This is a genomic window from Winogradskyella ludwigii (genome assembly GCF_013403985.1).
In the GTDB taxonomy this organism is placed as follows: domain Bacteria; phylum Bacteroidota; class Bacteroidia; order Flavobacteriales; family Flavobacteriaceae; genus Winogradskyella; species Winogradskyella ludwigii.
This window is the reverse complement of record NZ_JABFDF010000004.1, coordinates 230,686-455,111: the sequence shown is the minus strand read 5'-3', so window position 1 is coordinate 455,111 and position 224,426 is coordinate 230,686. Positions and strand designations below refer to the sequence as shown.

The window sequence follows — 224,426 nt, the reverse complement described above, 5'->3', positions numbered from 1 at the left end:
CTTAACTGTGGAAGAGTAGGTCGCCGCCTTTTTTAAGAACCCTTACTAGATAACTAGTAAGGGTTTTTTTTGTTTATTCCCTTTTTTTATAAACATAATATTGCAGTCTAATAAATTCTTCTAACCAGACAGTTCTCTGTTGTTTCATTATAATAAAAGGGCCAATCAGTTTACTTGTTATTATATAACATCCAAAATAATTTAATTTATTATAAATTATGGTAAATATTCCTTCTATGCATTTTTTAGAAATGGATCTATTTTTATAAGTATTTTGTATTACTAACCAATCAGTAATACATGGGACTTTTTTATTTTACAATGTGTATTGGCACATAATTGATTCAATCATAAGTTTTTATTGTTCATTATTTATAACCTAATATAGGTATTAAAGAAAATATAAGCTTATCTAAGCTTAATTGAATATTTAAAAATAAAAATCCCATCTGTAGAGATGGGATTTTTACTATTATAGTATATAGAAAATAGTTGTCATTTTTTCTTCTTAAAGATACTGTCTAAAACAGTATTAATACCTAAAAACAAAAAGGCTACAGCTCCAATACAAAGTATAAAAGCTATAATTAGTAATGGAATGTAAAGCGGCTTTTCACTATTATCTAAAGCTAAATGTAAAAGTGTTGGACCAGCAAACATTAATCCTAAGCATATAGCTAAACGTTTTATACCTTTTGCTAAAATATCTCTATCTGTATTATTTTCTTCTTCCATGAGTTATGCTTTCTCTAACGTTTTTGTGTTTACTTAATAATAGGGATGCTTCTGATTCAGAAATGCACAGCTCATTTACAATCATTTGTATAGCTCTATTGACTAATTTGTCATTACTTAGCTGCATGTCTACCATTTTATTTCCTTTTACTTTTCCTAATTGAATCATTACTGTTGTAGTAATCATATTAAGAACAAGTTTTTGGGCTGTACCTGCTTTCATTCTTGAACTTCCTGTGAGGAATTCTGGTCCTACAATAACCTCAATTGGAAATTGTGCAGTTAATGACAAAGGGCTAATATGATTACATGTGATACAACCAGTAATTATATTATTAGAATTGCATTTTTCTAAAGCACTAATTACATATGGTGTTGTGCCAGAAGCGGCAATACCAATTACAACATCGTTTTCTGAAACGTTATGAGCTTCTAAATCATTCCAACCTTGAGTCGTTGAATCTTCGGCATTTTCTACAGCTTTTCTTATCGCTTTATCTCCTCCTGCTATAATACCGATAACTAAACTATGTGGAACACCAAAAGTTGGTGGACACTCTGAAGCATCTAGTATGCCTAATCTGCCACTTGTACCAGCTCCTATATAAAAGAGTCGGCCTCCAATATTTAGTTTATTAACTATCTGAGAAATTAGATTTTCTATTTGTGGTAAAGCTTTTTCTACAGCAAGAGGAACACTTTGATCTTCTTTATTTATAGAATGTATAATCTCGTTAATGGTCATATTTTCGAGATTATTATAATTAGAGTCTTGCTCTGTTGTTTTTATAAATGTCATGCTATAAAGGTAAGAAATAATTTTGGCGGATAGGCTGCATTAGCGGTAGTAACGGCATACTTTTTACATAATTTAGAAATGTTATTTTAATTATTAGATTAAAAATGGAGTGCTTATATTATTTAATAAATATGGTAGTAAAAAGATATAGTGGATGACGCGACCCACCGTTAGTGGGGAATGCCAAAAATAATTATTTACTCTACGGTATAGACCAGTTCGTCTACTTCAGATAATCTAAAATAACCGTATGGAAAGTTATCTGGATTTGTTGTATTTATACAGTTTCCTCTTATAGTTGCTGGTTGAGTTTCAAAAGGACCTCCGCTTGAATCACTTCCTTGCTGTAGAAGGATAAACATAAAATCATAAAATTGACTTGAACTACCATAGTTTCTTATAGTAACGACATCACCAGATTCTAAATCTTCTTCTGTGTAAAATCCAAATATTTCATTTCCATCAGTAAAAGTATCGTCATAAACATTTAAAGTAGGTACTACAGGTATATCGCTTATAAATTCAAAGAAATAGTAATTTTCTATACCTATTGGATCTGTATAATAAGCCTTTAGTTCTATATCCTCACCTGAAAAACCTCCTTCGTTATTTTGCTCTACATAGTCTATAGGTACTACAGATGTTAATGTTTCGGTGGCTGTATATAGTTCACTGTTATAAGTTATTTCTAATTGATAAGTTTCACCTATTACAGGAATGAATGTATCTGTTAGGTATATACCTGTATTATCAGTTTCAATAAAATTGAAAATATTCCCAAAGGGATCTGAAATTTGAACAGTAGCACCAGTCGCTGGTGGAATAGCATCGTCAAAAAATGGAGCAGACAATGTGAGTTTTACAGTTTGGTTGTTACCTAATGTATTTTTAAAATAGTTAATTGAAGCTTCAATCACTAATTTGGGTTCTGTTGTGTTTAAATCTACATCTATAACATCTTCACAAGTTGTGAAAAGTCCTAAAAAACAAACTATATATATTATTTTTTTCATGATTTAGAATTTAAAATTATAAGAAAATGATGGTACTATACCAAAAATAGCTAAGCGTGTAGCTTCATTATTTCCGGTATTTCTGTTTTCGCTAAACGAAATACTTGCTGCATTCTTTCGGTTGTAAATGTTATATATTCCGAACACCCATTCTCCTTTAAAATTTTTAGTACTCTCAGGATTTGGATTATAATTTACAGCTACATCTAAGCGATGATACGATGGAAGTCTACTAGAATTTCTAGCTTCGTAATTAGGAATAATAATATCGTTGTATTGATACTGTCCATTAGGAAAGGTGGTTGGTTGACCTGTCTGAAAAATAAGATTAGAACTAAATGACCATTTTTTATTTAATTCATAACTTCCTGTTAGGGAAATATCGTGTGTTTTATCATAAGGTGTATTGTACCATTCTCCATTATTAATTCCAGTTTCAATTGCTGTTCTTCCTTGTGTTCTTTGCTCCGATTTAGAGAGTGTATATGCTAACCAGCCTGTAAATTTACCTTTGTTTTTTTTGAGAAGAACTTCCAAGCCATAAGCTCTACCTTCACCATTTAGGATAACTTGTTCAATAGCATCGTTTGCAATTAAATCTGCACCATCAATATAATCAATACGATTTTTAATGGTTTTATAAAAACTTTCGACCTCTAATGAATACGCATTGTTATTGAATGTTTTGAAATATCCAATAGCAACTTGATCTAATAATTGTGGTTTTATATATTTTCCGCTCGGCGACCAAACATCTAAAGGTGTTGGTGAGCTTGTATTAGACAATAAATGTAAATATTGGCTCATACGATTGTAACTTGCTTTTACAGAAGATTTATCATTTAATTGATAAGCAATAGCTAAACGAGGCTCTAGGTTTGCAAAAGATTCTATGACATCACTTTTACTAAAAGTTTCTGTGCCTATAGGATCGGCTTTTTCGTAGATACCAAAGGTTTCATTAAATATTAATGGATTATCGTTTTCATATACATTTAATTCATCTTGTCCTAATCTGTGAAACATGCTTAATCTAGCACCATAGCTAACAGATAATTTATCACTAATTTTATGTTCTGCGTCTATGTAAACAGCATTTTCGAATGCGTATTTATCAATAAGTTTATAGGGATTAATACCCGAATTGTCATTAATAGGTTTAATATCCCCTGGATTAAATTTGTAATACATACTGTTTAAACCATATTCTAGTTTAAAATTATTATTGATGTAATGTTTAAAATCGTATTTAAGATTAAAGTTTTTTATACCTGAATCCCAATCGAAACCAACAAAACTTAATTGCAATCCATAATAATAGTCTGAATAAATAAGCGATAAATTAGAAAATAGTTTGTCAGAAAAAAGATGATTCCATCTAAAGTTGACTACAGAATTTCCGAAGGTATTTTCGAAAGTATCTGAAAATTTAAAAACATCACGTCCAAAATAACCAGAAAGATAAATGTTGTTATTATCGTTTATATTGTAACTTAATTTTGTGTTGACGTCATAAAAATAAGCAACATTATCTAAATCAAAAAGCGGTAAGAAAAGGTGAGCATAACTACTACGACCACCAATTAAAAAGGATCCTTTGTCTTTTTTTATTGGACCTTCAGCTAATAATCTACTAGATATAAGTCCGATTCCTCCATTCATATGAAAAGACTTACTATTTCCTTCTTTTTGATAGATATCTAAAACCGAAGATATACGACCTCCGTATTTAGATGGTATTCCACCTTTGTATAATTTAATATCTTTTATAGCATCTGGATTAAATACTGAAAAGAAACCAAAAAGGTGCGATGAATTAAAAATTGTAGCCTCATCTAAAAGAATAAGATTTTGGTCTGCAGCACCACCTCTTACATTAAAACCTGAAGAACCTTCACCTGCATTAGTAACGCCAGGCAAAAGTGTAATAGATTTTATAACATCTACTTCACCTAAAACAACAGGCATATTCTTTATTGTTTTTATAGATAAAGAATTGACGCTCATCTGTGGTTTTTTTATATCTAGTCTTTCAATATCATCTATAATTACAACTTCATCCAAGCTTTCAGCAGCTTCTTCAAGTTTATAATTTTTGGTAATAGCTTCTTTAAGTATTAATGTTTCTGAAATAGTTTTATAGCCTAAGTAACTAATTTGTATTTCATATGTGCCTTCTGGTAATGTAATAGAGTAGAAGCCATACTCGTTAGTAATGGTTCCGGTTTGCAATTCCGGAATTATTATATTCACACCAATAAGTGTTTCATTACTGAGTTGGTCTGAAACAGTTCCACTTAATGTGAATTTTTCTTGAGATTGAAGGAAGAAAGGACTTAATAAAAATATGAGCAAAATTCTTTTAAGAAGTAATACCATAATTTATAATTGATGTAAGTTGGTTGTTATATGTATACTCGACGCTTTAAATAGCACTTTATTACATTGCATTAAAAATAAATGAAAAGAATAAAAAAAGCTTCCCGAAGGAAGCTTTTAACATAATAAAATATTAATAGTTATGCATTTATAATTGCATTAAATGCCTTACTTGGACGCATAGCATTAGTAATTAAATCTTCGTTAGGAAGGTAATATCCTCCTGTGTCTACAGGTTCTCCTTGACAATCGATAAGTTCTTTTACAATCGCTTCCTCATTAGAAGATAGTGCATTGAAGACATTAGTAAACTCAGCTTTTAAATCGGCATCATTATCTTGGTTAGCTAATGCTTCAGCCCAATATAGAGCTAAATAAAAATGACTTCCTCTGTTATCTAATTCATTTACTTTTCTTGAAGGACCTTTTCTATTTTCTAATAATTTATCAGAAGCATCATCTAAGGTTTTACCTAAAATACTTGCTTTTTTATTATCATTTACTTGAGAAAAATGTTCTAAAGAAACAGCTAAAGCTAAAAATTCACCTAAAGAATCCCAACGTAAATGGTCTTCAGCAAGAAATTGTTGAACATGCTTAGGTGCAGATCCACCAGCTCCAGTTTCAAATAATCCACCACCATTCATTAATGGAACAATAGATAACATTTTTGCACTTGTACCAACTTCTAAAATAGGAAATAAATCTGTTAAGTAATCTCTAAGTACGTTTCCTGTAACAGAAATAGTATCTTTTCCTTCTTTAATTCTTTTTAAAGTAAAGTTTGTAGCATCAACTAAAGAAAGAATTCTAATATCTAAACCTTCAGTATCATGATCTTTAAGATATAAGTTTACTTTTTTGATTAATTCAGCATCATGTGCTCTTTTCTTATCTAACCAGAAAACAGCAGGTGTTTGTGAAGCTCTTGCTCTAGTAACGGCGAGTTTTACCCAGTCTTGAATTGGTGCATCTTTAGCTTGGCACATTCTCCAGAGATCACCTTCTTCTACTTTATGAGTTAAAAGCACTTTTCCATCTGCATCAATAACTTCTACTTTTCCTTTAGAAGCAATCTCGAAAGTTTTATCGTGAGAACCATATTCTTCAGCCTTTTGAGCCATAAGTCCTACGTTTGGTACAGTTCCCATTGTTGTTGGATCAAAAGCACCATTCTTTTTACAAAAATCAATAGTTGCGCTATAAACTCCAGCATAACTACTATCTGGTATTACCGCTTTTGTATCTTGTAATTTTCCTTCTGCATTCCACATTTGACCAGAAGTTCTAATCATTGCTGGCATAGACGCATCAATAATTACATCACTTGGTACATGAAGATTAGTAATTCCTCTATCAGAATTTACCATGGCTAAATCAGCTCCGTGATTTAATGCAAATCGAATATCTTCTCTTATAATATCTCTTTTTTCTTCTGGAAGTTCACTTAGTTTTTCAAGTAAGTTACCAAATCCATTATTTACATCGACACCAATTTTCTCAAAAGTTTTTCCATGTTTTTTGAATAAATCATCAAAAAATACACGTACCGCATGACCAAAAATGATAGGGTCTGATACCTTCATCATGGTTGCTTTCATGTGTAGAGAAAATAATACGCTTTTATCTAAAGCATCTTCTACTTGTTCTTCTAAAAATTCAATTAAGGCTTTTTTACTCATTACCGTTGCATCGATAATTTCACCTTTTAGTAAACCTAAATCACTTTTTAAGTTGGTTTTGTTTCCTTTAGCATCCGTATGTACAATGTTAATTGAAGTGGCCTCGTCTAAGGTTACAGATTTTTCATTATTTGCAAAATCTCCTTTAGACATTGTTGAAACATGTGTTTTAGAATCTGATGTCCAAGCACCCATACTGTGAGGGTTTTTCTTAGCGTAATTTTTAACGGCTTTTGGTGCACGTCTGTCAGAATTACCTTCTCTTAGTACTGGGTTAACAGCACTTCCTTTTATTTTATCGAATCGTGATTTAATATCCTTTTCAGCATCATCTTTAGGCTCATCTGGATAACTCGGAATCTTGAATCCTTTACCTTGTAATTCTTCAATAGCGGCAATAAGTTGCGGTACGGAAGCACTAATGTTAGGTAATTTTATAATATTAGCTTCAGGTTTTTTAGCTAATTCGCCTAATTCTAATAAGGCATCTGTTACTTGTTGATCGTCTGTAAGAAAATCTGGAAAAGCAGCTAAAATTCTAGCAGCTAATGATATGTCTTTCGTTTCAATTGTTATCCCAGAAGACTTTGTAAATGATTGAACAATAGGTAAAAAAGAACGTGTTGCTAAAGCTGGTGCTTCATCCGTTTTTGTATAAACAATCTTTGCTGTTTTTGTCATAAGTCTTAAAAATAATTTAAATAATAATCTGCTTAAAATTAAGCTGAACAAATATACGAAAACGATTGATTTTTACACGAATAAGATATGCACTAAACAAGCCTAAAGTTCAATAAAATGGTAAATTATTGTATAATGTTTGAAAATTAGTCACTGATGCGAATATTATATGCTTCCAATAAGCCAGAAATATTTTGTTTTGAAAACTTAGCTTGCTTTATTTTATTTTCTGAAGGGTTTATGGAAAGATTATAAGCTGAATAAAAATCGGCAGATTGTAGGTTAGATTGTTGAAAAATGGATTGTTTTAAATCACAATCTTTAAAAATTACATGATTGGCATCCGTCTCTGTAAAATCTACTTGATGCATTATACAATTAGAAAATGTGGTATGTTGAATTTTTAATTGATAGAAACTACTTAAATTTAAAGTACAATCTGTAAACTTAAATGAGAGTAAAAAAGTATTACAGTTTTGAAATAGGACACCTACGATTTTACAACTTTTAAATATAATAGTATTAAACGTTGTGTGCATTACATTAACATTGCTAAAATTACAATCGATGAACGTACATTCTAAAAAACTATTATTTGAAAGGTCTGAATTCTCAAAATTACAGTTGGTAAAAATACAGTCTGAATATTCTGCTTTTTGTAGCGGAACTAATGTGAAATCTTGATTATTAAAATCTTCTTGATCTGTTAATGGTAGAATCATATTACAAGAATACAAAAGAAATTGTATAGTGAATAGTTAAAGGTTTCTATTTCTTTATCTTCATAGTAGTTTGAAGTATTTCGCTCTAAACAACGAAATAAGTAATTATGATATAAACTAATCAAGCTATAAACGTTATTATTATTATTATTATTATAGTTGAATACAAATAAAAAGCCATATCACTACAGTAAAACTGAGCTGATATGGCTTTCTTAGAAACGTTACTAGTATTACCCATTTAGCTTTACTAAATCTACTGTATCACATATGTTCACAGATTTTTCGGTTATAAAGTATCCGTTTCAAATCGAAACAATTCATATCTTTCAAAATGTATTGACCTGATATTACTATGTTTCTTAGGTTTGTTTTTTCGATATTTTATGTTTTTGGTTCTTATTTACATAAGTACTACAACATAAAACATTGCTCATCTCTTGTGTTCACTTTCGAATCTACTTCAAGTTTAAAAGCTTTTCATCTTAGTTATATGATCTAACTAAAATTTCATGATTGTTTTTCCAAACACTTGTTATTGCAAGTTGGTATACAATCTCAAAAACAACCTCAATACGTAAAGAACGTGTCTTTAAGTAACAACTAACATAAATCTGAAATAGATTTTAAAAACAAAATTAGACTTATTATTAATTGTTTTACTAATTTAAATAATTAATTTGGATTTAAGGTTTAATCAACCTTTTAGATATCAACAGCTTATGAACCATGCTTATTAACTTTTGTTAATAAGCATAAAAAAAAGCCTTCTAAAAAGAAGACTTTTAATTGTAATATATAAGTTAAAATTATTTTCTTCTAACTTCTTTGATTCTAGCTTTCTTACCTGTAAGACCTCTAAAGTAGAAAATTCTAGCTCTACGTACTTTACCACGTTTGTTAACTTCAACTTTTTGTAAAGCAGGTAAGTTAACAGGGAAGATACGCTCTACACCAACTGTTCCAGACATTTTACGGATTGTAAACGTTTCAGAAGATCCACTTCCTTTACGTTGTAATACAACACCTCTAAAAAACTGCGTACGTACTTTTTCTCCTTCTCTAATTTCGTAGAATACTGTGATTGTATCACCAGCACTAAATTCTGGAAAGTCTTTACGTGTTACAAATTCGTCTTGTACAAATTTTACTAAATTCATTTTGTTTTATTTATAATAGTTAATTCAAAGTAACATTCACGATTCTCGCCAGAGGTTAGTCCAAATTGGTTTGCAAAAATAATACTTTTTTGTTTATTGGCAATACTTTGGGTGTGAAATTTTAGTGTGTTGGTTTTTAGGCTAATTCGAGACTATAATTATAAACAGAATAGGCTTTTAAATCTGTTTTTTTGAAAATTCAGATAAGACTAATAGTATTAAACCAATAGCAAATATTAAATAGAACATGCTTTGAACAATTGTAGAAATACCTTGAGCTATTAAAAATGTATCCATACTTTCTTTACCTGCAAAAAAACTAAGAAATATACTACCTATATATGTAATACAGCCCATGCTGTTACCAATTAAAATTAACCATGTAGCCAAAGTTTTCTTTTTAACAAAAAGAATAATTGAGGCAATCAATAGAATCAATGTAGAAAAGCTACTAATAATTTGACCTACTGTAAAAAGTATTTCTGTTGAGCTATCCATTATTTAAAATATTTTTTTATTAATCTTCCAATAAATCTGGTCGCCTTTCTTGTGTTCTTTTATAAGCTTGTTCTTCTCTCCATTTTTCAATTTTTGGGAAGTTACCGCTGAATAATATTTCTGGCACTTTCATACCATCGTATTCTCTAGGTTTAGTATAAATTGGTGGTGCTAATAAATTATCCTGAAATGAATCTGTTAAGGCAGATGTTTCATTACCCAATACTCCAGGAATTAAACGGATTATCGCATCACACAAAACGGCTGCTCCTAATTCGCCACCAGAGAGTACATAATCTCCAATCGATATTTCCCGAGTTATAAATCTATCTCGTACACGTTGGTCTACTCCTTTATAATGACCACAAAGAATAATAATATTTTCTTTTAAAGAGGTTTGGTTAGCAATACTTTGGTTAAGCTGCTCTCCATCAGGTGTCATATAAATAATTTCGTCGTAATTACGTTCGTTTTTTAGCTTTGAAATACATTTATCTATAGGCTCTATGGTCATTACCATTCCAGCTCCTCCTCCAAATTGTGTATCGTCTACAGATTTGTATCCACCTGTTGCAAAATCTCTTAAATTGTGAAAATGTACTTCTACCAAACCAGCTTCAATAGCTCGTTTTAAAATAGAGGCTTCAAACGGACTTTTTAAAAGTTCTGGTAATACAGTTATAATATCTATGCGCATAATTTCTTAAAATAGGTTGCGAAGATAGGGCTAATTGAAGAAATTTATAAATATTCAGAACTATCAAATATGTTCTTTAATTTTTAGATACGTTTAGGTACTTTATTGATAGCTGTTTTAATTTAGATTTTAAATAATACGATACCTTAGGTTCATAGAATCCGCTTAATATATATGATAAAACAACCATTAAAAACGTTGTGGAAATTACGAGTACATATTTATTAACGACGTCTCCTAAATTATCAAAAATAATATATCCAATCTTTTGATGAAGTAAATATAATGGATATGTTAGCATCCCAATTTTAATAAATTTTGAAGAATTAAGACGTGTTAATTTGTTGCAAGCAACGAGTAACATTAGTAAATAAAACAGGGTAATTATACTACAAGCTACAATCGGAGAAAATTCAGTATTAAAATGATTAGCCTTTTTTACAGTTTCTAAAATAGTGTGTTGTAATGAAATTAATAAAGTAACGGATAATAATAAGAAGTATTTTAAATTCAATTTATTGTTGTAAACCTGATAGAAAATAATTCCTGCTATAAAATACGAACTCCAATCTAAAATAAAGAAGGCTTTAGCAATTCTAAAAATTAAAAGTTCATTAAAAAATACATACAATATAGAAAGCGTTAACCAAGTATAAATTAAGTAATCTAATTTTAGTTTTTTAAATTTATTTAGGAGTAAATAAAAACCAATTACAAAAATATAGAATTTCATTTCTATAAAAAGTGTCCAGTACACTCCATCAATACTTTCTATTCTTAGATAGTTATGAAACATAGAAAGGTTTAAAATAAACTGACTAACCTCTGCATTAAATCTTGGAGCACCAAATAGTATAATCACTATAAAGGTCAGAAATACACAAATCCAATAAACAGGATATAGTCTTGAAACTCTTGAAATCACAAATTTTATTAAAGAGCCTTCCTTAATAGAGAGTGAAATGACAAAACCACTGATAATAAAGAAAATATTAATACCAAAAAAACCATATTTAGAATAAGCACTGATTTCACTAAAGTTTAAATCAGACAAATTATCGGCAGAATAACCTCTAAATAAATAATGATAAAGAACAACGACTAAAGCTGCAATAAATCTAAACAAGTCTAACAGGTAAACTCTATTGTCTGATTTTAATGACACGTTTTAAATTATCTTTAGTTTTTTAATCAAAAGTATTGGCTTTTATTTTCAATTAATTTACGGTTGCCTTGTTTTAATTAAAGTTGGTCATCTAATGTTTGAGTTTTAAGACTTATGCTTATTTAATTCGTCTTGTAACTGACGTCTTACTTTTTGCTCACGCTCTAAGGCATTACGTCTGTGGTCTTCAAATTCTGTTTCTACTTCATCAAGTCTTAGTTTGGCTTCACGTGTTGAAGAATTGCTACCTTTAAATTTATAGATAAATAACAATAAAAAAGCAAATAAACCAGCAATGATAGACCACATAATAACATTATAATTGGTTTTACTAGTTTGCATACCAAGTAAAGCCATATTGTTTTTTTCTGAGTCTGTTTGTTCTAAGTTACTTTGCGTATTTGCAAGTTTGCTTTTTAGCTCTTCAATTTCTTTAGTTTGATTTCCAACTACTTTTTCGGAATTTTCTAATTTAGTGTACGTTGTTTTTAAAGAATCAAGAACATGCGATTTTAGCGTTAAAAGCCACGAGAATTTAACGGCTTCATACTTCTGTCCGTTGGTACCTTTAAAATTACCAGATTTTTTAAAGATATATTCAAATTGGCTATCAATTGTACCGCTATTTAATGACAGCTTGTCTTCAGCATCGTCATCGTTTGATTGTCCGTTTGTTATTTGTAAACTGAATGTCACTAGTAGAATTACAGAAACTTTAGTCAAGAATTTCATCTTAGAGGTAATTTTGGTTGTTTTAAATTAATTGGTTGACAAGGTAATAATTTTATAAGGATATCATAAAGAAATTATCAAACATATAGCGTCAAAAAATTATAACGCAAATTATATACGTCATAAATTATATTTCAGATGTTGATTTTTTAAACAATACAGTCTCTTAAATACTTTAGGTTTTTAAGTCGCTGTAATTCAGTTTTATAATCATAAAAAAAATCTTGCCCTGAGGCAAGATTTAATTATTTTTCTCTTTCCATAATATCTAATAATAAGCATAGCGTCTTACTTTAGAAATGTATTTTGCTAACCTAATAACTTGCTGGCTATAACCATATTCATTATCATACCATATATATAGTATAGCGTTTTTTCCGTCTTTTCTAACAATGGTTGCTTTACTGTCATAAATAGCAGGAGCAGAGCTGCCAATAATATCACTAGATACTAATTCGTCACGCATTTCGTATTTAATTTGTTCTACTAAATCACCTTCTAATGCATACTTTTTCATAATGGTATTTATGCTTTCTACAGATGTTTCCTGTTCTAATTCTAAATTAAGAATAGCTAAAGATCCGTTTGGAACAGGAACTCTAATGGCATTAGATGTTAGCTTACCTTCTAGAGATGGTAATGCTTTACTTGCCGCTTGGCCAGCTCCAGTTTCTGTAATCACCATGTTTAATGCAGCAGCACGACCACGTCTGTATTTACTATGGAAATTATCTACTAAGTTTTGGTCGTTTGTATAAGAATGAATAGTTTCTAAATGGCCCGTTTTAATTCCGAAAGAATCTTCAATAGCTTTTAAAATAGGAGTAATAGCATTTGTTGTACAAGATGCTGCAGATACTATTTTTACTTTATCCGGATTGTGTTCTGTATGATTTACACCATGTACAATATTGGGAATACCTTTCCCTGGAGCAGTTAATAAAACTTTGTCTACACCTTTGGCTTTGAGATGTCTGCTTAACGCTTCTTTATCTCTAAATACTCCAGTATTATCAATTACCAACGCATTATTGATTCCATATGTTGTGTAATCAATATCTTCAGGTGCATTAGCAGAAATAATCTTTACAGTTGTTCCATTAATAATTAAAGCTGAGTTTTTTATATCAGTACTAACCATACCTGAAAAATCACCATGTACAGAATCATTCCTTAATAAGGACGCTCTTTTTTCTAACACAGTTTCAGTAATCTCGCCTCTAGTTACAATTGCTCTCAATCGTAATTGTGTTCCTTTTCCTGTACGTGTCATTAATTCGCGTGCCACCAATCTACCAATTCTTCCAAAACCATAGAGAACAACATCTTTAGGTTTTATACTTTTATTGTCTTTAGCTTCTCCTAATTTAGATGAAACAAAAGCTGTAGCATTGCCATATTTTTCATCTTCTAAATGGAATTCGTAAGTTAGTTTTCCAATATCTAATTTGGAAGGTGGTAAGTTTAAAGTACTAATGGCTTGTGCAATTTCAACAGAATCAAAAATAGAAATTGGTTTCTGGACAAAGGCTCCAGCATACTCATGCAAGTTTAAAATTTCGCTTACATTTCTATCTATTAACTGATTTCTAAATATGACAAGTTCAATAGACTTATCGTACCATAAATCGCTAATAATTTTAATAAACTCAACAGTTGCTCTGCGACGATCAGCTTGAAAAGCTAATTCTTTTTCGTAAGATTCGTTAAATCCCATTTTTTGGTGTGGTTTTAGTTTTTATTTAGTTTCAAATACTATTTTTAGATTGAAATTAATACAATAATCACTGTCTTTATTTTTTGCCTCTAATGGAAAATAAACCTAATTGATACTATGGTTTAAGTGAAATATAAAGCCAAAATAAATTGCTTTTTTTGTACTTATTCTAACTAAAATTAGCTCTTATTTTTTGCAAAAGTACTATATTTCAAACGTTTTCGTAGTATCTTTAAATAAAAATAAAGCCTCTTCAAAGAATCATACTTTGAAGAGGCTTTATTACGAAATAATAACAACTTTTTTATCTAAAATTAAACACTACTTTTTCACCTTGATTATTGATCACTTCAATTTGAAGGTGTTCGTTATATTGTCTTGTTTTGATGGCATTTTGAGCATCATCTATAGAATATAATTTTTTACTATTAATTTTTGTGATAATACTACCTTCTTCAACACCATTTTTATTCCAAGATAATTTATTAGCTTCATCTAACTTTGAGATTTTAACGCCATATTCAGCTTTAAAGTTTTTAAGATCTTTTTCTGATGCATTTTTAATAAGTCCAATAGTTGGTAAATTATAGCTTGAGATCTTTAATAAGGTTACAGGTAGTTCCTTTTCGTCTCCATCTCTTAATAAAGTTACGTTTACAACATCATCTGGACTTTTTGTTTTTAAATAACCGGTTAAGTCTGAAAATTTATTAATTTCTACATTATCAATTTTCTTAATAATATCACCAGATTGAATACCTGCCTTTTCTGCACCTGTGTCTTCTTGCACATCGCTAACATAAAAGCCTTCAGTGGTATCTGTTCCTAATTCTTCAGACGCTTTACTATTAAGAGCACCTCCAACAACACCGAGAATTCCGTTTTGAACATTACCATATTCCATGATATCATTCACAATTTTTCTAGCAATATTACTTGGAACGGCAAAAGAATATCCAATATAAGAACCTGTTTGCGACGAAATAGCGGTGTTAATACCAATTAAATCTCCATTTGTATTTACCAAAGCACCTCCTGAGTTACCTGGATTTACAGCGGCATCAGTTTGTATAAAAGACTGCATGTTTTTACCCGATAAGTCTCTAGATTTTGCACTAATAATTCCTGCAGTAACTGTAGAGTTTAAGTTAAAAGGATTACCAACGGCTAACACCCATTCTCCAATTTTTGCGCTATCAGAATCTCCAAATGCCATAAATGGTAAATCTTCATCTGGCTCAATTTTTAATAAAGCAATATCAGTAGCTTCATCTGTACCAATTAACTCGGCCATATAAGATTTATTGTTATTTAACGTAATGCTAATTTCGTTAGCATTTCTAATCACGTGGTTATTAGTTACAATATAACCGGTTGGAGAAATAATAACGCCACTTCCTGTTCCTACTTGAGCGCGCTGTGAACTTCGTCCGTAAAACAAATCTTGCATACTCGTTGGTGCATTTACAATCGCTGTGTTTTTTACGTGTACCACAGAATGTATAGATTTATCTGCTGCTTCAATAAAATTGGGCGTCAAAGTTGTGTTGTTATTTATTGCGTTTACAGTATTGCTTGTAGGCACAACCATAGGGAACTCAGCGGACTGTTCTACAGCTAATTGATTATTATTGTTTTCAATAAAAAGTTTATAACCGCCAAGGGTTAATAGGCCACCTAATGCCGAAACGCATACTAATGTTAGAATCTTCTTCATGTTTTTTTCAGTTTTAAGTTTAACTATTCTATTACTATTTGTGTTTAACTAACGATTAAAATTAGAAATTTATTAGTTTCGTTTTTCATTTTAACGACTATTTAACGTCAAATTTAACGACGCTTTAACAAGGCATAATACAGTGTAATATTCTTATATTTGCCTCTTATATATGATTATGACATTTTATAAATATCAAGGCACAGGAAACGATTTTGTTATCGTAGATAATCGTTTACAAAACATAGATAAAACGGATACTAAACGTATAGCAGAAATTTGCGACAGACGTTTTGGTATTGGTGCAGATGGATTTATTCTTTTAGAAAACGATAAAGATGTAGACTTTAAAATGGTCTATTTTAATGCAGATGGTAATGAAAGCAGCATGTGTGGTAATGGAGGAAGATGTATTGTAGCTTTTGCTAAATTCTTAGGTGTCATTGAAAACTACACAGAGTTTATAGCAATAGATGGCTTGCATAAAGCTAAAATTGAAAACGGAACAGTTCATCTTCAAATGCAAGATATTTCTGAAATTGAAGCTTATGATAACCATCAGTTTTTAGACACAGGTTCTCCTCATCATGTAGAGATGGTTTCAGGATTATCTAATTTTGAAGTCAAAGCTAATGGTGCAAAAATTAGATATGGCCAACCTTACAACGAAAAAGGTAGTAATGTCAATTTTGTAGAGCAACTATCTGCCGAAAGTTTTGCGGTAAGAACTTATGAGCGTGGAGTAGAAGATGAAACATTTTCTTGCGGAACAGGTGTTACTGCAGTCGCTTTAGCTATGCATAAAAGTGGTAAAACCAAAAGTAATGCAGTGAGTTTAAAAACACCAGGAGGTATACTCAAGGTAACCTTTAATAGTGAGGAAAATGGTTACAACAACATTTGGTTAGTAGGACCTGCAAAACAAGTTTTTAAAGGCGAATTAGAATGGTAAGTTTAAAAGGAAAACAAATTTATTTAAGAGCCTTAGAACCTGAAGATTTAGAGTTTGTTTACAGTATTGAAAACGATACTGAACTTTGGGAATTGAGTGATACACAAACACCATACTCGAGATTTTTAATAAAACAATATCTCGAAAATGCGCAGCAAGATATTTTTGAAGCGAAACAATTACGGTTAGCAATTTGTGATAACAACGATTACACCATTGGTTTAATTGATGTGTTTGATTTTGATATAAAAAATAAGCGTGCAGGTATTGGAATCCTTATTCAAGATAAAGCCAATAGAAATCTTGGTTATGGTAAAGAAGCTCTAGAATTGTTAGTGAATTATTGTTTTCAAACTTTACATTTGCGTCAAGTTTATGCTAATATTTCTGAAACTAATTCAGCAAGTTTAAGCTTATTTAAAACGAATGGTTTTGAAAAAATTGGATTAAAAAAAGATTGGAGTTTCGACGGTAAAAATTATACTAACGAATATCTATTACAACGAATTAACGATTAACTATGTACATTAAAAAAATACTTTGGGCTATTGCTCTTATTGGTTTATTGATTTGCGCTTATGTAGCCTATTTTATATATGGAGCTATGTTTTCTCCAAATACAAGTTTCGAAAATGAAACGGCATACATCTATGTACCAACCAATGCTACGTACCCTGAAGTACGCTCGCAATTAGAACCACTTTTAGACGATATTGAAGCATTTGATGCACTTGCCAACCAGAAAAGGTACACTACCAACCTTAAAGCGGGACGTTTTGCTATTACTAAAGGCATGAATAATAATGATATTATTAATTCTATAAGAAGTAAAAATCTACCTCTTAAAATTGCGTTTAACAATCAACATAGTATTGCAGACTTAGCAGAAAGAATAAGTACACAAATTGAAGCTGATAGTCTGTCTTTATTAAACGCAATGACAGACGAAGCATTTTTGACTAAAAATGGCTTTAATAAAGCAACAGCTTTAGGTATGTATTTGCCAAATAGTTATGAGTTTTTCTGGAATACATCTGCAGAGACATTTAGAGATAGAATGTTAACAGAGTATAATCGTTTTTGGACAGAAACAAGAAAAGCACAAGCTAAAAAATTGAATTTAAGCCCAAATGAAATCATAACCTTGGCGTCTATTGTTCACGAAGAATCCAAACAAGCCGATGAGCAACCCAGAGTTGCAGGTGTTTATCTTAATAGATTACGTATTGGTATGCCGTTACAAGCAGATCCAACTTTAAAATTTGCAGCTTATCAATTACCTAAATATAAGAACACCATTATAAGACGTGTCTTAAATATTCATAAGGAAATAGACTCTCCTTATAACACTTATAAGAATACTGGTTTACCTCCAGGACTTATTGCGATGCCAGATTTATCGGCTATTAATGCTGTTTTAAAACCCGAAACACACAGTTATTTGTATTTTGCTGCAGATGCGAAGCGTATAGGTTATCATAAGTTTGCCAAAACTTTAGGCCAGCATAATAACAATGCGAGAGCTTATCACAGTTATTTATCTTCTCAAGGTATTAATAAATAAGGTGAGATCTATATTTGGTTATATTATGTTTTTCTTATTGGTAAGTAGTTCGCTATTTTCTCAATCAACGTTCAATTCGTTTTTAAAACCAAGTGATTCTTTAAATATATCACGCCGAAATACTGTAGTCATTACAGAAGCCACTTTAGCTACTGCAACATTAGTTGGTCTTAATCAATTATGGTATGCAGATTATGAACGTTCAAGTTTTAAAACGTTAAATGATAGTGGAGAATGGTTACAGATGGATAAAATGGGACATGTATTTTCATCTTATCAATTAGGAAGGCTAGGATCTAATACTTTAAATTGGGCAGGAGTTAGTGAAAAAGACCAATTAATTTATGGTTCTACTTTAGGATTTGGTTTTTTGACAGCAGTAGAAGTATTGGATGGTTTTTCCGAAGAATGGGGTTTTTCCTGGACAGATATGGCAGCCAATGCTACAGGAACTGGCTTGTATGTTGGGCAACAATTACTGTGGCAAGAACAGCGTATAGTCTTAAAGTATTCATTCCATAGAACACGATTCGCAAAACAACGTCCCAATAAATTAGGTAATGGTTTGTCTGAAGAGTTTTTAAAAGATTATAATGGACAAACGTATTGGTTAAGTGCTAATATTAATTCGTTTTTAAAAACAGAAACCATTCCTAATTGGTTAAACGTCGCTTTTGGTTATGGAGCAGAAGGTATGTTAACAGGAGAAGCTAATGATCCTTTATTCTTAAATCAAAATAGAAGACGTCAATTCTATTTGAGTTTAGATGTCGATTTAACTAGAATTAAAACCAATTCTCAGTTCTTAAAAACCATTTTTGACGTTTTTAACGTTATAAAAGTACCTTTTCCAACTTTAGAATTGAATGACAATGGACGTGTAAACTGGCACTCTGTCTACTTTTAAAGGTGATTGAAGACACTTAATCGCTTGATTTTCAATTATTACAAAAAGGTTGTATATTTGCACGCGAATTTGACGAGACGGTTTGGGGAAACTATTTTGTCATTAAAATTTAGCTGTTATGATTAAAAGTAGCATTACAAATTTCATAGTACCTTTTGCAATTTGTTTATTAATGGCATTAGCATTGTATCCAGATTCAACTCTTAATCCTGAAGTTTATTCTACAGAAGGTTTAGAGCTTAATTACAACATATCTGAAGATTTAGCTATGGTTACTCAAGACCATCCTTTAGATTATAATATGTTTACACCACATTTGGGAAAATCTTTTGAAGGATTTAAAGAAGCATTAGCTTTTAAAGAATCTAGAGGAGATTATTTTACGGTGAATACTTTAGGGTATTTAGGCAAGTATCAATTTGGTGCAGAAACCTTAAAAGTAATCGGTATTTATACACCAAATCAATTTTTATACAATCCTGAGTTACAAGAAAAAGCATTTATTGCAAATGCAGAACGTAATAAGTGGGTGCTTAGAAAAGACATTAAACGTTTTAACGGAAAGCGTATTGGTGGTGTAGAAATTACTGAATCAGGTATTTTGGCTGCTGCTCACTTAGCTGGACCAGGAAGCGTAAAGAAGTTTTTACGTAGTTATGGTGTTCAAAATTTATCAGATGCTTACGGTTCATCTGTTAAGTATTATATGAAAAAGTTTTCGGGCTACGATACGTCTATGATTACACCAGATAAGAAAGCAAGAGTAACACTTTAATACATTACTTACTACGTATGTAAAAAAGTGTATTATCCTCTATAACTTCAACTTATTTATTCTTTTAGTCCTTCTGTATTATAAATATAGCAGGTCTTTTATGAAGATCTTCTTTATTGTGTTTCCAATCCTTTGCGGTTTTGGTTCTAATGAATTCGGTTGGAAGAGTTAAATCACAAGCCACACAAAGTCTCGTATTTGGATGCAATGTGTTTGCTAAATCTTCAATCATTTTCATGTTCCTATAAGGAGTTTCAATAAAAATTTGAGACTGATTATGTTCAGAAGATAAGCGTTCTAAAGTTTTTAGTTTTGCTTTTCGTTCGCTTTTATCAATAGGTAAGTAGCCATTAAATGTGAAACTTTGACCATTCATACCAGAAGCCATTAAGGCTAGTAAAATAGAAGAAGGTCCAACCAATGGTACAACTTTAATATCCATTTGATGTGCCAAGCCTACAATATCTGCACCAGGATCTGCAATTGCAGGACAGCCTGCTTCAGAAAGTAAACCAATAGAAATTCCTTCCAAACAACTATCTAAATAAGTATTGCGTTCAGCTTCAGTAGTGTATTTATTAAGTACTTGGAGTTTTAATGAAGGTTGTGATTTGCCTGGTGAAACACGTTTAATAAATCGGCGTGCTGTTTTTTCATTTTCTACGATATAATAATCAATATCCTCAATTACTTTTTTTATTGAAATTGGTAAAACTTCTAATGGCGGATTATCGCCTAATCGTGTAGGTATGAGATATAATTTCCCTTTTGTTGTGTTCATTAATTTATAACTAGTTTATGTGAGGTCTGGGCTCCGGTTTTAGATCCAATCTTTAGGATATAGATACCAGTAGAAAGGTCCGAAGTATTTATTTGTTGTATAATGTGGTTATTACGTTGAATAGATTTTACAAGATGACCTTGAATATCGTAAATTGATATAGTAACATCTATATTTTTGTTACTGGTTGTTCCGAAATTAATATTTACAATAGTTTCACTTGGATTTGGATAAATCGAAATATTTGAACTTAAATCTTCACCTATACTTAAAGTTGTATCTGTAATTTTGTAAATATTTCCACTTGATAGATCCGAAATATAAAGTTCTCCATTATAAGCTTCTCCAAAAGCAGACCAATTACCAGTAAAAAGATTCAATGTTTTTGTCCAGGTATCTGTAGTATCGTCATAAACTAAATAGCCAATTTCTTGACTGCAATAATCGGCAAAAAAGTACCAACCTTCAAATCCTGAATATTCTAAGCCTCTATATCTATAGCCTCCAGTGATAGAACATTTAAATAAACCATCATCAGTGTGACTATAGCCATCAATTGGAAAGGTGTAAGTACTTACATCACCGCAGCCATTTGTATTGTAAGGTGCATTGGCTTCGTAACAACGCCATCCGTAATTTATTCCTGCGGCAGCTTCTGCAGCAGAGACACGATTTATTTCTTCAAAATTATTCTGACCAACATCTGCAATCCATAAATCTCCATTTAAGCGATCGAAAGAAAATTTCCATGGATTTCTTAAACCATAAGCCCAAATTTCTGCTCTGAAGTTAGTGTTTCCTACAAATGGATTAGTAGACGGAATCGTGTAATTTTCAGTAGACGTAGTAATATTAATATCTAATCTTAAAATTTTACCCAATAAACTTAAGGTGTTCTGTCCATAATTATCTGGATCTCCACCGCTGCCTCCATCACCTGATGAAATATATAAATAGCCATCTGCACCAAAAGCTAAATCTCCACCATTATGATTTGTATAAGGTTGATCGTAGCTTAAAATGATAAGTTCAGAATCAGGATCTGCCAGCAAAGGATTAATCGTATTTCTAGAGAATCTTGAAATTACAGTATTGCCAGAATTATTAATATAGTTTACAAAAAAGTAGCCATTTGATGCATAATCGGGATGGAAAGCTAAACCGAGAAGACCTCTCTCGCTCCCTGTATTTATCACTTTGCTATCAATGTCTAAGAATAATGTACTTTCAATGGTGCCATCGGCATTAATGATTTTTATAAAACCATCTCGTTCTACAACATAAAGTTTGTCGTTTCCAGCATGTTTGATATTAACAGGACTTTCTAAATTTGAAGCAAATAGTTCTAATTCTAAGTCTTGAGCATAAGAAGAAGCAATAAATCCTAAAAAGAACAATAATAATGGTGCTTTCATCTTAAATTGATTAAGTGTTGGGTACTAAATTACAAAAAAGACTTTTATAGTAAGGGAAGTGTTAGTATTCTTTATTTTAGTGACTTAGAGATTTTGCCAATATATCACAAGTTTCATTTACTAAATTGTAAACGTGCTCGAAACCGTTTTGACCACCATAGTATGGATCTGGCATATCTTTATTTTTAACAGAAGGATTTGCTTCGAGGAATAATTCTACTTTTTCAATATCATCACTATGTCTTGCCAAGCTAATGATATTATTATAATTTGATTGATCCATAGCATAGATATAATCAAACGTATCAAAATCTGAAACTTTAAATTGCCTAGCACTTTGTGCACTAATATCTAAGCCGTTTTGTTTAGCAACTAAAATAGAGCGTTTATCAGGAGAATTACCAACATGATAAGCTGCTGTGCCGGCAGAATCGATATAGAAATTTTCTTTAGATAATTTAGATTGCATAACACCGTGAGCTAATGGCGAACGGCAAATATTACCCAAGCACACCATTAAAATACTAGTCATACTAAAATGTAATTAAAGGGCTAATTTTTTAGATAAATCTTCAACATATTTTCTAAATTGCTTGTCTGTAGACGATAGATTATCAACGGTTTTACAAGCGTGTAATACCGTTGCATGATCACGTTGTCCAATTTGAGAACCAATACTAGCTAAAGATGCTTTGGTGTATTTCTTAGCAAAAAACATCGCTAATTGACGCGCTTGTACAATGTGTCGTTTACGTGTTTTAGACTGAAGTGTATTCACATCCATTTGAAAATAATCTGAAACTACCTTTTGAATGTAATCTATTGAAACTTCACGTTTAGTATTCTTAACAAATTTCTCAACAATATCTTTAGCTAAGTTTATTGTGATTTCTTTTTTGTTAAAAGAAGATTGTGCAATTAAAGAAATAATAGCGCCTTCTAATTCTCTAACATTTGTTTTGATATGTTTTGCAACATATTCAATAATATCTTCAGGCATTTCTACACCATCTCTGTAAAGCTTATTCTTTAAAATAGAAACTCTAGTTTCAAAGTCTGGTGTTTGTAACTCTGCAGATAGTCCCCATTTAAAACGAGATAATAAGCGCTGTTCAATGTCTTGCATATCTACAGGAGCCTTATCACTTGTTAAGATAACCTGTTTTCCATTTTGGTGTAAATGGTTAAAAATATGAAAGAAAACATCTTGTGTACCTGTTTTACCAGATAAGAATTGAACATCGTCAATAATAAGTACATCTATTATTTGATAGAAATGAATAAAATCGTTTCTATTATTCTTTTTTACAGAATCAATATATTGTTGTGTGAATTTTTCAGCTGAAATATATAATACCGTCTTTTCAGGATATTTATCTTTAATGTCTACACCAATAGCATGTGCTAAATGTGTTTTTCCTAATCCAACACCTCCAAAAATTAGAAGCGGATTAAAAGAAGTACCTCCTGGTTTATTTGCTACTGCAATTCCTGCATTTCTAGCTAAACGATTAGAATCTCCTTCTAAGAAATTCTCAAAACTATAACTTGGGTTAAGTTGCGATTCTATTTTAACGTTTCTAATTCCAGGAATAATAAAAGGATTTCTAAGTTCTGGACTCTTGTTATTAAAAGGCACATTTACGTCTTGAGACTTTAAAGCAGATCTGTTTGCGCTAGGAATTTTTTCCGTAAAAGGTTGTTTGTTGCCATAGGTGTTTTCCATTTTAATAACGTACACCAATTTAGCATCTTCACCAAGTTCTTTAGTTAATGAAACTTTTAATATTTTTACATAATGTTCTTCTAACCATTCGTAGAAAAATTTACTTGGTACTTGGATACTTAATGCTTTCCCTGAAAGTTTAACAGCATCTATAGGTTCAAACCATGTTTTGTAGGCTTGTGGTTGTATATTGTCTTTTATAAAAGCCAGACAATTACTCCATACAGATTGTGCTGTTATATCCATATTATTATTTAGATTTTTCGTTGTTAGTTAGATTAGCAAAAAAAAAGAGAATAAGAATTCTCTTGTTGTTTTTAGACAGGGCAAATATGTGAACAAATTTCTTAAAAAAAAAATCTAATTTGATTGAATATTCAGAAATTTATCCTCATGTTTAAAACGATTTAAAATTACAACATTAATCCTAATTAAAAGTATTTATATGAATTATAATGAAGCAAAAATAAGAGTTCGCTATGGTGAAACTGACCAAATGGGAGTTGTATACCATGCTAACTATGCTGTGTATTTTGAAGTCGGTAGAACGGAGTGGTTACGAGAATTTGGTCTGAGTTACAGCGGAATGGAGGCAAGTGGTATTATGTTGCCAGTAATTTCACTTTCTGTAAAATACAAAAATTCAGCACGTTATGATGATGAGCTTAAAGTTAAAACTACACTAAAAAAAATGCCAACGGCTTCTATAGAATTTGAATACGAGTTACGAAACCAATCAGATGTTTTATTAGCGACAGGAAATACTATTTTGGCATTTATTAACAAAGAAACAAATAGACCTACGCGTTGTCCTAAATATCTTTTAGACCAACTGCAAGATTACTCGTTATAATTCTTTGATTTCGACACCAAAAAATTGACTGAATGATTCAAATACTTTAGAACTGTTGCTTTTTCTGACAGAGATTTCTAACAAGCAATTATGTTCTAACTTCTGGTTGATGATTTCAACGTTGTTTTCTTTTAAAAACCGCATCACTTTGCTCATGTTTTTATATTCAAATTTGAGTTGAAAAGCTATGTTTATTGTTTTCTCAATAATTTTTGAGGTTTCTAAGACTAATTGTGCTCCTGTTCGGTAAGCATTTATTAAACCACCAACACCAAGTTTTACACCACCATAATATCTAACCACAACGATTAATATGTTGGTGACTCCAAAAGATTGAATTTGTCCATATATAGGCATGCCAGCAGAGTTATTAGGTTCTCCGTCATCATTAGCTCTATACTTAATGGTTTCTGTGCCTATTTGGTAGGCATAACACCAATGTCTAGCGGCATAGTGTTCTTTTTTTAAATCTTCGATATGACGTTTTACCTGATTTTCATTAATTACAGGGAATGCAAAACCATAAAACTTGCTGTTCTTATCCTTAAAGAGTTCTCCTTGTTCTGGTTTTGTAATTGTTTTAAATAAATCGTCCTCTGTCATTTCTGTAAGATAATTAATGCAGTCTCGACAAAAATACCAATACCGTTAGTACATAAGTACTTTTCCTGAAATTAATTATAAAATGATCACTTATTAAGATCTTAGGGAAATCAAGTTTTTTAGTCAAATGATGATTTTAGCCGTTAAACTAATGTCGTTATTTCACTCATGTTTTTGTTCAATATTTCAAAAAAAATAATTATGAAAATAAATTTACTTTTCTTTTTTTTAGCTTTCAACGTTATTGTTGCTCAAGAAACTATTGGGTTGGTTTATAATGATGTTAACAAAATGAATTCGGAGGGTTATACGCTATTTAAGCCAACAACGGATAATAGAGTGTTTTTAATAAATAACTGTGGAGAAGTTGTAAATCAATGGGATTCTACTGACCAAAGCACAAGTAATATTTATTTTTTAGAGAATGGTACTTTGTTGTTAAGTAGTGGGACTTATGCGGAGATAAGAGATTGGAATAATAATATTCTATGGAGTCTTTCTTATGTTGAACTTGGTTTTGCAACACATCATGATATTGCTCCACTGCCAAATGGCAACTTTCTAGTTACAGTAAGAGATGTTTATTCTAAAAATGAAATGTTAGCTGAGGGTTTAGATATTTCCTTTCCTGATGATAATTTAGAGTTAGAGAGAATTGTAGAGATTGAACCAGTAGGTGTTGACTCTGCAAACGTTGTATGGGAATGGAAAATTTTTGATCATTTAGTTCAAGATTTTGATAATTCTAAGCCTAATTATGGTGTAGTAGCAAACAATCCACAATTATTAGATTTTAATTATGGTACTTCTTCTAATCTTATACATGCAAATGCAATTAATTATAATGAAGATTTAGATCAAATTGTATTCTCAGCAAGAAATTTGAATGAAATCTATATTATTGATCATAGTACTACAACTTTAGAAGCGTCAACTCACGTTGGCGGAATTTATGGAAAAGGAGGAGATATTCTTTGGAGATGGGGAAACCCAGAGGTTTATGATAAAGGTACTGCTTTAGATCGAAAATTAAGAGGTCAACATGATGTAAAATGGATTTCAGAAGGTCCTTATCAAGGTAAAATTTCGGTATTTAATAATGTTGGTTATGGAAATGATTTAATGGCATCTTCGGTACACGTAATTGATCAAAATGACACCGATGGATTTTACAATTTAAATTCTGGTCGATTTTTGCCTAATAATTATTTTTGGTCATGGGATGGTTCCATAAATAACACTGTGATGCATGGTGGTAAAAAATGTGGTTTACAGATGATGTCTAAAGGCAATGCTTTAATTAATGAATCTGCTAAAGGAAGAATTACTGAGGTGGATAATATGGGTAATGTTATATGGGTTTATATTATTCCTGTTGCTAATAATTCTGATTTTAGTCAATTTTCTCAGCCAGTTACAAATGAAGCGTTTAGAGCCACAAGGTATTCTGTAGATTTTAGTGGTTTTGATGGAGTGACTTTTAACAATACAGGAATCATAGAAGATGTAAATTCTATTTCAACGGATTGTATTAATCGATTGTCTGTTGATGATTCTTATATCGTGAATTTAAATGTATATCCAAATCCTACAAAAGATATATTGAATTTTACCCAGCGCATCGATGAGATTAAAGTTTACGATATATCAGGGAAAATTGTGTTGAATAAATCAAATTCTGAATTTATAAATCTAGAAAAATTATCAAATGGTTTATATCTTGTTAGAGTTTCAGAAGAAGAGAAATCTAAAACCTTTAGAATATCAAAGAAGTAAAGAGAGGTTTTAATCGTCTTTAGCTGCTATTATTTTAGTGTGACTAATATGATTGAAATTATAGCGATAACTATTCCAATCCAGTTTTTGTTTGAAATTCGTTCTTTAAATAACCATAAACCTATTAGAGTTGATGTGGCTACAATAATTACATTATTAATGGTAAATATAGATGAACTTTCAAAGCCATCTACACGTAAGGCTTTTAAAAGGAAATAGATAGAACAATAATTAACAATTCCTAGAGCAATCCCAAAAGGAACGCTTTTTAATTCAAAACGACTTTTTTGTTTTATCGACTTATAGCTTAAAATTATAAATCCAATAGTTGCTGAAATGGCAAAAATGGTTGCTGAGAATAATGGTATATTATCATCTGGAGCATAATGATTTACAGATGTATCTATAATTCCTGAGCCAAAGAATAGCAAAACAGGCAGAAAAATAGAGTGTGTTAATACGGTATTATCTTTTGGTTTTGTAGAGGTTAGGTAGACAGCAAATAATGCTAATATTATACCAATGATTTTTTGAGTGTTTATACTTTCGTTATAGACATAAATGCCAAAAGCAATAGGTATTATAACACTCATTTTGCTAGCAACAGAAGCGACAGAGAGTCCATTTTTTTGCGCAGTTAATGCCATGACATTAAACATGGCTATAAATAAAAAACCTAAGCCAATTGCGGCATTAAACCAATTGGAATGGGTGATTTCTGAAATGTTAACCTCTCCATTATAAAAAAATAATCCAGCCACGCATGCTGTTACGTAGTTTATAACAATGGCTTGAAGCGTATTAACTTTATACTTGGTGTATAGTTTAAATAAGACAAATATTCCAGTAGATGATAATATGCTAAGGAGTAAATATATCAAAAGAGCTCTTTTTTAATTTCAAAAAGTGATACCACATCTTCTTTAGTTTCATCAATATTCCAAATGTAGAATCCCATTTTTTCAGCAGTATCAGTATTGTCTTTGGTGTCATCTATAAACAAACATTCATTAGCCTTAAGATTGTTTTCTTTTAATACGAAATCAAAAATATCTGAATTTGGTTTTCTATAATGAATCTCTTGAGATAAATAGAATACATCAAAACAGGCTTTAAACTCTTCAAAGAATGGAACGGTTTCCTTTACAAAATCGATATGCATATCGTTGGTGTTACTCAACAATATAAGCTTGTATTCTTTTTGATTTGCTAAATTTTTAATGAACTCTAATCTGTGTTCTGGAAAATTCTTAATGATACAATTCCATGCATTAATAAGTTCGGTTTCGCTAACATTGGGAAATTTTGATTTATAAAACGTAATAAATTCAGAAGTCGAAACTTTTCCTACTTCGTAAAGCATATTGGTTTCAATCATATCTGCATCAAACGTCTTTAAATTAAATAAATCTAAAGCATGTTGCATAGCACCTTGCTTGTCTAAATTGATAAATACATCACCAAAATCGAAAATTAGTGTTTTAATCTTTTGCATATATTTTTAATAAATCATTTTTAATTTGAGACTCAGAAATCAAATTCCCATTTAATTTGGGTGCTTTAATTCCTGTTTTAAAGTTTACGTTTCCTATAAAAATTCGAGCTTCATCCCAAAGATTTTCATCTATAAAGGTTTGGAGCGTTTGTGAACCACCTTCTATAATAATTGAGTTGATGTTTTGTTTGAATAATAAATTTGCAATTTGAATTGCTATAGGTTTTTCAAAATCTATGTCTTCATTTGTTACTCGTATGGTTTTGGCTTCATCATTAAAAACAGAGTAATTAGAATTTAATTTAGATGTTCTATCCCAAACCACTCTAATAGGATTTTCTCCAGACCAATCTCTAACCGTTAAGCTAGGGTTGTCTTCAATAACTGTATTTGTTCCAACCAAAATAGCTTGTTCTTCAGCACGCCATTTGTGGACTAATTGACGAGAATATTTATTGGTTATCCAAACTGGTTTTTTCTCATCCTTTTTAATTGGTGCAATAAAACCATCTGCAGTTTCTGCCCATTTGAGTATAATATAAGGACGCTTTTTATTATGATAAGTAAAAAATCGTTTGTGATGCGCTTTACATTCCGCTTCCAAAACACCAACAGTAACATTACAGCCAGATGCTCTTAATTTGGCAATGCCTTTACCTGCAACTTCCGGATTATCGTCAACACAACCAATAACTACATTCGGAATTTTGTGTCTTACAATTAAATCGCTGCAAGGTGGTGTTTTTCCGAAATGACTACAAGGTTCTAGTGTCACGTATATCGTGCTTTTTGATAAAAGTGATTGGTCTTTTACCGCGTTTATAGCATTTACTTCAGCATGATTGCCTCCGTAGGCACTTGTAAAACCTTCAGCAATTATTAAATCGTTATGCACAATCACAGCACCAACCATAGGGTTAGGTCTTGTGGTTCCCAATCCGTTTTTGGCAATTTGCAAACAGCGTTTTATGTAAGTCTCGTGTATAGTCAACTAGAGTTTTATTTTTACATCTTGAATTTCATCAACAGAATACGTTGAAGAATAGCCCATAATTTTATATTTGATTTCGCCTTTAATATGCACTTTTAAACTTTGCGAAATCAAACTACCTAGAAGACTTCCAAGGTTCTTGTTATTAATAATACTTTCAGTTGCTACCTTAATGGTTAACGGAATAGTAAAATTTTCTCTTTTAGGCACATCAAATTCATCTGAAACTACAGAAGCAAGTTCCAGATCATTAATATACACTTTAAGGTCGTCTGTTTTTAAGGTGCCACCAACATCATTTTTATTTAGAAATAAAGCTTCGGCTCTTATGGTAATATTTTTAGAGTTAGAATCTATAACCTCAAAGTCTTCTAGTCTAACAAATTCAGGTTTTTGTGTAAAAGAACAGTTAAAAAGTAGTGTAAAAATCAAGGAAAACATTAGGAGTCTTTTAAACATAAAATTGTTTTTATACGTATTTTTGAATTTGACTAAAAAGTAATTATTAAGTGCGTAAAGATACTATTGTTATTCGAGAAATTGAAGCCAAGGATAATCCTAAAATAGCTAAGGCGATTAGGAATGTTTTAGTAGAAATGGGTGTTCCTAAAGTGGGAACTGCTTATGAAGATGAGGCTTTGGATTGCATGACGGAAACTTACAACCAGCCAAAGAAAACTTATTTTGTTGTAGCAAGTGGTGATACTATTATTGGAGGAGCCGGAATTTCGCCTTTAGATAATTACGAAGGCAATATCTGTGAGTTACAAAAAATGTATTTTATGTCAGAAGCCAGAGGAAAAGGTTTAGGAACCGAAATGATGAATAAATGTCTCGACTTTGCTAAACAAGCAGGTTTTGCGCAATGCTATTTGGAAACCTTACCTTATATGGATGATGCTAGAAAATTATACAAAAAGGTAGGTTTTAAATCTATAGATAAACCTTTGGGAAACACAGGTCATTACTCGTGTACAGTTTGGATGCTTAAAGATTTGTAATTAATGGTACTAAAAGAACTTCAAAATATATTTCACATAGAATTAGATGCTATTTATGGTAAACATGAAGTAGATAGCTTTTTCTATTTGTGTACAGAGCATTATTTAAGCATACCAAGAATACAATTAACTTTAAAACCAGGCTTAGCGATTACTAAATCTGAAACGGATACTTTTTTTAAAGTTATAGAACATTTAAAGCAGCAAAAACCCATTCAGTATTTATTAGGAGAAACAGAATTTTTTGGATTACGTTTTAAAGTGAATGACAGTGTATTGATTCCACGACAAGAAACAGAAGAGTTGGTGGATTTGATAATTCGTTCTGTCACTTTGAGCACAGTCAAGAAGTCTCTAAATATCCTAGATATTGGCACAGGCTCGGGCTGCATAGCTATTTCACTAGCCAAAAACCTGCCTAATGCTAAAATTTATGCTTTAGATATAAGTAAAGAAGCTCTAAAAGTTGCTAAACAAAATGCAGACCTTAATAACGTAGAAATCAATTTTATTGAAGCTAGTATTTTAGACGAGACTTGTCATTCCGCACTTGATGCGGAATCCACTTTTGATGTCATTGTGTCTAATCCACCATACGTTAGAAATCTAGAAAAACAAGAAATACAACCTAATGTTTTAGATAACGAACCACATTTGGCTTTGTTTGTTGAGGATGATAATCCGTTGCTGTTTTATAAAGCTATTACCAAGTTCGCTCTTAATAAACTAAATGATAAAGGAAATTTATATTTTGAAATCAACCAATATCTTGGAGAAGATACAAAGCAGTTATTAGTTGATGCTAATTTTGAAAATGTTGAGTTGCTAAAAGATTTGAATGGGAATGATAGGATGCTGAAAGGCATTAAAATTTAAAAGAAAGAATTGTTTACATACATTTATTTATGAACACAAAACAAAAAATAGAATCACTCAGAGAAGAACTGCGTCAACACAACTACAATTACTACATTTTAGATGATGCTACTATAAGTGATTACGAATTCGATATAAAATTAAAAGAACTTCAAGCTTTAGAAGCAGCGCACCCTGAGTTTTTCGATGCCAATTCACCAACGCAACGTGTAGGTGGAGCTATTACCAAGAATTTTAAAACTACTGTTCATGATTCTAGAATGTATTCTTTAGATAATTCCTATTCTAAAGAAGATTTGTTGGATTGGGAAACACGCATCAAAAAAATGGTGGATGGTGATGTTAATTATACTTGCGAGTTAAAGTATGATGGTGCATCGATTAGTTTAACCTACGAAAATGGTAAATTATTAAGAGCTGTAACTCGTGGTGATGGCGTACAAGGTGATGAGGTAACGGCAAACATAAAAACCATTAACACCGTTCCGCTTCAATTAAAAGGTGATTTCCCAGAACGTTTTGATATTAGAGGAGAAATTGTATTACCAATTGAAGGCTTCTTAAAAATGAACGAAGAACGGATTGAAAATGAAGAAGAACCTTATAAAAACCCTAGAAATACAGCCTCAGGAAGTTTAAAACTGCAAGATAGTTCTGAAGTGGCAAAACGTCCTTTAGAATGTTTGTTATATAGTATAGTAGGAAACAATCTTAATATCTCATCGCAATTTGAAGGTTTAGAGAAAGCTAGAGCTTGGGGTTTTAAAGTACCACAAGAGGCTAAACTGGTAAATTCTATTGATGAGGTTTTAAAGTATGTTGAATATTGGGATGAGAACAGGCATAATTTACCTTATGAGATAGATGGTGTTGTGGTTAAAGTAAACAACCTATATCAACAAGACGAATTAGGTTTTACAGCAAAAGCACCACGTTGGGCAATGGCTTATAAGTTTAAAGCCGAGCAAGTTTCTACGCGTTTAAATGAAATAACATATCAGGTTGGTAGAACAGGAGCCATTACACCAGTTGCCAATTTAGAACCTGTGCAATTGGCTGGAACCACTGTAAAACGTGCATCGCTTCATAATGCAGACCAGATTGAGAAATTAGATATTAGAGTAGGAGATGAGGTGTTTGTAGAAAAAGGAGGTGAAATTATACCAAAGATAATAGCTGTTGATTTAACTAAGCGTCCAGAGAATTCTGAGCCAACAACTTATATTACAAATTGTCCAGAATGTAACACTGCCTTAGTAAGGTTAGAAGGTGAGGCTAAGCATTACTGTCCTAATTATTCGGCGTGTCCACCACAAGTAGTTGGGAGAATTCAACATTACATCTCTAGAAAAGCTATGGATATTGATGGGCTAGGAGGAGAGACGGTTGCTTTGTTGGTTAAGGAAGGTTTAATTCATAATTATTCAGATTTATATGAATTGACTGTTGAGCAAGTGATTCCGTTAGAGCGTATGGCAGAAAAAAGTGCTGTAAATTTGATTAATGGTATTGAAGCTTCAAAACAAATTCCTTTTGAACGTGTACTATTTGCTTTAGGAATTCGTTATGTAGGTGAAACAGTTGCTAAGAAATTAGCGAAGCATTACAAATCTATTGATGCATTAATGTTTGCTTCGCTATTAGATTTAGTAACAGTAGATGAAATAGGAGAACGTATTGCTGAGAGTGTTGTTGCCTTTTTCTCTTTGGAGGAAAACAAACAAATTATAGAGCGATTGAGGTCTTTTGGAGTGCAATTAGAGGTTTCTGCAGAGAAACTAGCGAACCAAACGGATAAGCTTAAAGGACAGACCTTTGTTGTTTCTGGAGTGTTTGAAAATATATCACGTAACGAGCTAAAAAAACGAATAGAAGATAATGGAGGTAAAGTATCGTCATCTATCTCGTCTAAAACATCTTATGTCGTTGCAGGTGATAAAATGGGGCCAAGTAAGCGCACAAAAGCAGAAAATTTAAAGATTCCAATCTTAACTGAAAATGAGTTTTTAGTCATTTTGAAGTGATTTCCTACAGAAAACAAGTGATTAATTCGTTAAAAAGACATATTTTATCGTTTATATGTAAAATTATTGTTTATATTTGTGATGTTAATAAGGGATAATTAATGTTAGTTAAAAAAATTTTAAAAGTTGTATTGCTACTTCTTAGCGGTCTCTTTGTAGTACTTCAAGGTCTATCTTTGGGTATTGAAAGAGCGATATTGGGTATAGCAATATTAGGACTGCTTATTTGGCTTTATGTTGGATATACAAAAAGAATATCGAGACTATTCTTGTTGTTTTTAGCGATTTACGCCTTCGGAGAGCTTATAAGTATTGCAGTATGGTATAAACCAGAAGTCGAAGAGAATGAAATAGATTATCTCTATTTTATTACAAATGGACTTTTTATTTTAGCCTACATTGTTCTTATTATAAAGACAATAAGGCAATTAAACTTAAAAAAGGTAGTTTCAGAATTAAAGATATCTATTGTTATACTTTTAGTACTCGATGTCTTTTGTGTGACATTAATTTCAGATACAACTGCAGACTTACTGACTCTACCTGAATATATTATTGAGTTTGTCTACAATGCTGTTATTATGATTCTTTTATCTTTTGCGTTAATAGATTATATGTACCGTAACAATAATAAGTCAATGCTTTTCTTAATTGGAACTATTTTTATGGTGTTCTCGGAGATTATTCAATTGGCGTATTACTATATTTTAAATGATGATAGTTTAGGCTATGTCTATTCTATATTTTTAATTATAGCTTTTGCCTTTTATTACATACAATCTCAATTTATAGTTACTGATCCTACAGTTGCTTATGTAGATGAGGAATCTATAGATAAAGTAGAAGTATAAGGCGGCTTTATTTTTAAAACCATCTGGATTATATTGTTTCCTTTGCTTTATGATCAGTGTTATACTATGATTGAAACTCCATCTGCTGTTACGTCTTTACCGTGTTCAAAATAGAAATCTACTTTACCAAGATATAACCCAAAGCAGCCTACTTGATTCACTAAGACATTCTTATCTATACTGTTTTTTTCAATTGTTGGTTTTGGTAAAAACGTATGTGTATGTCCACCAATAATAAGGTCGATATCTTTTGTTGCTCTTGCTAAAGTAATATCACTCACTTTATTTGGATTGTTTTTGTACTCATAACCTAAATGAGATAAACAAATCACTAAATCACAAGATTCTTCTTCTTTCAAAATACGAGACATATCTTGTGCTTTTCCTATAGGATCGTTATACACTGTTTCTTTGTACATATCTTTACCTACTAAGCCTTCTAGTTTAATTCCTAAACCAAATATGCCAATTTTAATTCCATCTTTAGTGATGATTTTATAAGGTTTAACATGGGTATCCATTACGGTATTAGAAAAATCGTAATTAGCAGAAACAAATTCAAAATCTGCATGTGGAATTTGAGCAAATAAACCATCGATGCCATTGTCAAAATCATGATTTCCAATAGTGGCAACGTCATATTTTAACATGCTCATTAGTTTAAACTCCAATTCACCTCCATAATAATTAAAATATGGTGTGCCTTGAAAGATATCACCAGCGTCTAGTAAAAGCGTATTGGGATTATCTCTTCTTATGGTTTCAACTAAAGTAGCACGTCTTGCAACACCACCTTTATTAGCATTTCTACCATCTTCAGGTCCAAAAGGATCAATATGGCTATGAACATCATTAGTATGTAGAATAGTAATTTTCTTCGTTTTAGATGGACTAAAAGATTGTAAGCTTAGACCACCAACACCTGCTAAAACTGTTGCTGCAGTTGACTTTTGTATAAAATCTCTTCTTTTCATAATTACTCTTCTAATTTTATAAAACGTTGGTCTATTTTAGGATTTAGCGTGTCTGTCTTTTTAAAGTTATCGATAAGAATATTTCTTATTTTATAATCTAGTACGTATAACCCTTCGTTTGGATGAAAAAACGTCATGCCATCACCACCATCATAAAGGTAATCGTTAGTCGCTACGTAGTATGTTTTATTTACATCTATTGGTTCGCCATTAATTGTAGCAGAGCTAACAGCAGCATTTTTATCCAAAATTAATTGCACCTGATGAGATAGTGGGTGTGCACGCTTTGCTTTTGAAAGATACTCCATCATTAAATTAATTTGTGCACCTTTTAATGCAGCAACAACAACAGAATTTTCAAAAGGCATCACTTGAAAGGCTGTTCTAGTTGTAACATTTCCTTTAGAAATTATAGATCGAATACCTCCATGATTTAATAATACAAAATCAATATTTTTCTGAGTACGTTTATTAAAAACAATATTCCCTTCGCTATAAACAGCATCTGCCATTAAATTTCCGATAGCTGTATTTAATTTCCCATCAGACTTAGAGTAGGTTTCAGGAGCGTAAGAGATTACGCTATCCATATCCTTATTGAGGTGCAATCGGTATGGCTTAATAAAATCATCAATAGCTTGATCTGTTTTTATAGACTCGTCAATATCCAGACGTTTCCCTTCAATTTTTGATATTTTTGATGATGCACAAGAAAAAATGAGCAACAATAAACAGAGTTTTAAAATATGTTTAATAGACATTGAATAACTTATAAAAGTTTATAATAAAATTATGAGTGCTTTTATTAAATTTGCACAAAGGCTAAAGGTAAATGATTTTAAAAGCATTTAAAGAAAAATCTAATCGAAAATATGTTAACAATTTGTTGGCTATACGTCAATCTAAGGTTAATAATGATAAAATAAAGACCGTAGCCGTTCTACTAAATACAAGCGAATTTTATGAATTTGAAGTGTTTAGAGCTTATTTTAAAGAGCTAGGTTTGTTATCTCCAAAGCATGAGATTGCAGCATTTACCTTAGATGATAAGCTAGAGCATAATAAATGGAATGTGCATTTTAGTCCAAAAGACTTTGGATGGAAAGGCAAAATAAAAAACCTAGATTTGGCTGCTTTTATTGATGAGCCTTATGATATGCTCATTTGCTTTTATAAGAATCCCGTTTTGCAATTAGATCTTATAACAGCGGCATCTAAAGCTAATTTTAAAGTTGGAATATCTACAGAGGATGAGCGTTTATACGATTTAATAATAGATGTTAGTCTAAAGGATATTAACATTTTTAAACAAGAATTAAAGAAATACTTAAATATTTTAAAAAAATTATAATGACTAAATTTATAGGAACAGGAGTTGCGTTAATTACGCCTTTTAACGCAGATTTAAGTATCGATTTTGATGCATTAGAGCGTTTAGTTGAGTATAATATTGCTAATGGTACAGACTATTTAGTAATAAGTGGTACCACAGGAGAAAGCGTTACTGTGACACCAGAAGAGAAAAAGGAACTTATTGCATTTATAATTAAAGTAAATAAAGATAGACTTCCATTAGTATTAGGTATTGGTGGTAACAATACAGCTAAGGTTATAGAAGAAATAAAAGCGACGGACTTTTCTGGAATCGATGGTATTTTATCTGTATCGCCATATTATAGCAAACCTACACAAGAAGGAATTTATCAGCATTTTAAAGCTATTGCAGAAGTATCGCCAAAGCCAATTATCTTATATAACGTTCCTGGCCGTACGTCTTCTAATATGTCGCCAGAAACAACATTGAGGTTAGCAAAAGACTTTAAAAATATAGTTGCTGTCAAAGAAGCAGGGAATAATGTGCATCAATATTTAGAGTTGTTAAGAACTAAGCCTAAAGATTTCCTAATACTTTCTGGTGACGACGATTTAGCTTTAGGAGTCGCATTAGCCGGAGGATCTGGTGTAATTTCGGTAATTGGACAAGCCTTACCTAAAGAGTTTTCTGAAATGATACGTTTAGGAATTGCTCGGAAAGCTAAAGAAGCCTATGACATACATTTTAAATTAATGCCAATTACAGGACTCATTTTTTCTGAAAACAATCCTGCAGGAATTAAAGCGGTTTTAGCGGCTTTAGATATTTCAAAATCGTATGTGCGTTTACCACTTGTAGAAGCGACTAATGAGTTGAAAATGGCGATAAAAGATGAATTAAAAACACTCGGAAAAAGTTAAACTTTATACAAATTGGTTTTCAGCCTTAAAACAACACTTATTTTAGCTGAATAATTTGTTTTTAAAATCCGTTAATAATGCTTACTTTTGCATTCTGTTTAAAATTTATGAAGAGAGGACTTTACATACTACTTATCAGTATTCTATTTATTTCGTGTAGTGACTTTCAGAAAACATTAAAATCTGAAGATACTGCAGCAAAATTTGAAATGGCTACTGAACTTTACGATGCTGGAAAGTGGAATAAATCTTATAGACTGTTAGACCAGATTCTACAAAAATATAGAGGAAAACCACAGGCCGAAAAAATAACGTTCATGCACGCTATGTGTTCTTTTCAATTGAAAGACTATTATATTGCAAGCTATCACTTTGATAAATTTACAGACGTTTATCCTCAAAGTGAAAAAATTGAAGAAGCTTCGTTTTTAGCAGCAAAGGGATATTATTTTAATTCTCCTGTGTATTCTAAGGAACAGAAAGAAACCATTGAAGCTATAGAGAAATTACAACTTTTTGTTAATCAGTATCCAAATTCGGAATACCTTACAGAAGCAAATGAGTTAGTAAAAGAATTAGATTTTAAATTAGAGAAAAAAGCATTTGAAATAGCAAAACAATACAATTTAATTAGTGAATATAAAGCTTCAATTAAATCGTTTAATAATTTCTTGCTTGAGTTTCCAGGTGCTACTTTAAGAAGTGAAGCTTTTTATTATAGATTTGATTCTGCTTACAACCTATCAATTAGAAGTGTTAACTACTTGAAAGAAGAGCGTGTTAAAGAAGCTATATCTTATTTTAAGGCGTTACAAAAAGCATATCCAAATTCAGAATATATGGGAGATGCTACTATTATGAATGAAGAATTACAACAACAATTAAATACGTTTACTACTAAAAGTTAAACATTACAACGATGGATTTAAAAAATACAGACGCACCAGTAAGTACAATTACTTACGATAGAAATGAAATTGATGCAGCAACAGATAATATCTATGAAGCTATTTCTGTAATTTCTAGACGTGCAGAGCAAATTAACACAGATATCAGACGTGAGTTAGTAGATAAACTAGAAGAGTTTGCTACATACAACGACAGTCTTGAGGAAATTTTTGAAAACAAAGAACAAATTGAAGTGTCTAAGTTTTACGAAAAATTACCAAAGCCACATGCTTTAGCTGTTCAAGAATGGTTAGATAACAAAATCTATCACAGAAATACTGACGATCCTCAGCCATAATTAAACACACTAATACCAATTTAATGTCTATTCTAAAAAATAAGAATATTTTATTAGGCATCACTGCTGGTATTGCCGCATATAAATCTGCTAGTTTAGTCAGATTATTCATAAAAGCAGGTGCCAACATTAAAGTCGTTATGACACCTGCTTCTAAGGATTTTATAACTCCACTTACACTTTCTACTTTATCAAAAAACCCAGTTTATTCTTCTTTTATAGATGAAGAAAACGATAACGCGGTATGGAACAATCATGTTGATTTAGGGCTTTGGGCAGACTACTTTATTATTGCTCCAGCCACAGCCAATACGATGGCAAAAATGGCCAATGGTGTTTGTGATAACATTCTTTTGGCTACTTACCTTTCTGCTAAATGTCCTGTATATTTTGCTCCTGCTATGGATTTAGATATGTACAAGCATGAGTCTACCAAAACATCTTTCAAAAAACTAGAATCTTACGGAAACAAAATGATTCCTGCAGGTACAGGCGAACTCGCTAGTGGTCTAGTAGGAGAAGGTCGTATGGCAGAACCAGAAGCTATCCTTAGTTATATTGAAAATGATGTTTTAGATCAATTACCACTTAAAGGTAAGCGCGTTCTAATTACAGCAGGTCCTACTTACGAAGCTATAGATCCAGTGCGTTTTATTGGTAATCACTCTAGTGGGAAAATGGGATTTGAAATAGCAAAAGCAGCGTCTAACTTAGGTGCTGAGGTTATTTTAGTTACAGGTCCAACACATCAAAAAATAGTGCATAATTTCGTGTCGGTTAAACCTGTGGTTAGTGCAGAAGAGATGTATACAGAAGTTCATAAACATTTTAACACTACAGATATTGCTATTCTTTCTGCAGCAGTTGCAGATTATAAACCTAAGAATGTTGCAGATCAGAAAATAAAAAAGAAGGATACAACGTTAACTATTGAGTTAGAAAAGACAAAAGATATTTTAAAGTCTCTTGGTGCTATTAAAACAAATCAATTTTTAGTGGGTTTTGCTCTTGAAACCAATAACGAATTAGAACATGCCAAAGGGAAATTAGAATCTAAGAATTTAGATCTTATTGTTTTAAATTCTTTACGAGATAAAGGAGCAGGTTTTGGTGTATCAACAAATAAAGTTACTTTTATAACATCGTCTAACGACATTATTGAAAACGAATTAAAATCTAAAGCAGATGTTGCTCATGATTTAATGCAACTTATACTAAAACAAACGCATGCGTAACTTATTTCTCTTATTGGCTTTTTTAGTATCTACGGCTACTTTTTCGCAAGAATTAAACTGTACTGTAAATGTAATAGCACAACAAACAGGAAACGAAAATGATGTTATTTTTAAAACCTTAGGAAATCAACTTACCGAGTTCATTAATAACACCAAATGGACAAATAAAAGTTTTAGACAGACCGAGCGTATTAATTGCAGTATGGTTATTAATGTAACACAGCAAAATAATAATTTCTTTTCAGCGACACTTCAGGTGTCATCTTCAAGACCTATTTATAACTCTACTTACAGCTCACCAGTTTATAATTATAATGACAAGAGTTTTAATTTTGAATATGTAGAATTTCAAAATTTAGTATTTAATAAAGGACAATTCGAATCTAATTTAATCTCAGTATTGTCATTTCATGTATACATGATTTTAGGTATGGATGCAGATTCATTTGAACTAAACGGAGGTAACGATTATTTTAGCCAAGCACAAACTATAGCTAACTATTCGCAACAAGTTAGTGGTCAAGGTTGGAAATTAGAAGACGGCTTACAATCGCGTTTTGCTCTAATTAATAATTTAATGTCACCATCATATAAAGGTATAAGATCTACGATGTATAAATATCATATTCAAGGTATGGATATTATGAGTGAAAGTGCAAAAGAAGGGAAGTCTCAAATTATCTCTGCATTAGATGATTTAAAAAAAGTACATAGTGTAAGACCTAATTCTTATTTAATGCGTGTGTTTTTTGATGCTAAAGCAGACGAAATTACTGATGTTCTTTCTGGCGGACCAACGGTTAACATTATAGAAATTCAAGAGGTTTTAAACCGAATTGCTCCTATGTATTCTCAAAAATGGAGAAATATTAAATATTAACTTTTTTAAATATTTAGTTTCAATAGATTCTTAATCTTTTATTGTAATAGGTTATTCCTTCCACAATGCCATTTAAGTCAATAGATTTTTGTTTTAAACATGCCTATGTTTTTTAGGTTTATAGTTCTCAAATATTTTCTATGTATTTTCATATTACTAATCCGTAAAAACTTAATTTTGTTTAATAAATTATAGACAATTGCTAACATCACTTCACATAAAAAATTACGCACTCATAGATGAGTTAAACGTAACATTTAATAATGGATTAACTATTATTACCGGTGAAACAGGTGCTGGTAAGTCCATCTTGTTAGGTGGTCTGTCTTTAGTTTTAGGAAAACGTGCCGACTTAAGTCAGGTGAAAAGTGCAGGAGAGAAATGTATTATCGAAGCTGTTTTCGATATTGCGAGTTACGATCTAGAATCACTATTTAAAACCTTAGATTTAGACTACGATGTACAAACCATCATTAGAAGGGAGATATTACCTTCCGGAAAATCTAGAGCCTTCATCAATGATACTCCAGTAACCTTAGAGAGTTTAGTCGCATTAAGTAGTTTTCTTATAGATATACATTCGCAGCATCAAACACAACAGTTAACTCAAGACGATTATCAGTTTAAGGTCATAGATGCCTTGGCAGAAAACAAGTCTAATTTAGAGGTGTTTTCTAAGCAATTAGTAGTTTTTAAAACCCTTCAAAAATCCTTAGAAGGATTAAAATTATCTAAAGCTGAATTGATAAAAGAGTACGATTACAATCTATTTCTGTCTAAGGAATTAAATGAAATCAAATTAGAAAAAATTAACCTTGAAGACTTAGAGTCCCAATATGAGGAACTTAATAATGTAGAAATTATTGGAGAAAAGTTAAGCAGCACCAAAGAACTATTAAGTAGCGAAGGAGTAGGAACTATAGATCAATTAAATTCTGCAAAACAAGAATTATCTAAAATTTCAAGTTTCGGAAAACCATATGAAACTTTAAAAGAACGTATCATTAGTGTTGGTATAGAATTAGACGATATTTTAATTGAAATTGATAACCTTGAGGAGAATCTATCTACAGATCCACAGGAGTTAGATAGAATTAATAGCCAACTTCAAATTGTAAATAATTTATTTCAAAAGCATTCTGTTTCAGAAATTGAAGATTTAATAGGAATTAAAAACGATTTACAATCTAAAATTAATAATACTGAAAGTTTAGATCAATCAATACTTGATAAAGAACAAGACATATTAAAGGCTAGCGAAAAATTAAATCAAATAGCTTTAAAGATTCATAAGAATAGAAAAAAAGTAATTCCAGTTTTTGTGTCTAAGTTAGAGGCTGTACTTTTAGATTTAGGGATGCCTAATGCTAAATTTAAGGTTCAGTTAGAACCAACAGATCATTTTGTTAAAAATGGTAAAGACAGTTTACAGTTTTTATTTATGGCTAATAAGGGCTCAAGTTTTAATGAACTTAAGAAATCAGCTTCAGGTGGAGAACTCTCACGTATCATGTTAGCGATTAAATCTATTTTGGCGGAATACATACAGTTACCATCCATCATGTTCGATGAAATTGATACTGGAGTTTCAGGAGAAATCTCAAATAAAATGGGTGAAATTATGAAGCAAATGAGTGGTAAGATGCAAGTCTTTACAATTACGCATTTACCTCAGATTGCAGCTAAAGGCAATTCACATTTTAAAGTGTTTAAAACTGATGTTGATAATATCACACATACACAGTTAAAGAAGCTAAACGAAGAAGAACGTGTTATAGAAATCGCACAAATGTTAGGTGGTTTAACTATTACAGATTCTGCAAGAGAACACGCCAAACAATTATTGAATTAAAAAGTTCAAGGTTTTACAGCCTTTAACCAACAACAATAAACAACCATGTCATACAATTTATTAAAAGGAAAACGAGGAATTATATTTGGTGCTTTAGACGAGAATTCTATAGCATGGAAAACAGCAGAACGCGTTCACGAAGAAGGAGGAACCTTTGTACTTACTAATGCTCCAGTTTCTATACGAATGGGGCAGATTGACGAACTGGCTAAGAAAACAGGCTCACAGATTATTCCTGCAGATGCAACTTCAGAAGAAGATTTACAGAATTTAGTAGCACAGTCTATGGAGATATTAGGAGGCAAAATAGATTTTGTATTACATTCTATTGGGATGTCTATTAATGTAAGGAAAGGAAAACATTATACGGATCAAAATTACGCTTGGACTCAAAAAGGAACTGATGTTTCTGCGATGTCTTTCCATAAAGTAATGCAGACGCTTTACAAAGCAGATGCTATGAATGAATGGGGAAGTATTGTAGCCTTAACTTATATGGCAGCGCAACGTGTGTTTCCAGATTATAATGATATGGCAGATAACAAAGCGTATTTAGAAAGTGTAGCGCGTAGTTTTGGTTATTTCTTTGGTAGAGATAAAAAAGTACGTGTTAATACCATTTCACAATCGCCAACACCAACAACAGCTGGTACAGGTGTTAAAGGCTTTGATGGCTTTATTGCTTATGCAGAAAAAATGTCTCCTTTAGGTAACGCTACAGCCATGGATTGTGCTAATTACACGGTTACCTTATTTAGTGACTTAACAAAACGTGTAACACTTCAAAATCTATATAATGATGGAGGATTTAGTAATATGGGTGTTAGTGATGTGGTTCTAGAAACTTTTGTAGAGAAGCAATAACACGTAATCACTTTACTTTTAATTATCTAAGCTTTTACATTATCTTAATGTAAGAGCTTTTTTTTGCCTTAAATTTAATTTAGGCATCATATTCTATTGTTCGAAAATACTTACAAGAATAAATCAGTGGTTTTTGTCGTTTATATTTGTATTTAAACGATTCTGTTGTTAAAGCTAATTATATTCTAAAGATTTAACATATTTTTAAAGAATAACTAACTTAAAATTTATTTTATGAAAAAAATTACTTTATTATTTTTAACTAGCATTTTGCTAAGTTTTACAATGAATGCGCAATGTGATCACTCTATCACACTTTATGATTCATATGGTGATGGTTGGAACGGTAATACCTTAGATGTTCTTATAGATGGTGTTGTTGTTTTAGACGATATTACTTTGGATGATGGTTCGGCGGCTACTTTTAGCCTACCAGGAGTTACAGATGGTCAGTTAATTACTACAGTATACAATGATACAGGATTATTTTCTTATGAGACTTCATATTCTATATTTAATAACGTTTCTAATGTAGTTGCAAGCGCTGATGATGAAGATCTTGCTGAAGCTTACACTGTAATTTGTGTTACTTGTAACGCAGCTATTGTAGATAGCACCACCATTATTGATAATTGTGCTGTAGATGGAACATTTTCAATAGAAATCGAAGTTTCGGATGCTGGAGACGCAGGGACTGTTTTTAATGATGGAGTAACAACTTACCCTGTTGTAGTTGGAACAGTTGTAGTAGGTCCTTATCTTTCTGGGGAATCTGTAACTATTGATTCAGAAGCATTAGAAACTCCGTGTAGTTTTACTGTTGGAGTATTTGAATATACCTGTCCACCAGCAAATGATGATTTTGCCAATGCAACAGCCGTAGCTTGTGGTGGAAATTACACAGGTGCTACAAATGAAGCAACTTTAGATGAAGATGATGCAGAAGATGGAGGTGGAGCAGATTTAGATGCACCAAACGTATGGTTCTCTTATACGGGATCTGGTACTGCCGAAGATATTACAATAGATTTATGTGGATCTAGTTATGACTCTTCTGTATTAGTATATACAGGTACTTCTGGTAACCTTACATTGGTTGCTGCAAATGATGATGGTGGTACAGCGAATTGTACATTAGGCACAAGATCATATTTAACATTCCCATCTGATGGAAGTACTACATATTATATCACTGTTGAAGGTTATAACTTTACAAGTGTTGGTGACTATGATATGACAATAACTTGTGTTACTCAAGCAGTAGCACCCGCAAATGATTTGTGTGCAAATGCAGAAGCATTAACAATATCTACACCAACAGCAGGTACAACCGTTGGTGCAACGGTAAATGTTTCAGATGACAACCCAAGTTGTGAAAATACTTTTGCTACTATTGTAGATGTATGGTATACATTTGAAGCAATAGCTGATGCAATGACAGTAACTACATCTTTAGGTGCTGCAGATCAAGCTAATGTTGCAGTATATGAAAATGATTGTTCTTTATATGACGAGGTAGAAGAGCAATCTTTACAGATAGGATGTTCTGATGCAAATGCTGGTGAGACTTTACTTCTTACAGGTTTAACCTCAGGTACTACTTATTTAGTGCGTGTTTGGAATGATGGAGTTGCTGCTGTAAGTACAGACAGAACAGAAGGTGATTTTACTATTTCTGTAGATGCAACACTTTCTGCTGATACTTTAGAAAACGAAGCAGCTTTCACATACTACCCTAACCCAGTAAAAAATACATTAACATTAAACGCTCAAAAAACAATTGAGCAGGTGGCAATGTATAATATGCTAGGTCAAGAAGTATTAAGAGCTACGCCTAATGCTTTAGCTAGTGATTTAGATATGTCTAACTTACAAACAGGAACTTACTTTGTTAAAGTTACTATAGCTAACGTTACAGAAACAATTAGAGTGATTAAGCAATAAGCTTACTCAATACATAATTTTAAAAGCCGCTATTTTAGCGGCTTTTTTTTGTTTCAAATTCTGTTAAATCATGAAGTTATATTAGAGGTTGGATAAATAAAAAAGAGTGTAATTAACAAGAAAATTGAAGGACTGCATTAGTCGTGCTTTTTTACCCTTAAACGATTTTGGGAGGGAGTTCGTATATAATTATGAATTATTAACATATTTTTAATGAATAACTAACTAACATACTAATATTATGAAAAAAATTACATTACTATTTCTAGTGTTGATTGCTTTTACTATGCAATCCAATGCACAAGTTCAGGTAGGTGATGGTACGTACACTAGTGCTTTCAACACATATCCTATTAATCCTTATTATGGATATTCTTATGCGCAATCTATTTATTTAGCTTCAGAGATAAATTCAGTTGGTGACATAACATCTATTTCTTTTGAAATGGCAGATACAGAAGCTATTGATAATTCTGATGATATGATCGATTTATGGATAGGCCATACAACTAAGACCGTTTTTGATTCTACAGAAGATTGGGTGGATGTATCTACACTAACTCAAGTTATGACTAATGGAAGTTTGACAAAATCAGGTACTACAATTACTTTCACTTTTAATGCTCCATTTAGCTACAACGGAACTGATAATTTAATAGTTGCCTTAGATGCTAACGAAGCTGGTTATGAAGATTCTTCTGATGTATTGATTGGTACAGACGTTGGTTCTAATAGAACGCTAAGACAAATGAGTGATGGCGCTAATTCTGACCCTTTAGCACCATTAGTGGGTGTGTTAACTCCGTATATTGGTAATATTACTATGAACGGAATAACTGCAATATGTGTTTCAGCAGCAGGTACAGCAACACTAGTTGAAGATTGTGATAATTCTCAATTTTCTATTTTGGTAGACGTAACAGATTTAGGAGATTCTACAAATCTTGAAATTACTAATGATGCAGGTGTAGCCTCTACAACGGTAACTGCAACAGGAGAGGTAACAGTAGGTCCTTTTCCTATAAGTACTCCGGTAACCTTAACACTTGAAAATGAAAATGATGCTTTATGTGATGTGGTTTTAGATTCCGTTTTAGATTCATGTCCTGTAGATTCAAATACTCTAGATTATTATAACTTACAATGGCCTGCGACATTAACGTTTCCTTTAAGCGAAATGACAGATCAAATGGTTTATGCGCAATTTTATGAAGAAGGTTTAACAGATACAACGGTTGGAGAGGCAGCTGCAGGAGTAGAGGTTTGGATTGGTTATAGTGCAACAGATACAGATCCTTCTACAGAAGATTGGACTTGGGAAGTGGCTACATTTTTTGGGGAAAACGGTAATAATGATGAATATAATCTAGCTATGCAGAATCTTGGTTTAGATGAAGGGACTTATTATTATGCAACACGTTATAAATTTAATGAAGGACCTTTTACTTATGGCGGTATTTTAGCAGATGGTAGTAATGGTGATGCTTGGGATGGAACAACCTATGTTTCTGGAGTATTATCAATTACAGCGCCTTTACCTGTAGCAAACGATGAATGTGTAGATGCAGAAACAATAGTATGTGGTGGACAGTATGTTGGAAACACAACATTTGCATTACCAGAGACTAATGATCCAGGAACTTGTACTACAACTGCAGGAACAGGTGGTGCTGTTTGGTATAAATTTACAGGTACTAATTCTGATGATGCAGGTGCTGCTTCAGGTAGTATTGGAGATAGCGTAACATTAGATTTAAGTAATTCAACATTTGATACTAAAATTAGAGTATTTGAAGGAGCTTGTGAAGCTTTGGTATGTGTTGATGGAAATGATGATGGAGTAACAGGAACAACTTCCTTACTTACTGTTACAACAATTGTTGGAACAGAGTATTACGTATTAGTTCATGGTTACCTTGCTAATGCAGGAGAATATACTTTAGATGTATCTTGTGAAGGACCACCTACATGTACTAATGCAACAGCAACATATAGTGTAGTTAGTGATTGTGAAACAAGTGGAGGTTTTAACATAGAAGTAGATATTACAGATATGGGAACTGCGACAGATATTACAATAACAGACGATCAAGGTAGTGTTGCACAAACAGCAACTTCAATGACTACGTTAACATTTGGCCCTTATACAAATGCTACAGATGTAGTTATTACTATCGCAGATGATAATGATGTAACTTGTTTACAAAACAGTGAAACTTTGACCCAAGCAGTTTGTCCTCCAGCAAATGATGATTGTGCAGGAGCAGTAGCACTTACAATAGGCACAACAGTTTCAGGTACAACCTTAGGCGCTACAGGTGCATCTGGTACGTCATGTAATGGTACTATTGGAAATGATGTATGGTATACTATTGTTGGAGATGGAGGAGATTTAACTGTTACTGTAGATTCAATTGATGAGGATTCTCAAATAGGAGTTTTTGAAAGTGAAGACTGTTCAGGTATAACTTTAGGATCATGTGATTATAGTATTGATCCATTTGCTAACCCAGTTGCATTAACTTTTTCATCTGTAGCTGGTACTAACTACTATATACAAGTTGGAGCTTGGTACAGTGCAGGTGGTCCATCTACTCTTGATATTACTGTAGAAACTACGTTATCTACTAGCGATTTTGAAAATAAAGCAGCGTTCACATATTTCCCTAACCCAGTTGAAAATACATTAACATTAAACGCTCAAAAAACAATTGAGCAGGTGGCAATGTATAATATGCTAGGTCAAGAAGTATTAAGAGCTACGCCTAATACCTTAGCTAGTGATTTAGATATGTCTAACTTACAAACAGGAACTTACTTTGTAAAAGTTACTATAGCTAATGTTACAGAAACAATTAGAGTGATTAAGCAATAAGCTTACTCAATACATAATTTTAAAAGCCGCTACTTTAGCGGCTTTTTTTTGTTTTAAACGCAACTAAAATTAGAATCTTATTTTTTATAATTTTTGCACGTATTTAAGTCTAACAGACCGTTTATAATTGCAATTGGTTTATTTACCTTTGTCACTTATGGAAACCAGTGCTTTTTCTTTTATTATTCCTGTGTATAACCGGCCAGATGAGATTAATGAACTCTTAGAGAGTTTTTTAAATTTTGAAGGGGAACATAATTATGAAATTGTAATTGTGGAAGATGGCTCTACAGAAACGTCAGAAAGCATAGTAAACCAGTTTAAAGATCAACTTGATATTTCGTATTATTTTAAACGAAATACAGGTCCTGGAGATTCTAGAAACTACGGCATGCAAAAAGCAAAAGGCAACTATTTTATTATTTTAGATTCTGATGTATTGTTACCTTCTAATTATTTAAAAGAAGTAAAACAGTTCCTTTCAACGTCGTATTACGATTGTTTTGGTGGTCCAGATGCGGCACACAGTTCGTTTACAGACCTTCAAAAAGCGATTAATTTTGCAATGACTTCGTTTATTACTACAGGAGGTATTCGTGGAGGAAAGCAAAAGGTTGACGATTTTCAGCCCAGAAGTTTTAATATGGGTTTGTCTAAAAAAGCATTTTTAGCGTCAGGCGGATTTGGTAAAATTCATCCAGGCGAAGATCCTGATTTATCTTTGCGTTTACATCAATTAGGTTTTAAAACCACATTAATTAATGATGCTTATGTGTATCATAAACGTCGTGTATCTTGGTCTAAGTTTTATAAGCAAGTGACCAAGTTTGGTATGGTGAGACCTATTCTTAATCAATGGCATCCGAGTTCTAGAAGTATTGTGTATTGGTTTCCTACAGTATTTAGTTTAGGCTTAATCGTTTCTATATTAATGGCTGTTTTTCAAATTAATTTCATGTTATATCTTTATGGATTATATTTTATAATAGCTTTTGTTTTAGCTTTAATTTCAAACCGAAGTTTTAGTGTAGCCTTACAAGCCTTATTAGCGATTGTTATTCAATTTTTTGGTTATGGTTATGGCTTTTTAAAATCGACGTTTAATTTAGTTTTATTAAAACGAAACCCAGAGAAAACATTTCCTCAACTTTTTTTTAAATTATAAATGACAGTTAAGAAGCCTTTGAACATACTAGATCATTTAAAAAAGAAAAACTTTAAACGCTTTAGTTTATTTTTTATCGTAGCATTTGTATTTTTAATTTTCACCAAACTCTCTAACGACTATAAGCAAACTATAAAATTAACTATTAATTTAATTAATGTAGATGATGAAATTTTATTGAAAAATGATTCTACAAACTACATTAAGGCTTATGTAGAAGCCAAAGGATTTTCGTTGATACCATTTATTTTTAATACCTCAAAAGAACTTATTATAGATGCCGATAGTGATGTCTCATTAAAATCGAGTCATTTTGTATTTGATGTAAAAAAGCATAAATACCTTATAGAACAGCAATTAGGTAATTCATATAAGTTGGTCTCTATACTACCAGATACTGTTTTGATTGCGTATTCTAAGCGCGCGTCAAAGTCCGTTCCAATAGTGTTTAAGAAAGCGATTAATTATGCTGTAGGTTACGATTTAAAAGGAGACTTTAATTTTAATATAGATAGTGTAAAAATTGTTGGCTCTTCAGCTGAAGTCAATAAAATTGATTCTATTACAACAGAACAATTAGTGCTTACGGATATAAAAAATGATATTAACAAATCTGTAAAGCTGGACATTTCTAATTATAATAATATAGAGGTATTTCCTAAGGCTGTTTCGGTTTCTGGTAATGTAGAACGTTTTACAGAAGGCATAATAGAAGTGCCTATTGAGATTGTCAATCAACCAGAAAATATTATTATCAATTATTTTCCTAAAGCCGTAACCTTATCTTATTACGTAGATTTAGAAAATTATAACGCCATAAAACCAATAGATTTTAAGGTAGAATGTGATTATGCAAATTTACAAGATCATCAAACATATCTAATTCCAAAAGTGGTTAAAAAACCAAATTCTATTAAACGGATTAGCATCAAACAAAAACGTATAGATTTTATTCAGCTTTAATATATTAAGCAGTAGCAATAAAGTTCACGTAAATTATGCCTATTATATTTAGATTTTATACCTTGTATAGGTACACTCTAGTTTAAATTCTTTATAATTCATTTTAAAATAAATCAGGTATAATATGGTTGTAGGATTAACAGGCGGAATAGGTAGTGGTAAGTCAACCATCTTAGAGTGTTTTAAATCTTTTGGAGTTGCTGTATATATTGCAGATGATGAAGCAAAAGCTTTAATGAACCGCTCAAAAGTTATTAAACGAAAACTTATACAATTGTTTGGCGATGATGCTTATGAAGATGGTGAATTAAATAGACCTTATTTAGCTTCAAAAATTTTTAATAATAAGAGTTTGCTTTCTAAGATGAATGCTATTGTGCATCCAAAAGTGGCAGCTCATTTTAAACATTGGCTTAAAAAGCAAAAATCTGCATATGTTATAAAAGAAGTCGCCATTATATTTGAAAATAATCTTCAAGATCAATACGATTACATAATTACCGTTGTTGCAGATGAAGATTTAAGAATAGAACGCGTTATGCATCGCGATCATACTTCCATAGAAAAAGTTAAGGCTATTATAAAAAATCAATGGTCTGATGCAGAGAAAATAAAACAATCGGACTTTGTTATTACTAACAACGATTTGCAAGAGGCTAAAAAACAGGCCTATAAAATCCATAATGTACTTCTTAAAAAATTAAAACAATAATTAGTAGCTTTCTTTTGTTAACGTTAGGTTAAACCTAATTTATACTAAATGTTAAAATGTTAAATTTGACTGATGAGTAAAAAGCTGTTTGTGTTATTGGTGGTCCTAATGAGTTTGTCGCTCATTGGTATTATTTTCGTACAATCATTTTTTATAAACAATAGTTTAGAGAATGAGAATAACAATTTTACCTTAAGTGTAAAACGCTCGTTAAGCTACGTGTCTAAGGCTATTGAGGATTATGAGTATCGTGAATATTTCATGAAACTTCAACCTTATTTAAATAAAGACAACAAAGCAGATTCTGCTATAATTAAGCAATTATTTGTCACGAGTGAAGACGATATCAGTAATAAAACCATCGTACATCGTAATACGGTTTTAGAAGAGCGATTTAAAGTACCTTCATTGTTTAATGAAATTGATGCCGATAGTTTTAATATTAGTAAGTTATATAGTGAACGTGTTACGGAAACTTACAGCAATACTAGTATTGATGGGATTAGAAGAATAGATCCTGAAACAAGATTAAGAGAATACTCATCGCTAAGTGCTTTAGATTTACAAGTATACGAAGACACGTTTAAAACACTTTTAAAAGATAAGCCCGTTTATAAGCGAGTTACTCTTAAACAAGTTGAAGCCTTATTAAAAAAAGAGGTAAAAACAGAAGGTATAGATCTTGATTTTGAATTTGCTATCTACGATGATGATTTAGCTACTAAAATACAGTCTCAAAATTTTGAAATGTCACCAAATGCTCATGGAGTTAAGGTGTTTTTAGATAATAATAACGAAAGTAGTTATAATCTATGGATAGATTTTCCTGAAAGAAAAAAGTACTTAATATCATCGATTTTTTGGATGATAATACTTTCAATAGTATTTACAAGTATTATAATTCTTGCTTATGCGAGTGCTATTTATCAGCTTATTAGACAGCGTCAAATATCACAAATTAAGACGGATTTTATAAATAACATGACGCATGAGTTTAAAACGCCAATTGCAACAATTAATCTGGCGTTAGATTCTATTAAAAACCCTAAGATTATTGGTGACAAAGAAAAGGTGTTACGTTACTTAGGAATGATAAAAGAGGAAAACAAACGTATGCATGCTCAAGTAGAAAATGTGTTACGTATATCTAAATTAGATAAAAATGAACTCAATATTAGTAAGGAACGGTTAGATGCTCACGACTTAGTAGAAGATGCAATTACACATGTAGAATTAATTGTAGAGGATAGACAAGGTTACGTGAAATCACATTTAAACGCTGAACAAACATCTATTCTTGCTAATGATACACATTTTACAAACGTAATAGTTAACATATTAGACAATGCGATTAAATATTCTGATGAGGCACCAAAAATAGATGTATACACAGAAAACGCAGGAAATAATATTATTATAAAAGTTGTAGATCAAGGTAACGGAATGTCCAAGGCGGTTTCCAAACGTGTGTTTGAAAAGTTTTATAGAGAACATACAGGTAATGTGCACAATGTAAAAGGGCATGGGCTTGGTTTAGCTTATGTAAAGAAAATAGTAGATGATCATCAAGGTCATATATCAGTAGAAAGTGAAAAAGGAAAAGGCAGTACTTTTATAATAAAGATGCCGTTAATATCATAAAAACGAATTATGGAAGAGCAAAACAAAAAAATTCTTTTGGTAGAAGACGATCCAAATTTTGGAACTGTTTTAAAAGATTATTTAATGATGAACGATTACGACGTTGTACATGCTAAAAATGGTATGGAAGGTTTCGAGAAGTTCAAAAAAGACGATTATGATCTATGTATCTTAGACGTTATGATGCCTTATAAAGATGGTTTTACTTTAGCCAAAGAGATTAGAGAAAAAAATGAAGATGTGCCTATAGTATTCTTAACAGCGAAAGCTATGAAAGAAGATGTACTTAAAGGTTATAAAGTAGGTGCAGACGATTATCTTAACAAGCCTTTTGATAGTGAGGTATTGTTAATGAAAATAAAAGCTATAATGCAGCGTAAAGCAAAAGATACTGTTGCAGATAGTAAACAATTTGAATTTAAGATTGGTCGTTTTGATCTTAATTCAAAATTACGTTTCTTAAAGTTTGATGGTGGAGATCCTTCAAAATTATCGCCAAAAGAAAACGAATTATTACGTTTATTAGCGTTACATGAAAACGATTTAATGCCAAGAGAATTGGCATTAACTAAAATTTGGAGAGACGATAATTACTTTACATCAAGAAGTATGGATGTATACATCGCCAAATTGCGTAAATATTTAAAACCAGATCCAAAAGTAGAAATACTTAACATTCATGGGGAAGGTTTTAGATTAGTAATTAACAATGACTAAGTTTAAATACATTATAAATATAAAAAATCCAGTTCTTTGAGCTGGATTTTTTTAGTTTAGAATATATAACTAAATCAAGAAAATAGAAGAAGAATGAATAACGAACTAATTACTAATAATAGCTGGTGGAAAAGGAATTGGAAATGGTTGGTTACAACAAGCATGCTCTTCATAGTAGTAATTGCAATGGTTTTGTATTCTGGAATGGGTAAAATTGGTAGGGATTTAGCGCAGGCTTATACAGATGAGGAATTGTATCAAAAAGCCTTAGTCAATTAAAATCTCATCCAAAAGTTATAGAATTACTCGGAGAAATAGAACCCATAGATCAATTGGCTATTTTGGAAGGAGAAGTTCATTATACAAATGAAAATAAAAAGGTAAATTCTTCAATCCGATTAAAAGGGACTAAAGGCAATGCTAGAATGGATATCACTGCTATTAAAAATAATACAGAATGGGAGTACAAAATTATTAATGTACGAATAAAAAATCCACCTGAAAATAAGCAAACTATTGAAATCGTCAATAACGACTAAAATTGGTGATAACAAGGCATAGAGATATTATTCTATTTGGTCACTTATAGCTGTAATAATGTCTTTAACATCGGTTTTATAATCAAACCAATTTATAGAATCATCTTTTCTAAACCACGTTAATTGTCGTTTTGCAAAACGTCTTGTGTTTTTTTTAATTTCAGAAATGGCAAACTCTAAAGTACAGTTGCCTTCAAAATATTGAAACAATTCTTTGTAACCAACCGTATTTAAAGCATTAAGGTGTTTGTGCTCATGGAGTGCTTTTACTTCATCTAACAATCCGTTTTCAATCATAAGATCTACACGCTGGTTTATTCTATCGTAGATAATTTCACGATCTGCGTTTAATCCAATAGAAATGGTTTTAAAATCACGATTTTTTTCAGGATTAGTAAGAAAAGAAGAATAGGGTTGTCCTGAACCTATACAGATTTCTAAAGCTCTAATGACACGTTTCGGATTATCTATAGCGATTGTTTTATAAGCTTCAGGATCTAATGATTTTAGCTGTTCTTGTAAGACGTTTAAGCCTTCATTTTCTAGTTGAAGGTTAAGATTTGTTCTAATACTCGCATCTACTTCAGGAAAATAATCCAAGCCTTTGGTTACTGCTTTTACGTAAAGACCAGAACCACCAACCATAACTACAGTTGGGTTATCTTGATGTAATTCTTTAATTTTAGAAATAGCATCACGTTCAAAATCACCAACAGTAAATGTTTCTTTTATGGATTTATGTTGAATAAAATGATGAGGCGCACCATTTAACTCTTCTATAGAAGGTACAGCAGTACCAATGTTCATTTCTTTATAAAATTGACGAGAATCAGCAGAAATAATTTCAGCATTAAAATGTTGCGCTAGTTTTATGCTTAAAGCAGTTTTTCCGATAGCTGTTGGACCAACAATAGCAATGACACTATGAGTGAATCTTTTTGACATGTATAAATTAGCTATTTAATGATGGAGTTGGTGTCCGCAATTATAACAAAAGTCAGAATTGTCTCTATGATTAGAAACATTACAATTACCACAATGTTGAGAATTTAAGTGAATCTTAATCTCATTGGCAGAATGTTCTTTAGTTGTATTCGCTTTTAAGTTCTTATTTTCTTCATCAGCTTTTTGGCCACTTTTAACATATTCTGCAGATACAATTCCGGTTGGTACAGCAATAATGCCATAACCTAAAATCATGATAAATGTTGTTATTAATTGCCCTAACGGAGTTTGTGGCGCAATATCACCAAAACCAACAGTAGTTAAGGTTACAACACACCAATACACACTTTTAGGTATATTATCAAAACCGTTAGCTTCACCTTCAACTAAATACATAATGGTTCCAAAAATTACAGAAGAAATCATTACAGCGAATAAGAAAACCATAATTTTTACTCTACTTGCAATTATTGAATCTTTAAGTTGGTTAGAAGCTCCTAAGTATCTGGCTAACTTTAGAATTCTAAAAACTCTAAGTAAACGTAATGCTCTGAGTGTTACTAAAGCTTGAGCTCCTCCAAACATAAAAGTTAAATACATTGGTATCGTTGATAAAAAATCAATGACACCAAAAAAGCTAAAGATATATTTGAATGGTTTTTTTACAGTAACTATTCTTAATATATATTCTATTGAAAACAATATGGTTACTATCCATTCTCCAATATATAAGAGGTTGTGATATTCACGATCTATGCTTACAACACTTTCTAGCATCACTAAAACAATACTTAGAAGTATGAATACTAACAATAAAACATCAAAAAGTTTTCCTCTAGGAGTATCTGCCTCATAGATTACTTCATGAAGTTTGGTTTTCCAATTATGTTTTTGATTTGATTCCATAGGTTTTAAAAGTACAAAAACTTAAATTATTGCTTTTCTAGAATAATAATAGTGTTGTTTTGAAGCTCTACAACTTTATCCATAAACGATTTTAAATAGGGATAATATTCTGGTGCATAAATTGGCAAGTTAAATTTAACCTTAAAGTATAGTATAAGATCATTTTCGTTAAGCTTAGTATTAAAAAATAGTATGCCAGAGTTATTTGGTAATACAACATTAACGGCATCTGGAATTTGTTTAACTGTTAAGCCATCAGTAAGGTTTATTTTTATATTGTAGTTGTAGATATCTTTATATCCAAAATCGATGGGATAAGTTCTTTCCTGAAGCTTAAAAGGATTCTCTTCAAAAAATTTAATAAGAAAAGGATTGAGGTAGATTTTGTTACCAATATATTCGGGTTCAAAAGAAATATCTATTTTTTCTTCAAAACTTGACTGCGTTTTATCAAAATTTTTCACCTCATGATTATCAATGGTAAAGTTGTTATAAGTATTAATTTGATTTTCTAAATAGGAAATAGGATTCTCATCGAATTCTTGCTTAGGCTTATGCGAATGGTATCCTGTAAATTTATTTTGGACGTTACCTGTAAATTCGTCCTTTTCGAAAGCGGTTAATTCAATGCGATGTGTACTTAACGAGTAATCTTTAACTGCAATATTTTCCCAATGACTACCATCTTCAAAATCAATTAGTCGTCCATATTGATTTAACGCTTTAAAAGGTAACTCTCCAAAGGCTAGATATGGGCTTGTAGCATCTAAAAAATAATCCTCGTCATTTATTGTTGTTTTTAATATAAGATAATTATACTCAGAAAGTACAGGGAATAATTTGGTAATAAAACCATTATTACGTGTAGACATTAATATAGGAAAGACTTTAAAATCTTCACTGTCTAATAAATTTTCTAAGAGTAAATTAATTTCAAAAGTACTTCCTATATTTTCTTTTATTAATTTTTTAATTGAAACATCATAGCGTTCAGATTTACCATTCCATTTGTAATTTTTTAGAACAAATTGATATATAGCATTTGCTTTTTCTAGCGGATCTTCTATTGAAGTTATTTCTATAGGAAGCAGATTTTTTACAAGACTTTTTTTACTTACTTGTTTACCAAAATCAGAATCTGCTTTTAATTCATGGTCTGTATCTTTCCATGTTTTAGTAATTTTATCTACACTTCCATCAAAACCTTGAACAACACTGAGTTCATATTCAATTCTAGCTGTATAGTTAAGAGCCGTTGTCGTAAAATCTTCTAATTTATAAGCAGGAATGTCTTTCATAACATACCTACTAACTGTGCAGTCTGCAGTGCCACCTCTACCAACATCTAAGCAGTTGTGTTTTATTTTGGCTTCATTTACAGCTAATGGAATTTCGCCTACTAATTTTACATGATAATCATAATTCCCAGGAATACTTGTATTGTATTCACTGTATAAAACAGGATCTGATCCTTGAAAATACCAAGGTTGGTATTTAGCCATGAATCGAGATTGGGTTTCATAGCTGTAGGTTAAAACACTACCAACCTTTACATTGGGTAAAACAAATTTAACTAAGATATATTTTTCGTTTTCTTCTCTAAAAATGGCACTCTTTGAAAGTTGTGACTTCACCATTTTTCCATTTTCAAGATTGTACGTTGTGCCTTTTATATTTTCAATTTTTTCTGTAGAAGATTTACCTTTATATAATTTTACTTCAATTTCACCTTTATTTAAACCATCTAATCTTAATATTTTAACCTTTTGCTTTATTTGTACTCTTAGCCAAAACGTTTCACTATCTACAAAACTATTCCCATAATCATATATAACTAAAGCATCCGCTGTTGAATCTTTTTTATAGCTATTTAATTCTAACTCACTTTGAAACACTTCCATTCCAATATTATAGTCTTGAGATATGCCTATAAACGAGATAAATAATGTTATAATAAATAATTTTAATTTCATTATTCTTTTGTTAATTCAACAATTTTAAGTCGCTTATTACGTCTCATATAACTTTGTATAATATGCTGTGTATCTCTATTATTTTCCATTGGAATAATGATAGACTTAAGAATAGCTCTATTATTTATTTGATGATTTAAGTTAAAAAAGCCCATGCCTTTAAATATGCCATTTTCAATTAAGAATACACTTTTTTCATGAACATCACGACCTTTATCAATAATGAGCATGTCTTTATTCTCATAGCTATATTTTTCTATAAGTGATTGTACGCGTTTATTGTAAGCATCTGCAGGTTCCTCATTTACACAAGCCCCTAAACATTCTTTTACATCATATTTAAAACAACTTGTTTTTGTAGCATAAAGATCTGTAAGTTTCTGGCATAAATTATAAGTGTCCACAGCTTTAAACATAAAGTGTTTTCCACTTGCTCTATTATTAAAGGTTGTAATTGGTTGTTCGTCTTTATTAGACTTATCAATATAAAGATTTATATAGCCATTTTTATCTGTAGAACTGTAGAGTGCATGTGTAAAAATGGTTCTTCGTAAGGCTCTATTAAAAATAGGTTTGTTCACCTTAATTTGAGCACTTTCCTTTAATAATGCGGCTAATTCACTTCCTGTTTTATCATAAGTCACTGTACTAACTAGTCTCTGAATTTTACGAGATTTAGAATTGGTACCTGTAAAGTGTTGCGTAATGCGTTTTCTTATGTTGTTGCTTTTTCCAATGTAAATAATTTCACCTTCATCATTATGAATATAATAGACTCCTGTATCTGAAGGTAAATCGTCTATAATTGTTCTAAGATTGGAAGCGATGTTAGATTTCTTTTCAATTTTAATAGCTTCTTTAACAATGATTTTGTCTAAATCTTTATTAAGCAACATCTTAAATAAAGTAACCGTTGCCATTGCATCTCCGTTAGCTCTATGTCTATCGCTCATAGGAATACCAAGAGCACGTGTCAATTTCCCCAAACTATAAGATTCCATATCAGGAATAAGTTCTTGGGAAAGCTCTACTGTACACAATGTTTTTCTTTTAAAAGGGAATCCTAGACGTTTAAATTCGGTTTTAAGGATTCTATAGTCAAAAGACGAATTATGAGCCACTATAATACAATCTTCAGTAATTTCTACGATGCGTTTAGCAACCTCATAAAATTTCGGAGCATTTACAAGCATTTTAGAATTAATACCAGTAAGATTCACTACAAATGGCTGAATTTCTCGCTCTGGATTAACTAATGAGATAAATTGATCTGTTACCTTACGACCATCAAATTGGTAGATTGCAATTTCGGTGATGCCTTCTTCATTAAATTTCCCACCAGTGGTTTCTATGTCTAGTATTGCGTAAATGTGATTTGTGCTTTATGGTTAATTAGAGTCTTTAAAATAAGGAATATAAATAAAACTAATTGCTATAATTCCTTACTCCAAATATACTACTTCCAACGCGAACCATTGTACTTCCGCAGTCAATTGCTAATTTGTAATCTCCACTCATTCCCATACTTATAGTTTTAAGTTCTGGTTGAAGTGTTTTAAGTTCTGAAAATGTGTGATTTAGGAATTTGAATTCTTTTTCAATTTGAGTTGTATCATCTGTAAAAGTTGCCATTCCCATAACACCAACAATGCTAATGTTTTTTAATTCTGAAAACTCATCAGACTGTAAAAGGGCAGAAGCATCAGCAGCAGACATGCCGAATTTACTATCTTCTTCAGCGATTTTAATTTGAAGTAAACAGTCTATAATTCTATCATGTTTTTTGGCTTGCTTGTTAATTTCGTTTAATAATTTAAAACTTTCAACTCCGTGAATTAAACTTACAAATTCAGCCATGTATTTCACTTTATTGCGCTGTACATGACCAATCATATGCCACTCAATATCTTTTGGCATTACGTCATGCTTTTCTGCCATTTCTTGGATTTTGTTTTCTCCAAAAATACGCTGACCAACAGTATAGGCTTCCATTAAATCACTAACCGGTTTGGTTTTTGAAACCGCAACTAAAGTGACGTTTTTAGGTAAAGTAGATTTTATATGTTTGAGATTTTGTTCTATGCTCATTTTTATTTTTTTGTTAAAAAGACATTTGATTAAACGTCTTTTCAATATTCATAAATAGTAATTCCGCTTCGTAATTTAGGCAGAATATACGTGCTTTTTGGTGGCATGGTTAAGCCTTCATCTGCAATTTGTTTCATTTGTTGCACGTTTGAAGGACACATACCAAAGCCAACTTTAAATTCGCCACTATCTACGCTACTTTTTATGGTAATCATTTCGTGTTGTCCATTAACATAAGAAATTCTATTGTCTTTTCTTAAATCATTAATACCTAAAATAGGTTGAAGTATGGTTTTATATAACAACTGTGCATCTAATTGGTCTAACGCCGTATTAAATTTATAAGCTGTTTTACGAAGATAAAGCGAATAAAACTCACCATCTAAATACATACTAAAATGATGTGGTTTTGATGGACTATATGGTAGCAAGCCTCTGTTTTCAATTCGGAATGACGTATCAAGTTGAATTAAAAATTCTTCCTTAGTTAAATGATTTAAATCTTTAATTAAGCGATTAAATTCATGAATAACTAAACTAGATTCCGGAATTAAATACGACATAAAGTAGTTGTAAGATTCACTACCATTATGATTTGGGTTTTTCGCCTTTTCATCTTTGTATAATAAGTAAGATGATGACGATCTATGATGACCATCTGCGATATAAATAGTTTCCATGTGCTTAAATTCATTTTGAATCGTTGCAATAGTATCCTCATTATCTATTTTCCATAAATAATGGGTATCTCTATAGGTCATGGTGAATTCAAACTCTGCATAACCTTTTTGAGTTTCCGTTATAATCTCTGCAATTGTAGCATTATCAGGATAAGTGAGTAAAACCGGCTCCGCATTAAAACCAACAGTTTGCAAGTAACTTTTAAACGTTTCTTCACGTTTAGCAATGGTGTCTTCGTGTTTTTTTATGATATTATTTTCATAATCTTCAGCACTTGTTGCTGCAATAATGCCACTAAACACTTGTCCATGTCTATTTACAATTTTATACACATAAAATGATGGTTTTTCATCTTGAATAAAAATACCATCTTCTTTAAATTCTAAATATCTATTTTTAACTAAACGATAGCGTTCTTCGCCTTTAACTTCTTGAGCGTATTTGTAACCAGGATTTACAATATGAAGAAAACTATACGGATTATAAGCCATTCGAGATTCACGCTCATCTAAAGTATAACTTTGATAAGGCCGTGCAGCAACAAGACCAACAATTGCTCTTGTTGGTTTTACGGCTTTGAATGGAATGACATTGATCATGAAAATAGTATAAAGTGTAACGTAAAAAGGATGCAATCTTTAATTAAATACCAGGATTCGCTAGAACCAAATTTTTTACTTCAAAAATTGCTTAGAAACCTTCTCTGCTTTTCTGCTTTCAGCATAATCATAAAAACCTTCTCCAGATTTTATACCTAGTTTTCCTGCCATAACCATATTAACCAATAGAGGACAAGGTGCGTATTTTGGATTTTTAAAACCATCATACATCACATTTAATATAGACAAACAAACATCAAGACCTATAAAATCGGCCAATTGTAATGGACCCATTGGATGTGCCATTCCTAATTTCATAACGGTATCAATTTCTTCAACACCAGCAACTCCGTTATAAAGGGTTTCAATAGATTCGTTAATCATTGGCATTAAAATACGGTTGGCAACAAAACCAGGATAATCATTTACTTCTGTTGGTACTTTTCCTAAAGTTTTAGATAATTCCATGATTATAGAAGTCACTTCATTACTTGTACTATAGCCTCTAATGATTTCTACTAATTTCATAATGGGAACAGGATTCATAAAATGCATACCTATAACTTTTTCAGGTCTAGAAGTCACTGCGGCAATTTGAGTAATAGATATCGAAGACGTGTTTGTGGCTAAAATGGTATTTTTATTACAAACCTCATCAAGTTGTTTGAAGATTTTTAGTTTCAAATCTAAATTTTCAGTCGCTGCTTCAACAACTAAATCGGCATTTTTAACACCTTCTTCTGTACTCGTAAATGTTGAAATATTTCCTAAGGTTTCAGCCTTATCAGCTTCGCTTATGCGTTCTTTAGCAACCATTCTGTCTAAATTTCTAGAAATGGTATCCATGCCTCGTTGTAACGAAGCGTCGCTAATATCAATTAATTGTACTTTAAATCCTGATTGTGCAAACGTGTGAGCAATGCCATTTCCCATGGTTCCTGCACCTATAACTGCTATGTTTTTCATAAATAAAAAGCCCAAATTAGCCTTCCTAAAGTGAAGGAATTCTTACGTGGGCGAAATAAGAATTTTGTTAATACTCAATTTAATTTTAAATATAATTGAGCGTTTATTTTGTTGAAATAATATTAGAATCGAGATTCACTTTACATTAAAAATGAATCTCGATAGCTATAAATAAGTACTATTAAAATTGATTAATAATCATGTTAGCAACACGTAAAGCTTCAGTACCATCATGAAGTGTTACAATGGGCTTCGTGTTATTATTAATGGCATCTGCAAACGTTTCTAATTCATCTAAAATGGCGTTGTTGTTTGCTATTTCAGGATTATCAAAATAGATTTGCTTTTTAATGCCTTCCGCATTTTGAAGAATCATATCAAAATCACCAGGATTTTCAGGTGCATCTTTCATTTTTACAACTTCACATTTCTTTTCTAAGAAATCGACAGAGATATAAGCATCTTTTTGAAAGAATCGTGTTTTACGCATGTTTTTTAATGAAATCCGGCTTGCCGTTAAATTGGCAACACAACCATTTTTAAACTCTATACGTGCGTTGGCAATATCTGGTGTATCGCTAACCACAGAAACTCCACTTGCAGAAATTTGTTTTACCGTAGAATTTACAACACTTAAAATAATATCAATATCATGAATCATCAAATCCAAAACCACAGGCACATCTGTACCACGAGGATTAAATTCAGCTAGCCTATGACATTCAATAAACATAGGATTTACAATTTGATCCTTAACACCAATAAATGCTGGATTAAAACGCTCTACATGCCCAACTTGACCTTTAACACCGTGTTCTGCGACTAAAGTTCTAATGGTTTCAGCTTCTTCAACGGTATTAGTAATAGGCTTTTCAATGAAAATATGTTTTCCTTTTTTGATGGCTGCTTTAGCACAATCATAATGAGAAAGGGTAGGAGTTACAATATCTACAACATCTACGGCATCTAATAAATCGTCAATAGAATCAAAATATGTATAACCAAATTCTTCTACAACGCGTTTTGCATTTTCAGGATCTGCATCGTAAAAACCGACAAGATCATATTTTTTAGATTGGTTAAGTAACCTTAAATGAATTTTACCAAGGTGACCAGCACCAAGAACACCAGCTTTCAACATGTTTTTCTGTTTTTAACAAAAATAGTCGTTTTCGCTCAGAAATTGAAAATATAAAATGTAAAATAATGCGAAATTGATAGGCTTTTGTATTGAAGTATGATGTTTAAAGATTTACGTAAAATTAGAAAGTATAAAACTGCGATTTATTTATGGTAAGATTAAAATGTGAAGTAACTATTTAAGGTTTAAGAAATCAACATCTAAAGCGTAATGATCTTATAATACTAATCGCAATTAGCCTTGTACTTTTAAGTCTAAGGAAGAAAAAAATGAAGACTTATGAAGTTGAAATTTAATTTTTTTGAAGTATTTTTACCTTAAACTAACTACGCTTTGAAAGACACATTTAAGCATCAAGGAATGCGCCAACAACTTGTTGAAACTCTAATAAATAAAGATATAAAAGATAAAGGAGTCTTAAAGGCAATTGGTAAAATTCCGAGACACTTGTTTATGGATTCTGGCTTTATAGACCATGCCTACCAAGATAAAGCGTTTCCTATAGCTGCAGACCAAACCATTTCACAGCCATATACTGTAGCTTTTCAATCTGAATTATTAAAGGTACAACCAGAAGATAAAGTTCTGGAAATTGGAACAGGAAGTGGTTACCAAACAGCGGTGCTTTTAGAGCTTGGTGCTAAAGTTTATAGTATTGAACGTCAGAAGGAACTCTTTAAAAAAACATCTAAATTTTTACCTAAAATAGGCTATCGCGCCAAACAACTTATATTTGGAGATGGTTATAAAGGCTTACCTGTAGAAGCTCCCTTTCAAAGTATAATTGTTACTGCAGGCGCACCTTATGTTCCTAATCCGCTTTTAAGTCAATTAGCAATTGGCGGACGCTTAGTTATTCCTGTAGGAGATAAAGTACAGGTCATGACATTATTTATAAGAAAAGGACCAAAAGAGTTTGAAAAACATGAATTTGGCGATTTTAGATTTGTCCCTATGTTAGAGGATAAGAATTAGGTTATTCTTAATACAAATTTTGCATCGTACTTAATAAAAGTCATTCCAACTTACAAAGCTTAAAATTAATTAGTAGCCTTAATAAATGCATCTTTTCCTCCAACAATTGGTAAGGACAATGTCGTTTGGCCTCCTATTTTAATGGTTAATTCAGTTCCTGCTTTGGGATGCAAGGTGAATTCTTTATCACTAGAAAATATCATTAGACCAATTTGTTGACCTGCTTTAATAATTTGATCGTCTGGTTGTAAGTCAAAAGTTACAGTGTAAAATGTAGCAGGTTTTAAATCTTCTTCATGAGTTAAAGACTTATAGTTTTTAGGATCTGCCCAACCACGAGTTATTATATTATCTGTAATCTTAATGTCTTTACCTTCTTGCCAAGGTAATGAGACTAACCAAACCGATAAATTCGCTGCGGCTTTATTACTCGCTAATGTTACAGTAACTTTTGGGACACCAGAAATATGTACATCTTGCTTTAATTTCGGAGTTACATATAGTAATCTGTTTTCAGAAGTTTCAGCAGTAGCTAAATCTTTACCCGAAAAGTTCACATCATCGATTAGTTTTTCAGTAGCTTCTTTCATTTTAGTGTCTAAATGAAGATGTCCAGCTGTATGTCCTCTTACTGTTAGATTAAAAGTAACATCTGAAGCCTCTGGATTTGGATAATCTTTATAAGCTGTTGGTTCTTGTGGATTATCGTATTCTCTAACGATATAGGCTTTGTTTTCTTCTTTTTCAACACCATTATCAATACCATGAAGATATTTTGTAAACCAACGGTTCATCATCGTCGTTGGAGGTGGTCCACCATGGCCATTTTGATGATAGTAAATCTGTGTAGGTAATCCTTTTTCTTTTGCGGCTTTGTAAATACGGTAACTGTGCTCTGGCATTACATTCCAATCGTTAAAACCATGAGACATTAATAAAGCAGCTTTCATGTTATCCATTTGATTAAGGTAATCTCTTCCTGCCCAAAATTCGTTATAATCGCCAGTTTCTCTATCCATACCGTTTTTCATTTCGGTATCTCTTATGGTTTCGTTATTGTATGGTCTGTTTTCTTCTTTCCCACTATGTACAAAATCATAAAGGACATCAATATCTTCACCTAAATAACCACCAGGCGAACGTACTAAGCCATTAGAACGGTAATAATGATAATATGAGGTATTTGGCGCAATAGGAATAATAGCTTCTAAACCTTCAACTCCTGTCGTTGCAGCTGCTAGAGGTAATGTGCCGTTATAGGATGTGCCTGTCATTCCCACTTTTCCTGTAGACCAATAAGCTTTAATTTCTTCGCTACCTTCACGTTCGGTGTAACCTTTCGCTCTGCCACACAACCAATCGATTACTGCTTTTGGAGCTAAGGATTCATTTTCTCCTCCTATAGTTGGTGCTCCATCAGATAAACCAGTTCCTGGTGAAGAGGAATGTACTACGATGTAACCTCTAGGAACCCATTTTCTTAAGTGAGAGTTTGAAATTATTGGTCGTTTTCCTCGTCGTGTGACTTCAGGGTGAACACGTTCTTTTGCTGTTTCTCCTAATTCTATATCTACATCCCACATAACTCCAGGTAAATCTGCAGCTACACCAGCAAAATATGGGCTAGTGACATATATAATGGGTAATTTTAAACCTTCGGTTTCTGTTTGTTCTGGTCGTGTTACCGCAACGTGCATACGATCTTGTTTGCCATCTCCATCAGTGTCAAATTCTGTTTCGACCCATAAATCGTGTCGAATCCATTTATTTGTATCACTAAAAGCTTCAACAATTTGAGCTTCGCCATCTTTAAAAATAGGGACAGCCTTTTCTTTAGATTGTTGTGCACAACTTGTTATTGAAATAAATAAAGTAATAATTAATGCTGAAAGGGATTTTAAAGCGAGTGTCATGCGGAAATTATTTTGAGATATGTTTTGATAAAAATAGGTTGAATAAATTAAAACCCAAATAAGTGCAATCTATTTTTATTCTCAATTCAATTTTTTATCATGGTTCTTTAAAATTTTATCAAATTGATTAAGTTGATTTTTTAATAAATTAAAACTCCTAAAACGAATAGCAAGAAGCCACAATTTTAGGAGTTGTTATTTTTAATCTACTATTTAGTTATTTGATGTTCCCAGCTATCTCCACTAATATCAGTCATTTTTAAAGTGTAAGTCCCTCTTGGTAAATTCTGAATGGTAGACGTATTCAATTTTAGTTTAGCTTTTGCACCTAAAGGCACAATTAAACTGTGCTTTCCGGATTTAATTTTTGCGATATAATAATTATCTATGGCTTGTTTTGGTAAGGTTGCTAATTTTTGTTGTGTATAATTTACAACCACATTATTTTGTTCATCTTTAAGCTCTATTCCAATAATCCAAGCTCCATAAACATCAACACCTTCAACTCTAAAGACATCAAAAGAAAGTTCGTTTTTATCCAATTTTCCTTCTGTAATTTCAAGTTTAGGTTTTACAGATTTGTTGTGCAAAGTTCCCCAAAGTCCACCATGAAATACTTGATTGGTGTATAATGTTAAACCAAAAATTAAAAATGAGCCTATAATTACAACTTTTGAAAAAGCACGATCTCTAATAGGTAGTAAACCAGAACCTAACCATGCAAACCATTTCTTTTTGGTGAAAGCTACATTTTTAGTCAATAGATAATTATCTAAAGATAAGCGTCCACTTCCTGTTAAAAATAATAGAAACCCTGTGGCAATACCAAGTACTCCAATTTGCCATTCATCTAAGCAAGTGGTTCCAATCCAACCAGAACCTAGAAGTATACCCATTGCTAGACCAAACACACCAATACTCATTAGTCTTGTAAATAATCCGAATATAATAAACAAACCAACAAGACCTTCAATAATAGTAAAAGCGACCATATTGTAATATAGTATATCTGGATTCTCAACTAAATATTGAATCATAGGCTTTATGCCTAAAGCGTTTGGTAGAAAGTGATTAAATTTTTCGCCAATGTAACCAGGAAGTTCTGGATCTAATTTATTAGCTAAAATTGTGCGTCTAAAAAATGCTGAAAAGTAAGTCCAACCGATGACCATTCGGACTCCAAGGGCTAAAAAACCCGAGTCGTTTTTAATATGTAAATTCATTTTGTTATCTATAATGTAATTAATAATTTTCTACTAGCTAAGAATGCTAGATTTAAGTCTGAAGAAAATTAATTATAGATACGCTTTGTTGTTTTGAAAGAGAATATAGTAAGGAGCTAAAGGTGGAATTTGTGCTCTAGCATTGTAATATTGGCTTATTGGTCTTTCTGAAAGCGCAATAAATTGGGTGGTGAATTGAGATTTTTTAACCAACGCAGCTTGTAACGTTTGTAGGCTACTTTTTGAATTTGAAATTACAGTTGTGGCATTGGTAGATATATCACAAGTACCACTATTTAATGCTGATAAACTTTTGTTTGAAACTTCTGTTTTGGGAATCTCAAAAACATCTTGAATTGAGTTTCTAACTTTACATGGAGAAAATACCAATAGCAGGACCAACCCCATAAAGGATAGGAGTGAGGTTTGCTTTTTTATGAGGTTTAAAATTTTCACGGTGTAAATATGAGACTTAGATTTTTGGGTTGTTTTAAAAATATGTTAATTTAATTTTTTGGTAAATACGTTTTAGGAATTTTATGTTCTTTAGATTCTTGCATCCAATATAAATTAACAATCCACCAACGTTTTCCGTCATTAAATAATTGAATACTGTTTATACCTCTCATAAATGGTTTTTCGTCGGCTTTACTGTTATAAGTTTCATACGTACTAAAAACATGAGTAATATTTCCGAAAGTTTGCGTTTCTCTTTTAATTTCCAATTCATGAAAACCATTTTCTACTAACCATTGCCCAGAAGTTGTTATATAATCTTCTGTGGACATGTAACGTACAGTTATTTCTTTTTTTTGATTTTTGCCTGTTGGAATCAGTTTAGCGTCTTTTTTAAATAAATGTTTAAACAAGTCCCAATTGCGTTCCTCTCCTTTATCTCCTGAGATTACGGCATATAACGTAGCGATTGTGCTATCTAATGTTGCAACGTTTTTAGAATAGTCTTTTTCTTCTTGGGCATTAAGTCCAAGTGTAAAAAGAAACAAAATAATACATACTTTTTTCATCGTATAAAGTTAAAATAATTTTAAACCAAACAAAATCGCATCGCTTTGAAATCCGCTTTGGTAAGAACGCAAATAATCTACTCTTAAAAATCTCCATTTTCCCCAACCAATATTATCTACTCCAACTGAATATTCTTGATAAGGTTTAAAATCTGGTGTTGCTAATAAATGTGCTCCGATAACTAAATTGAAATTCAACTTATTCAATAAAGGTATTTTGCCGAGTAAAAAACCATTGAAGTCATGTTCTACATGACCTTCAAAATAAGCATCATTGGTACTCGCAGTATAATAATCTAAATTATTAAATACGTTGTTGTAATTTCCTTCTGTACTAACATGTGTTTGGTTACCATTAAAATGTTGGTAATCCATAAACGCAATATCATCAGCATTAAAAAACTTTCCTGCTTTAAGGTTATACATAAGTCGACCTTTATCTTTTACGTTAAACGATTGTATAAGGCTGGCTTTGATTTGGTCAAAATTATAATCGCTATTGGTGGCGCCAAATCCTTTTTCATAACCTAAGTACAGGGTTGGGTAATCGTCGTTACCAACATTGTATTTAGCATCAGGATAGCTTAAGTATTCTTGTCCAAAATTAATACGTGCATCAATATTTCCTTTTACAATGTTGTGTGTTTCAAAAGGCGCAATACCAAAAGCTGTTTCGTTTAGTGGATTGTTACTTGTGTAAACATCATTTTCTTCATTTATAAAGGTTTGATCTGTGGTGTTAAAAAGTGCTTTTCGTCTTTCGTAACTCAAACCTGCGTATAATCGAAATCCATTAAATAGCTCTTCGGAATAATTAAGAGCGACATAACTTTTATCATACAGTTTGATGTAATTATCTTCAAAAAACAATGTGCTTACGGAGTTGATTAATGGAGAAATAGGATTTGAAGGATTAAATTGTTCTGCAGAAACCCCTCCAGACAACATTAAAAAGGAATTACTAATACTATTGAATTTATAAGTTAACGCACCTGTAGCTCGTAAGCGTTCGTCTGAAAATCCGTATTGAATATTTCCGCTTGCTCTAAAAAAGCGTTTAAATTCGTCGTAATTTTTTGTGTAAAATACGTTGGCATTAGCGGTATAACCCTGAACGGTATTAAATTGTACTCCTAAAAGTGGAATATCATAACCCAAGCGATAATCTTTATGAGAGTTTTGATACGTGTAACCTAAGATACTACTGAGTTTAAATTTGTTTCTTACAGTATCTATAGAATCTAAATAAGGTTTAGACTCGCGTAGAATTTGAATACTATCTTTTTTTACGTAATCTGTACGTTCTTCAGCAGTTAAAGGCACAGGTCTAATGGCATTCCAAAATATAGAATCTTTTTTATTCGCTTCTTTTTCAAAAGCTACTATTTCTCGGTTAAAGTCTTTTCTAGTGAGTCCTGAATTAAATTCGTAATTACTATAGATGGCTGTAAAACGTCCTTCTCCTTTAATTCCAAATAAGGCATATTTAAAATCGATACTTTGTGAAATTTGAGCCCAAATATCATCTGTTACAGAATAAGAAAAACTCTGTTGTAGAGAAATAATATCTACCATAGGAATACGCGCTTGTGTTCCTTTAATGTCCAATTCTAAAGCATAAATAGTCCATTGGTCTTCTACAATGTATATGAAGCCAGAAAAAACAGGGTCATTTTTTCGTTTTGGAGTGACTTTAACCTTGTTTATTAGATTCCCTCTGTCATCATAAAATACACCTTCAAGCTTATAACGATAATAGCTAAAAGCATTATTTGCAATTGGTGAGATAATTTCATTACCAAAGTTAATGGTGTTATTGTAAAAATTATAATCGACATCTAATGCGCTGTTAAAGCTAAAGCCATTACTATTTCCACTAACTTTTGACGCTGTAATTTTTTCTTTAAGCTTATCAGGGTTTAAAAACTGAATTTTAGAAATCGTTTCAGATAAATAAATAATGCCACTTCTTGTAGAGTCTAATCCGCCTCCTAAGTCTCCAACATCTTGACCCATTATTTTTTCGGGGGCATCTTTAATTTTAATTAAGCCTCTAGAATAGAAATCGGCTTTAAAAGAATTAATTTTATCAAGATTAGCTTTACGTTGGTTAATGGCTTGTCGCATTATAGCATTAGCAGGATCGTCATTGGCATCTATTAGAACTTCACTGAGTGATACTGATTCTTCTGTTAATGTTATATCTAATTCATATGGAAACGTAGTGATGTTAATTTCTTTTTTTACCGTTTTATAACCTAAATAACTATAAACAATAGTATAGGTTTTTGGTACTGAAATATTAAGCTCGTAATAACCGTTATCATTGCTCGTAGTGCCTTTGTAGGTGTTCTCTATTAAAATATTTACAAAAGGAAGTGCTTCGTTATTTTGATCTGTAATGTTTCCTTTAATTTGTGCAGATAGAATAGTGCTAAAAACTATAAAAAGAATACTGAGTAGAGGTTTTTGCATAGTGGCTTGATTGATGATTGATTTTAAGATCTAATAATAAGGTCAGTTGTAACAAAATCTATGCCTTAATAAAAACAAAATTAAAATTTAAGTCAAGATTTTATAAATGAGCATACATTTATATAGACGCTATTAATTGGATAATGGTTGCTTATAGTTTTAAATAAATCGCAAGTTATTTACAATCTATGTATCAAACATAGACTAAAAATAGAAGTATAAAAGTTATAGCAGTCTTAAAGTTATCGGAAATCTTTCTTTATACGGTCTAAGTTACGCTTATTGTCACGATCTTTAATCGTTTCTCTTTTATCGTAGAGTTTTTTACCTTTTGCAAGTGAAATTACTAATTTAGCAAGTCCTTTTTCGTTAGTAAATAAGCGCAATGGAATAATGGCAACACCTTTAACGTCCATTTCTTTTTTTAGCTTCTTAAGCTCTTTTTTATTGAGCAATAATTTACGTACAGCCTTTGGTCTATGGTTGTAATGCGTACCATATTTGTATTCTTCAACCGTCATATTAACAACAAACAATTCACCTTTGTCATTAAATTCACAGAAACTTTCGGCAATAGATGCTTTACTAGATCTAATAGATTTTATTTCAGTTCCAGTAAGTACAATTCCAGCAGTATATTTATCTAATATCTCGTACTGAAATCTTGCTTTCTTATTTTGTATGTTAACAGTTTTTTGCATGGATGGCAAAGATAGTAAAGTAAGGTTGAAGTTTGAAGCACGATCAAGGAACTTTTTTTTATCAAATTTTACATGTTTAATTTAAAGTATAATATCGAGGATAGCCTGCGAATTATAATCATTTGTATATTCTTCGATGATATTTCTTTAAGTTGAATTTATGATTCTTTTGTAATCTTATCTTTAGTTTTGCGACTCTAGTGAAAATTGAATTTAATTATGAAGAATTTTATCCTACTCGTATTTGTTGTTGTGCTTTTTGGCTGTAAAAACGAAAAGACTCAAGACGTTAATAAAACGGTTCAAACAGAAGAACAAACGTTAAACGCAGATGAAATTATTGTTAAATCAATAGAGGTTTCAGGCGGAAAACGTTTTGAAAACTCGAGTCTTAAGTTTGAATTTCGTGACGTGTATTATCAAGCCTTGCGAAAACAACATGAATTTCTTTTAGTTAGAATAACAGCAAAAGATAACGATTCTATTTTTGATATGTTAAGCAATGTTGGTTTTGAGCGTTATAATAATAAAGACTTCGTAGAGCTAAACGATTCTATAGCTCAGGTTTATTCTGCTTCTGTTAATTCTGTACACTATTTTTCAGTGTTACCTTATGGATTAGATGGTAAAGCGGTAAATAAAACCTTATTGAAAAGTGAACAAATTAAAGGAAAAGACTACTATAAAATTAGAGTGACTTTTAATGAAGAAGGGGGAGGAGAAGATTTTGACGATATTTTTGTCTATTGGATAAACAAAGACACGTTTAAGGCCGATTATTTAGCCTATTCATACAGAGAAGATAAAGGTTTAGGAATGCGATTTAGACAGGCTTATAATGAGCGTTACGTTAGTGGATTACGCTTTGTAGACTATAATAATTATAAATCTGAAAACTTAAAGACTCCTTTAGATAGTCTAGGTAAGTATTTTGAAGATAATAAGTTAGAATTGTTGTCTAAAATAGAGCTAGAAAATGTAACGGTAGATTTAATTAACAACTGATACTTCAGAAGTCTTACCATCTTTAGTTATAGTTACTTTATAAAGGTTAGCATTGTTATGGTCTTCAATATCCTCATATTTATCCTCGCCTAATAATGCATTTACAAACTTTGGTGTGGTGTTACTATGACCAACAATAAGGACGGTTTGCCCTTTTGTTTTTTCCATGAATTCTTCAATTTTTAAATCAGATGGGTTATAAAAGTGAAGTATAAGATCATTTGCTTTAGCTGTTGGCATTGCCGTTTCTTTAGTTCTGTTGTAATCTGTAGAATACACAGCATCAAACTTTACGGATTTAAAATGCTTTTTCCAGTTAGTTGCACGTTGTCGTCCCACTTGTAAAAGATGCGGATCACTATTAGTTTTATCTCCTCTGTCTTTTTCTGCATGTCTAATTAAATAGTAAGTAGCAATAACATTTTCATTCGCTTCTGTTTTTTCTTTACAAGAAGGGAATGCAACTAAAGTAATGAGTAATATTAGTATGAGTTTTTTCATAAGTATTTAAGACAAGATGAATTTGAATTTTATTTCAAAAGGTAAGCGACTAATTTAGTGAATATAAATTGAAAAATCTTCTAAATTATATTTGAAACTATTCATTTCATATATAATTTAGAAGATTAAAATACTTCCTATAAAAGGAAGAAAATAATATTATGCAAGCTCTAAAGCCACTTCAATCATGCCTTTAAAAGTTGTTTCTCTTTCCTTGCTAGTTGTACTTTCTCCAGTAACCAATGAATCTGATATAGTTAAAATAGCTAATGCGTTTACGTTATGTTTTGCTGCAACAGTATATAAACCTGCAGCTTCCATTTCTACACACAATACACCAAACTTAGACCATTTTTTATAAGCATCTTTATCGTCTTCGTAAAATTCGTCAGAGGATAAAACGTTACCTGCTTTAATAGCAATGTCTTTTAGTTTTGCAGCATTAACAGCTTTCATAAATAAACCAAAATCTGCTGTTGGCGCATAATCTGCACCTCCAAAGCGAAGTTCATTTACACCAGACGTTGATGATGCAGCCATAGCTAAAACAACATCTCTTAGTTTTACCTCTTTTTGATAAGAACCAGCACTACCAACTCTAATTAGATTTTTTACGTCATATTCTGTAATAAGCTCATGAGCATAAATTGATATGCTAGGAACTCCCATACCTGTACCCATAGTAGAAATTCGTTTCCCATTATAGGTTCCTGTATAACCATACATACCTCTAACTTTATTAAAGCATATAGGGTTTTCAAAAAATGTTTCAGCAATCCATTTAGCCCTTAAAGGGTCTCCTGGTAATAAAATGGTTTCTGCAATTTCGCCTTTTTTGGCTTCGATATGTACACTCATGAAACAAAGTTACGCAAACTGTTTTAATTAATATACAGCATCTGATGTGATATTATTCATCATGGCAACTCCAGACGAAGCTCCAATTCTATCCACACCAATATCAATATATTTAAGCGCAGTTTCTGCATCTCTAATACCACCTGAAGCTTTTATTTTAAGTTTATCTCTAACTGTTTTTCTCATTATTTTAACAGCGGTTAATGTTGCACCACTTTTAGAAAATCCGGTTGAGGTTTTTACAAAATCAGCTTTTGCGTCAATACAAATTTCGCAAGCTTTTACAATTTCATTTTTTGAAAGTTCGCTTATTTCTAGAATAACTTTAAGCGTTGTTCGTCCAATGGCACTTTTCATATCGCTGATCTCTTTAAGCACAGCAATATAATTCTGACTTTTAAGACGACCGATATTTATAACCATGTCGATTTCAGAAGCACCTTGGTCGATAGCCGTTTTTGCTTCAAATATTTTTGCTTCTCTAGACATTGCTCCTAACGGGAAACCAACGACTGTACAAACTTTAACATCAGATTTGCCTAAGGCTTGCTTGGCAAGCAAAACATAACTGCTATTCACACAAACGGAATAAAAATTATATTTTATAGCTTCGTTACAAAGTTGTAATATGTCTGCTTCAGTAGCAGAGGCACTTAATAAAGTGTGATCTATGTATCTATTTAAATTCATATATTATAAGTAGGGTTTTTATCAAAATTAGCCACAGTAATTTCCTACGAGTAGAGGGATTACTAGTATCAAGTCAATAAGTCTCTTAAATTTGATTGGAATTAAATAGCTCGACAAAAGTAATGATTTATCGGCTAAAGAGCTATTAAAATTTTATAATTTATAATGTCGTTTATCGAATAATTATTTTTTCAATGCAATTGACTGAATTACAGAATGTTTTTTTTGAATTTTTTAGAATGATTAAAACAATTTTGAATTGAAGTGTTACAAGTTTACTGTTTATCGATGTTTTGGTTTGAGATTAACATCGATGAAGTGTATTATTCTTCACAAATCAGACTTCGTAAATTGTAAGATTTTTCTAATTTGACATGCTTAATTTCTCGATTGTTGAAGTTTACATGCTTCCGTATTCGAGTTCGATTTTAAGTATTAAAAGGAGTGGTAAATGGATACTGTTAAGGCAACATTATTATAGTTATATAAATTAAGACAAAAAATGGAATATCTAATCGGACTTCTTAGAAATGCCATCTGCCCATTTTATAGCTTCACTTAACGTGTCAAAAATTTCAAAAGGCTTATCATAAAAATTGCCCTCAAATTCTGCGCTTTTTTTCATGGATAGCGTTTTTGGAACAATGGCGATTGCCAATAAATTAGGAATTAATTCCATTCGTGGATATATTAATGGATCTACGGAATATGATCTTATACGATTAGAAATATATACCATATCCTTTCCGCTAAAATGTTTTTGAATAATTTCGTTTACACGTTTATCTTGTAAAGCATCTATGGTAACACCTTCGTGTATTTGATTAATTACGTAATGATCGAAAATAAACACATCTGCGTAATTTAAATTGTAATATTTAATAATATTCATAGCGGGTTGCTTAATTATGGTAGCTCTGCTAAAATAGGGAATAGAATTAGATTTTATACCATAAAAAAAGCAACACGCCTTTTAATTGCTTAAAATTTGTGTTGCTTTCAACCAACCAATCAATTTATAGACTGTTTCAAATAAATAATGTTACAGTCTATGTTTCTTACAATTCTTCAGCAACCAAATCTCCTTGGTTTCTAAAGACTAATTGCCCATCGAATTCATCTAATAAAATGATACTGTCTGTTGTAACCTTACCAGCTAATATTTCTTTACTCAACTGGTTTAAAACATCTTTTTGTATCACTCGTTTTACAGGTCTTGCTCCGTATTCTGGATTATAACCTTTATCTGCTAAATAGCTTACAGCTTCTGGTGTAGCATCAAACGTAATACCTTGTTTTGCTATCATTTTAGTGATGCTCTTAAGTTGTAAACCTACAATGTTAACAATGTTTTCTTTGGATAAAGGTGTAAACATTATGGTATCATCAATTCGGTTTAAAAACTCAGGTCTTACGGTTTGTTTTAATAATGCTAATACATCTACTCTTGCAGCTTCAATGGCAGAAGGAATATCCTTAGTAGCTTCAAAACGGTCTTGTATAATCTGACTTCCCATATTAGAGGTCATAATTATAATCGTGTTTTTAAAGTCTGCAATTCTTCCTTTGTTATCCGTTAAGCGTCCTTCATCTAATACTTGTAATAAAATATTAAATGTATCTGGATGCGCTTTTTCAATTTCATCTAATAAGACTACAGAATAAGGTTTACGTCGTACAGCTTCTGTTAATTGTCCACCTTCATCATAACCAACGTATCCTGGAGGCGCGCCAACCAAACGACTTACTGCATGACGTTCTTGATATTCACTCATGTCAATACGAGTCATCGCGTTTTCGTCATCAAACAGGTATTCTGCTAATGCTTTTGCCAATTCTGTTTTACCAACACCTGTTGTTCCTAAGAATAAGAAAGTTCCGATAGGTTTTTGCGGATTCTGTAATCCAGCTCTAGAGCGTCTTACAGCATCACTAACTGCTTCAATAGCTTCTTCTTGTCCGACAACACGTTTGTGTAATTCGTCTTCTAATTTTAGTAATTTTTCACGATCACTTTGAAGCATTTTGGTTACTGGTATTCCAGTCCATTTCGCTACAACATCTGCGATATCTTCATAAGTTACTTCCTCTTTAATTAAAGATGTGCCTTGCTGCTCAGCTAATTCTTTTTGATATTTTTCGAGCTGTTCATTCGCCTCTTTTATTTTTCCGTATCTGATTTCGGCTACTTTTCCATAATCGCCATCACGTTCTGCGCGTTCAGCTTCAATTTTAAAGTTTTCAATCTCTTCTTTTATATTCTGAACGTTATCAACGACTTCTTTTTCAGACATCCATTTCGCATTCAGCTCATTTCGTTCTTCTTTAAGATTCGCTAAATCAGCTTTTAAACTTTTTAATTTCGTTTCATCTTTTTCACGTTTAATGGCTTCATGTTCAATTTCAAGCTGCATTATTTTACGGTCTAAAACATCTAACTCTTCTGGTTTAGAGTTAATTTCCATTCGTAATTTAGACGCAGCCTCATCCATTAAATCAATGGCTTTATCTGGTAAAAAACGATTGGTGATATAACGCTGTGATAATTCTACAGCACCTATAATCGCTTCATCTTTAATTTGAACCTTGTGATGCGCTTCATATTTTTCTTTAATACCACGAAGGATAGAAATAGCACTTTCGGTATCTGGCTCATCTACCTTTACCATTTGAAAACGACGCTCTAAAGCTTTATCCTTTTCAAAATACTTTTGATATTCATCTAAAGTAGTTGCACCAATAGCTCTTAATTCGCCACGTGCTAAAGCAGGTTTTAAAATGTTTGCAGCATCCATAGCGCCTTGTCCACCACCAGCACCAACTAAGGTGTGAATCTCATCAATAAATAAGACGATATCGCCATTACTTTCGGTGACTTCATTTATAACTGCTTTAAGTCGTTCTTCAAATTCCCCTTTAAATTTGGCACCTGCAATTAAAGAACCCATATCTAGAGCAAAAATCTGCTTGTCTTTTAGATTTTCTGGTATATCTCCATCGATGATTCTGTGTGCTAAACCTTCTGCAATGGCGGTCTTACCTGTTCCTGGTTCACCTACTAAAATCGGATTGTTTTTTGTTCTACGTGATAAGATTTGAAGGATTCTTCTAATTTCTTCATCACGACCAATCACAGGATCTAGTTTTCCATCTCTTGCTAATTGATTTAAGTTTTTAGCGTATTTATTAAGTGAGTTATAAGTTTCTTCTTGGTTTTGAGAGGTTACGCGATCGCCTTTTCTTAATTCTTCAATAGAAGCATTTAAACCTTTTTCAGTAACACCTTGATCTTTTAAAATTTGGGCAATTTTACTTTTAGATTTAAATATCGCTAATATGAGATGTTCAATAGAAACGTAATCATCATTCATTTTTTTAGCGATGATAGCGGCTTCGTTTAACGTTTTACTAGCCTCACGAGAGAGCATAAGGTCTCCTCCGGATACTTTAGGAAAACTTTCGAGTTCTTTGTCTAATATTTGTTGAAGCATAGGTACATTAACATTCAACTTTTTTAAGAGGAATGGTAGTACGTTTTCATCAACATTAAAAAGGGCTTTAAAAATATGCTCGTTTTCTATTTGCTGATGACCAAAACCTTGCGCAAGCTCCTGAGCTTGCTGGATGGCTTCTTGCGATTTAATTGTATAATTGTTAAAGTTCATCTTTAATTGTTTTATAGTTCGTTTAAAAACGTTTAAGCCTTTAAATCAACCTTGTTTATTGTTGTGTTTGACTATCTTTAGACAATAATCTTACCAATATTAAATTGTAAGAATTAAGCGACAAAATGTCTGTTTTGATGCTTTTTAAAATGACTTTTTGTCGGAATGTAAGATTACGAAATTGTTGCGACTGATAAAATGACCTAGATCAGATTAATGATATAATCTGTTTTTTTTACTAAGTTTGAAATTACCATAAAAGAATAAATATGTTTAAAAAGTTATTTGGTTCATCAGAGCCTAAAAAAGCTAAAGTAGAAAAGGTATTGCCTTGGCAAGCCTTAAACGATGTGTCTCAATTAGAGGTTATCGCTGAAAAATCTAAAACAAAAACTCAAATTATATTTAAGCATTCTACACGCTGCGGAATTAGTAGTATGGTAATGAAGCAGTTTGTGGCTGATTATGATGTAGATAGTAATGCAGATTTGTATTATTTAGACTTACTGAGCTATAGAGATGTGTCTAATGAAGTTGGTTATAAATTTCAAGTAATGCATCAATCACCTCAACTTTTAGTACTAAATAATGGAGTTGTAGTCGCTAATGCTAGTCATGGTGAAATTAATGAAATCGATTTGTTGAAGTTTCTTTAAATTAATAAAAGGAAAAACCCTCAGGATTAAAATAATACTGAGGGTTTTCTCTTTTTTAGACCTTATAAGAGCCTATAATAGCTTTCAATTTTAGTTTTAAGTCTTCTCCTGTATCAAATATCATTTGTTCATCAGAAGGAAATCCAATTTGTCTTTGTCTTACTAAATTTCTATCATTTTTATTTAAAGCACGTTCATCTCCTTTAAATACACCGAATATGTTTTCGAAAACAAACCCGCTATCTATAGTAAATGTATCTATAGTTTGATTTTTAATTAAATCGGTATAAACAACATCTGCGATAACTTGTGTAGATTTAGTTTGTGTAATTTCAGTAAGTCTTGCTTTGACATTAACTATTTTATCAATCTTTATATCATTTCCAAGGCTATCTTTTCTTACATTTCCTGCACGATCTAATAGGTATTCCCATCCGTCAATGATTTCTTGTTCTCTTAATACCTGACGCTCATTTATACGCTCTGGAGAGACATTAATTTGTTTTAATTGTAATTGCATCGCAAAATCGTAGTTTATAGTCTCTACTGAGTTTGAGTGATAGGTTGTCCAGAATTGATCTAATCCATAGGTGTTAAAATCTAACAAGTCTGCTTCTAATTGCTGAGGTATAATTTGATTGGTCTCATTTACAATTGAAACATTAATATAATCAGTTCCTTTTAAATGAGCCTCAGTCATTAAACTTCTGGTTTCTTCAAAATTAGGATTAATACGTTCTATATAACTAAAGATATCATAAGCTTCACGAGCATTGTATTTGTCTTTAGAATCTAAAAGCGCAATGCCTTCATCTATTAAATAATCTGAAGTTTTGTATCTATAATCTACAATTTCAGAACTATAATCGCTAAACTGTAATTTTAACGTTTTTCCATTTATTTGTAGAGGTAAGACACGTTTAATAGCATTTTGTCTATTATCTAAATCTACATATGTTTCATAAATAGTTTTGTATTGTTCAGGATTTCCATCTTTTTTTAGATGTGAAATATTCTGTAAATCTTCTTCTAAAACTTTATAATATGCATCCTCAAGCATAACAACATAATCTTGTTTGCGATTTTTATCTTTGTTATTTTCAAGTTTTTCTAAAGCTTCAGAAATAGCATGGTCATAATTCCCATGGCTAATTGCGGTTTCAATTTGTTTTTTGGCACTACAAGATACAAGTACCGAAACAAGGACTGTTAAGAGTAAAAATCTTTTCATAATCTTGGGTTTTTATTGGTTATATAACTGCAATTCCAATTATGATGCCAAAGTAAAAAACTTTCGTGACTTCAAGTGATTTTTGAAGTATGAAAAATTCAAATAAGAAGCATTCAATACCTAAAGATTATCAATACCATATTACTAAAATACAATTTCACTTGAACTAACGATTAGGATATATTTTCGTTTCTTTACAAATCAATAAAAAGCCTATGTTTTATAAAGAAAACAATTGTTTTCATCCCATAGAATTTGATTTTTCGGAAACACTTCCGGAACAGTTTACCTATCCCTTTTATTACACGCCACATCCACTTTGCATTAAAGCTGCAGACGATATAAAAGCCTATTTAAATTCTCAAACAGATTTTGAACATAATTTTGGATTAGATAAAGAGAAGCAAGGCATAAAAATTGGAAAAATGTTTGGTGTAATGATTGTTGAAAATGCCGAAAAACAATTAGGATACCTCACCGCATTTTCAGGAAAATTAGCAGAAAGCAATCATTTAAAAGGATTTGTACCGCCAATTTATGATACGTTGAATAAAGATGGATTCTACAAGCAAAATGAAATCTATGTAAATCAATTAACGCTTAAAATTGAAACTTTAGAGCAAAATCCCGAATTAGAAAAAGCTAAAATACATTTAGAACAAACGAAAATCCAAGGTGTTCTTAAGCTCGAAGCGTTTAAAACCAATGCAAAAGCCCAAAAACAAAAGCGAAAACAACGTAGAGTAGAAGCAGAGCAACAACTTTCAGCATCAGAAAAAGTAGCCTTTTTAGAAACCTTAAAACAACAAAGTATTCAGAGTAATATTGATTTAAAATATTTAAAATTGAATTTAGAAGCTGCTATTACCAATGCAGAAAAGGTTCTAAAGGAATTAATACAACCTATTGAAACTTTAAAACTTGAAAGAAAAACGTTATCTGCAAGTTTGCAGAAACGAATTCACGAACAGTATCAATTTTTAAATGCCAATGGTGAAAGCAAAGATTTAATAACTATTTTTAAAGCAACGGATTTAGGAAAACCTCCTGCAGCAGCAGGTGAATGTGCAGCACCTAAATTGTTTCAATATGCTTATGAAAACAATTTGAAACCCATTGCTATGGCAGAATTTTATTGGGGAATTTCGCCAACAAAAGAAGTTAGAAAACACGGACAATTCTACCCATCTTGTCGTAGCAGATGCGAACCTATTTTAGGACACATGATGCAAGGTTTAGATGTAGAACCTAATCCTATAGAATTAGCTGGCGTTTTTAAAGGAGAATTAGAAATTATCTATGAAGACGATTTTTTATTGGTATTAAACAAACCTAACGAGTTTTTATCAGTGCCAGGAAAAACGATAAAAGATTCTGTTTTAACACGAATGCAATCCTATTTGCCAGATGCAACAGGGCCTTTATTATTGCATCGATTAGATATGTCTACTTCAGGTTTGTTATTAGTCGCTAAGAATGAAAGAACCCATAAAAAACTTCAAAAACAATTTATAGAACGAACTATTAAAAAACGCTATGTTGCTGTTTTAGAAGGAGAACTTCAAACTAAAGAAGGAGTAATAGATTTGCCACTTCGTGTAGATTTAAACAACAGACCAAGACAATTAGTTTGTTATGAGCATGGAAAAAAAGCAAAGACAAAGTTTGAAGTTGTAGAGGTATATAATAATAAAACACGAATTCATTTTTATCCAATCTCTGGGCGGACGCATCAGTTAAGAGTGCATGCAGCACATCATAAAGGTTTAAATATGCCAATTGTTGGAGATGATTTGTACGGAACTGTTTCCAATCGATTACATCTTCATGCAGAAACCTTAAGTTTTGAACATCCAGTAAAGAAGGAGTGGGCAAGTTTTAGTTGTGAAGCTCCCTTTTAGTTTTCAATCTTAGAAGAACGTGAAAAGTATAGAGTAATAGAGCTTTATTGATAATGTGTTAAACCAAAAAGAAGATTAAAGTAATTAAACTCTAATCTTCTCTTTAATATTTTTTATCTAATAGTTTATTTCTTCTTTTTCTTAGAATCAAAAACAGGTAATAATTTTGTTTTTACAGAACCAAAACCAATTCGGATATCATCATTTTCACAATACCCTCTCATAATAACAGTATCGTTATCATTAATAAATTTACGTTCTGTTCCGTCTTTTAATTGTAAAGGCTTTGTGCCTTTCCAACTCAATTCTAACATAGAACCATAAGAATCTGGTGTTGGACCAGATATTGTTCCACTTCCCATTACATCACCAGAATTTATAGGGCAACCATTAACCGTATGATGGGCTAATTGCTGCGCCATATTCCAATACATATATTTAAAGTTAGATTTAGCAACTGTAGTTTCTTTAGCACCTTTGGGTTGAATACCAACTTCTAAATTAATATCAAAACTCTTTTTACCTTTAGTTTGAAGGTAATCAAGAGGCTTTGGAGATTGTTTTGGACTTTCAGTTCTAAACGGTTCTAAAGCATCTAAAGTTACAATCCACGGAGACATTGATGATGCAAAACTTTTTCCTAAAAAGGGTCCAAGTGGTACATATTCCCATTTCTGAATATCGCGAGCAGACCAATCATTAAATAATACCAATCCAAAAATATATTCTTCCGTTTCTTCAATAGGAATTGGTTCTCCTAAATCGTTAGCATCAGTAGTAATAAATGCCATTTCAAGCTCAAAGTCTACTAATTTAGAAGGGCCAAAAACAGGTTTGTCAGCACCTTCAGGTAAAGTTTGTCCTTGCGGACGATGAACAGGAATTCCTGAAGGAATAATAGACGAACTACGACCATGATAACCCACTGGCATGTGCACCCAGTTTGGCATTAAAGCATTTTCCGGATCTCTAAACATAGTCCCAACATTAGTAGCATGTTCTTTACTTGCGTAGAAATCTGTATAATCACCAACTTGTATTGGTAATTGCATTTCTATTTCATCTAAACGAAACAAAATAGTTTCTTTATGAGGTACGTTATTTTTTAAAGTATCATTTTCAGCATCAAAAATCTCAGCAATTCTATTTCTAACTAAACGCCACGTTTTTCTACCATCTGCAATAAAATCGTTTAGCGTATCTTGTAAGAAGATATCGTCTGTTAACGGAATACCTTCAAAATAACCTAATTGGTGTAAAGCACCTAGGTCAATAGCAGTATCACCAATTCTGGTTCCGATGGTAATAATGTCGTCTCTGGTTAAGAAAACACCAAAAGGAATGTTCTGAATTGGAAAATCTGAAGTCTTACCGACATGTAACCATGAGGTACGATCTGGATTATTAGCTGATAGTGGCATAGTGTTATTGTTGATTAAATGTTCATTAATTTCATTCAAACCTACATAATTTTTGATATTTAAACTAATGTATTCACTATTTTTGTATTGATTTAACAAACACTTTATTTATGCAACGCGACGAACAAATATTTGAACTTATTAAAGCCGAAAAAGAACGCCAAATTGATGGTATAGAACTTATCGCCTCAGAGAATTTTGTTAGCGACCAGGTCATGGAAGCTGCAGGTTCTGTATTAACAAACAAGTATGCCGAAGGATATCCTGGCAAACGTTATTATGGTGGCTGTGAGATTGTAGATGAAGTAGAACAGATTGCTATTGATCGTGCTAAAACCTTATTTGGTGCGGCTTATGTAAACGTACAACCACATTCTGGAAGTCAGGCAAACACAGCAGCTTTTCATGCTTGTTTAAATCCTGGTGATACTATTTTAGGGTTTGATTTGTCTCATGGTGGACACTTAACTCATGGATCTCCAGTTAACTTTTCTGGTAAATTATACCGTCCTACATTTTATGGTGTAAAGAAAGATACAGGTTATATTGATTACGATATGTTAGCTGACCAAGCTCAAAAAGAAAAACCAAAATTAATTATCGCTGGTGCTTCTGCATATTCTCGTGATATTGATTTTGAAAAGTTTAGAGAAGTAGCAGATAGTGTTGGTGCTGTTTTATTAGCCGATATTTCGCATCCTGCAGGTTTAATCGCTAAAGGAATTCTTAACGATCCAATGCCACATTGCCATGTAGTAACTACAACAACACATAAAACATTACGTGGACCAAGAGGTGGAATGATTATGATGGGCGAAAATATTGAGAACCCATTTGGCATTACTCTAAAGAATGGTAAACTTCGTAAGATGTCTGGTTTATTAGATTCTGCTGTTTTTCCAGGAAATCAAGGTGGACCATTAGAACATATTATTGCGGCTAAAGCGATTGCTTTTGGTGAAGCATTAACCGATGATTTTATGCATTACATGTTACAAGTAAAACATAATGCAGATGCTATGGCAAAAGCTTTTGTAGCTAAAGATTACAATTTAATTTCTGGCGGAACGGATAATCACATGATGTTAATTGATCTTAGAAACAAAAACATCAATGGTAAAGATGCTGAAAACGCTTTAGTAAAAGCAGATATTACAGTGAATAAAAACATGGTGCCTTTTGATACGGAATCTCCTTTTGTAACTTCAGGAGTCAGAATAGGAACTGCAGCAGTAACTACGAGAGGTTTAAAAGAAAGTGATATGCCTTATATCGTAGATTTAGTAGATGAAGTACTTACCAACCATGAAAACGAGACGGTTTTAGCAGGTGTTGCTGAAAAAGTTAATGCCTTAATGGGAGGACGTAAATTATTTAACTAATATAGTATTAACCTAACAGGTATTGGTGACTGAGCGTAGTCGAAGTCAAAACCTGATAGATCTTAGAATAAAAGCCTTTCAATTTAGTTTGAAAGGCTTTTGTTTTCATTCAAAAACTCTAATACACGTTCAAAATACGCATCACTACCAACTTTCCAAACATTAGAATGATTAGCAGAGTCAATTTCAATAAATTCTTTTTTTAGATTTGGAATTTTTGAGAAATTAGCTCTTGCGTATTTTATATTAATACGCTCGTCTTCATTACCATGTACAATTAGTATGGGTTGATTTATGTTTTTACAATATTCAATTGGAGAAGCGTCATTGGGATCAAACTCGGCAATTTTCCCAGTTCTATTAACAAGGTAATTAGAAAAAGGAGCATAGCTAAAACCAACGTGTAAATCGAAATAATCATTTACAATACTTTTAAAATCTGAAAAAGCACTTTCAATAATTCCAAACTCAATTCTTTTATCGTAACCCATAGCTTGCAAACCAATAGCGCCTCCTAAAGATTGTCCCCAAATTCCAAAATGGCTTAAGTTTTCATGTGTAGATAAATAATCAATAAGGGTTTTGATGTCTTTTTTTTCGTTGACACCAAAGGAACAAAAACTACCTTCACTTTTTCCATGAGCTCTGGAATCTAATGCAACGGAGTTAAATCCGTTTTCAGCTAAGAAATTGCTCAAATTTTTAAAATGATCTTTATTAGAGCGAATGCCATGCAATAAAATCACGGTTGCTTTTGCTGAGTCTAAACTAGAATAGGTTAATCGCGCTGATAATTTGAGACTATCAAACGAATTAAAATAAAATTCTTTTTGGTTAAATTTTGATGCATTAGTTGAAGATACATCAAAGCCAACATTTTTATTCCGTTTTATTAAGGTAACAACAGGGTTTCTAATTTCCGAGATAAGTCGAGGTATAAAAAAATGTATAATTAAGAATCCAAGAATTATTAAAACGATTGAACTCCATTTTATGATTTTTATACTTTTCTTATTTCGCATGTATTAATCTTCAGCAAATACAACATTTTGGTAAGCACCAGCATCTGGAGATGTGGTTCTATTTTTGCCTAAGATATCATTAGGAACGATAATAGCAGAAGCTTGAAGCCCAATTCCTATTGCTCCAGAATCTTCACCAATACGCATCAAGTTTTCAAATGGATCTTCAAAATCTGGATCTTCATTAAATACATTGCCTACATAATAATTCTCATCACTAAAATTATAATTTGCTGTGCCCTCAAGATTATCATTATCAAAACGTAATAAGCAGTTGGTGAATTTATAGTTAAACTCACTGGCTTGATTTTCTAATAAAAACTCAGGATTGTCATTACCATATATAATACAGTTGGTGAAGTTAGCAGCGATTAAGTCGTTAGTTTGGTAAGATCCATCTTCTAATTGTACAAAATCGTTTAGAAGTAGAGCAGGGAATTCCCTAAAGCTACTATTCCAATAATTAGCTATTGTACAATGTGTAAAATTATATTTTCCGCCAACCGTTCCTGCAAATGAGGATTGTCCGCTATTATTAATTACTACATTTTCCGCTGTAATTGAAGTCGCTTGTCCTAAAATACCAAAACTACTTGTATTGTAAATTTGAGAATTGGTAATGGTTAATTTATCATTTACTCCATCTTGATTTCCTTCTGATAAGACACCAATAGTTGCATTTTTTATAGTGGCATAATTAATAGAATTATTTTCACTTCCGTTAAAAAGCCAAATAGTTCCCCATTGACCAGGAATATCTTCATAAAGTGGTTCTAAACGATCTCCTTCTAAAATCACTTCGTTTTCTAACGTTTCTTGATCAGTACTTAAAGCGCCATTAATATTTAGTGAACCATTATTGGTTACTATAATTCCTGAATCTGCATGAAAGTGAACACGAGCACCAGCATTCATCGTCAAAGTTTTACCAGCATTAACACCTGCGTAACCGTAAATTACATAAGGTTTTTCGTTGGTAAAGATAAGTTCTGTGTCTGCAAGAAAGCGGCCTTGTAAAGTTGTTTCGTCTGCTATGCCATCGCCATCAACGTCAAAAGTTAAGGTTTCTACAATACCAGTTTCATCATCCTTACTTGGATATATAAAAACGGCATCTTTTACTAAGGTCACTACATCTACGTCTTGTTGGTCGCTACCAGAATCAAAGAGGATTCTATCGGTATATAAAAATTGATTTTCTAAAGCTCCTAACGTTGTAATATCTATAGTCGTTTCAATAAAAATAAATAAACTATCCTTGGCTAATAACTCTACATCTTCAAAGAATTTGCCTTCTTGGTCTCCTTCTAAGCCTGTGGTACCGTCAATATTCATTCTGTAACGAGAATTCACTCCATTTTCAAATTGAATAGTAGGAATTACAATATCATCATCACTGCGATTATAGACTTTAAGGTTGTAAGTACTAGAACCAATATTAGTAAAAACGGTATCTAAATAAATCGTGTCTTTTGCAAAACCGAGATTTCCTGTGCTTGGTGTAAATTCGAAATCGTTACGGCAAGAACTCCAAAAAAGTAAGATTCCGAAACACAATAAAAATGATAGCAATCGCTTCATAAGTGATAAATATAATTAAGGCTTAAAAATATAACTTTTGAAGTTAGGATTTATTATAGTTGAGGAAAAATAAAATGAAGTTTGTCATTCCTACCTTCACAGGAAAATCCGAAGTTAATCCTTAGTTAATGGCTTCTCACCATATTGCTCTAGCAAAATTAAAAAGAGTTGACTATTTATAACCAATTCTTCAAGAAATTGCATCTTGTTTTCGTCCTTAAGTAATTCTGAACTTATATATTTTGCTTCACAATAATCATAAAACAGATGTTCTTTATCTTCTGGGATTTTTAAATTTTCTGTGATTAACTCCTTAGTGAAAAATGAGCTATTCTCAAATAAAGAATCCATTTGGGTATAAGTGATGCGTTGATAAGTAGGTGCTTTATATTTGTTTTTTTTCTTCAAAAGATCAACGACAAGTCCTATAACAGCAAATATATCTACGCCATAGGTTGCGCCTGCAGGTTTGTATTTTTCTGGATGATTTTTTATATCTTCTTGAATTATATTTTTTAATTCAATATTGTAGGTTTCTTCTACAAATACGAGTTCTTCAGGTGCGGTTTTTATTTCAACTTCATCAAGTTCTGTAAGTATCTCTTTGAGTTCGAAAACAGCAACACCATTAAAATGAATATCTTTAAGTATAATCGCTTTTGGGTGATAAAATAAAGACTCAAATAATATAGTATCATTCACTTTAGCATTAATGCTAAAGTTTCCATTTTTATTGGTAGCAGTTAAGCGGTTTTGCGTGTCATTAAAGACTTTTATGTTTTCTATGGTTGTAGTAGAATTATAAACTTTCCCTTTTAAAATCTGGGCATTTAGAGCAAAAGGTAAGCTTAACAAAACGATTAAAATGATGGATTGACGCATGGTTGATTTGATTGATGCGCTAAAGAAAAGGGATTCAAATTAGAATTAACCCAACGTTAAACAAACTTTAACCTAAATAAATGTTAATGCTTTGTTTTTAAGTGTTCTAAAGGCTAACAATGAAGGTGTGGTCTAATTAAATAATTCAGCGATTTCAGGAATAATACGTGTTGGTCGTTGCGTTTTATTATCTATTAAGCACCATTTTGCTTTCGATTTTACAATCAATTTATTGGTTTTAGCATTAATAATTTCTACATGTCTTATTGTTGAAACTGCATCAATTTTAGGTACATAAGTTTTTAGAAGTAATTTGTCTCCCAATAAGGCTTGATTTTTATATTCAATAAAGTGGTTAACCAAAAACCAAGAATAATTGTCTAAAATATCTTTAGTCACGTAAGTGAGCCAATGATCTTTAGCAATATCTTGAACCCATTGCACGTAACGTACATTATTTACATGGTTAAGGTCATCAATATCGTCTTTAGAAACGGTTATGGTTTTTTCGAATACTTGCATTTTTATTTTTTGATGTTTAAAGATATTATTTCTTATGAAATAACCTTTTAATTCCGTAGAAGAATTTACCTAAAATGGTTCTTTTTAGCGCCCCATCTTTAATGGATTTTCGTTTGATAATTCGTTTTGCTTTGTTTTCTTTTCTGAGCTGTTTTTTCCTGCATTTATTAAAATTATTGTTACTATATTTAACGTAACCTGCTACGACATAATTTTCAATACACTCATTATCTTTTAGATCTATATTGATAATGTTATTTGTGTTTAATATAAGTTCTTGGCTAATCATTCCGAAATAGCTAATTTCTATTTTGTCGCTAAGCTTTCCTTTAATAGTGAAATTTCCATCAAAATCTGTTTGTACTTTGCGAGAAGTTCCTTTTAAGGTAATAGATGCTCCTGGTAAAGGTAAACCATCAATTGCGGTTTTTACTGTTCCAAAATATATCTGTTCATTCAATATAGAAGTTGCGACTTTTCCTTTTACCAGCGGTTTTACTATAAGCTCTGTCTTATTAGGTTCTCCTTGAGCAGATATATCTTGATTACTAAAAGCTAAAAAAGCAAATAGGCCAGAGGCAGCCCAAGACAAATAATTGTTTTTGACTTTTCTTGCTAAAACAATATCTCTATTGAGTTGTTGCTTTTTAAAGCGTCCACAGAGATTTCCTATAGATTCTAAAGATTTAATAATCTGCTCGTCAGTTTGTTTAGTGAAGTCAATGACCGTTTTATTACAGGTATTGCAATGACGTCCTTTATCTTTTGGAGTCATTTTGTTCCAATCCTCGTGACAAGGATCTGGAATCTGCACGCTAATTATTTTTCTCATGGTTGGTTTGATTTAATAGATCAAAGAACCAAAAGTTATTCTTATTATAAAATGAACAATGAGTGAAGTATCCTTTTTGGTGAGTAAAGTTTATTGTTTCTTTATTTGAACTTCAAATAATTTATCCCAATTTTTTCCTGTTACAAAAATGGTTTTACGTTCTAGATGATAAGCAATACCATTAAGCACGTCTAGTTGGGCGTGTTGGGTAACTAGTTTTCTTAAAGGTTTAAAGTTAATAACACCTTCAACACCTCCTGTTTTTGGGTTAATTATAGCAACTCCATTTTTCTGGTATATGTTTGCGAAGATTTTACCATCAATCCATTCCAGTTCATTTAGATTAGGGATTTTACCTTTTTCAGTGTAGGCTTCAATGTGTCCTTTTTCATTAAGATTCTCAGGATTTAATTGATAAATTTTATCAGTACCATCAGACTTATAAAGTGTTTTTCCATCATTACAAATTCCCCAACCTTCTTTACTTGTTCCGTAATTGAATGTGCTCAACTTTTCAAAACTATTAACATCGTAAACAAATCCTCTTTTGGCTTGCCAAGTTAATTGATAGATTTTATCGTTTAAAACGGTTAGACCTTCACCAAAATAAGCATCATCTAAATCAATATTCTTTAAAACCTCTCCTGTTTCAAAATTTACTTTTCTAAGTTTAGATTCGCCTCGTTGTCCTGTACTTTCATATAATTCGCCATTATAAAATTCTAAACCTTGGGTATACGATGTGATATCGTGAGGATAGGTATTTATAATTTCGTAAGTATAATAAGAGGGGATACTATTATTAAAGATCTCAATAGGTTTAGATAAGGTTTCCGTTTTATCTCCGATTTTAACTTTTGCTGTTAACACTTTTTTTCCTAAAGTAATTTGATCTAAAACAAAATTGTTGTCTATTGCTTTTCCGTCTAGCTGATAAGTTACCGTTGTAATCTCAATTTTTTCTGGATTATTGATAGATAATTTAAGCGTATCACCAAACATTAAAGATTTTTGACTTGTAGTTATCGTTAAATTTGAACTATTTTTTTCTTCACAATTGTTTAAAAATAGACTTAATGTTAAGAGAATGAAATATTTATAAAAGTGCATAAGCTTGGTTTAATTTATTTGCAAGTTATTAAATAAAAATCAGTTTAAAAATCATTGCGTAAGTATTAAAAGATTGTATCTTTGCACCTGGCAAGTCCTACACAACCAGCTCCTGTTGAATCCTCCAGGGCGGGAACGCAGCAAAGGTAAATGGTCGTAGCGGTGTGATGTAGGTAGCTTGCCTTTTTTTGTACCCTAAACTCAAATCTTGAAAGCCTTGGCTAATCGAGATTTTTTCAGTTTAAAAAACATCTAACCGAAATTGTTTTTTCATTTCTACCAATTTCAGAATTTGTATTTTCGATATTATAATTTATAAAATAGTATGTCTAAAGTTGTATTAATAACAGGTGGCTCTTCTGGAATAGGGAAGTCCGTTGGTGAGTTTCTTCAATCCAAAGGTTTTAAGGTTTATGGCACAAGCAGAAATCCAAAGAATTATCCCGATAGTAAATTTCCAATTGTAGCTTTAGATGTTACTAAAAGTGAAACCATTTCTCAATGTATTGCTGAAGTTTTAGATCACGAATCTAGAATAGATATACTTTTAAATAATGCAGGAGCAGGAATTACAGGACCAATTGAAGAAATTCCTGATGAAGAAATAAAACGCAATTTTGAAACCAATCTCTTTGGCCCAATTAACGTCATTAAAGCAGTTTTACCAACAATGCGTAAGCAAAATTCTGGCTTAATTATTAATGTGACGTCAATTGCCGGTTATATGGGTTTACCATATAGAGGGATTTACAGCGCAAGTAAAGGCGCTCTAGAGTTAATAACTGAAGCCTTCAGAATGGAATTAAAGGGTTTTAATATAAACATGACTAATGTGGCTCCTGGCGATTTTGCAACCAATATTGCCGCTGGTCGTTATCATGCACCAGCTCTAGATACATCTCCATACAGAGAAACTTATGGAGCGACGTTAAGCATGATGGATGAGCATGTCGATGGAGGAAGTGATCCAAAACAAATGGCTGAAGCTATTTTTAAGATCATAGAAACTAAGAATCCTAAAATTCATTACAAGGTTGGCGCCTTTATGCAGAAATTCTCTATTGTTTTAAAACGTATTCTTCCGGATAGTGTTTATGAGCGGTTGTTGATGAATCATTATAAGTTGTAAAAATATTCTGAATAATCATACTTATAAATAAGGCTTTAAGTCGTAAATTTGTGAGAATTCAAAAACTAGATTCTCTTTTATAGAGGAAATAAAAACACATTTTTATTATGAAATTTTTTATTGATACAGCAAACCTAGAGGATATTAAAGATGCTCAAGATATGGGTATTTTAGATGGTGTAACTACAAACCCATCATTAATGGCTAAAGAAGGTATTACTGGAATAGACAATATTATGAAGCATTATGTTGCTATTTGTAATATTGTAGATGGTGATGTTTCTGCGGAAGTAATTTCTACCGATTTTGAGGGTATGGTTAAAGAAGGGGAAGCTTTAGCAGAATTACACGAGCAAATCGTTGTAAAATTACCAATGATTAAAGATGGTATTAAGGCTTGTAAATATTTTTCAGATAGAGGAATTAAAACTAATGTTACTTTAGTGTTTTCTCCTGGTCAGGCATTATTAGCAGCAAAAGCAGGTGCTACTTATGTTTCGCCATTTATTGGTCGTTTGGATGATATTTCTACAGACGGTTTAAACCTAGTTGCAGAGATCAGACATATTTATGATAATTATGCTTTTGAAACTCAAATTTTAGCAGCATCTGTACGTCATACAATGCATGTTATTGATTGTGCTAAATTAGGCGCAGATGTTATGACAGGTCCTTTAAGTTCTATCACAGGATTACTTAGACACCCATTAACAGATAGTGGTTTAGAAAAGTTCTTAGCAGATTATAAGAAAGGAAATTAAATAAATTTCTACAATATATTAAAGAGCATCTTGTTTTACAATAAGATGCTTTTTTTGTAGTAAACCTTCAAGGGTTTCGTTAAACTCAGAATTAAAGATATTGGCATTAGCATGTAAAATGATTCCATGTTCATCTACAATAATACATTTATTTAAGTAGTTTACAGCGAGTGTTTTCCGTGCAGATTTAGAATTCTTAAATTTAAATTCATTAATCGTTGGAAAGTTGTAATTATCAATAATTTTCTTCCAAAATTTATCATTGTTATCGTTTACATTAATTGAAATAAAATCTGTCTGAGGAAAGTTTGATTTCAATTTATCTACCATATAATGGCTATTTCTGTATTGCGATTTAGAATTAGACGACCAGAAATATATTATGGTTGGTTTTGTAATAATTGAATTTATGAAATGTTCTGTGTCGTTATAATTAACAATAGAAATATTAGGTAATGGATTACCTTGACGCAATAATTTTAATGACGATACCAAATCGGTCATGTATGCCTTATCGTCTTCGTTGGTGCTTTTATCTAAGTAATAATCTAGGATTTCGTTAGCTTCATCTTCGGTGTGGTTATAACTAATGTATTCGCGAGCTTTATATTTTAATAAATTATTTTTAATAATTGGGTCAGTGATAATACTATCAATTAAATCTAGTTTAGACTTGTTGTAACCCATAGCATGCCTATTAAACTTACTGTGGTAGGCATTATCTTTATAATAATTATGAATCGCTAAATTATCTATATGAGAAAATAGAAAACGGTTGTATGCAAAGAACCGACTTAAATGTGTGGCATCATAATCAATATCTTTTCGGTGTGCGAAAAAATCTTCAGGTAAATCTTTAATGTGAATTAACTTGTTATTGCCAAAATAAGCAAAAGGATAGATTTCTTTATCTGCATACGTATTGTAATTAATATTTGCTTCGATAATGGATTTAAAAAACTCAGATTCTTCATTCTTAACTAAAAACTTTTGAAAATCTGCCAATTGTTTTTGGCGTCTGTTTTCAACAAAATCGTTAAAGACTTCAGGTTCCATTTTAGAATACTTAACCAATTGTTTTGCCTCTTTTTCGTTAGACAAATACGTTTTAAGGAGGTAATTATTCTTTTTAGCACCTTTTCCTGTAAAGACTAAAGACTCATCAAAATCGTACGTATTTAAACGAAACATAATACTATCACTAGGTTCTAACAATAGCATTTGGTATTCGCCACCATGTGTTAATGAATACAAACCAGGGTTAAGATTATCTATTTTAAAAATAAATCTATTATCATTATCTAGAGTAATAGAGTCCAAAATTTGTCCATTAGTATTATAAAGTACAACACTATTGTTTTTTGGATTTATAATTTCGCCACCAATATAGGTCGCGTCACTAGTATTTCCTCCTTTGAATTGACATCCAAAAACAGTTGACAGCAAAGTAATAGCAAGAACTAAATGTCTAGTGAGCATGTTTTTATTATAAAAATTAGTGAAACAAAAATATATGATGCATTGCGCAACTGTTGTTAATACCGCGTTAAATCTTGAGAAGTGCCTGTATATTTCGTTCAAGTTATAATTACAAACGACCAATAGGATAACTGTAAAACTTCAAGAGACCTTGATTTTGAATTATTGTACACGTCTTATTTTAAATACTTTAAGGTAAAAATGAATTGCAAATTAAAGCGCAAGTTACATTTTAGCGTTGTTTTACATACCTAATTCAGTTATGTGATTTAATTTGGCTTAATTTTTTTACTTTTGCACTCTCAAAAAAATGCCTTAATTATTAATAAGGCTAACACATTAAAGTTTTTATATATGTTATCAGTTTCTAATCTTTCGGTTCAATTCGGAAAACGCATACTTTTTGATGAAGTAAGCACCACGTTTCATAATGGTAATTGCTACGGAATTATTGGTGCCAATGGTGCCGGAAAATCTACATTTTTAAAGATTATTGCAGACAAAATGGATCCTACTTCTGGAAGTGTACATTTAGAACCAGGCAAACGTATGTCTGTTTTAGAGCAAAATCACAACTTGCATGACGACGACACTGTTTTAGAAACGATATTAAAAGGAAATAAACCTTTATATAAGTTAAAGTCGCAATTAGATGCGCTTTACGCGGATTATACAGATGCAAATGCCGATAAGATAGGAGAACTTCAAGTGCAATTTGAAGAAATGAATGGTTGGAATGCAGATAGTGATGCAGCAGCCATGTTATCTAACTTAGGGATTAAAGAAGAATACCATTACACCTTAATGAAAGATTTAGATGGTAAACAAAAAGTACGTGTGTTATTAGCGCAAGCTTTATTTGGTAATCCAGATTTATTAATCATGGATGAGCCTACCAATGATCTAGATTACGAAACTATTACGTGGTTAGAAAACTTTTTAGCGAATTATGAAAACTGTGTTATTGTGGTTTCTCACGATAGACACTTTTTAGATTCCGTTTGTACACATATTTCGGATATTGACTTCGGAAAAATCAACCATTTCTCAGGTAATTATACGTTTTGGTACGAGTCGTCTCAATTAGCCGCAAGACAACATGCACAACAGAATAAAAAGGCCGAAGAAAAGAAGAAAGAATTAGAAGATTTTATTCGTCGTTTCTCTGCCAATGTTGCAAAATCAAAACAAGCAACGAGTAGAAAGAAAATGATTGAGAAATTGAATATTTCGGATATCAAGCGTTCTAGTCGTCGTTATCCAGCTATTATTTTTGAACGCGATCGCGAAGCTGGAGATCAAATTTTAAATGTTGAAGGGCTTTCTGCAAGTTTAGAAAATGAGATCTTATTTAAAAATATTGACATCAACTTAAATAAAGGAGATAAAGTGGTTGTGTACTCTAAGGATTCTAGAGCTACAAGCGCGTTTTATCAAATTCTTAATGGAAAAGAACAAGCAGATTCTGGTCGGTTTGATTGGGGAGTCACAACCACACAATCGTATTTACCTTTAGATAATAGTGAGTTTTTTAATAACAAATTATCTTTAGTAGATTGGTTACGTCAATGGGCACAAACAGAAGAAGAGCGTGAAGAAGTAAATATTAGGGGCTTTCTAGGTAAGATGATTTTTAGTGGAGAAGAAGCTTTAAAAACATCAGATGTATTATCTGGAGGAGAAAAAGTACGTTGTATGCTAAGTAGAATGATGATGATGAGAGCTAATGTATTAATGTTAGACGAACCTACAAATCACTTAGATTTAGAAAGTATTACTGCATTTAATAATTCATTGACCAACTTTAAGGGAACTATAATGTTAACAACCCATGATCATGAGTTTGCACAAACCGTTGGTAACCGAATTATAGAATTAACACCAAATGGAGTTATTGATCGTTATACAACCTTTGATGAGTATATGAGTGATAAGAAGATAAAAGAACTGCGTGAGAAGATGTATGGAGTAGCTTTATAAGTCTTATACGTTTTATATAATAAAAATGCTGGTATTTTAAATACCAGCATTTTTTGTTTAATAATAATTAGGATGTAGAAAAGGATATATCAACTTTACTTATATCAAAGTCTCATTCTTTTAAAGCTTCAAATTTAAGACGCTTCCATTTGTGCAGTAACACGATTTACAATAATCATGGCTTTGTCTAATTCATCATTATGAACAAAGACTTCTTGATAACCTTGGTTCATGGATGCATAACCTGCTAAACGTTGTGACTCTCCTTCGTCTTTAACAATAGGAACTATGCCTTCATGTTCCAATTCATCTTTAACGCGTGTAACTAAGATAAAATTTCCGTAATAAACTTTTGTATATTCTGTAGTGCTCATATGTATAGATTTTAATTCGTACAGAAAATTACGAATTTTTTTGGATATTAATTCTTAAATACCTCACAATTTTATTTGTTTTTCCTATCGCTTATTTGTTTTCTATAGTTTTTAGTTATCGAAATATTAGATAATAAAATATTATAAATAAAATATCGCTATCTTATTTTATATTTTTATCAAAAATTAAAACAAAAATTACTATATATGGAAAACTCAGCTAAAGACTCTGCCGATTCAATACATGCAGAAAATCAAGAAATTAACCCACATGGAGGATCAGGATCAGGTAAATGTCCATTCATGCAAGGTGCCATTACAACCACCGAAAAGACAGTAACAGATTGGTGGCCAAACACGCTTAACTTAGATATTTTACACCAACAGGATACCAAAACAAATCCATTAGGTGCAGATTTCGATTATAAAGAAGAATTAAAAAAATTAGATGTAGAGGCTTTAAAAAAGGATGTACATGAATTTATGACAGATTCTCAAGATTGGTGGCCAGCAGATTGGGGACACTATGGAGGATTAATGATTAGAATGGCATGGCATGCTGCAGGTTCATATAGATTAGCTGATGGACGTGGAGGTGGTGGAACAGGAAACCAACGTTTTGCTCCATTAAATTCTTGGCCAGATAATGTGAGCTTAGATAAGGCACGACGTTTATTGTGGCCTATCAAGAAAAAATATGGTAATAAAGTAAGTTGGGCAGATTTAATTATTCTTGCTGGAACTATTGCTTATGAAAGCATGGGGTTAAAAACTTATGGTTTTGCATTTGGACGAACAGATATTTGGCATCCAGAAAAAGATGTGTATTGGGGAGCTGAAAAAGAATGGTTGGCACCAAGTGATGAGCGTTATGATAATGTAGATAATCCTGAAACTATGGAAAATCCATTAGCATCTGTACAAATGGGATTAATTTATGTAAATCCAGAAGGTGTCAATGGAAAATCAGATCCTTTAAAAACGGCATTACAAGTTAGAGAAACATTCAAGCGTATGGCTATGAATGATGAAGAAACAGTGGCTTTAACAGCAGGCGGACATACCGTTGGTAAAGCACACGGAAATGGTGATGCAAGTATTTTAGGACCTGATCCAGAAAGTGCAGATGTAGATGCGCAAGGTTTAGGTTGGGCAAATCCAACAAAATCGGGTAAAGGAAGATATACCGTTACAAGTGGTATAGAAGGAGCTTGGACTACAAACCCAACAAAATGGGATAATGGTTTTTTCGAAATGTTATATAACCATGAGTGGGAATTACGTAAAAGTCCTGCAGGCGCCACACAATGGGAGCCAGTAAGTATTAAAGACGAAGATAAACCTGTAGATGTAGAGGATTTAACAACAAAATTAAATCCAATGATGACCGATGCAGATATGGCCATGAGAATGGATCCTATTTACAACGAGATTTCATTACAATTTAAAGACGATTTTGATGCGTTTTCAGATGCATTTGCTCGTGCTTGGTTTAAATTAACGCATCGTGATATGGGACCAAAAGATCGATGGTTTGGACCAGATGTGCCACAAGAAGATTTAATTTGGCAAGATCCAATTCCAAAAGGAAATTCCGATTATAATGTAGATGCTGTTAAAGCTAAAATTGCAAGTACAGATTTAAGTATTTCAGAATTAGTATCTACAGCTTGGGATAGTGCAAGAACGTATAGAGGCTCTGATTTTAGAGGTGGATCAGATGGAGCGCGTATCCGTTTAGAACCTCAAAATGCTTGGGAAGCTAACGAGCCTACACGATTACAAAGAGTACTAGGGGTTTTAGAACCTATTGCTGCTGAATTCAATATTAGTGTTGCAGATACGATTGTATTAGCTGGTAATGTTGGTGTAGAAAAAGCCATTAAAAATGCAGGTTTAAATGTAAGTGTTCCTTTTACTTCAGGGAGAGGTGATGCGACGCAAGACATGACAGATGTAGAATCTTTTGAATCTTTAGAGCCACTTGCTGATGGTTTTAGAAACTATCAGAAAAAAGAATATGTTGTAAGTCCGGAAGAAATGTTACTTGATCGTACACAATTATTGGGATTAACAGCAGGAGAAATGACAGTTTTAGTAGGTGGTATGCGTGTTATGGGCACCAACTATGGAGGCACAAAACATGGTGTGTTTACTGAAAACGAAGGAGCGCTTACCAATGATTTCTTTGTGAATCTTACGGATATGATTTACGAATGGAAATCTCAAGAGAACGGCACCTACGAAATTAAAAACCGTCATACAGGTGAAGTGAAGTACACAGCAACACGTGTAGATTTAGTATTTGGATCTAACTCTATTTTACGTGCGTATTCAGAATTATATGCGCAAGACGATAGTAAAGAAAAGTTTGTTACCGATTTTGTTGCAGCTTGGACAAAAGTGATGAATGCTAATCGTTTTGATATTTAAAACGTATAAACACTGATATTTTGAAAAGGAATGGACTTTATAGGTGCATTCCTTTTTAATTAAAACTTTATAAATTATGAAAAGAGATACAGATGTTTTATTTGAAGCTATAAAAGCAGGAGATAAAGATCGATTAAAAGCTTTGATGTGTATAAATCCCAACTTAGTCAATGAAAAAGATGCACGTGGATTTACGCCTCTTATTTTAGCTACCTATTTTGATAATGAAGAAGCTACTAGTATTCTTCTTGAAAATAATGCAGATATTAATGCCAAAGATGGCTCAGGTAATACAGCGTTGATTGGAGTAAGCTTCAAAGGAAATACGTCCTTGGCAACAACATTATTAGCAAATGGTGCAGATATTAATGCAGTTAACAAAGATGGAACAAGCGCTTTAAGTTTTGCTACCCAGTACAACAAAATAGATATTGTAAAATTGCTTTTAGAACATAAGGCAGATACTAGTATTACTGATACAGCTGGTAAAACAGCTTTAGACTATGCTAAAGACAAGAAATTTACTGAACTTGTTGAGCTTTTAAGTTAATAGGTACGTTTCTATAAATTAAAAACTGAGTTTAAAAATTAGCTTGTTATGGCTTTTTTAAACTCAGTTTTTTTATGTTGAATTTCCACCACAATCAAAAACAATAAATTTTCAGCTTCATGTTGTAACATCATCAATTAGCAAATTGTTTTGTAGTGTTAATGTGATTCGTGTTTTATCTTTAATATTTCTGCATTATAAGTAATACCGCGCTATATGTTATTTCTGAATACCTACAGACCCTTGTGGAGAAGGGTGAAGCTCATAGATAAAATCAGGATTAATGTTAGCCTCATCGCGATGGGCCACAAATAATATACTAGTCTCACTTTCTTTGGCGATTTTGTTTATTAAAGCGGAAATAAGTGCTCTACCGTGATCATCAACATTAATTAAGGGTTCATCTAAGATCAATAACGGTGGATGTTTAATCATCGCTCTTGCTATTAATATTAAGCGTTGAACAGTTGGCGATAATTTGAGAAATGAGGTGTTTTTTTGGTCGCTTAAATTTAAGACCTCCATCCACTGAGCAGCGGCAAGTATTTGTGCGGTAGATGGTGTTTGATATAAGCCAATACTATCATAAAAGCCCGAAATAATCATTTGCTCTACAGTATAGCTACGTTTAAATAACTCTAACATCGCAGGACTAATATAGCCGATTTTCTGTTTGATATCCCAAACACTTTCACCAGAGCCTTTTTTCTGACCAAAAAGATATACCTCTTGACCATAACCCTTGGAATTGTTCCCATAAATCATGGATAATAAGGTCGTTTTGCCAGAGCCATTAGGGCCAATTAAATGCCAAAATTCTTTTTTCTTGATGGTCCAGTTGATATCTTTTAGAATGGTACGATCCTCATAATTCACATTGACATTCTTAAGTTCTACGAGCACTTCTGGAATATTGGTGTAGGTTGTTATCTCCGAAGGGATGTCCTTATCAAAAACAAACGTACTTCTTTTAAACCTATAGTCTTCAATGGGTACCACGGCTTTAAGCTCTGTTTTTTCAAATGTAATCATATGCGTCATTACGGGTAACAGATCGTCTTGCCTGTTGAAAATTAATACAATGGGCATGCTTTTAGACAACGACATTAATTCTTCTTTTAATACGGATACAGATGCTTTATCTAGCGCTTCGTAAGGATTATTTAAGACGATAAAATCAGGGTCTTGTTGGAGCAAATGCGACAGTAATGCTTTTTTTTGCTCACCTGAAGATAATGTTCTCAGGCTTCTGTTTAGTCCTGATGTTAACTCAAAATTATCGTGCTTTTCTTCCTCTTCAATATATTTTTCTAACACCGCATTTGAAAATAAAGCCCCTCGTTTGCCTTCTATTCCTGGTAATTTATAAGAACCACTAAGTAGCAGCGGTAACCATTGCTTTTGTGGTGAACGTGCAGTGTCTTCAATGGCGTAATGCTGATGTGATGTTGTCATTAGTCTAGTTAGAAGTGTTTTAATATTTGAGCTGTTCCTAATCCTAATTCATGTGAATAGCCATTGTTCTTTAACGCTGATTCAATGGCTCCAACCGTTGCGAGTAAATCATTCTTGTTTACCGATCCCATGTGTCCAATTCTAAAGTAATTATTTTTTAATTGCGGCAAAAGACCACCAGCCAGTATAACTCCTTCTTGATTTACGGCCTTTAAAAATGAGCTTGTATCTATTGTGCTTGGATATAATGGAGCAGATAAGGTGTTTGCAGAAACGTGTTCGTTTTTTGATAATAAGTCCAGGCCTAAAGCTTTGATTGCAGCTCGCATAGCTTTTCCTGCTCTTTTATGTCGGTCGAAACGATGGTCTAGCCCCTCTTTTGAAATGAGTTGTAAACTTTTTTCTAAAGCAATTACAAGATTCACGGCTGGTGTTCCAAAATAAGAGGCTTGTTTATTTTCATAAGCTTTCATTATTGGTAACCAATTGGCCCAATCTCCATAGTAATTAGCAACAGGACTTGTTCGTTGTTCAAATGCTTTCATTGCATTTTGAGAAGCCACTAAAAGCGCTAATCCTGGAGGAACGCCTATTGCTTTTTGGGATGCTGTAAGTACCACATCAATTCCCCAATCTTCTTGTTTAATTTCTTCGCCAGCAACAGAACAAACACCGTCTAGAATGGTTAATACGTTGTACTTTTTACCTAAGGCACCAATACGTTTAGCATCATTTAAAACAGCTGTTGATGTGTCTACGTGAGTAAACGTTAACAGTTTATAGCTTTTAGCTTTTAGTTGTTGTTCTATAAGTTCTAAAGGTACAATGTCACCGACTTCAGCTTCAAGGATATCTACCTGAGCTCCATATCTTTTTAAGATTTCGGCATAACGTAAACCAAAGTAGCCTGTAGCTATTACAAGGGCTTTATCACCGGTTTCTATTAGGTTTGCAGCAGCCACGTCCATAGCCAGTGTACCTGTTCCTGCTATTATGAATGGTTGACCAGAAGGGCATTGCCAAACGTTTTTCATTAGTTTTAAACTATTGGCAAAGCAGTCTATAAAATCTGGCGACACATGGCTAGGAGTTGGTACTGCCATACATTGCATCACTTCACTTTCAAATTCTATTGGGCCAGGAATCATTAATAATTTTCTCGATTTCATCTCTTGCGTGTTTTAGTATTGACAACGGTTTTATTCTATTTTTTTGACTGTTTATGGTCACTAAAATTCTAGTATTCTACCTTTGACTTATTCTTTAATTTATTTTCTATGATAGGGTATAGGTTGTACGTTGGATAAATTTCTGTTGTAAAAGCCTTCCATGCCGTTCTCTCAATAGCTAAATTTACAGCGGATAGTTTTGAAGCAGGAAGTTCTATCACCACCACTTGACCAAGTCCCATAACCACAAACCAATTGACTACAGAAGTACCTTCAGGAGGGAGATTTTCATAAAAGCCTTGATTGGTTCTTATTTTTTCAATTTCATTTAAAGTCATACTTTGATCATGTTTAAGAACGATGGTTAATAACAACTTGTCATCCTCTTTTTCAGAACTGGGTTTTGCATCTAGCGTCACTTTTGACTTGTTTTTCAATTTGTGTTCTATGATAGGATACAAATTGTAAGTTGCATACATTTCTGTTGTAAAAGCCTTCCATGCGGTTCTTTCAATTGCTAAATTCACAGCTGATAATTTTGAAGTAGGAAGTTCTAACACCACCACTTGACCAAGTCCCATAACCACAAACCAATTCACTATAGAAACACCTTCTGGAGGGAGGTTTTCATAAAAACCTTGATCTGTTCTTATCTTTTCAATCTCATTCAAAGTCATACTTTGATCATGTTTAAGGAAGATGGTTAATAACAACTTGTCATCCACTTTTTCAGAGCTGTTAAGGGTATTAGTCGATTGTGCATGAACAATTATTTGTAGTAAGAATAGTGGGAGTAATACTGCGTATTTCATGTTTTATAAATTTTAGTGTCAAATTTTAGACTTGATCCTACTTAAAGTTTCATGTGAAATATTGATATAAGAGGCTACAATTTTGTTTGGTAAACGCTTCACAATATTTGGATTTATCTTGAATAATTGCTTGTATCTTTCTGCTGCATCTAGTGTCGTAAAAGAGATTAATCTCTTCGCATTATTGACATAAGCTTTTTCTAAATAGATGCTATAAAAATCTTTCCATTTAGGAACAATGGTCATAAGATGTCTAAAATCATCGTGTGTGATGTAAAGAAGTTCACTGTTTTCAATAACTTGAATTGTTTCTTGTGCAGGTTCATTGGTGATGAAACTCACTAGTTCTGTCGCAAATTGATTTTCGAAGGCGATGTAACGTGTGACGTCTTTTCCTTCTTCATTGATGTAAAAAAGCCTTAAACAGCCTTTTTTTACGAAATAACTCACCTGACTATTCTTTCCATGGGACAGCAAAATGTCGTTTTTCTTTTTTTTAATTGTTTTAAAATACGACAACACGATTTTTAAATCTTCATCATCAATATTTATATTCTTTTTTATGAAATTAGTGAGTTCTATAGTGTCTGTCATCTATTTGTAGTCTCTTACAAATTTACGATAATGAATAATATCTTGTATGGATAGTACTATCAAATTATGCTCATCTGCAAAGTCTAAAATGGTGTCCATTTTTGCCATGGTTCCATCATCGTTCATTAATTCACACAGTACAGCTTCTGGTTGTAAGCCTGCTAATTTCATTAAATCTACGCTGCCTTCCGTATGTCCTTGTCTTTCAAAAACACCATTGTTTTTCGCTCTTAAAGGAAAGATATGACCTGGTTTTGCTAAATCATTACTCGTCGCATTTTCTTTACAAGCTGCTTTAATGGTTGTAAGCCTGTCTATAGCAGAAACCCCTGTAGTAACGCCTTCCTTTGCTTCAATTGAAATGGTAAAAGGGGTTTGGTAACTGCTGGTGTTTTCTTTGACCATATACGGTAATTCTAACGCATCTGCTTTTTTATTCGGTAAGCAAAGACAGACAATACCACTGCATTTTCTAATCATGAGTGCCATTTGGTTATTCGTCATGTGATGCGCAGAGAATATTAAATCTCCTTCATTTTCTCTGTCTTCATCATCCATAAGGATTATTCCATTTCCGTTTTGTAGGTGTATTAGGGCTTTTTCTAAGCGTTGTTGACTGTCTTTATTAAATGTTATTAACGTCTCTATTTCTGTAAGTACCATTTTTGTTTTTATTATTGATATGCAAAACTAATACTGTCTAAAGTCAGATTATTTGACCTAAGTCAATAAATCGATTTTTTATTACTATAAGTTGTATCCTTTGGTTTTATTTGACTTCTAAGATGCTATAAGCTTGTTTTAAGCATTTTATAAGCATGCTATAACCACGCTATAACCTGTATTATAATTTTTTGTATATTGCTGTATTGTAGGTGTTTAACTAAAATGTGATGCTATGGCACAACAGACTGGAATTATCCCTTTAGTGGGAACGTTAAATGGTATTAATTTTTATTATTTGAATGGTAAACCGATTGCACGAAAAGCGGGTGGTGGATTTACTAGAAAAGCGATAAAAACGAAGTCTAGTATGGAACGCGTGCGCGAAAATGCCAATGAGTTTGGGCATTGCTCAGCTGTGAATAAAGCGTTTAGATCTGCTTTGAATCCGTTTTATAAGGGACATAAGTTTACACATTTTCATAGTCGTTTGATGGGCTTGTTTACGCGTATAAAGTCTTTGGATACGACACATAAACGTGGGGAACGACTTGTTGCTAATGGGATAGGGCAGGCGCATGGCCTTCAATTGTTGGAACAGTTTAGCTATACGCCAGCATGTGATGTACGGCACGTTTTACCCTTTGCGTTAGATGTTTCTAGCAGTGATTTTGTGTTAACACTTACTGATTTTGATATTGAGCAGGTGGGTTTTGTGGAAGGTGCTACTCATATAGCACTGACTTATGGTGTTTTGGATTTTGATTTTAACCATTTGAATTATGCCCTGCATTTGGCTCCTCCTTTGGTTTTAGATCGTTCTTATGCTGATTCTACTTTGACTTTAGAACCTGCTACTTTGCCTAGTGGTCTTGGTACTGCGCTCTGTGTGCTTGGTGTTCGGTTTTACCAAGAGGTTGATGGCACTTTGTATGTCTTAAATGCTAATGATAGTATTGGGATTGCGGTTTTGAAATGTTTGTAATAGTTTAAGCGATTGCGACTTTGTTTTACTTTATTTTGAGCCACAGTACTTTGTTGGCAGTAGTTTTTATTTTACTTTTCCCATTATTCCCTCGTTAGTATTTTTGTCTATAAATCCGCTTTCCAAACCAGACTTATTGTCCAAATTCTGATGTTCAATTATGTTTTTTCCGAATGCGAATTTGTTCCGTATTTTTTTTAAGTCAAGTACTTTATCAAAATAAATCCAGTTAACTGTATTTTCAGACCAAGCTTTTCCGTAAAAAGTAATTCGCGCATTTTCCTTAATTAATTTTTTGGCTAAATTTCTCAACTCAATCGAACGGATTGAATTCGAAAAGTCAGAAAAATAGTTCTCAAATTCAAAACCGTGACTATCGACAACAATTCTACTTAAAACTCCATTTAGTTCAGAAACAGATTGGAATGAATTCAAATTCCGATTTAAGGATTTCAGAGTTTCATTATTTGGATTTCTTTTAATTTCAGAATCTAATTCCGATAATAATTTGTCTTTTTCAGTTCTAAAGTTCGTCATTGTATTGTACTGCCAACGTTGATGTGTATGGTTAGTTGCGTGGTTAAGCAACTAATTTAGTAAACAAATACTTGCCAGAAAAAATTCCGAAGGAATTTTCCAAGTAGGCACTTGCCCAAGCAATTAATTATACACATTGTTGTGCAGCGTATTATTTTTGCGAAATCTATAAAATCTATCTTGACTTCTATTATCGTTTGTTCTATTGTTTCCCTCTAATCGTTACGTTACTTTTCCCATTTAGATTAAAGGTGCTGTTCAACTTTAACAAGATACTCTATTGGATTCACCAAAGCGCCAAATTGATTAAAAATAGCAACATCGGCAGCATCGCGACCAAAACCAAGAATAACATAACCTCCTGGAGAGCCTACTTGAGTGGCATCAAATGTGTACCACCGGTTACCAATATATGCCTCAAACCAAGCGTGCATATCCATTGGTTCTAAGTTGTGTAAATAACCAACAACAATACGTGCTGGGATGCTTAAACTACGGCAAAGCGCAATACCTAAATGGGCCAAATCTCTACATACATCAAACTGTCTATCATTAACTTGAATGGCAGATAAGGGTTGATTATTACTGCCAGGCAGATACTCAATGTTTTGGCGTAACCAATTTGTAATTGCAGATACTTGGTTGTAGCCCATTAATTGGCCTTCGGTTATCGTTGCACTCATTTCATTAAAACGATCTGACTCACAGTATCTGCTTGGTAATAGATAACTTAGCACGGCGTCTGGTAAATTCTGGATTTCAATAAATGGCGCACCAAAGCCTTGATCTATAAAATTAGAGGTTATAACCTCTGAAGCGGTAGAAATTGAGAATATTCCAGGTTGGGCAATTAAGCGTTGACACAGATTGCCATAATTGTCCGTGAATTCAAAGACCGGTGTACTTGGCGTTATTTTATAGTCCTCTCTTTCTACCCATTGTTGGCTACCACTGCGTGGCCTTAACATGAGAATAAATGGGGTTGGCTCAAAAATCTCAAACTTTAGGTGGCAGCTTGTACGTAAACGCATATTTCAATTTTTTAAGACTCTAATTATATCCTAACGACTAGCTTAATTATAAATAAGTTAGCTCGCTATCTACTCACACAAATTTCGGTTATTTTATATTAGTAATACCTATAAATTGAAACTCTTAGTCATTATTTTTCAATTGCTTACGTGTCGTTTTTCGCTGTCTCTTCATTTTTAAATTTGCTAACAAGACAAACGCTTAACTATTGTTGTTTGTTAGATGCTATTTTACTACGTTATTGTGTATGGTTAACTTCGTCTGTTTACTGCGCTCGGGTGTTACGTGGTTGTGCCACTAATTTAGTAAGGAAAACGACCAAAGCCATTAATTCTACACGGTGTTAGCAAACGTGTTTTATTGATACTTATTCATTAATCCAAAATCGAAAGGTGTCCATAAACAAGACTTTAATCCACTTTCCTTAAATCCGATATTTACCCAACTGTTACAAGTCTTAAAGCAAGAATAACTTCCTTTTGATTTATAAAAATCATCTGTTGAAGTATAACCTTTATTCTCAAGACTGATTTTCATTCCGTTTTCGTTTGTCTCAAATGTATTTAACAGATAAAAATTCAATTTTTGTAATTCAGATTCTGTCACTTTTATTTCAATCCAATCTGTACGTTTATTTTGATATCGCGTTACGTGCATTAATGTAGAACTTTTCAAAAACATAGCTTTAATGGCGTTTTCAACCGTTAAATCTCCCCAAGTTGGCGTATTTATATAGAAGTTTTCATCACCCCAACCAAAAGACAAATATTGTTCATTTTCGTTTTGATGTATTCCATTCAATAATAGACTGTTCATATTTTTTTTTGGAATTACAATATCTAAATGAACTCCGTTTGTTGTCAAGTAAACCACTTTATTAAGTTTTTCATCACTTACTTTTCGGTCAACTGTTATTGCAGTTAGAATTAAAGCGACCATACTATAAGCGGTAGGAATGATTAAGAAATATATAAACCATTTTAATGCTTTTTTAAATATTCTCATAACGTTTGGCTCATGTGTTTACTAACTTATTTGTGTATGGTTTACTGGGGCTGTTCACTGCGCTTGGATGTTACGTGGTTGTGCCGTTAATTTAGTAAATAATTACAAACTAGAATATTCCGCTAAGATTTTTTGAAGTTGGTAAGAATAGTGCTAAATTAGATACCATAGCGCGTTTATTTCATTTTTGAGGTAAATATATTTTTAATTGTATCTAATTCCTTTTTGTATTTTAAATCTGATCTTGATGCAAAATATAAGGTATTTTCCGTTTTTACTTTTCCTTCCCAAACTACATTTATTTCGTTTCTTAAAACTTCTTCTCGACATAAAAAATCTGGAACTAATGCTAATCCGTTACCATTGTTTAAACATCTGATAATAGATGTAAGATTTGGTAAAATATAGTTGGGCTTGAAAGCGGGTTTCTTCTTAAAATTATCAAACCAAAAACGCCTAAAATGTTCCATTTCGTTTGAGGAACTATACCAAATGTTTTGAAGCAGTTCATTTTCTAATTTAATGAGATCTTTTGCTTTAATATGTTTTTGTATTGTTGTTGTATCTGTTTTAGTTCCTGCTATTAAAACGATTCTTTCTTTTGAAAATGGCACATATGCTACTAATGACTTTTTTTCATTCTGTTTTTCAGGGGTTATCACTAAATCTAAAATACCATTGTTGAGGTCTTTTATTAAATCTGTATGTGCCCCAAATCGGGCTACTAAATCAAAGTCTAATTTTGGAATTTCGGGTTCAATAATCAATTGAAACATTTCAGAGCACATGCCAATATTTAAGGATGGATTCTTTTCTTGAGTTGTTTTTTTAAAATGTTGTTCGGCAATCTCAAGTTTTTTTAATGATTCAATAATGTATTCATATAAAAATTTGCCGTCTTCCGTTGGAATCATTTTTCGCGACGTACGTTCAAATAGTTTTTTACCAACATAGGCTTCTAAAGCATTTAAATGAACACTTACACCTGGTTGTGAGGCATACAGTGCTATGGACGCTTTTGTTAGAGTTCCGTTTTCATATATTTCTTTAAACGTTCTATACCATTCTAAATTCACCATAGCTATTAATAAATTTATACAAAGGTATGATTTGTATTATTTTTACAATAGGTTTAATCGTTTTAATTTTGTCCAAAATAAAATAATAGACTTATGAAACATATATTTATAATTAATGGAAGTCATCCATTTGCACATTCAGGAGGACGGTTTAACGAAACACTTTTCAATAAAACTATTTCATATTTTGATACGCGTGAGGAATTTGAAGTGAAATTTACTCAAGTAGGCGATAATTATAACACTAAGGACGAAGTTGAAAAATTTAAATGGGCTGATATTGTGATCTATCATACACCAATTTGGTGGTTTCAAATACCTTTTGGGTTTAAAAAATATATAGATGATGTTTTTACGGAAGGTCATCAAAACGGTATTTATGCAAGTGATGGAAGAAGTAGAAAGAATCCAGACATTAATTATGGTACTGGTGGTTTAATGCACGGCAAGAAATATATATTGACTACAAGTTGGAATGCTCCTAAAACGGCTTTTACTTTAGACAATGAATTTTTTGATCAAAGAAGTGTGGATGAGGGAGTGATGTTTGGATTTCATAAGATGAATGCTTTTACAGGAATGGAATTATTAGCAACACATCATTTTCACGATATGGAAAAAAATGCAGATGTTCCTTATGAGTTACATAATTACAGTACATTTTTAAATGAAATCAAGCTTAAATTGTAGAATTTTGTTCATTTATTACAAGACTCCAAAAACATTAAAACTAATATTCCAAAAAAGGATAATTTCAAATTTACATTCTTTAATTTCATTCAGTTTTCAATGTTTTTGGGTATTAAAATGTGTTTGTAAATGGTTTACTTCGTCTGTTCGCTGTGCCCGGGTGTTGCGTGGTTTAGGAAATAAGTTAGCAAACATTTGTGAACCTGTGAAAATTCAGCAGAAATATTCGAAAGTAGGGAAGAACAAATCAATTAATTATACATGGTGTTGCTACACGTTTTTATTTGTATTAATCAATATTTTCGTAAGTGTATTCAAATCTTAATTCTGAAGACCCAAAAGTATTGTAAATTGTGTACGTAACATTGGAAACAGTCGGATAGCCATTTTCATTGTATTCATAAGAACTTGATGAAGTTAAATTCATATCATTATTATAGGTTTCAATAGTGTTATTCTTTCCAACGCCTAAAACTTTAAGTAATTCTGAATTAAAATATAAGGAATTTGGGTTTTTCATTTCGTCATATTCAAAACTATTTTGATTAGGTGGACCGTCTAGACAAGAACTTACAGATAATTCAATATTATTTTGGTTGTCAAATGTGTGATTAATTTCGCAATTTAAATTCCCATTCACAAAGATTTTGGTTTTAATTAATCTATCCAAACCATCATATTCATACTCCAATGTATTTGGTGATAAATTACCATTTATTGTTCTTGAACTTGAAACAATTAAGCTATTCTGATAAACGTAATTTATTATAGCACCACCATTACTTGCAATAGATGTGATTCTATTGTTTTCATATGTATAGGTAAAAATATCATTACCATTTTCATCTCTTTGAGCAATCAGCTGTAATTCGGTGTCGTATATGTAGTTTGTTGTTGCTGTTAGGTTGTTTTCAGAATCAAAAGAATCAATTTTTATTAATTTCAAGTTTTCATTAGTTAAATCGTTTGAATCATCTGAATCACAAGAAATAAATGTTAGTGACAATATTGTCATTAATAGGAAAGATTTGTAATAAGTCATGAAATTTGATTTAAGAACGGTTTTTTCAAATGAATGGCACCGTAATGATATGTATCATTTTGAATGATTTATCTCAGGCGATAAGCGAATCTAGTTATTTTGAAACTCAAAATCAAGACTTTAGATTTTCATTTTTAAATTAATTATAAACATTACATTATAACTTAAAACGGTTTACTACATTTATAAGCTATGGAGAAACTCAACCAACTACTCAGCGATTTTTCATCTTTAGCTTGGGGTTTGCCTTTGCTTATTTTACTAATAGGTGGCGGCTTATATTTATTAATACGTTCTAGGTTTTTACCGTTTCGGTATTTAGGGCACGCCTTGAATGTATTGAGAGGAAAATATGACGATCCTAATGATCCTGGTGAAATATCCCATTTTCAAGCCTTAACCACTGCGTTGTCTGCAACCGTTGGCATGGGGAATATTGCAGGTGTTGCTGTGGCGATATCTGTTGGTGGACCAGGAGCTGTGTTTTGGATGTGGATTAGTGCTGTGGTTGGTATGTCTACAAAATTCTTTACATCTACTTTGGCCATTATGTTTAGAGGTAAGGATAGTGCAGGAGAAATTCAAGGTGGTCCAATGTATTTTATTACAGAAGGTTTAGGTAAATCTTGGAAACCTTTGGCTGTGTTTTTTAGTCTTTGCGGACTCATTGGTGCTTTGCCTGTTTTTAATGTGAACCAATTAACACAAGCTTTAAATGATATTTTATTAATACCTAATGGTGTAGAAGTTGGGTTAAAATCGAATTTAATTATTGGTGTGGTGTTAATCAGTATTACGGCTTTAGTAATCTTAGGTGGTATTAAACGAATTGGTAATGTCGCATCAAGATTAGTTCCAAGTATGGTGGCTTTATATTTTGTTTTGGTCATTATTATTCTTGTGGCACATAGCGATGTATTGTTGTACTATGTAAAACTTATTTTTACAGATGCTTTCGCTGCCAATTATTATCCTGAAGGCGATACATTTATGGGAGGTGTTTTAGGAGCTTTAATTCTTCATGGCATTAAGCGTGGAGCATTTTCTAATGAAGCCGGAATTGGTACTGCACCAATGGCGCATGGAGCTGCAAAAACTGACGAGCCAATTCGGGAAGGTTTGGTGGCTATGCTTGGGCCTGCAATAGATACATTAATTGTTTGTACAATGACGGCTTTGGCAATTTTAGTGACTGGAGTTTGGGAAACCACATCAGATAACGGAGTGAGTCTTACAGCATCTGCCTTTGCAGATGTGATGCCAAATTATGGGAAATATTTACTGCTTGTTTGTATTGCCGTTTTTAGTATGAGCTCGTTATTCTCGTATTCGTATTATGGTACAAAATGTATGTCTTTTCTATTTGGCGCAGATAAAAAACACTACTACAACTATTTCTATATTTTAAGTATTCTTATCGGAGCTACAACAAGTCTTAGCATGATGATTAACCTCATTGATGGTATTTTTGCTTTAATGGCAATCCCAACGATGCTTGCGACGATTATTCTTGCTCCTAAGGTGATTAAAGAATTTAAACGCTATACTGAGCAATTGAAAAAGGATAACAATAAATAAAAAATAACCTCTTACAATTTGCTATAAATTATAAGAGGTTATTTATTAATATTCAAGAAAAATTACTGCTTCTTCAATAATATCTTTTCATTTGTAAACTGATTCGCTTCATCTAAAAAAGCCATCATTTTACTCCAATTACTGTTGGGTTCAAAATTATGCTTGTATTGTTTAGAGGTGGTTATAATGAGTTGATTGCCTTCAATACTAGCAGAACTAATAAAAGCTCCTGTTTCATTATCTACAGATTTATTCAACTTGTCTAAGCCAGCAACAGTGTATCCTTCAGGAATATTGAATGTAATATTGTAATTAAAACTTCTAGCATTAGCAGTATAAATATTTGAATCACGCTCACGCTCTTTGTCTTCAAGATCTATTTGGCCTCCAATAAATTTTCCGATTTCAATAATATAATTAGGACCTGCTTTTTTTATTAAATCATTTTTAATTGTAAAACCTTCTGTAAATGTAAAATAGGCTTCTATATCATAACGTCCTGTGTCGTTAATTTCATATGTGTAATCTTCAATCTCTTCAATCTGAAAAGCTACTTTGGCGCTATTTTCATAACGTTCTTTTTGCTTGTCCTTAATTTTTTCGGCTACAGCATCGAGCTCTTTTTTATATCTTATTTTATCTTTTTTACGTCTAATTAATTCAATGAAGGATGCGGTTTCATATTTTGCATAATCTTCGTTAACGTAATCTGTAAACATTAAGCGATCGTATAATTGGTCTTTTTTAGCATGACCTTTATAACGGTTTACAGCACTTAAACTCATTCCAGAAAAATCATCGTTTAGGCTAACTGTGATATCTTTTTTAGTTTCATTATCTAAATGTGTAGATACAGGTAATTTTCCTTTGGTGATGACATCAATTCTATTTCGTGTAGGCGATAGTAAATAAACATCTGTACCTTCAATTAATGGAGAAAACGCGTTAATGTTAGTGTGTATGCTAAATAACTCAGCGTAGAGCGGAGTAGGAGTTTCGACTTTAATAAGCACATTGACGTTTTTTTCTATAAGTAAATCGTCAATAGAGCCGTCGTAACGTTTTTTAGCCACAACGATTTCATACTTGATTTTTTCGCTTTTTAAATACTCAGTAAAGTGACGCACAAATTGTTTTTGATTCTGAATAAAAACAGCATCGCCATAATTTTCAAAAGGATAGTACATAATTTCAGCATCCTTAACAATCATAGCCTCAATAAAACGCGTTAAGTAATAATGACGCATAAAGTAATAGGCTTCAGTTACTTTTTCTGTATCATTTGCAAAGGTTTTCTTTTTAAAGAAACGTCTTACATCTCCAACATTGCCATCAGGTTTAAAACGGTTGTCATAAAGGTCTAAAACTTCGTCTTTAGAAACCGATGTTTTAATAATATCTTCCTTTTCAGGTAGAAAAGCCAAAGCTCTATCTTCAAATTTTCCTGATCTTGCAAAATACACTTGAAACTTGTAAGATGGTAATTCTAATAATGGATAAGACCAACGTGTTGATGTAATTTTTTCAATATCTGAAGCCACCAATTCATAACGTCTAATACTTCTTTTTTCTGTTGGTATTTCTGTTAGTTTTTGTGCTCCGTTGTAGGAATTGAAATTGATAAAAAAATCATTTTCAGTTTCAAAAAATAGTTTAAAATCTACAACAGGATATTCTTCACCTAAATAGGTTTCCACAGGGTCGAAACCAAAAGCGTAGGTGGTTTTAAAAGGCTCTAGTCGGTAAAAATAATAATCTATAATATCTCCGATTTCTAAATTAGCAATCGCAATTTTAGTTTCTCCATCAACTTCTACAGATTCTTCCTCGACATCAATTTCTATTTCACTTCCGTCTGGTTTTACAATTTTTACTCCAATGTAATTATTACCTTTTTGTCTCCAAGTGTAACGGCCTTTGTCTGATCTAAAGCGTTTTTTAAAGGCAAATTCTGAGAAATCTTCCACAGCAGCTTTATCCAATAATTTTATACGTTGCCTTACAGAGCTTGTGTACGTAACGTTTTTGCCAAATTTATGGAAATCGTAATTTTCGTTTTTATATAAAATTACAGCAGATTCATTGGTCCATTTTTCAGGAACTTCGGTAACATTTTTATAAGCGTCGTTAATGCCCCAGAAAAATTCTTTGGCTTCTAATTCTTCTTTAGATTGCGAAGAAATAGCAATAGTAAACAATAGTAAAATAGCGGTTAGTCCTTTGCTTATCATAGTTTAGTTTTTAGTCAGGATAATTTGTTCTTGGTATAGAGTGTTAAGGTCTTTTATAAATGAATTCCATTCTTCAAAATCTTTAGTTTCTATTTTTGCATTTTTAATTTGGAAGCGTTTTTTATAGATTAGGGTGTTATTTTCATTTTTAAAACTCACCGATAAATCATAATTATCGCTTGAAACCTCTAAGTCATTTGGCACATGTGTAACGTTATAACCTTCTGGTATTTTTAATTCTGTAGTAGATTCTAAATATTTTTTTGAGCTGAATATATAGTCTACATCACGATCTTCTAATTCATAACCACTAAATTCTTTATTTAAATCGAGATCAATGTAAATGGAATTATCAAAAGTTGAAACCGCATTTTTTACCGTAAGATCATGAGCAATAGAAACGCTCAATTCTCTATTAGATAAATCTGAAGTTACAATATTAGAAACTTTTCTATTGCTATCAGTCTGACTTAAATACGATTCTAAAAATTCATCTTTTTTATCTGTTTTCAATTGATCGAAATAGTATAGAAGTCCAGACCTGCTTTCTCCATGAAATTCATTGGTGACATTTCCAATTAGCGTTTCGTTGTCTAAATGTAATTGGTAATTATGGTATTCTTTATTAAAGGCAGCTTCACTTGTTGGCACGTGTTTTAGAATAAACGCTTCCTTATCTTCAATTAAAACTTGCTTGCCCTGTATACGATCTGCATATTCGCCAAAAGCATTAAATTTTTCTGTACCATCTAAAAATACTACCTCATCGTCTATAAATAAACTACAAATCATGTGGTTGTCTACCGATAAATTTGGTGTGGAATAATCATAAGCAATATGTTTGGTGCCAATCCAAGTTAATCGTGCATCAAAGCCGGCTTCTATTAACATTTGCTTTGTTAGGTTTGCCATGCCTTTACAGTCTCCATATTTTTTGTTAAAGACACTAGAGGCTTCGTCGGGTTTAAAACCAGCAATGCCATCTTCAAAAGCGATATATCTAATATTGTCTTGTACCCAATAATAGATATTCTTTATTTTTTCTTCATCTGTGCTCGTGTCTTTAGTTAATTCGGCAACTTTAGATTTTAAATCGGTATTATCATTTTCTAAGCTGTTCACTAAAGATTTATACCAATTGTAAAGGTCTTGAGTAGAATTAAAAATGGGTTTTGTTTCGCCTTTTTGAGTGTAAGACTTCGCTAAAATTAATAAATGCGGATACACATAAGTTGGTCCTGGAGCATTAGAAACCTTATGCATTGCAGGAGCATTTTTAAACGTGTAGGTATGAATTTTAGATTTATTTTTAGAATTAGGTTTTATGGTTTTTGTAATGTCGTAACCTTCAAAATTTAATTCTTTTAATTCGAGATTAAGCCAATCTGGAATTTCGACAGAAATCACTTTTTTTGCAATGGGATAAGAATCATTGAAATAGAGTTTTGTAAAATACTTTATGTCTTTGTAAGTTTTTAAAAGATGTGTACCATAACGATAGCCTTGCAAAGGGAAATCTATATGTGTGAATTTTACTCTAGAATCTACATGAAATAAATCATCACTTTTATAGGCTTCATCTTTAATATAGAATCCAGCATTTTTATTGTTTTTATATAAGATATTGAATTCTTCAATTGTAGATTGCCCATCATAAAATGAATATTTCTGAATATCGGCACGACTAACCATGCTTATCATTTTCTCTTTAACATCGTGGTTAACTGTTACTTTTTCGTTTCGGCTATCAAAAGCAAAAGACACGTAATCGATGCTTTCCTCTAAAGCAACTTCATCTTCATCGTGGTCAAATAGTTCTTTAAGTTTTTTTGCTTTGGCTATGTCGTAAGCATCAGGTTCTATTTTTTTTTGACCATAAGTAATGGTGATAAACAAGAAAATAGAAGATAGAATAAGTAGTTTTTTAATCATATTTGGGGACGTATAGAACGCTAATATAATTAACCAATTGTTATAATTAAAAAATAATGGGTCTAATAATTAATAATATAGGATAAAAACAATAGCGATTTAAGGCTTGTTTATTGATGTTTTAAATTGTTGAGGCGTCATCATTTCCATTTTTTTGAATTGTCTGTTGAAGTAACTTGTATTATTAAAACCAGATTGAAAAGCTATTTCTGACATTCTTAAATTTTGAGAAGATTTAATAAGTTTCTTAGAAAATTTAATTTTTTCTGAATTAATATAGTCAATAGGTGAAATGCCTAAAGTATTTTTAAACTGTTTATGAAAGTGAGAAGCACTCATGTGAGCCTTGTTGGCCAATTGGTCTACTGAGATATCTTTATTGGTTAAATTATCTTTAATAAACTTAATAACAGTTCCTATTCTTGTGTCGTTAAAAATATGAGTGTCATTAGTAATAAGAGATTTGGCTTTGGTTTGAAGTAATCTTACAATTAACTCTTGAATCATTAAATCTAATAACACATCTTTAGATTTATTACTATTAGTAAAGGTGTAGGTTAAACGCTCTAATAAGTGATTGACATCTATATTATTGATAAGGTGCGATGTTGTTTTGTCTAAATCCCATGTGTTATTTTCATTTTCTATAGCTACATTATGGTTAAATTTTTCTACAACCTCTAAAATTTTAAAAGCATCAATTCCTAATGCCAAACATTGCGTAGGCTTATTTTTTGTGGCGATGGGGAAATCAATGATCATTTCTTTATTAGTTGGCATTACAACAGATTCGCCAGGGAAGAAATCAAAAGAATCAAAACCATCCAAGTGCATTACTTTTTTTCCAGTGAGCATACTCGCAATAATAGGAAAGTCGAAAGTTAAAGACACTTTCTCAGCCATAGCATGTGTTTCATAAATATTAAGCTCGGCATATTCGGCATTATAGGTCGTCCTATTTTCTACTAAAGTAGTTAGTTTTCTATGGCTTTTATGTCGCGCTAATAAGTTGCTCATTATCAATATTACAAAAAAAAAGTCTTAAAAATTGTTAATAAGAGATATGTTCAAAATTATAACGGATATGTTCAAGATATTTAAGATATGATAAAATAACTTTATCAAAACTAAAGTATAGATAATTTTTATACTAAATAAATGTATAATTAACAACAAAACGTATTAAGGTATGAGCTATTCTAAACCAAAATTTAAAGAGAAGTATTCCAATTTTATAAATGGAAAATTTGTGCCACCTGTAGGTGGAGATTATTTTGAAAACACATCTCCTATAGATGGAAGTGTAATCGCAAAATATCCAAGATCACAAAAAGAAGATGTAGAAAATGCGGTTGAAGCAGCAAATGCAGCTAAAGAAGCCTGGGGAAATACATCAGCAACAGAACGTGCTACACTTTTAAATAAAGTAGCCGATATTATAGAAGCAAATTTAGAAGAGTTTGCGATCGTAGAAACTTGTGATAATGGAAAACCAATCCGCGAAACGCTGAATGCAGATATTCCACTGGCAGTAGATCATTGGCGTTATTTTGCAGCATGCATTAGAGCAGAAGAAGGAAGCGCAACAGAATTAGATCAGAATACCTTATCCATGAACATTAAGGAGCCACTAGGTGTAATTGGTCAGATTATTCCATGGAACTTTCCTTTATTAATGTTGTCATGGAAATTACCTCCAGCTTTAGCAACAGGAAACTGTGTGGTGTTAAAACCAGCAGAACAAACTCCATCGTCTGCAACTTTATTAATGGAAAAAATTGCTGATGTTTTTCCTCCAGGTGTACTTAATGTGGTTCATGGTTTTGGTCCCGAAGCAGGAAAACCATTAGCATCAAGTTCTAAAATAGATAAAGTAGCCTTTACAGGTGAAACCACTACAGGACAGTTAATTATGCAATACGCGTCAAAAAATCTAAACCCAGTGACAATGGAATTAGGTGGGAAGTCTCCAAACATATTCTTTAATAGCGTAATGGATGAAGATGATGCGTTTTTAGACAAAGCAATTGAAGGTGCTGTTTTATTTGCCTTTAATAAAGGTGAGGTTTGTACCTGTCCTTCAAGAATTTTAGTGCAAGAAGATATTTATGATGCTTTTATGGAGCGCGTAGTAGCCAGAACAAATGCAATTATTCAGGATAATCCTTATGATGTAAACACGCAGGTTGGTGCGCAAGCGTCTAATGATCAATATGAAAAGATTCAATCGTATTTTAAAATTGGAAAAGATGAAGGAGCAAAAGTATTAACAGGTGGTGAGGCTAATAAATTAGAGGGAGATTTAGCAAATGGATTCTACATTAAGCCAACCATATTAGAAGGTCATAACAAAATGCGTGTTTTTCAAGAAGAAATTTTTGGACCAGTCGTTTGTGTGACTAAATTTAAAGATGAAGCTGAAGCTTTAGAAATTGCTAATGATACCATGTATGGACTTGGAGCAGGCGTATGGACGAGAGATGCACACCAGTTATATCAAATACCAAGAGCTATAAAAGCAGGTCGTGTTTGGGTAAATTGCTACCATGCTTATCCAGCACATGCACCATTTGGTGGTTATAAAAAATCTGGATTTGGTAGAGAAAATCACCTTATGATGATGAGTCATTACAGACAAACTAAAAACATGTTAATCTCTTATGATAAGAATAAATTAGGGTTCTTTTAGAAGTTATTAATAGCAAATTAAGGCTGAATTAGACCATTTAATTCAGCCTTTTTTAATATCATAATTATATGAAACGAGTAGAAATAACAGATAAAGCAGTAGAGATTATTAAGCAATTAAAAGCGAAGCATGGTGAATTAATTTTTCATCAGAGTGGAGGTTGTTGTGATGGTTCTGCACCTATGATTTTTGAAAAAGGAGATATGTATCTCGATGAAAGTGATGTGCTTTTAGGTGAGGTAGAAGGTGTAAACTTCTACATGAACCAAGATCAGTTTGAATATTGGAAGCACACACACCTTACTGTAGATGTTACAGAAGGACGCGGATCTAGTTTTTCATTAGAAATCCCATTAGGACTTCGGTTCTTAATTCATTCTCGATTATTAACGGAAGAAGAGGAGAATCATTTTAATTCTACAGTTTAATAATCTAAAGAGTTTACGATTAAGAAAGCCTATATATTCAGTATATAGGCTTTTTTGTGTTTTCGTAATTTAACTTAAAATTATCATGAATATGATGTGTTTTTTCTTTTTAAATTATCAAAAATGAAATATTTTAACTATTCATTATTGTATATGTTGCTAATTTGATATATTTATGCTAAATAACTATATATGACTATAGATTTATGTCCAAATTGCAGTAGCGATCAGTATGTTAAGAGCGGAATAGTGAATAAAAGGCAACGTTACAAGTGTAAAAAATGTAATTATTATTTCACAGTTAATAAGATAGGAAAGAAGATAGATGACTACTATGTTAATAAATCACTGCAACTTTATTTAGAAGGTCTCACTTATCGAGAAATTGAGCGCATATTAGGAATTTCTCATGTCAGTGTTATGAATTGGGTGAAAAAATACAATATTAAGCGCCCTTATAACTCTAATTATCACCCGACTTATAAAATTTTAAATGCAAATGAGCTTGGTCGCTATTTTTCAGAGCCTGAAAATATAAAAGGTGCAGGTGTTGTTGTCACTGAATTGGGTGATAAATTTATGCTCATAAAATGGGAGCGATTTAAAGATTAGTATATTAAATTAACAGATAAGTATATAAAATATGAATTAAAGAGATGTTTTTAAGAGCTTAGTAGTGCACACAAAACTAATTTTAAGTACTAACTAATCTTTTTAAACAATGAAGAATCAAACTTTTGTATTGATAGGACTGTTTATCATGTTCTTTCAATTTATGATTGCTCAAGGCTCGCCAGATTATTCTGGTGGACTTAAATTCAAATTCAACGAAGATGGCTCTAAATATCTTCGTCTCATTTCTTGGGCACAAGTCCAAGCCAATTACAATACAGATGAAACCTTTGATGGTAACGGAAACGAAAACAGTAAGTTAAACTTTAATTTACGCCGTGCTAGAGTTTTAATGTTCGCTCAAATTAACAAGGACTTTTTAATTCTAACTCATTTTGGATTAAATAGTTTAACAAGTTCCACCTTAAGTCCTACTGGAAAAGGTGATGGTTCTCAACTCTTCTTTCACGATGTTTGGGCGCAATATAATGTAGGCGAAAATCATACTGTTGGTGGAGGATTACATTATTTCAATGGTATTTCTAGATTAAACAATCAAAGCACACTTAATATCATGACGCTAGATAACAACCGTCAGTCATGGGCAACTATTGGTTTGTCAGATCAATTTGCAAGACATTTAGGTGTGTTTATGAAAGGGAAATTCAATAAATTACAATATCGCGTTGCTGTAAACGATGCATCCGTATCGTCTTTAGATGGTCATACAGCTGTTGCAGGTGGTGATGCCGTTTATAATGGTCGTTCTAATTTAGGATCTAAAGCAGCTGGAAAAACCTATGCTGGTTATTTCGATTATCATTTTTTAGATCAAGAGTCAAACTTTTTGCCTTATAAAGTTGGGACCTACTTAGGAGAGAAAAAAGTATTCAATATTGGTGCAGGTTTCTTTTTACATCCTGAAGGTTCAGTAATTGATACAGGCACAGCTATTGCACCAAATCTTGAAGGTGAAGATGTATCCATCTTTGCAGTCGATGCTTTTTATGATACACCAATTGGTGAAGACGGAAGTGCTATTACTGCGTATGCTGTCTATCAGAATAGTAACTATGGAAAAAACTATCTCTACAGTGCTTATGGAACAGGAAGTATGCTTTATGGTCATGTAGGTTATGTTCTCAATGGTGATAAATTAAAAACAAGATTTCAACCTTATTTAAGTTACGGAACACATAGTTATGATGCTGTTGATGATAACAGATCTACATTAGGTGTTGGCATCAATGCTTATATGAGCGGACATAATTCAAAATTAACTTTAGAATACATGAATCAAAGCTTTGGATCGGTAGACACTAGTACTATTTCGCTTCAAGCTATGATTTACCTATAAAAACTAAGAAACTATGAGTAATAAACAGGATCACGCTACAGCGTACTGGAAAGAAAATGTGAAGTATCTAGCCATACTTCTAACAATATGGTTTGTAGTATCCTTTGGGTGTGGCATTCTATTCAGAGAAGAATTAAACCAATTTAAACTAGGTGGTTTTAAACTAGGATTTTGGTTTGCGCAACAAGGGTCTATATATGTATTCGTGGTATTAATATTCGTTTATGTAAGATTAATGAACAAACTAGATAAAAAATACGGTTACGACGAGTAAGCCTTAACTAACAACATTAAATAAAAATATTATGAGTGTACAAACATGGACTTGGTTATTAGTCGGCATTACTTTTGCGCTGTATTTCGGAATCGCAATTTGGGCTAGAGCTGGCTCAACTAAAGAATTTTATGTTGCCGGTGGAGGTGTTTCGCCATTAGCAAATGGTATGGCAACGGCTGCCGATTGGATGAGTGCCGCCTCCTTTATAAGTATGGCAGGTATTATTTCCTTCGCAGGTTACGATGGCTCTGTTTATCTTATGGGATGGACCGGAGGTTACGTGCTTTTAGCATTGCTTTTAGCGCCTTATTTACGAAAGTTTGGGAAGTTTACGGTTCCCGATTTTATTGGAGATCGCTACTATTCAAACACTGCAAGAACAGTGGCTGTAATTTGTGCTTTAATCGTTTCATTTACTTATGTGGCAGGCCAAATGCGTGGTGTTGGAATTGTGTTTTCTCAATTCTTACAAGTAGATATTACTTTAGGTGTGATTATCGGAATGACAGTCGTTCTAGCATTCGCCTTGTTAGGAGGGATGAAAGGAATCACATACACGCAAGTGGCACAATATTGTGTTTTGATTTTTGCTTTTATGGTGCCAGCATTCTTTATTTCATTGCAAATGACAGGAAATATTATTCCTCAAATAGGAATGGGTGGTAAAGTTGAAGGCGGAGCATTTCTTCTCGATAAATTAGATTCTTTACATACAGAATTAGGGTTTCATGAATATACAAGCGGAACCAAAAGTACTTGGGATGTATTTGCAATTACTTTAGCGTTAATGGCTGGTACTGCTGGTTTACCTCACGTTATTGTTCGCTTTTTTACAGTGCCTAAAGTGAAAGATGCACGTAAATCTGCAGGATATGCTTTATTCTTAATTGCTATTTTGTATACAACAGCGCCTGCTGTAGCTGTTTTTTCTAGAACTAATTTAATTGAAACGGTAAGTAACCAACGTTATGATGAAATTCCGGTTTGGTTTAAAAATTGGGAGAATACAGGCTTAATTGCTTGGTCTGATAAAAATGGAGATGGTAAAATTCAATATGTCGCAGGAAATGCATTGTCTAGTAGTAAACCAGAATTTACAGATGCTAGAGGAGAACATGGTGAGCGTATTGTTGCTAACAGTAGCGGTGAAGTCAATGAATTATATGTGGATAGAGATATCATGGTATTAGCAAATCCTGAAATTGCAAACTTACCAAACTGGGTCATTGGATTGGTAGCAGCTGGTGGACTAGCGGCAGCTTTATCTACAGCTGCAGGATTACTTTTAGTAATTTCTACATCAGTTTCTCATGATTTAATTAAGAAACAATTGCGACCAGATATTTCTGATAAAAATGAATTAAGAGCAGCAAGAATTTCAATTTTTGTAGCGATTTTAATTGCAGGTTACTTTGGGATTAATCCACCAGGATTCGTCGCCGCCGTCGTCGCGCTCGCCTTTGGTCTCGCTGCCGCCTCCTTTTTTCCCGCCATTATTTTAGGGATTTTTGATAAACGAATGAATAAAGAAGGTGCTATTGCAGGTATGATTGTTGGTATTACATTAATGATGTACTACATGATGCGCTTTAAACTCGATATGTTTGGTGGAGGAACCAGTGAAGATTGGTGGTTTGGAACATCACCTGAAGGTTTTGGAACCATTGCTATGTGCGTCAATTTTGTGATTTCGGTAGTGATTTCAAGACTGTCACCTGCACCACCTCAAGAGGTTCAAGATATGGTTGAAAGTATTAGAATACCTTCAGGAGCAGGAGAAGCACAAGACCATTAAAAAGTTAATGTTTATATATCATTATTTTAATTTTACTTAGTTAGAGAATCAGTATTGCAATTTTTGTAATACTGATTTCTTATATTAGTAGATATTTAGTTGTTTCTATTAATAATTACGAATTCATGAAAAAACGTCACGAGCAAAAGCTAGTTGTGTTATCAATAGCTTTGTTTTTTGTATTCAATATTCCCTTTGTCCTCATTTTTAATTTTGAAGGCGCCATTTTCGGGATTCCAACACTATACTTTTCGTTATTTACGTTTTGGATGATTTCAATTGTGATTTCATATATCGTTTTAAAACGCCATTATGAATAGTTACGCCGTAATCATTATCATTATTATCTATTTAGCAATGTTGTTTTACATTGCTTTTCTTGCTGAAAAGAAACGACAAAGTAAATGGGTAAATAATCCATACGTCTACACCTTGTCTTTAGCGGTTTATTGTTCAGCATGGACGTATTATGGAAGCGTAGGTATTGCCGCTAATTCCGGAATCCATTTTTTACCAATCTATTTAGGCCCTGTTATTGCTGCGCCTTTATGGATTGTAATGCTTCGGAAAATCATAAGAATATCTAAGCAACATAAAATTTCATCTATTGCAGATTTTATTTCTTTACGTTACGGAAATAATAGGTTTTTAGGTGCATTAGTTACTGTGATTTGTCTTTTTGGTACCTTGCCTTATATTTCTTTACAGTTGAAGGCCGTCTCAGAAACCTTCGAAATTATATCTGGAGATAATAGTTATGTTTCTACCACAGTAATTGACGATTCTACATTTTACATCGCTTTATTGTTAGCCATATTCGCTGCTTTTTTTGGAACTCAAAATACAGATGCATCAGAAAAACATAAAGGTATTGTTGCTACAGTGGCATTAGAGTCGATGTTGAAGTTGTTGTTTTTTCTGGCTATAGGAACGTATATTACATTCTACTTGTTTGATGGGACTTCGGATATTTATGAGAAAATTTCTGTAACAGATAACTTTAAAGAATTAACTACACTTGGTAAAGTAGAGGATGGTTTTAATTGGTTTTTTATGATTGGGTTATCATTTATGGTCGTGTTTTTATTACCAAGACAGTTTCAAGTTGCCGTTTTAGAGAATAACAGAGAAAAACATCTTAAGAAGGCTATTTGGTTATTTCCATTGTATTTATTATTGTTTAATATTTTTGTCATCTTTATTGCTTGGGCAGGGAAACTCACTTTTGGGTCCACAGAAAATGCAGAATACTATACGCTATTATTGCCCTTAGAACATGGGAATACCTTTTTGGCAACGCTTGTGTTTTTAGGTGGTTTTTCAGCGGTGATTTCTATGGTTGTAGTGTCTACTTTGGCGTTGTCTACAATGGTAAGTAATAACTTGGTGATTCCGTATGGGTTCTTAGATAAATTCATAAAAAATCAACCGGAACGCAATTCAAAATACATCAAGACTATCCGTCGTGTTTCTATTTTTACCATCATTATCGCAGCATATTTTTTTTATGTAATATTTTCAAAAGCGCTATCGCTGTATTCCATAGGTTTAATATCGTTTGTGATTATATCTCAGTTAGCACCATCTTTTTTTATAGGTTTATATTGGAATCGTGGCTCTTCAAAAGGCGCCATTATTGGAATGATAGTCGGTTTTTGTGTTGCTATATATACCTTGGTTTTGCCATTTACATTGGAAGCTTATACAGGTACAGACGATTTTCGTCAATATGGCTTATTGGGTATTGAAGCCTTAAAACCCTATGCCTTATTTGGAATTGATTTTCTAAGTCCACCAGCTCACGCTTTTTTCTGGAGTATAACCTTTAATTTGTTTAGCTATTTAATGTTTTCATTAATGTCTAAAGGAAATTATAGAGAACGTAATTATGCTGAAATGTATGTAGATAGTAAAAACTTTACAAATCTTCAGGATAGTGCATTGGTTTGGAAAGGTGAAGCTTATGTGGCAGATATTAAAAATGTTTTAGCACGATTTTTAGGTGAAAAAAGAGCGACTCGTGCTTTAAAAATATTTTTCACAAAGTATAAATTATCTCAAGATACACAGTTGGCAGATGCACGTTTAATTAATTTTTCAGAAAAACTCTTAACAGGAAGTATTGGTTCTGCATCAGCAAAAATATTAATTGCAAGTGTGGTTAAGGAAGAGCAGATTAGTTTGGTTGAGGTTTTAAAGATTTTAGAGGAATCTAAAGAGAACATAGTTAGCAATAAAGTACTTCTAGAAAAGTCGAATGAGTTATCTCAATTAACATTTCAATTGAAAGAAGCTAATGAAGAGTTGATAGATAAAGACAAGCAAAAAGATGAATTTTTAGATACTGTCGCGCATGAGTTAAAAACGCCAATAACAGGAATTCGTGCAGCAGCCGAAGTCATTCTAGATGATGAGGAAATGCCTAAAGAAATTAAAGCACAATTTTTAAAGAATATTTTACAAGATTCGGATCGTTTAGGGCGCTTAATCAATAATATTTTAGATTTTGAAAAATTAGAGACAGGTGGTTTGCATTTAGACTTACAACCACAAGATATTCAAAAAACAATTGGTAAAGCTATTGCTAGTGTTTCTCAAATTGCAGCAAAAAAAGAAGTTTTAATTGTAAATAACAATATGCATCCTTTTGTAATTAACTATGATGAAGACCGTATTCTTCAAGTGTTGACCAATTTATTATCTAATGCTATTAAATTTTGCGAAACAAAAACAGGGAAAATTATAGTCGATTATAAGATCGGTAACCAAGTCGTTGAAATCTCAGTAGCAGATAATGGAAAAGGAATTCCGGAAGAAGATTTTATTTATATTTTCGATAAATTTTATCAATCTAAAAATCAAAATACAAGAAAACCAGAGGGCAGCGGATTAGGTTTAGCGATTACAAAACAAATAGTAGAAAAGCATAAAGGGAAAATTTGGGCCAAAAAAGACATAAAAAATGGTGCAACGCTTGTTTTTACAATACCTTTTGAGTAAATTGATACCCTAAAGTATGACGAAGAAAATTTTAATTGTTGACGATGAGCCAAATATTGTGATGTCGTTAGAGTACACCTTCAAAAAACAAGGTTTTGAAGTGTTTATTGCAAGAGATGGAAGTGAGGCTTTAGAAATATTAAAACATCATACGCCTAACGTTGTTTTGTTAGATATTATGATGCCAAATGTAGATGGGTATCAAACCTTAACATTTATAAAAGAAACAGAGAGTTTAAAACACATTAAAGTCGTGTTTTTAACCGCAAAGAATAAAGCTTCAGACGTTGAAAAGGGACTAAGTCTCGGAGCCGATAAATATTTAACTAAACCCTTTTCAGTAAAAAAAATAGTTTCTGAAATTCAGGAGCTTGTGACTTAGAGACAGTCTTTTAAGTCTTTTTTAAAATTGGTTTTGTGTGCAAACAAACTAAGTTTAATTAAAATTTAAAGACATGAAATTTCACATTAACCCATTAGCGTCAGATATAATTATAAGTATCTATGTTATAGCTACGCTGTTTTTAAGGTTTAAATACGAAAATATTACAAACGTAACTCCTATGCTTTCAATAGTTATGGGAATTTGTTTTGTGGTCATTATTTGGGTGCTTATCAAACTTCAAATACTCAATCCTAATTGGTTTGGCTTACTTAACTCTAAAAAAGGAAAGTCGTGAAATACCAAAAATTTTATAACGAAAGCATCAGTAATCCAGAGCAATTTTGGAAAACTCGAGCTAATGAAATTGATTGGTTTAAATCACCTAAAATCATATTGTCTAAGGATAAGTATGACTATAATCAGTGGTTTGAAGATGGGAAACTTAACCTCAGTTATTTGTGTATAGATAAACATATTAATGATGGTTATGGAGAGCAAAATGCGCTTATTTATGATTCTCCTGTTACCAATACAAAACAACATATTACATTTAATCAGCTACATTACGAAGTTTCAAAATTAGCCGGTGGATTGCAAAAGTTAGGCCTTAAAAAAGGAGATACTTGTATTATTTATATGCCTATGATTCCGCAAGCTATTTTTTCTATGTTGGCTTGTGCTAGACTTGGTGTTATTCACTCCGTTGTATTTGGTGGTTTTGCGCCACATGAGTTGGCAATTCGTATTGATGATTGTAAGCCAAAAGCAATTATTACAGCATCAAACGGAGTAGAAATTAAGCGTATTGTTCCTTACAAACCGTTTGTAGATGAAGCCATTGTAAAATCTGAAAATAAGCCAGAACATGTTATTGTTTTCGATAGGCAATTGGGTGTCGAGATCCCTGGGAAAGATTATGATGTAGATTATATAACTTTAGTAGAAGAATCACCTTCAATAGAGGCGGTTTCAGTAGAGTCCACACATCCTTTATATATCTTGTATACTTCAGGAACCACTGGAACACCAAAAGGAATTATTAGAGATACAGGTGGTTATGCTACAGCTTTAAAGTTTTCTATGAAATCTATTTATGGTGTCGATGAAGGAGAAGTATTTTGGGCAGCAAGTGACGTTGGTTGGGTTGTAGGTCATAGTTTTATAGCTTATGGACCGTTGCTTAATAGAAATACAACTATTGTTTTTGAAGGTAAACCAATTAAAACACCAGATGCTTCTACGTTTTGGCGCGTTATAAATGAACATAATGTAAAAGCAATGTTTACAGCTCCAACAGCAATTAGAGCAATTAAAAAAGAAGATCCTAATGGAGATCTGTTAAAACCATATGATTTATCCTGTTTAAAATATTTGTTTTTAGCTGGTGAACGTTGTGATGTCGCGACCTTAACTTGGGCCGAGCATCATTTAAATATTCCTGTAATAGATCATTGGTGGCAAACCGAAAGTGGTTGGCCAATGTTGGCGAATATGGTTGGAGTAAGCTTACAGCCAATAAAGCCAGGATCTGCAGGTCTTCCTGTTTCGGGTTATGATATTAAAATTTTAAATGAAGATGGTGAGGAGGTTGAATCTACTGTAGAGGGTTACGTAACTGTAAAGTTACCATTGCCTCCGGGAACATTGAGTAATCTTTGGGGAAATCCAGAGCGTTTCAAGTTCGGTTATTTAAATCGTTTTCCGGGTTATTATTTTTCAGGAGATGGAGGTTATATTGATGAAGATGGTTATGTATTCATTACAGGTCGTGTAGATGATATAATTAATGTCGCTGGTCACCGTTTATCTACCGCAGAAATGGAAGAAATAGTAGCGTCACATAATGCTGTTGCAGAATGTGCTGTATTTGGAGTGCATTGCGAAATTAAAGGGCAAAAGCCTTTAGGTTTAGTTGTGTTAAAAACCGATAAAAACTATGAAAGTACACTTGTAGAAAAAGAAATAGTACAAGATGTTAGGAGAGAAATAGGTGCTGTAGCATCCTTTAGAGATGTACTTGTTGTAGAACGTTTACCAAAAACAAGAAGTGGAAAAACACTTCGGAAACTATTGCGAAATATAGCAGATGAACAACAGTATAATATACCATCAACCATTGATGATGTTCAGATTATTGAAGAAATAAAATCGGTATATAAAATTCATAAAATAGGAATTCACAAATAAAATATTTGGTATTTTTTAAGTCCTATTAACTAGAAATAATAATAAATAAAAAAAACGATTTCTAACACGATTTGATAAAGTGTTAGAGATTTATTAAATCATATTAAATTAATAAAGCATGAGTAATTATCACATCAAACAGTTTGAAGAATATTTTCAGGTCTATAGAAAATCAGTAAGAAATCCAGAGCAATTTTGGGAAGAGATAGCTGAAGAGCATTTTACATGGAAAAAGAAATGGTCTAACGTTTTAAGCTACGATTTTGAGCAAGCTGAATTTAAATGGTTCGAGAATGCAAAACTTAATATTACAGAAAACTGCTTAGATAGACATTTGCATACAAATGGAGATAAAACGGCTATTTTATTTGAGCCTAATAATCCGGGTGAAGCAGCAGAGCATATTACATACAAGCAATTGCATCAGCGTGTTTGTAAGCTTGCCAATGTCTTAAAAGATAAAGGGATTAAAAAAGGAGATGTGGTTTGTATTTATTTGCCAATGATTCCAGAATTAGCAATTTCACTTTTAGCATGTGCTAGAATAGGAGCGATACATTCTGTTATTTTTGCAGGTTTTTCAGCAACAGCAATATCATCACGAATTAACGATTGTAATGCAAAAATGGTTATTACTTCAGATGGTTCTTATCGTGGTTCTAAAACTATTGATTTAAAAGGAATTGTAGATGAAGCTTTAAATGATACTCCTGGAATAGAATCGGTTTTGGTGGTGAAGCGTATAGATTCTGAAATAGACATGAAAGAAGGACGCGATGTTTGGTTGCAGCCTCTTTTGGATGATGCTTATGCTGAATGTGCAGCTGAAGTTATGGATGCGGAAGATCCGCTATTTATTTTGTATACGTCTGGATCAACAGGAAAACCAAAAGGGATGGTTCATACCATTGCAGGTTATATGGTATATACAGCATATACATTTAAAAATGTATTTCAGTATCGCGATAATGACGTGTATTGGTGTACGGCAGATATTGGTTGGATTACAGGTCACAGTTATATTGTTTATGGTCCTTTAGCAAATGGAGCGACTTCAGTAATGTTTGAAGGTGTACCAAGTTATCCAGATTACGGACGTTTTTGGGAGATTGTAGAAAAACATAAAGTTTCGCAATTTTATACCGCACCAACGGCTATTAGAGCCTTGGCAAAGCAAGGTTCAGATTTTGTAGATAAATATGATTTATCGTCATTAAAAGTATTGGGATCTGTTGGAGAGCCAATAAATGAAGAAGCTTGGCATTGGTATAATGAAAACGTTGGAAAAAAGAAAAGTCCAATTGTAGATACCTGGTGGCAAACCGAAACAGGAGGTATTATGATTACTCCAATTCCATTTTCTACTCCAACTAAACCAACCTATGCAACTTTACCTTTTATTGGAGTGCAGCCTGCATTAATGGACGAAAGTGGAAAAGAATTAAAAGGTAACCAAGTAGAAGGCCGTTTGTGTATTAAATTTCCTTGGCCATCAATGGCTAGAACTATTTGGGGAAATCATCAACGCTATAAAGACACATATTTTTCTGCTTATGATAATATGTATTTTACAGGAGATGGAGCATTACGTGATGAGGTTGGCTACTACAGAATTACAGGTAGAGTAGATGATGTAATTATTGTGTCTGGTCATAATTTAGGAACGGCACCAATTGAAGATGCTATTAACGAGCATCCAGCAGTTTCAGAATCTGCTATTGTAGGATTTCCACATGATGTCAAAGGAAATGCTTTGTATGGTTATGTAACCTTGAAAGATGTTGGTGAAAGCCGAAACCATGATAATTTAAGAATGGAAATCAATCAAGTTATTACAGATAGAATTGGGCCAATCGCAAAACTTGATAAAATACAGTTTACAGAAGCATTACCAAAAACAAGGTCTGGTAAAATTATGCGTAGAATTTTGAGAAAAATAGCAGCTAATGAAACCGATCAATTAGGTGATACAAGTACACTTTTAAATCCGGAAGTTGTTCAGAAAATTATTGATAATGTGAAATAATTTCACACAGTAGTATATTAAAAAGCAATAAGTAAGCGTCTTTAGTTATTTTTTAGTGACCATAATACAAACTATTATGTAGCAATATTATAAAGTCTCAATTACTTATTGCTTTTTTATTGTCTGATTATTTAACCAAAGTTTAGAATTCTAGTCTTCTAATTTAGCTATTATCTTCGTTTGCTTTTTTAGCTTTAGCCTGTTCTACAATAGCTCTAAGTTTTGCTTTTCGCTCATCAGTTTTAGATTTTTTCTTATTCTTTATCTGAGCAATTAATTTACTGTGCTTGGCTTTATTTGCTGTATTTTTTTCTTGTCCTTTCTTTGCCATCTTGAGTCTAATAATTTTAGAACTGTAAAACTAATCATATTAAATGATAAAATCACAGTGCTAACCACAGTGTTATAAAACCATTTACTTTTCTATCTTCGTTAAAAAATTAAAAATTATGCTTAAAGCGGTTTTATTTGATATGGATGGTGTTATTGTTGATACGGAGCCTTTACATCGTAAAGCCTATCATTTAATGTTTGATGAAGTTAATATTGATGTAGATAATACACTATATGAATCCTTCACAGGTCAGTCTACAATTAATATATGTAAACGTTTGGTCGATCATTTTAATTTAAATGACACACCAGAGCATTTGGTAAGTCTAAAGCGAAAACATTATAAATATTTATTTACTCATGATGAGGAATTAGATTTAATAGAAGGTGTTTTAGAGCGAATAAAAGACTTTCATGAAAACGGAGTAAAATTAGTTGTAGCATCATCTGCTTCTATGATTGGTATTAATCAAATCTTCGAGCGCTTTAATCTTAATCAATATTTTACTGATAAATTTAGTGGAGCAGATTTAAAAAAATCAAAACCACATCCAGAAATTTTCTTAAAAGCGGCAGAATCTACAGGGTTTCATAAATCTGAATGTATGGTTATCGAGGATTCTACAAATGGCATTAAGGCAGCATATGCAGCCGGAATTTTTTGTGCAGGTTTTAAAAGTAAGAATTCTTCTGGTCAGGATTATACATTAGCTAATGTGGTTGTCTCTAGTTTTGAAGAATTATCATTTTCAAAACATGAGTCGTTTTTCATAAATTCTATTTAAACTACTTTTTATTCCGAGATCAATATCCTGGTTGTTTTTCTATGATTAGAAGCCTTAAAATAAGGCTTAAGTTTCTAGTGGTGGTGTTTTAACATAATTATTAAAAATAATTATCTATCTTGTTTACATTCAAAAAACAATATAACTAATCAATCAAAATTATGAACAGCAAAAAACGAAACGTCTTTAGGCTACTGTCTTTGGGGCTAGTTGCGTGTGCTTTTATAGCACCTCAAAATCTAGAAGCTCAGCGTAAAAAGAAAAAGAATAAAACAGAGGTCTCTGCTCCAAAAATTAAGAAAGAAAAATCAATAAAAGAACTTACCAAATCAAGTAAAAGGATAGAAGGTCTTTTTACTATTTACAGAGACACTATTACTGGTAGTTTACAAATGGTAATTAGTGAAAAGCATTTAGATAAAGATTATATTCATTTTAATCAAGTCTCTAATGGTGTTATTGATGCAGGAAGATATAGAGGAGCTTATGGAGGTTCAAAAATTTTCAAAGTAAAAAAATACTATAATAAGATTGAGTTTGTATCTCAAAATACATCATTTTACTTTGATCCTGAAAATGCCATTTCTAAATCTAAAGATGCTAATACAAGTGAAGGTATCATGGCAACGATAAAGATTGAAGCTTATGATCAAAAAGAAGGTCTATATTTAATTAAAGCAGACGATTTATTTTTAAAAGAAACGTTTTCTCAAGTAAAGCCTCCTCGTTTTCCTGGATCTAGCCCAATGGCATTTACTCTTGGTAATCTCGATAAGTCCAAAACCAAAATCAATAGCATTAAAAACTATGATGATAATACAAATCTTGAGGTAGAGTATGTGTATTCAAAACCATCTGTTTTAAATGGTGGGTCTCAGGCTGTAACTGACGGAAGAAACGTGAGTATTAAAGTGTTTCATAGTTTAATTGCAATGCCAGAGAATGACTATAAGATTCGTTTAGACGATCCAAGAGTTGGTTATTTTACAACACAGGTTAATGATCAAACGGCTACAAATTCAGCACCATACAAGGATTTAGTACACCGTTGGAATCTAATTAAAAAAGATACTAGCTTAGCAATCTCAGAACCTGTAAAACCTATTACTTGGTGGATGGAGAATTCTACACCTATTGAATGGAGAGAAACAATTAAAGCGGGAGTTTTAGAATGGAATAAAGCTTTTGAAAAAGCAGGATTTAAAAATGCTATGGTTGTAAAGTTGCAACCAGATGATGCAGATTGGGATGCTGGAGATATTAATTATAATGTTTTACGTTGGACGTCGTCGCCTAATCCACCTTTTGGAGGTTATGGTCCAAGTTTTGTAAATCCAAAAACAGGAGAAATCATTGGGGCAGATATTATGTTAGAATATGTGCATTTTACCAATAGAGTGTTCTACGATCAATTATTTGATTTAGCAAAAGCTGATGCAGAATTCAGTCCTTCAGATTATTTAAAAAAGAATAAAGTATTATGTTCTTTTGGTCATGTAATGCACGAGAATACCATGTTTGGTCAGGCTGTAGTTGAAGCAGCAGGTGGATCTGATTTAGAAATGGCTCGTATGAAAAAAGAATCAATGTTAGCTTTAATTATGCATGAAGTTGGTCATACATTAGGTTTAAATCATAACATGAAAGCGAGTCAATTGTTTTCACCAGAAGAATTAGCAAATAAAGAATTCATAGAAGGAAAATGCTTAACAGGTTCTGTTATGGATTATGCAGGTATTAATTTAACAAACAACAGAGCTAATCAAGGACAATATTATGATACATCAGTTGGACCTTATGATCTTTGGGCAATTCAGTTTGGTTATACGCCTTTTAAATCTGAAGGAGAAAAAACAGCTTTGCTTAATAGATCTACAGAGCCAGAATTAATATTTGGTAATGATGCAGATGATATGCGTTCTCCAGGAAAAGCTATTGATCCAAGAGTGATGGTTGGTGATTTGTCTAACGATCAAATTGGTTATTCTATCAATAGAATTGAGTTGGTAGATAGCATGATGAGTTCTGTTAAAACAAAATTTTCTAAAACAGGAGAATCGTATCAAGAGTTAAGACGTGCTTACTATTTATTAAGCGGACAGCGTGCCATTGCAACTGGTGTTATGTCTCGATTTATAGGAGGTGTTTATGTGGATAGAGCCACGATAGGACAAGAAGGTGGAACGCAACCATTTACTCCTGTAAGTTTAGAAGATCAAAAACGTGCCATGAATGCTTTGAAAAAATATGCTTTTGCACCAGATGCATTTAGTGCGCCAAGCGACTTGTATAATTCTCTAGCGATGCAACGTCGAGGTTATAACTTTTTTAGAGGTCCAGAGGATCCAAAAATCCACAGTCAAATATTAACGTATCAAGAAAATGTATTGAGACATATTTTACACCCAAACACCTTACAGAGAATCACTGATAGTGAGTTATATGGAAATGAATATAGCTTGTCTTCATTTATGTCAGATTTAAACGCTGCTATTTTTAAAGCAGATATTTATGGTAATGTAAATTCGTTTAGACAGAATTTACAAATAGCATACACCAATAGGCTTATTGATATGCTTACAGGAAAGCAAAGTAGTCGTTTTACAAATAACGCAAAATCTATGGCATTATATAATTTGAAACAAATTAGAACGATGGCTGCACCAACAGGAAATGTATCAAGTAAGGCTCATAAGCAGCATTTAAGAACCTTAATTGATAATGCATTAAAAGAAGTTAAGTAATAGTAGATTTTATGTAGGTAGAAAAAGCACAAATTGCATTTAACAATGCTATTTGTGCTTTTTTATGATTTGATATTTTATACTATTTGCTGAATTTTTCTTGTAAATCATTCACCACATTAGTGATTTTTTCATCTTTCAATTTCGATAAAATAACTTTAGGCGCTGCTTGTCTAACGTCACAATCGCTTATAGAACAACGTTCGCAGGTAACACCAACTTGAGTAGAAGGAATTAATTTACTTTTTGAAAAAGCGACTTTTCTTTTATATTGATTGTTAATTTGAATACCAATACTAACACTTCTGTAACTATCCGAAATAAAAGGATCTGCAGTTGCGGAAGATAGTACAAGGTAGCTTTTTTCTTCATTTGGATAATTAGAAACCTGTAGGTCAAATTCGTGAATATTACCAGACGTGCTAATGTCATTTATAACTTTTAGAGAGACCCATCTTCTACAATAATGTTCATTGGTTTCATTAGCATGAGGAGATTGTTGTTTTGATAAATGCAATTCTTTATTTAAGGTGAAATCTTCGCTATTTTTTTTATGAGAAAATCTTAAAAAGAATAAGCTTTTAAGGTTGAAGTCCTTTGGTAAAATATTAGTTAACCTTTGGTAAATAGATTCAGGTGAAGCATTATAGTTGTCTATAATACGCTCAAAATCTTTGGTATTAAAGTCTTTTTTAGAAAATAGAGATTTCAAATCGGTAACCAATCGCGCTCTAGGAATAATTAAAGCTCCAGCAAAATAAGACGCGTAAAAATTGTTAAGGACTTGGTCAAAATTCTCAAATTTTATCCATGAAAAGGTATAGAGACGTTCGTTAATCTTTAAATAGTTATAAGCAATTTCTTTAGCGTATATAAATGTTTTTTGTGCATCATCTATATGTTTGGCTAGTAAAAGTGTCTTTGTCTTAGGAACAAAAACGGAACGTAAATTCTCTAATTCAGTATGCGATTCTAGTTCAGACTTATTAATAGTATAACCATATTCTTCAACCAGGATCTCTTCGAGTTCTTTGGAGTGTAACGGCTGTGTTAAGTCTACTTGATACGTTTTTGAAAAAGCAATTACAGCCTGTTCTAAATGATCAAAATAATTATTGTTAGCTTCTTGGAACGATCTTACGGAAGCTAAATAGAAACTTTCCTTACTAAAACTGTAGTTTTTTGCAATTTCAATAATAGTACTAATAAAAGCAGTAACCTTAGCAGGTGCGTTAGAAATAATATCGATCATGGTGCTTTCCTGAATCCCAAATAACTCTAAAGGTATTTCTTTTAGCAATTTTGATTGTAGAATTTCACCAATAGGAGCTAGGTTTTTATCTAATTTTAAAGACACCATTTCATCATAAGGAACATCTAAATGCTCAGATAACGCTGCAATTTTATCTGGTTTAGGATATTTTTTTCCTTTCTCTATTTCATTTAAATAGGATTTTGATAATCCAGATAATTTTGAAAGTCCAAATAACGAAAGCTCTCTGTCTGTACGTATTTGCTTCAGTTTTAATCCAAATATAAGTTTAATGTATTCTTGTTCCATAGTTGCAAATATACTATAATTTGCGAATTTTATTTTTTAGCGAAAAATAATATTTAGCGAACGTTCGCTTGTTTTATTGAAAAATAGATTGTAACATTGTTTCATCAAAACATATAAGCATGGAAACAGTAACACAACAAAAAATGAAATTTTCGCCAGAGGTGACAAATTTCTATCCCAAAATTTTAACAGAGGAGGCTATGACATTTCTGTCAGCTTTACAAGAAAAATTTAACGATTCTCGTTTAGAACTTTTAAAACGACGCGAAAAAGAACAAACTCTTTTTGATAAAGGTGGTTTTCCGTCTTTCCCTGTAGAAACAGAATCTATTAGAACATCTGATTGGCAAGCAGCAGAAATTCCGAAAGATTTATTAGATCGTCGTGTAGAGATTACAGGTCCTGTAGATCGTAAAATGGTGATTAATGCTTTAAATTCTGGTGCAAAAACTTTTATGGCAGATTTTGAGGATAGCAATGCTCCAAGTTGGAAAAACACTTTAGAAGGGCAGCAAAACTTAATTGATGCTAACTTAAAAACGATTGAATTGGTTGATGAAGCTAGAGGTAAACATTATCAACTAAATGATGAAACGGCTGTGCTAATTGTAAGACCTAGAGGTTTGCATTTAAACGAGCGTCATGTATTACTTAATGGGCAAGAAATGTCTGGTAGCTTGTTTGATTTTGGACTCTATGTATTTCATAATAGTGTAGCATTAATGGAAAGGGATTCTGCACCATATTTCTATTTGCCAAAACTAGAACACTATTTAGAAGCGCGCTGGTGGAATGCTGTTTTTGAGTTTACTCAAGAGTATTTAGAAATCCCAAATGGAACTTTTAGAGCGACTTTACTTATAGAAACCATCACAGCAAGTTTTCAATTGGATGAATTTATTTATGAATTAAAAGAACACATCGTTGGTTTAAACTGCGGACGATGGGATTATATCTTTTCATACATTAAAAAATTCAGAAATCATGAGGGTTTTATAGTTCCAAATCGCGATAAAGTAACCATGGCAACACCATTTATGGCTGCGTATTCTAATTTAGTGATTCAACGTTGTCATAAACGAGGAATTCATGCGATGGGAGGCATGGCTGCACAAATTCCCATTAAAAATAATCCTGAAGCCAATAAAGCTGCGCTCGAAAAAGTAAGATTAGACAAAGAACGTGAGGCTAGAAATGGGCATGATGGTACTTGGGTTGCGCATCCCGCTTTAGTTGAGGTAGCGATGAAAGAATTTGATAAATACATGCCAACACCAAATCAAATTTTTAATAAGCGTGAAGATGTTGTGGTTACGGAATCAGATTTGGTAGAGCTACCACAAGGCACAATTACAGAAACAGGGATTAGAAAAAATATTAACGTCGGTATTTTATATCTCGAAGCTTGGTTAAGAGGTCATGGTGCTGTTGCGCTTTACAATTTAATGGAAGATGCTGCTACAGCTGAAATTTCTAGAACGCAAGTTTGGCAATGGCTTAAAAATGAAGCGTTTTTAGATGATGGAAGAGCATTTAATAAAGACTTGTTTGACGTATTGTTTGATGATGAAGTTGAAAAAATCATCAAAGAAGTAGGTGAGGATAACATTAAAAACACAAAATTCTTAGAGGCAATTGCACTATTTAAACGTTTAGTAACTCAGGAAGAGTTTGAAGAATTTTTAACGCTTTCGGCATATCAATATATTTAAAAAAATGTCTCGCAACTACTGGAATAGATTGCGAGACCTAATCATCAAAATTTGGAATAAACATTAATAATCAAAACAAAATTATGAAAAATTTACCACAAAGTAACTATAGTTCTGCATTGCAAACTGTAAGAGATTTAAAGGAAAAGTACGGACAAACTTGGAATGCTATTAATCCTGAAAGTGCAGCGAGAATGGTTGCTCAAAATCAATTTAAAACAGGTTTAGATATTGCAAAATATACTGCAGCTATTATGCGAAAAGATATGGCAGAGTACGATGCAGATGCTTCAAAATACACACAATCTTTAGGGTGCTGGCATGGTTTTGTGGCACAGCAGAAAATGATTGCGGTTAAAAAGCACCATAAAACAACAAGTAAACGCTACTTATACCTTTCTGGTTGGATGGTTGCTGCATTGCGTTCAGAATTTGGACCATTGCCAGATCAGTCCATGCACGAAAAAACAGCAGTTCCTGGACTTATCGAAGAAATTTATGATTTCTTACGTCAAGCAGATGCTATAGAGTTAAATGATTTATTTAGAAGACTTGAAAACGGTGAAGATGTACAAAACGACATCGATAATTTTGAAACGCATATTGTTCCTATAATAGCAGATATTGATGCTGGTTTTGGAAATGAAGAGGCCACGTATTTATTAGCGAAAAAAATGATTCAGGCAGGAGCTTGTGCTATTCAAATTGAGAATCAAGTTTCAGATGCTAAACAATGTGGACATCAAGATGGAAAAGTAACGGTTCCTCATGAAGATTTTGTAGCAAAATTAAATGCAGTGCGTTATGCTTTTATAGAATTAGGAATTGATGATGGAATTATTGTTGCTAGAACTGATTCTGAGGGAGCTGGATTAACTCAGAAATTACCAGTAAGTCAAGAACCTGGAGATTTAGCATCTCAATACTTAGCTTTTGTTGATGCAGAAGTTGTTACTATCGAAGATGTAAAACAAGATGAGGTTTTATTAAAGAGAGATGGTAAATTGGTTCGACCAATTAGATTAGCTAACGGTTTGTATAAGTTTAAGGAAGGCTCTAATATCGATAGAGTGGTATTAGATTGTGTTACTAGTTTGCAAAACGGGGCCGATTTATTGTGGATTGAAACACCTACACCAAATGTGAATCAAATTGCACACATGGTAAATAGGATTAGAGAAATTGTACCTAACGCAAAATTGGTTTATAATAATTCGCCATCCTTCAACTGGACATTAAACTTCAGAAACCAGGTTTATAACGAAATGCTTGCGGAAAATGAAAATATGACGGCTTACGATAGAAATAATTTAATGGATGCTCAGTATGATGATTCAGAATTGTGCCATCGTGCAGATCGAAAAATTAAAACATTTCAAATGGATAGTGCAAGACAAGCGGGTATATTCCATCATCTAATTACGTTACCAACATATCATACAACAGCTTTACATATGAACGATTTAACTGAAGGCTATTTTGGAGATGATGGTATGTTAGCTTATGTAAAAGGAGTGCAAAGACAAGAGATTAGAAAAAGCGTTGCTTGTGTTAAGCATCAACGAATGGCTGGTTCTGATCTTGGTGACGACCATAAAGCATTTTTTGCAGGTGATAAAGCTTTAAAAGCAGGTGGAGAAAATAATACTTCAAACCAGTTTGAGGTGAAGACAGAAAAAGTTGAGGTTAAAGAAAAATTAAGCGTTGCTTAAAAAGAGATTGTTAATGATGAATATAGATTCTTAATTAGCATAGTATAAAGTAAAAAGGCACATTCAATATAGAATGTGCCTTTTTTTTATGCTTTAAAATTAAGGTTTTTAACCTTCAAACTCCATATCATCTCCTCCGTTTCCACGTTGTCCAGAGCGATCCTTGTTGTTTAACATTTGATTAAATCTATAAATAAACGACACATTAACTTGACGTTGTCTCCATTGAAATTCACTATAACGGCTATAGAAATCTGTAGTGGTTACAGATTTGTATTTTCTAGAATTTAATAAATCTCTAACGTTTACAGAAATCGTTGCTTTCTTATTTAAAATTTCTTTACTAAAGGCCAAATCTAAAGAGAAAATACCTTCGGTATCTGATTGTGCTTCTTGTCTAGCACCTCTATAAAATGCACTAGTTTGCCAATCGATTGCTAGAGGTAAAGTAACTTTAGAGCTAAAACGAGCAAACCAACTTGTGTTTTTTGCACCGTAATCTACATCATTAAATTCACCTTCAGTTTCAAATTGGTAGAAGTTAAAACTAGAGTTTAATCTTAACCATTTTTCAGGACTGTACATTACACCAAGTTCAGCTCCTGTTCTTTTGTTAGTTGCTAAATTAATTGGGATTGTTCTAATAATATCAATACCATCTGTTGTTTGCTGACCTGTATTTTCTTGTACACGCTCAAATGAGTCTGTTTCGTGTTGGTAGTAAATAGAAGAGGTTAATGTGAATTTATCCCATCGCTTTAAGTAACCTAAATCAAAAGTACTAGAATAAGCAGGAGCTAAATTAGGGTTTCCTTGAAATATATTTGTTCTACTAGAGCGTGAAGGAAAAGGATTAATGTACCAACCACGGGGACGGTTAATTCTTCTATTGTATCCAAGAGTAATGCTTTCTTCATTCCCAGTGTCAGCTGAATTTAAGTTATAAATAAAATTAACTGTAGGAAATAAACCTAAATAATTTCTGTCAAAATCTGTGTCAATTGGGAAGCCAAATTCTTCATTTAATTCTTGTTCTGTAAGGCGAGAATCAATTTCTCCTTTTAATTGCGTGTTTTCTAATCGTAAACCGAATAAGAAAGAGAACTTTCCTAATTTTGATCCATACTGAGTATACAATGCATTCACGTTTTCAGTATAATCAAAAATGTTTGAAATAGCTTCATTGACTTCAAGAATTCCGGTGTCTGTGTCTTCTTGGTCAAGTTGGTAATCCGTTACACTATTTTCAAAACTACCTCTATAACCAGCTTCAAAACGAGAATCTTTTCCAAGAGGTAAAACATAATCAGCTTGAAGTAAGTATTCGTTTTTATCTTCGTTAGTAAATTCTTGTTCTATTTGAAAAGGTTCAGGAATAGCTTGGTCTGTAAAAAGATAATCTTCGTTCAAATAAGTTAAGCCGTCTTCTTTCTTTTTTTCATATTGAAAATCAGCTGTTAATTTATGATCGCTGTCTTCTCCAAATTTTTTCACATAGTTAAGTGCTATTTGGAAGCTGTTGTCTTTTTCAGTTTCTCTTTCTCTTCTTAATGTTTCTTCAACAATGACATTATTGTTAAAACGTTCACTATTGTTAAGAGACACGTCAGAATCATTTCCAAAATTATAAAAGAAACTACCTGTTATAGATGAAGACTCGTTAAGGAAATACTCCATACCAAGGTTGGCATTGTAATTTCTACTTAAGCGATCAACATTTTGGTCTTCGCGTATTCTTCTAAATTCAGGTATGTCAAGTTCGCCATCTTCGTCTAAAGTGTCAAAGTAATCTACGTCAGTAAAAGTTGTACGTGGAGCATCAGAATAACGCCACCCAAAATTTGAAAATAAATTATATTTTTCTCTACGATAGTTTAATGCAGTTGAAAGTCCAAGGTTATCAGGATTTCCACCAGTTAATGTAAATGAACCATTAAAGCCAAGGGTTTCTTTTTGTCTAAGAATTATATTAAGAATTCCAGCAGTTCCTTCAGCATCATATCTAGCAGAAGGTGAAGTAATAACTTCTACACGTTCAATAGCTTCAGCAGGTAATTGACTTAAGATATTGCTATCTCCAAAGCCTGCCATTGCAGATGGTTTTCCGTTAATTAATATTCTAACATTTTCGTTTCCTCTAAGGCTTATAGCTCCTTCTACATCTACTGTCACTGAAGGTACGTTATTAAGTGCGTCGCTTACAGTGCCACCAGCAGTGGTTAAATCCTTACCAATGTTGTATACTTTTTTATCTAATTTTATTTCTACAGTAGTTCGCTCTGCTACGACCATAACTTCATCTAAAGTATCGACGTCTAACGCTAAACTAATAGTGCCCAAATTAGTGTTCTTTGAAAGTGTTTGAGCAGGGAAAGTCTTTGTTTTGTATGAAATATATTCTACTGAAATGACGTAAGTTCCTTCAGGTACTTCAATCTTAAATTTTCCTTTAGTATCTGTTATAGATCCTGTAACGATGTCGTTACCTGTTTTAATAACTACAGTAGCATATTCTAATGGGATATTGGTATCTTCTTCGATAACAGTACCTTCTATTTTAATGCTTTTTTGAGCAAAAGAATATGTTAGAGAAAAAAGGATTAAAAGCGTCGTATAAAAGGATAATTTCATTGCAAATATTTAAAGATTAGTCTTTGTTAGACTTGCAAAAATACCTTTAGTTTAGTGGTTATTGGTTAATGTTTTGTTAAAGACATTGTTAAAAAATCACGACTTTTTTTTTAACAAAAAAAGTTAACTTTTGTCCTTTTTTTGTTTCCTTTTTTTACGTTTTTCTTTCTTAGTTTCAGCCACTTCTTTCTCGTCAAATTTTCCATTGATGAGTTCTGTAACCTTAGTCATATCACTTTCTGAAATAAGTTCTTTGAGGTCTTTAAAATGAGATTCCTTTAGATTCTCAAGAGCTTTTACACGATCTAAATAATGCTCATAAGGAGCTTTTAGAATAACTAATCTCGCATCGAGAAAACTGTTAATATTTTGTTTGGTAATATGTTTTTGAAATTCGTCTCCCTCTAAGGTTAATAAGAAGTTGTCAATATATTCCTCTTTTCGTTCTTCTATTTCACGTTCTCGTTTTGCGATTTCTTGTTCTGTAGGTTCTCTATTTGTTTCAGGAATAACGCTGTTGTTTCTTCGTCTACTTTGTGAGTGAATGCTTAGCCCAAATATAAGTGCGAAAAGAATTAAAACTGTTTTTTTCATTTGTATGATTTTATATAATTTCTAGAATAGCTTCTGTTGGTCTCCCAATGACTGCTTTAGTTCCGTTAATTACTATTGGTCTTTCAATTAGTTTTGGATGTTTTACCATAGCTTCAATCACTTCTTTATCTGTAAGTGTTTTGCCTTTGTAGTCAGATTTCCAAATCGCTTCATTTTTACGAATTAAATCTATTGGTTTTATATCTAATTTAGAAATGATGTCTTCTAAGTCTTTTTTAGTTAATTGGTCTTCAAGATATTTAATGATTTCAAATTCTTTGCCAGATTCTTCCAATAGTGAAAGCCCTTGTCTCGATTTCGAACATCTTGGATTATGGTATATTTTAATCATTTTATGCTGAATTTACTTTTGCTGAACTTGTTTTAGTAGTTTGGCACCAATTCCTAAGAAATCGGGAATTTATTATTAATTTTATAATTGCAATTACTATGCCTAATAGTAGTTAAGCCCTCAACTTTTAAATGGTTTCTTCTTTTTGTCCCATCATCATTAAATAAGCTTTTAAGAACGGTTCTAAATCTCCGTCCATTACAGCATCTACATTTCCAGTTTCATGAGCAGAACGGACATCTTTTACTAATTTGTATGGATGCATTACATAATTTCTTATCTGACTTCCCCATTCAATTTTCATTTTTCCAGCTTCAATATCATCACGTTGTGCCATTTGTTTTTGTAACTCAATTTCATATAATTGAGACTTTAACATTTGCATGGCTCTAGTTCTATTGTCTTGCTGAGAACGTGTTTCAGAACATTGAATTTGAATACCAGAAGGTTTGTGTTTCAATTGTACTTTAGTTTCCACCTTATTTACATTTTGCCCGCCAGCTCCACTGGAGCGTGCGGTTGTAATTTCGATATCTGCAGGATTTATTTCTACCTCAATAGAATCGTCTACCAAAGGATACACGTAAACGGAAGCAAAACTAGTGTGTCGTTTGGCATTACTATCAAAAGGAGAAATACGAACTAAACGATGCACTCCATTCTCGCCTTTAAGCCAGCCAAAAGCATAATCTCCTTCAATCTCTATAGTAACTGTTTTAATACCAGCAACATCGCCTTCTTGCATGTTAAGTTCCCTAACTTTAAAGCCGTTTTTTTCTGCATACATAAGGTACATACGTAAGAGCATATTTGCCCAATCGCAAGACTCTGTTCCGCCTGCACCAGCTGTAATTTGGAGTACAGCACTGAGGCTATCTCCTTCTTCGGAAAGCATGTTTTTGAATTCTAGTTTTTCAATAGCTGTGACGCATTTTGTAAAACGAGCTTCCACATTTTCCATAGGAGCTTCATCTTCTTTATAGAATTCGTAAATAACTTCTAAGTCTTCAAAAAGAGATTTGGCATCGTTATAATCGATAACCCAACTTTTTTTCTCACGAATTGATTTCATAACCAATTCTGCAGCTTTAGAGTCATTCCAAAAATTAGGGTCGAAAGTTTGTTCTTCTTCGTTAGATATTTCTATGAGCTTAGCATCTAAGTCAAAGATATTGTCTAAGTACGTCTAGACGGGAATTGAGATCTTTTATTTGATCTGATGTAATCATAACTAATTGTATTTGCTACAAATATAAGATGTGGATTTAAAGTGCCATAATTTTGAATCGGTTTTTTAGAAATTCCGTAGTTTTATGTTTCAATATTTGATTATGAAAAAAATATATGTTCTGTTGGGTTTCATTTTTATAAGTTTTCAGTTTCAAGCTCAGATTCTAGATAATAAAGAGTTAAAGACGTACGATGGTTATTTTGACTTTTATTATGAGGAAAGTACAGATAAAATCTATCTTAAAGTTGAAAAACTTAATAATGAATTTCTCTACGTGAATTCTTTGGCGTCTGGTATTGGAAGTAATGACATTGGTTTAGATAGAGGTCAGTTAGGAAGTGAGCGTGTCGTTTATTTTGAAAAAGCGGGAAACAAATTATTACTTATACAGCCCAATTTAAAATATCGTGCTAATACAGATAATACATTAGAAAAGAAGAGTATTGAGCAAGCCTTTGCAAAGTCCGTATTATTTGGGTTTAAAATTGTGTCTAATAAAGGTGGATATTATATCATTGATTTTACTCCTTTTTTAATGCAAGATGCACATGGAGTTGCCAACCGATTAAAAAGAAAAAAAGAGGGAACTTATAAATTAGATATTTCAAAAAGCGCATTATCCTTAGAGCGCACCAAAGCATTTCCTAAAAATGTAGAGTTTGAAGCTTTATTAACCTTTAAAGGTGAACCAACAGGTAAAAATTTACGCAGTGTTGCACCAACAGCTTCTTTAGTTAGTCTTGTTCAGCATCATTCGTTTATTAAATTACCAGATAATAAATATACACCAAGGGTTTTTGATACACGCAGTGGAGCTATTTCGATGTCTTATATGGATTATGCTGCGCCAATAGAAGAAGATATTACGAAACGATTCATTATTCGTCATCGTTTAGAAAAGAAAAATCCTAAATCTAAAATGAGTGAAGCCAAAGAGCCTATTATATATTATTTAGATCCTGGCACACCAGAGCCTGTGCGTTCTGCTTTGTTAGAAGGAGGACGATGGTGGAACGAAGCTTATGAAGCGATTGGGTTTAAAGATGCATTTCAGGTGAAATTATTACCTAAAGACGCAGATCCTATGGATTGTCGCTATAATGTAATTCAATGGGTTCATAGAAGTACAAGAGGTTGGAGTTATGGCGCTAGTGTTGTAGATCCAAGAACGGGAGAAATTATTAAAGGGCATGTGAGTTTAGGAAGCTTACGTATTCGTCAAGATTTTCTTATTGCGCAAGCTTTAATGAACAAGCCGTTTGCAGAACGTGATGATAATTATCAGCCTATGTTAGATATGGCTTTAGCAAGAATTAGACAGTTGAGTGCTCATGAAGTTGGACATACCATAGGGTTTGCGCATAATTTTGCAGCAAGTACAAATAATAGAGCTTCTGTGATGGATTATCCACATCCTCAGGTAACTTTAAAAGATGGTGAAATTGATTTTAGTAATGCCTATGCCACAGGAATTGGTGATTGGGATAAAGTAACAGTGGCTTATAGTTATTCTGAATTTGATAAAAAGACTAACGAGGAAGATGCCTTACATAGTATCTTGAAAAAAGCACAAAACGACGGTTTACGTTTTATTACTGATTCTGATGCCAGAGCGACTGGTGGCGCACATGCATTAGCACATTTATGGGATAACGGAAATACACCAACAGAAGGTTTGAATGCTATTTTAGAACTACGAAAAGAAGCTATTTCTAATTTTTCGGTAGATAATATAAAGTCCTACCAACCATATTCTGTTTTAGAAGATGTATTTGTGCCTCTTTATTTTTATCATCGTTTTCAGGTAGAAGCGGCAACAAAGGTTATTGGTGGTTTAGATTATAACTATGCTGTAAAAGGAGGTGAGCAATTAACGTCTAAATCTGTTGATGGAGCTATTCAAAGACAAACTTTAGATGCTATAATTAAAACGTTAGAAGCAGAAAATTTAGCAATACCTAAAGATAAATTAGAATTGTTTCCTCCACGAGCATTTGGTTACAAGCGTTCTAGAGAATCCTTTAGAGGGAAAACAGGAGTTGCTTTTGATCCTTTTAGTGCTGCAAATACGGCTAGTGATATGACTTTGAAGTTTTTATTGCATCCACAACGAGCTAACCGTTTAGTGCTACAGAAAAGTTTGGATGAGCATCAATTAAGTTTACAAGATGTTATAGATGAACTATTGAAAAACTCATTTGAGAAGAAGTATATAGATTCTTATTTAGTAGAAATACAACATCAAATTAATGCCAATGTTTTAAAGTATCTTATGAATTTAGCGACAAATGATGAAAGTTATTTTCAAACTAAAGCCATTGCTAATAAAACCATATCTCATTTAGCAAGACAATTTTTAAATCTTGAAACCATGAATATGCAATATGGAATTATGATTAAAGAATTTTACGAACATCCAGAAAAATTCAAACTAGAAAGTGCTCCAAAAATACCAGATGGTTCTCCAATAGGCAATGATATCTGTAATTATAGTTTAAATTGAACTCTATGTTGGTAGAATCTTTCGGCTACGCTCAAGATAAATTAAAGTCAAAACCTATTAAAAAAAATGTTTAACTAAAAAAGATTCCCATTTTCATGGGAAATATATATGATAATAGACTTAAGAAGTGATACCGTTACAAAACCATCAAAAGGCATGTTAGATGCTATGTTGTCTGCACAAGTTGGAGATGATGTTTTTAGAGAAGATCCTACCGTTAATGAATTAGAAGAACGGTTAGCTAAAATGTTCGGTAAAGAAAAAGCCTTATTTTTTCCTTCTGGTAGTATGGCGAATCAGATTGCGATAAAGTTACACACCAATCCAGGCGAGCAGGTAATTTGTGATAAATACGCACATATTTATAATTATGAAGTTGGAGGAGTTGCATTTCACAGTGGTGCAACTTGTAAACTTTTAGATGGTAATCGAGGTATGTTTACAGCAGCACAAGTAAAAGAAGCGATTAGTCCTTCAGAATATTATTACAGTCAAACCAGTTTAGTTGAGGTTGAAAATACAACTAATAAAGGTGGAGGAGCTTGTTGGGATTTTAATGAACTTCAAAACGTAAAAGAGGTTTGTAAAACCAATAACTTAGGTTTTCATTTAGATGGAGCACGCTTATGGAATGCAATGGTAGCAAAGAATGAAACAACGTTGCAATATGGAAATACCTTCGATACGATTTCTGTTTGTTTAAGCAAAGGTTTAGGTTGCCCAATTGGTTCTGTTTTGATTGGCGATGAGGAGATTATGAAAAAATCTTTAAGCTTAAGAAAACTCTTTGGTGGCAATATGCGACAAGTTGGTTATTTAGCTGCAGCTGGTTTATTCGCATTAGAAAATAATATAGAACGACTTGCAGAAGATCATAAAAGAGCGAAAGAAATAGGAGAGGAGTTAAGTAGATTATCCATCATTAAAAAAGTAGAACCTATTGAAACCAACATTGTAATTTTTGAATTGAATGATGATGTAGATGAAGCGCAATTCTTGAATACTTTAACAGAAAAGAATATTCATATTATAGGCATGGGAAGTCATAAATTAAGAATGGTCACGCATTTAGACTATACAGACCAAATGCACGACCAACTTTTACAAGAGTTAAAATCTATTTAAAACATATCCATACCAGGAATACTTGGCATGCCTTCTTTAGCAACAGCGGCAACTTCTGTTTCATGAATATTGGTTGCTTTTTCTATGGCTTTGTTTAGTGTAAGAATTAAATAATCTTCTAACATATCTTTGTCTTCAAGTAATTCGTCTGCAATGTCAATAGATTTTATGGTTCTATTGGCTGTGATAGTTACTTTTAGTTTATTATCTGTACTTGCTTCGTCAATTAAAACGGTATGTAGACGCTCTTTTGTAGCTTCAACTTTCTTTTGAGCTTCTTTAATTTTGCCCATCATTCCCATCATATCTCCAAACATATTCTTTTTCTTTTAAATTAATACGACGTAAAATTAGTAAATTGCGCGACTTATTAGACGAAAAATTTTCATAAAAACACATGACCAAGAATTCAAGCGCCAATCCACCTATAGCAAAAAAAATACCACATCAATTAGAAAAGCATGGAGACGTGCGAATTGATAATTATTTTTGGATGAAAGACAGAGAACATCCTGAAGTTATTAATTATCTCAATGCGGAAAATGAGTATTGTGATACCAAAATGGCACATACAAAGGATTTTCAGTCAGATTTGTTTGAAGAAATGAAAGCCCGAATTAAAGAAGATGATTCTTCAGTACCTTATAAATATAATGGTTATTGGTACATTACTAAATTTGAAAAAGGAAAAGATTATCCTATTTATACACGTAAAAAAGACAGCTTAGATAATCCTGAAGAATTATTATTTGACTGTAATGTTATGGCAGAGGGAGAATCCTATTTTAAATTAGCAGGTATTAGTATTAGTCCTGATAATAATTTGGTATCCTATGGAATTGATAATTCAGGTAGACGGAATTATACCATTCATGTTAAAAACTTAAATACTCATGAAGTCGCTTTAGATAAAATAGAAAGTACAACAGGATCTTCAAGTTGGGCAAACGATAATGAAACCTTATTTTACACCAAAAAAGATGAGGTTACACTAAGAGCCTTTCAAATTTTTAAGCATCGCTTGGGAGATAATTCTGAAGACGAACTTGTTTTTGAAGAAGGAGATGATACGTTTGGTGCAGCTGTTTATAAATCAAAATCTAGAAAATATATCATTATTGCTTGTTATAGCACGTTAACTAATGAATACCATATTCTTGATGCCAATAATCCAGAAGGTAAGTTTCAGGTTTTTCAGCCAAGACTTAGAGGATTAGAATATAGTATATCGCATTATGACGATCATTTTTATATACTTACCAATAAAGACAAAGCCACCAACTTTAAGTTAATGAAGACGCCAGAGTCTGAAACTAGCGTTGACAATTGGCGAGAAGTTATTGCACATAGAAGTGATGTATTACTAGAAGGGATTGATATTTTTAAAAACTATTTAGTTATTAGTGAACGTAGCAATGGTTTAAATGAAATAAGGATTAAACGTTGGGATGGAAGCGAGGATTATTATTTGCCTTTTGATAACGAAACCTATACAGCTTACACAGGTACAAATGTAGATTTTGATACAGAAATATTACGATATGGTTACAATGCTATGACCACTCCGTCTTCTGTTATTGAATTTAATATGCGAACAAAATCTAAGACGGTTTTAAAAGAACAAGAAGTTTTAGATGCCAATTTTGACAAGGATAATTACGTTTCTGAACGTATTTGGGCAACTGCAGAAGATGGAACAAAGATTCCAATGTCTGTGATTTATAAAAAAGGTATTAAAAAAGATGGTTCAAATCCATTATTACAATATGCTTACGGGAGTTATGGCTCTACTATAGACCCTTATTTTTCAACAATAAGATTAAGTTTGTTAGATCGTGGGTTTATTTATGTAATCACACATATTAGAGGAGGAGAATATTTAGGGCGCGATTGGTACGAAGATGGAAAATTATTAAATAAGAAAAATACGTTTTCAGATTTTATAGCATGTTCGGTTCATTTAATTAAAGAAAGATATACGTCATCTCAGCATTTATATGCTATGGGAGGCAGTGCAGGAGGTTTATTAATGGGAGCTATAATTAACGAGGCACCAGAATTATATAATGGCATTATAGCAGCAGTTCCTTTTGTAGATGTAATAACTACCATGTTAGACGATTCTATACCCTTAACCACAGGAGAATATGATGAGTGGGGAAATCCTAATGATAAACTCTACTATGATTATATAAAATCATATTCACCTTATGATAATGTTGAAGCTAAAGCATATCCTAATATGTTAATTACAACAGGACTTCATGATTCTCAAGTACAATATTGGGAGCCTGCAAAATGGGTAGCCAAGTTAAGAGATATGAAAACGGATAATAATCAATTGTATTTAAAAACAAATATGGATGCTGGTCATGGTGGTGCTTCTGGTCGTTTTGAAAGCTTAAAAGAAGACGCAGAAGAGTTCGCGTTTTTACTTGACCTGGAAGGGATTTCTCGTTAATTAGAAAAAAATGTTACCTTTGCGAGGTTTTAGGTGTCTAATAAATAACGACTACCGAAAAATTTTATTTATGAACAACAACAAAAATGTATTTGATAACGTGTTACAATTAGTAGGTAACACTCCCCTAATCAAATTAAATAGAATAACTGCAGACTTCAATGGCGATTTCTATGCTAAAGTTGAAGCTTTTAATCCCGGTCATTCTTCTAAAGATAGAATTGCGTTACATATTATAGAAGAAGCAGAGCGTCAAGGAATTTTATCTCCAGGTGATACCATTATAGAAACCACTTCAGGTAATACAGGTTTTAGCATTGCTATGGTAAGTATCATTAAAGGTTACGAGTGCATTTTAGCAGTAAGCTCAAAATCTTCAGCAGATAAAATAGACATGTTAAAGTCTATGGGAGCTAAGGTTTACGTTTGTCCTGCGCACGTTAAAGCAGATGATCCGCGTTCTTATTATGAAGTAGCAAAACGCTTACACGAAGAGAATAAAGGTTCTATTTATATTAATCAATATTTTAATCAATTAAACGTTGATGCGCATTACAATTCTACTGGTCCAGAAATTTGGGAGCAGACAAGTGGTGAAATCACACATTTAATAGCTTGCAGCGGAACAGGTGGAACCATTTCGGGAATATCTAAATATCTAAAAGAACAAAATCCAGATGTCAAAGTTATTGGAGTGGATGCTTATGGTTCTGTATTAAAGAAATATCATGAAACGCGTGAGTTTGATGATAAAGAAATTTATCCTTACAGAATTGAAGGTTTAGGTAAAAACTTAATTCCTACGGCAACAAACTTTGATGCTATAGACAAGTTTGTAAAAGTTACTGACGAAGAAAGTGCACACACAGCAAGAGAGATTTCTAATACAGAAGGTCTTTTTGTTGGTTATACAAGTGGAGCAGCAATGCAAGCTATAAAACAACTAGAAGAAGAAGGTGAGTTTAAACGTACAGATAAAGTGGTTGTAATATTTCCAGATCATGGATCACGTTATATGAGTAAAATCTATAATGACAAATGGATGGAAGATCAAGGTTTCTTTGATAGCAAAACAGAAGTGCAAGCCACAATCGAATACATAAAATAAAAAGTATCATAAAAATTAAGCCTATTACAATATTTGTAGTAGGCTTTTTTTTTCCAAAACTTTGAGTTTTTTATTGTGCAAAAGCGGTTTATAACTTATGAATAGTTAAAATAAATAAATTATGCCGTCATAATATTATTACTTAATTTTGCGGACACTAACAAGACTAATTTAAAAATTATTGAAAGCTGGTACTATGGACTTAAACCAGATGAATTCTAAATGATCCACGCATAATTTTATAATCTTTAATTGAGATGAATTATAAAGTTTAAGCAAATTGTTTGCTAAATTTTTTTTCAAATTGAATTTAAGTGCATTAAAATGAAATTATATAGGTTGTTTTTAATGTTTATCAGGTTCAAGCATAGAAAAAGCGTTTAATAGCAAAGAACGAGCATGAAGGATTTATTTGAAAAGATTTATAGAGATAAAGGACCTCTTGGAAAATGGGCAGCACAAGCTGAAGGTTATTTTGTTTTTCCAAAACTAGAAGGAGAGATTTCTAATAGAATGAAGTTTCAAGGAAAAGATGTTATTACTTGGAGTATAAATGATTATTTAGGTTTAGCAAATCACCCTGAAGTAAGAAAAGTAGATGCAGAAGCTGGTGCAGCATATGGATCTGCTTACCCAATGGGAGCACGTATGATGTCTGGTCATACAGAATTACACGAACAATTACAAACTGAGCTTGCCGCTTTTGTTAGTAAAGAAGCAGCATATCTTTTAAACTTTGGTTACCAAGGAATGGTGTCTACAATTGATGCGTTGGTTTCTAAAGATGATATTATTGTTTACGATGTAGATGCACACGCTTGTATTATCGATGGTGTACGTTTGCATATGGGTAAACGTTTTACCTATAAACACAACGACATTGTAAGTTTAGAGAAAAATCTTGAACGCGCAACAAAAATGGCAGAACAAACTGGAGGTGGAATCTTAGTGATTTCGGAAGGTGTTTTTGGAATGCGTGGTGAGCAAGGACGTTTAAAGGAAATTGTTGAGCTTAAGAAAAAATTCAACTTTAGACTTTTCGTAGATGATGCTCACGGTTTTGGTACTTTAGGTGCAACTGGTGCAGGAGCCGGTGAAGAGCAAGGTGTACAAGATGATATAGATGTTTATTTTGCAACCTTTGCAAAATCTATGGCAAGTACAGGAGCATTTATTGCTGCAGATCAAGAAATTATTGATTACTTAAAATATAACTTACGTTCTCAAATGTTCGCTAAGTCCTTACAAATGCAACTAGTTGTTGGTGCATTAAAACGTTTGGATATGTTGCGTACAATGCCAGAATTAAAAAAGAATCTTTGGACAATTGTAGATGCTTTACAATCAGGTTTAAAAGAACGTGGTTTTGATATTGGAACAACACAAAGTTGTGTGACTCCGGTATACTTAAAAGGTAGTATTCCTGAAGCTATGGCTTTAGTAAGAGATTTACGTGAAAACTACGGAATTTTCTGTTCTATTGTTGTTTATCCAGTAATACCTAAAGGATTAATTTTACTTAGAATGATTCCTACGGCAACGCATACTTTAGAAGATGTAAGAGAAACTTTAGATGCTTTTGACGCTATTAGATCACGATTAGAAAATGGTACTTATAAAAGAATGTCTGCAGCTTTAATTGCAGCAATGGGTGAGTAATCTATAGTCTTTTAAATATATATACAAAACGGTCATTTCATATGTTGAAATGACCGTTTTTATTTTAGTCAGTTAAGTAATTGTTGAGTAATGTAGATGTATGAAGGTGTTCATTTTACTAATTTTCAATTATTACAAACTTAATCTTATAAGTCTTTCTTCATCGTTTTACGTCGTACATAAATTTCTGGATAAAAGTGTTTCCAGATTTGTTTAATGGCATGATTGTCTTCTAACTCTGGCGTTCTATAGCATGTCTCAATGTTTTTTTCTTTAAAGGTTTCGTAATATTCATTAAATATAACGGCATGTACACCTTTGTTTTGGTAATCTGGATGGATGCCTATTAAGTAGAAAATTACGTCTTTGCTATGTTTTTTTGCTTTTAGTATATGTGTAAAGCCAAAAGGAAATAGTTTACCATTTGCTTTTTGTAAAGCATTAGCAAACCTTGGCATCACTACCGCAAATCCAACAAGTTTATCATGTTCGTCAACTACAAATTTGATGTATTCAGGATTAATAAAACTGATAAATTTTTTCTTAAAATATTCTTTTTGAATATCTGTTATTTCAACAAATGAAGACAAGGATGAGTAGCTTTCATTAAACAAATCGAACATTCGATCTGCATAAGGCATTACCTCTTCTGTTTTTGTGAGTTTTAACGCTCTAAGTTTGTAACGGCGTTTAATAAGTTCTTGTGCTTTCTTAAAAAACTCAGGTTTAACGTTTTCAAAAGGGAATTTGTTTTCTGAATATTCCTTTTCAATAGTATAGCCATGTGCATTATAATGATTTATATAATACGGATGATTGTACCAAGTGATCATCGTTGAGATATGATTAAAACCTTCGGTCATCACTCCAACTTTATCTAAATTCGAAAATCCAACAGGACCCTCTGCATAAGTGAGTTGGTGTTCTCTTCCAATAGTTTCAATAGTATTTAATAAGGCTTTACTAACCTCTAGATCATCTATGAAATCGAACCAACCAAAACGCATTTTTTTTATGTTCTGTTTGTCTACTTCAAGCCAATTTATAATTGCAGCAATTCGCCCTACAATTTCTCCCGCTTTATAAGCTAAGAAAAACCGTGCTTCTGCATCTTTAAAAATGGGGTTTTTATCTTTATCGAAAGTTTCAAGTTCCTGTTTTATAATAGGTGGAACCCAATATTTAGAGTCTTTGTAAATTTTAAAAGGAAATCGAACAAATGCTTTTAAGTCTTTTTTAGACGTGGCTTCTTTAATTGTTATCATGTAGTTAGGAACGCTATATTAAGAATCAAAATCTTCTTCTTTTTTCTTCTTGTTTTTCTTCTTCTTCTTTTTCTTAAAATTACCGTCATTGCCGTTTCCATTATCAATCTGCTTATCTTTATGGAAATCTAAACGGTAAGATGCACCAAAAGCAATATTAAAAACAGTAGGTGTATCTTTAGCATTAAAAGCTATATTAGCATCTAACTGAAAATCTTTTGACCAAAGGTAAGCACCTCCAAATCTAAAAATGTTATCGGCATAAAAGTCACTTTGAATACCTTGAGTTTCACCAAAAATAACCCATTGTGGAGTAAAAGAGTGTGTTAGTGTTAAGATGTATGAGAAATTAGATTGGTCTGTTCCAATTCTATCTTTAATTAAATTCATAACAAAAACCCATCCTCCGTTAAAGTTGTTCTGAGTTGCAATCATCACTTTAGGACTAAAGCCTTCAATCCCAGGAGCTGTATAAGGATTGTTTTCCGTATCTAAATTAGCACCCACATAAACTGAAACGGCAGGTATTAAAGATTTCCAATTAAATTTTCTATTGGCATGATAACTATAAATATTAGGTTTCTCTTCTTCAGCATTTTTGTAAGGATCGTAAACTAAATACTTAGCACCTAATGTAAAATTTTTAAAATTAGAACGTTTGTCTTCAAACGGAATTGATGCACTATTATAGGTAATCTTATCATTTTGATATATGCCATCTAACGATAATTCTAATTGATCAAAAAATAATCCATAGCGTAATCCAAAATCGAGGCCAAAACCAGAAACTTCATAATCAGATAAAGCATGTTCTTCTTTTACTGTAAAAGCACCAGTTTCAAATTGTACGACTCCAGTTCCAACAGAAAAAGCACTTTTTGAAACGCCAGGACGATTAGAATTTATGACTTCGGTATATTGCGCATGAGCAGAATTAATGCTTGTGACAATGATAAAAAATAGGAATGATTTGAGTATTCGCATTATGTATAGGTTTAGTAAACGTCTGTGGATTTATCGTTTTCTTTCAATTTTATCCTTAGAAGCTTAAATTCAAATATAGATATTTTATAGTTTTTTTAAGGAATAATAACGGATTATAAATTACTATAATTGTATTTTTGATAATTATATTATGTTTTATCATGGGATTACTGAGAACTATTTTAATTATTTTATTAGTATACTTTGGCTTTAAGATTTTATCGCGTCTTTTTGCGCCTTTATTAGTGCGTTTTGTTGCCAAAAAAGCTGAAGAAAAATTTGGAGGACAATTTGGTGGCTTCCAAAACCCGAATCAACAAAGACAGCAACAAAAAGAAAAGGCAGGCGAAACGGTTATTGATAAAATGCCTAACGATAATAAATCTTCAAATCAAAAAGTTGGAGAATATATCGATTACGAAGAAATTGACTAACGTGATTCCTGCGGAAGTAGGAATGACATAGGTATTTCAAAAAAAACAACTACTTTTCAGAATCATTCATTTTAAAGCATTGTCATGTCATTTTCTTTTAAACGATTATTACCGCATATCTTAATTTTAATTGGATTTGTGGTCCTTTCTTTAGCCTATTTTAGCCCAGTTTTACAAGGCAAAAAAATTAACCAAAGTGATATTAAGCATTACATTGGTATGGCACAGCAACAGAAGGACTTTGCTAAAACTACAGGAGAAGAAACCTACTGGACTAATAGTGCTTTTGGAGGAATGCCAACGTATCAATTAGGTGCAAAATATCCACATAATTACATTAAACAACTCGATCTAGCGATACGGTTTTTGCCTAGACCTGCAGATTATCTATTCTTATATTTTATAGGTTTTTACATTTTGTTATTGGCTTTAAAAGTCGATTATAAGCTAGCAGGATTAGGTGCTTTGGCTTTTGGATTTTCAACTTATCTTATAATTATATTAGGTGTTGGTCATAATTCTAAAGCACACGCTATTGCATACATGCCGTTAGTTTTAGCTGGTATTGTACTCGCTTTTAGAAAGAAATACGTCTTAGGATTTTTACTCACTACGATTGCTTTAGGTTTACAGATTGTGGCAAATCATCCACAAATGACTTATTATTTGTTGTTACTAATCTTAGTTTTAGGCTTGGCTTATTTGGTTGATGCTGTCAGAAAAAAAACGTTACCACATTTTTTTAAATCAGTTGGCATATTAACTATTGCAGCAATATTAGCTGTTGGTCTCAATGCAACAGGTATTATGGCAACGCAAGAGTATGTAAAAGAAAGTGCTCGTGGTAAAAGTGATTTAACCATTAATGCAGATGGTTCATCAAAAGAGGTAACAACGGGTTTAGATAGAGCTTATATTACGGAATATAGCTATGGTATTTTAGAATCTTTCAATCTTTACATCCCCAAATTTATGGGTGGAGGAAACTACGAAGATGTTGGTAAAGATTCTGAAACGTATGAGGCTTTTATTCGTTTAGGTGCTTCGCCAATTGAAGCTTTAGATGCCGCAAGAAACGCACCTATGTATTGGGGAAGTCAACCTATTGTAGAAGCACCTGCTTATGTTGGAGCTGTAATTATTTTCCTATTTATTTTAGGATTATTTTTAGTTAAAGGGAGATTGAAATGGTGGCTAGTTGGCGGAACTATTTTGTCTTTACTATTGTCTTATGGAAAAAATCTAGGTTTCCTAACAGATTTCTTTATTGATTATGTGCCATTTTACAACAAATTTAGAGCAGTAAGTTCTATTCAAGTTATTTTAGAACTGTGTATTCCAACCTTAGGGATTTTAGGTCTATCTCGTTTACTTAATGATTCTCATAAAGATGAAGTAAAACTTAGAGCTTTATTATTTTCAGTTGGAATCACGGCAGGATTAGCGCTCATATTTTTAGTGTTTAAATCTGCATTATTTGATTTTGAAGGCTTAAGAGATGATCAATATATTGGTGCTTATGGTCAAGGGTTTATTGATTCAATTATAGACGATAGAAAATCTTTAATGACTTCAGACACCTTAAGAACTTTGATTCTTGTATTATTATCTGCAGGAACCATTTACTTATTCTTAAAGAAGAAATTATCAGAAAATCTTGTGGTTGTTGTGTTTGCAGTTTTAATTCTTTTCGATTTAGTTACCGTAGATAGACAATACGTTAATAATGATAATTTTATTTCAGCAATAAAGGTTGATAAACCTTATCAGCTTAATCAAGCAGATAAAGAAATCTTAAAAGATAAAGGTCATTTTAGAGTTATGGATATGTCTACTGATGGCCAAAGAATGCCAGCAAAAGCGGCTTATTACCATAATTCGTTAATGGGTTATAGTGCTGCAAAATTAGGACGTGTAGAAGAGTTGTTAGATTTTTATGTATATCAAAACAACATGAATGTTCTCAATATGTTGAACACTAAATATATTATTGCAGAAGAGCAAAATACGGTCTTTCCATATACAAACACTGATGCCAATGGTAATGCTTGGTTTGTTTCTAAATTAAAAGTGGTTGCAGATGCCAACCAAGAAATTTTAGCTTTAGATAGTTTGAATACGAAAACAACAGCGGTTTTAGAAAAACAAGTTCAGATAGAAAATAATTTACAAACAACGTATCACGTTGATTCTACTGCTTCAATTCAGTTAAAAGAATTTAAACCCAATTATTTAAAATACGAATCCAAGAACACTAACGAAGGTGTAGCTGTATTTTCTGAAATCTACTATGCACAAGGTTGGGATGCATATATTGATGGTAAGTTAACACCACATTTTAGAGTGAATTATGTGTTGAGAGCTTTAGATTTACCAAAAGGAAATCATACAATAGAGTTTAAGTTTGAACCACAGGTTGTTGAAACAGGAAGTAAAGTTGCTTTGGCTAGTTCTGCTATTTTTGGAATTTTATTGCTGATAGGGATATTTTATTCTTTTAAAAAGACAAAAGACAAAAGACTAATTGTCATTCCTGCGAAGGCAGGAATCCATAATTAGCAAAAAAAGTAGATTTCTACTTTCGCAGGAATGACAGAAATGAGCAAAAAAAAAGTACTCATAATAACCTATTATTGGCCACCAGCAGGAGGTCCAGGCGTGCAGCGTTGGTTAAAATTTGTAAAGTACTTGCCGGAATATGATATTGATCCTGTTGTGTATTGTCCTGAAAATCCAAATTATCCAATAATGGATGGAAGTCTTGTCAATGAGATTCCCAATAACATTATCATATTAAAACAGCCTATTAATGAACCTTATGGTTTGGCTAGTATTTTTTCTAAAGGAAGCTCTAAAAAAATAAGTTCAGGTGTTATTCCTAAAGCTAAAAAGCAATCCTTTATTGAAAAAGCGATGCTTTACGTGAGAGGGAATTTCTTTATTCCAGATGCTCGAAAAAACTGGGTAAAACCTTCTGTTAAATTTCTTTCAGATTATATAAAAGAACATCAAATTGAAACAATTATCACTACAGGTCCGCCACATAGTTTACATTTAATAGGTTTACAATTAAAAGCAAGTTTAGGTGTAAAGTGGTTTGCAGATTTTAGAGATCCTTGGACAACCATTGGTTATCATAAAGATTTAAAACTCACAGAGTCTTCAAAAGCGAAACATCTCAGTTTAGAACAAAAGGTGTTAAACACAGCAGACCAGATTATAGTAACTAGCAATCATACCAAAAACGAATTTCAGACAAAAACCAAACAACCGATTACTGTAATCACTAATGGTTACGATTCTCACAATGTTAGAGTAGAAGGTAAGGACGAAAAATTCACCTTATCTCATATTGGTTCTTTATTGTCTGAACGAAATCCTGTGGTTTTATGGGAAGCACTTTCAGAATTAATTAAAGAGAATAAAGAGTTTTCTGAAGTCTTTAGATTGCAATTAGTAGGAGTTGTAAGTAATGATGTTATAGAGTCTATTCATAAAAATGGATTGAAAAATTATGTAGATGTTGTTGGTTACGTCAGTCATGATGATGCTTTAAAATTTCAAATGAAATCGCAATTATTGTTATTAATTGAAATTGATTCTGAGGACACCAAAGCCATTATTGCAGGCAAAGTTTTTGAATATTTAATCTCAGAAACACCAATTTTAGCTATGGGACCAAAAGATGCTGATGTAGAAAAAATTATAACTTCAACCAATACAGGAACGTATTTTAGTTATAATCAGAAAGCAGAATTAAAGTTACAACTCTTAACTTATTTCGAAGCTTTTCAGAATAAGACATTAAAAGTAAATGCCATTGGCTTACAACCTTATAGTAGAAGAGCTTTGACTGAGAATTTAGCAAAACTGATTAAATCTATCTAGTCTTTCTTGCTAGGTTTTGTATAAAAACTATTCTGACAATCAAAACCTACAAGGCACTCTAAGGCCTTGCAGATTAGAGCATATAATTTAATCAACACATTTTGTAATTTAAAACTTTATAGTTGTATTTTGCTTCACTATGGGAGTCGTATTAAATCAGTCGTTTAAAAATACCATTACAACTTACTTGGGTTTTGGTATTGGTGCGATTAATGCGCTTTTTCTTTATACTAATTTTTTATCGGATCAATATTATGGTTTAGTTGCATTTCTACTTTCAGCAGCTAATATTATGATGCCTTTTATGGCTTTTGGAGTTCATAATACTATTGTAAAATTCTATTCTACTTTTAAAACTAAAAATAGTATTAATAGTTTTTTAACCATGATGTTGTTTTTGCCCTTATTGTTTATCATTCCAACAGGGTTTATAGGCTATTTTGCTTACGATGCCATTGTTCATTGGCTTTCAAATGAAAATCCAATTGTAGAAAATTACGTCTGGCATATTTTTATTCTAGCTGTTGCTATGGCTTATTTTGAAATCTTTTTCGCTTGGACAAAAGTGCAAATGCAAACCGTATTTGGTAACTTAATGAAAGAGATTTTTCATAGAGTGTCTATTATGCTATTACTTTTTTCTGTGTATTTAGAGTGGTTATCTGTAGATCAATTTATAATTGCACTCGTAGGTGTTTATGTTCTAAGAATGGTAATTATGAAACTGTATGCCTATTCTGTAAGATTCCCAAAGTTGAAATTTCAGAAATTAGACAATAGATTTTCAATATTACAGTATTCAGGATTAATGATTATAGCAGGTTCAGTGGCTATGCTTATTTTAGATATAGATAAGTTTATGATTGGCTTAATGTTGCCAGATATAGAGCAAGTGGCTTATTATAGTGTCGCTATTTTTATAGCCACTGTTATCGCTGTTCCGCAACGTGCTATGCATCAAATAATGTTGCCTCTAACGGCGAAATATCTCAATGAGAAAGATTATGTTGCTTTAGAAAATTTATATAAACGTAGCTCTATGACTCTTTTAATAATTAGCGGATTTATTTTCATGCTAATTGTTTTAAACATTAATCAATTGTATGAAATTCTTCCAGATAAATTTACAGGAGGGCTTTTTGTAGTGATCATAGTAAGTATTGCCAAGCTCTACGATAATAGTTTAGGCAATAACAACGCTATTCTATTTAATAGTGATTATTACAGAATGGTGCTATTTTTTGGAGTATTACTTGCTGTTATGGCAATTCTCTTAAATGCCTTATTTATTCCTATTTACGGAATTGAAGGTTCTGCGTTTGCGACGTTCTTAGCGGTGTTTATTTATAATACCATTAAAATTGTATTTGTAAAACGAAAATTTAATATGTTACCTTTTACTTTAGGTTCTGCTAAGATTTTAGGGACATTAATGCTATTATCATTAGTATTCTATTTTTGGGATTTCCCATTTTATCCTGTAATAAATATTGTTTTAAAATCTGGATTTTTTGGCTTCATTTATATTATCCTTATTTATAAATTGAATATTTCTGATGATATTTCTAATCAGATTAAGAAGTATTTACGGTTGAAGTAAATTGCTAGTCCATCATAGCTATAGTTAAGAATTATAAATTCCTTTAAACAAAAAAATTCCCGCAAGGTGCTTTGAGGCACACTCTTTACGGGAATTACTAACCAACCAAAAAAACTTTTTATCCTCTAGTTCGACTTGATTTAGATCTTGTAGAACTTTGGTTGCTTGTTCTACTTTTTGCATTAGATCTAGACGTTACAGTCGGTGATGTTCTTTTATTCTGTACAGTACTCTTTTGTCTTGTTGGAGTCACTGTTCTTTTATTAGACACAGAAGTATTTGTTCTGGTCACATTATTTCTTGTAGTTCTCGGAGTTGCTACAGTATTACTACGTGTTGATCTCGTCGGAGTCGTTACTCTAGAGTTAGATCGTGTAGTTACAGTACTATTATTTCTTGTAACTCCTGTTCTAGTCGGAGAAGAAACTCTAGTATTGGCACGTGTTGCTCTAGATTCATTAGTACGTGTTCTGGTTGTAGCATTTAATGTTCTACTAGAAGTTGTATTATTGGCTCTTAAACGTGTTGCTCTTGTATTTGCAATTGATGTGTTATTGCGCTGCACACGAGTTCTAATGCTTCGTTCTGTTCTAGTCCTAGGCGTTTGAGAATATCTGTTTGTATTTCGGGTTGCGTTAGAACGTCTAGTAACCTGATCGTTTCCTCGTCTTCCCATATTATAATATCTCACATTATTAACATAAGGTCTGTAGTAAATATGTCTTGTAGGCGCATAATATTGTCTGTAAGGATTTACGTTAACAATAGCGAAATTAACATGTGGTACAGCATAATATTGGTGCCATGGTCTGTAAACATAAGCTCTGTTATAACTATTGATAAATCCATCATATCTGTAGAATACATTGTTTCTATAATAGATATTAAGTCCACCTACGCTACTAATTCTTCCATATCCATTGTAGTTAATAAATATGTTACCTACTTGGTTTACACGGCCATAATAATCGTAGTAAATAGGCGTGTTTTCAATTTGAATAATGGCACCATAGCTATCATATTGTACATATGGATTGTAATCGTAACCAGAGTTAAAACTTAAACTGAAACCAGGAGTATTAATTCCAACGCTTACATCTGGACCATAATTTGGTAAATAAAAATCAAACTGTCCATCTGCAAAAACAGAAAATTCAATTCCTGCTTCATTAAATATGAAAGAATTACCATAACCTCTCACATAGCTATTAACTGAAGTGTTTTCTACTGATGTTGTTGTGCTGGTTGCGAATGCAGTTGTGCTTATAGCGACTAAAGCTGCAAATAAATATATAATTCGTTTCATAATAATTGGGTTTTAAATTAAACTCGTTAAGTATAAAACAAACAGCGTGCCAAAAACACAAATCGCTATTTTACAATAGGTTACTATAGTCAATAAAAATAGTGAGCTAACTATTTAACAATTCAGTTTAAGGATGAGCAGTAGAGATGTTATAAATTTCATTACTTTTAAACCAGACTAACCATCAACCATGAGCACTAACCAGGTAAAATGTAAAAATTGCGAACAATCTTTTAACGACGAGTTTCAATTTTGTCCGCATTGTGGTCAAAAAGCAAACGATGAGCTAACTATAAGTGTCTTGTTCTATAATACCATTAGTAATTACTTTTCTTTTGATGCACGTTTTTTTAAAAGCTTTATTCCGTTACTATTTAAACCTGGCTACTTGGCCAAGGAATTTATAAAAGGTAAACGTTTATTGTATTTGCATCCTGCACAGATGTATTTGTTTATATCTGTAGTCTTCTTTTTTATCTTTTCATTTACGGTTAGGGAACAAAAAGAACTTATTAATGAAGGATTTTCTAAATCTTTTGATACTTCTAAAGCCACTATTATTGACTCTATAGTAGTGAAAGAATTGGATTCTATAGAACGAATTAAAATTAGAGAAACCTTAGAAAGTACTATGTTGTTTTCTGGAATATCTCAAAAAGAGATTGATTCTATTGTATCTCTAGAGGTTTTACCAAAACAGAATAATATCTCTTTAGGCTCTTTTCAAGTTGAATTAGATTCTTTGATAGAAATAAATGCACCAGATAAAGAAATTTATAAATCTTGGGGATTAGAAAAAAATGATGGATGGTTTAAGAGAACAGTATATCAGCAAGGTCTTAAATTTTACAAAGGTAAAGATGCTGGTAATATTTGGAGTGAATTTGTAGATACTATTCCAATTGCATTATTTTTCTTACTACCAATTTTTGCGTTTGTTCTTAAAATTTTCTATCGAAAACGAGGAACATATGCACACCATTTGGTATTTAGCTTTTACTATTTTTCTTTCATATTTACCTTGTTTAGTTTTGTTTTTGCAATTAATCTAATGTTTGAATTTTCAGCTTGGATAGACTTCTTAATTTTACTGTTGTGCTTTGTTTACTTCTTTATAGCGTTAAAAAAGTTTTATAGCCAAGGTTGGATTTGGAGTTTTGTTAAAGCGTGTTTTTTCGCTATGGTATTTACACCAATCGTTTTATTATCGGCAATTTTAATTGGATTTTTAGCCTTTATGATTTATTAATTATCCATAGAACCTGCATGCCAAATGGGAATGTTTAAGAAATGGCTTAAGGTTTCAGCATCTCTTATAATGGATTTTAAATCTCCGTGATCTATCACATTTTTTCGTGAACCATCATTGAGAACCAAATTAAGTTCAAAGCTTTTGTAAGAACCTTTATCATTTTTTACATGTTCTCCAATAAGTTGAATAGCGACAATAGATGTTAGCGGAATATACGTTTTTGAAGTGTCCTTTTTAATTCTATGAACATCTGCATTGTAAGCTTTATAATAAACTCCTAGTTGCTTATCGAAAACACGTGGCTTATAAAATGTGTAAAACATAAATCCACCTGCCGAAGCAAAAATGAATCCGAATACGATTAAAAACCATTCGACTTTAGCGATATCAAAACCATTTTCGAATAATGGGTAAATTCCAAAAAACAGAATACCAAAACCTACAGCAAAAAAGATAAAACTGAAAATAGCAGCACCAAAATAAGGTTTGTAACTTAGTTTGGAACCGGATTGTTTAATTAATACATGAGTTTTAAAACTTGCGCCTCCACTATTTAAAGGAGAAGTGTCAACATTAATTCTTAAATTATCAACATTATTTTTGAGCTTATTTTCTCTAGCCTTAATAACTTCGTTATGAAATCCTTCAGGTAAGTTCATTCTATAATTTTTCTTGAAGATATTTTCCTGTAACCGAGTTTTTATTCTTTACTATTTCTTCAGGCGTACCAGAAGCTACAAGTTGTCCTCCATGTTTTCCTCCTTCGGGTCCTAAATCAATAATATAATCGGCACATTTAATTAAATCTATGTTGTGTTCAATCACAATTACAGAATGTCCTTTGGAAATTAAGGCTTGAAAAGATTTTAATAATTTCTTTATATCATGAAAATGAAGTCCAGTTGTTGGTTCATCAAAAATGAAAAGTGCATTATCACTTTTGCTTCCTTTTCCTAAGAAAGTAGCTAGCTTTATTCGTTGTGCTTCACCACCAGAAAGCGTAGAAGACGATTGCCCTAGAGTTACATAGCCCAGACCAACATCTTGAAGTGGTTGCAGTTTGCTCTGAATCTTGTTTTGGTTATGTGTTGTAAAAAAAGCAACAGCATCATCAATGGTAAGGTTTAAAATATCATCTATAGATTTACCTTCAAACTTAACTTCTAACACTTCTTTTTTGAAACGTTTTCCTCCACAAGTATCACAAGTTAAATGTACATCTGCCATAAACTGCATTTCAATAGTAACTTCTCCTTCACCTTTACAGGTTTCACAGCGTCCACCATCGACGTTGAAACTAAAATGTTTAGCAGCATAATTACGGATATTACTTAATTTTTGAGAAGCAAATAAAGCTCTAATATCATCATAAGCTTTAATATAAGTTACAGGATTAGAACGTGAAGAACGACCAATAGGGTTCTGATCTACAAATTCTACATGTTGTATGTTACTATGATTTCCTTTAATTTCTGATACCTGACCAATTTTATCACTAAAACCAGTTAATTTTTTTTGTATCGCAGGAAAGAGTATTTTTTTTACCAATGTACTTTTTCCACTTCCTGAAACTCCAGTAATAACGGTAAGCATTTCAAGAGGAAAAGTAACATCTATATTTTGTAAATTGTTTTCACGAGCACCTGTAATTTCAACACTATATTTTGAGGTTCTCCGTTTTTTAGGCACTTCAATTTCTAACTGTCCATTCAAATATTTTGCAGTTAAAGTATCTGCAGAAAGAATCGCTTTAAAATCACCAACAGCCATGACTTCTCCACCAAAGGTTCCTGCTTCAGGACCAATATCTATAATAGAATCGGCAGCTTTCATAATGTCTTCATCATGTTCTACTACAATAACAGTGTTTCCTAAATCACGAAGCGATTTTAAAACTTCAATTAAGCGTTCTGTGTCTTTAGGATGCAAACCAATACTTGGTTCATCTAAAATATACATAGATCCAACAAGGCTACTTCCTAAAGAGGTTGCTAAATTAATACGTTGACTTTCTCCTCCCGAAAGTGAATTCGATTTTCGGTTTAAGGTCAAATAGCGTAATCCAACATTAGTTAAGAAACCTAGTCTTGTATTAATTTCTGTTAAAAGACGTTTTGCGACTTGAGTATCGCTATCACTTAACTTTAAGTTTTTAAAGAACACGGTTAACTCATCTAAAGGTAAATCTACAATGTCTGTTATTGTAGCACCATCTATTTTTACGTAATTAGCTTCTTCACGTAAGCGTTTTCCGTTACAAACATTACATTTAGTCTTACCACGATAACGTGATAACATCACGCGATTCTGAATTTTGTACGCTTTCGATTCTAGCTCAGCAAAGAAATCATTTAAACCTTCAAAATGTTTATTGCCTTTCCAAATAAGGGCTTTGTCTTTATCACTTAATTGAAAATAAGGTTTATGAATTGGAAAATCAAAAAGATGCGAGTTATTTACTAATTGGTCTCTGTACCAACTCATACTATCACCTCTCCAAGGGAAAATGGCATTTTCAAAAACTGATAATGCTGTGTTTGGAATCACTAAATCATCATCGATACCAATAACATCACCATAACCTTCACATTTTGGACATGCTCCATAAGGATTATTAAAGCTGAATAAATGTGCATTTGGTTCTAGAAAAGACATGCCATCTATTTCAAACTTATTATTAAAAACGGTTTGTTTATTATCTGCAAGCGATTCTATAATACACGTGCCAACTCCTTCATAAAAAGCAGTGCCAACAGCATCAGCCAATCGATTAAGGAAATCTTCATCATTTTTAAAGACAATTCTATCTACAACTAAAAATAAATTCTTATCAGATTTTATATTTTGTTTTAACGCCTCATCAATTCTAACAACATCATCTTTAACTTTAATTCGCGCGTATCCTTGTTGTTGAAGTGTTTGCAATTTGTTTTCGATGGTTCTGCCTTCTTCTAAAAGAATAGGAGCTAAGAGTAATAATTTTGTGCCTTCATCAAATTTTGAAATAAAATTAATGACATCAGAAACCGTATGTTTTTTTACTTCATTGCCAGAAATAGGTGAGTAGGTCTTTCCTATTCTAGCAAATAATAATTTAAGATAATCGTAAATTTCAGTGGTTATACCAACAGTAGATCGTGGATTTGTAGAGTTTACTTTTTGCTCAATGGCTATTGCAGGAGCAATACCTTTGATATAGTCTACTTTAGGTTTATTTAATCGTCCTAAAAACTGACGTGCATAACTACTTAAACTTTCTACATAACGTCTTTGACCTTCAGCATATAGCGTATCAAAGGCTAAACTAGATTTTCCGGAGCCAGATAAACCCGTAATAACAACTAATTTGTTTCTAGGAATAACAACATCAATATTTTTAAGATTGTGGAGTTTTGCTCCTTTTATAATGATGTTTTCCTTTGGGCTAACGTCTAAGTTTGTAGTATTCATAGGTTGTCTCAGTATCTAAAGTTTGCAAAGATACCACAACTATTTCACCTATTAAAGGAACGCTTTATACGATTAAAAGTTTAAATTTTATTAATAAATTTTGTTTTTTAGGAATGATTGTTGTTATATTTGAAATCTATTCATTTAACAAAATATCTGCGTATATCACAATATTACTTTAAAAAGACAGCTTTTAACCCCAAACTTAGTAGGCAACTGCTAGGCTTTAAAGTAATTATTATGAAAAACGAACTTATCCAAGACGCAGAGTTGGTTAGCAACTACATTAACGGAAACGAGAATGCACTCTCAATTTTAATTGTCAGGCACAAACAAAAGATTTATAGTTTTATATATTCTAAAGTTTATGACCGCGATGTTACAGAAGATGTTTTTCAGGATACCTTTATTAAAGTTATAAGAACACTAAAACGTGGTAAATACAACGAAGAAGGTAAATTTTTACCTTGGGTAATGCGTATCGCTCACAATTTGGTTATTGATCATTTTAGAAAGAATAAACGTATGCCTAAGTTTCACAATACTGGCGAGTTTAGTATTTTTTCTGTATTAAGTGATTCTACGTTAAATGCAGAAAAATCTATTATTAAAGGTCAGGTAGAATCTGACGTAAGACGTATTATTGAAGAGCTGCCAGAAGACCAGAAACAGGTGCTTTTAATGCGTATGTATCAAGACATGAGTTTTAAGGAAATATCTGAAAGAACAGGAGTTAGTATTAATACGGCTTTAGGTAGAATGCGTTATGCTTTAATTAATATGCGTAAAGTTATTGATCAAAATAATATAATTTTAACAAATTGATACAATAAAGTATATAAAGATGCGTTTTTGCTATATATAAACACTTAAATAGTTAAAATGGCAAAAATTTACTCTCAAGCTTCCCCAAAAACAAATGATAATTTGCAACCTAAGGACGAAACCATAAAGTTCATTTTGAGTTATTCAAAAGCTTTAAGTATTGTTGATTATAATAATATAAAGTTCGAAGCACTTTTAAATTAATAAAAAATCCTGATGTGAAAGCATCAGGATTTTTTGATATTATAATGAATGGCTATTTAAATATTCATTTTGTAAGAGGTTTAAATAATCTAATACATTTTTTCGCTCGGGATATTTTGATTTTAAACAATTATTATTGTTTTCATCATAAACTGTAATTGCTAAAAACCAATGACCTATACGATTAACGTAACCTTCGTCAAAAACAGGGTCTAGCTCATTTGCGGCTAGTGTTGCATCCATAGCAATACCTAAAAGGTTTAATTTTTTATCTGGTATTTCAGCTTCATGGTAGGTGATAAAATAGACTTTATTATCAATTGTTATGGGCACATTCAAACCAACATCAGTATCATTTAATTGAAATTTAGAATCTATATACTTATAAAATTGATTAGCATCTTTTGGGTCTTCAAAAATATATGCTAACTCTTTAGGAAATTGTCGTTTAAATTTTTTTGCAACTTCAATTCTATAATTAAAATTTGTTGGTGCTTTTCTCAAAGAAATACATGATGTTATTGTGCATACGAATAATAGAATGAATAGCTTTTTCATGAGTTGGAGATTTGTATAACACGCACCAATTATTATACCATACAAGTGTTATTTTTTCTTTTTATAATAAGTGTCTAAAACAGATTGTCGTCCTATAGTTTTAGTAATTATGTCTTTTTCTAGATCCCAACCACGAGCTGGTGAGTATTGTCTGCCATACCAAATAATTTGAAGGTGGAGATCATTCCATAATTCTTCAGGAAATAATCGTTTCGCATCTTTTTCCGTTTGTACTACGTTTTTACCATTGGTTAAATTCCAACGATACATTAAACGATGAATGTGTGTATCTACAGGAAATGCTGGTATACCAAAAGCTTGCGATAAAACTACTGCAGCTGTTTTATGTCCAACAGCAGGTAATTCTTCTAAATCTTCATACGTTTTTGGGACTTCTCCATTGTGTTTATCAATTAATATCTGTGATAAACCGTGAATACCTTTACTTTTCATGGGAGATAAACCCACAGGTTTTATAATGTCTCTGATCTCGTCAACACTTAGTTTAATCATGTCATAGGGATTATCTGCACGTTCAAATAAAAGCGGAGTAATTTTATTAACACGTACATCTGTACTTTGTGCAGACATTAAAACCGCAATTAATAAGGTGTAAGGATCTTTATGATCTAAAGGAATTGGGATTTCAGGATATAATTTATATAACGTATTTATAACGAAATTAACTTTTTCTTGTTTTGTCATGTTGTATTTTTACTGAAACACAAATTTACATAATTATGACACACTTAACAGTAGGAGATAAGGCACCAGATTTTTCAGCATTAGATGAGCAAGGAAATTCTATTTCTTTGTCTGATTATAAAGGAAAGAAATTGGTTGTTTTCTTTTATCCAAAAGCGAGCACACCAGGCTGTACAGCAGAAGCATGTAATTTAAATGATAATTACGATCGATTTAAATCAAAAGGCTATGAGATTTTAGGAGTAAGTGCAGATAGCGCAAAAAGACAAACCAATTTTAAAACTAAATACGGATTTCAGTATCCATTATTAGCAGACGAAGATAAAGCTGTAATTGAGGCTTTTGGTGTTTGGGGACCAAAGAAATTTATGGGAAAAGAATATGAAGGTATCCATAGAACCACTTTTGTTATTGACGAAAATGGTGTAATTGAAGATGTAATAGCTAAGGTCAAAACAAAGGCTCATGCAGAGCAGATATTGGAGGCTTAAACAAGAATTGCAATTTATTAGAAAATAAAAATGCGTGTTGAAATTTTAATCAACACGCATTTTTTTATATAGTAATTTGAGTTTAATTCTTGTGAATAACCTCTTCGGTTTCACAGCCAAATAAACTTTTTTCTTTAATTAATTTAGAAACCCCTTCTGGTAACATGCGTTCCCAACCGTCTTCGTTATCTACAATCATTTTAAGAACTGCTCTTGAGAAAACGGATAAGTTAGATGCATCGTAATCAGTAATATCAACCACTTTACCATTGTACTTAAAGAATTTGTAAAGTTCCTTCATACGCGGATGTACTTTTAGGTTTTCACTAGTTGTTAAGCTTCCATCCTTATTTTCCATAGGATATAGGTATACGCGTAAATCTTTGTAAAATAATTTTCCAAAGGCTTCTAAAATTCCACCACTTAGGTGACGATAATACTTTTCGTCAAATATATCAACGAGGTTATTTACACCCATGGCTAATCCCATTCTTGCTCTAGAGTATTGAGAGAAGTATTCTACTAATTTATAATACTCTTGGAAGTTTGAAATCAATACGGTTTGTCCAAGTGAACATAACAGTTTTGCACGATCCATAAAATCTTGCTCATCAATTTTACCTTCAGCTCTTAAGTTAGATAACGTAATTTCAAAAACCACTTGAGTTTTATCTTTATCTACCTTATTTTCTTTTATGAACATTTCGTAAGATTTCTCAAACATATCCATATTTACTTTTGTAACAGGTCTAAAACTACCTCTAAGCGTTAAGATGTTCTTTTTGTAAAGTACACGTGCAGGTAATACATTATTACCATCAGGAGCAAACATTACAGCATCTGTCATTCCGTTTTTAACCAGTTGTAAACTCATTAAACGGTTATCAACATCTTTAAAAACAGGACCAGAGAAATTAATAGTATCAATTTCTAACTGATCTTTATCTAAATGGTCATATAAATAACGTAATAATTTACGAGGCTGATTGTATTTGTAAAAAGCACCATAAATTAAGTTAGTTCCTAATTTACCAAGGGTTTCTTGTTGTAAACGTGCATCAGTTTCTTTAAAACGAATATGCAGTACAATTTCATTATACTCTTCGTTATGGCCAACTTGATATTTAATACCAACCCAACCATGACCCTTGTACTTTTTTGCAAAATCTATAGTGGCAACAGTATTGGCGTAAGAGAAAAATATTTTATTTGGGTGTTTATCTCTTGTAATACGCTCTTCCATTAGGTTTACTTCGTGATTTAACATCTTACGAAGTCTAGCTTCTGTTACATAGCGTTTATCATCTTCGATTCCATAAATAGCATCACTAAAATCCTTGTCATAAGCAGACATGGCTTTGGCAATAGTTCCGGAAGCACCACCAGCTCTAAAAAACTGACGTACAGTTTCTTGTCCAGCACCTATTTCAGAAAAGGTACCATAAATATCGGCATTAAGGTTAATACGTAAGGCTTTGTCTTTTAAAGACGGAATATTTTCAAATTCAGTGTCGCCTGAATACGTTATGTCCTTCATAGAAATTGGGATTACATCGTTTTCGCAAAGGTATCAATTTACTATCGCAAACAAAAAAATAAGTTTATTTTTGTTTAAAATCAATCAGATTGAAAATTACATTTTTAGGAACTGGTACATCTCAAGGAATTCCAATAATAGGAAGCGATCATCCTGTATGTTTAAGTGAAGACTCTAAAGATAAACGCTTGCGAGTTTCTATTTTGGTAGAGTGGAACGATTATACGTTTGTGGTAGATTGTGGTCCTGATTTTAGGCAACAAATGCTTAGAGCTAAAGTCTCTAAAATTGATGGTATAATTTTTACGCATGAACATGCAGATCATACTATGGGCTTGGATGATATTCGTCCGTTTTTCTTTAAACAAGGAGATATTGATTTGTACGCACATAAGCGTGTTTTTAAATCCTTAGAAAAGCGTTTCGATTATATTTTTACAACTGAAAACAAATATCCAGGTGTTCCTAGTGTTACCTCAATAGAAGTGAAAAACGAACCTTTTTTGTTAGGTGATTTAAACGTTGTTCCCATAGACGGCTTGCATTACAAACTTCAAGTATTTGGCTATAGATTTCATAATTTTGCCTACTTAACTGATATGAAAATTATTGCAGATGAAGAAGTAGATAAACTTCGAAATTTGGATGTTTTGGTGATAAATGCATTACGTATAAAACCACACATGTCACATTTTAATTTAGAAGAAGCGCTAGATTTTATTAAACGAGTAAAACCTAAGCGTGCGTACTTAACACACGTTAGTCATTATTTAGGTTTTCATAAAGATGTACAACAAAACTTACCCGAAAACGTTTTTTTAGCATACGATAACTTACAAATTACCATATAAAGATGAAGAGTAAAATTTTAATGTATTTATTTCTATTTTCAGTATTGTTACTTATTTTTCAATACGTTAACTTAAAAAATATCATTGATAAATATGAAGAAGATATTGTTAAAGTAAAAGCAAAAGTCGTTGAAAAAGATAAGGCTATAGAGGCTTTAGAAGAGGCGAATTTTGAGTTAAGTTATTTCAATATTGATAGAAACGAGGATGCTTTAGAGTATTTTGAAGCTCAAGGTTATGATACGGAGCAATTGATTCCGGCAATAATTGGAGGCTTGTATGATATGAATGATTACGAAGGAGACGATCACCCAATTGTGCCATATGTGTCAACGACAGATTCTAAATTATTGATTAATAAAATCCGAATTTTAAATCATAAATGGATTATTGCCAACTTTACAGATGGACAATTTTGGGGTGAAATTTTTGTTAGTTATGAAATTGACGAGAATAATAATCTTAAATATAAATTGGAAAATTATTTAATGTATCCGACTATTAATTAAGTTTAAAGTTTGATTTTTTTAACCAATGGAATTAATTATAACGCGGCATAACGGAATAAGTATAGCTCACAAAGGTGAAAGCCAAATTTTATTTAAAGGTACTTGGTCTATTTTTTTTGGAAAATCTAAAGCTGAAATTTTCGATGCTAATGATAGTCTAATTTATAAAATTGAAAAGAAGATTAAATGGCTAAAATTTCAATCAATTTACCATATAATTGATTCGAATAATAATGAATTAAAATTTACATCAGAAAACAGGAAACATTCAACCTATGGTTTAAATATTGATGATAACTATTACCAATACAGAATCCACAAAGGAAGAAAACAATCCATATTTAAAAATGATAAACAAGTAGCGTCGATAGAGGACGATTTTGTTTCTTATTTTTACAAAGACAGTATCCGAATTTTAGCCGATAACGATGAGAATATCGAAATTTTATTTCTACTAATTATGTGTTTGCAAATTGGTGAAGAAAATGATTCTACCGTTACTTTCGATTTTGGTCAATTATTAAATATGGAGCCTATTGATAACAATTGGCAACCTAATTTTTTTAAACCATAATAATAAATAGAGTAATTTATCTTAAATATACCTAACCAACCAAGCTTTTAAATCAAAGAAATTCTGAGGTGCAACTCCATGTCCTACAGGATATTCTGAATAGACATAATTTATACCCAATCCTTTAAGAAATTTAGGTGCTTTTTGTGCCCAATCTACAGGTATTACTTGGTCTACAGATCCATGAGAACAGAAGAAGTTTAAATGAGTAACTTTACTTTTTTCAATTGATTCTGGTATAATATCTTCATTTATATAACCACTTAAAGCTACGATGTTTTTAACTTTTTCAGGATAAGTTAATGCTACAGCATAACTTAAAATAGTTCCTTGGCTAAAACCTAAAAGTGTTACGTTTTTAGAATCTACAGCATAAGTATTACAAGCGTAATCAATAAACTCAGCAATTTTATCTACGGATTCTTTGGCTTGGTCGTTATCACTCCATTTGCCTTTATCAGCATCAAAATTTATGGCGTACCATGCATTTCCGGAAGGTTGCATTGCGTAAGGTGCCCTCAGTGAGATAATCATTAATTCTTCTGGTAACTCAGATGCAAATGAAAATAAATCATTTTCATCACTTCCATAACCATGACACATGATTAATAATGGTGCATTTTCTTTTAGAGAAGACGGTCTTGTGATATAGTGTAGTTTCGACATAATTATTTGACAATAGATTTAAATAGTTTTTGAAAGACATCTCCAAGTACAGGGATTTTATTCATTTTTCCCGAAATAGCTCCAAAAAGTCCATAAAAGAATAAAATTGAAAAGAAAATCCAAAAAGACATGCTAGCCATCATACTGTTTAAACTACTAACAACAGAAGCTATCATAATATAAAGTATTCCCAATCCTAAACCTTGTCTCACATGGAAAGATGTGAAATCATTTTTTTTATCTTTATTCAGAAATAATGCAACTAAAGTTCCAATTAGCGTTAAATAAGCAACTAAGCCTAACGTTTTACCTTCGTTTATAGTATTCTCGTCCATTATTTTAATACAATTTTATTGTTGGCCATAATGCCATAAGTTTCACCTTTAAGCGATGTGCCTAAAAACATACTATTCTTAGAACGAGACGTAATATCACTCTTACTAAACTCGTAAGTAGTATCTGGATTAAATAAGGCTAAATCGGCTAACTCGCCTTCGTTTATTGTAGTTTCAGAAACACCAAATCTCAATTTTCCTTGGGTTAAAAGACTAATAGTTTTCTTGGTTGTAAATAGCGTTTGAAGCGCTCCAAAAGCAGATTCTAAACCAATAGTTCCATTTTTAGCGTAATCGAATTCTATTTTTTTATCTTCAATATCAATAGGGTTGTGGTCTGTAGTTACCATATCAATAGTACCATCTTTTAGACCTTCAATTAAAGCCTCACAATCATTTTTTGTTCTTAAAGGTGGTAAAACTTTATAATTGGTATCAAAATCATGCAGCACATCATCTGTGAAAACCAAATTATGAATAGCAACACTACAGGTTACATTTAGTTTTTTTGCTTTTGCAGCTCTAACTAATTCAACAGATTTTGCAGTAGATATTGTTGGTATATGAAGTTTTCCTTCGGTATATTCTAATAAAAAAAGATCTCTAGCGACTTGCAGTTCTTCTGCTAAAGCCGGATTTCCTTTTAGTCCTAATTTAGTGCTATTAATATGTTCGTTTGCCACGCCAAGTCCAGAAATTCTAGATTCTTGAGGGAAAGAACACACCAGACCATCAAAATTACTAGCGTATTGCAAAGCAATTTTCATAAGATTAGGATTAGAAATTGGCTTTTGATAATCGTAAAATGCAACGGCTCCAGCTTTGGTCATGTCAAACAATTCAGCTAAATCTTCGCCTTTGCTTGTCTGCGTTAAAGCTCCAACAGGGTAAAGTTTTACCGCATTATCATTAGCTTTAGACAAGACAAAAGTGATGTCTGCATAACTATCAATTACAGGATTAGAATTGGCATTTAAAGCAACAGATGTAAATCCAGAATTAGCAGCTGTTTTTAAACCGTTTTCAATGATTTCACGTTCTTCGTATCCAGGTTCTCCAAAAGATACACTACTATCAAACCAACCTTGCGATACATGCAAATTGTCTCGTTTTATTTCACGATAATTTTTAGGATTGGGAATGCTTTTGGAAATCTTGGAAATACGGCCTTTTTCAATTAAAATATCAACCGTTTCATTGTGAAAATCACTTTTAGAATCAACGATGGTTGCAGATTTTATGAGTGCGTTCATTTAAGATATTTTAGAAGTAACATTTCTATTATTAAAAATATTAATGCAAAAATAACAAACCATTTCCATAACGCATTAATAGTTGTGTTACTTTTTATATTATTGATTGTTGTAGCTAAGCTAGTTGTTGTGGTAACACCGTTTAAAGTGCTTAAATCGTAATAATTGAGCGTGCTTTCTGCTCTATTGTAATTGAAACTTAAATTTTGAAGTACCGTTTCTTTATTCTTAACATTCAGAATTCCGGCCGTATTAGGGAAATCTTGAGTTTCTAAGAGAACAGATTTACTATACGTTTTTTGAAGCGGAATTACAGAAGAATCATCAGTGTCTAAAGTTAAAATATCGTCTTGTCCAAGTGCTATTTGTATGGCAATAGTATTGGGTTGACCAATGGTATAATATAATTTTGACAATTTTAAACTCTGTAATCCTAAGTTATACAACACCGGAATTATTAATTGAGAGTTTTTAAAGTTTGAGTTATCTGAATTTAATGCGGAAGAAAAAGCGTAAGTATTAGTGTTTCCTGTTAAGAAAGGAGAACCATCTTCATATGATAAAACACTATTTGAATTTGAAGTAAAAAGATACGACTTTTCAACCTTAGGGTATTGAAAATTGGTAACCTTAGAATAAAACGCATTAGCTAAAAGCGGATGGTCATAGTTAATGCTTGTAATTCGTTTCTCGATAGCGTTTTGATTTCCAAAAGTACTTACAGATAAATCTTTGAATAGTTGATTATAAGAAATGATATCAATTTCATTCGATGGAATAATTAAGAGTTTACCTCCATCATTTTTAAACGCAATTAAAGCTGTTTTTAAAGCGTTTGAAATGGTCTCAAGTTCATTAAGTACAATTAAATTTTGATCTGGAATTAAATTAAAATTCAGTGTATTTAATTTAAAGCTTTTAAAGTCGAATTCATCTTCAGTGTAAATCCGATTTAAAAAAGAATCATCAGCGGTTCCATTAATGGCTAAAACTTTAATTTTTGGTTTCGAATTTATATTAAAATAAAACAAATTATCATATTGCAAGCCTGCATCGTTAATCGTTAATTTTCCATTGATCACTTTATTATTAGGAACCGTAAATGTGGCTTCAGCTTCTTTATCAATGTCCACAGCACTTTTAGTTAACAACACATCATCATTAAATAATGAAATAGTGACGTTTTTAATAGGTTCAGTTTTATTAGATAATTTTACTTTTAATTCTAAAGTTTCAGATGTTGTGTTAGACACATAAATGCTGTCAATACTAATATTAGATGTTATTGTAGATTTAGGTTGTACTAATTGGAGTTGAACAGTAGAATCGGTTTCAAAATTAAAAGGTTGTTCTTTTTGTTGAAAATCAGACACTAAAACTAAATTCTGAGTTGCAGCACTACCTTTAGAAAACAGTTGCTTTCCTTTTAAGTAGGCAGCAGCATAATTAAGTTGTGTTGGAGAATGCTTTAATTGAATTAAATCGTTTTTAAGCGCCTTAACGGTTATGTTTCGGAAGGTTTTGTCGTTAGTAAACAAACTAATAACTTCATCTTCAGGAATTGTGTTTATAACATCTTGTATGGCTTCATTTAACAACGTTCCATTACTACCATTAGCTTGCATACTAAAGGAATTGTCTAAATAAATAACGGTTTCTTGTTTTTGGTTAAACGCCTCTGTGTTTGGAATAAAAGGTTGCGCAAATGCAATAATCACAGAAGCCAAAAGCAGCATACGTGTTACTAGCGTAATCCATTTTTTAAGCTGAGAACTTTTACGTGTTTGTAGCTTTACAGATTTTAAAAATTTAACATTTGTAAATTTAACTTTTTGAAAACGGCGCAGTTGAAATAAATGTATAAGAATAGGAACAACCAGCAAAAATAGTGCGTAAAGTAATTCGGGATTTTTGAATTGCATGCGTTGTTGTTATAGTTTTACACAGACCTGTTAAGTTTTAAAAAACGGATAGGACTTAATAATTCAAATATATAGAATAGAAAGAGATTACCTCGTTTCGCTTTTGAGAAATTTAACAGAAAAAGAAGTAATCAATCATTGACTCCATGTTTTTGGTTTCAAAATAGCTGGTAATTTCTTTTTGTGCTTCGTGATTAGCAACCGTTACAATACTTTGAGGATTCTTAAGCTCGGCTAAAAAGTCAAAATTAAAAAGTTCTTGATCGTAAATATGTTTTCCAATTTTCTTTGGGTTATCACAGATCCAATGAAATGGAATGTTTTGTTTCAAGAGTATTTTTGCTAAAGTTTTTCCTTTGTGTCCTGCTCCCCAAATTGCTAATGGTCGCGAGGTATCATAATTCAATTCTAGAAAGTATTTTACTTTAAGATCTAGAAAAGAATTCTCTGCATAATGCTCATGTGTTCTCGATGTTCTTGTACTGTAATCTCTCCAATGGAGTAGAACATCGCTGCAAGGAATACAAGTATAACCTGCTTTGTAAAACCGAAAAGCTAAATCGTAATCTTCAGGATAGATGTCTGAATTGAAACCATTACAGGAGTCAAAATCCTCGCGATGAAGCATCCAACACGGAGACGGAATCACACATTCTTTATAAATTTCAGAATAATTTTTTCCTTCAACGGTCAATTTATTTAGCCATTGCTCGTAACGCGCAAAACCATCACTAAGTCCGTCTGCTCTAAAATATTTTACTTGTCCAACAGCTAAATGTTGTTTTCCATGTTTTTCAAGATTAGTCACCATGGTTTCTAGTCGGATAGGTGTCATTATATCATCACTATCCATTCTGGTTATGTAACTGCCAGAAGCATAGCTGTATGCTGTTTTTAAGGCGTCTATAATACCATTACCATTATTTTTATAGACTTTTATTCTAACATCGTTTTTAGAGTAATTTTCGACTATAGTAAAAGAAGTATCATCAGATCCATCATCAATAAAGACAGCTTCCCAGTTGGAGTAGGATTGTTTCAAAATAGAATCAAGACAATCTGAAATGAATGCTTCTGTATTTTTAAAAGGGACTAAAACACTAATTAAAGGTGGCATCATGCTGCGAATTTAACAAAACCTTTAGATTTATAATAGTAACACATTGTAGATTTGTGCGTCTTAATAAAAAATTAAATATTTTAACATGAAGAATTATTTAGCCATTCTTGGCTTGAGTATCGTTTTGGTAGGTTGTGGATCTGTGAAATCAAACGTTAACGATTTAGCAATTAGCAATCCTATTGTAACAGCATTAGATTTAACAGCAGTTAATAACGATCGTGTTCCAGTGACTATTAATCCTGGTCGTTTTACTACAGAAACTGTAACCTATAGATTGCCAAGAGTAGTGCAAGGAACTTATTCTGTAAGTGACTTTGGAAAGTATGTAGATGATTTTAAAGCCTTAGATTATGATGGTAACGAATTAGCAACCACTAAGGTTGACGATAACACATGGACAATTGCAGACGCTACAAAATTAGATAAGCTTCAATACTATGTTAATGATACGTTTGATATTGAAACTAATGGTGGAGGCATGCAAGGTGAACAGCCTTTTTCGCCTGCAGGTACTAATATAGAAGAGGATAATTACGTTTTAAACCTTCATGGATTTATTGGTTATTTTGATTCTTTAAAAAATAATCAGTATGCTTTAGATGTTATTGCACCTGCTACTTTTGTTAGAACTTCAGCTTTAGAAAATAAAGGTATAAAGTCTAGCGCAGATGGCAAAACTATAACAAGCAGTTATTTTGCACAACGTTATTTTGACATTACAGATAACCCAATGATGTATGGGAAATTAGATGTCGAAGAATTTATGGTAGGCGATATTAAAATTGTTTTAAGCCTTTACTCTCCAACAGGTAAGCATAATGCAGCTAGTTTAAAAGAGACGGTTTATAAGATGATGGAAGCGCAAAAAAGCTATTTAGGAGATGTAAATAGTACGCCACGTTATGATATTTATGTGTACTTATCTAAAGGAGATGCAACTTCACCAAAAGGTTTTGGAGCTTTAGAGCATCATACATCTACAGTTGTAGTTTTTGACGAAAACAGCAGTTTAGAAGGGCTTAAAGCTTCTATGATAGATGTTGTAGCTCATGAGTTTTTTCATATTGTAACACCATTGTCTGTACACTCAGAGGATGTACATTATTTTGATTACAATAAACCAACATTTTCTAAGCATTTATGGATGTACGAAGGTGTAACGGAATATTTTGCACAGCATTTTCAGATTCATGAAGGGTTAATTGATAACACCACTTATTATAATACTCTAATGTCAGAAATCAATACATCTAAGCGATTGGATGATGCTATGAGTTTCACAATTATGAGTGAGCATATTTTAGATGAACCTTATGCTTCTAATTACTATAATGTATACATGAAAGGTGCATTAATAGGAATGTGTGTCGATATTTTAATGCGTAAAGAAAGCGATGGAAACAGAAGTATGCTATCCTTAATGAAAGAACTATCTGCCAAATACGGAAAAGAAAAGCCTTTTGTAGATGATAATATTATAGCTGAAATCACAGCAATGACGTATCCAAGTGTTGGGGAATTTCTTAAAACACATGTTGAAGGAGATGTACCAATAAATTATAATGAGTTTTTTACAATGGTTGGTTTAGTAAATGGAGAAACAGAAGTAGAAACTAACTATATTTTTGCAGGTGAACAGAATGTTGTTTTTGATGGAGACCAAGCAAAAGGAACTATTTTCTTCTCACCAATGGCATTAAAAAATTCATTCTGGAAATCACAAGGTGTTTTGGCAGGAGATGTAATTAAGAAAGTTAATGGTACAGATTTAACCATGGCTAATGCTCAGCAGATTATTGGTGGTATGTTTGGATGGAAAGAAGGACAAGAAATTACTATGAGTTTAGAACGTAATGGAGAGCCAGTAGAAATAAAAGCAACCCTAACAAAGGCTTATGCTACTAGCGAATCTATTGTTGAAGATGATAATGCAACTGAAGATCAGAAAGCGTTAAGAGCAGCTTGGTTAAAAGGATAATATCTTTTTAGAAATGATATAAAAAAAAGTGCTAGTAATTTACTAGCACTTTTTTTATTTTTCAATAGTAAAACTAAAGGTACTCCCTTTACCTAATTCTGAGGTTACGGAAATAGTTCCGTTTAATTTCTCTACAAGGTTCTTAACCGAACTTAATCCAATTCCTGTACTAGATTTACTAAAATCATTTTTTATACTTTGAAATATTTCAAATATGGTGTCTTGTTTATCTTCAGGAATACCAATGCCGTTATCAGTTACATTGAATTTATGATGATCCTCTAAAGATTCATAACTGATGTCTACAATACGTTTTGGTTTGTTATTATATTTTATAGCGTTGTCTACGAGATTAATCAGTATTTGTGATAATGCCGATTTGTTTATATGCTCAATTGTGTTTTCTGTATATATAATCTCATCTCCTTCAATGATTAAAATCTGACTAATATCTTTGCATAATTCACTAAGTTCAACCGTTTCTCGCTTAGAGTATACCAATTCACTAGTTTTATAATGCTTCAAGATTCCGTCAATATAATCTTTTAGGATATTAGCAGACTCTTCAATAGTATTAATATAGAGTTCAGAATCTTCTGAGAGTGCACTATCATTTTCGTCTTTAAGTAAATCAACTAATGAAATTATATTAGAAAGCGGAGATTTTAAATCATGAGAAACATGACTCGCAAACATTTTTAGTTGCTCATAACGAACCTTTAGCTCTTTGTTAGCTTCTTCTAATTTATAATTGTTTCGCCTAAGCTCAAGTAATTTTACAACTTGCTTTCCTAATATTTTTAGAGCATTTATTTGAGACTCATCTAACTCTCTTGGTTTATGATCATAGATGCAAAGTGTTCCTAATTTGTAGCCGTCTTCATTTTTTAGAGGGACTCCTGCGTAAAAAATAGCATTCTGTTCTGTAATTAAAGGATTGTCTTTAAAGCGTTCGTCTTCTCTCGCATCTTTAATTATTAAAATTTCATCTTCTAATATCGCGTGTCCACAAAAGGAAGTGTTTCTAGGAGATTCGTTAAATGGTATACCATAATGCGATTTAAAAAAGTTCCGATTTTCATCGATAGTCGTAATTAAGGCTATTGGCATATCGCAAATAGAAGCTACAAGTTTTGTGATGTTGTCATAATCTTGCTCAGGTAACGTATTTAAAATATTGTAAGATGTAACTGCTTTTAATCGCTGCGCTTCGTTTTCAGGAAGTTTAGGTGAGATCATATTTCAAGGGGGCTTAAAATTGAATAATTTATTCTAACATATTTACGTAAAAATAATGTTTGTGGTGTTGTTACAATAAAATTTAACATTTTTAAGTGTTTTTAGTCAGATGGTTATGTGCTTTTTGAATCTTAATTTTTTTTAGAATAACTTTTTATTTGTGAGAGTATTTTTTTATATCACTAGAGTTGAAATCAGAACCCTTCAAAAACTCCCAATCCAAATAAGGCGAAATCATATTTTACAGGATCAGAAGCATCTAATTTACGTAAAGCGCTGTCTAATTCATCTAAAGCTTTACCATCATTTTGTTTTCGTTTTAGTAAACCTAGCTTTCTTGCAACGTTACCAGAATGCACATCCAAAGGACAACTTAATTGCGATGAGTTTAATGATTGCCAAATCCCAAAATCTACACCATTATTATCATTTCTAACCATCCAACGTAAAAACATGTTAATACGTTTGGCTGCGGAATTTTTAAGCGGATCACTTATATGTTTTTGTGTACGCTCTAAATGTGGTTGCTCAAAGAATACTTTTTTGAATTGATGAATACTATTTTGAAGCGATTTTGGTTCCGCATGTTGAGCAAAAACCGACTCTAAACCATGGTGGTTTTTGTAGATGTTATTTAAGCTTTTAATAAACTGCATAAAATCTGAGCCATTAAAAGTACGATGTACAAATGGAGTCAATTTTTCTAAATCAGATGCTTCGTGTTGTGTAATAAACTCAAAAGGGGAGTGGTCTAATAAATCCATCATTCGATTAGCATTTTTAATAATGCTTTTTCGATTTCCCCAAGCAATAGTCGCTGTTAAAAATCCTGCGATTTCAATATCTTCTTTTCTTGAGAATAGATGCGGAATCTGAATAGGATCGCTCTCAATAAATTTTGGATGATTATATAGATTTACTTTCTCATCGAGGAAGTCTTTTAATTCTGATTTTTTTAGTTTCAATTTTATTATCTAATTAGATTGTAAAAAAAATATGTTGTTTGAAGTTTTATTGATTCAGGTAGTCATTAATTCCTGTAAACAGTTAACTTCAATTTAGTGTAAATTAGCAACATCAATTTTAGAGCAATAATGACAGAAAAAGAGATAAAAAAGGATATAATTAGTGCAATTAGTCAAGGAGCTTTAAAAGTTGAACTTTATCAAAAATACGAAACTGAAATAGATGATGAGAATCTTAGAGGAATTTTGGCATCGAGACCATCTTATAAAAATTGGAAAAGATTTAAAAAAATGCATTTACTTCTTTCTTTAATTTGGGGCTTTTATTTGTTTTTTGAGCTGTTTAATATTTTTGAATTAGCAATGTTTTTTGATCTTAAAATTATAGTTTCATTATTGCTTTCGGCTTATATAACAATTAATATATGGAAATTTGATGGCCGGTTTTTTTTACCTGGAATAATTTGGTTTTCATTCACAATTCTGCGATCATTTAGTGTAACATTTAATGAGTATCAATATGATCCGGATTTTAAGATAATCCTTCTTTTTGCGACTATTTATAGTTTGGTTTTAGCTGTAGGAATTTATATTATGTACTATTTACGAAAGAATATTTTTAGCTACATGAAATGGTTTAAGCCAGTTTTAAACACTGAAGGAAAAATAAAATTTGAATAAGAATTAAGAGTTTCAGCTGATATAATTGATCCTTTTATTATTTTTCTCATTAGCTAACTATAAAGTTTTAAAAAAAAGCAGCATTTTGTATCATACAAAATGCTGCTTTTTTATGTGTTATAAATGCTATTTCATCGCAATCATACTAATTTCAACATTTACAAATTTAGGGAGATTGGCTACTTCAACGGTTTCTCTTGCAGGTGCAGTCGCTTCGTCAAAATAATTACCATAAACCTCATTGATTTGTTTAAAATTATTCATGTCACTAATAAATATAGAAGACTTAATAACGTTTTCAAAAGTCATGTCTGCAGCTTCTAAAACAGCTTTCATGTTTTCCATGACTTGCTTAGTTTCAGTTTTAATATCGTCTATAACCAATTCCATAGTTTCTGGGTGTAATGCAATCTGCCCAGATGTATAAAGTGTGTTTCCTGTTAAAATAGCCTGATTGTATGGTCCTATTGGTGCTGGTGCTTTTGGAGTGTTTATTATTTTTTTCATAGTGTTTTGCCTAAAAGTGAGAATCTTATTAAGTTAGTAATACACAAATTTAAGATTTTTTTTCTAAGAAAGATATGGCAATAGATAAGAAAAAAAGCGGCAATATATAAAGGAAATAAAACAAAATAGACGAAGCTTTAAAAGCATCTTTAGTCACCTATAATTGTTGATCTGATTGTTTTTGTTTATCGTATTTTAAATCTTTAAGCAAGTTAGATTTTATTCCAATAAAGAAGTTCCAAGAGCTACGATCACTAAATGGTATCCAAGAAAAATTCATACGCCAACTCATTAAATCCCGTTCAAAACGTAATTGAGTATACGTAAAGCCATTGTTTAAAAAATCGTAACCTGAAGAGGCTCCAAGACTCCATTTAGGAGATATGTCTACGTCGCCAGAAAACATTAATGAGTGTGAGGATATATTATCGTCTCTTCTTGTATTTGTATAGTTTGCAGAATAGGCCAATCGTAAACTCCATGGCATCGCGTATTTATACAATTCATTCTTGTCTTCGTCTTTCTCTTCTTCGCCATTTCGATCAGAGAGTCGTGTGTTAGCAAAATCTTCAGATTTACCAAAGAGGTCATCTGTTCGTCCTCCTGAGCGCGCAGACTCTTGAGATGAGGCTCTAGATTCAGCAGATTCATCACCAGAAAAACTATCATTAGAAAGTGTGTAACTCATGCTCATGTTGGCAGATGTTAATCTAAATAGACTACCTCCATTATTAATATTAAAAGTGTTAATGACATCGTTATTGCTATCTAAAGCATATGGATTAAGTGTCATTCCAAAATTAATACTCATTTTATTATTTAAAATTTGAGTACCACCAGTTACACGAACAGGACTTATATTTAATGAATCTGCAGCAAGATCATAAGCTGTAGAAAAACTAAGATTGTTTAGTATGGTTATTTTTTCAGGTTCTGTACTTGTAGAATCTTTAGCACGAATTTTAGCTTCAATATTATTGCCTAAAGAAAGACCGACACTACTAGAATAATTATTGCTTGGTGTTCCGTATAAAGAATTTTCAAATCGTGTGTATTCTACTTGGTCAGTTGTAGTTCCATCAGCATCAATAACATCATAAGTTTCATAATACTGATCAAAAGCAGGTGTAATTGAGTAGCTTAATGATGGTCTCATGACGTGCCTTATAGCTTTTATTTTTGCCGTTTTGTCTTCGTTTTCAAAATCATACATACCATAAATAGTGGTACCAACGCTAGCTCCTACATTATAGGTTAGGAAACGATCAAAACCGCTTTGGTCTATGGTAACAACCTCTTCATTGGTTTGGTCGTAAGAACGATTAATGGTATTTAATGTCCAATTTTCTTCAAGATTAGCATTGGCACTTACACTAAAATAATCAAACACTTTAAAGTTTGTGGTTAAGGGTATAGTGTGTTTCATACCTGTAATAGCATCATCAAACATTTCACTTTTACCAAATATGGAATCGTTGGTTTGTATGTTATACTCAGCTCTAGACGTTAATTGAAGATTGATATTCTGAATAATACCTTTTTTAGAACCTGTTTTTGGGGCAAAAGGGTAAATTCTACCTACAGATGCCTGCACTGTTGGTAACGTTAAATCTATATCTCCTGTATTTGTGTTTTGACTATGTGTGGCTGTTAAACTTAAATTTACCTGAGGTTCTCCGGAAAATGTTTTGGAATAAGAAACAGAAGATGATAAGGTGTTATTTAAGAAACTAGACTGATTCAATTGGTTTATAGATTCTTGAAAATAAGTACTACTACCTAAGTTAACAGAAGCAGAAAAACGCGAATTCGGATTTGCCTTAGTGTCTTGGCTGTGCGACCATCTAATGTTGTAAATCGTACTTTGACTAAAATCGGGAAACCCACGTTCGCTAGAGAGCAAGTTTTCATATCTAAAGCTTAAATTCCCCTTAAACTTATAGCGTAAAGCATAATTATTTTCAATACGTAATCCGTAACTTCCATTGGTGTAATAGTCACCCAATACGGCTAAATCTAAATAATCATTAATCGCAAAATAGTAACCACCGTTTTGTAAATTGTAACCTCTATTACTGTCCTCACCAAAGGATGGAAAAATAATACCAGACGTTTGTTTTTTTGTCATTGGAAAAAATGCAAATGGTAACGCAATTGGTGTTGGTACACCATAAATTTCCATATAAGTTGGTCCAACAATGACCTTTTGGTTTGGTACCAATTTCATTTTAGTTGTTACAAATTGGTATTCGGGATCTTCTTCATCTTCTGCTGTTGTAAAGCGACCATTCTTCATAAAATAAACAGAATCGTTTTCCATTTTTGTTATTGGAGAATAGACTTTAAAACCTTGTTGTTCTGTTCTAGAATTAAAAACTAATGCTTTTTTAGTTTCGGTATTAAAAATGATTGAATCTGGCTCAATAACATTTTCGCCTTGTGTAAAAACAGGTCTTTGAGAATAACCAGTAGAATCTTTTAAACGTCCTGCATAAACTAAGTTTTTGCTATAATCAATAACAATAACTCCAGCCTTAATTTCCATATCCTCGTACAAAACTTCAGCCTGGTTATATAAATATATCTTCTTCTTTTTTTGACTTAAAGACATATAATCGGCAGCTTTGTATTTTACTGTACCAGTTAATAGTGGTTTTTTCTTTAATGAATCTTTTTTAGTGGAATCAATTTCCTTTGTAAGTACGGGAGGTTTAGTTAAAGAATCGATAGAAACAGATGCAGTGTCTTTTACTTGCTTTGCAGGAATTGAAGTGTTCTTTCTTGGTAATTCTTGGGCAAAGCTAAACGTGTTAATAAACACTGTAAAACTCAAGGTAAAAAGTATGTATAAGCTTTTTGTATGCAAAGGTTTTAAATGTATTTTTGTAAAAGTATGGCTCGGTTTTTGAAACGCCAAAAGTACAGCTATTTTTTTGTGAATAATTATTAAAATTATAAATTAAAAATTACTGTTTTTAAAATATCAGCGCGTAATAAATCGAGATTATAATCCGTTAAACTAAATATGCAAACGACATCAAAACCCATAATAGTATTTGTTATCCTTTTATTTATAAGTTCTTTAACATCTTATGCTTGCTTGCATGCGCAAGAAGATAGGTTTGTTGTGGTCTTAGATGCAGGACATGGAGGTCATGATTCTGGAAATATAGGTAATGGACACAGTGAAAAAAATATAGCACTTAAAGTGACATTAGAAGTCGGAAAAGCTTTAGAGAAAAATCCGGATATCAAAGTGATCTATACGCGTAAAACAGACGTTTTTATAGAATTACATGAACGTGCAAATATTGCTAATAAAGCAGATGCAGACTTATTTGTGTCTATACATTGTAATGCGCACAGCTCGCAAGCCAGCGGAACAGAAACGTTTGTTTTAGGTGAAAAAAATACAGGGCGTAATTTTGATGTCGCCAAACGTGAGAATGAAGTGATCTTTTTAGAGGACAACCATGAGGAGAACTATGAAGGATTTGATCCGAGTTCTCCAGAATCTACAATTGCTATTGGTATAGAACAAGAAGTTTATGTAGAACAAAGCATTGTTTTAGCCCGAAAAATTGAAGATAATTTTATAAGCAAAGCTAAACGTAAGAGTAGAGGACTAAAGCAAGCAAGTTTATTAGTTATACGTAATACTTATATGCCTAGTGTTTTGGTAGAGGTTGGATTTTTGACAAATAATACTGAAGGAAAATATCTAAATACTAAAGCAGGGCAAACAAAAATGGCGAGTGCCATAAAGACTGCTATTTTAGATTATAAAAGTGAACTAGACCAAAATGTTGGTAGTCGTGTGTTATTTGGAGATCAGCAAGATACAGTCGTAGAAGAAACTGTAGAACCAAGAATAATTGAAGGCGTTATCTTTAAAGTTCAAATTTCTGCAAGTTCTAGAGAATTAGAAGCCAAATCTTATAATTTTAAAGGGCTCACTGAAATATCACGAGAAAAATCGGGTAATCTATATAAGTATTATAGTGGTAAAACTTCAGATTATAATAAAGTAAAACAACTTCAGAATACTGCTAAATTAAATGGCTATACTGGTGCATTTGTTGTTGCTTTCAAAGGCTCGAAAAAGATTAGTGTTACTGAGGCATTAAAGTCTAAATAATTTTATTTTTTAGATTTATTTCTTGTCATAATTCTTAAAATCCACAATTACTTTTCAACTGTTAAGGTGTTTATTTATAGTTGCTTGTTGTCGTAATGTTACTGTTGTTATTCTATAATTATTTTAGAAAACAGTAATTTTAAAGGCAAAAGAATAACAAGATAAATTTATATAAACATTATTAATATATTTATTCCTAATTTTGTTTACAAACTAAAGCAAAGCCCATTGAAAATCTCAAGAGAAGTTAAAACAGCAATATTGGTCATAGCTGGTATCGCTTTTTGTATCTATTTATTTACATACCTAAAAGGTGAAGATTTATTTGATAATTCAAACACTTACTACACAGAATTTGATTATAATGCCTTAAAGATGTCGTCTGCTGTAACTATAAAAGGTAATAGAGTCGGGAAAATCGAAGGAATAAAATATGATTTCGATTCAGGAAAAACACGTATTTCATTCTCAGTAACTCCAGAATTAAAATTCTCTAAAAATAGTAGTGTTAGATTATATCAAGACGGTTTAATGGGAGGTAATGCCTTGGCAATTGTAGAATCAGATGATGGTGAAATTGCAAAGTCAGGTGATTTTATTAAATCGGAAGTAAAGCCAGGAATGATTTCTACCTTAGAAAAGAATTTCTCGGGCATTAGTGAAGATTTAGGGTCTACAATTCGGTCATCAGATTCGCTATTAACTAATTTAAACGCTTTAGTTATCGATGATTCTGAAGAAGGATTAAAGCAAACCATTGCAGAACTTAATTCAACTTTAAAATCATTTAAAGGGTTGTCATATAATGTAAACAACTTAGTAAAGCAGAACGATGAGAAAATTGCTTCTGTATTAGATAATTTTGATAAAACTAGTGCAGAATTAGCAATTCTAATAAAAGATCTAAACGAATCAAAGCTTTCCAATACTGTTAAGAATTTAGATGAAATGATTCTGAAATTTAATCAATTAGCATCTGGATTGCAAGCAGGAGAAGGATCCATGGGGAAATTGTTAAAAGACGATGCGCTTTACGATAATTTAGAAAATTCCACTAAACAATTAGAGTTATTACTTTTAGATATTAAATTACATCCTGCGAGATACAGACGTATATTGTCTAAGAAAGAGATTCCTTATGAGGAACCAACGCAAGAGCAATTAAATAATAATTAGAACCTTCCAAATCATGGAATACTTACCAAATATCATTTTTGCCGTTATTTTAATAATAGGAATTGGCTATTTTGCTAGAAATGTAAAAAAGCTAATCCGAAATATTAAATTAGGACACGAAGTCGATGCTAGTGAAAATACTGCTGAACGTTGGAAAAACGTGATCAATATCGCTCTAGGACAAAGTAAATTGATAAGAAGACCCGTTTCTGGTTTTCTTCACGCTATAGTTTACGTTGGCTTCATTATCATTAACATAGAAGTTTTAGAAATTATTATTGACGGAATTTTTGGAACACATCGTATTGGTCAAGAGGTTTTGCCTGCATCTTTATATGGTTTCCTAATAGGATCTTTTGAGGTTTTGGCTGTTTTAGTTTTAGTGTCTGTTATCATCTTTTGGATCAGAAGAAACATTATTAAAGTAAAACGTTTCTTTAGTGCAGAAATGAAAGGTTGGCCAAAGAATGATGGTAATATTATTCTGTATTTCGAAGTTGTACTTATGTGTTTATTCTTAGTGATGAATGCTTCAGATACACCATTTCAAGCGGCTGATTCAGGAAATGTAATTTCACAATTTATTGCACCATGGTTTAGTGGTTTTTCAGAAGGAACGCTTCATATTATAGAAAAATCAGCGTGGTGGATTCACATTGTGGGCATTCTAGTATTCTTAAACTATCTATATTTTTCTAAGCATTTACATATTCTTTTAGCATTTCCTAATGTGTATTTTGGAAAATTGGAGCCAAAAGGAAAATTCAATAACCTTGACGCTGTAACTGCCGAAGTGAAATTAATGATGGATCCTGATGCAGATCCTTATGCAGCACCAGCAGAAACTGCAGAAGATGAAGTTCCTGCTAAGTTTGGTGCCAGTGATGTTATGGATTTAACGCAGGTGCAATTACTTAACGCTTATACCTGTACAGAATGTGGACGTTGTACAAGTGAGTGTCCTGCAAATTTAACAGGAAAGAAATTGTCTCCTCGTAAGATTATGATGGATACTAGAGATCGATTAGAAGAAGTTGGTAAAAACATAGATCTTAATAAAGGAAAGTTTGTAGACGATGGCAAACAACTTTTAGGAGATTACATTACTAACGAAGAACTTTGGGCTTGTACTACTTGTAATGCATGTGTAGAAGCTTGTCCTGTAAGTATAGATCCATTATCAATTATTATGGAAATGCGTCGTTATTTAGTGATGGAGCAAAGTGCTGCACCAATGGAATTAAATAATATGATGACCAATATAGAAAATAACGGAGCACCTTGGCCTTACAACCAAATGGACCGTTTAAATTGGAAAGACGAGAATTAGTATAGTTTAAGGGTTTAAAAAGTTGAATTGTTTATTTGTTAAATAATAACTCAGATTAGAGTTAAACGAATATTCGATTACACAATTAACCAAATTAACGATTAAACTTTAAAAGAATGAGCGAGCAACTAATAGTGCCAACTATGGCAGAAATGATGGCAGAAGGTAAACAACCAGAAATTTTATTTTGGGTTGGTTCTGCAGGAAGTTATGACGATAGAGCAAAGAAAATAACAAGAGCTTTTGTAAAGATTCTTAACAAAGCAAACGTCAATTTTGCCGTTTTAGGAACCGAAGAAAGTAATACAGGTGATGTTGCCAAACGTGCTGGAAATGAATTCTTATTTCAGATGCAAGCCGTTATGAATATTGAAGTACTTAACGCATACGAAGTTAAACGCATTGTAACTTGCGATCCACATTCATTTAATTGTTTAAAGAACGAATATCCAGGATTAGGTGGTCAGTATGATGTAATACACCATACTCAATTTATAAAAGAATTGATGGAATCTGGTCGTTTAACTTTAGAAGGCGACACCTACAAAGGAAAACGTATTACGTTTCACGATCCTTGTTATTTAGGACGCGCAAACAGTGTTTATGAAGCACCAAGAGATGTGCTTAAAAAAACCAATGCAACACTTGTTGAAATGAAACGACACAAAGGTACAGCCTTATGTTGTGGAGCAGGAGGCGCACAAATGTTTAAAGACGCAGAACCAGGAAATAAGGAAATCAATGTCCTTAGAACTGAAGATGCTTTAGAAACATTACCAGAAATTATAGCAACAGGTTGTCCTTATTGTAATACTATGATGACAGATGGTGTAAAATTCAAAGAAAAAGAAGGGGATATAAAAGTGATGGATATTGCTGAGTTAATTGCTAATGCATAATTGTATATAAAGTAATGGGCAATAATATTGAAAAATTACCATTAAAAAAGAGAGTTGTTGGCGGAATTTTCATTGGTTTGTTTTACGCATTGTTAATGGCAGGTTATGATTATTATACAGACGTTCCATTTTCTTTTTTGAAATTTTTATTCCATAGTCTCGTTTTTGGATTTCTTATGAGTTTTGTTTTTAGGTATAAAATCACAAAAAGTAAAGATTAATAATAAGTCTAAACAATGAACTTCACAAATCTAGAAATCCAAGCAGAAGACTTACCAAAGGTTGAAGAGCTTGTTCTAAAACCCATTTCAAAATCGTATTTAAAAATTATAGCACTTAATAAATTGGCAATTTATGCAGCTTTAATTGGGTTGGTATTTGGTTTTTGGTATTTTATAGAAAAGGAAGATAACATTCAATTTAATTTATGGTACGTCCTTTCTGCAGTTCTTGTATTGTGTATCCTTAATTTCATTATTTCCGTATTAGCATTTAAAAAACGAGCATATGCCATTCGAGAGCACGATGTAGTTTATGCTAAAGGATTAATTGTGCATTCAGTAACTACAGTTCCAATTTCTAGAATTCAACATGTTGAAGAATCACGAAGTTGGTTAGCAAGATATTTCGGATTAGCGACACTCAAAATATTTACAGCAGGCGAAGCAGGAAGCGATTTAAGTATTCAAGGCTTGCCACATCTCGAAGCCAAACAAATTAAGGAAGTAATTAGCAGCGAGATTAATGGAAACAACTGATTTCTCTCAACCTATAAGGCAGTCTGCTAAAGGGATAATAGTCATTTTTGTATTTAACTTATTTAAGTTTTTTAAAAAATTCCTTGTGTTTTTTATTGCTTTTGGAATTCAGGTAATAAGAAAAAAATCATTTGGAGGTGTCACACCAACAATGATGTATTTGGGATTAATAGCGATGTTGGTTTTTCTTTTAATCTTTGCTATTTTAAAATATCTCAATTTTAAGTTTCATCTCAGTAAAGACGATTTTCATTTAGCCACAGGAATTATAAATAAAGACAATACTATTATTCCGAAGTCTAAAATTCAGAATGTATATATAAAGCAAAATTTTCTACAACAACTTATCAATGTGGTTTCTCTAAAAATTGAAACCGCTGGAGACAAAAAATCTGAAATAGAAATTAGTGCTTTAGATAAGCCAACAGCTTTATTATTAAAGAAGAGATTATTCAATAAAATAAGTGTAGAATCTGAAGAAGTAGAACAAATAGAAACTGTAGAAAAACAAAATATTTTCTTCAGAGTGACACCAAAACGTTTGCTTTTAGAAGGCTTATCTCAAAATCATTTTAAGAGTTTTTTACTAATTGTAACTTTCGGTTACGGGATTTATAATGAGTCCAAAGATTTTTTAGAAGCATTAGAATTAGAGAAACATGTAGAAGGTATTGTAAATCTAGATGAAACTGACTTATTCAATCTAATAATCACTAATGTTATTCTTGTAATAGCAGTGGTTTTGTTTTCATTTCTATTTTCAGTGGCAAAAACGTTTATTATAAACTTTAATCTAGAGGTTGTAGAAAATCAGAAAACCATAGAAATTAATAAAGGCCTTTTTAATAAGGTATCGTTGAGCTTAACACCAAGTAGAATTCAGAATTTAGTAATCACTACCAATCGTGTAAAACAATATTTTGGTTTATATAGCATGTCAGTTAAGCAAGCGATGGTTAATGCTAAACAACAAAAGAATTTTAAAATTGTAGCTTTAGAAAAAGACCAACTTAACTATTTAACAAATAAACTTTTATCAGACTATAATCGTGAGGGAGAAACCGGAAAACCACAACCTTATTTTGTGCTAATTTCGGCTTTAGGCATGTTGTTTTTTATTGTTTTAGCCAATGCTTTGGCGCTGTTTCTTTTTGGAATAGACATGTTATGGATTAATGTTATTTATCTGCCTTTTGCAATGTTTTATGTCTATTTCGAATATAAAAAATCGTACTATATAATTTCTAATAATTTTGCAACTCTCGGAAGCGGAGTCATCGATACGACCACCAATATTTTAGAAACACATAAAATACAAGCTATAAAACTAAAACAAACTATTTTTCAAAAACGAAGAGGTATTGCTTCAGTGGTTATTTCAACGGCTTCAAAATCAGTTACAATTCCTTATGTGTCTAAATCAGAGGCTTTATCTATTTACAATTTCTTGTTATATAAGGTAGAATCTCAGGATAAAGATTGGATGTAAAATTGTATTTTTGTTTTTAGAAAAAATAGAATTTTATGCTAGTCGATTTTAATACCTTACCAGAAGAATCAAGAGTTTGGATATATCAAGCCAACCGTTCGTTTTCAGACGAAGAATTAGAACAACTTAAATCACAATTAGATACATTTATAGAAGCTTGGACAGCGCACGGAAAAGATTTAAAAGCAGGCTATAAGTTAGTCTATAAACGCTTTATTGTCATCGCCATGGATCAGAGTTTAAACAATGCAACAGGTTGTTCAATTGATGCTTCAGTGAGTTTTATTCAGCAATTAGAGCAACAGTATAATGTTGATTTAATGGATAAAATGAATGTATCTTATAAACAAGGTGAGTTTGTGGCTTATAAATCATTAGTTGATTTCAAGAAAATGGCACAACAAAAAGCGGTTTCCAAGAACACTATTGTTTTTAATAATTTAGTGGTAAATATTGCAGAATTCAATGAGAATTGGGAAGTTCCTGCAAGTGATAGTTGGCATAGCCGATTTATTAAATAAGACTTCATTTAAAAAACTTTCATATTTAAAATAGATTAGTCACTTTTACTGTTTATAACAACTGACTATCAATCAATAATTAATTTCACATTGTGGCAACAGACATTTTTTTACTAAATATTTCAGGACAAGATAAACCAGGATTAACATCATCATTAACTAGTGTTTTAGCAGAATACGATGCTAAAATTTTAGATATCGGACAAGCTAATATTCACGATACGTTATCGTTGGGTATTATGTTTGAAATTAAATCTGGTAAAAAATCGGCGGCAGTGCTTAAGGATTTATTGTTTAAGGCTTATGAGCTTGGCATAAAAGCTAAATTCAAACCAATTTCGCTAGACGATTATGAGAACTGGGTAAGCCTTCAAGGAAAAGACCGCTACATCATTACCATTTTAGGTGAAAAATTAGCGGCAGAACAAATTTCTGAAGTCACTAAAATAATTTCAGAAAAGAATTTAAACATTGATTCTATTAAACGATTAACAGGCCGATTATCATTGATAAAAAAGGAAGAATATCCTAGAGCTTCTATTCAATTATCAATAAGAGGTAAAATTAGTGATAAAACGGATTTTACTCAGAAATTCATGGAGATTTCTAGAGAATTAGATGCCGATATTGCTTTTCAAGAAGATAATATTTTTAGACGAAATAGACGTTTAGTTTGTTTTGATATGGATTCAACGTTAATACAAACTGAGGTTATAGATGAGCTTGCAGAATTAGCAGGAGTAGGAGAGCAAGTAAAAGCAATTACAGAATCTGCTATGCAAGGCGAAATTGATTTTAACGAGAGTTTTAAAAAGCGAATGAAACTTTTAGAAGGCTTAAGTGAATCTGTATTACAAGAAGTTGCAGAACGTTTACCAATTACAAAAGGGGCTAAACGCTTAATTGATACACTGCATTACTACGGATTTAAAACCGCTATTCTATCTGGTGGATTCACTTATTTTGGTCATTATCTTCAGAAAAAATTGGATATCGATTACGTGTATGCTAATCAGTTAGAAATTAAAGATGGTGCCTTAACAGGTGGTTATCTTGGAGATATTGTAGATGGTAATAAAAAAGCCGAATATTTACAATTAATAGCAGACGAAATGGGAATAGATATTAGCCAAACCATTGCTGTAGGAGATGGCGCAAATGATTTGCAAATGCTTAATCTTGCTGGTTTAGGGATTGCTTTTCATGCCAAACCTAAAGTAAAAGACAATGCACAAAGTTCAATTTCAAGTATTGGTCTAGATGGTGTTTTGTACCTTTTAGGTTATCATGATCGTCAAATAGATTTACTATCTTAATCTTCATATTTTAAGATGGATTACCGAGTTATAAATCTATCTTAAAGTCTCTAAACTTCCTTTGAATTATGGTAATTTGGCACAATATTCGTTATCATCTAATGAACGATAAATTGAAGGAGGATTAATTCGAATTATTTTTTCATTTTATTAGATGAATTAAATTCACAAACGATAAAAGATTGCCAATGCGTTACCTTGCTATTATTCTTATATATGGTTGTTTTCAAGTTAATTTTGCTCAAAATTATGCAGAAAAACCACTTCAAACTAAAGACTCAATCCAACAAAAAAAATGGGTAGATAGTCTTTATAATTCCATGTCTGTAAATGAAAAAATCGGACAATTATTTATGGTTCAGGTGTTTTCAGACAAAGGAAAAGCACACGAAACAAGTATTGCAAAACTAATTACAGGTCAGCATATTGGTGGTTTAATCTATTCTAACGGAGGACCAATTCGCCAAGCCAGATTAAATAACGAGTTGCAAGCTGCTTCAAAGATTCCGTTGTTAGTAGGAATGGATGCAGAATGGGGATTAAGTATGCGATTAGATTCTACTTATGCTTTTCCTTGGAATATGACACTTGGTGCAATTTCTGATAATGAATTAGTAGAACAAACAGGACGACAAATAGGAGAACATTGCAAGCGATTAGGTGTTCATTTTAATTTTGCACCCGTTTTAGATATTAATACAAACCCTAAAAATCCTATTATTGGTAACCGTTCTTTTGGAGAAGACAGAGATAATGTCACAGAAAAAGGGTTGGCTTTTATGAAAGGTATGCAAAGTGCTGGAACGTTGGCAAACGCGAAACATTTTCCAGGTCATGGAGATACAGAAGAAGATTCACATTTAAAATTGCCTACTATAAATTTTAGTGCAAAACGTATAGATTCCATAGAACTTTATCCATACAGAAAATTAATAAAAGAGGGTTTGGCTAGTGTAATGGTAGCCCATTTAAATGTACCTAGTTTAGAAGCTCGTAGAGGATTTCCTTCGTCATTATCTAAACATATTGTAACGGATATTTTAAAAGATAGTTTAGGATTTAATGGACTAATTTTTACAGATGCATTAACCATGAAAGGTGCTGCAGATTATGTAGCTCAAGGAGTTGATGGATCAAGAACTAAAAGTACAATTAAAGGTGGCGAAATTGATTTAATGGCCTTTTTAGCTGGTAATGATGTGATGTTAATGTCTGAAAATCCAGAAAAAGGAATAGCGAAATTTGTTGAAGCATTTAATAACGGAACAATAACAGAAGATCGCTTAGCACATTCGGTTAAGAAAATATTGATGGCTAAATATAAGGTTGGATTGCAAAATTATTCACCTATTGGTATCTATGATTTAGAAAATGATTTAAATAGACTTAAAGACGATTTACTCTATGAAGAACTCATGGAGAACGCCATTACTGTAGTTAAGAATACTAATGATTTATTACCACTTCGTGATTTAGAAACAAAGAAAATAGCATACGTGTCATTGGGCGATGATAGTGGTTCTGTGTTTTTAGACGAGTTAAAAAAATACACTGAAGTTCATGAGATAAAAGCAGACCAGCTTGATGGAGTAATTTCAAAACTTCAAAATTACAACACGGTTGTTGTTGGTTTTCATAAGTCCAATGCTAACCCATGGAAAAGTTACAAATTTTCTCAAAAGGAATTGGCTTGGTTGTACGAAATTGCTAGAACCAATACTATAATTTTAGATGTATTTGCAAGACCTTATGCCTTAAATGATTTAGCGTCTATTGAAAATATTGAAGGCATAGTCATGAGTTATCAAAATAGTAAGATTGCTCAAGAAAAGTCAGCGCAATTACTTTTTGGAGCTATTTCTGCAAAAGGAAAATTACCAGTAAGTACAGGTGCGTTTTTTCCTGTTGGCACTGGAGAAACTTATAATTCACTCATGAGTTTAAGTTATGGTTTGCCGGAACGTGTTGGTATGGATTCTAAATTGTTAGGTAGAATTGATTCTATTGCAAACTATGCTATTGATGGTAAAATGACACCGGGAATTCAGTTAATAGTTGCCCGAAAAGGAAAAGTGGTTTACAATAAAAATTTCGGTTACCATACGTATGCTAAAAAGAACAAGGTAGATGCAGATGATATTTATGATGTTGCGTCACTTACAAAAATCTTGGCGACACTTCCAGTACTAATGGAATTGGAAGAAAAAGGCTCTATATCGCTCGATGATAAGTTGAGTACTTTAATGCCAGAATATAAAAATACCAATAAGAAAAATGTAACCCTAAAGAAAATGTTATCGCATTACGCTCAACTTAAACCTTGGATTCCATTTTATTATGCCACTTTAGATACGGTTACTAAAAGACCAGATCCTAAATATTATAGAAAAACAAGAACTAAAGGTTTTGAAGTAGAAGTCACCAATACGCTCTTTATGCGTAATGATTACAAAGACTCAATTCAAAAAATAATTAGAGAGAGTGATTTGTTATCAACCTTACGTTATCGCTATAGTGATTTACCATATTATATTCTTAAAAACTATCTTGAAGGTTTTTACGATAAGCCATTGAGTGAAATTGCAGAAGATCGTTTTTACAAATCTCTTGGAGCAAATTACACCACTTATAATCCACGTAAAAAGTTTAGTTTAAAGGATATTGTACCAACTGAAATAGACGATTATTACCGTTTTAAAAAAGTACATGGTTACGTACATGATATGGGTGCTGCAATGCAAGATGGAGTTGGAGGACATGCAGGTGTATTTAGCAATGCCAATGATGTCGCTAAAATAATGCAAATGTATTTACAGAAAGGTTTCTATGGAGGAAAACGTTATTTTAAAAATGAAACCGTAGATAAGTTTAACTACTGTTATTATTGTGCAAACAATAATAGAAGAGGTATTGGCTTTGATAAACCGCAATTAGGAGAAGAAGGACCAACATGTGGATGTTTATCTATGACAAGCTTTGGACATTCTGGTTTTACAGGGACTTATGCTTGGGCAGATCCTGAAGAAGAAATTGTCTATATATTTTTAGCAAACAGAACGTATCCTAAAGCGGGTAAGAATTTACTTTTACGTGAAAATATTAGAACAGAAATTCAACGTTTAATCTATGAAGCGATTATAGATTAAGAACTTAAAGTTATAAGTTGAATTTTTTTTGAAACTGTAAGTTTTTTAACTTACTTAAGACTATTATTTAAATTATAATGCCTTGGAGAGAGTAATCGAAACCTGTTTTAGTTGAATTATTAAAACCTTTCAACTGCGCTCTACGAGACATCATTTATATATTTAAGAAACAGATGAAAATAGGAATAGTATGTTACCCAACATTTGGAGGTAGTGGAGTCGTTGCAACGGAATTAGGCTTAGAGCTTTCAAAACGAGGACACGAGATTCATTTTATAACGTATAGTCAACCCGTTCGTTTAGAATTATTGAGTAGCAATGTTCACTTTCACGAAGTTCATGTTCCAGAATATCCATTATTTCATTATCAGCCTTATGAGTTAGCTTTATCTAGTAAGCTTGTAGATATGGTAAAGCTACATGGTATAGAATTGTTGCATGTGCATTATGCCATTCCTCATGCCTATGCAGCTTATATGGCGCAACAAATGCTAAAAGATGAAGGGATTAATGTACCTATAGTTACTACTTTGCATGGTACAGATATCACGTTAGTTGGTAGTCATCCGTTTTATAAACCAGCAGTAACATTTAGTATTAATAAATCTGATGCAGTAACGTCTGTATCTGCAAGTTTAAAGAAAGACACATTGCGTTTATTTGATATAAAAAATGAAATTCATGTCGTACCAAATTTTATAGATTTAGAAAAACTAGATCCTAATTATACAGATTGCCAACGAGGAATGATGGCAGATGAAAACGAACGTATTATAACACATATTAGTAATTTTAGGGAAGTAAAAGAAATTCCAGATGTTATTAAGATTTTTTATAACATTCAAAAAGAATTGCCAGCAAAGTTAATGATGGTTGGTGAAGGTCCAGAAAAAGAAGGAGCAGAGCGTTTAGTTGAAGAATTAGGAATTTCTGACCGTGTTATATTCTTTGGTAATAGTAATGAAATAGATCGGATTTTATGTTTTAGTGATTTATTTTTGTTACCATCTAAAACCGAAAGTTTTGGTTTGGCTGCGCTTGAAGCTATGGCAAGTAGTGTTCCTGTAATTTCTACAAATACAGGTGGATTACCTGAAGTAAATGAAGATGGTTTTTCAGGGTATTTAAGTGATGTTAATGCCATAAACGAGATGTCTGCAAATGCAGTAAAAATCTTATCTGACTTAGATACTTTAAATCAATTTAAGGCCAATGCAAAAGTACAATCTCAAAAATTTGATTTAAGAAATGTAGTTCCAATGTATGAAGCTATCTACGAGGAAACTCTAAAGAAGTTTATGATTGACTAAACTTAAATTATAAGAATAAAAAAGAGGATAAAATAGTCATATTTTATCCTCTTTTTTTATGATTGAGTTTGATGTTTTTCAAACTACAAATCTCTTATGTTTTACCACATCTCACTAACTTCTTGCTTAATAAAGGCAAGTGCAGCACTGCTTGGAGCTGGTTTATCTATTAATTCTGTTAAAACGACTTCTCTAAGTTTATTTGCAGTATCTGTGTTTTCGTGGACTTTTGCTTTTCTAATCAATTGAATAGTCGCATTTTTTGCAGCTTGTACAATAGACCAACATTGGTCGCTTACATAGATTTGTTGCGATAAGTTATGTTCAAATTCTTGCTCAATAGTGGCGATAAGTAAACTTTCGTAATCGTCTTTATTTGGAGATGTTGGATTTACTCTCGTTAACAAGTTAGAAGGTGCAATACGTTCTAAGAATAGTGCCATACGCTCATAGGCTTGCAAACGCAAAGGAAAGGCTTCTTTTTGTAAATCTTTTTTCAATAAAAAATGTCTTCGTTTGTTTTCATTCTCTATGTGTTGTTGAAAGAAATAATAAGCAACAGCACCAACAACTACTGCAGGTGCAATACTAAAAATAAGTTCCAAAATTTTATCAATATCCATGTTGTAAATTTAAGTTACAAACTTAAAACCTTTCATTCTATTGTACAAACAAAACCGTTAATTGAATGAACCCTATCTTTAATTGAATGAAAGAACCTTCATAAGTAATCGTGAGTTGTAGTCTATTTCGTATAGTATAAATTGCAAGTGCTATTGATTCTTATTTTAGATAAGATCATTTTCGACACCTTAGATTTTATAATCTAAATTAATATGAGTGTGGTGCTTTTTTTTGTGTTACTAATTATAAGTTATGTCTGCATTTCTAAAATAAATACCACGCCATATTTAGGTGTTGAGATCAAGGAACTATCTCAGCAATACTATCGTAGATGTATCCAGAACTATTCAAATTCTCTTTACCTGATTTTTTGGCAATCTTGCTAAATATAGAGCAAGTTACGGTCTATACGTACGCCTTTTTAATAGCGTTAGGTACTCTAATCGCTGCGCTATTTACCAAATGGAGTGCAAAAAGAGAATTAGGTGTAAGCAATTTACCTAATACTTTTTTCTATATGATTTTCATAGCAGGTTTTGTAGGAGGAAAGCTATTTTATTATTTACAAGATCCATTATTTTACTATGAAAATCCGAATTTATTATTAGATAGCTTCTCTGGTGGTTTTGTGTTTTATGGGTCACTTTTAGTTATTATTCCTTACACTATTTGGTTTTTAAAAAAGCACAGCATACCTGTTTTACCAATGCTAGATATTCTTGCTATTACAACAACAATTATACATGCTATAGGACGATTTGGTTGTTTTACTGCAGGATGTTGCTATGGTTCTCCAACAGAAAATACTTTGGGAGTTGTATTTCCTACAACACATAACATCGCTGTTCACCCAACACAATTATATGAGGTAACCATGTTGCTTGTCATTATGCTAATCCTGTTTAAAATTAAAAAACACCAACAATTTAAAGGGCAGTTATTTATAACCTATTTAATCCTTTATGCATTTGGTAGAGGGAGTTTAGAGTTTTTTAGAGGTGACGATAGAGGTTTTGTGGTAGAAAACATACTCTCGCATTCGCAATTTATAGCGCTTTGTATTATTGCTATTGCAACCTATTTATATTATAAGTTTTTTAATCAAATCAATTTAAAAATAACCAATTCTTAAGATTATGAAAAAGCATTTTTTAAAAACAATGGTACCAGCATTATTGTTAGTAATAGCTGTATTTATTATAGGTTCCGCTTGTACAGGTCAGGAAGAAGAGTATTCATATAATTGGTATCCAGATTTAGATCAGGATGGTTTTGGAGATAATTCTGCAAGTCCAACAGTTCAGAGTGATCAGCCTTTAAATTACACGAGAGAAAATAACACCGATTGTGATGATACTAATCCAGATATAAATCCTAATGCTATAGACATACCAAACAATACTGTTGATGAAAATTGTAATGGATTAGTTGCTATAACGTTTTATAAAGACTCAGATAATGACGGTTTTGGTGATCCAGAATCGGGTTCTATTTTCGAAATAGAGTTAGGCGACGTTGCACCAGATGAAATGGTTTATAATAACGCAGATTGTGATGATACTAATGATATGATTAACCCTTTAGCAGATGAAATTGTAGGCAATGATATAGACGATAACTGTAATGGCGAGATTGATATTGATGATATCAGATATATTGACGCAGATGGAGATGGCTATGGCTCAAGTGAACAATCTCCTGCAGATGGTGTATTTAATAGTTTAGACTGTGATGATACTAATCCTCTTATTCATCCTTATGCTAAGGAAAATAAAGAGAATGGAATTGATGATGATTGTGACGGTATTGTTGATGAAATCATTTAGAATATAAAAGAATTCAAAAAAAACAAGAATTAGAGGGTAACAATTTATCGATTGACTTGATATAACCTCGAACGTCAGTTTTCAAAGCGTTAACTGAATTATAAAAAAACAAAATACAATAATTATGAAATCAATTTTAAAATCAATTTTATTACTAGCCATTACACTTACTTTATTTAACTGTGATAATGATGATGGCAATGCACCAAACATAAGTGTTTGTAGTTATGAAGGACTTATAGCAGAAATACAGGGAACGCTAACTTTAATACCAGCATCGGACTTGGTTACGGATTATTTTCCAAATAATTATGGACCAGGTGTTGGAGCGTATGAAGTGAATCAAATTAGCAATATGGGCGGTACGTTCGTTGTAACAAGAGCTGTTACAAATGGTGCTGTAGATTCAAATCCAGAAATTAGAATCAATGATACAAATTATTCTGGTGTGGTAACTTGTCAAAGAGCAGGAAGTGCTGTAGGGGATGAGATTCGATTAGATATTGTACTAGCCTCAGGTGAAGAGGTAGAATTATGTGTTGTAATTGATTATGTAGCCCCTTAAAAAAGTAGATTATGAAATTAGGAATAAACACCTTATTAATACTAGTTGTTGCTCTTTCTTTTTCTAACTGCGATAATAACGATGATACGACGTCAGCAGCTTCAACAGATGGATTTACAATAAATTCAACGTTTCACGAAACCGTTAATGCTTACGTCACTATAGATCAACTAGACAGCAATGCAGATGGTAATCCTGATCATTACAACTTTATGTTTACTGATGGCAGAATCACAGATTCTTTTGGAGATGTAGGTCTCGGTTATGCCTATGCCTATTCGGTTAATACCACTTCAGAATTGGCTTTAATAAAAATATCGGTAGATGATAATCCAAGTTTAGGTTCGGGTTTAATTTCGACAGGTAATACGTATATCGGCTCTAGTTTAAGTACAGGTGTACCTAATTACTCAGCAGATTCTTTAATAGCTTATGATGGAGTGGTTTCCTCTTCTTTCGGAACAGAAAATGGAATCGATTATGGTCATCTTCCAGAAACAAGTGGAGTTTGGTATACTGTAGGAACTATAGGACCGACAATGATCATAAATGCAATAAACATTGATACGAGTGTGCCAGCGAATAGCACAATCGATGTAGACTATACGTTTTTAGCTTCAGATGGAACTTCTATCACTGGGCATTACGAAGGCACTTTAGGAATAATATTAGATTAAAACAAAACGATGAAATCATTTATTAAATCAATGCTTTTAATGGCATTAGCACTCTTGAGTTTTAGCTGTAGTAGTGACGACGATACAATTACACCAACCTTAAATACGAGTGAGTATTTTAAATATTCAATAAATAATGGTCCTGACCGTATTTTTGATGCTTACGCTAGAGGACGGTATGAGCCAAATCCCAATTCTACGTTTGAGAAATTTTATTTTAGAGCAGGTGCGGCAACGGCAGATGGTTCGACTGTTATAGTTGATGCCGATTTTACGTTTCAAGATTTCACGTCATTCACTAATACGACTAATTTTAATTGGGGAATATCGGATGGTCTAACGGCTAATTTTTATTTCACAGAATTAACTCCTGGTCATACGTTTTTGTCTAGTTGGACGGTCATGCCAAGTAATCCTATTGTGTGCACAATTACCGTACATCCAGTGAATGTAGGCGACTATATAGAATTTACTTTTCAAGGTGATTTTTTACTTGCGACGGATAACTCTATTCAAGGATCAATAGTAGGAGAGGGTAGAGTGTTAAGAGAATAAGTGATTCAAATAAATAATAAAAATTATGAAACGCGCATGTTAAAATTATTATCAACAAAGATCTGATTAATAACGAACAGCATGTGACCTTCGAAAAAAATAAACACATGAAAACAAATATAAAAACGATAGTATCAACATTAGTCGTGTTATTGGCTTTTAGTTGTAGTGATAATAGCTCTTCAAGCGGTTCTGGAAGCACAATAAATGCGGAGTATGCCTATATCACAGATGGTACAGATTTAAAAATTATTGATATAACTGTACCAACCGCACCAACTTTAGTAAACAGTATTGCGGTAAATACCTCTTACTTTGTAAGTGTATCTCCGGATGTGGCATATGTTGCTCAATATGACGCGACCGAACCTTATTTAAGTATTGTGGATATTAGTAATGTAGCGACACCAAGTATTCAGGCAGAGATTCAAAAAAATAATACACTTGCTTTTAGTTTATTAAGTGATATGTATACGGTTAATAATGTGGCTTATTTAACAGATGTTTATAGAGGTTTACATGTTGTAGATATTGCAAGTTTTAACTTTACTAGTCAATTAAATTCTGGTGGAGATGCTATGAGTCTTACAAAAATTCAAAATGAATTATTTGTCATAGATCAAGCTAATGGTTTACATTCTTACAATGTTACAGCACCAGGAACTCCTGCGGCAACAGGAACAACAAATACCACAGATATTGATACGGCTTCTTATGGCGATGCCCCTTTTGGTCAATATCATTCTTGGGTTGAAACCGATGGAACTTACCTTTTCGTTGCTAATACAATAGATAAGAAAATAAAACAATTTGATGCTGCAACACTTACGTTAGTTAACGAAGTTAATATAGAAGGATATCCTACAGCTTTCTCAATTCATAATGGTAATGCTTATGTAACCATGAAAGCCAGTGCAAATGCACCATTGCAAAATAGTTCTGATAGTGTTAGAATGTATGATTTGGCTACACTTTCCTTACAGGATATGAAAATACTATCGAGATCAAGTGGTGTAGCATTAAATGGCAATTACGCTTATGTAACAGATGCCAATGGACTTCATATTTATGATATCAGCGGTAATGATTTTGTATTAGAATCTTCTTTAGGAACTGGTTTCGGAAATTTTATAGCACTTGGACAATAACTAATTTAACCTAAATAAATAATTATTATGAAAATAATTATAAAAGCGTTTTTAATCCTATTAACAATTACAATGTTTAGTTGTAATAGTGATGATGATCAAAACACAACACTTAATGGTTGTGATGAGAGTTATGTGTCTACAGAAATGACACATACGTTTTCTACAGCAAATGGTTATACAAATCTAACAGAGGCAAAACCATTAGAGGTTCACCATTATGCTATGCGAATACTCGAAGACGGAGTAATATGTAGTATTGGGTACCAAAACCCAACAAATTACACTGGTACTTATACTATTAAAATAACAAATAATAACAATGGTTTTATTTATGAAGATGTTTTGTCTTTTTCTCAAACAGAATTGGAATATCATACGATTTCTCAAGTTTTAAATGTTGAGGCAGGCGATTTCATTAGTGTCTGGAGGACAATAACCCCAGGATACACAGATATAAATCAAGCTAATGGGACTATCATTAATAAAATGGATAATTCCGCCTTTACATTCCCAATAACAGGTGTTAATGTAAAGTTTTTAAGCTCAAGTTTTGAAGGAGGTGGATCGGCAGAGTATGATACAGCCATTCCGCATATAGCTTTAGGTTTTAATGCTGATTAGAAATTGAAATATATCAATATTCATGTATGTAATACATTTTTAAAGTAACATGAAGCTTTAAGATAAAGATATTATAAGAGTAGAGCTGTTCTGTCTGGGATTCCAGTTTTCAGAAGCAATACAATTATAAAATAACATTAAAAAAGAATAGAGTTATGAATCTAGCATGTTATTACTATTAAGTACTCACTAGTCATTAATAGTAATAACATCTGATTGTAATAAATTAAAAAATATACACCTATGAAAACAAAAATACTATTATTGGCTTTTTTTAGTCTAGCCATATCAGCATATTCGCAAAATACTTATGTACCAGACGATAATTTTGAAAATTATCTCGAAACACACAATACTAGTGGTAACGTTGTTGCAGTTGGTGACCCAACGAGTTTGGGAAATGGAATTGCTAATGACGACTATGTAACTACGGCAAAAATCAATACAATAGGTTATTTGGATGTTAGCAATCAAGGGATTTCAGATTTAACAGGTATTGAGGGCTTTACAGCCTTACAATCACTTTATTGTGGGTACAATCAATTAACAGACTTAAATGTGACACAAAATTCCGCTTTATCAGTATTAAAATGCTATCATAATCAATTAACCAGTTTAAATGTGAGTTTTAATTATTATTTGGAAACTTTAGAATGTAATGATAATGAGATAGTTACTTTAGATTTTTCTCAGAATTATCCTTTGTCATATGTATCTTGCTACAATAATCAAATAATAGGTCTCGATTTTTCACAAAATATAGCTTTATATACATTATTAGCTTATAATAATCAATTATACAGTTTAATCATGAAGAATGTAAACAATGTAGCTATTTCAAATTTTAATGTGCTAAACAATCCATACTTAACGTGTATTGAAGTAGATGATGAAGATTGGAGTACTGCTAATTGGCTAAATGTTGATGCTACAGCTGTTTATAGTGAAGATTGTGCTCATGTCGGGTTAACCTACGTTCCAGATGATAATTTTGAGAATTACTTAGAAACGCATGATGCTGCTGGTACTATTGTATCTGTTGGAGATTCTAACAGTATGGGTAATGGTGTAGCAGGAGATGATTATGTGACTACAGCTTCTATAGATTCCGTAATTAACTTAAGTGTAACGTCGCAAGCTATTTTAGATATAACAGGAATTGAAGATTTTGAAGCTTTAGAAAACCTACACAGTATTAATAACCAGTTAACTAGTGTTGATTTAACTCAAAATATTTTATTAAAAAAATTATATTTAAATAATAATCAATTGGCGAATTTAGATGTGTCTCAAAACATCCTTTTAGAATATTTAGATATAAGTTCTAATGAGATAAGTACTATAGATGTGACTCAAAATATAGATCTTGACCATTTTTATATAACTAATAACCCAATAGCAACTATAGATGTGTCACAGAGTATAGCGTTAGAATATTTTCATTGTAATAGTACTGAGTTAACGAGTTTAGATTTAACTCAAAATATAGTTTTATTTAGACTTTATTGTCAAAATAATGCTCTGACTAGTTTAAATGTGAAAAACGGGAACAATAGTAATTTGAATGGACAATTTTTTAATTCATCTAACAATCCATACCTGACCTGTATAGAAGTAGATGATGCCGTGTACTCTGCAACAAACTGGACAAACAAAGATAATGCATCAACGTTTGTAAATAACCAAACAGAATGTGCAGCATTAAGTACTTCAGAGTTTACGCAGATCGATTTTAATGTCTATCCTAATCCTGTAAAGCATGAACTAACGGTTTCAATAACTAATGAAGCTAGTTATCGTTTAATAACGGTAAGTGGACAGGTGGTTAAAAGTGGACAATTTAGGACTGGTGAAAACACTTTAAATGTATCTAGTTTCTCAAGTGGTTTATACTTTTTACAAGTAAAAACAGAAAAAGGGATTTCAACTAAAAAAATAATCAAAGATTAAATTTACACTTATATTTAGCCTTCATACCACTAAGAAATAAAGACAACTAATTTTATTGAAACAGAATAAACTCCATATCACAATCTATTTACTTCTGATATGGAGTTTTTCATTCGCACAACAATATACCAATTACGCTACAAAAGACGGTTTACCTAGTAATCACGTCTATACTATTATGCAAGATGCTAAAGGCTTTATGTGGTTTTTAACCGATAAAGGCATGGTCCGCTATAACGGTAAAACGTTTAAAGCTTTTACAACAAAGCAAGGCTTACCAAACAACGATGTATGGGATGCTTTCCCTACTCCAGATGGTAAAATTTGGTACATGTCCAAATCAACGCATTTAGGATATATAGAGAATGACAGTGTGTTATCGTTTCCTAATGAAAATGAAGAAGAAACGATAAACCCTATTTATTCTATACAGCTAAATAATGAGGTGTATCCTGCAGGACCCAAAAAGATTTATGCGTTAAAAGATAAAGTTTGGAGAAGTTTTAAAAATACTGAAGAGAACAGAATACGAGAGGATTACACCACTATTTTTAACGATAAAGTTGCGTATTTAGGTGTTAATTTGGAAGATGAAAGCCTAAATATTTATGATAAACAAAATCATATTTTAAGTAAAAGTTCTACTAAAGGGATGATCAATCAAAATAGTTCTAGAGGTCAGATCAGTGATAGCTTGTATTTTTGGGTTTCAGAAAAATCTTACAGTATTTTAAATCTAAAATCATTTGATTTAAATAGTTTTAATTATAGCGATGAGATTGGTATTGAAACGATAAAATACCCTAGAATTAATTTGGTCGGAAATTCAATTCAAATTTCAGGAGATCAATTTGTTGGTACATTTAATAAAGACTTTCATATTGAAAATCCTTTCTTCTTTTCGCCAGAGTTTAATGCACATTTTGGTTTTATTGATCAACAGAATACCATATGGTTAGCTACGTTTACTAATGGAGTATATAAACTACCTTATATAAAGCAAAACATCGTTTACCACTTTAATAATGAAAAGATTCAAAACTTAAGTCTTGTAAATAATGAATTGTTTGCAAGTGTTTATAATAAGGGGTTCTTCAAGTACAACGAGACAGATAAAACCTTTGATTCTTATATCGCTTCTCATGATTACAATTCTGGTGCAGTTTATATTGATAGTCTTAAGTGTACTTATTTCTTAAAACAGTCTGGTATTATTTCTGAAGGAGGCGGAAAACGAGAGGTCATAAACTTTAATGGCAATGCAAAACCATCACCTCAGATTAACTCTTATGTAAAGAAACTCACCTTGTTTAAGTACAATTTATATGGTATTTATTCTTTCGGAATTTTTAAGTTAGATGCTAAAACATTTAATATAGAGAAGGATATCATCTTAAAAGGGTCTAATGATTTCTTAGTTTTTAATTCCCGATTAATCATTGCCACTAATAATGGTTTAAAAGAATTAGAAAATGATTCCATAAAAAAAATAGAGTTCGACAATGGAATTTTTAATAAGCCAATACTCAGTATTAAAGCCTTATCGGAATCAGATATTTTAATTAATACAGATGGTTTTGGAAGTTATATTTCAGATTTAGATACCATTAAACCTTTAGAGAATTCTGAGTTTTTAATTGTTCAAGATGCTTTTATACAAGAAAAAGCTATTTGGTTGGCAACCAATTCTGGTGTGTTGCATTATACCAAAATCAACAAGGAATATAAGTTAATTAGAGCGTATACTATTAATGATGGATTACCAAATAATAACATTAATACCATTTATGTAAATAATAAAGACATAATTGTTGGTACTAATAACGGGTTGGCAATTGTTCCTATTAATCAGCCTGTAGAAGATCAATTAATAGATGTGTTTATTAGTAGTGCAACCTATAATAAGCAACTGTTTACAGAGGATAATATGATGTTTGATTATGCTAAAAATAATGCGGTAAATTTTAAATTTGAAAGTGTTGATTATTCTGAAAGCGATACTAAAAATGAAGACTATGGCTACAAATTAAAGCCTTTGCAAACCCATTGGATAAATACGACAAATAGCACGGTGAATTTTAATAATCTCCAGCCAGGAAATTATGTCTTTGAAGTTTATAATAAATCCATTTCAAAAAAAATTAGTTTTAAAATAAAAGCACTGTGGTGGCAAACATTTTGGTTTAAAATGATAATCATATTGTTAGGTGTCTTCGTTGTAGCGTTAGTGTCTATAATGTTTGTTAGGCGTTCTCAGTTTCTTAAAAATCAAAAAATGTTTGAAGACAAACGCTTAATAGAATTACAATTAAAAGCGTTGCGTTCTCAAATGAATCCACATTTTGTATTTAATTCCTTAGCTGCTATTCAATATTATATTAATGAAAATGATTTTGAAGCTTCAGAAAAGTATTTGGTAAAATTCTCTAAGCTAATTAGGCAATTTTTTGAGCTTTCAAAAGAAACCGAAATTTCATTAGCAGCAGAAATTCATTTACTTCAAAGTTATTTAGAAATTGAAAAGTTACGGTTCAAGGAAAAACTAGCTTTTACAATACATGTAGATCCAGACTTGTACACCAATAGTACAAAAGTACCAACTATGATATTGCAACCTATTATTGAAAATGCAATAAATCATGGTATCTTTAATAAAGAAGACAATGGAAACGTCACTGTGAATTTTAAAAAAGGAGATAACCAAACCGTTATTGTAGAGATTATAGATGATGGAGTAGGCTTTGTAAATACCATAAAACGAGATACTGAGAGTATAAAGTCTTCAAGTGTGTTAAATGATAGACTTCGGTATTTAAATAATTCTAAACGATGGTATATCACATATGCTAGAGAAGAATTGTATCCTGATAAATATGAAAAAGGAAATAAATCAATTTTTGTAATTCAAGAGTTATGAGTAGTCAAATAACAGCAGTCATCATAGACGATGAAATATCAAACATAAAAGGCTTACAGAAAAAAGTTGAAAAACTATTTCCTAGTATAAACATCATAGGTGCTTACCAAAAACCCGAATTGGCAATTTCTGCAATAAAAGAATTAAAGCCACAGCTTATTTTCTTAGATATACAAATGCCTAGAATCAATGGTTTTGAGCTTTTAGAAGCCCTAGAGCTTATTGATTTTCAAGTCATCTTTGTTACAGCATATAGTGAGTACGCTTTGCAAGCTTTTAAGCAAAATGCTATTGATTATATTTTAAAACCAATAGATAATACGGAGCTAACGTTGGCTGTAGAAAAAGCAATTGGTGCCATAGAATCTCAAGATAAATTAAAGCTAAACTCAAAGCTATTAAAATTAATTTCTTCTACTAAAACGGATAACAATAAACTAATTGTACCAACAGTTAAAGGCTTATCATTTATACCTCAAGACGAAGTTTTACATATTGAAGGTTATGAAGGTTATACCAAAATTCATTTAGAAGATGATTCTACTTTAATGAGTTCTTATAATTTAGGGAAGTTTGAAAAAGTAGTATCCTCTAACTTTTTTAAGTGTCATAAATCGCATATTGTAAATATTAATAAGGTGAGGCATTTTGAAAATGAAGGATATTTAGTTTTAGAAAACAAACAACGTGTTCCAATTTCTAGAGCCAATAGAAAAGCCTTTTTAGAGATATTCAGTTAAGTAGACTTACTTTTTTTTTGAGTTAATATAAAATTGTTACTAGTTAATAGTTTTAAAAGCATTTTGGTAGATTCATCCATAATATTTCAGGACTGAATAACATGACAAAACCAAAATATAAAAAAGCCATCATTGTAATTGCTATTATTGTAATCGTTACTGTGCTACTCTCATTCTTAGCAAATAGTTTTATTGAACAAAAAATAGGTGAGGAGCTTCAAAATGTTTCCGAATCCACGAAAATCGAGTATACATCTATTAATGCTAATATATGGACAGGTAATGTTGAGGTGGAATCGCCAACAATCCTTATCTCAGGAGAAACAACCAACAAAACCATTTTAGACACAAAACTTAAATCTATAGAAATCAATGATGTTGACTATTGGGATTTGCTTTTTAATGATAAAATAACAATTGAATCCCTTGTAATCGATGAGTTAGTAGCAAAATATAAACATAACTCAGTTGTGAAGAATGAGGATTACCAAAGCAGCTTTCTAGATAAAATCAAACAAATTATTCATGCCGAAAAAATCACGATTAACAAGGCAGATATTTTAATAACAGATTATGATAACGATTCTTTAATTTTAAGTATTCCTAACTTTAATTTCGAAGTATTAGATCTTAAAATAAATCCAGAAGTATCAAAAGTAAAAGATAAAATAACCTATAAAGATTTTGAATTAAATACAAAAAACCTAAAGTGGGCAACCAATACTTACGACGATATTCTAATTAACGAAATTCAACTTACCAATAACAATGCAACAATTAAAGATTTCAAATTACAGACCAAGTATTCAAAATCGGAGTATGCTTCCATTTTAACAAAAGAACGCGATCATTTTAACGTGTCAATTGCAGAGCTGAGGTTAGATAATTTGAATTTTGGTTTTGCTTCCAATGATAAGTTTTATTTCAAATCTAAAAAAGTTTATGTTAATGCGCCTAAAGCAAAAATCTATAGAGATAAGTTAGTGGCAGACGACTTTAGTTATAAACCATTATACGGAACTATGCTGAGAGAATTAGGTATTGATTTAGGTATAAAAATAGTAGAAATATCTCAAGGTGAAATTTCATATTTAGAGAAAGTTAATGCCGATGAAAATGCAGGACAACTCGATTTTAGTAACATGAATGCAACAATTACCAATTTGGGTAATACCTTCGGTGATAAGGACACAACTATAAAGGTGAATACAACCTTTATGGAAAACTCACCATTAGAAGTGAATTGGAATTTTAAAGTAGCAGATACTTCAGATCAATTTATGTTTAAAGCCGATTTAGGATTTTTAAATGCGACACAGATGGATCAATTTACAAAACCGAATCTTAACGTAGATTTAAATGGAGAATTAATACAAACCTATTTTACCATTAGTGGAAATGCTAATACTGCACGTATAGATTTAAAAATGAAATATGATGATTTTGAGGTTTCAATTTTAAAAAAGAATGGAAAAGAAGAAAATAAATTTCTATCAAGTATTGTCAACTTGTTTGTTTCAGAAGACAGTGAAGAGGATAGGAATAAATATCGTTATGGACAAGGAGAAGAATTAGAACGAAATACTACAAAATCTGTTTTTAATTTCGTTTGGTTAAATATAAAAGTTGGTTTACTATCTGCAATGTCTGGAGATGGAAAAAAGAACAGATGATTTAAAATGAGAACGCTAGTCTATTTCTATTGAGATGAGTATACCGTTCAGAACCAAAAACTTCAATAATTTTTATAATTTATACGTTTTCCATGCGGTAAACTATAAGACTATCCGTAATTTTGTAGCTTCAAAAATCTTTAATTTGGAAAAGTATCTTAGTCAGCTTAATGACGCGCAATTAGAACCTACAATACAGATCAATGGACCAATGATTATCATCGCTGGTGCTGGTTCTGGTAAAACGCGTGTGCTTACTTATCGTATTGCTTATTTAATGAGTAAAGGTATAGATTCCTTTAATATTTTGGCTTTGACCTTTACCAATAAGGCTGCCAAAGAAATGAAAGGTAGAATTGCTGATATTGTTGGAGATGGTGAAGCCAAAAATTTGTGGATGGGAACATTTCACTCTGTTTTTGCTAAAATTCTTCGTTTTGAAGGGCATCACTTAGGTTATCCAAGTAATTTTACGATTTACGACACCCAAGATTCACAAAAATTAATGGGTGCCATTATTAAAGAAATGGGACTTGATAAAGATCTTTATAAGACCAAACAGGTTTATAGCCGTATTTCATCTTATAAAAACAGTCTAGTAACTGTAAAGGCATATTTTAAAAATCCTGAGCTAATGGAAGCTGATGCTATGGCAAGGCGACCAAAAATTGGAGAGATCTATAAAGAATATGTAGACCGCTGTTTTAAAGCAGGAGCAATGGATTTTGATGATTTATTATTGAGAACCAATGAGTTACTAACAAGATTTCCGAACGTTTTAGCACAATATCAAAATAAATTTCGTTATATTCTGGTCGATGAGTACCAAGATACCAATCATTCGCAATATTTGATTGTGAGAGCTTTGGCAGATCGTTTTCAGAATATATGTGTGGTAGGTGATGATGCGCAGAGTATTTATGCATTCCGTGGAGCAAATATTAATAACATCTTAAACTTTCAAAAAGATTATGATGGTGTTAAAATGTTCCGATTAGAACAAAATTACCGTTCTACAAAAAATATTGTTGGTGCAGCAAACTCAGTGATAGAGCATAACAAAACCAAATTAGATAAAATTGTTTGGACAGCTAATGATGTTGGCGAAAAAGTAATTGTACATCGTGCAATGACAGATGGTGATGAAGGGCGTTATGTAGCAAATACCATTTGGGACACAAAAATGAATCAACAGCTAGATAATAGTGATTTTGCTGTTTTGTATCGTACCAATGCACAATCTAGAGCTATTGAAGACGCTTTAAGAAAAAGAGATCTTCCATATCGTATTTATGGAGGTTTATCGTTTTACCAACGAAAAGAAATTAAGGATGTTACAGCATATTTGCGTATAATTCTTAATTCTGCAGATGAAGAAGCTTTGAAAAGAGTGATTAATTATCCTGCAAGAGGTATCGGCCAAACTACAATCGATAGGTTAGTAGTGGCAGCAAATGCAACTGGAAAAACCATTTTTGATGTTATTAAAGAAATAGATAGTATTTCAATAAACATTAACAACGGGACAAAAAATAAGCTTAGAGACTTTGTAACGCTTATTGAAAGTTATAAAGTGATGAATCAAACAGCAAATGCTTTTGATTTAGCAGAACATGTTACCAAAACTAGTGGCTTAGTAAGAGAGCTAGGTAAAGATGTAACACCTGATGGTGTTACTAAGGTAGATAATGTTCAGGAATTATTAAATGGTATTAAAGATTTTGTTGAAGGGCAAATGGAGCTCGCAGATGCTGGTGATTCCTTAGCAGAATTCTTAGAAGATATTGCTCTAGCTACAGATTTAGATGGAGACAAAGGAGACCCTGATCATGTGGCTTTAATGAGTATTCACATGGCAAAAGGTCTAGAGTTTGGCCATGTATTTATTGTTGGTATGGAAGAAGATTTGTTTCCAAGTGCCATGAGTATGAATACAAGAAGTGAACTAGAAGAAGAAAGACGTTTGTTTTATGTGGCAATAACCAGAGCAGAAAAACAAGCGTACTTAACATATACCTTATCACGTTACCGATGGGGAAAATTAATAGATGCAGAGCCAAGTCGTTTTATTGAAGAAATTGACGAGGAATTTGTAAACATCACAACACCGTTAAAAGAACGTTTTAACCCAATGTTAGATTCGTCTATATTTGGAGATATTGAACCCAATCGCGTAAGATTCGCAAAACCAAAGACAGCAAAAATGCCAAAGAAGACCACAAAAGCTAAACCTGAAAAGTTCGAAATTAGTGTGCCTAAAAAAATGAAACCAGTAAGTCAAGCAGAAAGTGAAACGGATTCATTTGAAACAAAATTGGTTGTTGGTAATAAGGTGAATCATCAGCGTTTTGGGAGAGGTGAAGTTATTTTGATTGAAGGATCTGGAGCAGATGCTAAAGCCGAAATCAAATTTCAGAAAGGAGACACTAAAAAATTATTATTACGTTTTGCAAAACTTCAAATTATGAGAAGCTAAATCTTAAAGATACGTTTCAATAAACACTTTCAACTTTACCGTAGTATCTAGTAAACTAAGTCCATCCCAACCATGACCTTCATTTGGGTATAAAGTGAATTCATGGATAACATTCAATTCTTCAAGTTTGTCTCTCATGTAAGTTCCTTGAGTTGTTGGGACCAAAGGGTCTTGACCTCCATAGAATAATATGGTTGGTGGAGCTGAGGTTGTTACGTTATAGTAAGGACTAATGGTTTCTAAATACGTTGATGTAGCATCTATTCCAAGCGTGTCTAAAAATTCTTGAAGTAATGGGCTGCTATTGTTTATATAAGCTGGATCTGTAAAGTTTGTTGGTCCAACAACACTACAAACCATTTTTACTTGGCTATCCGTATCAAAAGCATAACTCCATAATAATGATAAATGGGCACCAGCACTGGCTCCTACAAAACCAATAGTATTGGAAATAGTGTAGTAATTCTCATTAGTTTCTAAATGATTAATAACACTAGTTATATCGTTAATTTGCATAGGATAAGGTGGGTTGTTATTATCTGCCAATCGGTAATTGATGTTTACAACTGCATAATTAGGCATTTGATTATTTATAAAACTTACAAAAGCATCCATATCGGACTTGTCACCAGAAGTCCAGCCTCCTCCATGTACTAAAACAATTGTTTTTGTAGCAAAAGTTCTGTTTGCAGGTAAGTATAAATCAAAAACCTGATTACTGTCGCTACCATAAGAAATATTGAGTTCTTCGTAGGCTTCAAGCGGATTTAATATGTTAGAATCTTCATTTTCTGTACTATTAGAGGAACAAGAAACTAATGTTATTGTGGTAAGTAGCAAAAGGAATGCTAGTTTTAAGTTTTTCATATTAAAAAATAGAGTTACTTTGTATAAACGTATTTGAAAGATACATATTATGGCTGAATTTATTAAAATATATCCCGAAAACCCGAATCCTAAAGCGATTCAGAAAGTTATTAAAGTATTAAAAAAAGGTGGATTAGTTATTTATCCAACAGACACCGTTTATGGTTTAGGTTGCGATATTACTAATATTAAAGCCTTAGAGCGTATTGCTCAAATTAAAGGAGTGAAGCTTGAAAAATCTAATTTTTCATTCGTCTGTGAGGATTTAAGTAACCTCAGTGATTACGTAAAACAAATTGATACAACTACGTTTAAAATTTTGAAACGTGCGTTACCTGGTCCTTATACGTTTATTTTACCAGGTTCTAAAAACTTGCCAAACCCTTTCAAAAAACGAAAAACAGTAGGAATTAGAGTACCTGATAATTCTATAGCTTTAGCAATGGTAGCTGCTTTAGGAAATCCTATTGTTTCTACATCTATTAGAGATGACGACGATGTTTTGGAGTATACTACAGATCCAGAGTTGATATTAGAAAAATGGGATAATTTGGTCGATTTGGTAATTGATGGTGGTTATGGAGATAACGAAGCATCCACTATTATAGATTTGTCAGAAGAGGAGCCTATTGTAATAAGAGAAGGCAAAGGGAGTTTAGAGATTTTTTAGACTTTTCTCATATCAGTTTTTACACGCTTCAATAAAACCAACACAATAATCCGTATTATGCTTGTACCCTTTATATTAAAGGGGGAATAACTAGGTTTAAAAATTCATTTAGTTTTTATTTTTTCCGACACACAATTACACTTAATCGTATTTATGTGCTTTTTGTGGTATTTTTTTGTACTTTCACCGACGGATTAATTAATATAACTTAAAATTTTGAAAACAAAAGCAAAAATTTACACAGCCTTTTCTTTACTATTATCAACTTACGGTTTTTCTCAAACAGGACCAGGAGGAGTCACTACAGATAACGAAATATGGCTAAAGGCCGAAAATAGTACTTATACAGATGCAGGTACAACTTTAGGAGCTAATGATTCTGAGATACAGCAGTGGAATGATGCATCAGGAAACGGGAACAATGCCTTACAGGGTAATGGAAGTTATAAACCTAAATTAAAAACTGACGCCATAAATGGATATTCAACTGTAAATTTTGATGGTAATAATGATAGAATCTTAGCAACTGGTATAGGACAAAATGGTGAAGTAAGTTTGTTTATTGTTTTGCAAGCAACATCTTTTGATAGTAACACTAGAGGCATTATTCAAGCAGGACCATCTGGAACTGCATTTTCACAAGATATAGAGGATAAAACTATAGGGATGTGGGCTACAAATGGAAATATATGGGGAAGAGGAATAGAATCTGATGGAACTGTAAAGTCATTCAGTAAGACAGCAGGAACGAAGTTACTTGGTAATATCCCATATATTATTACGCAAGATTATAATGGTACAGATATAAATCAATATGTAAATGCGACACTTTCTCAAGCACTTGGTTATGATGGAACTTTAGGTAGCTTTAATGATTTTGGTATTGGTAGACAATCAACCACGAGTTTTAAAGGAGACATAGCTGAAGTTATTTTATACAAAAGATCACTTAATCTAGCAGAAACAACAATTGTTGAAAATTATTTATCAGCAAAATATGGTTCAGCTTTAGACGGTATTAAAGATTTTTATGTACAAGATAATACTGGTAATGGAGATTTTGATCACAATGTAGCGGGTATTGGTCAAGCATCAGATGGTTCTAATCATTCAGCTTCTAGAGGAACAGGAATTGTTAGTATCAATGCTGCTTCAGATTTAAATGATAGCGAGTATTTGTTTTGGGGAGAAGATACTAAAGACCCAGCATATGATTTTGCATTAAATTCAACCAATAATTCTCAAGAGTTAACGTCAAAGTGGCGTGTGAGTAAAACCGGAGATTTAGGTACAGTAACAGTAGAATTTGACATTACATCTATTAGTGCAGCTTTGGAAGGCTGTCAAGGCTTACAATTAGTAGTAGATAATAATGATACTTTTGCTACATCAACAGCTTATAACTTAACAATTTCAGGAAATATAGCAACAGCAACAGGTGTTTCTTTTGTTGACGGAGATTATTTTACATTAAGTTTCATTTCTAATATTGTTTGGGATGGTACGGATTACTTTAAAGGTTCAGTAGTTTCAGGTGCTCCAGCAGCTACAGATACTTGTTATGGGTTAATAATAAAATCAGGAACTGATGCAGTTCTTAGTGCAGATGCAGATGTAAAATCAGTATTGGTACAAGCAGGAGCAAGCTTAACTATTAATTCTGGAGTTACTTTATCAGTTTCCGAGGCAGTAAATTTAACATCTGAATCTAATAGTTATTCAAGTTTGATTTTAAATGGTGCTATTAATGGTACGGTAAATTACGAACGTTTTGTAAACACTCTTAGTGCAGGAACAGGAGGAAACGATTTAGTTTCACTCCCGTTAATGCCTTCTGGTTTAACATTTGATACCTTTATTACTAATGGAGAAAATGCTACTGAAATAGCAGATAATGGCACATATTACGCTTTTGCGCCTTATAATAATATTACGGCTTCAGCTTATGAGAATTTCCTTATGGGAGCAAGTGATGTGTTACTTAAGGCTAAAGGTTATAGAGTTGCTACAGATAATGGGGACCTTTTAACCTTCACAGGAACTCCTGATAATGGCACTGTAACTTTTCCTATTGTTAGTTCTGGTTCAGGAAATGAATGGAATCTTATTGGTAACCCATACCCAAGTTATGTAGATGCAGATCAATTTTTTAGTGTTGCGAATACAGCCTTATTAGATGCTTCTGCAGTAGCTGTTTATGCTTACAACAGCGGAAACTATACAGGAGCAGCTCCAACAACTCGTAATTTTACGGTTATTAATAAAGCTACTATCTCAGCGTTAACTGAAGAAAACTTTAATATAGCACCTGGTCAAGGCTTTTTTGTAGCCTCAAATGCTACAGGAGGAGTTGTTGAGTTTACACCTGCCATGCGTACATTAAGTGGAGATGATGATTATATTACTGGTAGAACATCTAATGACAGTGAAAACTTTAAGTTAAACTTAATAGGTTCTGAAACCTATTCTACAAGCATCTTCTTTAATACAAACGCTAGTTTAGGTTTAGATCCTGGATATGATGCAGCAGTATATGGTGAAGATTCAGAAAACTATCCTATATTTTCTCATTTAGTTGAAGAAAACACAGGGAGAGCAATGGCTCTTCAAGCAATTGACAATACAGATTTAACTGCTGTTTCTATTCCATTAGGTGTTAACGCTAACCAAGGTGAGGCGATTACATTTAGCGTAAACACGTCTAACTTATCGAGTACAACACTAGTTTATTTAGAAGATACTGTAGCTAATACATATACATTGTTAAACTCTGGAGATTATACTTTAACACCTAGTACTAACTTAAGTGGTACAGGTCGTTTTTACTTACAGATTTCAAATGCTACGTTATCTACAATAGACAACAGTTTTGATAAGTTAAATATTTATAGCAACCAAAATGAAAAGACTATTGTAATTGCTGGTCAGTTAGTAGAAACTACAACGGCTAAAATTTATGATATTCAAGGTCGTGTGGTAAACACTTCTGTATTACAAAATAATAGCGCTTCACAATCTATTGATGTGAGCGGATTAAGTTTAGGTGTTTATATTGTAGAATTAAACAATAGAACACAGCACAAAACTCAAAAAGTAATATTGAAATAGGCGCGGTCAACGTCAGGAATTAAATCTAACCAGGAGAGTGAAAGCAATTATTTAAAACACTAAGCTTTTACTCTTACTGGTTTTTTTACACTATAGAATAAGATTAAACCGATTAATCCTGTTACAAAAAATCCAATAAATAAGGGTAGCACTGATGTTTTAATAAAACTGCCAATAAAATTAGCTATAGGTACAGCCATAACGGTAGAAATAAAGCCGTTAAGCGCAGCTCCGATTCCTGCAATATGTCCCATAGGTTGCATGGCTAATGCTCTATAATTTCCAAATAAGAACGCAACACTTGCAAACTGAATCATTAAAAACACCATTAATAGTTCTAAAGGGGGATTTATTCCAGACCAAAAAAGAATCACATAAATTAAGGAGTTAATTACAAATGCTATTAAAGCAATATGTACTAGATTCCACATGCCAAATCGGATAACTATGGCGCTATTTAAAAATGTAGAAAGACCAATAGTTACTGCTAAACTACCAAAAATATAAGGGAATAAATCTCCTAATTCATATTGAACTTGAAAAATTTGCTGAGAGGTGCTTAAGTACACCATAAAAGATCCTGTAATTAAACCCGAAAGTAACGTGTAAATAACAGCCGATTTTATTCTGAAAAATGTAATAGTACCAGACTTGAAATTAGAGAATCGAAATGATTTTTGATAGTTCTCATGAAGCGTTTCTGGTTGTCGCCTCCAAAACCAAAATATAATAATGGATCCAAAAGCTAAATTTACAGTAAAGATAGAGTGCCATCCAAAATGAGATAACAAAAACTGACCTAGCATTGGTGCAATTACAGGGACCAAAATAAAAGTCATAGTTACCACAGATAAAATTTTTGCCATATGGTCGCCACTATAAGAATCTCTAACTATAGCGGTACTCATGGTTCTTGGAGAGGATAAACCAATACCTTGCAGTACACGACCAAAAAGCATCATTTCAAAATTACGTGTTGTAATGCAAATAATGGATGCAATAATAAACACAACAAAGCCAAAATAAACCATAGGTTTACGTCCAAAAGTATCAGATAAAGGTCCAAAAATAAGCTGTCCAAAACCTAAGCCTAAAAAAATGGTGGTAATAAGTTTTTGATTTTCAGTTTCATTTACACTACCTAAATAATCACCAATTTTGGGTAAAGCTGGTAAAACCGCATCAATAGATAGTGCAACTATAGACATTAAAGCTGCCATTAGTACCACAAATTCAAATTGAGACCGAGTTTGGTTTTTCATGGCGCAAAAGTAAGAATTATTGTCTATTTTTGATGAGAAACAGTAGCAATATAAGTTTAAAATATTATATAAATCCACGGTATGCTTAAAGAGACATTAATTAAATTAATTAGCAGAGATCTTAACGGTATTATAGATGAAATTAATCAATATAAAGATGAATCTTGCCTTTGGAAAACAGAAGGATCAATCACAAATTCAGCAGGAAATATAAGTCTACATGTTGTCTCCAATTTAAATCATTTTATAGGTGCTATTTTAGGAGAATCGGGTTATGTTAGAAACCGTGAATTAGAATTTTCGCTAAAAAATATTCCTAAAGCCGAATTAATTAAAGATTTGAAAGCGACTATTGTAATTGTTGAAAAGACCTTAACCAACTTATCAACTGAAGATTTACAAGCAGACTATAAACTTCAAGTTTTTAATGCGCCAATGACCACTGAATATTTTTTAGTGCATTTGTCGTCCCATTTGGCCTATCATTTAGGGCAGATTAATTACCACAGACGACTTCTAGATTAAAATTACATTTCTGTTTATGAGTTGCCGCTTTAGGAGATTTGTAAAACGTATCTTTGCATAAAATTTAAAAAAAGCATGCAACACTTAAAAGAGACACCTAAAAGGTCTAAAACAGATAAGCCTAAAGTAACCATATTAAGTGCTTTTAAGACTATTATTTGGCCACGACGTAAATTAGTCTTCTTAGGTTTATTACTTATTGTTATTCGCAGTATATCAGGACTTATTTTACCATGGCAAAGTAAGGTGTTACTAGATGATGTGGTGCCTAACAAAGATTTTGACCAATTGTATGTCTTAATCGCTATTGTAATTACAGCCATAACAGTTCAAGCCGTTACATCATTTGCCTTAACTAAAATTTTGAGTGTTCAAGCACAATATCTTATCAGCGAATTGCGTGCTCAAGTACAAAAAAAAGTATTGTCTTTACCTATTAGTTTTTTTGATAATACTAAATCCGGAGCATTAGTGTCGCGTATTATGAGTGATGTAGAAGGTGTTCGTAATCTTATAGGTACAGGATTAGTACAGTTAGTTGGTGGTACGTTTACGGCCATTATCTCTATGATTATTTTAATAAAATTAAATGCTTGGATGACGCTTTTTGTGTTTGTTCCGTTATCCATTTTTGCAATTATAGCTTTAAAAGCCTTTAAATATATTCGTCCAATATTTAGAACCCGAGGAAAAATTAATGCAGAAGTAAAAGGACGATTAACCGAAACATTAGCTGGTGTTCGCGTTATAAAAGCATTTAATGCTGAAGAACAAGAAAATAAAGTTTTTGAAAAAGGAGTAAATGATATTTTTCAGAATGTTAAAAAGAGTTTAACAGCAACAGCTTTCATGACAAGTTCGTCCACCTTTTTAATAGGTGTTGCCACTACTGGAATTATGGGAATTGGTGGTTATTACATGATTGAAGGGAGTATGACGTCTGGAGAATTCCTATTCTTTACCTTAGTGCTTGGTTTTATGATAGCACCAATTGTACAGATGAGTAATATTGGTAGCCAATTAACAGAGGCTTTAGCAGGTTTAGATCGGACTGAAGAGTTAATGAATTTAACTGCTGAAGAAGATGACGACAATAGAACAATTCAATTAGAAGCTTTAAAAGGAGATTTGATTTTTAAAGATGTCTCGTTTGAATATGAAAAAGATAAGCCTGTTTTGCATAATATTAGTTTTAATGCGCCATCAGGCTCTGTGGTTGCTTTGGTTGGGAGTTCAGGTTCGGGTAAATCAACAATAG

195 protein-coding genes and 1 other RNA gene (1 of these 196 running past the window's edge) are annotated in these 224,426 nt (G+C 32.1%); 103 read left to right on the top strand and 93 right to left on the bottom strand.

Annotated features, from left to right (window positions below):
* Positions 1–495: 495 nt before the first annotated feature.
* From HM981_RS12495 to HM981_RS12435, 13 genes are all read right to left on the bottom strand, one after another.
* Positions 496–735: a DUF6095 family protein gene (locus HM981_RS12495; RefSeq protein WP_179339134.1), complete on the bottom strand. Its 240-nt coding sequence runs from the start codon at positions 733–735 to the stop codon at positions 496–498.
* On the bottom strand, positions 719–1,534 hold the full coding sequence (murQ, locus tag HM981_RS12490; protein ID WP_179339133.1) for an N-acetylmuramic acid 6-phosphate etherase: 816 nt from the start codon (positions 1,532–1,534) through the stop codon (positions 719–721). The genes HM981_RS12495 and murQ overlap by 17 nt, the downstream gene beginning before the upstream one ends.
* Positions 1,535–1,731: 197 nt before the next feature.
* A complete protein-coding gene (locus HM981_RS12485) occupies positions 1,732–2,547 on the bottom strand; it encodes a DUF4249 domain-containing protein (RefSeq protein WP_179339132.1) in 816 nt (271 codons plus the stop codon).
* Positions 2,548–2,550: 3 nt separating this feature from the next.
* Positions 2,551–4,926: a TonB-dependent receptor gene (locus HM981_RS12480; protein ID WP_179339131.1), complete on the bottom strand. Its 2,376-nt coding sequence runs from the start codon at positions 4,924–4,926 to the stop codon at positions 2,551–2,553.
* Positions 4,927–5,066: 140 nt separating this feature from the next.
* The gene (locus HM981_RS12475; protein ID WP_179339130.1) at positions 5,067–7,289 is read right to left on the bottom strand and encodes an NADP-dependent isocitrate dehydrogenase; all 2,223 of its coding nucleotides are present in this window, start codon (positions 7,287–7,289) and stop codon (positions 5,067–5,069) included.
* A 146-nt stretch (positions 7,290–7,435) separates the two neighbouring features.
* Positions 7,436–8,011, bottom strand: coding sequence for a pentapeptide repeat-containing protein (locus HM981_RS12470; RefSeq protein ID WP_179339129.1), 576 nt, complete (start codon positions 8,009–8,011; stop codon positions 7,436–7,438).
* An 809-nt stretch (positions 8,012–8,820) separates the two neighbouring features.
* The gene (gene rplS, locus HM981_RS12465) at positions 8,821–9,171 is read right to left on the bottom strand and encodes a 50S ribosomal protein L19 (RefSeq protein ID WP_179339128.1); all 351 of its coding nucleotides are present in this window, start codon (positions 9,169–9,171) and stop codon (positions 8,821–8,823) included.
* 177 nt (positions 9,172–9,348) lie between these two features.
* Positions 9,349–9,669 carry a hypothetical protein gene (locus HM981_RS12460; protein ID WP_179339127.1) on the bottom strand — a complete coding sequence of 107 codons (321 nt, stop codon included), beginning with the start codon at positions 9,667–9,669 and terminating at the stop codon, positions 9,349–9,351.
* A gap of 19 nt (positions 9,670–9,688) precedes the next feature.
* Positions 9,689–10,366: a tRNA (guanosine(37)-N1)-methyltransferase TrmD gene (gene trmD / locus HM981_RS12455; protein ID WP_179339126.1), complete on the bottom strand. Its 678-nt coding sequence runs from the start codon at positions 10,364–10,366 to the stop codon at positions 9,689–9,691.
* Between the two features lie 76 nt (positions 10,367–10,442).
* A complete protein-coding gene (locus HM981_RS12450) occupies positions 10,443–11,531 on the bottom strand; it encodes an acyltransferase family protein (RefSeq protein WP_179339125.1) in 1,089 nt (362 codons plus the stop codon).
* Positions 11,532–11,636: 105 nt separating this feature from the next.
* Positions 11,637–12,263: a tRNA (guanine-N1)-methyltransferase gene (locus HM981_RS12445; protein ID WP_179339124.1), complete on the bottom strand. Its 627-nt coding sequence runs from the start codon at positions 12,261–12,263 to the stop codon at positions 11,637–11,639.
* 268 nt (positions 12,264–12,531) lie between these two features.
* Positions 12,532–13,980, bottom strand: coding sequence for a glyceraldehyde-3-phosphate dehydrogenase (locus tag HM981_RS12440; RefSeq protein WP_179339123.1), 1,449 nt, complete (start codon positions 13,978–13,980; stop codon positions 12,532–12,534).
* A gap of 304 nt (positions 13,981–14,284) precedes the next feature.
* Positions 14,285–15,697, bottom strand: a complete 1,413-nt coding sequence (locus HM981_RS12435) for a S1C family serine protease (RefSeq protein ID WP_179339122.1) — start codon at positions 15,695–15,697, stop codon at positions 14,285–14,287.
* 172 nt (positions 15,698–15,869) lie between these two features.
* Here HM981_RS12435 and dapF point away from each other — a divergent pair, with 172 nt between their 5' ends.
* The 5 genes from dapF to HM981_RS12410 all read left to right on the top strand — a co-directional run bounded on the left by dapF (position 15,870) and on the right by HM981_RS12410 (position 19,895).
* Positions 15,870–16,649, top strand: a complete 780-nt coding sequence (gene dapF, locus HM981_RS12430) for a diaminopimelate epimerase (protein ID WP_179339121.1) — start codon at positions 15,870–15,872, stop codon at positions 16,647–16,649.
* Positions 16,643–17,167, top strand: a complete 525-nt coding sequence (locus HM981_RS12425; RefSeq protein ID WP_179339120.1) for a GNAT family N-acetyltransferase — start codon at positions 16,643–16,645, stop codon at positions 17,165–17,167. Before dapF ends, HM981_RS12425 begins: the two co-directional genes overlap by 7 nt.
* Positions 17,168–17,169: 2 nt before the next feature.
* A complete protein-coding gene (gene mltG, locus HM981_RS12420) occupies positions 17,170–18,213 on the top strand; it encodes an endolytic transglycosylase MltG (protein ID WP_179339119.1) in 1,044 nt (347 codons plus the stop codon).
* A gap of 25 nt (positions 18,214–18,238) precedes the next feature.
* Positions 18,239–19,120 (top strand): DUF2279 domain-containing protein, encoded by an 882-nt coding sequence (locus tag HM981_RS12415; protein ID WP_179339147.1) that lies wholly within the window; start codon positions 18,239–18,241, stop codon positions 19,118–19,120.
* 118 nt (positions 19,121–19,238) lie between these two features.
* Positions 19,239–19,895: a peptidoglycan-binding protein LysM gene (locus HM981_RS12410; RefSeq protein WP_179339118.1), complete on the top strand. Its 657-nt coding sequence runs from the start codon at positions 19,239–19,241 to the stop codon at positions 19,893–19,895.
* Between the two features lie 64 nt (positions 19,896–19,959).
* On the opposite strand, the gene HM981_RS12405 is transcribed toward HM981_RS12410, so the two are convergent.
* The 4 genes from HM981_RS12405 to dnaA form a co-directional block, all read right to left on the bottom strand.
* The gene (locus tag HM981_RS12405; protein WP_179339117.1) at positions 19,960–20,676 is read right to left on the bottom strand and encodes an SAM-dependent methyltransferase; all 717 of its coding nucleotides are present in this window, start codon (positions 20,674–20,676) and stop codon (positions 19,960–19,962) included.
* Positions 20,676–22,091 carry a PQQ-dependent sugar dehydrogenase gene (locus HM981_RS12400; RefSeq protein WP_179339116.1) on the bottom strand — a complete coding sequence of 472 codons (1,416 nt, stop codon included), beginning with the start codon at positions 22,089–22,091 and terminating at the stop codon, positions 20,676–20,678. The genes HM981_RS12405 and HM981_RS12400 overlap by 1 nt, the downstream gene beginning before the upstream one ends.
* Before the next feature lie 76 nt (positions 22,092–22,167).
* Positions 22,168–22,623 (bottom strand): low molecular weight protein-tyrosine-phosphatase, encoded by a 456-nt coding sequence (locus HM981_RS12395; RefSeq protein WP_179339115.1) that lies wholly within the window; start codon positions 22,621–22,623, stop codon positions 22,168–22,170.
* A gap of 12 nt (positions 22,624–22,635) precedes the next feature.
* A complete protein-coding gene (gene dnaA, locus HM981_RS12390) occupies positions 22,636–24,063 on the bottom strand; it encodes a chromosomal replication initiator protein DnaA (protein ID WP_179339114.1) in 1,428 nt (475 codons plus the stop codon).
* A gap of 199 nt (positions 24,064–24,262) precedes the next feature.
* Between dnaA and HM981_RS12385 the strand changes: the two genes are divergently transcribed.
* Positions 24,263–24,670 carry an acyl-CoA thioesterase gene (locus HM981_RS12385; RefSeq protein WP_179339113.1) on the top strand — a complete coding sequence of 136 codons (408 nt, stop codon included), beginning with the start codon at positions 24,263–24,265 and terminating at the stop codon, positions 24,668–24,670.
* Here the strand turns inward: HM981_RS12385 and HM981_RS12380 are convergent.
* Positions 24,665–25,273, bottom strand: a complete 609-nt coding sequence (locus HM981_RS12380) for an IMPACT family protein (RefSeq protein WP_179339112.1) — start codon at positions 25,271–25,273, stop codon at positions 24,665–24,667. The genes HM981_RS12385 and HM981_RS12380 overlap by 6 nt on opposite strands.
* A 201-nt stretch (positions 25,274–25,474) precedes the next feature.
* Between HM981_RS12380 and HM981_RS12375 the strand changes: the two genes are divergently transcribed.
* Positions 25,475–27,049 carry an aryl-sulfate sulfotransferase gene (locus HM981_RS12375; protein ID WP_179339111.1) on the top strand — a complete coding sequence of 525 codons (1,575 nt, stop codon included), beginning with the start codon at positions 25,475–25,477 and terminating at the stop codon, positions 27,047–27,049.
* A gap of 29 nt (positions 27,050–27,078) precedes the next feature.
* On the opposite strand, the gene HM981_RS12370 is transcribed toward HM981_RS12375, so the two are convergent.
* From HM981_RS12370 to HM981_RS12355, 4 genes are read right to left on the bottom strand one after another with little or no spacing between them, the layout of a single operon-like run.
* Positions 27,079–27,930 carry an EamA family transporter gene (locus HM981_RS12370; RefSeq protein ID WP_179339110.1) on the bottom strand — a complete coding sequence of 284 codons (852 nt, stop codon included), beginning with the start codon at positions 27,928–27,930 and terminating at the stop codon, positions 27,079–27,081.
* Positions 27,927–28,544 carry an HAD-IA family hydrolase gene (locus tag HM981_RS12365; RefSeq protein WP_179339109.1) on the bottom strand — a complete coding sequence of 206 codons (618 nt, stop codon included), beginning with the start codon at positions 28,542–28,544 and terminating at the stop codon, positions 27,927–27,929. Before HM981_RS12365 ends, HM981_RS12370 begins: the two co-directional genes overlap by 4 nt.
* Positions 28,531–29,535, bottom strand: coding sequence for a bifunctional diaminohydroxyphosphoribosylaminopyrimidine deaminase/5-amino-6-(5-phosphoribosylamino)uracil reductase RibD (ribD, locus tag HM981_RS12360; protein WP_179339108.1), 1,005 nt, complete (start codon positions 29,533–29,535; stop codon positions 28,531–28,533). Before ribD ends, HM981_RS12365 begins: the two co-directional genes overlap by 14 nt.
* Positions 29,536–29,994: an LEA type 2 family protein gene (locus HM981_RS12355; protein ID WP_179339107.1), complete on the bottom strand. Its 459-nt coding sequence runs from the start codon at positions 29,992–29,994 to the stop codon at positions 29,536–29,538.
* A 50-nt stretch (positions 29,995–30,044) separates the two neighbouring features.
* Between HM981_RS12355 and HM981_RS12350 the strand changes: the two genes are divergently transcribed.
* The 4 genes from HM981_RS12350 (at position 30,045) to HM981_RS12335 (ending at position 34,287) form a co-directional block, all read left to right on the top strand.
* Positions 30,045–30,536, top strand: coding sequence for a GNAT family N-acetyltransferase (locus tag HM981_RS12350; RefSeq protein WP_179339106.1), 492 nt, complete (start codon positions 30,045–30,047; stop codon positions 30,534–30,536).
* 3 nt (positions 30,537–30,539) lie between these two features.
* Positions 30,540–31,412, top strand: coding sequence for a peptide chain release factor N(5)-glutamine methyltransferase (gene prmC / locus HM981_RS12345; protein ID WP_179339105.1), 873 nt, complete (start codon positions 30,540–30,542; stop codon positions 31,410–31,412).
* Positions 31,413–31,441: 29 nt separating this feature from the next.
* The gene (gene ligA, locus HM981_RS12340) at positions 31,442–33,436 is read left to right on the top strand and encodes an NAD-dependent DNA ligase LigA (RefSeq protein ID WP_179339104.1); all 1,995 of its coding nucleotides are present in this window, start codon (positions 31,442–31,444) and stop codon (positions 33,434–33,436) included.
* Positions 33,437–33,567: 131 nt separating this feature from the next.
* Positions 33,568–34,287, top strand: a complete 720-nt coding sequence (locus HM981_RS12335; protein ID WP_179339103.1) for a hypothetical protein — start codon at positions 33,568–33,570, stop codon at positions 34,285–34,287.
* Between the two features lie 59 nt (positions 34,288–34,346).
* Here the strand turns inward: HM981_RS12335 and HM981_RS12330 are convergent, their stop codons facing one another.
* Both HM981_RS12330 and HM981_RS12325 read right to left on the bottom strand, forming a co-directional pair.
* Positions 34,347–35,261 (bottom strand): bifunctional metallophosphatase/5'-nucleotidase, encoded by a 915-nt coding sequence (locus tag HM981_RS12330; protein ID WP_179339102.1) that lies wholly within the window; start codon positions 35,259–35,261, stop codon positions 34,347–34,349.
* A gap of 2 nt (positions 35,262–35,263) precedes the next feature.
* On the bottom strand, positions 35,264–36,022 hold the full coding sequence (locus tag HM981_RS12325) for a 5'-nucleotidase C-terminal domain-containing protein (protein ID WP_179339101.1): 759 nt from the start codon (positions 36,020–36,022) through the stop codon (positions 35,264–35,266).
* A gap of 71 nt (positions 36,023–36,093) precedes the next feature.
* Here HM981_RS12325 and HM981_RS12320 point away from each other — a divergent pair, with 71 nt between their 5' ends.
* The 17 genes from HM981_RS12320 (at position 36,094) to HM981_RS17495 (ending at position 54,129) form a co-directional block, all read left to right on the top strand.
* A complete protein-coding gene (locus tag HM981_RS12320; RefSeq protein ID WP_179339100.1) occupies positions 36,094–36,612 on the top strand; it encodes a DUF6913 domain-containing protein in 519 nt (172 codons plus the stop codon).
* Positions 36,612–37,496: a 4-hydroxy-tetrahydrodipicolinate synthase gene (dapA, locus tag HM981_RS12315; protein WP_179339099.1), complete on the top strand. Its 885-nt coding sequence runs from the start codon at positions 36,612–36,614 to the stop codon at positions 37,494–37,496. Before HM981_RS12320 ends, dapA begins: the two co-directional genes overlap by 1 nt.
* 107 nt (positions 37,497–37,603) lie before the next feature.
* Positions 37,604–38,404, top strand: a complete 801-nt coding sequence (locus HM981_RS12310) for an outer membrane protein assembly factor BamD (protein WP_246286235.1) — start codon at positions 37,604–37,606, stop codon at positions 38,402–38,404.
* Positions 38,405–38,415: 11 nt separating this feature from the next.
* Positions 38,416–38,742 (top strand): DNA-directed RNA polymerase subunit omega, encoded by a 327-nt coding sequence (locus tag HM981_RS12305; protein ID WP_179339097.1) that lies wholly within the window; start codon positions 38,416–38,418, stop codon positions 38,740–38,742.
* A gap of 23 nt (positions 38,743–38,765) precedes the next feature.
* Positions 38,766–39,977 (top strand): bifunctional phosphopantothenoylcysteine decarboxylase/phosphopantothenate--cysteine ligase CoaBC, encoded by a 1,212-nt coding sequence (gene coaBC / locus HM981_RS12300; protein ID WP_179339096.1) that lies wholly within the window; start codon positions 38,766–38,768, stop codon positions 39,975–39,977.
* On the top strand, positions 39,970–40,857 hold the full coding sequence (gene porD / locus HM981_RS12295) for a type IX secretion system protein PorD (RefSeq protein WP_179339095.1): 888 nt from the start codon (positions 39,970–39,972) through the stop codon (positions 40,855–40,857). The genes coaBC and porD overlap by 8 nt, the downstream gene beginning before the upstream one ends.
* A gap of 199 nt (positions 40,858–41,056) precedes the next feature.
* Positions 41,057–42,709 (top strand): DNA repair protein RecN, encoded by a 1,653-nt coding sequence (gene recN / locus HM981_RS12290; RefSeq protein ID WP_179339094.1) that lies wholly within the window; start codon positions 41,057–41,059, stop codon positions 42,707–42,709.
* A gap of 45 nt (positions 42,710–42,754) precedes the next feature.
* Entirely contained in the window at positions 42,755–43,573 is an 819-nt protein-coding gene (locus HM981_RS12285; RefSeq protein WP_179339093.1) for an enoyl-ACP reductase FabI, read from the top strand.
* A gap of 234 nt (positions 43,574–43,807) precedes the next feature.
* A complete protein-coding gene (locus HM981_RS12280) occupies positions 43,808–45,517 on the top strand; it encodes a T9SS type A sorting domain-containing protein (protein WP_179339092.1) in 1,710 nt (569 codons plus the stop codon).
* 241 nt (positions 45,518–45,758) lie between these two features.
* Positions 45,759–48,392, top strand: a complete 2,634-nt coding sequence (locus tag HM981_RS12275) for a T9SS type A sorting domain-containing protein (protein WP_179339091.1) — start codon at positions 45,759–45,761, stop codon at positions 48,390–48,392.
* A 157-nt stretch (positions 48,393–48,549) separates the two neighbouring features.
* Entirely contained in the window at positions 48,550–49,557 is a 1,008-nt protein-coding gene (locus HM981_RS12270; protein WP_179339090.1) for a glycosyltransferase, read from the top strand.
* A complete protein-coding gene (locus HM981_RS12265) occupies positions 49,558–50,520 on the top strand; it encodes a CdaR family protein (RefSeq protein WP_179339089.1) in 963 nt (320 codons plus the stop codon).
* A gap of 124 nt (positions 50,521–50,644) precedes the next feature.
* On the top strand, positions 50,645–51,232 hold the full coding sequence (gene coaE / locus HM981_RS12260) for a dephospho-CoA kinase (RefSeq protein WP_179339088.1): 588 nt from the start codon (positions 50,645–50,647) through the stop codon (positions 51,230–51,232).
* 72 nt (positions 51,233–51,304) lie between these two features.
* The gene (locus tag HM981_RS12255) at positions 51,305–52,873 is read left to right on the top strand and encodes a sensor histidine kinase (protein WP_179339087.1); all 1,569 of its coding nucleotides are present in this window, start codon (positions 51,305–51,307) and stop codon (positions 52,871–52,873) included.
* A 9-nt stretch (positions 52,874–52,882) separates the two neighbouring features.
* Positions 52,883–53,590, top strand: coding sequence for a response regulator transcription factor (locus HM981_RS12250; RefSeq protein WP_179339086.1), 708 nt, complete (start codon positions 52,883–52,885; stop codon positions 53,588–53,590).
* A 93-nt stretch (positions 53,591–53,683) separates the two neighbouring features.
* Positions 53,684–53,869 carry a hypothetical protein gene (locus tag HM981_RS17500; protein WP_246286233.1) on the top strand — a complete coding sequence of 62 codons (186 nt, stop codon included), beginning with the start codon at positions 53,684–53,686 and terminating at the stop codon, positions 53,867–53,869.
* Positions 53,842–54,129, top strand: coding sequence for a cytochrome c oxidase assembly factor Coa1 family protein (locus tag HM981_RS17495; RefSeq protein WP_317167178.1), 288 nt, complete (start codon positions 53,842–53,844; stop codon positions 54,127–54,129). The genes HM981_RS17500 and HM981_RS17495 overlap by 28 nt, the downstream gene beginning before the upstream one ends.
* Before the next feature lie 27 nt (positions 54,130–54,156).
* Here the strand turns inward: HM981_RS17495 and miaA are convergent, their stop codons facing one another.
* The 8 genes from miaA to HM981_RS12205 all read right to left on the bottom strand — a co-directional run bounded on the left by miaA (position 54,157) and on the right by HM981_RS12205 (position 63,428).
* Positions 54,157–55,074 carry a tRNA (adenosine(37)-N6)-dimethylallyltransferase MiaA gene (miaA, locus tag HM981_RS12240; RefSeq protein ID WP_179339085.1) on the bottom strand — a complete coding sequence of 306 codons (918 nt, stop codon included), beginning with the start codon at positions 55,072–55,074 and terminating at the stop codon, positions 54,157–54,159.
* A gap of 15 nt (positions 55,075–55,089) precedes the next feature.
* Positions 55,090–55,980: an ion transporter gene (locus HM981_RS12235; protein WP_179339084.1), complete on the bottom strand. Its 891-nt coding sequence runs from the start codon at positions 55,978–55,980 to the stop codon at positions 55,090–55,092.
* Positions 55,981–56,006: 26 nt separating this feature from the next.
* On the bottom strand, positions 56,007–57,953 hold the full coding sequence (locus tag HM981_RS12230) for a DUF3857 domain-containing protein (protein ID WP_179339083.1): 1,947 nt from the start codon (positions 57,951–57,953) through the stop codon (positions 56,007–56,009).
* Positions 57,953–59,323: an exonuclease domain-containing protein gene (locus tag HM981_RS12225; protein WP_179339146.1), complete on the bottom strand. Its 1,371-nt coding sequence runs from the start codon at positions 59,321–59,323 to the stop codon at positions 57,953–57,955. Before HM981_RS12225 ends, HM981_RS12230 begins: the two co-directional genes overlap by 1 nt.
* Before the next feature lie 55 nt (positions 59,324–59,378).
* Positions 59,379–60,041 (bottom strand): YggS family pyridoxal phosphate-dependent enzyme, encoded by a 663-nt coding sequence (locus tag HM981_RS12220; RefSeq protein WP_179339082.1) that lies wholly within the window; start codon positions 60,039–60,041, stop codon positions 59,379–59,381.
* 41 nt (positions 60,042–60,082) lie between these two features.
* On the bottom strand, positions 60,083–61,321 hold the full coding sequence (locus HM981_RS12215; protein ID WP_179339081.1) for a DUF1015 domain-containing protein: 1,239 nt from the start codon (positions 61,319–61,321) through the stop codon (positions 60,083–60,085).
* Positions 61,322–61,396: 75 nt separating this feature from the next.
* Positions 61,397–62,287, bottom strand: a complete 891-nt coding sequence (locus HM981_RS12210; RefSeq protein WP_179339080.1) for a 3-hydroxyacyl-CoA dehydrogenase family protein — start codon at positions 62,285–62,287, stop codon at positions 61,397–61,399.
* A 181-nt stretch (positions 62,288–62,468) separates the two neighbouring features.
* On the bottom strand, positions 62,469–63,428 hold the full coding sequence (locus HM981_RS12205; protein ID WP_179339079.1) for a Gfo/Idh/MocA family protein: 960 nt from the start codon (positions 63,426–63,428) through the stop codon (positions 62,469–62,471).
* Between the two features lie 333 nt (positions 63,429–63,761).
* On the opposite strand from HM981_RS12205, the gene HM981_RS12200 reads away from it, so the two are divergent.
* Positions 63,762–64,403 carry a protein-L-isoaspartate(D-aspartate) O-methyltransferase gene (locus HM981_RS12200; RefSeq protein WP_179339078.1) on the top strand — a complete coding sequence of 214 codons (642 nt, stop codon included), beginning with the start codon at positions 63,762–63,764 and terminating at the stop codon, positions 64,401–64,403.
* 65 nt (positions 64,404–64,468) lie between these two features.
* Here HM981_RS12200 and HM981_RS12195 read toward each other — a convergent pair whose 3' ends face one another.
* The 6 genes from HM981_RS12195 to smpB all read right to left on the bottom strand — a co-directional run bounded on the left by HM981_RS12195 (position 64,469) and on the right by smpB (position 71,740).
* The gene (locus HM981_RS12195; RefSeq protein WP_179339077.1) at positions 64,469–66,316 is read right to left on the bottom strand and encodes a Xaa-Pro dipeptidyl-peptidase; all 1,848 of its coding nucleotides are present in this window, start codon (positions 66,314–66,316) and stop codon (positions 64,469–64,471) included.
* A gap of 209 nt (positions 66,317–66,525) precedes the next feature.
* The gene (locus HM981_RS12190) at positions 66,526–67,539 is read right to left on the bottom strand and encodes a TQO small subunit DoxD (protein ID WP_179339076.1); all 1,014 of its coding nucleotides are present in this window, start codon (positions 67,537–67,539) and stop codon (positions 66,526–66,528) included.
* 72 nt (positions 67,540–67,611) lie between these two features.
* Positions 67,612–67,995: a hypothetical protein gene (locus HM981_RS12185; protein WP_179339075.1), complete on the bottom strand. Its 384-nt coding sequence runs from the start codon at positions 67,993–67,995 to the stop codon at positions 67,612–67,614.
* A 50-nt stretch (positions 67,996–68,045) separates the two neighbouring features.
* Complete coding sequence (locus HM981_RS12180; protein WP_179339074.1) at positions 68,046–68,564, bottom strand: hypothetical protein; 519 nt, start codon at positions 68,562–68,564, stop codon at positions 68,046–68,048.
* Between the two features lie 9 nt (positions 68,565–68,573).
* Positions 68,574–71,039 carry a DUF5686 and carboxypeptidase regulatory-like domain-containing protein gene (locus HM981_RS12175; protein WP_179339073.1) on the bottom strand — a complete coding sequence of 822 codons (2,466 nt, stop codon included), beginning with the start codon at positions 71,037–71,039 and terminating at the stop codon, positions 68,574–68,576.
* Between the two features lie 242 nt (positions 71,040–71,281).
* Positions 71,282–71,740 (bottom strand): SsrA-binding protein SmpB, encoded by a 459-nt coding sequence (smpB, locus tag HM981_RS12170; RefSeq protein WP_179339072.1) that lies wholly within the window; start codon positions 71,738–71,740, stop codon positions 71,282–71,284.
* 219 nt (positions 71,741–71,959) lie between these two features.
* Between smpB and HM981_RS12165 the strand changes: the two genes are divergently transcribed.
* Positions 71,960–72,745 (top strand): DUF6503 family protein, encoded by a 786-nt coding sequence (locus HM981_RS12165; RefSeq protein WP_179339071.1) that lies wholly within the window; start codon positions 71,960–71,962, stop codon positions 72,743–72,745.
* Here the strand turns inward: HM981_RS12165 and HM981_RS12160 are convergent.
* The 5 genes from HM981_RS12160 to clpB form a co-directional block, all read right to left on the bottom strand.
* Complete coding sequence (locus HM981_RS12160; protein WP_179339070.1) at positions 72,731–73,246, bottom strand: phosphoglycerate mutase family protein; 516 nt, start codon at positions 73,244–73,246, stop codon at positions 72,731–72,733. The two genes, HM981_RS12165 and HM981_RS12160, sit on opposite strands and share 15 nt — an antisense overlap.
* Positions 73,247–73,405: 159 nt before the next feature.
* A complete protein-coding gene (gene deoD, locus HM981_RS12155; RefSeq protein ID WP_179339069.1) occupies positions 73,406–74,104 on the bottom strand; it encodes a purine-nucleoside phosphorylase in 699 nt (232 codons plus the stop codon).
* Positions 74,105–74,131: 27 nt separating this feature from the next.
* The gene (gene deoC, locus HM981_RS12150; RefSeq protein ID WP_179339068.1) at positions 74,132–74,794 is read right to left on the bottom strand and encodes a deoxyribose-phosphate aldolase; all 663 of its coding nucleotides are present in this window, start codon (positions 74,792–74,794) and stop codon (positions 74,132–74,134) included.
* Positions 74,795–75,305: 511 nt separating this feature from the next.
* On the bottom strand, positions 75,306–75,686 hold the full coding sequence (locus tag HM981_RS12145; RefSeq protein WP_179339067.1) for a hypothetical protein: 381 nt from the start codon (positions 75,684–75,686) through the stop codon (positions 75,306–75,308).
* Between the two features lie 166 nt (positions 75,687–75,852).
* Positions 75,853–78,459, bottom strand: coding sequence for an ATP-dependent chaperone ClpB (gene clpB, locus HM981_RS12140; protein WP_179339066.1), 2,607 nt, complete (start codon positions 78,457–78,459; stop codon positions 75,853–75,855).
* A 263-nt stretch (positions 78,460–78,722) separates the two neighbouring features.
* Between clpB and ytxJ the strand changes: the two genes are divergently transcribed.
* Positions 78,723–79,115, top strand: a complete 393-nt coding sequence (gene ytxJ / locus HM981_RS12135) for a bacillithiol system redox-active protein YtxJ (protein WP_179339145.1) — start codon at positions 78,723–78,725, stop codon at positions 79,113–79,115.
* A 55-nt stretch (positions 79,116–79,170) separates the two neighbouring features.
* Here ytxJ and HM981_RS12130 read toward each other — a convergent pair whose 3' ends face one another.
* Positions 79,171–80,346, bottom strand: coding sequence for a hypothetical protein (locus tag HM981_RS12130; RefSeq protein WP_218846424.1), 1,176 nt, complete (start codon positions 80,344–80,346; stop codon positions 79,171–79,173).
* A gap of 215 nt (positions 80,347–80,561) precedes the next feature.
* Between HM981_RS12130 and HM981_RS12125 the strand changes: the two genes are divergently transcribed.
* Positions 80,562–82,247 carry an RluA family pseudouridine synthase gene (locus tag HM981_RS12125; protein ID WP_179339065.1) on the top strand — a complete coding sequence of 562 codons (1,686 nt, stop codon included), beginning with the start codon at positions 80,562–80,564 and terminating at the stop codon, positions 82,245–82,247.
* Between the two features lie 125 nt (positions 82,248–82,372).
* Here the strand turns inward: HM981_RS12125 and fahA are convergent, their stop codons facing one another.
* Complete coding sequence (fahA, locus tag HM981_RS12120; RefSeq protein ID WP_179339064.1) at positions 82,373–83,668, bottom strand: fumarylacetoacetase; 1,296 nt, start codon at positions 83,666–83,668, stop codon at positions 82,373–82,375.
* A 110-nt stretch (positions 83,669–83,778) separates the two neighbouring features.
* On the opposite strand from fahA, the gene HM981_RS12115 reads away from it, so the two are divergent.
* Positions 83,779–85,050, top strand: a complete 1,272-nt coding sequence (locus HM981_RS12115) for a serine hydroxymethyltransferase (protein WP_179339063.1) — start codon at positions 83,779–83,781, stop codon at positions 85,048–85,050.
* Between the two features lie 83 nt (positions 85,051–85,133).
* On the opposite strand, the gene HM981_RS12110 is transcribed toward HM981_RS12115, so the two are convergent.
* From HM981_RS12110 to HM981_RS12085, 6 genes are all read right to left on the bottom strand, one after another.
* The gene (locus HM981_RS12110; RefSeq protein ID WP_179339062.1) at positions 85,134–86,072 is read right to left on the bottom strand and encodes an alpha/beta hydrolase; all 939 of its coding nucleotides are present in this window, start codon (positions 86,070–86,072) and stop codon (positions 85,134–85,136) included.
* A gap of 3 nt (positions 86,073–86,075) precedes the next feature.
* Positions 86,076–87,653 carry a right-handed parallel beta-helix repeat-containing protein gene (locus HM981_RS12105; RefSeq protein WP_179339061.1) on the bottom strand — a complete coding sequence of 526 codons (1,578 nt, stop codon included), beginning with the start codon at positions 87,651–87,653 and terminating at the stop codon, positions 86,076–86,078.
* 114 nt (positions 87,654–87,767) lie between these two features.
* Positions 87,768–88,535 (bottom strand): peptidase associated/transthyretin-like domain-containing protein, encoded by a 768-nt coding sequence (locus HM981_RS12100; RefSeq protein ID WP_179339060.1) that lies wholly within the window; start codon positions 88,533–88,535, stop codon positions 87,768–87,770.
* Positions 88,536–88,667: 132 nt separating this feature from the next.
* A complete protein-coding gene (locus HM981_RS12095) occupies positions 88,668–89,057 on the bottom strand; it encodes an acyl-CoA thioesterase (protein WP_179339059.1) in 390 nt (129 codons plus the stop codon).
* A 25-nt stretch (positions 89,058–89,082) separates the two neighbouring features.
* Positions 89,083–89,889 (bottom strand): carboxypeptidase-like regulatory domain-containing protein, encoded by an 807-nt coding sequence (locus HM981_RS12090; RefSeq protein WP_179339058.1) that lies wholly within the window; start codon positions 89,887–89,889, stop codon positions 89,083–89,085.
* Between the two features lie 90 nt (positions 89,890–89,979).
* A complete protein-coding gene (locus HM981_RS12085) occupies positions 89,980–90,999 on the bottom strand; it encodes a glutaminyl-peptide cyclotransferase (protein ID WP_179339057.1) in 1,020 nt (339 codons plus the stop codon).
* A gap of 88 nt (positions 91,000–91,087) precedes the next feature.
* On the opposite strand from HM981_RS12085, the gene ffs reads away from it, so the two are divergent.
* From ffs to fsa, 3 genes are all read left to right on the top strand, one after another.
* An RNA gene (ffs, locus tag HM981_RS12080) (signal recognition particle sRNA small type) lies at positions 91,088–91,186 on the top strand.
* A gap of 138 nt (positions 91,187–91,324) precedes the next feature.
* Positions 91,325–92,128, top strand: coding sequence for an SDR family oxidoreductase (locus tag HM981_RS12075; protein WP_179339056.1), 804 nt, complete (start codon positions 91,325–91,327; stop codon positions 92,126–92,128).
* Between the two features lie 107 nt (positions 92,129–92,235).
* A complete protein-coding gene (gene fsa, locus HM981_RS12070; RefSeq protein ID WP_179339055.1) occupies positions 92,236–92,889 on the top strand; it encodes a fructose-6-phosphate aldolase in 654 nt (217 codons plus the stop codon).
* A gap of 18 nt (positions 92,890–92,907) precedes the next feature.
* Here the strand turns inward: fsa and HM981_RS12065 are convergent, their stop codons facing one another.
* Positions 92,908–94,368, bottom strand: coding sequence for a TlpA family protein disulfide reductase (locus tag HM981_RS12065; RefSeq protein WP_179339054.1), 1,461 nt, complete (start codon positions 94,366–94,368; stop codon positions 92,908–92,910).
* Between the two features lie 354 nt (positions 94,369–94,722).
* Here HM981_RS12065 and HM981_RS12060 point away from each other — a divergent pair, with 354 nt between their 5' ends.
* Complete coding sequence (locus HM981_RS12060; RefSeq protein ID WP_179339053.1) at positions 94,723–96,348, top strand: ABC-F family ATP-binding cassette domain-containing protein; 1,626 nt, start codon at positions 94,723–94,725, stop codon at positions 96,346–96,348.
* Positions 96,349–96,482: 134 nt separating this feature from the next.
* On the opposite strand, the gene HM981_RS12055 is transcribed toward HM981_RS12060, so the two are convergent.
* Positions 96,483–96,722, bottom strand: coding sequence for a putative signal transducing protein (locus HM981_RS12055; protein ID WP_179339052.1), 240 nt, complete (start codon positions 96,720–96,722; stop codon positions 96,483–96,485).
* A gap of 207 nt (positions 96,723–96,929) precedes the next feature.
* Here HM981_RS12055 and katG point away from each other — a divergent pair, with 207 nt between their 5' ends.
* Both katG and HM981_RS12045 read left to right on the top strand, forming a co-directional pair.
* Entirely contained in the window at positions 96,930–99,155 is a 2,226-nt protein-coding gene (gene katG, locus HM981_RS12050) for a catalase/peroxidase HPI (RefSeq protein ID WP_179339051.1), read from the top strand.
* 76 nt (positions 99,156–99,231) lie between these two features.
* Positions 99,232–99,705, top strand: a complete 474-nt coding sequence (locus HM981_RS12045; protein ID WP_179339050.1) for an ankyrin repeat domain-containing protein — start codon at positions 99,232–99,234, stop codon at positions 99,703–99,705.
* A gap of 219 nt (positions 99,706–99,924) precedes the next feature.
* Here the strand turns inward: HM981_RS12045 and HM981_RS12040 are convergent, their stop codons facing one another.
* From HM981_RS12040 to ribB, 5 genes are all read right to left on the bottom strand, one after another.
* Complete coding sequence (locus HM981_RS12040; protein WP_179339049.1) at positions 99,925–101,160, bottom strand: ATP-binding cassette domain-containing protein; 1,236 nt, start codon at positions 101,158–101,160, stop codon at positions 99,925–99,927.
* 8 nt (positions 101,161–101,168) lie between these two features.
* Positions 101,169–102,329: a pyridoxal-phosphate-dependent aminotransferase family protein gene (locus HM981_RS12035; protein WP_179339048.1), complete on the bottom strand. Its 1,161-nt coding sequence runs from the start codon at positions 102,327–102,329 to the stop codon at positions 101,169–101,171.
* Between the two features lie 68 nt (positions 102,330–102,397).
* Complete coding sequence (locus HM981_RS17430; RefSeq protein WP_218846421.1) at positions 102,398–103,141, bottom strand: hypothetical protein; 744 nt, start codon at positions 103,139–103,141, stop codon at positions 102,398–102,400.
* A gap of 18 nt (positions 103,142–103,159) precedes the next feature.
* Positions 103,160–103,735 (bottom strand): Crp/Fnr family transcriptional regulator, encoded by a 576-nt coding sequence (locus HM981_RS12025; protein WP_179339047.1) that lies wholly within the window; start codon positions 103,733–103,735, stop codon positions 103,160–103,162.
* The gene (gene ribB / locus HM981_RS12020; protein WP_179339046.1) at positions 103,736–104,398 is read right to left on the bottom strand and encodes a 3,4-dihydroxy-2-butanone-4-phosphate synthase; all 663 of its coding nucleotides are present in this window, start codon (positions 104,396–104,398) and stop codon (positions 103,736–103,738) included.
* Positions 104,399–104,633: 235 nt separating this feature from the next.
* Here ribB and HM981_RS12015 point away from each other — a divergent pair, with 235 nt between their 5' ends.
* Complete coding sequence (locus HM981_RS12015) at positions 104,634–105,383, top strand: hypothetical protein (RefSeq protein ID WP_179339045.1); 750 nt, start codon at positions 104,634–104,636, stop codon at positions 105,381–105,383.
* A gap of 66 nt (positions 105,384–105,449) precedes the next feature.
* On the opposite strand, the gene HM981_RS12010 is transcribed toward HM981_RS12015, so the two are convergent.
* The 4 genes from HM981_RS12010 to HM981_RS11995 all read right to left on the bottom strand — a co-directional run bounded on the left by HM981_RS12010 (position 105,450) and on the right by HM981_RS11995 (position 109,036).
* On the bottom strand, positions 105,450–105,920 hold the full coding sequence (locus tag HM981_RS12010; RefSeq protein ID WP_179339044.1) for a hypothetical protein: 471 nt from the start codon (positions 105,918–105,920) through the stop codon (positions 105,450–105,452).
* A 245-nt stretch (positions 105,921–106,165) separates the two neighbouring features.
* Entirely contained in the window at positions 106,166–106,888 is a 723-nt protein-coding gene (locus HM981_RS12005; RefSeq protein WP_218846419.1) for a transglutaminase domain-containing protein, read from the bottom strand.
* Between the two features lie 421 nt (positions 106,889–107,309).
* Entirely contained in the window at positions 107,310–107,957 is a 648-nt protein-coding gene (locus HM981_RS12000; RefSeq protein ID WP_179339042.1) for a DUF2459 domain-containing protein, read from the bottom strand.
* Between the two features lie 176 nt (positions 107,958–108,133).
* Complete coding sequence (locus tag HM981_RS11995; RefSeq protein ID WP_179339041.1) at positions 108,134–109,036, bottom strand: LysR family transcriptional regulator; 903 nt, start codon at positions 109,034–109,036, stop codon at positions 108,134–108,136.
* A 93-nt stretch (positions 109,037–109,129) separates the two neighbouring features.
* Between HM981_RS11995 and HM981_RS11990 the strand changes: the two genes are divergently transcribed.
* On the top strand, positions 109,130–109,726 hold the full coding sequence (locus HM981_RS11990) for an NAD(P)H-dependent oxidoreductase (protein WP_179334998.1): 597 nt from the start codon (positions 109,130–109,132) through the stop codon (positions 109,724–109,726).
* A 289-nt stretch (positions 109,727–110,015) separates the two neighbouring features.
* Here HM981_RS11990 and HM981_RS11985 read toward each other — a convergent pair whose 3' ends face one another.
* Positions 110,016–110,741 carry a hypothetical protein gene (locus tag HM981_RS11985; RefSeq protein WP_179339040.1) on the bottom strand — a complete coding sequence of 242 codons (726 nt, stop codon included), beginning with the start codon at positions 110,739–110,741 and terminating at the stop codon, positions 110,016–110,018.
* Between the two features lie 219 nt (positions 110,742–110,960).
* Here HM981_RS11985 and HM981_RS11980 point away from each other — a divergent pair, with 219 nt between their 5' ends.
* Positions 110,961–112,346: an alanine/glycine:cation symporter family protein gene (locus tag HM981_RS11980; protein WP_179339039.1), complete on the top strand. Its 1,386-nt coding sequence runs from the start codon at positions 110,961–110,963 to the stop codon at positions 112,344–112,346.
* A 62-nt stretch (positions 112,347–112,408) separates the two neighbouring features.
* Here the strand turns inward: HM981_RS11980 and HM981_RS11975 are convergent, their stop codons facing one another.
* From HM981_RS11975 to HM981_RS11965, 3 genes are all read right to left on the bottom strand, one after another.
* Positions 112,409–114,577 (bottom strand): hypothetical protein, encoded by a 2,169-nt coding sequence (locus HM981_RS11975; RefSeq protein WP_179339038.1) that lies wholly within the window; start codon positions 114,575–114,577, stop codon positions 112,409–112,411.
* A gap of 3 nt (positions 114,578–114,580) precedes the next feature.
* On the bottom strand, positions 114,581–116,509 hold the full coding sequence (locus tag HM981_RS11970) for a transglutaminase-like domain-containing protein (RefSeq protein WP_179339037.1): 1,929 nt from the start codon (positions 116,507–116,509) through the stop codon (positions 114,581–114,583).
* Between the two features lie 99 nt (positions 116,510–116,608).
* Positions 116,609–117,526: an AraC family transcriptional regulator gene (locus HM981_RS11965; protein ID WP_179339036.1), complete on the bottom strand. Its 918-nt coding sequence runs from the start codon at positions 117,524–117,526 to the stop codon at positions 116,609–116,611.
* A 172-nt stretch (positions 117,527–117,698) separates the two neighbouring features.
* On the opposite strand from HM981_RS11965, the gene HM981_RS11960 reads away from it, so the two are divergent.
* From HM981_RS11960 to acs, 12 genes are all read left to right on the top strand, one after another.
* Positions 117,699–119,198 carry an aldehyde dehydrogenase family protein gene (locus tag HM981_RS11960; RefSeq protein ID WP_179339035.1) on the top strand — a complete coding sequence of 500 codons (1,500 nt, stop codon included), beginning with the start codon at positions 117,699–117,701 and terminating at the stop codon, positions 119,196–119,198.
* Between the two features lie 68 nt (positions 119,199–119,266).
* Positions 119,267–119,626 (top strand): DUF779 domain-containing protein, encoded by a 360-nt coding sequence (locus HM981_RS11955; RefSeq protein WP_179339034.1) that lies wholly within the window; start codon positions 119,267–119,269, stop codon positions 119,624–119,626.
* A 192-nt stretch (positions 119,627–119,818) separates the two neighbouring features.
* Positions 119,819–120,238 (top strand): IS1/IS1595 family N-terminal zinc-binding domain-containing protein, encoded by a 420-nt coding sequence (locus HM981_RS11950; RefSeq protein WP_179312978.1) that lies wholly within the window; start codon positions 119,819–119,821, stop codon positions 120,236–120,238.
* Between the two features lie 109 nt (positions 120,239–120,347).
* Positions 120,348–121,595: a hypothetical protein gene (locus HM981_RS11945; RefSeq protein WP_179339033.1), complete on the top strand. Its 1,248-nt coding sequence runs from the start codon at positions 120,348–120,350 to the stop codon at positions 121,593–121,595.
* Positions 121,596–121,608: 13 nt separating this feature from the next.
* The gene (locus tag HM981_RS11940; protein ID WP_173589254.1) at positions 121,609–121,869 is read left to right on the top strand and encodes a DUF4212 domain-containing protein; all 261 of its coding nucleotides are present in this window, start codon (positions 121,609–121,611) and stop codon (positions 121,867–121,869) included.
* Between the two features lie 31 nt (positions 121,870–121,900).
* Positions 121,901–123,667, top strand: coding sequence for a sodium:solute symporter family protein (locus HM981_RS11935; RefSeq protein WP_179339032.1), 1,767 nt, complete (start codon positions 121,901–121,903; stop codon positions 123,665–123,667).
* A 125-nt stretch (positions 123,668–123,792) separates the two neighbouring features.
* The gene (locus HM981_RS11930; protein ID WP_173589256.1) at positions 123,793–123,987 is read left to right on the top strand and encodes a hypothetical protein; all 195 of its coding nucleotides are present in this window, start codon (positions 123,793–123,795) and stop codon (positions 123,985–123,987) included.
* Positions 123,980–126,667, top strand: a complete 2,688-nt coding sequence (locus HM981_RS11925; protein ID WP_179339031.1) for a sensor histidine kinase — start codon at positions 123,980–123,982, stop codon at positions 126,665–126,667. Before HM981_RS11930 ends, HM981_RS11925 begins: the two co-directional genes overlap by 8 nt.
* Before the next feature lie 16 nt (positions 126,668–126,683).
* Positions 126,684–127,049 (top strand): response regulator, encoded by a 366-nt coding sequence (locus tag HM981_RS11920; RefSeq protein WP_179339030.1) that lies wholly within the window; start codon positions 126,684–126,686, stop codon positions 127,047–127,049.
* A gap of 73 nt (positions 127,050–127,122) precedes the next feature.
* Positions 127,123–127,347 carry a hypothetical protein gene (locus HM981_RS11915; RefSeq protein WP_179335102.1) on the top strand — a complete coding sequence of 75 codons (225 nt, stop codon included), beginning with the start codon at positions 127,123–127,125 and terminating at the stop codon, positions 127,345–127,347.
* A complete protein-coding gene (locus HM981_RS11910) occupies positions 127,344–129,239 on the top strand; it encodes an AMP-binding protein (protein WP_179339029.1) in 1,896 nt (631 codons plus the stop codon). The genes HM981_RS11915 and HM981_RS11910 overlap by 4 nt, the downstream gene beginning before the upstream one ends.
* Positions 129,240–129,357: 118 nt before the next feature.
* Positions 129,358–131,265, top strand: coding sequence for an acetate--CoA ligase (gene acs, locus HM981_RS11905; protein ID WP_179339028.1), 1,908 nt, complete (start codon positions 129,358–129,360; stop codon positions 131,263–131,265).
* 163 nt (positions 131,266–131,428) lie between these two features.
* Here acs and HM981_RS11900 read toward each other — a convergent pair whose 3' ends face one another.
* Positions 131,429–131,596: a hypothetical protein gene (locus HM981_RS11900; protein WP_179339027.1), complete on the bottom strand. Its 168-nt coding sequence runs from the start codon at positions 131,594–131,596 to the stop codon at positions 131,429–131,431.
* A 118-nt stretch (positions 131,597–131,714) separates the two neighbouring features.
* On the opposite strand from HM981_RS11900, the gene HM981_RS11895 reads away from it, so the two are divergent.
* Positions 131,715–132,383: an HAD family hydrolase gene (locus HM981_RS11895; protein ID WP_179339026.1), complete on the top strand. Its 669-nt coding sequence runs from the start codon at positions 131,715–131,717 to the stop codon at positions 132,381–132,383.
* Between the two features lie 161 nt (positions 132,384–132,544).
* Positions 132,545–135,127 carry a zinc-dependent metalloprotease gene (locus tag HM981_RS11890; RefSeq protein WP_179339025.1) on the top strand — a complete coding sequence of 861 codons (2,583 nt, stop codon included), beginning with the start codon at positions 132,545–132,547 and terminating at the stop codon, positions 135,125–135,127.
* A gap of 82 nt (positions 135,128–135,209) precedes the next feature.
* On the opposite strand, the gene HM981_RS11885 is transcribed toward HM981_RS11890, so the two are convergent.
* The gene (locus tag HM981_RS11885; RefSeq protein WP_179339024.1) at positions 135,210–136,688 is read right to left on the bottom strand and encodes a helix-turn-helix domain-containing protein; all 1,479 of its coding nucleotides are present in this window, start codon (positions 136,686–136,688) and stop codon (positions 135,210–135,212) included.
* 119 nt (positions 136,689–136,807) lie between these two features.
* Here HM981_RS11885 and aceB point away from each other — a divergent pair, with 119 nt between their 5' ends.
* Positions 136,808–138,400 carry a malate synthase A gene (aceB, locus tag HM981_RS11880; RefSeq protein ID WP_179339023.1) on the top strand — a complete coding sequence of 531 codons (1,593 nt, stop codon included), beginning with the start codon at positions 136,808–136,810 and terminating at the stop codon, positions 138,398–138,400.
* A gap of 83 nt (positions 138,401–138,483) precedes the next feature.
* Complete coding sequence (locus tag HM981_RS11875; RefSeq protein WP_179339022.1) at positions 138,484–140,112, top strand: isocitrate lyase; 1,629 nt, start codon at positions 138,484–138,486, stop codon at positions 140,110–140,112.
* 108 nt (positions 140,113–140,220) lie between these two features.
* Here HM981_RS11875 and HM981_RS11870 read toward each other — a convergent pair whose 3' ends face one another.
* From HM981_RS11870 to prfB, 4 genes are all read right to left on the bottom strand, one after another.
* The gene (locus tag HM981_RS11870; protein ID WP_179339021.1) at positions 140,221–142,743 is read right to left on the bottom strand and encodes a TonB-dependent receptor domain-containing protein; all 2,523 of its coding nucleotides are present in this window, start codon (positions 142,741–142,743) and stop codon (positions 140,221–140,223) included.
* A 123-nt stretch (positions 142,744–142,866) separates the two neighbouring features.
* Complete coding sequence (locus HM981_RS11865; RefSeq protein ID WP_179339020.1) at positions 142,867–143,337, bottom strand: hypothetical protein; 471 nt, start codon at positions 143,335–143,337, stop codon at positions 142,867–142,869.
* 10 nt (positions 143,338–143,347) lie between these two features.
* Positions 143,348–143,689, bottom strand: coding sequence for an arsenate reductase (glutaredoxin) (gene arsC, locus HM981_RS11860; RefSeq protein WP_179339019.1), 342 nt, complete (start codon positions 143,687–143,689; stop codon positions 143,348–143,350).
* 127 nt (positions 143,690–143,816) lie between these two features.
* Positions 143,817–144,918 (bottom strand): peptide chain release factor 2 gene (gene prfB / locus HM981_RS11855; RefSeq protein ID WP_179339018.1). Its coding sequence is split into 2 segments (ribosomal slippage): positions 143,817–144,854 and positions 144,856–144,918, totalling 1,101 coding nucleotides; the frame shifts between segments, so codons are not numbered across the junction.
* Positions 144,919–145,020: 102 nt separating this feature from the next.
* On the opposite strand from prfB, the gene HM981_RS11850 reads away from it, so the two are divergent.
* Both HM981_RS11850 and HM981_RS11845 read left to right on the top strand, forming a co-directional pair.
* Positions 145,021–147,423, top strand: coding sequence for a zinc-dependent metalloprotease (locus HM981_RS11850; protein WP_179339017.1), 2,403 nt, complete (start codon positions 145,021–145,023; stop codon positions 147,421–147,423).
* 108 nt (positions 147,424–147,531) lie between these two features.
* Positions 147,532–148,548 (top strand): threonine aldolase family protein, encoded by a 1,017-nt coding sequence (locus tag HM981_RS11845; RefSeq protein ID WP_179339016.1) that lies wholly within the window; start codon positions 147,532–147,534, stop codon positions 148,546–148,548.
* On the opposite strand, the gene HM981_RS11840 is transcribed toward HM981_RS11845, so the two are convergent.
* Entirely contained in the window at positions 148,545–148,865 is a 321-nt protein-coding gene (locus HM981_RS11840; protein WP_179339015.1) for a YbaB/EbfC family nucleoid-associated protein, read from the bottom strand. The two genes, HM981_RS11845 and HM981_RS11840, sit on opposite strands and share 4 nt — an antisense overlap.
* Before the next feature lie 80 nt (positions 148,866–148,945).
* On the opposite strand from HM981_RS11840, the gene HM981_RS11835 reads away from it, so the two are divergent.
* From HM981_RS11835 to HM981_RS11825, 3 genes are all read left to right on the top strand, one after another.
* Positions 148,946–151,009 (top strand): S9 family peptidase, encoded by a 2,064-nt coding sequence (locus tag HM981_RS11835; protein ID WP_179339014.1) that lies wholly within the window; start codon positions 148,946–148,948, stop codon positions 151,007–151,009.
* A gap of 70 nt (positions 151,010–151,079) precedes the next feature.
* Positions 151,080–152,117 (top strand): PLP-dependent cysteine synthase family protein, encoded by a 1,038-nt coding sequence (locus HM981_RS11830; RefSeq protein ID WP_179339013.1) that lies wholly within the window; start codon positions 151,080–151,082, stop codon positions 152,115–152,117.
* Positions 152,118–152,516: 399 nt separating this feature from the next.
* A complete protein-coding gene (locus tag HM981_RS11825; protein WP_179339012.1) occupies positions 152,517–153,776 on the top strand; it encodes an aminotransferase class I/II-fold pyridoxal phosphate-dependent enzyme in 1,260 nt (419 codons plus the stop codon).
* Positions 153,777–153,922: 146 nt separating this feature from the next.
* On the opposite strand, the gene HM981_RS11820 is transcribed toward HM981_RS11825, so the two are convergent.
* Entirely contained in the window at positions 153,923–155,041 is a 1,119-nt protein-coding gene (locus HM981_RS11820; RefSeq protein WP_179339011.1) for a GNAT family N-acetyltransferase, read from the bottom strand.
* 18 nt (positions 155,042–155,059) lie between these two features.
* Positions 155,060–156,025 (bottom strand): transporter, encoded by a 966-nt coding sequence (locus tag HM981_RS11815; protein WP_179339010.1) that lies wholly within the window; start codon positions 156,023–156,025, stop codon positions 155,060–155,062.
* Between the two features lie 161 nt (positions 156,026–156,186).
* On the opposite strand from HM981_RS11815, the gene HM981_RS11810 reads away from it, so the two are divergent.
* From HM981_RS11810 to HM981_RS11795, 4 genes are all read left to right on the top strand, one after another.
* On the top strand, positions 156,187–156,459 hold the full coding sequence (locus HM981_RS11810) for a DUF4834 family protein (RefSeq protein WP_179339009.1): 273 nt from the start codon (positions 156,187–156,189) through the stop codon (positions 156,457–156,459).
* A gap of 84 nt (positions 156,460–156,543) precedes the next feature.
* Complete coding sequence (locus HM981_RS11805; protein WP_179339008.1) at positions 156,544–159,018, top strand: YfhO family protein; 2,475 nt, start codon at positions 156,544–156,546, stop codon at positions 159,016–159,018.
* Between the two features lie 39 nt (positions 159,019–159,057).
* On the top strand, positions 159,058–160,347 hold the full coding sequence (locus HM981_RS11800) for a glycosyltransferase (protein WP_179339007.1): 1,290 nt from the start codon (positions 159,058–159,060) through the stop codon (positions 160,345–160,347).
* 139 nt (positions 160,348–160,486) lie between these two features.
* Positions 160,487–161,947: an oligosaccharide flippase family protein gene (locus HM981_RS11795; protein ID WP_179339006.1), complete on the top strand. Its 1,461-nt coding sequence runs from the start codon at positions 160,487–160,489 to the stop codon at positions 161,945–161,947.
* A gap of 118 nt (positions 161,948–162,065) precedes the next feature.
* Here HM981_RS11795 and HM981_RS11790 read toward each other — a convergent pair whose 3' ends face one another.
* Positions 162,066–163,253 (bottom strand): hypothetical protein, encoded by a 1,188-nt coding sequence (locus tag HM981_RS11790; RefSeq protein WP_179339005.1) that lies wholly within the window; start codon positions 163,251–163,253, stop codon positions 162,066–162,068.
* Positions 163,254–163,443: 190 nt separating this feature from the next.
* Between HM981_RS11790 and HM981_RS11785 the strand changes: the two genes are divergently transcribed.
* Positions 163,444–164,502: a DUF3667 domain-containing protein gene (locus tag HM981_RS11785; RefSeq protein WP_179339004.1), complete on the top strand. Its 1,059-nt coding sequence runs from the start codon at positions 163,444–163,446 to the stop codon at positions 164,500–164,502.
* Here HM981_RS11785 and HM981_RS11780 read toward each other — a convergent pair.
* Together HM981_RS11780 and uvrA are read right to left on the bottom strand one after the other, a co-directional pair.
* Complete coding sequence (locus HM981_RS11780; RefSeq protein WP_179339003.1) at positions 164,499–165,164, bottom strand: hypothetical protein; 666 nt, start codon at positions 165,162–165,164, stop codon at positions 164,499–164,501. The genes HM981_RS11785 and HM981_RS11780 overlap by 4 nt on opposite strands.
* A gap of 1 nt (position 165,165) precedes the next feature.
* The gene (gene uvrA, locus HM981_RS11775; protein WP_179339002.1) at positions 165,166–167,955 is read right to left on the bottom strand and encodes an excinuclease ABC subunit UvrA; all 2,790 of its coding nucleotides are present in this window, start codon (positions 167,953–167,955) and stop codon (positions 165,166–165,168) included.
* Positions 167,956–168,195: 240 nt separating this feature from the next.
* Here uvrA and HM981_RS11770 point away from each other — a divergent pair, with 240 nt between their 5' ends.
* Positions 168,196–168,780: an RNA polymerase sigma factor gene (locus tag HM981_RS11770; protein WP_179339001.1), complete on the top strand. Its 585-nt coding sequence runs from the start codon at positions 168,196–168,198 to the stop codon at positions 168,778–168,780.
* A 57-nt stretch (positions 168,781–168,837) separates the two neighbouring features.
* Entirely contained in the window at positions 168,838–168,984 is a 147-nt protein-coding gene (locus tag HM981_RS11765; RefSeq protein WP_179339000.1) for a hypothetical protein, read from the top strand.
* Between the two features lie 39 nt (positions 168,985–169,023).
* Here HM981_RS11765 and HM981_RS11760 read toward each other — a convergent pair whose 3' ends face one another.
* Both HM981_RS11760 and HM981_RS11755 read right to left on the bottom strand, forming a co-directional pair.
* Positions 169,024–169,542 carry a hypothetical protein gene (locus tag HM981_RS11760; RefSeq protein WP_179338999.1) on the bottom strand — a complete coding sequence of 173 codons (519 nt, stop codon included), beginning with the start codon at positions 169,540–169,542 and terminating at the stop codon, positions 169,024–169,026.
* A 48-nt stretch (positions 169,543–169,590) separates the two neighbouring features.
* On the bottom strand, positions 169,591–170,247 hold the full coding sequence (locus tag HM981_RS11755) for an endonuclease III domain-containing protein (protein WP_179338998.1): 657 nt from the start codon (positions 170,245–170,247) through the stop codon (positions 169,591–169,593).
* Between the two features lie 35 nt (positions 170,248–170,282).
* Between HM981_RS11755 and bcp the strand changes: the two genes are divergently transcribed.
* Positions 170,283–170,738 carry a thioredoxin-dependent thiol peroxidase gene (gene bcp / locus HM981_RS11750; RefSeq protein WP_179338997.1) on the top strand — a complete coding sequence of 152 codons (456 nt, stop codon included), beginning with the start codon at positions 170,283–170,285 and terminating at the stop codon, positions 170,736–170,738.
* Positions 170,739–170,820: 82 nt separating this feature from the next.
* Here the strand turns inward: bcp and HM981_RS11745 are convergent, their stop codons facing one another.
* Positions 170,821–172,275 (bottom strand): TonB-dependent receptor, encoded by a 1,455-nt coding sequence (locus tag HM981_RS11745; protein ID WP_179338996.1) that lies wholly within the window; start codon positions 172,273–172,275, stop codon positions 170,821–170,823.
* 89 nt (positions 172,276–172,364) lie between these two features.
* Here HM981_RS11745 and HM981_RS11740 point away from each other — a divergent pair, with 89 nt between their 5' ends.
* The 3 genes from HM981_RS11740 to HM981_RS11730 are packed head-to-tail and all read left to right on the top strand — an operon-like array spanning position 172,365 to position 174,209.
* Positions 172,365–173,126 (top strand): MBL fold metallo-hydrolase, encoded by a 762-nt coding sequence (locus tag HM981_RS11740; protein WP_179338995.1) that lies wholly within the window; start codon positions 172,365–172,367, stop codon positions 173,124–173,126.
* A gap of 2 nt (positions 173,127–173,128) precedes the next feature.
* Entirely contained in the window at positions 173,129–173,635 is a 507-nt protein-coding gene (locus HM981_RS11735; RefSeq protein ID WP_246286230.1) for a hydrolase, read from the top strand.
* 25 nt (positions 173,636–173,660) lie between these two features.
* On the top strand, positions 173,661–174,209 hold the full coding sequence (locus tag HM981_RS11730) for a hypothetical protein (protein ID WP_179338994.1): 549 nt from the start codon (positions 173,661–173,663) through the stop codon (positions 174,207–174,209).
* A gap of 21 nt (positions 174,210–174,230) precedes the next feature.
* Here the strand turns inward: HM981_RS11730 and HM981_RS11725 are convergent, their stop codons facing one another.
* The 5 genes from HM981_RS11725 to HM981_RS11705 form a co-directional block, all read right to left on the bottom strand.
* A complete protein-coding gene (locus HM981_RS11725; protein WP_179338993.1) occupies positions 174,231–174,875 on the bottom strand; it encodes an alpha/beta hydrolase in 645 nt (214 codons plus the stop codon).
* Positions 174,876–174,877: 2 nt separating this feature from the next.
* Positions 174,878–175,210: a hypothetical protein gene (locus HM981_RS11720; RefSeq protein WP_179338992.1), complete on the bottom strand. Its 333-nt coding sequence runs from the start codon at positions 175,208–175,210 to the stop codon at positions 174,878–174,880.
* Positions 175,210–176,463: a dihydroorotase gene (locus HM981_RS11715; protein WP_179338991.1), complete on the bottom strand. Its 1,254-nt coding sequence runs from the start codon at positions 176,461–176,463 to the stop codon at positions 175,210–175,212. The genes HM981_RS11720 and HM981_RS11715 overlap by 1 nt, the downstream gene beginning before the upstream one ends.
* Positions 176,460–178,385: a BatA domain-containing protein gene (locus HM981_RS11710; protein ID WP_179338990.1), complete on the bottom strand. Its 1,926-nt coding sequence runs from the start codon at positions 178,383–178,385 to the stop codon at positions 176,460–176,462. Before HM981_RS11710 ends, HM981_RS11715 begins: the two co-directional genes overlap by 4 nt.
* Before the next feature lie 112 nt (positions 178,386–178,497).
* Positions 178,498–179,505, bottom strand: a complete 1,008-nt coding sequence (locus HM981_RS11705; protein ID WP_179338989.1) for a glycosyltransferase family 2 protein — start codon at positions 179,503–179,505, stop codon at positions 178,498–178,500.
* A gap of 85 nt (positions 179,506–179,590) precedes the next feature.
* Between HM981_RS11705 and HM981_RS11700 the strand changes: the two genes are divergently transcribed.
* The gene (locus HM981_RS11700) at positions 179,591–181,486 is read left to right on the top strand and encodes a M61 family metallopeptidase (RefSeq protein WP_179338988.1); all 1,896 of its coding nucleotides are present in this window, start codon (positions 179,591–179,593) and stop codon (positions 181,484–181,486) included.
* Between the two features lie 54 nt (positions 181,487–181,540).
* Here the strand turns inward: HM981_RS11700 and HM981_RS11695 are convergent, their stop codons facing one another.
* Positions 181,541–182,725: a sensor histidine kinase gene (locus tag HM981_RS11695; RefSeq protein ID WP_179338987.1), complete on the bottom strand. Its 1,185-nt coding sequence runs from the start codon at positions 182,723–182,725 to the stop codon at positions 181,541–181,543.
* 194 nt (positions 182,726–182,919) lie between these two features.
* Entirely contained in the window at positions 182,920–183,696 is a 777-nt protein-coding gene (locus HM981_RS11690) for a TIGR02757 family protein (RefSeq protein ID WP_179339141.1), read from the bottom strand.
* A gap of 123 nt (positions 183,697–183,819) precedes the next feature.
* Here HM981_RS11690 and HM981_RS11685 point away from each other — a divergent pair, with 123 nt between their 5' ends.
* Positions 183,820–184,371 carry a hypothetical protein gene (locus HM981_RS11685; protein WP_179338986.1) on the top strand — a complete coding sequence of 184 codons (552 nt, stop codon included), beginning with the start codon at positions 183,820–183,822 and terminating at the stop codon, positions 184,369–184,371.
* A gap of 126 nt (positions 184,372–184,497) precedes the next feature.
* Here the strand turns inward: HM981_RS11685 and HM981_RS11680 are convergent, their stop codons facing one another.
* Positions 184,498–184,878: a RidA family protein gene (locus HM981_RS11680; RefSeq protein WP_179338985.1), complete on the bottom strand. Its 381-nt coding sequence runs from the start codon at positions 184,876–184,878 to the stop codon at positions 184,498–184,500.
* Positions 184,879–185,035: 157 nt separating this feature from the next.
* Positions 185,036–187,795: a putative LPS assembly protein LptD gene (locus HM981_RS11675; protein ID WP_179338984.1), complete on the bottom strand. Its 2,760-nt coding sequence runs from the start codon at positions 187,793–187,795 to the stop codon at positions 185,036–185,038.
* 108 nt (positions 187,796–187,903) lie between these two features.
* Here HM981_RS11675 and HM981_RS11670 point away from each other — a divergent pair, with 108 nt between their 5' ends.
* From HM981_RS11670 to bshA, 11 genes are all read left to right on the top strand, one after another.
* Complete coding sequence (locus HM981_RS11670) at positions 187,904–189,016, top strand: N-acetylmuramoyl-L-alanine amidase family protein (protein WP_179338983.1); 1,113 nt, start codon at positions 187,904–187,906, stop codon at positions 189,014–189,016.
* Positions 189,017–189,244: 228 nt separating this feature from the next.
* Positions 189,245–190,192, top strand: coding sequence for an MlaD family protein (locus HM981_RS11665; RefSeq protein ID WP_179338982.1), 948 nt, complete (start codon positions 189,245–189,247; stop codon positions 190,190–190,192).
* Between the two features lie 13 nt (positions 190,193–190,205).
* Positions 190,206–191,522, top strand: a complete 1,317-nt coding sequence (locus HM981_RS11660) for a (Fe-S)-binding protein (protein ID WP_179338981.1) — start codon at positions 190,206–190,208, stop codon at positions 191,520–191,522.
* A 116-nt stretch (positions 191,523–191,638) separates the two neighbouring features.
* Complete coding sequence (locus tag HM981_RS11655) at positions 191,639–192,421, top strand: (Fe-S)-binding protein (RefSeq protein WP_179338980.1); 783 nt, start codon at positions 191,639–191,641, stop codon at positions 192,419–192,421.
* A gap of 14 nt (positions 192,422–192,435) precedes the next feature.
* The gene (locus HM981_RS11650) at positions 192,436–192,642 is read left to right on the top strand and encodes a hypothetical protein (protein ID WP_179338979.1); all 207 of its coding nucleotides are present in this window, start codon (positions 192,436–192,438) and stop codon (positions 192,640–192,642) included.
* A gap of 15 nt (positions 192,643–192,657) precedes the next feature.
* The gene (locus HM981_RS11645; RefSeq protein ID WP_179338978.1) at positions 192,658–193,179 is read left to right on the top strand and encodes a PH domain-containing protein; all 522 of its coding nucleotides are present in this window, start codon (positions 192,658–192,660) and stop codon (positions 193,177–193,179) included.
* Positions 193,166–194,668, top strand: a complete 1,503-nt coding sequence (locus HM981_RS11640; protein ID WP_179338977.1) for a PH domain-containing protein — start codon at positions 193,166–193,168, stop codon at positions 194,666–194,668. The genes HM981_RS11645 and HM981_RS11640 overlap by 14 nt, the downstream gene beginning before the upstream one ends.
* Positions 194,669–194,703: 35 nt before the next feature.
* Complete coding sequence (locus HM981_RS11635) at positions 194,704–195,189, top strand: ABC transporter ATPase (protein ID WP_179338976.1); 486 nt, start codon at positions 194,704–194,706, stop codon at positions 195,187–195,189.
* 92 nt (positions 195,190–195,281) lie between these two features.
* Positions 195,282–196,505: a phosphoserine phosphatase SerB gene (gene serB / locus HM981_RS11630; protein WP_179338975.1), complete on the top strand. Its 1,224-nt coding sequence runs from the start codon at positions 195,282–195,284 to the stop codon at positions 196,503–196,505.
* 188 nt (positions 196,506–196,693) lie between these two features.
* Positions 196,694–199,651, top strand: coding sequence for a glycoside hydrolase family 3 N-terminal domain-containing protein (locus HM981_RS11625; protein ID WP_179338974.1), 2,958 nt, complete (start codon positions 196,694–196,696; stop codon positions 199,649–199,651).
* Between the two features lie 173 nt (positions 199,652–199,824).
* Positions 199,825–200,961: an N-acetyl-alpha-D-glucosaminyl L-malate synthase BshA gene (gene bshA, locus HM981_RS11620; RefSeq protein ID WP_179338973.1), complete on the top strand. Its 1,137-nt coding sequence runs from the start codon at positions 199,825–199,827 to the stop codon at positions 200,959–200,961.
* Between the two features lie 101 nt (positions 200,962–201,062).
* Here bshA and HM981_RS11615 read toward each other — a convergent pair whose 3' ends face one another.
* The gene (locus tag HM981_RS11615) at positions 201,063–201,584 is read right to left on the bottom strand and encodes a DUF7935 family protein (RefSeq protein ID WP_179338972.1); all 522 of its coding nucleotides are present in this window, start codon (positions 201,582–201,584) and stop codon (positions 201,063–201,065) included.
* A gap of 332 nt (positions 201,585–201,916) precedes the next feature.
* Here HM981_RS11615 and HM981_RS11610 point away from each other — a divergent pair, with 332 nt between their 5' ends.
* From HM981_RS11610 to HM981_RS11555, 12 genes are all read left to right on the top strand, one after another.
* The gene (locus tag HM981_RS11610) at positions 201,917–202,717 is read left to right on the top strand and encodes a prolipoprotein diacylglyceryl transferase (protein WP_179338971.1); all 801 of its coding nucleotides are present in this window, start codon (positions 201,917–201,919) and stop codon (positions 202,715–202,717) included.
* Between the two features lie 4 nt (positions 202,718–202,721).
* Positions 202,722–203,411 (top strand): putative metal-binding motif-containing protein, encoded by a 690-nt coding sequence (locus tag HM981_RS11605; RefSeq protein ID WP_179338970.1) that lies wholly within the window; start codon positions 202,722–202,724, stop codon positions 203,409–203,411.
* Positions 203,412–203,535: 124 nt separating this feature from the next.
* Positions 203,536–203,976 carry a hypothetical protein gene (locus tag HM981_RS11600; protein WP_179338969.1) on the top strand — a complete coding sequence of 147 codons (441 nt, stop codon included), beginning with the start codon at positions 203,536–203,538 and terminating at the stop codon, positions 203,974–203,976.
* Positions 203,977–203,987: 11 nt separating this feature from the next.
* Positions 203,988–204,653 (top strand): hypothetical protein, encoded by a 666-nt coding sequence (locus tag HM981_RS11595; RefSeq protein ID WP_179338968.1) that lies wholly within the window; start codon positions 203,988–203,990, stop codon positions 204,651–204,653.
* A 9-nt stretch (positions 204,654–204,662) separates the two neighbouring features.
* Entirely contained in the window at positions 204,663–205,208 is a 546-nt protein-coding gene (locus HM981_RS11590; protein ID WP_179338967.1) for a hypothetical protein, read from the top strand.
* Between the two features lie 107 nt (positions 205,209–205,315).
* Entirely contained in the window at positions 205,316–206,356 is a 1,041-nt protein-coding gene (locus HM981_RS11585; protein ID WP_179338966.1) for an LVIVD repeat-containing protein, read from the top strand.
* 27 nt (positions 206,357–206,383) lie between these two features.
* Positions 206,384–206,980, top strand: coding sequence for a hypothetical protein (locus tag HM981_RS11580; protein ID WP_179338965.1), 597 nt, complete (start codon positions 206,384–206,386; stop codon positions 206,978–206,980).
* A 243-nt stretch (positions 206,981–207,223) separates the two neighbouring features.
* Positions 207,224–208,930 carry a T9SS type A sorting domain-containing protein gene (locus HM981_RS11575; protein WP_179338964.1) on the top strand — a complete coding sequence of 569 codons (1,707 nt, stop codon included), beginning with the start codon at positions 207,224–207,226 and terminating at the stop codon, positions 208,928–208,930.
* A gap of 55 nt (positions 208,931–208,985) precedes the next feature.
* On the top strand, positions 208,986–211,847 hold the full coding sequence (locus HM981_RS11570) for a sensor histidine kinase (RefSeq protein ID WP_179338963.1): 2,862 nt from the start codon (positions 208,986–208,988) through the stop codon (positions 211,845–211,847).
* Positions 211,844–212,587, top strand: a complete 744-nt coding sequence (locus tag HM981_RS11565; protein ID WP_179338962.1) for a LytR/AlgR family response regulator transcription factor — start codon at positions 211,844–211,846, stop codon at positions 212,585–212,587. The genes HM981_RS11570 and HM981_RS11565 overlap by 4 nt, the downstream gene beginning before the upstream one ends.
* A 101-nt stretch (positions 212,588–212,688) precedes the next feature.
* Positions 212,689–214,260: a hypothetical protein gene (locus tag HM981_RS11560; protein WP_179338961.1), complete on the top strand. Its 1,572-nt coding sequence runs from the start codon at positions 212,689–212,691 to the stop codon at positions 214,258–214,260.
* A 145-nt stretch (positions 214,261–214,405) separates the two neighbouring features.
* Complete coding sequence (locus HM981_RS11555; RefSeq protein WP_179338960.1) at positions 214,406–216,736, top strand: ATP-dependent helicase; 2,331 nt, start codon at positions 214,406–214,408, stop codon at positions 216,734–216,736.
* A 3-nt stretch (positions 216,737–216,739) separates the two neighbouring features.
* On the opposite strand, the gene HM981_RS11550 is transcribed toward HM981_RS11555, so the two are convergent.
* The gene (locus HM981_RS11550; protein ID WP_179338959.1) at positions 216,740–217,603 is read right to left on the bottom strand and encodes an alpha/beta hydrolase; all 864 of its coding nucleotides are present in this window, start codon (positions 217,601–217,603) and stop codon (positions 216,740–216,742) included.
* Between the two features lie 49 nt (positions 217,604–217,652).
* Between HM981_RS11550 and HM981_RS11545 the strand changes: the two genes are divergently transcribed.
* Together HM981_RS11545 and HM981_RS11540 are read left to right on the top strand one after the other, a co-directional pair.
* A complete protein-coding gene (locus HM981_RS11545; RefSeq protein ID WP_179338958.1) occupies positions 217,653–218,273 on the top strand; it encodes an L-threonylcarbamoyladenylate synthase in 621 nt (206 codons plus the stop codon).
* 216 nt (positions 218,274–218,489) lie between these two features.
* Positions 218,490–221,381, top strand: coding sequence for a T9SS type A sorting domain-containing protein (locus HM981_RS11540; protein WP_179338957.1), 2,892 nt, complete (start codon positions 218,490–218,492; stop codon positions 221,379–221,381).
* A gap of 59 nt (positions 221,382–221,440) precedes the next feature.
* Here the strand turns inward: HM981_RS11540 and HM981_RS11535 are convergent, their stop codons facing one another.
* The gene (locus tag HM981_RS11535) at positions 221,441–222,643 is read right to left on the bottom strand and encodes a multidrug effflux MFS transporter (RefSeq protein WP_179338956.1); all 1,203 of its coding nucleotides are present in this window, start codon (positions 222,641–222,643) and stop codon (positions 221,441–221,443) included.
* Positions 222,644–222,724: 81 nt separating this feature from the next.
* On the opposite strand from HM981_RS11535, the gene HM981_RS11530 reads away from it, so the two are divergent.
* Together HM981_RS11530 and HM981_RS11525 are read left to right on the top strand one after the other, a co-directional pair.
* Complete coding sequence (locus tag HM981_RS11530; RefSeq protein ID WP_179338955.1) at positions 222,725–223,168, top strand: DinB family protein; 444 nt, start codon at positions 222,725–222,727, stop codon at positions 223,166–223,168.
* 75 nt (positions 223,169–223,243) lie between these two features.
* Positions 223,244–224,426, top strand: partial view of an ABC transporter ATP-binding protein gene (locus HM981_RS11525; RefSeq protein ID WP_179338954.1) — the 5' portion only. 590 nt of this gene lie beyond the right edge of the window; 1,183 of the gene's 1,773 nt are visible here — the first part of the coding sequence; the start codon lies at positions 223,244–223,246; the stop codon falls past the right edge of the window.

Excerpts from the sequence above, each read along its gene's own strand:
- HM981_RS12495 (WP_179339134.1), bottom strand. The coding sequence starts at position 735 with ATGGAAGAAGAAAATAATACAGATAGAGATATTTTAGCAAAAGGTATA.
- murQ (WP_179339133.1), bottom strand. The coding sequence starts at position 1,534 with ATGACATTTATAAAAACAACAGAGCAAGACTCTAATTATAATAATCTC.
- HM981_RS12485 (WP_179339132.1), bottom strand. The coding sequence starts at position 2,547 with ATGAAAAAAATAATATATATAGTTTGTTTTTTAGGACTTTTCACAACT.
- HM981_RS12480 (WP_179339131.1), bottom strand. The coding sequence starts at position 4,926 with ATGGTATTACTTCTTAAAAGAATTTTGCTCATATTTTTATTAAGTCCT.
- HM981_RS12475 (WP_179339130.1), bottom strand. The coding sequence starts at position 7,289 with ATGACAAAAACAGCAAAGATTGTTTATACAAAAACGGATGAAGCACCA.
- HM981_RS12470 (WP_179339129.1), bottom strand. The coding sequence starts at position 8,011 with ATGATTCTACCATTAACAGATCAAGAAGATTTTAATAATCAAGATTTC.
- rplS (WP_179339128.1), bottom strand. The coding sequence starts at position 9,171 with ATGAATTTAGTAAAATTTGTACAAGACGAATTTGTAACACGTAAAGAC.
- HM981_RS12460 (WP_179339127.1), bottom strand. The coding sequence starts at position 9,669 with ATGGATAGCTCAACAGAAATACTTTTTACAGTAGGTCAAATTATTAGT.
- trmD (WP_179339126.1), bottom strand. The coding sequence starts at position 10,366 with ATGCGCATAGATATTATAACTGTATTACCAGAACTTTTAAAAAGTCCG.
- HM981_RS12445 (WP_179339124.1), bottom strand. The coding sequence starts at position 12,263 with ATGAAATTCTTGACTAAAGTTTCTGTAATTCTACTAGTGACATTCAGT.
- HM981_RS12440 (WP_179339123.1), bottom strand. The coding sequence starts at position 13,980 with ATGGGATTTAACGAATCTTACGAAAAAGAATTAGCTTTTCAAGCTGAT.
- HM981_RS12435 (WP_179339122.1), bottom strand. The coding sequence starts at position 15,697 with ATGAAGAAGATTCTAACATTAGTATGCGTTTCGGCATTAGGTGGCCTA.
- dapF (WP_179339121.1), top strand. The coding sequence starts at position 15,870 with ATGATTATGACATTTTATAAATATCAAGGCACAGGAAACGATTTTGTT.
- HM981_RS12425 (WP_179339120.1), top strand. The coding sequence starts at position 16,643 with ATGGTAAGTTTAAAAGGAAAACAAATTTATTTAAGAGCCTTAGAACCT.
- mltG (WP_179339119.1), top strand. The coding sequence starts at position 17,170 with ATGTACATTAAAAAAATACTTTGGGCTATTGCTCTTATTGGTTTATTG.
- HM981_RS12415 (WP_179339147.1), top strand. The coding sequence starts at position 18,239 with ATGTTTTTCTTATTGGTAAGTAGTTCGCTATTTTCTCAATCAACGTTC.
- HM981_RS12410 (WP_179339118.1), top strand. The coding sequence starts at position 19,239 with ATGATTAAAAGTAGCATTACAAATTTCATAGTACCTTTTGCAATTTGT.
- HM981_RS12405 (WP_179339117.1), bottom strand. The coding sequence starts at position 20,676 with ATGAACACAACAAAAGGGAAATTATATCTCATACCTACACGATTAGGC.
- HM981_RS12400 (WP_179339116.1), bottom strand. The coding sequence starts at position 22,091 with ATGAAAGCACCATTATTATTGTTCTTTTTAGGATTTATTGCTTCTTCT.
- HM981_RS12395 (WP_179339115.1), bottom strand. The coding sequence starts at position 22,623 with ATGACTAGTATTTTAATGGTGTGCTTGGGTAATATTTGCCGTTCGCCA.
- dnaA (WP_179339114.1), bottom strand. The coding sequence starts at position 24,063 with ATGGATATAACAGCACAATCTGTATGGAGTAATTGTCTGGCTTTTATA.
- HM981_RS12385 (WP_179339113.1), top strand. The coding sequence starts at position 24,263 with ATGAATTATAATGAAGCAAAAATAAGAGTTCGCTATGGTGAAACTGAC.
- HM981_RS12380 (WP_179339112.1), bottom strand. The coding sequence starts at position 25,273 with ATGACAGAGGACGATTTATTTAAAACAATTACAAAACCAGAACAAGGA.
- HM981_RS12375 (WP_179339111.1), top strand. The coding sequence starts at position 25,475 with ATGAAAATAAATTTACTTTTCTTTTTTTTAGCTTTCAACGTTATTGTT.
- HM981_RS12365 (WP_179339109.1), bottom strand. The coding sequence starts at position 28,544 with ATGCAAAAGATTAAAACACTAATTTTCGATTTTGGTGATGTATTTATC.
- HM981_RS12355 (WP_179339107.1), bottom strand. The coding sequence starts at position 29,994 with ATGTTTAAAAGACTCCTAATGTTTTCCTTGATTTTTACACTACTTTTT.
- prmC (WP_179339105.1), top strand. The coding sequence starts at position 30,540 with ATGGTACTAAAAGAACTTCAAAATATATTTCACATAGAATTAGATGCT.
- ligA (WP_179339104.1), top strand. The coding sequence starts at position 31,442 with ATGAACACAAAACAAAAAATAGAATCACTCAGAGAAGAACTGCGTCAA.
- HM981_RS12330 (WP_179339102.1), bottom strand. The coding sequence starts at position 35,261 with ATGAAAAGAAGAGATTTTATACAAAAGTCAACTGCAGCAACAGTTTTA.
- HM981_RS12325 (WP_179339101.1), bottom strand. The coding sequence starts at position 36,022 with ATGTCTATTAAACATATTTTAAAACTCTGTTTATTGTTGCTCATTTTT.
- HM981_RS12320 (WP_179339100.1), top strand. The coding sequence starts at position 36,094 with ATGATTTTAAAAGCATTTAAAGAAAAATCTAATCGAAAATATGTTAAC.
- dapA (WP_179339099.1), top strand. The coding sequence starts at position 36,612 with ATGACTAAATTTATAGGAACAGGAGTTGCGTTAATTACGCCTTTTAAC.
- HM981_RS12310 (WP_246286235.1), top strand. The coding sequence starts at position 37,604 with ATGAAGAGAGGACTTTACATACTACTTATCAGTATTCTATTTATTTCG.
- HM981_RS12305 (WP_179339097.1), top strand. The coding sequence starts at position 38,416 with ATGGATTTAAAAAATACAGACGCACCAGTAAGTACAATTACTTACGAT.
- coaBC (WP_179339096.1), top strand. The coding sequence starts at position 38,766 with ATGTCTATTCTAAAAAATAAGAATATTTTATTAGGCATCACTGCTGGT.
- porD (WP_179339095.1), top strand. The coding sequence starts at position 39,970 with ATGCGTAACTTATTTCTCTTATTGGCTTTTTTAGTATCTACGGCTACT.
- HM981_RS12285 (WP_179339093.1), top strand. The coding sequence starts at position 42,755 with ATGTCATACAATTTATTAAAAGGAAAACGAGGAATTATATTTGGTGCT.
- HM981_RS12280 (WP_179339092.1), top strand. The coding sequence starts at position 43,808 with ATGAAAAAAATTACTTTATTATTTTTAACTAGCATTTTGCTAAGTTTT.
- HM981_RS12275 (WP_179339091.1), top strand. The coding sequence starts at position 45,759 with ATGAAAAAAATTACATTACTATTTCTAGTGTTGATTGCTTTTACTATG.
- HM981_RS12270 (WP_179339090.1), top strand. The coding sequence starts at position 48,550 with ATGGAAACCAGTGCTTTTTCTTTTATTATTCCTGTGTATAACCGGCCA.
- HM981_RS12265 (WP_179339089.1), top strand. The coding sequence starts at position 49,558 with ATGACAGTTAAGAAGCCTTTGAACATACTAGATCATTTAAAAAAGAAA.
- coaE (WP_179339088.1), top strand. The coding sequence starts at position 50,645 with ATGGTTGTAGGATTAACAGGCGGAATAGGTAGTGGTAAGTCAACCATC.
- HM981_RS12255 (WP_179339087.1), top strand. The coding sequence starts at position 51,305 with ATGAGTAAAAAGCTGTTTGTGTTATTGGTGGTCCTAATGAGTTTGTCG.
- HM981_RS12250 (WP_179339086.1), top strand. The coding sequence starts at position 52,883 with ATGGAAGAGCAAAACAAAAAAATTCTTTTGGTAGAAGACGATCCAAAT.
- HM981_RS17500 (WP_246286233.1), top strand. The coding sequence starts at position 53,684 with ATGAATAACGAACTAATTACTAATAATAGCTGGTGGAAAAGGAATTGG.
- miaA (WP_179339085.1), bottom strand. The coding sequence starts at position 55,074 with ATGTCAAAAAGATTCACTCATAGTGTCATTGCTATTGTTGGTCCAACA.
- HM981_RS12235 (WP_179339084.1), bottom strand. The coding sequence starts at position 55,980 with ATGGAATCAAATCAAAAACATAATTGGAAAACCAAACTTCATGAAGTA.
- HM981_RS12230 (WP_179339083.1), bottom strand. The coding sequence starts at position 57,953 with ATGAAATTAAAATTATTTATTATAACATTATTTATCTCGTTTATAGGC.
- HM981_RS12220 (WP_179339082.1), bottom strand. The coding sequence starts at position 60,041 with ATGAGCATAGAACAAAATCTCAAACATATAAAATCTACTTTACCTAAA.
- HM981_RS12215 (WP_179339081.1), bottom strand. The coding sequence starts at position 61,321 with ATGATCAATGTCATTCCATTCAAAGCCGTAAAACCAACAAGAGCAATT.
- HM981_RS12210 (WP_179339080.1), bottom strand. The coding sequence starts at position 62,287 with ATGAAAAACATAGCAGTTATAGGTGCAGGAACCATGGGAAATGGCATT.
- HM981_RS12205 (WP_179339079.1), bottom strand. The coding sequence starts at position 63,428 with ATGTTGAAAGCTGGTGTTCTTGGTGCTGGTCACCTTGGTAAAATTCAT.
- HM981_RS12195 (WP_179339077.1), bottom strand. The coding sequence starts at position 66,316 with ATGACACTCGCTTTAAAATCCCTTTCAGCATTAATTATTACTTTATTT.
- HM981_RS12190 (WP_179339076.1), bottom strand. The coding sequence starts at position 67,539 with ATGAATTTACATATTAAAAACGACTCGGGTTTTTTAGCCCTTGGAGTC.
- HM981_RS12180 (WP_179339074.1), bottom strand. The coding sequence starts at position 68,564 with ATGAAAAAAGTATGTATTATTTTGTTTCTTTTTACACTTGGACTTAAT.
- HM981_RS12175 (WP_179339073.1), bottom strand. The coding sequence starts at position 71,039 with ATGCAAAAACCTCTACTCAGTATTCTTTTTATAGTTTTTAGCACTATT.
- smpB (WP_179339072.1), bottom strand. The coding sequence starts at position 71,740 with ATGCAAAAAACTGTTAACATACAAAATAAGAAAGCAAGATTTCAGTAC.
- HM981_RS12165 (WP_179339071.1), top strand. The coding sequence starts at position 71,960 with ATGAAGAATTTTATCCTACTCGTATTTGTTGTTGTGCTTTTTGGCTGT.
- HM981_RS12160 (WP_179339070.1), bottom strand. The coding sequence starts at position 73,246 with ATGAAAAAACTCATACTAATATTACTCATTACTTTAGTTGCATTCCCT.
- deoD (WP_179339069.1), bottom strand. The coding sequence starts at position 74,104 with ATGAGTGTACATATCGAAGCCAAAAAAGGCGAAATTGCAGAAACCATT.
- deoC (WP_179339068.1), bottom strand. The coding sequence starts at position 74,794 with ATGAATTTAAATAGATACATAGATCACACTTTATTAAGTGCCTCTGCT.
- HM981_RS12145 (WP_179339067.1), bottom strand. The coding sequence starts at position 75,686 with ATGAATATTATTAAATATTACAATTTAAATTACGCAGATGTGTTTATT.
- clpB (WP_179339066.1), bottom strand. The coding sequence starts at position 78,459 with ATGAACTTTAACAATTATACAATTAAATCGCAAGAAGCCATCCAGCAA.
- HM981_RS12130 (WP_218846424.1), bottom strand. The coding sequence starts at position 80,346 with ATGAAAAGATTTTTACTCTTAACAGTCCTTGTTTCGGTACTTGTATCT.
- HM981_RS12125 (WP_179339065.1), top strand. The coding sequence starts at position 80,562 with ATGTTTTATAAAGAAAACAATTGTTTTCATCCCATAGAATTTGATTTT.
- fahA (WP_179339064.1), bottom strand. The coding sequence starts at position 83,668 with ATGCCACTATCAGCTAATAATCCAGATCGTACCTCATGGTTACATGTC.
- HM981_RS12115 (WP_179339063.1), top strand. The coding sequence starts at position 83,779 with ATGCAACGCGACGAACAAATATTTGAACTTATTAAAGCCGAAAAAGAA.
- HM981_RS12110 (WP_179339062.1), bottom strand. The coding sequence starts at position 86,072 with ATGCGAAATAAGAAAAGTATAAAAATCATAAAATGGAGTTCAATCGTT.
- HM981_RS12105 (WP_179339061.1), bottom strand. The coding sequence starts at position 87,653 with ATGAAGCGATTGCTATCATTTTTATTGTGTTTCGGAATCTTACTTTTT.
- HM981_RS12100 (WP_179339060.1), bottom strand. The coding sequence starts at position 88,535 with ATGCGTCAATCCATCATTTTAATCGTTTTGTTAAGCTTACCTTTTGCT.
- HM981_RS12095 (WP_179339059.1), bottom strand. The coding sequence starts at position 89,057 with ATGCAAGTATTCGAAAAAACCATAACCGTTTCTAAAGACGATATTGAT.
- HM981_RS12090 (WP_179339058.1), bottom strand. The coding sequence starts at position 89,889 with ATGAGAAAAATAATTAGCGTGCAGATTCCAGATCCTTGTCACGAGGAT.
- HM981_RS12085 (WP_179339057.1), bottom strand. The coding sequence starts at position 90,999 with ATGCACTTTTATAAATATTTCATTCTCTTAACATTAAGTCTATTTTTA.
- HM981_RS12075 (WP_179339056.1), top strand. The coding sequence starts at position 91,325 with ATGTCTAAAGTTGTATTAATAACAGGTGGCTCTTCTGGAATAGGGAAG.
- fsa (WP_179339055.1), top strand. The coding sequence starts at position 92,236 with ATGAAATTTTTTATTGATACAGCAAACCTAGAGGATATTAAAGATGCT.
- HM981_RS12065 (WP_179339054.1), bottom strand. The coding sequence starts at position 94,368 with ATGCTCACTAGACATTTAGTTCTTGCTATTACTTTGCTGTCAACTGTT.
- HM981_RS12060 (WP_179339053.1), top strand. The coding sequence starts at position 94,723 with ATGTTATCAGTTTCTAATCTTTCGGTTCAATTCGGAAAACGCATACTT.
- HM981_RS12055 (WP_179339052.1), bottom strand. The coding sequence starts at position 96,722 with ATGAGCACTACAGAATATACAAAAGTTTATTACGGAAATTTTATCTTA.
- katG (WP_179339051.1), top strand. The coding sequence starts at position 96,930 with ATGGAAAACTCAGCTAAAGACTCTGCCGATTCAATACATGCAGAAAAT.
- HM981_RS12045 (WP_179339050.1), top strand. The coding sequence starts at position 99,232 with ATGAAAAGAGATACAGATGTTTTATTTGAAGCTATAAAAGCAGGAGAT.
- HM981_RS12040 (WP_179339049.1), bottom strand. The coding sequence starts at position 101,160 with ATGACAACATCACATCAGCATTACGCCATTGAAGACACTGCACGTTCA.
- HM981_RS12035 (WP_179339048.1), bottom strand. The coding sequence starts at position 102,329 with ATGAAATCGAGAAAATTATTAATGATTCCTGGCCCAATAGAATTTGAA.
- HM981_RS17430 (WP_218846421.1), bottom strand. The coding sequence starts at position 103,141 with ATGAAATACGCAGTATTACTCCCACTATTCTTACTACAAATAATTGTT.
- HM981_RS12025 (WP_179339047.1), bottom strand. The coding sequence starts at position 103,735 with ATGACAGACACTATAGAACTCACTAATTTCATAAAAAAGAATATAAAT.
- ribB (WP_179339046.1), bottom strand. The coding sequence starts at position 104,398 with ATGGTACTTACAGAAATAGAGACGTTAATAACATTTAATAAAGACAGT.
- HM981_RS12015 (WP_179339045.1), top strand. The coding sequence starts at position 104,634 with ATGGCACAACAGACTGGAATTATCCCTTTAGTGGGAACGTTAAATGGT.
- HM981_RS12010 (WP_179339044.1), bottom strand. The coding sequence starts at position 105,920 with ATGACGAACTTTAGAACTGAAAAAGACAAATTATTATCGGAATTAGAT.
- HM981_RS12005 (WP_218846419.1), bottom strand. The coding sequence starts at position 106,888 with ATGTTAAGGCCACGCAGTGGTAGCCAACAATGGGTAGAAAGAGAGGAC.
- HM981_RS12000 (WP_179339042.1), bottom strand. The coding sequence starts at position 107,957 with ATGAGAATATTTAAAAAAGCATTAAAATGGTTTATATATTTCTTAATC.
- HM981_RS11995 (WP_179339041.1), bottom strand. The coding sequence starts at position 109,036 with ATGGTGAATTTAGAATGGTATAGAACGTTTAAAGAAATATATGAAAAC.
- HM981_RS11990 (WP_179334998.1), top strand. The coding sequence starts at position 109,130 with ATGAAACATATATTTATAATTAATGGAAGTCATCCATTTGCACATTCA.
- HM981_RS11985 (WP_179339040.1), bottom strand. The coding sequence starts at position 110,741 with ATGACAATATTGTCACTAACATTTATTTCTTGTGATTCAGATGATTCA.
- HM981_RS11980 (WP_179339039.1), top strand. The coding sequence starts at position 110,961 with ATGGAGAAACTCAACCAACTACTCAGCGATTTTTCATCTTTAGCTTGG.
- HM981_RS11975 (WP_179339038.1), bottom strand. The coding sequence starts at position 114,577 with ATGATAAGCAAAGGACTAACCGCTATTTTACTATTGTTTACTATTGCT.
- HM981_RS11970 (WP_179339037.1), bottom strand. The coding sequence starts at position 116,509 with ATGATTAAAAAACTACTTATTCTATCTTCTATTTTCTTGTTTATCACC.
- HM981_RS11965 (WP_179339036.1), bottom strand. The coding sequence starts at position 117,526 with ATGAGCAACTTATTAGCGCGACATAAAAGCCATAGAAAACTAACTACT.
- HM981_RS11960 (WP_179339035.1), top strand. The coding sequence starts at position 117,699 with ATGAGCTATTCTAAACCAAAATTTAAAGAGAAGTATTCCAATTTTATA.
- HM981_RS11955 (WP_179339034.1), top strand. The coding sequence starts at position 119,267 with ATGAAACGAGTAGAAATAACAGATAAAGCAGTAGAGATTATTAAGCAA.
- HM981_RS11950 (WP_179312978.1), top strand. The coding sequence starts at position 119,819 with ATGACTATAGATTTATGTCCAAATTGCAGTAGCGATCAGTATGTTAAG.
- HM981_RS11945 (WP_179339033.1), top strand. The coding sequence starts at position 120,348 with ATGAAGAATCAAACTTTTGTATTGATAGGACTGTTTATCATGTTCTTT.
- HM981_RS11940 (WP_173589254.1), top strand. The coding sequence starts at position 121,609 with ATGAGTAATAAACAGGATCACGCTACAGCGTACTGGAAAGAAAATGTG.
- HM981_RS11935 (WP_179339032.1), top strand. The coding sequence starts at position 121,901 with ATGAGTGTACAAACATGGACTTGGTTATTAGTCGGCATTACTTTTGCG.
- HM981_RS11930 (WP_173589256.1), top strand. The coding sequence starts at position 123,793 with ATGAAAAAACGTCACGAGCAAAAGCTAGTTGTGTTATCAATAGCTTTG.
- HM981_RS11925 (WP_179339031.1), top strand. The coding sequence starts at position 123,980 with ATGAATAGTTACGCCGTAATCATTATCATTATTATCTATTTAGCAATG.
- HM981_RS11920 (WP_179339030.1), top strand. The coding sequence starts at position 126,684 with ATGACGAAGAAAATTTTAATTGTTGACGATGAGCCAAATATTGTGATG.
- HM981_RS11915 (WP_179335102.1), top strand. The coding sequence starts at position 127,123 with ATGAAATTTCACATTAACCCATTAGCGTCAGATATAATTATAAGTATC.
- acs (WP_179339028.1), top strand. The coding sequence starts at position 129,358 with ATGAGTAATTATCACATCAAACAGTTTGAAGAATATTTTCAGGTCTAT.
- HM981_RS11900 (WP_179339027.1), bottom strand. The coding sequence starts at position 131,596 with ATGGCAAAGAAAGGACAAGAAAAAAATACAGCAAATAAAGCCAAGCAC.
- HM981_RS11895 (WP_179339026.1), top strand. The coding sequence starts at position 131,715 with ATGCTTAAAGCGGTTTTATTTGATATGGATGGTGTTATTGTTGATACG.
- HM981_RS11890 (WP_179339025.1), top strand. The coding sequence starts at position 132,545 with ATGAACAGCAAAAAACGAAACGTCTTTAGGCTACTGTCTTTGGGGCTA.
- HM981_RS11885 (WP_179339024.1), bottom strand. The coding sequence starts at position 136,688 with ATGGAACAAGAATACATTAAACTTATATTTGGATTAAAACTGAAGCAA.
- aceB (WP_179339023.1), top strand. The coding sequence starts at position 136,808 with ATGGAAACAGTAACACAACAAAAAATGAAATTTTCGCCAGAGGTGACA.
- HM981_RS11875 (WP_179339022.1), top strand. The coding sequence starts at position 138,484 with ATGAAAAATTTACCACAAAGTAACTATAGTTCTGCATTGCAAACTGTA.
- HM981_RS11870 (WP_179339021.1), bottom strand. The coding sequence starts at position 142,743 with ATGAAATTATCCTTTTATACGACGCTTTTAATCCTTTTTTCTCTAACA.
- HM981_RS11865 (WP_179339020.1), bottom strand. The coding sequence starts at position 143,337 with ATGAAAAAAACAGTTTTAATTCTTTTCGCACTTATATTTGGGCTAAGC.
- arsC (WP_179339019.1), bottom strand. The coding sequence starts at position 143,689 with ATGATTAAAATATACCATAATCCAAGATGTTCGAAATCGAGACAAGGG.
- HM981_RS11850 (WP_179339017.1), top strand. The coding sequence starts at position 145,021 with ATGAAAAAAATATATGTTCTGTTGGGTTTCATTTTTATAAGTTTTCAG.
- HM981_RS11845 (WP_179339016.1), top strand. The coding sequence starts at position 147,532 with ATGATAATAGACTTAAGAAGTGATACCGTTACAAAACCATCAAAAGGC.
- HM981_RS11840 (WP_179339015.1), bottom strand. The coding sequence starts at position 148,865 with ATGTTTGGAGATATGATGGGAATGATGGGCAAAATTAAAGAAGCTCAA.
- HM981_RS11835 (WP_179339014.1), top strand. The coding sequence starts at position 148,946 with ATGACCAAGAATTCAAGCGCCAATCCACCTATAGCAAAAAAAATACCA.
- HM981_RS11830 (WP_179339013.1), top strand. The coding sequence starts at position 151,080 with ATGAACAACAACAAAAATGTATTTGATAACGTGTTACAATTAGTAGGT.
- HM981_RS11825 (WP_179339012.1), top strand. The coding sequence starts at position 152,517 with ATGAAGGATTTATTTGAAAAGATTTATAGAGATAAAGGACCTCTTGGA.
- HM981_RS11820 (WP_179339011.1), bottom strand. The coding sequence starts at position 155,041 with ATGATAACAATTAAAGAAGCCACGTCTAAAAAAGACTTAAAAGCATTT.
- HM981_RS11815 (WP_179339010.1), bottom strand. The coding sequence starts at position 156,025 with ATGCGAATACTCAAATCATTCCTATTTTTTATCATTGTCACAAGCATT.
- HM981_RS11810 (WP_179339009.1), top strand. The coding sequence starts at position 156,187 with ATGGGATTACTGAGAACTATTTTAATTATTTTATTAGTATACTTTGGC.
- HM981_RS11805 (WP_179339008.1), top strand. The coding sequence starts at position 156,544 with ATGTCATTTTCTTTTAAACGATTATTACCGCATATCTTAATTTTAATT.
- HM981_RS11800 (WP_179339007.1), top strand. The coding sequence starts at position 159,058 with ATGAGCAAAAAAAAAGTACTCATAATAACCTATTATTGGCCACCAGCA.
- HM981_RS11795 (WP_179339006.1), top strand. The coding sequence starts at position 160,487 with ATGGGAGTCGTATTAAATCAGTCGTTTAAAAATACCATTACAACTTAC.
- HM981_RS11790 (WP_179339005.1), bottom strand. The coding sequence starts at position 163,253 with ATGAAACGAATTATATATTTATTTGCAGCTTTAGTCGCTATAAGCACA.
- HM981_RS11785 (WP_179339004.1), top strand. The coding sequence starts at position 163,444 with ATGAGCACTAACCAGGTAAAATGTAAAAATTGCGAACAATCTTTTAAC.
- HM981_RS11780 (WP_179339003.1), bottom strand. The coding sequence starts at position 165,164 with ATGAACTTACCTGAAGGATTTCATAACGAAGTTATTAAGGCTAGAGAA.
- uvrA (WP_179339002.1), bottom strand. The coding sequence starts at position 167,955 with ATGAATACTACAAACTTAGACGTTAGCCCAAAGGAAAACATCATTATA.
- HM981_RS11770 (WP_179339001.1), top strand. The coding sequence starts at position 168,196 with ATGAAAAACGAACTTATCCAAGACGCAGAGTTGGTTAGCAACTACATT.
- HM981_RS11765 (WP_179339000.1), top strand. The coding sequence starts at position 168,838 with ATGGCAAAAATTTACTCTCAAGCTTCCCCAAAAACAAATGATAATTTG.
- HM981_RS11760 (WP_179338999.1), bottom strand. The coding sequence starts at position 169,542 with ATGAAAAAGCTATTCATTCTATTATTCGTATGCACAATAACATCATGT.
- HM981_RS11755 (WP_179338998.1), bottom strand. The coding sequence starts at position 170,247 with ATGACAAAACAAGAAAAAGTTAATTTCGTTATAAATACGTTATATAAA.
- bcp (WP_179338997.1), top strand. The coding sequence starts at position 170,283 with ATGACACACTTAACAGTAGGAGATAAGGCACCAGATTTTTCAGCATTA.
- HM981_RS11745 (WP_179338996.1), bottom strand. The coding sequence starts at position 172,275 with ATGAAGGACATAACGTATTCAGGCGACACTGAATTTGAAAATATTCCG.
- HM981_RS11735 (WP_246286230.1), top strand. The coding sequence starts at position 173,129 with ATGAAGAGTAAAATTTTAATGTATTTATTTCTATTTTCAGTATTGTTA.
- HM981_RS11730 (WP_179338994.1), top strand. The coding sequence starts at position 173,661 with ATGGAATTAATTATAACGCGGCATAACGGAATAAGTATAGCTCACAAA.
- HM981_RS11725 (WP_179338993.1), bottom strand. The coding sequence starts at position 174,875 with ATGTCGAAACTACACTATATCACAAGACCGTCTTCTCTAAAAGAAAAT.
- HM981_RS11720 (WP_179338992.1), bottom strand. The coding sequence starts at position 175,210 with ATGGACGAGAATACTATAAACGAAGGTAAAACGTTAGGCTTAGTTGCT.
- HM981_RS11715 (WP_179338991.1), bottom strand. The coding sequence starts at position 176,463 with ATGAACGCACTCATAAAATCTGCAACCATCGTTGATTCTAAAAGTGAT.
- HM981_RS11710 (WP_179338990.1), bottom strand. The coding sequence starts at position 178,385 with ATGCAATTCAAAAATCCCGAATTACTTTACGCACTATTTTTGCTGGTT.
- HM981_RS11705 (WP_179338989.1), bottom strand. The coding sequence starts at position 179,505 with ATGATGCCACCTTTAATTAGTGTTTTAGTCCCTTTTAAAAATACAGAA.
- HM981_RS11700 (WP_179338988.1), top strand. The coding sequence starts at position 179,591 with ATGAAGAATTATTTAGCCATTCTTGGCTTGAGTATCGTTTTGGTAGGT.
- HM981_RS11695 (WP_179338987.1), bottom strand. The coding sequence starts at position 182,725 with ATGATCTCACCTAAACTTCCTGAAAACGAAGCGCAGCGATTAAAAGCA.
- HM981_RS11685 (WP_179338986.1), top strand. The coding sequence starts at position 183,820 with ATGACAGAAAAAGAGATAAAAAAGGATATAATTAGTGCAATTAGTCAA.
- HM981_RS11680 (WP_179338985.1), bottom strand. The coding sequence starts at position 184,878 with ATGAAAAAAATAATAAACACTCCAAAAGCACCAGCACCAATAGGACCA.
- HM981_RS11670 (WP_179338983.1), top strand. The coding sequence starts at position 187,904 with ATGCAAACGACATCAAAACCCATAATAGTATTTGTTATCCTTTTATTT.
- HM981_RS11660 (WP_179338981.1), top strand. The coding sequence starts at position 190,206 with ATGGAATACTTACCAAATATCATTTTTGCCGTTATTTTAATAATAGGA.
- HM981_RS11655 (WP_179338980.1), top strand. The coding sequence starts at position 191,639 with ATGAGCGAGCAACTAATAGTGCCAACTATGGCAGAAATGATGGCAGAA.
- HM981_RS11650 (WP_179338979.1), top strand. The coding sequence starts at position 192,436 with ATGGGCAATAATATTGAAAAATTACCATTAAAAAAGAGAGTTGTTGGC.
- HM981_RS11645 (WP_179338978.1), top strand. The coding sequence starts at position 192,658 with ATGAACTTCACAAATCTAGAAATCCAAGCAGAAGACTTACCAAAGGTT.
- HM981_RS11640 (WP_179338977.1), top strand. The coding sequence starts at position 193,166 with ATGGAAACAACTGATTTCTCTCAACCTATAAGGCAGTCTGCTAAAGGG.
- HM981_RS11635 (WP_179338976.1), top strand. The coding sequence starts at position 194,704 with ATGCTAGTCGATTTTAATACCTTACCAGAAGAATCAAGAGTTTGGATA.
- HM981_RS11625 (WP_179338974.1), top strand. The coding sequence starts at position 196,694 with ATGCGTTACCTTGCTATTATTCTTATATATGGTTGTTTTCAAGTTAAT.
- bshA (WP_179338973.1), top strand. The coding sequence starts at position 199,825 with ATGAAAATAGGAATAGTATGTTACCCAACATTTGGAGGTAGTGGAGTC.
- HM981_RS11615 (WP_179338972.1), bottom strand. The coding sequence starts at position 201,584 with ATGGATATTGATAAAATTTTGGAACTTATTTTTAGTATTGCACCTGCA.
- HM981_RS11610 (WP_179338971.1), top strand. The coding sequence starts at position 201,917 with ATGTATCCAGAACTATTCAAATTCTCTTTACCTGATTTTTTGGCAATC.
- HM981_RS11605 (WP_179338970.1), top strand. The coding sequence starts at position 202,722 with ATGAAAAAGCATTTTTTAAAAACAATGGTACCAGCATTATTGTTAGTA.
- HM981_RS11600 (WP_179338969.1), top strand. The coding sequence starts at position 203,536 with ATGAAATCAATTTTAAAATCAATTTTATTACTAGCCATTACACTTACT.
- HM981_RS11595 (WP_179338968.1), top strand. The coding sequence starts at position 203,988 with ATGAAATTAGGAATAAACACCTTATTAATACTAGTTGTTGCTCTTTCT.
- HM981_RS11590 (WP_179338967.1), top strand. The coding sequence starts at position 204,663 with ATGAAATCATTTATTAAATCAATGCTTTTAATGGCATTAGCACTCTTG.
- HM981_RS11585 (WP_179338966.1), top strand. The coding sequence starts at position 205,316 with ATGAAAACAAATATAAAAACGATAGTATCAACATTAGTCGTGTTATTG.
- HM981_RS11580 (WP_179338965.1), top strand. The coding sequence starts at position 206,384 with ATGAAAATAATTATAAAAGCGTTTTTAATCCTATTAACAATTACAATG.
- HM981_RS11575 (WP_179338964.1), top strand. The coding sequence starts at position 207,224 with ATGAAAACAAAAATACTATTATTGGCTTTTTTTAGTCTAGCCATATCA.
- HM981_RS11565 (WP_179338962.1), top strand. The coding sequence starts at position 211,844 with ATGAGTAGTCAAATAACAGCAGTCATCATAGACGATGAAATATCAAAC.
- HM981_RS11560 (WP_179338961.1), top strand. The coding sequence starts at position 212,689 with ATGACAAAACCAAAATATAAAAAAGCCATCATTGTAATTGCTATTATT.
- HM981_RS11550 (WP_179338959.1), bottom strand. The coding sequence starts at position 217,603 with ATGAAAAACTTAAAACTAGCATTCCTTTTGCTACTTACCACAATAACA.
- HM981_RS11545 (WP_179338958.1), top strand. The coding sequence starts at position 217,653 with ATGGCTGAATTTATTAAAATATATCCCGAAAACCCGAATCCTAAAGCG.
- HM981_RS11535 (WP_179338956.1), bottom strand. The coding sequence starts at position 222,643 with ATGAAAAACCAAACTCGGTCTCAATTTGAATTTGTGGTACTAATGGCA.
- HM981_RS11530 (WP_179338955.1), top strand. The coding sequence starts at position 222,725 with ATGCTTAAAGAGACATTAATTAAATTAATTAGCAGAGATCTTAACGGT.